This window comes from Amycolatopsis roodepoortensis (assembly GCF_014873915.1).
GTDB classification, from domain to species: Bacteria; Actinomycetota; Actinomycetes; order Mycobacteriales; family Pseudonocardiaceae; genus Amycolatopsis; species Amycolatopsis roodepoortensis.
Map to the genome: position 1 here is coordinate 1482299 of NZ_JADBEJ010000005.1, position 226644 is coordinate 1708942.

At 69.7% G+C, this 226644-nt stretch carries 223 protein-coding genes and 1 pseudogene (2 of these 224 only partly in view); 109 read left to right on the forward strand and 115 right to left on the reverse strand.

The window, feature by feature from the left end; translation table 11 throughout:
- On the reverse strand, positions 1 to 415 hold the 5' portion of the coding sequence (locus H4W30_RS26260; RefSeq protein WP_126731696.1) for a PTS sugar transporter subunit IIA. Its footprint begins 41 nt before the window's first position; 415 of the gene's 456 nt are visible here — the first part of the coding sequence; it begins with the start codon at positions 413 to 415; the stop codon falls past the left edge of the window.
- Positions 412 to 657: pseudogene (locus H4W30_RS26265) on the reverse strand (glucose PTS transporter subunit EIIB); the annotation flags it as partial. The pseudogene H4W30_RS26265 and the gene H4W30_RS26260, both read right to left, overlap by 4 nt.
- A 224-nt stretch (positions 658 to 881) precedes the next feature.
- Here H4W30_RS26265 and H4W30_RS26270 point away from each other — a divergent pair.
- The 4 genes from H4W30_RS26270 (at position 882) to H4W30_RS26285 (ending at position 4278) form a co-directional block, all read left to right on the forward strand.
- Positions 882 to 1670 carry a GntR family transcriptional regulator gene (locus H4W30_RS26270; protein WP_192745282.1) on the forward strand — a complete coding sequence of 263 codons (789 nt, stop codon included), beginning with the start codon at positions 882 to 884 and terminating at the stop codon, positions 1668 to 1670.
- The gene (locus H4W30_RS26275; RefSeq protein ID WP_192745283.1) at positions 1667 to 2923 is read left to right on the forward strand and encodes a PTS transporter subunit EIIC; all 1257 of its coding nucleotides are present in this window, start codon (positions 1667 to 1669) and stop codon (positions 2921 to 2923) included. Before H4W30_RS26270 ends, H4W30_RS26275 begins: the two co-directional genes overlap by 4 nt.
- 39 nt (positions 2924 to 2962) lie before the next feature.
- The gene (locus H4W30_RS26280) at positions 2963 to 3229 is read left to right on the forward strand and encodes an HPr family phosphocarrier protein (RefSeq protein WP_034318300.1); all 267 of its coding nucleotides are present in this window, start codon (positions 2963 to 2965) and stop codon (positions 3227 to 3229) included.
- A 233-nt stretch (positions 3230 to 3462) separates the two neighbouring features.
- A complete protein-coding gene (locus H4W30_RS26285) occupies positions 3463 to 4278 on the forward strand; it encodes a serine hydrolase domain-containing protein (RefSeq protein WP_192745284.1) in 816 nt (271 codons plus the stop codon).
- 112 nt (positions 4279 to 4390) lie between these two features.
- Here the strand turns inward: H4W30_RS26285 and H4W30_RS26290 are convergent, their stop codons facing one another.
- A complete protein-coding gene (locus H4W30_RS26290) occupies positions 4391 to 5332 on the reverse strand; it encodes a D-2-hydroxyacid dehydrogenase family protein (RefSeq protein ID WP_192745285.1) in 942 nt (313 codons plus the stop codon).
- Positions 5333 to 5380: 48 nt separating this feature from the next.
- Between H4W30_RS26290 and H4W30_RS26295 the strand changes: the two genes are divergently transcribed.
- Positions 5381 to 5716, forward strand: coding sequence for an NIPSNAP family protein (locus tag H4W30_RS26295; RefSeq protein WP_192745286.1), 336 nt, complete (start codon positions 5381 to 5383; stop codon positions 5714 to 5716).
- Positions 5717 to 5735: 19 nt separating this feature from the next.
- Positions 5736 to 6365: a maleylpyruvate isomerase family mycothiol-dependent enzyme gene (locus H4W30_RS26300; RefSeq protein WP_192745287.1), complete on the forward strand. Its 630-nt coding sequence runs from the start codon at positions 5736 to 5738 to the stop codon at positions 6363 to 6365.
- A 3-nt stretch (positions 6366 to 6368) separates the two neighbouring features.
- On the opposite strand, the gene H4W30_RS26305 is transcribed toward H4W30_RS26300, so the two are convergent.
- On the reverse strand, positions 6369 to 7568 hold the full coding sequence (locus H4W30_RS26305; RefSeq protein ID WP_192745288.1) for an endonuclease/exonuclease/phosphatase family protein: 1200 nt from the start codon (positions 7566 to 7568) through the stop codon (positions 6369 to 6371).
- A 139-nt stretch (positions 7569 to 7707) separates the two neighbouring features.
- Here H4W30_RS26305 and H4W30_RS26310 point away from each other — a divergent pair, with 139 nt between their 5' ends.
- A complete protein-coding gene (locus H4W30_RS26310; RefSeq protein WP_126731685.1) occupies positions 7708 to 8130 on the forward strand; it encodes a hypothetical protein in 423 nt (140 codons plus the stop codon).
- 17 nt (positions 8131 to 8147) lie between these two features.
- On the forward strand, positions 8148 to 8813 hold the full coding sequence (locus H4W30_RS26315) for a TetR/AcrR family transcriptional regulator (protein ID WP_192745289.1): 666 nt from the start codon (positions 8148 to 8150) through the stop codon (positions 8811 to 8813).
- 114 nt (positions 8814 to 8927) lie between these two features.
- Here H4W30_RS26315 and H4W30_RS26320 read toward each other — a convergent pair whose 3' ends face one another.
- The 8 genes from H4W30_RS26320 to H4W30_RS26355 form a co-directional block, all read right to left on the reverse strand.
- Complete coding sequence (locus H4W30_RS26320) at positions 8928 to 10181, reverse strand: GrpB family protein (RefSeq protein WP_192745290.1); 1254 nt, start codon at positions 10179 to 10181, stop codon at positions 8928 to 8930.
- 134 nt (positions 10182 to 10315) lie between these two features.
- Complete coding sequence (locus H4W30_RS26325) at positions 10316 to 11170, reverse strand: shikimate dehydrogenase (RefSeq protein ID WP_192745291.1); 855 nt, start codon at positions 11168 to 11170, stop codon at positions 10316 to 10318.
- Positions 11160 to 12605, reverse strand: coding sequence for an endolytic transglycosylase MltG (mltG, locus tag H4W30_RS26330; protein ID WP_192746828.1), 1446 nt, complete (start codon positions 12603 to 12605; stop codon positions 11160 to 11162). Before mltG ends, H4W30_RS26325 begins: the two co-directional genes overlap by 11 nt.
- A 347-nt stretch (positions 12606 to 12952) precedes the next feature.
- Positions 12953 to 13456, reverse strand: a complete 504-nt coding sequence (gene ruvX, locus H4W30_RS26335; RefSeq protein ID WP_034318271.1) for a Holliday junction resolvase RuvX — start codon at positions 13454 to 13456, stop codon at positions 12953 to 12955.
- The gene (gene alaS / locus H4W30_RS26340) at positions 13449 to 16112 is read right to left on the reverse strand and encodes an alanine--tRNA ligase (protein ID WP_192745292.1); all 2664 of its coding nucleotides are present in this window, start codon (positions 16110 to 16112) and stop codon (positions 13449 to 13451) included. The genes ruvX and alaS overlap by 8 nt, the downstream gene beginning before the upstream one ends.
- Positions 16113 to 16203: 91 nt before the next feature.
- Positions 16204 to 16512, reverse strand: a complete 309-nt coding sequence (locus H4W30_RS26345) for a hypothetical protein (RefSeq protein ID WP_016333063.1) — start codon at positions 16510 to 16512, stop codon at positions 16204 to 16206.
- The gene (locus H4W30_RS26350; RefSeq protein ID WP_005157207.1) at positions 16509 to 16907 is read right to left on the reverse strand and encodes a DUF948 domain-containing protein; all 399 of its coding nucleotides are present in this window, start codon (positions 16905 to 16907) and stop codon (positions 16509 to 16511) included. Before H4W30_RS26350 ends, H4W30_RS26345 begins: the two co-directional genes overlap by 4 nt.
- Before the next feature lie 130 nt (positions 16908 to 17037).
- On the reverse strand, positions 17038 to 17541 hold the full coding sequence (locus tag H4W30_RS26355) for a hypothetical protein (protein WP_192745293.1): 504 nt from the start codon (positions 17539 to 17541) through the stop codon (positions 17038 to 17040).
- A 118-nt stretch (positions 17542 to 17659) separates the two neighbouring features.
- On the opposite strand from H4W30_RS26355, the gene H4W30_RS26360 reads away from it, so the two are divergent.
- Positions 17660 to 19738: a phosphocholine-specific phospholipase C gene (locus H4W30_RS26360; protein ID WP_192745294.1), complete on the forward strand. Its 2079-nt coding sequence runs from the start codon at positions 17660 to 17662 to the stop codon at positions 19736 to 19738.
- A gap of 60 nt (positions 19739 to 19798) precedes the next feature.
- On the opposite strand, the gene H4W30_RS26365 is transcribed toward H4W30_RS26360, so the two are convergent.
- Positions 19799 to 20389 carry a hypothetical protein gene (locus H4W30_RS26365; protein WP_192745295.1) on the reverse strand — a complete coding sequence of 197 codons (591 nt, stop codon included), beginning with the start codon at positions 20387 to 20389 and terminating at the stop codon, positions 19799 to 19801.
- 153 nt (positions 20390 to 20542) lie between these two features.
- On the opposite strand from H4W30_RS26365, the gene H4W30_RS26370 reads away from it, so the two are divergent.
- On the forward strand, positions 20543 to 21205 hold the full coding sequence (locus H4W30_RS26370) for a VOC family protein (RefSeq protein ID WP_192745296.1): 663 nt from the start codon (positions 20543 to 20545) through the stop codon (positions 21203 to 21205).
- Between the two features lie 349 nt (positions 21206 to 21554).
- Positions 21555 to 23933, forward strand: a complete 2379-nt coding sequence (locus H4W30_RS26375) for a chitinase C-terminal domain-containing protein (RefSeq protein WP_192745297.1) — start codon at positions 21555 to 21557, stop codon at positions 23931 to 23933.
- Positions 23934 to 24012: 79 nt separating this feature from the next.
- Here H4W30_RS26375 and H4W30_RS26380 read toward each other — a convergent pair whose 3' ends face one another.
- From H4W30_RS26380 to H4W30_RS26430, 11 genes are all read right to left on the reverse strand, one after another.
- On the reverse strand, positions 24013 to 24591 hold the full coding sequence (locus H4W30_RS26380) for a 1,2-dihydroxy-3-keto-5-methylthiopentene dioxygenase (RefSeq protein ID WP_192745298.1): 579 nt from the start codon (positions 24589 to 24591) through the stop codon (positions 24013 to 24015).
- Positions 24588 to 25220, reverse strand: coding sequence for a methylthioribulose 1-phosphate dehydratase (gene mtnB, locus H4W30_RS26385; protein WP_125675099.1), 633 nt, complete (start codon positions 25218 to 25220; stop codon positions 24588 to 24590). Before mtnB ends, H4W30_RS26380 begins: the two co-directional genes overlap by 4 nt.
- The gene (gene mtnC / locus H4W30_RS26390) at positions 25217 to 25933 is read right to left on the reverse strand and encodes an acireductone synthase (RefSeq protein ID WP_192745299.1); all 717 of its coding nucleotides are present in this window, start codon (positions 25931 to 25933) and stop codon (positions 25217 to 25219) included. Before mtnC ends, mtnB begins: the two co-directional genes overlap by 4 nt.
- Positions 25930 to 26940 carry a s-methyl-5-thioribose-1-phosphate isomerase gene (locus H4W30_RS26395; RefSeq protein WP_192745300.1) on the reverse strand — a complete coding sequence of 337 codons (1011 nt, stop codon included), beginning with the start codon at positions 26938 to 26940 and terminating at the stop codon, positions 25930 to 25932. Before H4W30_RS26395 ends, mtnC begins: the two co-directional genes overlap by 4 nt.
- Positions 26940 to 28070, reverse strand: a complete 1131-nt coding sequence (locus H4W30_RS26400) for an acyl-CoA dehydrogenase family protein (RefSeq protein WP_192745301.1) — start codon at positions 28068 to 28070, stop codon at positions 26940 to 26942. The genes H4W30_RS26395 and H4W30_RS26400 overlap by 1 nt, the downstream gene beginning before the upstream one ends.
- The gene (locus H4W30_RS26405; protein ID WP_192745302.1) at positions 28067 to 28795 is read right to left on the reverse strand and encodes a nucleoside phosphorylase; all 729 of its coding nucleotides are present in this window, start codon (positions 28793 to 28795) and stop codon (positions 28067 to 28069) included. The genes H4W30_RS26400 and H4W30_RS26405 overlap by 4 nt, the downstream gene beginning before the upstream one ends.
- Positions 28792 to 29649 (reverse strand): ABC transporter permease, encoded by an 858-nt coding sequence (locus H4W30_RS26410; RefSeq protein WP_192745303.1) that lies wholly within the window; start codon positions 29647 to 29649, stop codon positions 28792 to 28794. The genes H4W30_RS26405 and H4W30_RS26410 overlap by 4 nt, the downstream gene beginning before the upstream one ends.
- Entirely contained in the window at positions 29646 to 30650 is a 1005-nt protein-coding gene (locus H4W30_RS26415) for an ABC transporter permease (RefSeq protein WP_192745304.1), read from the reverse strand. Before H4W30_RS26415 ends, H4W30_RS26410 begins: the two co-directional genes overlap by 4 nt.
- On the reverse strand, positions 30647 to 32164 hold the full coding sequence (locus H4W30_RS26420; protein WP_192745305.1) for an ABC transporter ATP-binding protein: 1518 nt from the start codon (positions 32162 to 32164) through the stop codon (positions 30647 to 30649). The genes H4W30_RS26415 and H4W30_RS26420 overlap by 4 nt, the downstream gene beginning before the upstream one ends.
- On the reverse strand, positions 32145 to 33182 hold the full coding sequence (locus H4W30_RS26425) for a BMP family ABC transporter substrate-binding protein (protein WP_225949877.1): 1038 nt from the start codon (positions 33180 to 33182) through the stop codon (positions 32145 to 32147). Before H4W30_RS26425 ends, H4W30_RS26420 begins: the two co-directional genes overlap by 20 nt.
- Before the next feature lie 68 nt (positions 33183 to 33250).
- Positions 33251 to 34819 carry a purple acid phosphatase family protein gene (locus tag H4W30_RS26430; protein WP_192745306.1) on the reverse strand — a complete coding sequence of 523 codons (1569 nt, stop codon included), beginning with the start codon at positions 34817 to 34819 and terminating at the stop codon, positions 33251 to 33253.
- A gap of 367 nt (positions 34820 to 35186) precedes the next feature.
- Between H4W30_RS26430 and H4W30_RS26435 the strand changes: the two genes are divergently transcribed.
- Positions 35187 to 36440: an HNH endonuclease signature motif containing protein gene (locus H4W30_RS26435; protein WP_192745307.1), complete on the forward strand. Its 1254-nt coding sequence runs from the start codon at positions 35187 to 35189 to the stop codon at positions 36438 to 36440.
- Positions 36441 to 37185: 745 nt separating this feature from the next.
- Here H4W30_RS26435 and H4W30_RS26440 read toward each other — a convergent pair.
- The 10 genes from H4W30_RS26440 to H4W30_RS44295 form a co-directional block, all read right to left on the reverse strand.
- Positions 37186 to 38592 carry a replication-associated recombination protein A gene (locus tag H4W30_RS26440; protein WP_192745308.1) on the reverse strand — a complete coding sequence of 469 codons (1407 nt, stop codon included), beginning with the start codon at positions 38590 to 38592 and terminating at the stop codon, positions 37186 to 37188.
- 43 nt (positions 38593 to 38635) lie between these two features.
- Complete coding sequence (locus H4W30_RS26445) at positions 38636 to 39484, reverse strand: SGNH/GDSL hydrolase family protein (protein ID WP_192745309.1); 849 nt, start codon at positions 39482 to 39484, stop codon at positions 38636 to 38638.
- 75 nt (positions 39485 to 39559) lie between these two features.
- Positions 39560 to 40747, reverse strand: a complete 1188-nt coding sequence (locus H4W30_RS26450; protein WP_192745310.1) for a phosphotransferase — start codon at positions 40745 to 40747, stop codon at positions 39560 to 39562.
- A gap of 79 nt (positions 40748 to 40826) precedes the next feature.
- Complete coding sequence (locus H4W30_RS26455; RefSeq protein ID WP_192745311.1) at positions 40827 to 41768, reverse strand: DUF389 domain-containing protein; 942 nt, start codon at positions 41766 to 41768, stop codon at positions 40827 to 40829.
- Positions 41768 to 43540: an aspartate--tRNA ligase gene (gene aspS / locus H4W30_RS26460; protein ID WP_192745312.1), complete on the reverse strand. Its 1773-nt coding sequence runs from the start codon at positions 43538 to 43540 to the stop codon at positions 41768 to 41770. Before aspS ends, H4W30_RS26455 begins: the two co-directional genes overlap by 1 nt.
- A gap of 114 nt (positions 43541 to 43654) precedes the next feature.
- Positions 43655 to 44230, reverse strand: a complete 576-nt coding sequence (merB, locus tag H4W30_RS26465) for an organomercurial lyase (RefSeq protein ID WP_192745313.1) — start codon at positions 44228 to 44230, stop codon at positions 43655 to 43657.
- Positions 44231 to 44552: 322 nt separating this feature from the next.
- Positions 44553 to 46460, reverse strand: coding sequence for an intein-containing Rv2578c family radical SAM protein (locus H4W30_RS26470; RefSeq protein WP_192745314.1), 1908 nt, complete (start codon positions 46458 to 46460; stop codon positions 44553 to 44555).
- A gap of 71 nt (positions 46461 to 46531) precedes the next feature.
- Positions 46532 to 47479, reverse strand: coding sequence for a sucrase ferredoxin (locus tag H4W30_RS26475; RefSeq protein WP_192745315.1), 948 nt, complete (start codon positions 47477 to 47479; stop codon positions 46532 to 46534).
- Positions 47480 to 47564: 85 nt separating this feature from the next.
- A complete protein-coding gene (locus H4W30_RS26480; RefSeq protein ID WP_192745316.1) occupies positions 47565 to 48746 on the reverse strand; it encodes a cupin domain-containing protein in 1182 nt (393 codons plus the stop codon).
- Positions 48747 to 48878, reverse strand: coding sequence for a hypothetical protein (locus H4W30_RS44295; RefSeq protein WP_255431246.1), 132 nt, complete (start codon positions 48876 to 48878; stop codon positions 48747 to 48749). It abuts the gene before it with no gap.
- Between the two features lie 172 nt (positions 48879 to 49050).
- Here H4W30_RS44295 and crcB (H4W30_RS26485) point away from each other — a divergent pair, with 172 nt between their 5' ends.
- Both crcB (H4W30_RS26485) and crcB (H4W30_RS26490) read left to right on the forward strand, forming a co-directional pair.
- A complete protein-coding gene (crcB, locus tag H4W30_RS26485; RefSeq protein ID WP_192745317.1) occupies positions 49051 to 49461 on the forward strand; it encodes a fluoride efflux transporter CrcB in 411 nt (136 codons plus the stop codon).
- Positions 49458 to 49832 (forward strand): fluoride efflux transporter CrcB, encoded by a 375-nt coding sequence (crcB, locus tag H4W30_RS26490; protein ID WP_192745318.1) that lies wholly within the window; start codon positions 49458 to 49460, stop codon positions 49830 to 49832. The genes crcB (H4W30_RS26485) and crcB (H4W30_RS26490) overlap by 4 nt, the downstream gene beginning before the upstream one ends.
- Before the next feature lies 1 nt (position 49833).
- On the opposite strand, the gene H4W30_RS26495 is transcribed toward crcB (H4W30_RS26490), so the two are convergent.
- On the reverse strand, positions 49834 to 50259 hold the full coding sequence (locus tag H4W30_RS26495; RefSeq protein ID WP_126731640.1) for a MarR family winged helix-turn-helix transcriptional regulator: 426 nt from the start codon (positions 50257 to 50259) through the stop codon (positions 49834 to 49836).
- Positions 50260 to 50345: 86 nt separating this feature from the next.
- Here H4W30_RS26495 and H4W30_RS26500 point away from each other — a divergent pair, with 86 nt between their 5' ends.
- On the forward strand, positions 50346 to 51422 hold the full coding sequence (locus H4W30_RS26500; protein ID WP_192745319.1) for an NAD(P)/FAD-dependent oxidoreductase: 1077 nt from the start codon (positions 50346 to 50348) through the stop codon (positions 51420 to 51422).
- 51 nt (positions 51423 to 51473) lie between these two features.
- Here H4W30_RS26500 and H4W30_RS26505 read toward each other — a convergent pair whose 3' ends face one another.
- Genes H4W30_RS26505 through H4W30_RS26515 form a run of 3 tightly spaced genes read right to left on the reverse strand, consistent with a single transcriptional unit; the run spans position 51474 to position 55411 of the window.
- Positions 51474 to 52424: an LLM class F420-dependent oxidoreductase gene (locus H4W30_RS26505; protein WP_192745320.1), complete on the reverse strand. Its 951-nt coding sequence runs from the start codon at positions 52422 to 52424 to the stop codon at positions 51474 to 51476.
- Positions 52421 to 54544 (reverse strand): prolyl oligopeptidase family serine peptidase, encoded by a 2124-nt coding sequence (locus H4W30_RS26510; RefSeq protein WP_455423574.1) that lies wholly within the window; start codon positions 54542 to 54544, stop codon positions 52421 to 52423. The genes H4W30_RS26505 and H4W30_RS26510 overlap by 4 nt, the downstream gene beginning before the upstream one ends.
- 12 nt (positions 54545 to 54556) lie before the next feature.
- Entirely contained in the window at positions 54557 to 55411 is an 855-nt protein-coding gene (locus tag H4W30_RS26515; RefSeq protein ID WP_192745322.1) for a PPK2 family polyphosphate kinase, read from the reverse strand.
- A 156-nt stretch (positions 55412 to 55567) separates the two neighbouring features.
- Between H4W30_RS26515 and rocD the strand changes: the two genes are divergently transcribed.
- Both rocD and H4W30_RS26525 read left to right on the forward strand, forming a co-directional pair.
- Complete coding sequence (gene rocD, locus H4W30_RS26520) at positions 55568 to 56770, forward strand: ornithine--oxo-acid transaminase (protein WP_192745323.1); 1203 nt, start codon at positions 55568 to 55570, stop codon at positions 56768 to 56770.
- Between the two features lie 31 nt (positions 56771 to 56801).
- On the forward strand, positions 56802 to 58163 hold the full coding sequence (locus tag H4W30_RS26525) for a DUF2252 domain-containing protein (protein ID WP_192745324.1): 1362 nt from the start codon (positions 56802 to 56804) through the stop codon (positions 58161 to 58163).
- 202 nt (positions 58164 to 58365) lie between these two features.
- On the opposite strand, the gene H4W30_RS26530 is transcribed toward H4W30_RS26525, so the two are convergent.
- Positions 58366 to 59241 (reverse strand): FAD-dependent oxidoreductase, encoded by an 876-nt coding sequence (locus H4W30_RS26530; protein ID WP_192745325.1) that lies wholly within the window; start codon positions 59239 to 59241, stop codon positions 58366 to 58368.
- A 70-nt stretch (positions 59242 to 59311) separates the two neighbouring features.
- On the opposite strand from H4W30_RS26530, the gene H4W30_RS26535 reads away from it, so the two are divergent.
- Complete coding sequence (locus H4W30_RS26535; protein WP_192745326.1) at positions 59312 to 59920, forward strand: phosphatase PAP2 family protein; 609 nt, start codon at positions 59312 to 59314, stop codon at positions 59918 to 59920.
- On the opposite strand, the gene zapE is transcribed toward H4W30_RS26535, so the two are convergent.
- A complete protein-coding gene (gene zapE, locus H4W30_RS26540) occupies positions 59874 to 60908 on the reverse strand; it encodes a cell division protein ZapE (RefSeq protein ID WP_192745327.1) in 1035 nt (344 codons plus the stop codon). The genes H4W30_RS26535 and zapE overlap by 47 nt on opposite strands.
- Before the next feature lie 98 nt (positions 60909 to 61006).
- Between zapE and H4W30_RS26545 the strand changes: the two genes are divergently transcribed.
- From H4W30_RS26545 to H4W30_RS26590, 10 genes are all read left to right on the forward strand, one after another.
- Entirely contained in the window at positions 61007 to 61750 is a 744-nt protein-coding gene (locus H4W30_RS26545) for a pyrimidine reductase family protein (RefSeq protein WP_192745328.1), read from the forward strand.
- Positions 61747 to 62304: an RNA polymerase sigma factor gene (locus tag H4W30_RS26550; RefSeq protein ID WP_192745329.1), complete on the forward strand. Its 558-nt coding sequence runs from the start codon at positions 61747 to 61749 to the stop codon at positions 62302 to 62304. Before H4W30_RS26545 ends, H4W30_RS26550 begins: the two co-directional genes overlap by 4 nt.
- Positions 62304 to 62729 carry a hypothetical protein gene (locus tag H4W30_RS26555; protein ID WP_192745330.1) on the forward strand — a complete coding sequence of 142 codons (426 nt, stop codon included), beginning with the start codon at positions 62304 to 62306 and terminating at the stop codon, positions 62727 to 62729. Before H4W30_RS26550 ends, H4W30_RS26555 begins: the two co-directional genes overlap by 1 nt.
- Positions 62730 to 62862: 133 nt before the next feature.
- On the forward strand, positions 62863 to 63312 hold the full coding sequence (locus H4W30_RS26560; RefSeq protein ID WP_192745331.1) for an Asp23/Gls24 family envelope stress response protein: 450 nt from the start codon (positions 62863 to 62865) through the stop codon (positions 63310 to 63312).
- Positions 63312 to 63488: a hypothetical protein gene (locus tag H4W30_RS26565; RefSeq protein WP_005157087.1), complete on the forward strand. Its 177-nt coding sequence runs from the start codon at positions 63312 to 63314 to the stop codon at positions 63486 to 63488. The genes H4W30_RS26560 and H4W30_RS26565 overlap by 1 nt, the downstream gene beginning before the upstream one ends.
- The gene (locus tag H4W30_RS26570) at positions 63485 to 63841 is read left to right on the forward strand and encodes an Asp23/Gls24 family envelope stress response protein (RefSeq protein ID WP_192745332.1); all 357 of its coding nucleotides are present in this window, start codon (positions 63485 to 63487) and stop codon (positions 63839 to 63841) included. Before H4W30_RS26565 ends, H4W30_RS26570 begins: the two co-directional genes overlap by 4 nt.
- A gap of 15 nt (positions 63842 to 63856) precedes the next feature.
- Positions 63857 to 64393, forward strand: a complete 537-nt coding sequence (locus H4W30_RS26575; RefSeq protein ID WP_192745333.1) for a DUF6286 domain-containing protein — start codon at positions 63857 to 63859, stop codon at positions 64391 to 64393.
- Entirely contained in the window at positions 64390 to 64977 is a 588-nt protein-coding gene (locus H4W30_RS26580) for an alkaline shock response membrane anchor protein AmaP (protein WP_192745334.1), read from the forward strand. The genes H4W30_RS26575 and H4W30_RS26580 overlap by 4 nt, the downstream gene beginning before the upstream one ends.
- A 28-nt stretch (positions 64978 to 65005) precedes the next feature.
- Positions 65006 to 66085 (forward strand): ATP-dependent DNA ligase, encoded by a 1080-nt coding sequence (locus tag H4W30_RS26585; protein WP_192745335.1) that lies wholly within the window; start codon positions 65006 to 65008, stop codon positions 66083 to 66085.
- Between the two features lie 71 nt (positions 66086 to 66156).
- A complete protein-coding gene (locus tag H4W30_RS26590) occupies positions 66157 to 67713 on the forward strand; it encodes an alpha/beta hydrolase (protein ID WP_192745336.1) in 1557 nt (518 codons plus the stop codon).
- 13 nt (positions 67714 to 67726) lie between these two features.
- On the opposite strand, the gene H4W30_RS26595 is transcribed toward H4W30_RS26590, so the two are convergent.
- Positions 67727 to 67969, reverse strand: a complete 243-nt coding sequence (locus H4W30_RS26595; RefSeq protein ID WP_192745337.1) for a DUF2630 family protein — start codon at positions 67967 to 67969, stop codon at positions 67727 to 67729.
- Between the two features lie 90 nt (positions 67970 to 68059).
- Between H4W30_RS26595 and H4W30_RS26600 the strand changes: the two genes are divergently transcribed.
- Positions 68060 to 68416 (forward strand): thioredoxin family protein, encoded by a 357-nt coding sequence (locus H4W30_RS26600; protein ID WP_192745338.1) that lies wholly within the window; start codon positions 68060 to 68062, stop codon positions 68414 to 68416.
- A gap of 87 nt (positions 68417 to 68503) precedes the next feature.
- Here the strand turns inward: H4W30_RS26600 and H4W30_RS26605 are convergent, their stop codons facing one another.
- On the reverse strand, positions 68504 to 69433 hold the full coding sequence (locus H4W30_RS26605) for a proline dehydrogenase family protein (RefSeq protein WP_192745339.1): 930 nt from the start codon (positions 69431 to 69433) through the stop codon (positions 68504 to 68506).
- A gap of 18 nt (positions 69434 to 69451) precedes the next feature.
- Positions 69452 to 71089: an L-glutamate gamma-semialdehyde dehydrogenase gene (gene pruA, locus H4W30_RS26610; RefSeq protein ID WP_192745340.1), complete on the reverse strand. Its 1638-nt coding sequence runs from the start codon at positions 71087 to 71089 to the stop codon at positions 69452 to 69454.
- 128 nt (positions 71090 to 71217) lie between these two features.
- Here pruA and H4W30_RS26615 point away from each other — a divergent pair, with 128 nt between their 5' ends.
- Positions 71218 to 72810: a PucR family transcriptional regulator gene (locus H4W30_RS26615; RefSeq protein ID WP_192746830.1), complete on the forward strand. Its 1593-nt coding sequence runs from the start codon at positions 71218 to 71220 to the stop codon at positions 72808 to 72810.
- 39 nt (positions 72811 to 72849) lie between these two features.
- Here H4W30_RS26615 and H4W30_RS26620 read toward each other — a convergent pair whose 3' ends face one another.
- The 4 genes from H4W30_RS26620 to H4W30_RS26635 form a co-directional block, all read right to left on the reverse strand.
- On the reverse strand, positions 72850 to 73890 hold the full coding sequence (locus H4W30_RS26620; protein ID WP_192745341.1) for an LLM class flavin-dependent oxidoreductase: 1041 nt from the start codon (positions 73888 to 73890) through the stop codon (positions 72850 to 72852).
- A gap of 7 nt (positions 73891 to 73897) precedes the next feature.
- Positions 73898 to 74290 carry a DUF6221 family protein gene (locus H4W30_RS26625; protein ID WP_034318123.1) on the reverse strand — a complete coding sequence of 131 codons (393 nt, stop codon included), beginning with the start codon at positions 74288 to 74290 and terminating at the stop codon, positions 73898 to 73900.
- A gap of 226 nt (positions 74291 to 74516) precedes the next feature.
- Entirely contained in the window at positions 74517 to 75536 is a 1020-nt protein-coding gene (locus tag H4W30_RS26630) for a DNA polymerase domain-containing protein (RefSeq protein ID WP_192745342.1), read from the reverse strand.
- A 19-nt stretch (positions 75537 to 75555) separates the two neighbouring features.
- On the reverse strand, positions 75556 to 76113 hold the full coding sequence (locus H4W30_RS26635; RefSeq protein WP_192745343.1) for a GNAT family N-acetyltransferase: 558 nt from the start codon (positions 76111 to 76113) through the stop codon (positions 75556 to 75558).
- Between the two features lie 24 nt (positions 76114 to 76137).
- On the opposite strand from H4W30_RS26635, the gene H4W30_RS26640 reads away from it, so the two are divergent.
- From H4W30_RS26640 to H4W30_RS26680, 9 genes are all read left to right on the forward strand, one after another.
- Complete coding sequence (locus tag H4W30_RS26640) at positions 76138 to 76824, forward strand: TVP38/TMEM64 family protein (RefSeq protein ID WP_192745344.1); 687 nt, start codon at positions 76138 to 76140, stop codon at positions 76822 to 76824.
- A gap of 166 nt (positions 76825 to 76990) precedes the next feature.
- Positions 76991 to 78595 (forward strand): serine/threonine-protein kinase, encoded by a 1605-nt coding sequence (locus H4W30_RS26645; protein WP_378234196.1) that lies wholly within the window; start codon positions 76991 to 76993, stop codon positions 78593 to 78595.
- Positions 78596 to 78667: 72 nt separating this feature from the next.
- The gene (locus H4W30_RS26650; RefSeq protein WP_016333002.1) at positions 78668 to 78973 is read left to right on the forward strand and encodes a hypothetical protein; all 306 of its coding nucleotides are present in this window, start codon (positions 78668 to 78670) and stop codon (positions 78971 to 78973) included.
- Positions 78974 to 78992: 19 nt separating this feature from the next.
- Positions 78993 to 79415: a peptide-methionine (R)-S-oxide reductase MsrB gene (gene msrB / locus H4W30_RS26655; RefSeq protein ID WP_192745346.1), complete on the forward strand. Its 423-nt coding sequence runs from the start codon at positions 78993 to 78995 to the stop codon at positions 79413 to 79415.
- 75 nt (positions 79416 to 79490) lie between these two features.
- Complete coding sequence (locus H4W30_RS26660) at positions 79491 to 80375, forward strand: TIGR04222 domain-containing membrane protein (RefSeq protein WP_192745347.1); 885 nt, start codon at positions 79491 to 79493, stop codon at positions 80373 to 80375.
- Complete coding sequence (locus H4W30_RS26665) at positions 80368 to 81150, forward strand: TIGR04222 domain-containing membrane protein (protein ID WP_192745348.1); 783 nt, start codon at positions 80368 to 80370, stop codon at positions 81148 to 81150. The genes H4W30_RS26660 and H4W30_RS26665 overlap by 8 nt, the downstream gene beginning before the upstream one ends.
- 83 nt (positions 81151 to 81233) lie before the next feature.
- On the forward strand, positions 81234 to 82169 hold the full coding sequence (locus H4W30_RS26670; protein ID WP_192745349.1) for a TIGR04222 domain-containing membrane protein: 936 nt from the start codon (positions 81234 to 81236) through the stop codon (positions 82167 to 82169).
- A complete protein-coding gene (locus H4W30_RS26675; RefSeq protein WP_318780678.1) occupies positions 82159 to 82974 on the forward strand; it encodes a DUF692 domain-containing protein in 816 nt (271 codons plus the stop codon). The genes H4W30_RS26670 and H4W30_RS26675 overlap by 11 nt, the downstream gene beginning before the upstream one ends.
- Positions 82971 to 83315 (forward strand): putative DNA-binding domain-containing protein, encoded by a 345-nt coding sequence (locus tag H4W30_RS26680; protein ID WP_192745351.1) that lies wholly within the window; start codon positions 82971 to 82973, stop codon positions 83313 to 83315. Before H4W30_RS26675 ends, H4W30_RS26680 begins: the two co-directional genes overlap by 4 nt.
- Before the next feature lie 64 nt (positions 83316 to 83379).
- Here the strand turns inward: H4W30_RS26680 and H4W30_RS26685 are convergent, their stop codons facing one another.
- Genes H4W30_RS26685 through hemE form a run of 4 tightly spaced genes read right to left on the reverse strand, consistent with a single transcriptional unit; the run spans position 83380 to position 87905 of the window.
- Positions 83380 to 84726, reverse strand: coding sequence for a CoA transferase (locus tag H4W30_RS26685; protein WP_192745352.1), 1347 nt, complete (start codon positions 84724 to 84726; stop codon positions 83380 to 83382).
- 11 nt (positions 84727 to 84737) lie between these two features.
- Complete coding sequence (gene hemQ / locus H4W30_RS26690; protein WP_192745353.1) at positions 84738 to 85430, reverse strand: hydrogen peroxide-dependent heme synthase; 693 nt, start codon at positions 85428 to 85430, stop codon at positions 84738 to 84740.
- Positions 85431 to 85455: 25 nt separating this feature from the next.
- A complete protein-coding gene (gene hemG / locus H4W30_RS26695) occupies positions 85456 to 86835 on the reverse strand; it encodes a protoporphyrinogen oxidase (protein WP_192745354.1) in 1380 nt (459 codons plus the stop codon).
- The gene (gene hemE / locus H4W30_RS26700; protein WP_192745355.1) at positions 86832 to 87905 is read right to left on the reverse strand and encodes a uroporphyrinogen decarboxylase; all 1074 of its coding nucleotides are present in this window, start codon (positions 87903 to 87905) and stop codon (positions 86832 to 86834) included. The genes hemG and hemE overlap by 4 nt, the downstream gene beginning before the upstream one ends.
- 88 nt (positions 87906 to 87993) lie before the next feature.
- Between hemE and H4W30_RS26705 the strand changes: the two genes are divergently transcribed.
- The 3 genes from H4W30_RS26705 (at position 87994) to H4W30_RS26715 (ending at position 91676) form a co-directional block, all read left to right on the forward strand.
- A complete protein-coding gene (locus H4W30_RS26705) occupies positions 87994 to 88557 on the forward strand; it encodes a DUF3000 domain-containing protein (protein WP_185927011.1) in 564 nt (187 codons plus the stop codon).
- 1068 nt (positions 88558 to 89625) lie between these two features.
- Positions 89626 to 90342, forward strand: coding sequence for a response regulator transcription factor (locus H4W30_RS26710; RefSeq protein ID WP_034318331.1), 717 nt, complete (start codon positions 89626 to 89628; stop codon positions 90340 to 90342).
- 68 nt (positions 90343 to 90410) lie between these two features.
- The gene (locus H4W30_RS26715; protein ID WP_192745356.1) at positions 90411 to 91676 is read left to right on the forward strand and encodes a ribonuclease D; all 1266 of its coding nucleotides are present in this window, start codon (positions 90411 to 90413) and stop codon (positions 91674 to 91676) included.
- Between the two features lie 7 nt (positions 91677 to 91683).
- Here the strand turns inward: H4W30_RS26715 and H4W30_RS26720 are convergent, their stop codons facing one another.
- The gene (locus H4W30_RS26720; protein ID WP_192745357.1) at positions 91684 to 92340 is read right to left on the reverse strand and encodes a TetR/AcrR family transcriptional regulator; all 657 of its coding nucleotides are present in this window, start codon (positions 92338 to 92340) and stop codon (positions 91684 to 91686) included.
- 177 nt (positions 92341 to 92517) lie between these two features.
- Here H4W30_RS26720 and H4W30_RS26725 point away from each other — a divergent pair, with 177 nt between their 5' ends.
- From H4W30_RS26725 to H4W30_RS26750, 6 genes are all read left to right on the forward strand, one after another.
- Positions 92518 to 93984 (forward strand): amino acid permease, encoded by a 1467-nt coding sequence (locus H4W30_RS26725; RefSeq protein ID WP_192745358.1) that lies wholly within the window; start codon positions 92518 to 92520, stop codon positions 93982 to 93984.
- An 11-nt stretch (positions 93985 to 93995) separates the two neighbouring features.
- Positions 93996 to 94778 carry a DUF1989 domain-containing protein gene (locus H4W30_RS26730; RefSeq protein ID WP_192745359.1) on the forward strand — a complete coding sequence of 261 codons (783 nt, stop codon included), beginning with the start codon at positions 93996 to 93998 and terminating at the stop codon, positions 94776 to 94778.
- Complete coding sequence (locus H4W30_RS26735; protein ID WP_192745360.1) at positions 94775 to 95386, forward strand: urea amidolyase associated protein UAAP2; 612 nt, start codon at positions 94775 to 94777, stop codon at positions 95384 to 95386. Before H4W30_RS26730 ends, H4W30_RS26735 begins: the two co-directional genes overlap by 4 nt.
- Positions 95383 to 98958, forward strand: coding sequence for an urea carboxylase (uca, locus tag H4W30_RS26740; RefSeq protein ID WP_192745361.1), 3576 nt, complete (start codon positions 95383 to 95385; stop codon positions 98956 to 98958). The genes H4W30_RS26735 and uca overlap by 4 nt, the downstream gene beginning before the upstream one ends.
- Positions 98955 to 100568, forward strand: a complete 1614-nt coding sequence (locus tag H4W30_RS26745; protein ID WP_192745362.1) for an allophanate hydrolase — start codon at positions 98955 to 98957, stop codon at positions 100566 to 100568. Before uca ends, H4W30_RS26745 begins: the two co-directional genes overlap by 4 nt.
- A gap of 225 nt (positions 100569 to 100793) precedes the next feature.
- Positions 100794 to 101381, forward strand: coding sequence for a D-alanyl-D-alanine carboxypeptidase family protein (locus H4W30_RS26750; RefSeq protein ID WP_192745363.1), 588 nt, complete (start codon positions 100794 to 100796; stop codon positions 101379 to 101381).
- An 88-nt stretch (positions 101382 to 101469) separates the two neighbouring features.
- Here the strand turns inward: H4W30_RS26750 and bla are convergent, their stop codons facing one another.
- A complete protein-coding gene (bla, locus tag H4W30_RS26755) occupies positions 101470 to 102390 on the reverse strand; it encodes a class A beta-lactamase (protein WP_192745364.1) in 921 nt (306 codons plus the stop codon).
- Positions 102391 to 102575: 185 nt separating this feature from the next.
- On the opposite strand from bla, the gene H4W30_RS26760 reads away from it, so the two are divergent.
- On the forward strand, positions 102576 to 103808 hold the full coding sequence (locus H4W30_RS26760) for a thiolase family protein (RefSeq protein WP_192745365.1): 1233 nt from the start codon (positions 102576 to 102578) through the stop codon (positions 103806 to 103808).
- Positions 103808 to 105919, forward strand: coding sequence for a 3-hydroxyacyl-CoA dehydrogenase NAD-binding domain-containing protein (locus H4W30_RS26765; protein ID WP_192745366.1), 2112 nt, complete (start codon positions 103808 to 103810; stop codon positions 105917 to 105919). The genes H4W30_RS26760 and H4W30_RS26765 overlap by 1 nt, the downstream gene beginning before the upstream one ends.
- Before the next feature lie 156 nt (positions 105920 to 106075).
- Here H4W30_RS26765 and H4W30_RS44575 read toward each other — a convergent pair whose 3' ends face one another.
- Complete coding sequence (locus H4W30_RS44575) at positions 106076 to 106621, reverse strand: permease-like cell division protein FtsX (RefSeq protein ID WP_192745367.1); 546 nt, start codon at positions 106619 to 106621, stop codon at positions 106076 to 106078.
- Between the two features lie 78 nt (positions 106622 to 106699).
- Here H4W30_RS44575 and H4W30_RS26775 point away from each other — a divergent pair, with 78 nt between their 5' ends.
- Entirely contained in the window at positions 106700 to 108301 is a 1602-nt protein-coding gene (locus H4W30_RS26775) for a CehA/McbA family metallohydrolase domain-containing protein (protein WP_192745368.1), read from the forward strand.
- Positions 108302 to 108350: 49 nt separating this feature from the next.
- Here the strand turns inward: H4W30_RS26775 and H4W30_RS26780 are convergent, their stop codons facing one another.
- From H4W30_RS26780 to H4W30_RS26795, 4 genes are all read right to left on the reverse strand, one after another.
- On the reverse strand, positions 108351 to 109175 hold the full coding sequence (locus tag H4W30_RS26780; RefSeq protein WP_192745369.1) for an aldo/keto reductase: 825 nt from the start codon (positions 109173 to 109175) through the stop codon (positions 108351 to 108353).
- 26 nt (positions 109176 to 109201) lie between these two features.
- Positions 109202 to 110329 (reverse strand): sensor histidine kinase, encoded by a 1128-nt coding sequence (locus H4W30_RS26785; protein ID WP_192745370.1) that lies wholly within the window; start codon positions 110327 to 110329, stop codon positions 109202 to 109204.
- Positions 110326 to 111003, reverse strand: coding sequence for a response regulator transcription factor (locus H4W30_RS26790; protein WP_007033550.1), 678 nt, complete (start codon positions 111001 to 111003; stop codon positions 110326 to 110328). The genes H4W30_RS26785 and H4W30_RS26790 overlap by 4 nt, the downstream gene beginning before the upstream one ends.
- Positions 111004 to 111230: 227 nt before the next feature.
- Positions 111231 to 112712: a PucR family transcriptional regulator gene (locus H4W30_RS26795; protein WP_192745371.1), complete on the reverse strand. Its 1482-nt coding sequence runs from the start codon at positions 112710 to 112712 to the stop codon at positions 111231 to 111233.
- Between the two features lie 110 nt (positions 112713 to 112822).
- Here H4W30_RS26795 and H4W30_RS26800 point away from each other — a divergent pair, with 110 nt between their 5' ends.
- From H4W30_RS26800 to H4W30_RS26820, 5 genes are read left to right on the forward strand one after another with little or no spacing between them, the layout of a single operon-like run.
- Complete coding sequence (locus tag H4W30_RS26800) at positions 112823 to 114274, forward strand: sodium:solute symporter (protein ID WP_192745372.1); 1452 nt, start codon at positions 112823 to 112825, stop codon at positions 114272 to 114274.
- A gap of 21 nt (positions 114275 to 114295) precedes the next feature.
- Positions 114296 to 115249, forward strand: coding sequence for an agmatinase (gene speB, locus H4W30_RS26805; RefSeq protein WP_192745373.1), 954 nt, complete (start codon positions 114296 to 114298; stop codon positions 115247 to 115249).
- Positions 115246 to 116901, forward strand: coding sequence for a thiamine pyrophosphate-binding protein (locus H4W30_RS26810; protein ID WP_192745374.1), 1656 nt, complete (start codon positions 115246 to 115248; stop codon positions 116899 to 116901). Before speB ends, H4W30_RS26810 begins: the two co-directional genes overlap by 4 nt.
- Positions 116898 to 118304 (forward strand): aminobutyraldehyde dehydrogenase, encoded by a 1407-nt coding sequence (locus tag H4W30_RS26815; RefSeq protein WP_192745375.1) that lies wholly within the window; start codon positions 116898 to 116900, stop codon positions 118302 to 118304. Before H4W30_RS26810 ends, H4W30_RS26815 begins: the two co-directional genes overlap by 4 nt.
- Positions 118305 to 118325: 21 nt before the next feature.
- A complete protein-coding gene (locus tag H4W30_RS26820) occupies positions 118326 to 119768 on the forward strand; it encodes a purine-cytosine permease family protein (protein WP_063274499.1) in 1443 nt (480 codons plus the stop codon).
- On the opposite strand, the gene H4W30_RS26825 is transcribed toward H4W30_RS26820, so the two are convergent.
- On the reverse strand, positions 119765 to 120580 hold the full coding sequence (locus H4W30_RS26825; protein WP_192745376.1) for an oxidoreductase: 816 nt from the start codon (positions 120578 to 120580) through the stop codon (positions 119765 to 119767). The two genes, H4W30_RS26820 and H4W30_RS26825, sit on opposite strands and share 4 nt — an antisense overlap.
- 91 nt (positions 120581 to 120671) lie before the next feature.
- Here H4W30_RS26825 and H4W30_RS26830 point away from each other — a divergent pair, with 91 nt between their 5' ends.
- Together H4W30_RS26830 and H4W30_RS26835 are read left to right on the forward strand one after the other, a co-directional pair.
- Positions 120672 to 121199, forward strand: coding sequence for a TetR/AcrR family transcriptional regulator (locus tag H4W30_RS26830; RefSeq protein ID WP_126731543.1), 528 nt, complete (start codon positions 120672 to 120674; stop codon positions 121197 to 121199).
- A gap of 58 nt (positions 121200 to 121257) precedes the next feature.
- Positions 121258 to 121905, forward strand: a complete 648-nt coding sequence (locus H4W30_RS26835; protein ID WP_225949878.1) for a DJ-1/PfpI family protein — start codon at positions 121258 to 121260, stop codon at positions 121903 to 121905.
- Between the two features lie 79 nt (positions 121906 to 121984).
- Here H4W30_RS26835 and dxs read toward each other — a convergent pair whose 3' ends face one another.
- Positions 121985 to 123889, reverse strand: coding sequence for a 1-deoxy-D-xylulose-5-phosphate synthase (gene dxs, locus H4W30_RS26840; RefSeq protein WP_192745378.1), 1905 nt, complete (start codon positions 123887 to 123889; stop codon positions 121985 to 121987).
- Between the two features lie 255 nt (positions 123890 to 124144).
- Here dxs and H4W30_RS26845 point away from each other — a divergent pair, with 255 nt between their 5' ends.
- The 5 genes from H4W30_RS26845 (at position 124145) to H4W30_RS26865 (ending at position 130940) form a co-directional block, all read left to right on the forward strand.
- Entirely contained in the window at positions 124145 to 125629 is a 1485-nt protein-coding gene (locus tag H4W30_RS26845; protein WP_192745379.1) for an aldehyde dehydrogenase family protein, read from the forward strand.
- A 16-nt stretch (positions 125630 to 125645) separates the two neighbouring features.
- Positions 125646 to 127157: an APC family permease gene (locus H4W30_RS26850; RefSeq protein ID WP_192745380.1), complete on the forward strand. Its 1512-nt coding sequence runs from the start codon at positions 125646 to 125648 to the stop codon at positions 127155 to 127157.
- The gene (locus H4W30_RS26855; protein WP_192745381.1) at positions 127154 to 128707 is read left to right on the forward strand and encodes a GMC family oxidoreductase; all 1554 of its coding nucleotides are present in this window, start codon (positions 127154 to 127156) and stop codon (positions 128705 to 128707) included. Before H4W30_RS26850 ends, H4W30_RS26855 begins: the two co-directional genes overlap by 4 nt.
- A 233-nt stretch (positions 128708 to 128940) precedes the next feature.
- Positions 128941 to 129483 carry a DUF1062 domain-containing protein gene (locus H4W30_RS26860; RefSeq protein ID WP_192745382.1) on the forward strand — a complete coding sequence of 181 codons (543 nt, stop codon included), beginning with the start codon at positions 128941 to 128943 and terminating at the stop codon, positions 129481 to 129483.
- Positions 129484 to 129683: 200 nt separating this feature from the next.
- Positions 129684 to 130940, forward strand: a complete 1257-nt coding sequence (locus H4W30_RS26865; protein WP_192745383.1) for an HNH endonuclease signature motif containing protein — start codon at positions 129684 to 129686, stop codon at positions 130938 to 130940.
- 235 nt (positions 130941 to 131175) lie between these two features.
- Here H4W30_RS26865 and H4W30_RS26870 read toward each other — a convergent pair whose 3' ends face one another.
- The 3 genes from H4W30_RS26870 to H4W30_RS26880 form a co-directional block, all read right to left on the reverse strand.
- Positions 131176 to 131553 (reverse strand): hypothetical protein, encoded by a 378-nt coding sequence (locus tag H4W30_RS26870; RefSeq protein ID WP_318780679.1) that lies wholly within the window; start codon positions 131551 to 131553, stop codon positions 131176 to 131178.
- Positions 131554 to 131786: 233 nt separating this feature from the next.
- The gene (locus H4W30_RS26875) at positions 131787 to 132992 is read right to left on the reverse strand and encodes a class I SAM-dependent RNA methyltransferase (protein ID WP_192745384.1); all 1206 of its coding nucleotides are present in this window, start codon (positions 132990 to 132992) and stop codon (positions 131787 to 131789) included.
- Positions 132989 to 135016 carry an APC family permease gene (locus H4W30_RS26880; RefSeq protein WP_192745385.1) on the reverse strand — a complete coding sequence of 676 codons (2028 nt, stop codon included), beginning with the start codon at positions 135014 to 135016 and terminating at the stop codon, positions 132989 to 132991. The genes H4W30_RS26875 and H4W30_RS26880 overlap by 4 nt, the downstream gene beginning before the upstream one ends.
- A 97-nt stretch (positions 135017 to 135113) precedes the next feature.
- Here H4W30_RS26880 and H4W30_RS26885 point away from each other — a divergent pair, with 97 nt between their 5' ends.
- Together H4W30_RS26885 and H4W30_RS26890 are read left to right on the forward strand one after the other, a co-directional pair.
- The gene (locus H4W30_RS26885; protein ID WP_126731528.1) at positions 135114 to 135779 is read left to right on the forward strand and encodes a potassium channel family protein; all 666 of its coding nucleotides are present in this window, start codon (positions 135114 to 135116) and stop codon (positions 135777 to 135779) included.
- Positions 135779 to 136435: a potassium channel family protein gene (locus H4W30_RS26890; protein ID WP_125780267.1), complete on the forward strand. Its 657-nt coding sequence runs from the start codon at positions 135779 to 135781 to the stop codon at positions 136433 to 136435. The genes H4W30_RS26885 and H4W30_RS26890 overlap by 1 nt, the downstream gene beginning before the upstream one ends.
- Here the strand turns inward: H4W30_RS26890 and H4W30_RS26895 are convergent.
- Together H4W30_RS26895 and H4W30_RS26900 are read right to left on the reverse strand one after the other, a co-directional pair.
- Positions 136432 to 137160 (reverse strand): DUF3159 domain-containing protein, encoded by a 729-nt coding sequence (locus H4W30_RS26895; RefSeq protein ID WP_063274508.1) that lies wholly within the window; start codon positions 137158 to 137160, stop codon positions 136432 to 136434. The two genes, H4W30_RS26890 and H4W30_RS26895, sit on opposite strands and share 4 nt — an antisense overlap.
- Before the next feature lie 9 nt (positions 137161 to 137169).
- Positions 137170 to 137550 (reverse strand): OB-fold nucleic acid binding domain-containing protein, encoded by a 381-nt coding sequence (locus H4W30_RS26900; RefSeq protein ID WP_192745386.1) that lies wholly within the window; start codon positions 137548 to 137550, stop codon positions 137170 to 137172.
- 103 nt (positions 137551 to 137653) lie between these two features.
- On the opposite strand from H4W30_RS26900, the gene H4W30_RS26905 reads away from it, so the two are divergent.
- The gene (locus H4W30_RS26905) at positions 137654 to 138361 is read left to right on the forward strand and encodes an alpha/beta fold hydrolase (RefSeq protein ID WP_192745387.1); all 708 of its coding nucleotides are present in this window, start codon (positions 137654 to 137656) and stop codon (positions 138359 to 138361) included.
- Here H4W30_RS26905 and H4W30_RS26910 read toward each other — a convergent pair.
- Together H4W30_RS26910 and dut are read right to left on the reverse strand one after the other, a co-directional pair.
- The gene (locus H4W30_RS26910; RefSeq protein ID WP_037343736.1) at positions 138358 to 139011 is read right to left on the reverse strand and encodes a DUF3710 domain-containing protein; all 654 of its coding nucleotides are present in this window, start codon (positions 139009 to 139011) and stop codon (positions 138358 to 138360) included. The two genes, H4W30_RS26905 and H4W30_RS26910, sit on opposite strands and share 4 nt — an antisense overlap.
- Positions 139011 to 139493, reverse strand: coding sequence for a dUTP diphosphatase (gene dut, locus H4W30_RS26915; RefSeq protein ID WP_007033571.1), 483 nt, complete (start codon positions 139491 to 139493; stop codon positions 139011 to 139013). The genes H4W30_RS26910 and dut overlap by 1 nt, the downstream gene beginning before the upstream one ends.
- 24 nt (positions 139494 to 139517) lie before the next feature.
- On the opposite strand from dut, the gene H4W30_RS26920 reads away from it, so the two are divergent.
- Complete coding sequence (locus H4W30_RS26920) at positions 139518 to 140012, forward strand: DUF3093 domain-containing protein (protein ID WP_192745388.1); 495 nt, start codon at positions 139518 to 139520, stop codon at positions 140010 to 140012.
- A 95-nt stretch (positions 140013 to 140107) separates the two neighbouring features.
- Here the strand turns inward: H4W30_RS26920 and H4W30_RS26925 are convergent, their stop codons facing one another.
- On the reverse strand, positions 140108 to 140416 hold the full coding sequence (locus H4W30_RS26925; RefSeq protein WP_005164528.1) for a DUF4193 domain-containing protein: 309 nt from the start codon (positions 140414 to 140416) through the stop codon (positions 140108 to 140110).
- Positions 140417 to 140870: 454 nt separating this feature from the next.
- On the opposite strand from H4W30_RS26925, the gene cei reads away from it, so the two are divergent.
- Entirely contained in the window at positions 140871 to 141554 is a 684-nt protein-coding gene (gene cei / locus H4W30_RS26930) for an envelope integrity protein Cei (RefSeq protein WP_192745389.1), read from the forward strand.
- Positions 141555 to 141556: 2 nt separating this feature from the next.
- On the opposite strand, the gene H4W30_RS26935 is transcribed toward cei, so the two are convergent.
- Positions 141557 to 142375, reverse strand: a complete 819-nt coding sequence (locus H4W30_RS26935; RefSeq protein WP_192745390.1) for an inositol monophosphatase family protein — start codon at positions 142373 to 142375, stop codon at positions 141557 to 141559.
- Positions 142376 to 142442: 67 nt separating this feature from the next.
- Between H4W30_RS26935 and ppgK the strand changes: the two genes are divergently transcribed.
- Together ppgK and H4W30_RS26945 are read left to right on the forward strand one after the other, a co-directional pair.
- A complete protein-coding gene (gene ppgK / locus H4W30_RS26940; RefSeq protein ID WP_063274512.1) occupies positions 142443 to 143204 on the forward strand; it encodes a polyphosphate--glucose phosphotransferase in 762 nt (253 codons plus the stop codon).
- Between the two features lie 246 nt (positions 143205 to 143450).
- Positions 143451 to 144851 (forward strand): RNA polymerase sigma factor, encoded by a 1401-nt coding sequence (locus H4W30_RS26945; RefSeq protein WP_126731519.1) that lies wholly within the window; start codon positions 143451 to 143453, stop codon positions 144849 to 144851.
- Positions 144852 to 145008: 157 nt separating this feature from the next.
- Here H4W30_RS26945 and H4W30_RS26950 read toward each other — a convergent pair whose 3' ends face one another.
- Positions 145009 to 146208, reverse strand: coding sequence for a hypothetical protein (locus tag H4W30_RS26950; protein WP_225949880.1), 1200 nt, complete (start codon positions 146206 to 146208; stop codon positions 145009 to 145011).
- 46 nt (positions 146209 to 146254) lie between these two features.
- Complete coding sequence (locus H4W30_RS26955; protein WP_192745392.1) at positions 146255 to 146632, reverse strand: hypothetical protein; 378 nt, start codon at positions 146630 to 146632, stop codon at positions 146255 to 146257.
- 62 nt (positions 146633 to 146694) lie between these two features.
- Between H4W30_RS26955 and H4W30_RS26960 the strand changes: the two genes are divergently transcribed.
- Both H4W30_RS26960 and H4W30_RS26965 read left to right on the forward strand, forming a co-directional pair.
- A complete protein-coding gene (locus H4W30_RS26960) occupies positions 146695 to 147486 on the forward strand; it encodes a class I SAM-dependent methyltransferase (RefSeq protein WP_192745393.1) in 792 nt (263 codons plus the stop codon).
- Positions 147483 to 148670 carry a hypothetical protein gene (locus H4W30_RS26965; RefSeq protein WP_192745394.1) on the forward strand — a complete coding sequence of 396 codons (1188 nt, stop codon included), beginning with the start codon at positions 147483 to 147485 and terminating at the stop codon, positions 148668 to 148670. The genes H4W30_RS26960 and H4W30_RS26965 overlap by 4 nt, the downstream gene beginning before the upstream one ends.
- Here the strand turns inward: H4W30_RS26965 and H4W30_RS26970 are convergent.
- Together H4W30_RS26970 and H4W30_RS26975 are read right to left on the reverse strand one after the other, a co-directional pair.
- Entirely contained in the window at positions 148662 to 148871 is a 210-nt protein-coding gene (locus tag H4W30_RS26970) for a hypothetical protein (protein ID WP_192745395.1), read from the reverse strand. The two genes, H4W30_RS26965 and H4W30_RS26970, sit on opposite strands and share 9 nt — an antisense overlap.
- Positions 148868 to 149455 (reverse strand): hypothetical protein, encoded by a 588-nt coding sequence (locus H4W30_RS26975; RefSeq protein WP_192745396.1) that lies wholly within the window; start codon positions 149453 to 149455, stop codon positions 148868 to 148870. The genes H4W30_RS26970 and H4W30_RS26975 overlap by 4 nt, the downstream gene beginning before the upstream one ends.
- 110 nt (positions 149456 to 149565) lie before the next feature.
- Between H4W30_RS26975 and H4W30_RS26980 the strand changes: the two genes are divergently transcribed.
- From H4W30_RS26980 to H4W30_RS26990, 3 genes are all read left to right on the forward strand, one after another.
- Entirely contained in the window at positions 149566 to 150765 is a 1200-nt protein-coding gene (locus H4W30_RS26980; RefSeq protein ID WP_192745397.1) for a sensor histidine kinase, read from the forward strand.
- On the forward strand, positions 150762 to 151424 hold the full coding sequence (locus H4W30_RS26985) for a response regulator (protein ID WP_126731506.1): 663 nt from the start codon (positions 150762 to 150764) through the stop codon (positions 151422 to 151424). Before H4W30_RS26980 ends, H4W30_RS26985 begins: the two co-directional genes overlap by 4 nt.
- A gap of 66 nt (positions 151425 to 151490) precedes the next feature.
- Complete coding sequence (locus H4W30_RS26990; RefSeq protein WP_192746832.1) at positions 151491 to 152930, forward strand: APC family permease; 1440 nt, start codon at positions 151491 to 151493, stop codon at positions 152928 to 152930.
- Here the strand turns inward: H4W30_RS26990 and H4W30_RS26995 are convergent.
- From H4W30_RS26995 to H4W30_RS27005, 3 genes are read right to left on the reverse strand one after another with little or no spacing between them, the layout of a single operon-like run.
- The gene (locus tag H4W30_RS26995) at positions 152905 to 153573 is read right to left on the reverse strand and encodes a DUF6885 family protein (protein WP_192746833.1); all 669 of its coding nucleotides are present in this window, start codon (positions 153571 to 153573) and stop codon (positions 152905 to 152907) included. The two genes, H4W30_RS26990 and H4W30_RS26995, sit on opposite strands and share 26 nt — an antisense overlap.
- The gene (locus H4W30_RS27000; protein ID WP_192745398.1) at positions 153573 to 153989 is read right to left on the reverse strand and encodes a GNAT family N-acetyltransferase; all 417 of its coding nucleotides are present in this window, start codon (positions 153987 to 153989) and stop codon (positions 153573 to 153575) included. Before H4W30_RS27000 ends, H4W30_RS26995 begins: the two co-directional genes overlap by 1 nt.
- Positions 153990 to 154035: 46 nt before the next feature.
- On the reverse strand, positions 154036 to 154830 hold the full coding sequence (locus H4W30_RS27005) for an EamA family transporter (RefSeq protein WP_192746834.1): 795 nt from the start codon (positions 154828 to 154830) through the stop codon (positions 154036 to 154038).
- A 339-nt stretch (positions 154831 to 155169) separates the two neighbouring features.
- Between H4W30_RS27005 and H4W30_RS43845 the strand changes: the two genes are divergently transcribed.
- The 3 genes from H4W30_RS43845 (at position 155170) to H4W30_RS27015 (ending at position 156942) form a co-directional block, all read left to right on the forward strand.
- Positions 155170 to 155349, forward strand: coding sequence for a DUF7455 domain-containing protein (locus H4W30_RS43845; protein WP_016332937.1), 180 nt, complete (start codon positions 155170 to 155172; stop codon positions 155347 to 155349).
- Positions 155350 to 155489: 140 nt separating this feature from the next.
- Entirely contained in the window at positions 155490 to 156353 is an 864-nt protein-coding gene (locus H4W30_RS27010) for an alpha/beta fold hydrolase (protein ID WP_192745399.1), read from the forward strand.
- Entirely contained in the window at positions 156334 to 156942 is a 609-nt protein-coding gene (locus H4W30_RS27015; RefSeq protein ID WP_192745400.1) for a TetR/AcrR family transcriptional regulator, read from the forward strand. The genes H4W30_RS27010 and H4W30_RS27015 overlap by 20 nt, the downstream gene beginning before the upstream one ends.
- A 23-nt stretch (positions 156943 to 156965) precedes the next feature.
- Here H4W30_RS27015 and H4W30_RS27020 read toward each other — a convergent pair whose 3' ends face one another.
- From H4W30_RS27020 to H4W30_RS27040, 5 genes are all read right to left on the reverse strand, one after another.
- Positions 156966 to 158147 carry an ROK family transcriptional regulator gene (locus tag H4W30_RS27020; protein WP_192745401.1) on the reverse strand — a complete coding sequence of 394 codons (1182 nt, stop codon included), beginning with the start codon at positions 158145 to 158147 and terminating at the stop codon, positions 156966 to 156968.
- An 11-nt stretch (positions 158148 to 158158) separates the two neighbouring features.
- Complete coding sequence (locus tag H4W30_RS27025) at positions 158159 to 159619, reverse strand: sugar ABC transporter permease (protein ID WP_192745402.1); 1461 nt, start codon at positions 159617 to 159619, stop codon at positions 158159 to 158161.
- A 23-nt stretch (positions 159620 to 159642) separates the two neighbouring features.
- Complete coding sequence (locus H4W30_RS27030) at positions 159643 to 160416, reverse strand: ATP-binding cassette domain-containing protein (protein ID WP_005164482.1); 774 nt, start codon at positions 160414 to 160416, stop codon at positions 159643 to 159645.
- Positions 160417 to 160493: 77 nt separating this feature from the next.
- The gene (locus H4W30_RS27035; protein ID WP_192745403.1) at positions 160494 to 161627 is read right to left on the reverse strand and encodes a sugar ABC transporter substrate-binding protein; all 1134 of its coding nucleotides are present in this window, start codon (positions 161625 to 161627) and stop codon (positions 160494 to 160496) included.
- A gap of 449 nt (positions 161628 to 162076) precedes the next feature.
- The gene (locus H4W30_RS27040) at positions 162077 to 163831 is read right to left on the reverse strand and encodes a DEAD/DEAH box helicase (RefSeq protein ID WP_034317045.1); all 1755 of its coding nucleotides are present in this window, start codon (positions 163829 to 163831) and stop codon (positions 162077 to 162079) included.
- A 264-nt stretch (positions 163832 to 164095) separates the two neighbouring features.
- On the opposite strand from H4W30_RS27040, the gene H4W30_RS27045 reads away from it, so the two are divergent.
- Both H4W30_RS27045 and H4W30_RS27050 read left to right on the forward strand, forming a co-directional pair.
- The gene (locus H4W30_RS27045) at positions 164096 to 165220 is read left to right on the forward strand and encodes a YihY/virulence factor BrkB family protein (protein ID WP_192745404.1); all 1125 of its coding nucleotides are present in this window, start codon (positions 164096 to 164098) and stop codon (positions 165218 to 165220) included.
- Between the two features lie 119 nt (positions 165221 to 165339).
- On the forward strand, positions 165340 to 168468 hold the full coding sequence (locus H4W30_RS27050; protein WP_192745405.1) for an efflux RND transporter permease subunit: 3129 nt from the start codon (positions 165340 to 165342) through the stop codon (positions 168466 to 168468).
- A gap of 255 nt (positions 168469 to 168723) precedes the next feature.
- Here the strand turns inward: H4W30_RS27050 and H4W30_RS27055 are convergent, their stop codons facing one another.
- Together H4W30_RS27055 and H4W30_RS27060 are read right to left on the reverse strand one after the other, a co-directional pair.
- Positions 168724 to 169560: a hypothetical protein gene (locus tag H4W30_RS27055; RefSeq protein ID WP_192745406.1), complete on the reverse strand. Its 837-nt coding sequence runs from the start codon at positions 169558 to 169560 to the stop codon at positions 168724 to 168726.
- A gap of 120 nt (positions 169561 to 169680) precedes the next feature.
- On the reverse strand, positions 169681 to 169923 hold the full coding sequence (locus H4W30_RS27060) for a DUF3039 domain-containing protein (protein ID WP_007033595.1): 243 nt from the start codon (positions 169921 to 169923) through the stop codon (positions 169681 to 169683).
- Positions 169924 to 169981: 58 nt separating this feature from the next.
- Here H4W30_RS27060 and H4W30_RS27065 point away from each other — a divergent pair, with 58 nt between their 5' ends.
- From H4W30_RS27065 to H4W30_RS27080, 4 genes are read left to right on the forward strand one after another with little or no spacing between them, the layout of a single operon-like run.
- Positions 169982 to 170788: a sporulation protein gene (locus H4W30_RS27065; protein ID WP_192745407.1), complete on the forward strand. Its 807-nt coding sequence runs from the start codon at positions 169982 to 169984 to the stop codon at positions 170786 to 170788.
- Positions 170788 to 171432: an HD domain-containing protein gene (locus tag H4W30_RS27070; protein WP_192745408.1), complete on the forward strand. Its 645-nt coding sequence runs from the start codon at positions 170788 to 170790 to the stop codon at positions 171430 to 171432. The genes H4W30_RS27065 and H4W30_RS27070 overlap by 1 nt, the downstream gene beginning before the upstream one ends.
- 9 nt (positions 171433 to 171441) lie before the next feature.
- Positions 171442 to 172359 carry a pseudouridine-5'-phosphate glycosidase gene (locus H4W30_RS27075; RefSeq protein ID WP_192745409.1) on the forward strand — a complete coding sequence of 306 codons (918 nt, stop codon included), beginning with the start codon at positions 171442 to 171444 and terminating at the stop codon, positions 172357 to 172359.
- The gene (locus tag H4W30_RS27080; RefSeq protein ID WP_192745410.1) at positions 172356 to 173228 is read left to right on the forward strand and encodes a carbohydrate kinase family protein; all 873 of its coding nucleotides are present in this window, start codon (positions 172356 to 172358) and stop codon (positions 173226 to 173228) included. The genes H4W30_RS27075 and H4W30_RS27080 overlap by 4 nt, the downstream gene beginning before the upstream one ends.
- 64 nt (positions 173229 to 173292) lie before the next feature.
- Here H4W30_RS27080 and H4W30_RS27085 read toward each other — a convergent pair whose 3' ends face one another.
- Positions 173293 to 173646, reverse strand: coding sequence for a DUF3099 domain-containing protein (locus H4W30_RS27085; RefSeq protein ID WP_126731478.1), 354 nt, complete (start codon positions 173644 to 173646; stop codon positions 173293 to 173295).
- A 17-nt stretch (positions 173647 to 173663) separates the two neighbouring features.
- The gene (locus tag H4W30_RS27090; protein WP_192745411.1) at positions 173664 to 174929 is read right to left on the reverse strand and encodes an amidohydrolase; all 1266 of its coding nucleotides are present in this window, start codon (positions 174927 to 174929) and stop codon (positions 173664 to 173666) included.
- A 27-nt stretch (positions 174930 to 174956) separates the two neighbouring features.
- Between H4W30_RS27090 and H4W30_RS27095 the strand changes: the two genes are divergently transcribed.
- From H4W30_RS27095 to H4W30_RS27110, 4 genes are all read left to right on the forward strand, one after another.
- A complete protein-coding gene (locus H4W30_RS27095) occupies positions 174957 to 176453 on the forward strand; it encodes a DUF7782 domain-containing protein (protein ID WP_192745412.1) in 1497 nt (498 codons plus the stop codon).
- On the forward strand, positions 176453 to 176878 hold the full coding sequence (gene dtd / locus H4W30_RS27100) for a D-aminoacyl-tRNA deacylase (protein WP_192745413.1): 426 nt from the start codon (positions 176453 to 176455) through the stop codon (positions 176876 to 176878). Before H4W30_RS27095 ends, dtd begins: the two co-directional genes overlap by 1 nt.
- A gap of 246 nt (positions 176879 to 177124) precedes the next feature.
- On the forward strand, positions 177125 to 178156 hold the full coding sequence (locus H4W30_RS27105; RefSeq protein ID WP_126731471.1) for a sigma-70 family RNA polymerase sigma factor: 1032 nt from the start codon (positions 177125 to 177127) through the stop codon (positions 178154 to 178156).
- Positions 178157 to 178501: 345 nt separating this feature from the next.
- Positions 178502 to 180160 (forward strand): fumarate hydratase, encoded by a 1659-nt coding sequence (locus H4W30_RS27110; protein ID WP_192745414.1) that lies wholly within the window; start codon positions 178502 to 178504, stop codon positions 180158 to 180160.
- A 75-nt stretch (positions 180161 to 180235) separates the two neighbouring features.
- On the opposite strand, the gene H4W30_RS27115 is transcribed toward H4W30_RS27110, so the two are convergent.
- The 9 genes from H4W30_RS27115 to H4W30_RS27155 all read right to left on the reverse strand — a co-directional run bounded on the left by H4W30_RS27115 (position 180236) and on the right by H4W30_RS27155 (position 187785).
- Positions 180236 to 180544 carry a hypothetical protein gene (locus H4W30_RS27115; protein ID WP_225949882.1) on the reverse strand — a complete coding sequence of 103 codons (309 nt, stop codon included), beginning with the start codon at positions 180542 to 180544 and terminating at the stop codon, positions 180236 to 180238.
- Positions 180545 to 180809: 265 nt separating this feature from the next.
- The gene (locus H4W30_RS27120; protein ID WP_192745416.1) at positions 180810 to 181286 is read right to left on the reverse strand and encodes a hypothetical protein; all 477 of its coding nucleotides are present in this window, start codon (positions 181284 to 181286) and stop codon (positions 180810 to 180812) included.
- A 36-nt stretch (positions 181287 to 181322) separates the two neighbouring features.
- Complete coding sequence (locus H4W30_RS27125; protein ID WP_192745417.1) at positions 181323 to 182120, reverse strand: ABC transporter permease; 798 nt, start codon at positions 182118 to 182120, stop codon at positions 181323 to 181325.
- A complete protein-coding gene (locus H4W30_RS27130) occupies positions 182098 to 182955 on the reverse strand; it encodes a 2-aminoethylphosphonate ABC transporter permease subunit (RefSeq protein WP_126731461.1) in 858 nt (285 codons plus the stop codon). Before H4W30_RS27130 ends, H4W30_RS27125 begins: the two co-directional genes overlap by 23 nt.
- Positions 182952 to 184013: an ABC transporter ATP-binding protein gene (locus H4W30_RS27135; protein WP_192745418.1), complete on the reverse strand. Its 1062-nt coding sequence runs from the start codon at positions 184011 to 184013 to the stop codon at positions 182952 to 182954. The genes H4W30_RS27130 and H4W30_RS27135 overlap by 4 nt, the downstream gene beginning before the upstream one ends.
- Positions 184010 to 185029: a 2-aminoethylphosphonate ABC transporter substrate-binding protein gene (locus H4W30_RS27140; protein ID WP_192745419.1), complete on the reverse strand. Its 1020-nt coding sequence runs from the start codon at positions 185027 to 185029 to the stop codon at positions 184010 to 184012. Before H4W30_RS27140 ends, H4W30_RS27135 begins: the two co-directional genes overlap by 4 nt.
- A 16-nt stretch (positions 185030 to 185045) precedes the next feature.
- On the reverse strand, positions 185046 to 185720 hold the full coding sequence (locus H4W30_RS27145) for a phosphonatase-like hydrolase (RefSeq protein ID WP_192746835.1): 675 nt from the start codon (positions 185718 to 185720) through the stop codon (positions 185046 to 185048).
- The gene (locus H4W30_RS27150; RefSeq protein ID WP_192745420.1) at positions 185714 to 186826 is read right to left on the reverse strand and encodes a TIGR03364 family FAD-dependent oxidoreductase; all 1113 of its coding nucleotides are present in this window, start codon (positions 186824 to 186826) and stop codon (positions 185714 to 185716) included. Before H4W30_RS27150 ends, H4W30_RS27145 begins: the two co-directional genes overlap by 7 nt.
- A gap of 182 nt (positions 186827 to 187008) precedes the next feature.
- Entirely contained in the window at positions 187009 to 187785 is a 777-nt protein-coding gene (locus H4W30_RS27155) for a GntR family transcriptional regulator (protein ID WP_126731455.1), read from the reverse strand.
- Between the two features lie 326 nt (positions 187786 to 188111).
- Here H4W30_RS27155 and H4W30_RS27160 point away from each other — a divergent pair, with 326 nt between their 5' ends.
- Positions 188112 to 188918, forward strand: coding sequence for a S1 family peptidase (locus H4W30_RS27160; protein ID WP_192745421.1), 807 nt, complete (start codon positions 188112 to 188114; stop codon positions 188916 to 188918).
- Between the two features lie 185 nt (positions 188919 to 189103).
- Here the strand turns inward: H4W30_RS27160 and H4W30_RS27165 are convergent, their stop codons facing one another.
- Complete coding sequence (locus tag H4W30_RS27165) at positions 189104 to 190210, reverse strand: NAD(P)H-dependent flavin oxidoreductase (RefSeq protein ID WP_192745422.1); 1107 nt, start codon at positions 190208 to 190210, stop codon at positions 189104 to 189106.
- 8 nt (positions 190211 to 190218) lie between these two features.
- On the reverse strand, positions 190219 to 191835 hold the full coding sequence (locus H4W30_RS27170; RefSeq protein WP_192745423.1) for an acyl-CoA synthetase: 1617 nt from the start codon (positions 191833 to 191835) through the stop codon (positions 190219 to 190221).
- A gap of 58 nt (positions 191836 to 191893) precedes the next feature.
- On the opposite strand from H4W30_RS27170, the gene H4W30_RS27175 reads away from it, so the two are divergent.
- Complete coding sequence (locus H4W30_RS27175; RefSeq protein WP_192745424.1) at positions 191894 to 192682, forward strand: crotonase/enoyl-CoA hydratase family protein; 789 nt, start codon at positions 191894 to 191896, stop codon at positions 192680 to 192682.
- Between the two features lie 67 nt (positions 192683 to 192749).
- Here the strand turns inward: H4W30_RS27175 and H4W30_RS27180 are convergent, their stop codons facing one another.
- Positions 192750 to 194309: an acyl-CoA synthetase gene (locus H4W30_RS27180; protein ID WP_192745425.1), complete on the reverse strand. Its 1560-nt coding sequence runs from the start codon at positions 194307 to 194309 to the stop codon at positions 192750 to 192752.
- 98 nt (positions 194310 to 194407) lie between these two features.
- On the opposite strand from H4W30_RS27180, the gene H4W30_RS27185 reads away from it, so the two are divergent.
- The 3 genes from H4W30_RS27185 to H4W30_RS27195 are packed head-to-tail and all read left to right on the forward strand — an operon-like array spanning position 194408 to position 197612.
- Positions 194408 to 195391: a Zn-ribbon domain-containing OB-fold protein gene (locus H4W30_RS27185; RefSeq protein WP_192745426.1), complete on the forward strand. Its 984-nt coding sequence runs from the start codon at positions 194408 to 194410 to the stop codon at positions 195389 to 195391.
- An 8-nt stretch (positions 195392 to 195399) separates the two neighbouring features.
- Positions 195400 to 196455, forward strand: coding sequence for a thiolase domain-containing protein (locus H4W30_RS27190; protein ID WP_192745427.1), 1056 nt, complete (start codon positions 195400 to 195402; stop codon positions 196453 to 196455).
- On the forward strand, positions 196452 to 197612 hold the full coding sequence (locus tag H4W30_RS27195; RefSeq protein ID WP_192745428.1) for a thiolase domain-containing protein: 1161 nt from the start codon (positions 196452 to 196454) through the stop codon (positions 197610 to 197612). The genes H4W30_RS27190 and H4W30_RS27195 overlap by 4 nt, the downstream gene beginning before the upstream one ends.
- 4 nt (positions 197613 to 197616) lie before the next feature.
- On the opposite strand, the gene H4W30_RS27200 is transcribed toward H4W30_RS27195, so the two are convergent.
- The 4 genes from H4W30_RS27200 to H4W30_RS27215 are packed head-to-tail and all read right to left on the reverse strand — an operon-like array spanning position 197617 to position 200966.
- Positions 197617 to 197823, reverse strand: coding sequence for a hypothetical protein (locus H4W30_RS27200; protein ID WP_192745429.1), 207 nt, complete (start codon positions 197821 to 197823; stop codon positions 197617 to 197619).
- A gap of 15 nt (positions 197824 to 197838) precedes the next feature.
- Positions 197839 to 198861, reverse strand: coding sequence for a YhjD/YihY/BrkB family envelope integrity protein (locus H4W30_RS27205; RefSeq protein WP_192745430.1), 1023 nt, complete (start codon positions 198859 to 198861; stop codon positions 197839 to 197841).
- A gap of 48 nt (positions 198862 to 198909) precedes the next feature.
- Positions 198910 to 199698, reverse strand: coding sequence for a transglutaminase-like domain-containing protein (locus H4W30_RS27210; RefSeq protein WP_192745431.1), 789 nt, complete (start codon positions 199696 to 199698; stop codon positions 198910 to 198912).
- 41 nt (positions 199699 to 199739) lie between these two features.
- Complete coding sequence (locus tag H4W30_RS27215) at positions 199740 to 200966, reverse strand: cytochrome P450 (protein ID WP_192745432.1); 1227 nt, start codon at positions 200964 to 200966, stop codon at positions 199740 to 199742.
- Positions 200967 to 201211: 245 nt separating this feature from the next.
- Here H4W30_RS27215 and H4W30_RS27220 point away from each other — a divergent pair, with 245 nt between their 5' ends.
- Positions 201212 to 202375, forward strand: a complete 1164-nt coding sequence (locus H4W30_RS27220) for a steroid 3-ketoacyl-CoA thiolase (protein WP_192745433.1) — start codon at positions 201212 to 201214, stop codon at positions 202373 to 202375.
- A gap of 172 nt (positions 202376 to 202547) precedes the next feature.
- Here H4W30_RS27220 and H4W30_RS27225 read toward each other — a convergent pair whose 3' ends face one another.
- Together H4W30_RS27225 and H4W30_RS27230 are read right to left on the reverse strand one after the other, a co-directional pair.
- The gene (locus H4W30_RS27225) at positions 202548 to 203033 is read right to left on the reverse strand and encodes a pyridoxamine 5'-phosphate oxidase family protein (protein ID WP_192745434.1); all 486 of its coding nucleotides are present in this window, start codon (positions 203031 to 203033) and stop codon (positions 202548 to 202550) included.
- Between the two features lie 40 nt (positions 203034 to 203073).
- The gene (locus H4W30_RS27230; protein WP_192745435.1) at positions 203074 to 203919 is read right to left on the reverse strand and encodes an SCO6745 family protein; all 846 of its coding nucleotides are present in this window, start codon (positions 203917 to 203919) and stop codon (positions 203074 to 203076) included.
- 63 nt (positions 203920 to 203982) lie between these two features.
- Here H4W30_RS27230 and H4W30_RS27235 point away from each other — a divergent pair, with 63 nt between their 5' ends.
- Positions 203983 to 204852, forward strand: coding sequence for a GNAT family N-acetyltransferase (locus H4W30_RS27235; protein ID WP_192745436.1), 870 nt, complete (start codon positions 203983 to 203985; stop codon positions 204850 to 204852).
- A 48-nt stretch (positions 204853 to 204900) separates the two neighbouring features.
- Here the strand turns inward: H4W30_RS27235 and H4W30_RS27240 are convergent, their stop codons facing one another.
- Complete coding sequence (locus H4W30_RS27240; protein WP_192745437.1) at positions 204901 to 205806, reverse strand: SDR family oxidoreductase; 906 nt, start codon at positions 205804 to 205806, stop codon at positions 204901 to 204903.
- Positions 205803 to 206600 (reverse strand): SDR family oxidoreductase, encoded by a 798-nt coding sequence (locus H4W30_RS27245; RefSeq protein WP_192745438.1) that lies wholly within the window; start codon positions 206598 to 206600, stop codon positions 205803 to 205805. The genes H4W30_RS27240 and H4W30_RS27245 overlap by 4 nt, the downstream gene beginning before the upstream one ends.
- Positions 206601 to 206691: 91 nt before the next feature.
- On the opposite strand from H4W30_RS27245, the gene H4W30_RS27250 reads away from it, so the two are divergent.
- The 5 genes from H4W30_RS27250 to H4W30_RS27270 are packed head-to-tail and all read left to right on the forward strand — an operon-like array spanning position 206692 to position 210889.
- Positions 206692 to 207441 carry an enoyl-CoA hydratase family protein gene (locus H4W30_RS27250; protein WP_192745439.1) on the forward strand — a complete coding sequence of 250 codons (750 nt, stop codon included), beginning with the start codon at positions 206692 to 206694 and terminating at the stop codon, positions 207439 to 207441.
- Positions 207441 to 208301, forward strand: coding sequence for a CoA transferase subunit A (locus tag H4W30_RS27255; RefSeq protein ID WP_192745440.1), 861 nt, complete (start codon positions 207441 to 207443; stop codon positions 208299 to 208301). The genes H4W30_RS27250 and H4W30_RS27255 overlap by 1 nt, the downstream gene beginning before the upstream one ends.
- Positions 208298 to 209023, forward strand: coding sequence for a CoA-transferase subunit beta (locus tag H4W30_RS27260; protein WP_192745441.1), 726 nt, complete (start codon positions 208298 to 208300; stop codon positions 209021 to 209023). Before H4W30_RS27255 ends, H4W30_RS27260 begins: the two co-directional genes overlap by 4 nt.
- On the forward strand, positions 209020 to 210066 hold the full coding sequence (locus tag H4W30_RS27265; protein ID WP_192745442.1) for an NAD(P)H-dependent flavin oxidoreductase: 1047 nt from the start codon (positions 209020 to 209022) through the stop codon (positions 210064 to 210066). Before H4W30_RS27260 ends, H4W30_RS27265 begins: the two co-directional genes overlap by 4 nt.
- Positions 210067 to 210097: 31 nt before the next feature.
- Positions 210098 to 210889 carry an alpha/beta fold hydrolase gene (locus H4W30_RS27270; protein WP_192745443.1) on the forward strand — a complete coding sequence of 264 codons (792 nt, stop codon included), beginning with the start codon at positions 210098 to 210100 and terminating at the stop codon, positions 210887 to 210889.
- Position 210890: 1 nt separating this feature from the next.
- Here H4W30_RS27270 and H4W30_RS27275 read toward each other — a convergent pair whose 3' ends face one another.
- Entirely contained in the window at positions 210891 to 211367 is a 477-nt protein-coding gene (locus H4W30_RS27275; protein ID WP_192745444.1) for a DUF2000 domain-containing protein, read from the reverse strand.
- Between the two features lie 102 nt (positions 211368 to 211469).
- On the opposite strand from H4W30_RS27275, the gene H4W30_RS27280 reads away from it, so the two are divergent.
- Positions 211470 to 211937 (forward strand): Lrp/AsnC family transcriptional regulator, encoded by a 468-nt coding sequence (locus H4W30_RS27280; RefSeq protein ID WP_034317178.1) that lies wholly within the window; start codon positions 211470 to 211472, stop codon positions 211935 to 211937.
- On the opposite strand, the gene H4W30_RS27285 is transcribed toward H4W30_RS27280, so the two are convergent.
- The 4 genes from H4W30_RS27285 to H4W30_RS27300 all read right to left on the reverse strand — a co-directional run bounded on the left by H4W30_RS27285 (position 211934) and on the right by H4W30_RS27300 (position 215381).
- The gene (locus H4W30_RS27285) at positions 211934 to 212491 is read right to left on the reverse strand and encodes a sugar O-acetyltransferase (RefSeq protein WP_192745445.1); all 558 of its coding nucleotides are present in this window, start codon (positions 212489 to 212491) and stop codon (positions 211934 to 211936) included. The genes H4W30_RS27280 and H4W30_RS27285 overlap by 4 nt on opposite strands.
- A gap of 207 nt (positions 212492 to 212698) precedes the next feature.
- On the reverse strand, positions 212699 to 213874 hold the full coding sequence (locus H4W30_RS27290; RefSeq protein ID WP_192745446.1) for a DUF1996 domain-containing protein: 1176 nt from the start codon (positions 213872 to 213874) through the stop codon (positions 212699 to 212701).
- Between the two features lie 203 nt (positions 213875 to 214077).
- The gene (locus H4W30_RS27295; protein WP_192745447.1) at positions 214078 to 214833 is read right to left on the reverse strand and encodes an anti-sigma factor family protein; all 756 of its coding nucleotides are present in this window, start codon (positions 214831 to 214833) and stop codon (positions 214078 to 214080) included.
- A complete protein-coding gene (locus H4W30_RS27300) occupies positions 214830 to 215381 on the reverse strand; it encodes a sigma-70 family RNA polymerase sigma factor (RefSeq protein ID WP_034317190.1) in 552 nt (183 codons plus the stop codon). Before H4W30_RS27300 ends, H4W30_RS27295 begins: the two co-directional genes overlap by 4 nt.
- A 225-nt stretch (positions 215382 to 215606) precedes the next feature.
- On the opposite strand from H4W30_RS27300, the gene H4W30_RS27305 reads away from it, so the two are divergent.
- From H4W30_RS27305 to H4W30_RS27325, 5 genes are read left to right on the forward strand one after another with little or no spacing between them, the layout of a single operon-like run.
- Entirely contained in the window at positions 215607 to 216167 is a 561-nt protein-coding gene (locus H4W30_RS27305; RefSeq protein ID WP_192745448.1) for a hypothetical protein, read from the forward strand.
- Positions 216151 to 216918, forward strand: coding sequence for a DUF4142 domain-containing protein (locus H4W30_RS27310; protein WP_192745449.1), 768 nt, complete (start codon positions 216151 to 216153; stop codon positions 216916 to 216918). The genes H4W30_RS27305 and H4W30_RS27310 overlap by 17 nt, the downstream gene beginning before the upstream one ends.
- On the forward strand, positions 216911 to 217516 hold the full coding sequence (locus H4W30_RS27315) for a ferric reductase-like transmembrane domain-containing protein (protein ID WP_192745450.1): 606 nt from the start codon (positions 216911 to 216913) through the stop codon (positions 217514 to 217516). Before H4W30_RS27310 ends, H4W30_RS27315 begins: the two co-directional genes overlap by 8 nt.
- 18 nt (positions 217517 to 217534) lie before the next feature.
- Positions 217535 to 217771 carry a ferredoxin gene (locus H4W30_RS27320; RefSeq protein ID WP_007033644.1) on the forward strand — a complete coding sequence of 79 codons (237 nt, stop codon included), beginning with the start codon at positions 217535 to 217537 and terminating at the stop codon, positions 217769 to 217771.
- Positions 217764 to 219086, forward strand: a complete 1323-nt coding sequence (locus H4W30_RS27325; protein WP_192745451.1) for an NAD(P)/FAD-dependent oxidoreductase — start codon at positions 217764 to 217766, stop codon at positions 219084 to 219086. Before H4W30_RS27320 ends, H4W30_RS27325 begins: the two co-directional genes overlap by 8 nt.
- Positions 219087 to 219488: 402 nt before the next feature.
- On the opposite strand, the gene H4W30_RS27330 is transcribed toward H4W30_RS27325, so the two are convergent.
- Positions 219489 to 219941, reverse strand: coding sequence for a winged helix-turn-helix transcriptional regulator (locus H4W30_RS27330; RefSeq protein WP_192745452.1), 453 nt, complete (start codon positions 219939 to 219941; stop codon positions 219489 to 219491).
- 46 nt (positions 219942 to 219987) lie between these two features.
- Here H4W30_RS27330 and H4W30_RS27335 point away from each other — a divergent pair, with 46 nt between their 5' ends.
- Complete coding sequence (locus tag H4W30_RS27335) at positions 219988 to 221151, forward strand: MFS transporter (protein WP_225949884.1); 1164 nt, start codon at positions 219988 to 219990, stop codon at positions 221149 to 221151.
- Here H4W30_RS27335 and H4W30_RS27340 read toward each other — a convergent pair.
- From H4W30_RS27340 to H4W30_RS27355, 4 genes are read right to left on the reverse strand one after another with little or no spacing between them, the layout of a single operon-like run.
- Positions 221135 to 222286, reverse strand: a complete 1152-nt coding sequence (locus H4W30_RS27340; RefSeq protein WP_192745453.1) for an acetyl-CoA C-acetyltransferase — start codon at positions 222284 to 222286, stop codon at positions 221135 to 221137. The two genes, H4W30_RS27335 and H4W30_RS27340, sit on opposite strands and share 17 nt — an antisense overlap.
- Positions 222279 to 222881, reverse strand: coding sequence for a TetR/AcrR family transcriptional regulator (locus H4W30_RS27345; protein WP_034317213.1), 603 nt, complete (start codon positions 222879 to 222881; stop codon positions 222279 to 222281). The genes H4W30_RS27340 and H4W30_RS27345 overlap by 8 nt, the downstream gene beginning before the upstream one ends.
- Positions 222882 to 222888: 7 nt before the next feature.
- Complete coding sequence (locus H4W30_RS27350; protein ID WP_192745454.1) at positions 222889 to 223656, reverse strand: SDR family oxidoreductase; 768 nt, start codon at positions 223654 to 223656, stop codon at positions 222889 to 222891.
- A complete protein-coding gene (locus H4W30_RS27355) occupies positions 223653 to 224771 on the reverse strand; it encodes an acyl-CoA dehydrogenase family protein (protein ID WP_192745455.1) in 1119 nt (372 codons plus the stop codon). Before H4W30_RS27355 ends, H4W30_RS27350 begins: the two co-directional genes overlap by 4 nt.
- Positions 224772 to 224843: 72 nt before the next feature.
- Between H4W30_RS27355 and H4W30_RS27360 the strand changes: the two genes are divergently transcribed.
- Positions 224844 to 226334 carry a FadD3 family acyl-CoA ligase gene (locus H4W30_RS27360; RefSeq protein ID WP_192745456.1) on the forward strand — a complete coding sequence of 497 codons (1491 nt, stop codon included), beginning with the start codon at positions 224844 to 224846 and terminating at the stop codon, positions 226332 to 226334.
- Positions 226331 to 226644: the 5' end (the start) of an enoyl-CoA hydratase gene (locus tag H4W30_RS27365; protein ID WP_192745457.1), read on the forward strand. 520 nt of this gene lie beyond the right edge of the window; the window shows 314 of its 834 coding nt (coding positions 1-314); it begins with the start codon at positions 226331 to 226333; its stop codon lies off the right edge, out of view. Before H4W30_RS27360 ends, H4W30_RS27365 begins: the two co-directional genes overlap by 4 nt.

Sequence of the window (226644 nt, forward strand, 5' to 3'; positions counted from 1 at the left end):
CGCCGCCGCTGAGCAGTCCGGAAAGGACTTCCGCCTTCGCGTCGAGCGCCACGACCGGCACGATCGGCGAGTAGCCCGCGGCCTTGACCGCGTCGGGATCCCAGCCGACCACCGGCTGCCCGGCGCGGACGGCCTCGCCCTTGACGACGTGGAGGGTGAACCCCTCGCCCTTCTGCTTCACCGTGTCGATCCCCAGGTGGACCAGCACGCCGCGGCCGTCCTCTGTGGCCACCACGAAAGCGTGCGGGTGCAGGGTGACGACCGTCCCGTCCACCGGGGCGACCGCATCCTGACGCCCGCCCGAGGGCAGGACCGCGATGCCGGGGCCGACCATCGCCTGCGCGAAGACCGGGTCGGGCACTTCGGTCATGGCGGTCGTCTTACCGCTCACCGGGCTGAGGATTTCGAGACTCACAGCAGATCCTCGATCTCACTGGCGATGTTGTCGGCCTCGGGGCCCACGATGACCTGGACACCGGCCCCCATGCGCACGACGCCCATCGCGCCGGCGGCCTTCAGCGCCGCTTCGTCGAGCAGGCTCATGTCTTCGAGCTCACAGCGGAGCCGGGTGATGCACCCCTCGACCTCGATGACGTTCTCGGCACCGCCGAGCCCCGCGAGGATCTTTTCCGCCCTGTCATCCGCCATCGCGGTCTCCCTGTTCCCTGTCGGTTTCCCACATGCGAACCAGCTGTACTACGCCGTTCGCCGACTCGCACGTGATCCCTGGCCACGAACGCGTAACGGTGGTTGACACCCGCTCGTGCGACGGAGCATCCTGCCCCATCGGATCATTGGTCTAGACCGGAACGTACCAATCTTCCGGACCAGATGCGAGTACGGGTTCCCCGACCGACCGCCCCGAAAGGACGGTGAACGTCATGAGCGCTTCGGCGCAGCTGCCGCCGTCCGACCGTGTGATCAACGGACCGACGCCCAAGCACGCCCAGCTGCGGGAGATTCTGCGCCGCACGGTGGAGCGTGAGCTACCCCCCGGCTCACCGATCCCCTCGGAACGTGACCTCGCCGAGACCTACCAGGTGTCGAGGCTCACGGTCCGCTCGGCGATCGGCAAGCTGGTCGAAGAAGGGCTCTTGTCGCGAGTGCGCGGCAAGGGGACGTTCACCGCCGCGAGGCGGATGGAACTGCAGCTCTACCTGATGTCCTTCACCGAGGACATGCGCCGTCGCGGGATGACGCCGACCACGGAGGTCGTCAAGACCGCCACCGAGGTCCCGCCCGCCCCCTCGGCGCACGCGCTCGGCCTGGCCGCCGGGACCCCGGCGCACCGCATCGTCCGGCTCCGCCGCGCCGACGGGGTGCCGCTGGCGGTCGAACGCGGCTGGTATCACGCCGGCCGGATGCCCGGTCTGCTCGACCTCGATCTCACCCGATCGTTGTACGTCCAACTCGCCCAGTCGTACGACCTGCGCCCGGACCACGCGTGGCAGACGGTCTGGGCCGAATCCGCGGACCGCGAAACGGCACGCCTGCTCGGCATGCGCGCCGGCAGTCCGCTCCTTGTCTTCCGCCGGGTCTCCAGCGTCAACGGGGAACCGATCGAAGACATGACTTCCTGGTACCGGGGCGATCACTACCAGGTCACCATGCAGCTGGATCGGAACACCCCGGATTCCGGTCATCATCCTCACTACGGAGGTACCCGATGAGCTCCACCACCGCGGAGGGGGCGAAGGGCAAGGGCAAGGGACTGGCCGGGCTTCAGCGCTTCGGCCGCAGCCTCATGCTCCCCATCGCCGCCCTGCCCGCCGCCGCGCTCCTGAACAGGTTCGGTCAGCCCGACCTGCTCGGCAAGGACGGCCTCGGCTGGGACAAGGTCGCCGAAGTCCTCGGCGCGGCAGGCAACTCGCTGTTCAACTGGCTGCCGCTCCTGTTCGCGGTGGGTATCGCCGTCGGGTTCGCCCGGAAGAGCGACGGCGCGACCGCGCTGGCCGCCGTGGTCGGCTTCTTCGTGTTCACCAGCGTCCTTCAGGTGTTCACGCCGTTCTCCGAGCTGCCGGGCTGGAACCCCGAGAAGCCCGCCGGCCTGATGCTCAACCCGATGAAGTGGTCCTACAGCGTGCTGGCCGGTGTGATCGTCGGCCTCGTCACCGCCTTGCTGTGGCAGAAGTTCTACCGCATCAAGCTGCCGCCGTACCTGGCCTTCTTCGGCGGCCGCCGGTTCGTGCCGATCGTCACCGCCGTGACGCTGATGCTCCTCGCGGTGCCCTTCGGCCTGGTCTTCCACTGGGTCAACGAAGGCATCCAGGCCGCGGGCGAGGCGGTCACCGGGGCCCCGGTCGTCGGTGGCGGTATCTACGGTGTGCTGAACCGGTTGCTGATCCCGGTCGGTCTGCACCAGCTGCTGAACGTCCCGGTGTGGTTCATCTTCGACGGTGGTGACCTCACCAAGTTCTTCGAGGGCGACCCCACCCGCGGCGCCTTCATGACCGGGTTCTTCCCGATCTTCATGTTCGCCATCCCCGCCGCGGCGCTGGCGATCTGGCAGAGCGCGAAGCCCAGCCAGAAGAAGATCGTCGGCGGCGTGATGATCGCCGGCGCGCTGACCTCGTTCCTGACCGGTATCACCGAGCCCATCGAGTTCTCGTTCATGTTCGTCGCGTGGCCGCTGTACCTGATCCACGCGCTCCTGACCGGTACGTCGATGGCACTGGTGAACGCGCTCGACATCCACCTCGGGTTCGGCTTCTCCGCCGGTGCGATCGACTTCGCGCTCAACAGCGGTCTCCCGGCGGCGAGCGGCAACGTCTGGCTGCTCATCCCGATCGGTCTCGCCTACGCGGTCATCTACTACGTGATCTTCCGTTTCGTGATCAAGAAGTGGAACCTGCGGACCCCCGGCCGCGAGGACGACGCCATCGAGGCGGATCTCGAAGCCACCGCGGCGAAGCCCGTCAAGTAGTTTCAGCTCAGTAGCACCAAGGCACGAAAGGGAAAGAACATGCCGGAGAAACGCGTCACCGTGGCCAGCAAGGTGGGCCTGCACGCCAGGCCCGCGGCGACGGTCGCCAAGGCGGCCGCGGCGCAGCCCGTCGCGGTGCACATCGCCAAGGCGGGCGGTGACCCGGTCGCGGCCGGCAGCGTGCTGAACCTGATGACGCTCGCCGCCGGTTTCGGCGACGAGGTCATCATCAGTGCCGAGGGTGAGGGGGCCGAGGCGGCCGTCGACGCCATCGCCGAGCTGGTGGCGACCGACCTCGACGCCTGATCCCGACCTGGCGGTCCGTGGTGAACCCGCGACCGCGATCGACGTCGGCAGGGCGCCACCTGATCATCCACGTCACGGATGTGGACGAGGCGCCCTGCCACCGCGATAGCGGGGCCTTCGGCCGGGGCGGGTCCACGCGTACGGTCGCCTGAGAGGTAGATCTCCAGCTCCGCCCCCGACCTCTGCGAAGCCCGGGCCGCCCCGACCGGCCCGGGCTTCGTAGGGTGTGGGGCATGGAAAGCGTGCGCAGGATCGAACAGTGGCCGGTGGACAACGCCGCCACGGCCGTGGTGACCGCCGCCGGTGACGTGCTGGGCACGCACGGCGACACGACGAAGGTGTACCGGCTCGCGTCGGTGACCAAGCCGCTCACCGCCTACGCCGCGTTGATCGCCATCGAAGAGGGCGTCGTCGAACTCGACACCCCCGCCGGACCGGAGGGCTCCACGATCCGGCATCTGCTCGCGCACACCTCGGGTCTCGCCTTCAACGAGCACAAGCCGATGGCCGCGCCGGGCAACCGGCGCCTGTACTCCAACGCGGGCTTCGAGCAGCTCGCCGACGCGCTCACCGAGCACTCCGGCATCCCCTTCGCCGACTATCAGGCGGAGGCGCTTTTCCAGCCGCTGGGCATGAAGGCGACCAAGCTGACCGGCTCCCCCGCTTCGGGCGCAGAGTCCACTGTGGACGACCTGGTCGCGTTCGCCGCCGAACTGCAGGCACCGAAGCTCATCGCCGCCCAAACGGTGCGCGAGGCGACCTCCGTGGTCTTCCCCGGGCTTTCCGGTGTCCTGCCGGGCTTCGGCCACCAGAAGCCGAACGACTGGGGGCTCGGGTTCGAGATCCGCGGCGAGAAGAGTCCACATTGGACCGGGTCGGCGAGCTCGCCGCGGACCTTCGGCCATTTCGGGCAGTCCGGCACGTTCCTCTGGGTCGATCCCGACGCCGGCGCCGCCTGCGTCGCGCTCACCGACCGCGCCTTCGGCCCGTGGGCGGCCGAGGTGTGGCCGCCCTACACCGACGCCGTACTGGCCGAGCTGGGGTCGTGAGCGGTTCGGCTTCCCTGGAACTCGCCCGCCCCGCCGCTCATGTCGCGAAAGCCACTTTCGCGACGTCTGATGTCCCGAAAGTGGCTTTCGCGACATCCCGCCACGCGCGAACTCACTCCATGACGCGGATGGGCGAACCCGCCTGGAAGGCCGCGATGTCCTCGACCGCGTCGCGGTAGAAGATCTCGTAGGCCTCCCGGGTGACGTAACCGATGTGCGGGGTGAGCACGACGTTGTCCAGCGTCCGCAGCGGATGCTCCGAAGGCAGCGGCTCGACGTCGTACACGTCCAGCGCGGCGACCGCGATCTCCTTGCGGCGCAACGCGTCCACCAGCGCGGCCTCGTCCACGATCGGTCCGCGCGAGGTGTTGACCAGCATCGCCGTCGGTTTCATGGCGGCGAGTTCGGGCGCGCCGACCAGCCCGCGGCTGCGGCGGCTGAGCACCAGGTGGATCGACAGCACGTCCGCGCGGGCGAACAGTTCGTCCTTCGACACCGCCGTCACCCCGTGGGGATCGGCCTTCTCCTGCGTCAGGTTCTGGCTCCAGGCGATGGTCTCCATGCCGAACGCCTGGCCGATCTTGGCCGCGCCGGCGCCGAGCCTGCCGAGTCCGAGCAGCCCGAGGGTCTTGCCGGACAGGATCGTGCCGACGGTGGTCTGCCAGCCGCCCTCACGCATGTTCCGTGACTCCACCGGCACGTTCCGCGCGGCGGCGAGGATCAGCGCCCAGGTGTGCTCGGCCGCCGGGGCCGCGATGTACCCGGTGGAACAGACGACCACCCCGTTGCGCCGGGCGGCGGCCACGTCGATCGCGGCGTTGCGGTGGCCGGTGCTCACCAGCAGCTTGAGCGCGGGCAGCCGGTCGAGGACCTCGGCGGGGAAGCGGGTGCGCTCGCGCATCGCGACCACGACGTCGAAATCCCGGAGGCGGCCCACCACGTCGGCGGGGTCCGCGAACGGCTTCGTGAACACCTCGATGTCGGCGCCGAGGGAACCCCAGTCCCCGAAACCGAGGGCCACTTCCTGGTAGTCGTCGAGAATCGCGATCTTCATGCTCCCCAGGCTAGAGTCGGCGCCGAAGCCATGCCTGGGGAGGCCACCGTGATCCTGGAGTTCCGCACCTACCGATTGAAGCCGGGGACCAGCGAAGAATTCCTCCGGGTAATGACCAAAGAGTCCATCCCCCTGCTGGAGCGGGCGGGGTTGCGGGTCGTCGACTTCGGACGCTCGCTGGTCGCCGAGGACGGTCACGAAGAGGCGTACCTGATCCGCGCGTTCGGATCTCTCGAAGAACACGAACGGCAGGAACGCGAGTTCTATGGCAGCGAGGCCTGGCTGACGGGCCCGCGCGAGGCGATCGTCTCGCGGATCGAGAGCTACCACACGATCGTCATCGAGACCACCGAAGAGGCGGTCAAGGCACTTGACCGACGATGACCGGGAACGAGGAGCAGGGATGCACGACGGCGAGATCCTGGCCTGGACCGAGACCGAACGGCTGAGCTTCGCGGATCTGCTGGAGAGTCTCGCCGAGCGGGACTGGTCGGCGAAGACCCTGTGTACGGAGTGGACGGTCCACGCGATGGCGGGCCACCTCGCGCAGACCACCAGGAACCGGCTCAAGGACACCCTCGCCGGCATCGTGAAGGCCAGGGGGAATTGGGACCGGATGAACACCGATCAGGCCATCGCCTACGCCGCGCGGTACACCCCGGCCGAACTCGTCGCCCAGATCCGCGAGGACGCCGGATCGGCCCGCCGCTCGCCCGGCGCCAAACCGGTCGACCCGCTCGCTGACGTCCTCATCCACGGCCAGGATGTCGCCCGCCCGCTCGGCATCGATCGCCCGATGCCGGAGAAGCCGGCGATCGCGGCACTGGAGCACATTCTCGTCAGCCCGTTCTGGGGCGCCAGGAAACGCTGCCGGGACCTCAGGCTGATCGCCAGCGACTCCGGCTGGTCCGGCGGAGCGGGCACCGAAGAGGTCCGGGGCCCGCTCGCCGACCTGCTCCTGGCGGTGAGCGGGCGCGGCGCCGGGCTGGCCACGCTCACCGGCCCGGGCGCCGCGCTGCTCGGCGCCCGCTGAGGGCTACCAGCGCGGGACGAACACGTCGACGCGCACCAGGTGGTGGTCCGAAGCGTCGTTGAGCCGGGCCAGCGGTGAATCGGGCAGCGGCCAGAAGACCTCGGCGCGCCAGGGGAACAGGCCCTTCGACGGCAGGACGTAGTCGATCCGCAGGTTCCCGGGCGCGTTGTCGTTGAAGTCGCCGGTGTCGAAGTACGGGTCGCCCTTCTGGCCGATGTTGGCGCCGGCCTGGTCCTGCGCGGCCCGCACGCCTCCTTCGCTGCCCGGCCGGGTTTCGATGACGCGCGGGGCGTTCAGCAGGCGCGAGATGGCGCCGGGGACGCTGTCGCCGTCGAGCGGGTCGGAGTTCTGGTCGCCGGCGATGACGAACTTCTCGTGCGCGCCCAGGCCGCCGCGGCGGCCACTGTCGTCGCGGATGTAGCGGCCCTTGCCCGGGGTCACGTAGTCCGCCCAGAAGCGGATCTCGTCGTGGTTGCGGGTGCCGTTGCGGTCCTCGGGGCCGTCGAAGGTCGGCGGAGTCGGATGCGAGGCCAGGAAGTGCACGGTCGAGCGGCCGACGCGGATCGGAACGTCCCAATGGGACTTCGACGACAGGCGCAGCACGTCGAGCACCTGCGGTGAGTACCAGTCGTTCGGCGCCGCGGTGGCCGGGTCGTCCGGGAGCAGCGCGCCCGGCATGTCCTTCCAGAGGAACTTCTGAAAAGTCCGCGCGTTCTTGGTGTCGATCGGATACTTGGACAGCACGAGCATGCCGTACTGGCCCTCGAAGAGGCCGAAACCGTGCGCGTCGTTGCCGCCGCCGACCTGGCCGTTGCGGTCGAGGTCGAAACCGGTCGCGACGCCGGTGTTCGACGGCGCGGTGAACGCGTACGGATAGTCGATCGGCGCCGCGCCGTTCTGGCCGCGCGCGAGGTAGTTCTCGCGGAACAGGTCCGCGGCGCGGTTGCCGGGCACGTAGTCGAACTCGTTGATCAGCAGCACGTCGGGCCGGTTGCGCTGGATCACCTCGGCGACCTCGTTCGCCTGCGCGTTGCCCGGCTGCGACAGGTCGGTCACCAGCTGCCCGGCGGCTCCGCGGTTGAGCGAAGCGTTGAACGTCGCGAAGCGGATGTTCTGCCCGACGGTGGCTTCCGCCGGTGTGGCGGCCAGCAGCGTCCCGGCCAGCATGGCGCCCGATGTGAGCACGGCGGCGATGCGTTTCACGGTCTTACCTCCCAGAGTCCGGTGCGACCTTACGCACTCCGCGCGGCCGTACGGGTGAGCTTCAGGTGAACAGCGTCTCTTGAACGCGTTCAAAATCTGGGCTACGGTCCTTCTTGAACACGTTCAAAAGGAGGTCCCCATGCAACCCGTAGTCGTGGCCTACGCGCTCTACCTGGCCATCGCCGTTCCATTGACCGTGCTGGTCGCCCGCACGCTGAGCAGGCACGGCAAGACGTTCCTGGAAGACGTCTTCCAGGACAAACAAGCGCTGGCGCATTCGGTCAACCAACTGCTCGTCGTCGGCTTCTACCTGGTCAGCCTTGGTTTCGTGACCCTGTTCCTGACCAGCGACGACACCGTCCTCGACGCGCGCGACGTCTTCGAGATGCTGTCGGTCAAGGTCGGCACCGTGGCGCTCGTGCTCGGCGTGATGCACGTCGGGAACGTGCTGGTGTTCAACGGGATCCGGCGCAAGCACCTCAACCACGCCGCCGCGCGGCCCGCACCGGTGCCGCCGCCCTACCCCGGCTACCCGGCGCCCGCTCCACACCCCGCGCCCTGACCGGATACCGTGCAGTGGTGGCGAAGAGTGAGGAAACCAAGTCACTGATCGTGGCGACCGCGTTGCGGTTGTTCGCCGAGAACGGCTACGACCGCACGACCATGCGGGCCATCGCCGCCGAAGCGGGCGTGTCGGTCGGGAACGCCTACTACTACTTCGCCTCCAAAGACCAGCTGATCCAAGGTTTCTACGACGAGATCGCCAACGCGCACCTGACCACCGCGCGCGAGACGATCGCAGGTGAGCGGGACTTCAGCGCCCGGCTCAGGACCGTCCTGCTCACCTGGCTCGACGTCGCAGAGCCGTACCACCGCTTCGGCACCCAGCTCTTCGTCAACGCCGCCGACCCGGACTCACCGCTGAGCCCGTTCAGCGAGGAGTCCTCGCCAGCCCGGGACGCCTCCGTCGGCCTGATGCGCGACGTCATCGCCGACTCCGACGTCAAACTCGACCCGGACCTGCGGGACGACCTGCCCGATCTGCTGTGGCTGTACCAGATGGGGGTCGTGCTGTTCTGGGTCCACGACCGGTCCGCCGGGCAGAAACGCAGCCGGATCCTGGTGGAACGGACGGTCCCGCTGATCGCGCGGCTGGTGGGGCTTTCGCGGCTGCGGGTGCTGAGGCCGGTGAGCCGGGAGATCGTTTCGCTGATCCGGGACCTCTCGAAGCGGGACGACGGCTGAGTGGCGGGTCACTGAAGCGAACGCGGGCCGTGGAGGACTCCCGGACGATTCGAGCGCGTGAAGGCCCCCTTCCCTCGGCTGAGCCGAGGGAAGGGGGCCTTCACGCGGGCCACATCAAGGTTCCCGGACGGTCCGGAAGTACAGGAACCGCGGCTCGGTCCGCAGTTTCGCGTACCACTTCGGGTCCGATTCGGCGATCGTCTCGACCGGCATCGGTTCGACCAGCCGGTCGACGGCGAAACCGGCGTCCCGTACCGCGTCGAACGTCCAGCTCAGCGGCCGCCGGTAGAACCGGACCTTCTGCCCCGGCGGGAACTCGTCCTCCAGCAGTTCGAGCTGGAAGTAGTTCCGCTTCTCGAACCAGCGCCAGTCCTCACCGGGATGGTGCACCGAGAACACCAGGAGCCCGCCCGGTTTGAGCACCCGCCGGAACTCCGCCAGCGCCGGCGCCCAGTCCTTCAGGTAGTGCAGCACCAGTGAGGCCGTGACGACGTCGATCGAGCCGTCCTCGAGGAACGGCATCGGCCGCGAGACGTCCGCGGTCTCGAAGCGAGCGACCTCCCCGAACTTCTCCCTGGCCACGGCGACCATGCCCTCGCTGGCGTCGACGCCGAGGACGTCCGCGCCCTTGGCGGCGAGCAGGGCGCTGAGGTGTCCTGCGGCGCTGCCGACGTCCAGCACCCGTTTGCCCGCCACGTCTCCGGCCAGTTCCACGATGGCGGGCCGGTCGTAGTGGGCGTTGGTGCTGCTGGTTTCGGCGTGCGCCGCGTAGAGCCGCGCGAAGCCGTCGTACTGGGCGGCGCGCGCCCGTTCGATGATCGCGTCGACGACCTCGGATTTGGCGTCGGCGTACTGCTGGATGTACTTCCAGGTGCGCGACGCCAGTTCGCGTTTCCTGTCCTCGTAGAGCTTCCGCTCGTCCTCGTGCGCGATCAGGCGGTCACGGAAGAGCCGGTAGCGCTCGGTCTGGCCGTTGTCCGGCGAGTAGACGTGCAGGTTGATGTTGGTGTCCGGGCCTTTGAAGCAGCGGTGCTTCTCCCACTCCGGCTCACGGATGACGAGTTTGTAGCCCTCGGCCTCCAGCTGCGGCACGTAGGCGTCCTCGTCGTCCGAATCGTCGACGATCAGCATGATGTCGATGATCGGTTTCGCGCAGAGCCCCGGCACCGACGTGGAACCGACGTGTTCCAGGACCAGCGCGCGCTCCCCCAGGATCCCCCTGATGCGCTTCGCTTCCCGGTCGAACAGCTCGGGCCACTCCGGGTCGTATTCGGCCAGCGTGACGGTGGAATTCAGTACCGGAGGCTGATCGACCCACGAGTTGTTGATGTCTTCTTCGGTGTAGTCGTCTCGATCGGGTTTAGGCATCGACCCCTTGATCCTTCCTCGGCGCTCTTCGCGTGTTCTGCGCGTTTGAGGAGGGACTGCGCGGGGAGGCCGTCCGACCGCCGCGACGCCCCTCTCGAGGCAGTCGGCCAGATTATCGAACCCGGGCGATCTTGTCAGCCGATCGGCAGAGAAAGGATGCCGCCGGTCGCCTCGCGCAGCGCGTCCCGCATCTCGGCCCGCGGCGCCGGTTGTCCGGTGAAGTACTCGGACTGCCCGAAGGCCTGATGCAGCAACATGTCCAGACCGGTCGCGAGCCGCCCTCCCCGCTCCGCGACCGCTTCGGCGAGCGCGGTCGGCCAAGGGTGGTAGATGACGTCGAGGACGCAGCCGATCCGGGACAGCTCCGCCAACTGCGGCCGGACGGCGTCCGGGGGCACGGTGTTCACCAGTACCGCCGAATCGGCCGCGAGTTTCCCGAAGTCGGCGTCCGCCCAGCGGAGGACCTCGGCGTCGAGCCCGGCCCGCTGAGCCGCCTCGACCGTTTCCGCCGCCCGTGCGGGATCCCGCACGACGAGCCGCACCGTTGGCACGCCGAGCGACGCCAGCCCGACGACGGCCGCGGCGGCGGTCCCACCCGCGCCGAGAACGACGGCGGCGTCGTCCGCACCGGGCGAGTACTCCCCCGCGATCCGCAGCGCCTCGGTGACCCCGTCGACGTCGGTGCAGTCGGCGAGCCAGCCGGTTTCCCGGCGCACCAGCGTGTTCGCCGCGCCGACGGCCGCCGCGCGCGGCGTGACCTCGTCGGCGTGCTCCAGCGCGGCCCGTTTCCCTGGCATGGTCACCGAAAGGCCGGTCCACTCCGGACCGAGGCCGTCGACGAACGCGGGCAGCCCGGGACCGTCCATCTCGACCCGCTCGTAGGTCCAGCCGTCCAGCCCCAGCGCGCGGAAGGCGGCGCCGTGCAGCACGGGCGAGAGCGAGTGTTCGACCGGTTTCCCGAGTACCGCGGCCTTCCGGCTAGATGACACCTCGCCTCACCGCGTCGTCTCGGTTCTTCCGGTGGTCGTCGAAGTTCACCGCGAAGCAGGAAAGCCCGTTCTTCTCGCACTTGACGAAGAACAGCCACTCGCCGGCCGCCGGCTTCAACGCGGCCTGGATCGCCTCCGCGCTCACGACCGCGATCGGTGTCGGGGTCAGGCCGACCGACTTGTAGGTGTTGTAGGCGCCCGCTTTTTCCCGTTCTTCGGGTTTGGTGAGCAGGGTCGGCCGGTCGAGGACGTAGTTGACCGTCGAGTCCATCTCGAGCCGCATCTTCTTGTCGATCCGGTTGTAGATGACCCGCGAGATCTTCCCGAAGTCGGCCTTCACCGCCTCGCGTTCGATGATCGACGCGATGACGAGCGTCTCGTAGGGGGTCTTGCCCTCCCCCTTCGACTGATCGCTCAGCCCGGCGTTCAGGATGCGCTCCGCCGAGGTCTTGACGACGAACGTCAGCAGCTCTTCGGCACTCCAGCCGGGCTTGATGTTGTAGATGCCCGCGGCGATCAGCCCTTCGAGCCGCCGGTCCTTGTGCTCGGCGTTCGTGGCGGCCTCGACGGCCCACGACGGAACGCCCAGCTTCGCCAGATCCGCGGTCTCGATCGTCTTGCGCAGTTCCTCGACCGGGATACAGGTGCTCTTGCCGTTCAGGTCGGCGCAGGAAGCCTTGGACAGCAACGAATACACCCCCGGTGTCACCTTGCCGTCTGGCTGGGTGATGTCGTGGAACTGGGTGTACGGCCGGATCTCGACCTGGCCGACCTTCGTCGCGGGAGCGAGCATCTTCTCGACCGCGCTGGCACCGGACATCTTCGTCTTCATGACGTAGTAGCCCTGCTGGAGCTTCGAGACGGCGGCGTTGTCCTCGCCCGCCTTCACGAACGCCTTGCCGCTGGCGACCACTCCGGCCGCTTGGAGCCGGTTGCCGATCGCCGACGTCGAGTCGCCCTTTTCCACCTGGACGAGGACGTCGCTCTCGCCGGCGCCTTCGTAGTCGTCGTACCCGAAGATCTCGGTGAAGCCGTAGTAGGCGCCACCGGCGAGCAGGACGAGCACGGTCACCGCGGCGATCCAGCCCAGCGCGCGTTTCTTCTTTCGCTTCTTGGGCGGCGGCCCTTGACGTTCCGGGCGCTCGTCCTCGATGCGTTCGGGCTCGGCCCGGTCTTCGTCCTCGAACTCGTCGTAATCCTCGTAGTCGTCGTACTCGTCATAGTCGTCGTACGCGTCGTCGCCGAAGATCTCGTTGTATTCCTCTTCGCTGCCCTCGGGCGGCGAACCGGGTTTCGCGCCGGGACGCCGGGCGATGGGCGCCTCCTGGATCGCGGGGAGGATGTCGGTCGGCCGCTCGTCCGGGAGCGGGCCGTCGTCCTCGCGGCGCCTGCGGCGGCCGGGGCGGGGTGCCTCGTCCTGGGCGTAGGCGGGCATGCCGAGACCCCGGTCACCCGGCTGGGCGGACCGCCGCTGCGGCGCGGGAGGTGGTGGCGGGGCCGCGGGTTCCGGGGCTCGCCTAGGTGCGGCCGGACGCGGCGGCTCGTCGGCGGCGCGCCGGGCACGCGGCGGCGGCTCTTCCGGCGACCGGCGGGCACGCGGCGGCTCCTCCGCCGGACGCCGGACGGGCGGCGCCTCGAGCGGTTCCCGCCGGACGGGCCGTCGTCCCGTCGGCTGGGGTTCGGGCCGTCGACGCGGCGGTGCCGGTGGCGGGCTGGCCTCCTCAGGCTCCCGCAACCGTCGTCTACCGCCCTGACGGCGCTCGGGCCGGCCGTGGGGCTCGGTCATGTATCGCCCTTCCGTGCGCGATGTGCCGCTACCGCGTCGATCCACGCCTGCAGGATCTCGACCGCGGCCGCCTGATCGACGACGGCACGTTGCTTACGTCCCTTCACCCCACGCTGCGACAGCATCCTGGATGCCGTCACCGTGGTCAACCGCTCGTCGGCCAGTCGCACCGGCACCGGAGCGATCCTGGCGGCGACCTTTTCGGCATAGTCCAGCGCCGCTTCGGCCGCCGGGCCATGACGGTCCTTGAGCGTCCTCGGCAAGCCGACGACGACCTCGACCACGTCGTGTTCCGTGACGAGTCCGACGAGCAGGTCGACGTCCTTGTCGCCCGCCGCGTCGCGAGTGAGGGTAACGAGAGGGCTCGCGAGGATGGGGTCGGGATCGCTCAACGCGACCCCGACCCGGACGGATCCGACATCCACGCCAAGCCGCCTGCCACGCCCCGGATCGGACTCCCCTGGCCGATCCGGGCGCCGCTGGGGGGCGTCGTCAGCCAACTTGGGCGACCGCCGCGCGCAGGGAGGCGATGGCCTGCTCGGCCCCGGCCGGGTTGGTGCCCCCGCCCTGCGCCATGTCCGGCTTGCCGCCGCCACGGCCGCCGATCGCCTCGGCGAACGACGGGACCAGCTTGCCCGCCGCGATGCCCTTCTCCTGGGCCGCTTTCGTGGTGGCGACGACAAAGGCGACCTTCTCGCCCTGCGGGGCGAACAGCGCGACGATGCCGGGACGGTTGCCGAGCCTGCCGCGGATGTCCGAAGCCAGCGCGCGCAGGCCGTTCGAGTCGACGCCCTCGCCGAGCTTCTCCGCGACGACCGCGACGCCGCCGATGTCCTCGGCCTTGTCCGCGAGCGAGCCCGCCGAACCGAGCACCTGCTGGGTGCGCAGCTGCTCGATCTCCTTCTCGGCGTTCTTGAGCCGGGTGAGCACGTCGTCGATGCGCGACGGCAGCTGCTCCGACGGCACCTTGAAGGTGTTCGCGAGCTGCGAGACGAGCAGCTGCTCCTTGCGGACGTACTTGAGCGCGTCCGTGCCGACGAGCGCCTCGACGCGGTGCACGCCGGAACCGATGGACGAGTCGCCCACCAGCTTCACCAGGCCGAGCTGGCCGATGCGGTCGACGTGGGTGCCACCGCAGAGTTCGCGGGAGTACTCGCCCATGTCGACGACGCGGACGTCGTTGCCGTACTTCTCGCCGAACAGCGCGACCGCGCCCAGTTCGAGGGCCTTGTCCTTCGTGGTGACGAAGGTGTTCACCTCGACGTTGGTCTGGAGGTAGTCGTTGACCTCCTCCTCGACCTCGGTCAGCACGTCGGCCGACACGCCGCCGGAGGTGGTGAAGTCGAAGCGCATCCGGCCCGGCGAGTTCAGCGAACCGGCCTGCGCCGCACGCTTGCCGTACGCGCCGCGCACGGCGGCGTGCACCAGGTGCGTCGCGGAGTGCGACCGCTCGATCGACAGGCGGCGGTGCTGGTCGACCGAACCGGTCAGCGTGCCGCCGATGCCGACCTCGCCCTCGGTCACCTCGACGCGGTGCACGAACAGGCCCGGCACGATCTTCTGCACGTCGTGGACCTTGAGCTCCACGCCGTCGCCGAGCAGCACGCCGGTGTCGGCGACCTGGCCACCGCTCTCGGCGTAGAACGGCGTGCGGTCCAGGACCAGCTCCGCCTTCTTGCCCGCGCCGACACTGCGCACCGGGACGCCGTCCTCCAGCAGCGCGACGACCTTCGCCTCGGCCTGCAGGTCGGTGTAGCCGAGGAACTCGGTCTCGCCGTTCTGCTCCAGCACCTTGCGGTACTCGGACAGGTCGCCGTGGCCGGTCTTGCGCGACGCCGCGTCGGCCTTCGCCCGCTGCCGCTGCTCGTTCATGAGCGTGCGGAAGCCCTCTTCGTCGACGGTCAGGCCCTGCTCGGACGCCATCTCCAGGGTCAGGTCGATCGGGAAGCCGTAGGTGTCGTGCAGCTGGAACGCCTTGTCCCCGGCCAGCAGCGAGCCGCCGGCGCGCTTGGTCTCCTCGGCCGCGAGGTCGAAGATGCGCGAGCCGCTGGTGAGCGTGGAGAGGAAGGCCTCCTCCTCGACGCGCACGACGTCCTCGATGCGGTCGAAGCCGGAGACCAGCTCGGGGTACGTCGGGCCCATGGTGTCGCGGACGACCGCGGCGAAGGCGGGCAGCACCGGCTCGTGCACGCCGAGCAGGCGCGCGGAGCGGATGATGCGGCGCAGCAGGCGGCGCAGCACGTAGCCGCGGCCGTCGTTGCCCGGGGTGACGCCGTCACCGATGAGCAGGACGCCGGTGCGGGCGTGGTCGGCGATGACGCGGAAGCGGACGTCGTCGGTGTGGTCGGAGCCGTAGCGGCGGCCGGAGAACTCCTCGGCGCGGCCGATCACCGGGCGGACGAGGTCGGTCTCGTAGACGTTCTCGACGCCCTGCAGGATCGTCGCGACGCGCTCGACACCCATGCCGGTGTCGATGTTCTTCTTCGGCAGCTCACCGATCGGCTTGTGGCCGTGCTTCGGGCTCTTGTCGCCCCGCACGTCCTGCATGAAGACGAGGTTCCAGATCTCGATGTAGCGGTCCTCGTCGGCGACCGGGCCGCCCTCGCGGCCGTAGTCCGGGCCGCGGTCGTAGTAGATCTCCGAGCACGGGCCGCCGGGACCGGGCACGCCCATGTCCCAGTAGTTGTCCTTGCCGTCACGGGACTGGATGCGCTCGCCGGGCAGGCCGGTGAGCTTCTTCCACAGGCCCGCGGCCTCGGAGTCGTCCTCGTAGACGGTCGCCCAGATACGGTTCGGGTCGAGGCCGTAGCCGCCGTCGCTCTGGGGCGTGGTGATCAGCTCCCAGGCCGCCTCGATGGCGCCTTCCTTGAAGTAGTCGCCGAAGGAGAAGTTCCCGGCCATCTGGAAGAAGGTGTTGTGCCGGGTGGTCTTGCCGACCTCGTCGATGTCCGGCGTGCGGACGCATTTCTGGACGCTGGTCGCGCGCGGGTACGGCGGCGGGGCCTCGCCGAGGAAGTACGGCTTGAACTGGACCATGCCGGCGTTGACGAACAGCAGGTTCGGGTCGTCGAGGATCAGCGGCGCGCTGGGGACGCGCGTATGTCCCTTGTTCTCGAAATGGCTCAGAAAACGCTGGGTGATTTCGTGTGTTTCCACGGGATCGTCCTTGTATACGGGCTCGCGCGAAGGCGCTGGGAATGCGGACAGACGGGAACGGCGAAGGGCTGGGCTTCCGGACGCGGCCGGATCAGCCCTCCGCCCGGCGAGCTCGCCGGACCGGGCGCCGCGACGACGCCGCGTGCCTGCCCTCGGTCACGGGGGCCGTGCTCAAGCCGGTCCGTTCGGACACCATGTCGTGCAACTCCTGTTCCCGTTCGCTCATCCCGGCGCGGACCTCCGCGCCGAACGAACCGACGGCGCCCGCGAGTTCCCGCACGGCGTCGCCCAGGTTCGAGGCTAACCCCGCGGGCGTGGCCTGGCGAGCGGTTTCCGTCGCTTTGCGTGACAGGGCGACGCCGGCGACCACGCCGACGCCGAGCCAGAACAGGCGCTTCATTTGCGGCCCCGCTTCTTCGCCGGACGAGCGGCTTTCGCTTCCGCCTTCTTCCGGCGGGCCTTGATGGCCTTGCTGAGGCCGTAGGACAGGGCGGCCGTCTTCACCAGCGGCCCGCCGAGCGTCGCGGTGAACACCGACGACAGCGCGGACACGTTGCCGGACACGGCCTGCGCGTTGGCGGTGATGCCGTCGACCCGCTCCAGCTGCGTGTTGACGTGCGTGATCGTCTCGTTCGCGCCGATCAGCAGCGGGTCGGTGTTCTCGTGCGCCTTGCGGATGGCGATCGTGGCCTCGTCCAGGGTCCGGCCGAGCTTGAACAGCACGATCGCCAGCAGCACGACGAGTACGACGAATGCTCCTGCGGCGATCAGCGCGGCGATCTGCCCTGCCGACACGGGCCCTCCTCAAGGGTCTGCGGTCTTTGGTGCCCGTGAGGTTACCGCGCAGGCGCCCGTTCAGCGGTGTCACCCCGCCGAACGGTCACTCAGCGCAGTGACCTCACGACCGGCGGGCGGGAATCGGACCTCAGCGCCCGCTCTTGGGCGGCGTGGTCTTCGCGTGCTTGTGCGGGTCTTCGGGCGCGCGGCCGTTGCGGCGGTCGTTGCCCTGCTGCGGGGAGGTGGCGGGGGCCCGCGTCTCAGGCGTTTCAGGCGTCGCACGCGAAGCCGGGATCTGGGCCGGAGGCGGCCCGGCGCTCGTGGGCGGCGTTTCGTGAACCGGCTCGGCCGTTCCCCGCGATACCGGCGGCGAAGCCGTCCGAGCCGGTCCGTCCGGCGTAGTGGCGGACGGCGGCGTGATGGACGGCGGCGTGCTGGGCGGTGTCACGGTGGGCGGCGCCGTCGCGGGCGGCGGGGGCGGCACCTGTGGTGTGGGGAACGGCCGGAGCTCCAGCGCGCTGGGCAGATCCGGCACGCCGGAGAACGCGACCAGGAGGAGGACCCCGTAACCGGCGGCGGCACCGGCGCTGATCGCGGCCCGGCGGACGAAGATCCGGCGACGGCCGCCGGGGTCGGCGAACATCGATCTCACGAGGCCTCCCCGCCGTCGTTTCGTCGTGCTGCCAGGGAACCACGGACCTCCGGCGACCGACGCCGAGTCGACCCGTTCGGTTCTTGTGACGTTCATGTTACTGGGTCAAGGTTCCGGCATGCCTGAACTGTCACGCCGTACGTTGCTGGGCGCCACCGGCGCCGCGGCCGCCACCACTCTCCTCCCGCCGTCCGTGCACGCCGCCATGGCCGAACCCATGCGCCGGGGCGGGCTCGACGCCATCGAGCACGTGATCGTGCTGATGCAGGAGAACCGGTCGTTCGACCACTACTACGGCAGCCTGCGCGGGGTCCGGGGCTTCTCCGACACGCGTCCGCTCGAACTCCCGTCGGGGACGTCGGTGTTCGAGCAGCCGAATCCGGCGGGTGGCACGGTGCTGCCGTTCTCGGTGCGCAAGGCGGCCGAGCTCGCCGGGCGGAAAGCGGACGACATCCAGTACCTCGGCGACCTCGACCACAGCTGGAACGGCAGCGGCAAGGCGTGGGCGCGCGGCTGGAACAACGGCTGGATCGCGGCGAAGACGCCGGCCACGATGACCTACTACGAGCGCCGCGACATCGCGCTCCAGTACGAACTCGCGGACACGTTCACCATCTGCGACGCCTACCACTGCTCGGTCTTCGGCTCCACCAACCCGAACCGGAACTTCCTGTGGACCGGGACCACCGGGTTCGAACCGGGCAGCACGACGAACCGCGCGGTCACGAACGCGGCGTACTCCTACGACCACAAGGGCTACGACTGGACGACGTACCCGGAGCGCCTGGAGGCCGCCGGGGTGCCGTGGCAGATCTACCAGGAGTGGGACAACTTCACCGACAACGCGGTCGAGTACTTCGTGCCGTTCAAGAAGGTCGGCACGAAGATCCTGGCTTCGGTCGAGGAGAAGTTCCGCACCACCGAAGAGTTCTACGACAACCTGCTCAAGAAGACGCCCGAAGAGCGCACCAAACTGCTGGCGCAGTTCGACGCCGGGGTCGCGAAACTGACGCCCGCCGAGCGGAACCTGTTCCAGAAGGCCATGTACCGCAGCGAGCCGGAGACGCTGGTGACCCGGCTGAAGGCGGACATCCAGGCGCGGCGCCTGCCCGCAGTCAGCTGGCTGGTGCCGTCCGCGAAGGACTCCGAGCACCCCGGCGCGTCCACCCCGGTCGGCAGCGCGAACCTGATCTACCGCGTGCTCGACGCGCTGGCGTCCGACCGCGAGACGTGGTCCAAGACGGTGCTGCTGATCAACTTCGACGAGAACGACGGCTACTTCGACCACGTCCCGCCGCCGATGCCGCCGGGGAACGCGGCCAACGACGCCGACCACTTCAACGGCCAGCCGCTCGGTTTCGGCCCGCGCGTGCCGATGACGGTCGTCTCGCCGTGGTCGATCGGCGGCCACGTCGACTCCACCGTGTACGACCACACGTCGGTGCTGCGGTTCCTCGAACGCTGGACCGGGATCGCCGAGCCGAACATCAGCAAATGGCGGCGGACCGTCGCGGGCGACCTCACCGGCGCCTTCGACTTCTCGCGCGCCGGGCGTCAGCCGCGGGTGAACCGGCCCGGCCCGGTGCCCGCGCCGATCAGCCGCTGGCGGCCGTCCGCCCCGGCGGAGCAGAGCCTGCCCGTGGCCGAGCCCGGGAACCGGCCGTCCCGTCCCCTGCCGTACCAGGTGTCGGTCTCCGGCGCGGTGGACAAGTCGGGGAACCTGGCGCTTTCGCTGGCCAACAGCGGCTCGTCGTCGGCGCATTTCGCGCTGTACCCGTACAAGGGCGAATTCCCCGAGCCCGCGCACCGCGACGTCCGCGGCGAGGCGCCGGAGCTCGTCCGGCTGGCCGGTGACGAATACCGCGTCGTCGTCCAGGGGCCGAACCGGTCGTGGTGGGAGTTCCGCGGTGACCGTCGCGGGGCCGCCGCGGGTGTCGACGTCCGGACGCGGTTCCTCACGTGGCGCTCGGGTGTCGAGTTCAAGCTGTCCAACTCGGGCGCTTCGGCGCTGACGCTGCGGCTGTCGTCTTCACGGTTCACGCGCGTCGTGCGGGTCGGGGCCGGGCGTTCGGTCACGGTGGACTGGCCGGTTTCGGGCGGCTGGTACGACGTGAAGGTCACCGCGGACGGCGATCCGTCGTTCCTGCGGACGCTGACCGCGCGGGTGGAGAACGGGCGGACCGGCGTCTCCTGCTGATCGTTCCGTGAAGGCCCTCCTTCCCTACCCTGAGAGTAGGGAAGGAGGGCCTTCACGGACTCACGGCCGGCGCCTCCGCCAGTACGCGAAGCAGACTGCCGCCAGCAGCGGCCCCCAGAGCAGGAGCGGGGCGTAGGTGAGTTCGAAGAAGGCGAGTTTCCAGCCGTGCAGTGTCTTCGTGGGGTAGTCGGCCGGAAGGGGATCGCCTTGGAGGGTGATCCCGGACATCTCGGTGACGACGGCGGCGGTCCACAGGACGGTCAGGACCGCGGCGCCGAGAGCGGCGGGCACGACCGCGGCGAGCGGCGGCACCCGGCGGCCGCCGAGTAGCGGAATCCAGCGCGGGAAGACCTCTCCCCACCCGGCGATCAGCCCGATGGCGGTGAAGGCGATCAGCTCCGAGACGACGGACAACGCGATCACGTACACCGGCCCCGGCAACCACGACGGGAGCTGACCCGAGCCGTGCGAGCCGTCACCGCCGATGTCGAAGACGACGGTCATGATCCGCCACAGGCCGGACGGGAGCACGGTGAAGGGGATGGCGTAGGCCGCGATCTTGGCCCAGCGGGGGACGCCGGGCACCGGGGCGTGCGCCCTGGTCCACGCGGCGCGCAGCCGCCCGGTCGCGGTGGCTTGGTGGACGGTCATCCGGGCTCCTCGGGTTCACTCGCTCGATCGGTTCCCACGATCACAGCCGCCCCGGCCCGCCTGCGTCCCCCGCCGGATGGACGCGGGTCCACTCCATGGGGGAACGCGCCTTATTCGGTTGCGTGGAGGCCGCCGTCGTTCCTAGCGTCGCTCATGACCGTCACCCTGCACGCGCTCAGTTTCGCCGCGCACGACCCGCGTCGTCTCGCCCGTTTCTGGACGGGCCTCCTCGGCCCGGAAATCGACGACGAGACCGGTTTCCGGCTCGATTTCCTGCCGTCGGACGCACCGAAGACCCGCCAGAACCAGCTGCATTTCGACCTGACGAGCGAGTCACCCGAAGACCAGGAGCGGACGGTCGCCAGGGCGCTCGAACTCGGCGGACGGCATATCGACGTCGGCCAGCGCCCCGAGGAGGGGCACGTGGTGCTCGCCGACCCCGAAGGCAACGAGTTCTGCGTCATCGGGCCGGGCAACGACTTCCTCGCCGACTGTGGTTTCGTCGGCGCCGTCGCGTGCGACGGTTCGCAAGAGGTCGGCTACTTCTGGAGCGAGGCGCTCGGCTGGCCGCTGGTGTGGGACCAGGATCAGGAGACGGCGATCCGCTCTCCGCACGGCGGGCCGAAGATCACCTGGGGCGGCCCGCCGTTCACCCCGAAGACCGGGCCGAACCGGCTGCGTTTCGTGCTGACCGGTTCCCTGCCGGAAGTCGAGCGGCTGGTCGCGCTCGGCGCCACCCGGCTCGGCGCCGGCGAGGGGCCGGTGGCGATGGCGGATCCCGACGGGAACGAGTTTTCCTTCGTGGCACGGGCATAACACGTGTCGGATGTGGCCGGGATGCCGGACGGCCTCCCTCCACCGGACCGCATCCCTCACTGTGCGGATTTTGGTGCGTCGGATGACCCAAAATCCACACAGTCCGGCCGAGCCCGTCCCTGTCACCACGGGAACGAGTTTTCCTTCGTGGTACGGGAAACGGCGGCATAACACGCATGGGATGTGGCCGGGAGTATGGCCACCACCGACGAAGCCGTACCTGACGAACCACAGGTACGCTCCGCCGTACGGCACCGGACGGAAATTGGTCTACACCTATTGACGCGCGGCAGGTCAGCGGCTCAAGCTGCTGGGACCGAGGGCCATCTTCCACTGTCGGAGGTTCGGCGTGCCAAGGAGAACCAGGAAACTACTCCCCCTGCTGGCGTCGCTCGTCACGCTGGCCGGACTCATGATCGTCGTCGTCACCCCGTCCCCGTCGAGCGCGGCGGGACATGAGGACTGCCGTCCCGACGGGCTGTACCGGACACCCGGCGTCGACACCCCCTACTGCACCGTCTACGACACCGCGGGCCGCGAATCGCTGGGAGAAGGGCATTCCCGCCGCGTGATCGGCTACTTCACCAGCTGGCGCACCGGGAAGAACGGCGCACCGGCCTATCTGGTCAACAACATCCCGTGGTCGAAGGTCACCCACCTCAACTACGCGTTCGCGCATGTGGACGCGCAGAACAAGGTCTCGGTCGGCGCGCCGAGCGCGACCAACGAGTCCATCGGCATGGAATGGCCGGGCGTGCCCGGCGCCGAAATGGATCCGTCGTTGCCCTACAAGGGACATTTCAACCTGCTGACCAAGTACAAGAAGCAGCACCCGAACGTGAAGTCGCTGATCTCGATCGGCGGCTGGGCCGAGACCGGCGGCTTCCTGAACCCCGACGGCACCCGCAACGCCTCCGGCGGGTTCTACAAGATGACGCAGACCCAGGCGGGTATCGACGTCTTCGCGGATTCCGTCGTGGAATTCCTGCGCACCTACGGTTTCAACGGCGCGGACATCGACTATGAATACGCGACGTCGGCGAACTACGCCGGCAACCCGGACGACTACTGGATCGCGCAGGCCAACCGCGGCACCCTCTGGGCGGGTTACGAGAACCTGATGCGCACGCTGCGCGAGAAACTCGACCGGGCGGGCGCCGCCGACGGCAAGCACTACCTGCTGACCGCCGCGGTGCCCGCGTCCGGCTGGCTGCTGCGCGGCCAAGAGGTCTACGGCGTCACGCGGTATCTCGACTACGCCAACATGATGAGCTACGACCTGCACGGCGCGTGGAACCAGTTCGTCGGGCCGAACGCCGCGCTCTACGACTCCGGCAACGACGCGGAACTCGCGCACTGGCAGGTGTACACGACACCGCAGTACGACGGGCAGGGCTATCTCAACACCGACTGGGCCTATCACTACTTCCGCGGTGCGATGCAGGCCGGCCGGATCAACATCGGCGTCGGGTTCTACACCCGGGGCTGGCAAGGCGTGTCCGGCGGGACGAACGGGTTGTGGGGCAAGGCTCCGCTACCGGACCAGAAACAGTGTCCACCGGGCACCGGGTCACACGTCGGTTCGACGGTGCCGTGCGGCAACGGCGCGATCGGCATCGACAACCTCTGGCACGACCTCGGCCTGGCGGGCGGCGAGGTCCCCGCGGGCGCGAACCCGATGTGGCACGCGAAGAACCTCGAGAACGAGATCACCCCGGACTACCTGGAGGCGTACGGCCTGACGCCGAAAACCGACCCTACGGACCGGATCTCCGGCTCCTACAACCGGTATTACGACAACACGATGGTGACGCCGTGGCTGTGGAACAACGACAAGAAGGTGTTCCTGTCCACTGAGGACGAAGCCTCGCTCGCCACGAAGGCCAAGTACGTGGCCGACAAGGGCATCGGCGGCATCATGATCTGGGAACTGGCGGGCGACTACGCCTTCGACCAGGCCAAGGGCCAGTACTTCATGGGCGACACGCTGATCACGAAGATCAACGACGGCCTGCGGGGCGCCGCCCCGTACGGCAACGCCAAGTCGCCGCGTCCCGCGCCGTCGTCGGTGCTGAACGCGAACGTGAACCTGACCGGCTTCGCGCTGGGCGACGCGAACTACCCGATCACCCCGCGGATGCGCATCACCAACAATTCGACCACCACCATCCCCGGCGGGACGAAGATCGAGTTCGACTACGGCACGAGCGCGCCCGGCAGCATGTCCGACCAGTCGGGCTTCGGCCTGACGGTCACGAGCAAGGGCCACAGCGGGCCCAACGTCGGCGGGATGAAGGGAGACTTCCAGCATGTCGCGGTGACCGTGCCGACCTGGCAGAACATCGCGCCGGGCGCCACCGTCGAGATCCGGCTGAACTACTACATGCCGATCGCGTCGCCGTCGAACTTCACGTTCACCTTCGGCGGGACGACGTACGCGATCGCGTCGGATCACCCGCGTGGCGGCGGTGTTCCGCCGACGACCACCACGACCACGGGAACGACGACGGGTACGACCACCACGACCAGTCCGACGACGACCCGGACGACCACCACCAGCCCGACGACGACCACGTCGGTGCCGTCCGATGCCTGGAAGCCAGGTGTCGACTACGCCACCGGCGCCAGGGTGACCTACAACGGCACGGCGTACGTGTGCCGCCAGGGCCACCGGTCGCTGTCCGGCTGGGAGCCGCCGAACGTGCCCGCCCTCTGGGCACCGGCCTGACCGACCCCGGCAGCGCGTTAAGGCTCGTGAGTGGTGAGGACGGTTCCAACCGTCCTCACCACTCACGAGCCCAAAGCGGTCAGTAACGCCCGGCGGTCAACTCGTCGAACCCCGGGAAATCCCCCGCCAGCGTCGCACCCGTGAAGTTCCCGACCCACCCGCCGTCGTCGTGGAAGAACCGGACGGACACGTAGTCGGGCCGCGTCCCCATGTCGAACCAGTGCGTGGTGTTCGCGGGCACGCTCAGCAGATCCCCCGCCTCGCACAGCACCGCGTACACCTTGCCCCCGACGTGCAGGTAGAACACGCCGGACCCCCGCGCGAAGAAGCGGTCTTCGTCGTCGTCGTGGGTGTGCTCGGCGAGGAACTTCTGCCGGGCTTCGGCGGCCTCGGCCGACCAACCGGGCTCGTCCGACGGGGTCATGCGCACGGCGTCCACGAAGGTGTAGCCCTCGGCCGCCGAGACCTTGGCGATCGGCTCCTCGTAGGCGGCCAGCACCTGCTCTGGCGTCACTTCGCGCGGCAGATCCGGGACGAGGTCCCACCGTTCGAAGCGGACGCCGAGCCGCCCCAGTTCCCCGGTGATCACGGCCGGATCCTCGGTCCTGAGCGCGATCTCGCCGGGCCGGTCGTCCGGCCACACGGTCAGCAGGGTCATCGCACTCCCCTTTCTCCACCGACAAGTCTTGTCTCTACCCGGAACCGGAGCAACCACTCCAAACATTCCAGGCGATGGCGCGCGTGGCGCAGGTCATCGCCCCAGACGTAGATCCCGTGCCGCGCGACGATCACCGCCGGCGTGTCCGCCCGGAACCCCGCCTCGAACGCGTCACCGAGGACACGCATGTCCTGGCCGTTGGCGATCACCGGGATGGTCACGAGATCGTCGTGCGCGGCGCGGCCGAAGCCCTTGAGCATCTCCAGGTCCCGCAGTTCGACGCCGTCCGGCCAGTGCTCGGCGGCGACCACCGGCGCGAGCGCGTGCACGTGGATCACCGCTCCCGCACCGGACACCGCCGCGATCCGGGCGTGCAGACCGGCCTCGGCCGACGGCACCTTCTCCGGATGCGGCTGGTCGGCGACGGCCAGCCCGTCCTCGCCGACCACCACGACGTCGTCGCTGGTCAGCTCGCCTTTGTCCCGGCCGCTGACGGTGACGGCGACCCGAAGCGGATCGCGCCCGAGCACCACCGAGAGGTTGCCGGACGTGCCCCGCATCCAGCCCAGCCCGGCGAACCGGGCGGACTCCTCGGCCAGCGCGCGCCCGGCCAGTTCCAGCACACTCATCGAGGGACGACCTTCACCTCGTCGAACGTCCGGATCGTCCGGTGCGTCCCGAAATCGGCGTCGCCGAACGGTTCACCCTGGCGGGCGAGGCCGACGGTCTGCCAGCCGTCGGCGGCGGCCCCGTCGAGTTCGGCCGGGACATCGGAGAAGAACACGATGTCACCCGGCTCGACGTCCAGGGCGGAGGCGATCGCGCGGTACGACGGCGCCTCGCGTTTCGGCCCGGCGTTGACGGTATCGAAATGCCGCTCGAACAGGCCGGTGACGTCGCCGTCGGTGGTCCGCGAGAACGACGCGATCTGCCCGGCGACCGAACCGGAGGAGAACACCGCGAGCCGCAGCCCGGACTCGTGCCACGACCGCAGCGCCGGGGCGACGTCGCCGAAGAACTCCGTCGTCAGGTCACCCTCGGCGTACCCGCGCTGCCAGATGAGCCCCTGCAACGTCTTCAGCGGCGCGATCTTCTGATCCGCGTCCATCCAGCCGTGCAGCACCCGCACGACGTCCACTGTGGACGCGTCCGCCGGGAGCCCGCCGAGTTCCTTGATCTCGGCGAGAGCGCGGGCGACTTCGGGATCGTCCGGGTGGTCGTCGATCCACGGGCCCAGCCGCGGGCGCGCGTAGTCGTAGAGGGTCACGTGCACGTAGCTGGTGGCGGTCAGTGTGCCCTCGATGTCGAGGACCACCCATCGGGCGGTCAGCGTTGCGGTCACTGGTTCGCTTCCCCTTCTGCGTAGTACTCGCGGAGCCGTCCGGGCTCGAAGGCCCCGCGGTCGGTCACCACCGCGGTCACGAACCGCGGTGGTGTCACGTCGAAGGCCGGATAATGCCCACGGACGCGTTCGCTCGCGACGCGGTGGCCGAGCGCGCTCAGCACCTCGTCGCCGTCGCGGTATTCGATCGGCACGTCGGCGCCGGTCGGTGCCGCCTGGTCGGGCGCCTGGACCATCGCGTAGAACGGCACGCCGAACGCCTCCGCCGCCACCGCGAGCCCCAGAGTGCCGATCTTGTTGACGACGTGGCCGTCCATGGTGACCCGGTCGGCCGCGGTCACCAGCGCGCCGACCTCGCCGGAGGACAGCACCGCGGCGCCCATCCCGTCGGTGATCAGCCGGGTGTCGGCGCCCATCTCGGCGAGCGTCTCGGCGGTCAGCCGCGCGCCCTGCAGATACGGCCGGGTTTCCGTGCACAGGAAGGAGAACTCCTTGCCCTGCCGCCGCGCGGCGAGCACGAATTCGACCAGGTACAGGTCCGCCCAGCAATGCGTCAGCACAGTCGCCCCGGCCGGCACCAGCACGGCCGCGTGCTCGCCGAGCGCCCGGCTGCGCGACCGATACAATTCGTCACCTATTTGCGCTCCCCTCGTCGCGGCTTCGACGAGGTCACCCTCCGCTTTGTCCACTTCGGACAGTACGGCGGCGACGGCCTTGCGCAGATGGTTGTTGGTCTTGCGGGTCGCGACGATCCGCTCCCCCGCCCGCTCCAGGTACGCCCTCGGGTCCGCGAGCCCGGATGCCTCTCGCGCGGCGAGCACCATCGCGCCCAACGCGGCGAAATACGGCCCGGAAGACTGCGTGACCATCTCTTCGATGGCCACCGCGACCTCTTCCGAAGTCCGGCAGAGCACCCATTCCCGCTGGAACGGGAACACCCGGCGGTCGAGGATGTGCACACCTTCGTCGTCGAGGCGGACGCTTTCGGCGAGGATCGGCAGTGTCATCAGCTGTACCCCGAAAGGCACGGCGGGATCCCGTTGAGGAAGTGGTCGCCGACCTCGCGCGCCTTGTATGTCACGGGATCGTGCAGGGTCAGCGTGCGGGCGTTGCGCCAGAAGCGGTCGAAGCCGTACTTGGTCGCCGTCGCCCGTGCGCCGGTGAACTCGAAGATCTTGCTCGTGGTTTCGACCGCGGCCCGGCTCGCGACGATCTTCGCCGACGAGATCGCGATCGCCGCCTCGGCGCGCTCGGCCGGGGGCAGCTCGAACCCGCGATCGTCGGCCTCACCGAGGGCGGAAACCGCGGCGTCGACGGCGAACCCGGCCGCCCTCGCCGTCGCGACCAGCTCGCCGTATCCGGCCAGGATGTACGGATCCTGCGCCGCTTTGTCCACATCGGACAGTGTCCAGGGCCGCGCGGATTCCCGCGTGTAGACCGCCGCCGCGTCGAGCGCACCGAACGCGAGGCCGACGTACACCTGCGCCAGCATGAGCTGGAAGCCGATCGCGGCCAAGGAGATGCGGGGCACCTTCGGATCCGACTGGTCTTCCGGCTGGGCGCCGAGCACGTCGTCCTCGGCGACGCGGACGGCCTCGAACCGCACCGCGCCGCTCGCGGTGAGCCGCTGGCCGATGTTGTCCCACTCACCGGGGAAGGTGATCCCGTCGGCCCGCGCGTCGACGACGAAGGTCAGCTTCTCGCCGTTGTCGGTCCTGGTCGCGCTGACCACCAGGCGGTCGGCGACGGCCGCGCCGGTGGCGAAGGTCTTGGTGCCGTCGACGGTGAACCCGCCATCGGCCGGGGTCAGGAGCAGTGCGGCGTCGAGCGGGTTGCTCACGCCCGCCCAGAACCAGCCCGGCTCGCTCGCCGCGCGCGGCCCGAACAGGCCGGTGCGCCACAGCTGCAGGTAGTGGTAACCGAGCAGATGGCCGACCGACGCGTCCGCGGCGGAGACGATCCGGGTGGCCTCGTTCGCGGCCGCCCAGCCGGCGGTGTCGAGCAGGGGCAGGAGCCCGGACTCGCGCAGCAACCCGACTTCGTGCACCGGGAGACGTCCGGCAAGGTCGCGCTCGGCCGCGTCCGCCGCCAGGGTGCTCGCCAACTCGTGAGCCGCTTTTCGCCACACTTCGGTCATTCCGCCCCTTCCACGTCGACGAGAGCGTCCAGCGCCACGCGGGTCGCCCTCGCCACCCCTTCGGCCACGACGTCGCGATGCGGGTCGTAGGCCGACGGGTCGGGGTGGTCGGGCCGCGCGTCGCCGTCGATCACGAGCACACCACCGGCCCGCAGGCCGCGCAATGCCGCGAACACCAGCAACGTGGAGAGTTCCATCTCAATGGCGATCACCCGCGCGGCCAGGTACTCGGTCATCGGGAGGGTGAGCACCAGCGGGCTGAACGCGGCCCTCGTCCACACCACACCTCGATGCGCCTCCGGTGCCGCGCGGCTCAGCGCCACGACGAGCTCTGGAGTGGCGAACGCCGGATACTCCGGATGGATGAGCTGCTGGGTGACACCGTCGTCGCGGACCGCGGCCTCGGCGATGACGAGATCTCCGTCGGTGATCCCCTCGGCCAGCGAACCGGCTGTGCCGAGCCTCAGGAACGTGCGGACGTCCGCCTCGGCCAGCTCGCCGAACTGGCACAACGCGCCGGGCCCGCCGACACCGTGCGACGACACGACGACCGGGAGACCTTTCCAAGTGCCGGTGTAGCTGCGGTACTCGCGGTTCTGCCCGACGAGCACGGCGTCGGTCAGTGACCCGGCCACCGCGGTGGCGCGATCGGGGTCACCCACGACCAGCGCACGCGGCGGCAGCCCGCTCCGGGGGATCTTGGTGATGGGCAGGACGTCGCTCACGCGGGCTGTCCCTTCTTGCGCTTGAAATTGGACAGGAACAGCGCCACGAGCGTGACGACATACGGAGCGGCGTCGGTGGCCTGCTGCGGCAAGCCGATGCCTTGCAGCCGGAAGCCGAACGCCTCCGCGAGGCCGAACAGCAGCGCCGCGAGCAGCACCCCGAGCGGATGCGCGCGGCCCAGCATCACGGCCACGACGGCGATCCAGCCGCGACCCGCGGTCATGTTCTCGGCGAAGAGCGTCACCGAGCCCAGCGCCAGCTGCGCGCCGCCGAGACCGCACAACGCTCCCCCGGCGAGGATCACCCCGTAGCGGTACTTGGTGACGTTGACGCCGAGGCTGGACGCCGCTTCCGGACGCTCGCCGACGCCGCGTAGTCGCAGCCCCCACGGATGCCGGTACAGCAGCACCGCGAGCGCGGGGACGGCCAGCCAGGACAGGTAGACCAGCAGCGATTGTCCGGGAATCGGCCCGAACTGGCCCAGCCCTCGCAACGACGGATCGCTGAACGACCCTTCGGTGCCGAAGACGGTGCGGATGAGGAAGCTCGTCAGGCCGACCGCGAGCAGGTTGCTCGCGACGCCCAGCACGATCGGATCACCGTCGAAGGTGATCGAGCCGATCGCGAGGATCAGCGAGTACGCCGTCGCCGCGATCACCGCCACGATGACGCCGATCCACGCGCTGCCGGTGTACCAGCTCCCGGCGACGGCGCCGAAGCAGCCGACCAGCAGCGAACCCTCCAGGGAGATGTTGAAGACCCCGGCCCGCTGGCACAGCGCCCCCGCGAGCGCGGCGAACAGGATCGGCGTCAGCGCGGTGAGCGCCGAGGAGAACAGGCTCGCGTCGATCATGCCCGCCTCGCCTTCCGCTTGAAGACGCCCGAAGCCGCCGCCAGGAAGATGATGAGCACCGCTTGCAGGACGGCGGTCAGTTCGCGCGGGACCTGGGTGGCGCGTTCCATCGCGAACCCGCCGCTGGTCAGCGCGGCGAAGAAGACCGCCGCGAGCAGCGTCCCGATCGGGCTGGCCCCGGCGAGCAGCGCCGCGAGCAGGCCGATCCAGGTGTACTGCGGCGTGATCAGCGCGCCGTCGATGAACCGGTACGGGAAGCCGAGGACGGCGATCGCGCCGACCAGCCCGGCCGTCCCGCCCGAGGTGGCCAGCAGCCGCAGGGTGAGTTTCGGCCGGTCGATTCCGGCGTAGGCGGCGAACCGCGGCGCCCAGCCGGTCACCTTCGTCTCGAAGCCGGCGGGAGTGCGGGCGTCGATCACCGTGTAGACCGCGATGACCGCCACCACCAGGAAGATCCCGGTCGTCACGCCGTCGATCTCGGGCAGCCGCGCGCCTTCGGTCAGTTGCGGGCTCTGCGGCAGGCTGGAGCCGGCGTCCTTCATTGGGAAACGCACCAGATACCCGGCGAGCGACATCGCCGGATAGCTCAGCAAGAGCGTGCTGATCAGCAACGGGACGCCGAGCCGGTTCTCGCAGACCGCGGCCAGCGCGGCGTACGCGGCTCCGGCGAGGACGCCCGCGAGCAGCGCGAGGATCACCTTGACCGGCCCGGGGCCGGGGACGTACAGGCCGACGGCGAGCGCGCTGACCGCGCCGAGCACGAGCTGTCCCTCACCGCCGAGGTTCACCATGCCCGCGCGCAGCGGGATCGCGAGCGCGGTGGCCATTCCCGCGACGGGCACGGCGTAGGCGAGGGTGTCGCCGATGCCGTCGGGGCCGAACGCGCCGGAGACGATCGCGCTGTACGCGGCCAGCGGGTCGGTTCCGGTGGCCAGCAACAGGATCGCGCCGAGCACGAGCGCCGCGGCGACCGGGACGGTGACAAGGCGGACGCGGGTCATCCGGCACCTCCGGCCATCGCGAGGCCGATCGTGTGCTGATCGGCCTCGTCCTTGGTGAACTCCGCGACGATCCGGCCCTCGAACAGCACCAGCACCCGGTCCGACAACGCGAGGATCTCGCTGAGCTCGGCGGAGATCAGCAGGACGGCGTGCCCGGCGTCGCGATGGGCGACGAGCCTCGCGTGGATGTTCTCGATCGCGCCGACGTCGACGCCGCGGGTGGGCTGTTCGACCAGCAGGAAGGGCGCGTCGTGGGTGAGTTCGCGGCCGAAGATCGCCTTCTGCTGGTTACCGCCGGACAACGTGCCCATCGCGGCGGTGGGGCCGGACGCGCGGACGTCGTAGTCATCGATGATCGCCGACGCGTGCTCGTCGATCGCCTTGCGACGCAGGAATCCCTTGCGCACCAACGGCCGCTTGCGGTGGAAGCCTACGGCCAAGTTCTCCCGGAGGCCCGCCGTGGGCGCCGATCCGACCTCCGACCGATCTTCCGGGACGTGGGCCAGCCCGGCATCCCTCCGTGCGCGGACCGACAGCCCGTCGAGGTTCTGTCCCTTGAGGACGATCGAGCCATCGGTCTTCAGGAGGCCGGTGACGGCGCCGGAAAGCTCGGCCTGACCGTTGCCCGCGACCCCGGCGACGCCGACGATCTCCCCGGCGCGCACGGTCAGGGACACGTTGTCCAGCAACGGTTTTCCTTCCGCACCGGGAACTGTCAGAGATCGGGCTTCGAGGACCGTGTCACCGGGCGTCCCGGCCGGATGGGCACGATCGAGGTCGACCTCGCGTCCGGTCATCGCCGCGGCGAGCCCGGCGGCCGTCTGGTCCGCGGTGCGCCCGCGCGCGCTGACGCGGCCGTCCCGCAGCACCGTGACCTGGTCGCTGACGGCGAGGACCTCCTGGAGTTTGTGCGACACCAGGAGGATCGTGCGGTCCTCGGAGGCGAGGGCGCGCAGTACGCCGAACAGCCGCTCGGTCTCGGGCGGGGTCAGCACGGCGGTGGGCTCGTCGAGGATCAGGACGCCGGCCTCGCGATACAGCAGTTTGAGGATCTCGACGCGCTGCCGAAGCCCGACCGGCAGATCACGGACCCGGTCACCCGGCCGCAGCCGCAATTCGTGCCGCTCGATCAGTTCGGTGACGCGGGCCGTCGCCGCCTTGCGGTCCAGCAGGCCGCGGCGGGTCGGCTCGCTGCCGAACACGACGTTCTCGGTGACGGTGAGTTCGCCGAACAAGGCGAACCCCTGCTGCACCATGCCGACGCCGGCGTCGATGGCCTGCGCGGGCGAGCCGAAGGAGACTTCCTCGCCGTGCAGGGAGATCGTGCCCTCGTCGGGCCGGTGCAGACCGTAGAGCACGGACATGAGCGTCGATTTGCCCGCGCCGTTCTCGCCCATCAGGGCGTGGATCTCGCCCCTGCCGACGTCGAGGTCCACGTGGTCGTTCGCGAGCACTCCGGGGAACCGCTTGACGATCCCCCGGAGTGAGACGGCGTCAGGATTTGGCGGGGTCATCGACGACGATCGCGCCCGAGATGATCTGGTCCCGCAGTTCGCCGACCTTGGCCAGCACGTCGGGGTGGCTCGCGACGACACACTGCGACGTCGCGGCGTCCGGCTCCAGCCCGGTCAGGGAGATGCCCTTCTCCTTGAGGCCATAGGACTTCGTCTCGCCGGTCTTGCCGCCGAGGATCGCGTCGACCCCGTCGCCGACGACGACGTTGGTGCGCTTGATGACGTTGTCCACGACCTGTCCGGGGCTCGCCGGGCACTGGTTGGCGTCGACGCCGAACGCGAAGAACCCGCCCTGTTTGGCCGCCTCGAACACACCGAGGTTGCCCGCCGCGGAGGCCGCGCCCATGACGTGGTCGACGCCCTGGCCGGCGAGCGTGCCTGCCAGCGCCTTCGCGCGAGCCGGATCGTTGAACGGGTTCGCGCCGCCGATGAACAGCGGGGCGAGTGTGGTGCCGGGCTTGGCCTTCTCCGCGCCTTGTCCGAACGGGATCGAGTACCGGCGGAACTGGGGCGTGTCGAGTACGACGACCGCGCCGACCTTGCCGCTCTTGCTCAGCAGCCCGGCCTCGGCACCGGCGAGGTAGCTGCCCTCGTGCTCGCGGAACACCGCGCAGGTGACGTTCGGGAACGGTTTCGTCGTGCAGGAGTCCACGAAGAGGAACTTCTGCTCGGGGTTGCGCTCGGCCTCGGCCGCGATCGCGTCGGCGAAGTTGAAGCCGACGGCGACGATCACGGCGGGCTTCTCGCGCACCGCGGCCGCGAGGTTCTGCTGGATCGACGCCGGATCGGTGCTCTGGTACACCTTCTGCGTCCCGTTGTGCTTCTTGGCCGAATCCTCGATGCCCTGGACGGCGAGCTTGAGGAAGTCGTTGACGCCGACCGGGCTCGGCGTGATCAGGACCAGCGCGGGACCGGCGGCGTTCTGGGCGGCCGGGTCCTTGGCCGAGGCGTTGCACGCGGCGAGGAGCGTGACGGCGGAAACGGCCATGACGGCCCGCAGGAGGGTTCTCGGCGACATGTCCCGGACTTTATGTCGCCGGTCCACGATATGACACCGATTCCCACCATGCGGAACCGTGTAGGTCGTTATACGTCGCCCGGATCGGCGCCCAGGACAGTGGGCCGTGACCGGTGGAGACCGGCGGTGCGGCGCAGAGTGAACCGGTCGATCTCGGCGCCGTCGTTGCGCAGGGTCCGCACGGTCAGCGTCGTCCGGCGGCCGGACCAGGCGGGCTCGACGTCGATCGCGAGGAACGAGTAGCCGGTGTAGCGCACGCGGGACCATGAGACGGTCTCGGTCACCTTCTCGCCGCCCTTGACCCAGTGGTACGACTGGAACTCCCCCGCGAACGTGTCGGGTACCGGGAAGCTGTAGAGGCTCTTTCCGCCGCCACCACAGGTCGCGTACACAGTGCCGTCGCGGTCCGGCTCGACGGTGTCGCCGATCTTCACCTCACGGGTCACCTTGCCGCCTCGCAAGGCGTCGGTGCGCTCGTAGATGTGGTTGTGGCCGTTGATCACGAGGTCGACGCGGTACTCGTCGAACAGCGGGACCCACTGCTCGCGGACGCCGCCCTCGGAGGCGTGCTGATTGGTCGTCGAGTAGGCACAGTGGTGGAAGAACACCACGATGAAGTCGACGTCCGGCTGCGAGCGCAGGTATCGCAAGCGGCGTTTGAGCCAGGCGGTCTGGGAGCCGTGCGAGTAGCCGAGGTTGGCGGGGATCTCGTAGGAGACGTCGTTGGCGTCGAGCGAGATCACCCCGACGTTGCCGTAGATGAATGAGTACACGCTCGGGCAGTCGTGCGGGCCGCTGCCGGGGAAGTCCCAGCGTTTGACCTGGCCGCCGTAGCCGTCGGGCGAGTAGAGGGCCTCCATGTCGTGATTGCCGGTGGTGACCATCCACGGCACGGACGCGGCGACGCCCTCGATCTGCCGGTAGTAGGCGTCCCAGACCTTGGGGTCGAAGAGATCGTGGTCGGCGTCGGGCTTGTTACCGGGCGGCTTGCCCGCTCCGCTCGGGTCGGCGTACGCGATGTCGCCCGCCAGCAGATGGAAGCGCGGGTTCTGCCGCGCGACCGCACCGTCCTGCGCGAGCGCCGTCGTCGAGACACCCTGATCACCGAACGCGGTGAAGGTGAACTTGCCCGCCGGAATCCCCCGGGCGGGCGCGGTGGTGAACGTCGAGACCGCGGCGGGTCCGCCGTCGCCCGACGCCGGGTCGAAACCCTCGTGACCGACGGCGTACCGGTAGGTGTGGCCGGGCCAGAGGTGATCGGCCTCGGCGTGCAGGTAGTACTGGTCGTACGGCGCGATGACCCCGGCGACCTCGGAATGCAGCGCGCGGACCTCGGCCGGGATGCGGTGACTCCAGCCGCCGTGGCCGTCGGCGATGCGCAGGAACGGCTTCCGCACCGGCGCCGGCACCTGCCACGCGACCCGCATCGACGTCCGCGGATTCCGGCCGAACGCGAGATGCCGCCCCGCCGGGACGACCTTGTCGCCGTCGGCGTACGCGGTGCCCTGCAAGAGAAGCGGACCGGCGGCGAGGACGGCGCCCTTGAGGATCGTGCGGCGGCTCAGGTACTCGTGTTGCTCGGCCATCGTGAGGTGCGAGGCCAGCGCGTCGGGAACACCGACCCTGGGGATTTCCATACGCGGGATGGTCGCCGACGAACGTGTTCGGCTCGCGACGACGAGACGAACGGGAGTGGTCGAACCGTCCATCGTGGACTCAAGGGTTCCCCAAGCCCCCTTTACCCTTCTCCTCCGTCGCATTTAGCCGACCAATTGCTTTCCGCATTTAGTCGACTAAAGGCGCTCCTCGCGCGACCTTCACTGGTGTCGATGCCACGGCCGTGATAGCTCCGCAAGCAGGCGCGCGTTTAGTCGACTAAATGCAACCCGCTTTCTTTGCGTGATCTCCATGGGCGGCGGCATCACCCTTCAGTGTTGTCCGCGCGTTTCACCGGTCGCTTAAAATTACGAACACCCGTTCGATGAATCGCGGTATTATGAAGGCGTGTCCGAGACCTTCCTTCCCGAGTTGCCGCAGGAGCTGTGGCGTGCCGGCAAGCTGGAGCTTGCCCATGGCGTGCTGCAGTCCTTGCGGGTGATTCGGGTGGCGACCGCTGGGTTGGGGCGGTTCTTGGCGGAGGTCGAGTCTCGGGGCGCGAAAGACTTGTTCGGGCATGGCAGTACGGCGAGTTGGTTCGCGGAGATGGCGGGGTTGTCGCGCGGCGAGGCGGGCGCGGTGGTGAAGCGAGCCATTGCGTTGAACCCGACGCGGAACCTGGATGGCACCGAAGCCCCTGCCGTAGCACCCGAGACCGCCGCCGTCGCCGCCGAGGGGCTCGTCGGAGATGAGCGGATCGATCAGATCCTGGAGATCTTGAAGAGGCTTCCTGCCGATACCTCGGCCGAGGATCGGGCGGTCGCGGAGAAAATCCTCGCCAACCTCGCCCCGAATGCCGGTCCCCACCAGTTGGTGGACGCTGAAGCGAAACTGCTGGGCTGGCTCGACCCCGACGGCAAGGAGCCGAAGGAGCCTGAGCCGAAGGAGCCGCGTCGGGAGATCACGTTGGAGCGCCGCCGGGACGGGTTCTGGAAACTGACCGGCCTCCTGGACGACGAGACGGGTGCCCGGACCGCCGCTGCGCTGGAGGCGTATGCCCAGCCGCGACCGGTGGACGAATTCGGCCAGGCCGATCTGCGGATGAAATGCGAACGCCTGGGAGACGCCTGGGCCGAACTCCTCGACCTCGCGATCGCCTGCCCGGACCAACCCGGAACCAGCGGCTACCGCACCCTCGTGCACGTCACCATCGGGCTCGACGAGCTGAAGTCCGGGCTCGGCACCGCGTGCCTCGACTTCGTCGGCACGATGACCGCGAGAGAAGCCCGACTCGCCGCCTGCGACTGCCTGATGCTCCCGGTCGTGATGAGTGCCGCAGGTGAACCCCTCGATGTGGGTCGGCTGCGGCGGTTCGTCACCCCAGGGCAAAGACGCGCGCTGAATATCCGCGACGGCGGCTGCGCGTTCCCCGGCTGCCATCGGAAACCCAAGAACTGCCACGCCCACCATATTGAGCACTGGGCAGACGGCGGACCGACAGATCTCCGGAATCTCGTGCTGCTCTGCGGTTTCCACCACCGGCTGATCCACCACGGCGACTGGGAAGTGCGGATGGCGGCCGATGGATTACCGGAATTCATCCCACCGCAGTACCGAGATCCGCTTCGACAACCCCGCCGCAACACCCTGCACCACCGCTGAACCCGAAGAGCCCGCCAGCCACACCGGCGACGGGCCCTTCGGCATGCCCGCAGACAAAAGCCTGCCCAGGCTCAAGACGAGCGTCTCACCGGGATTCACCCCGGCCCAGTCCGAGAACCCCGCTGAAACCCGACAGAAGCAGCGTGCGACAAGAGCCCAGGCTCAAGACAAGCGCGCCACCCAGGCGGCTGGTTGCCGGAACGCATCCGGCCCAGTAGCGAATTCCCCGGCGCACCACCCCGCATCACCGCTGAACCCCGAAGAGCCCGCCAGCCACACCCGGCGACGGGCCCTTCGGCATGCCCGCAGGACGCCACCGACGTTGGCGAAGGAATCGGGACACTCAATGTCCCAAATCCCTCATCAACGACCAAGGCAGACATCGTGGATGCGGAACCCGAGCACCCATCACCGAAAACCTCGTGACCGGACCGATCACGCAAGACTGTGTGGGTTTCGGGACATCAGATGTCCCGAAACCCACACAGTCCCATCGCCAATGGACCAGTCACGACCGAAAGAGCGGACGCTCAACGTCCCTTGATCAAGACCAACAGTCGACCCGGACCGATCACGCACAACCGTGTGGATTCCGCGCCATCCAACACCCAAATCCGCCTCGAAGACGAGGATCTCCGTTTCAGGAAGATCCGCCACTACTCGGGGGGATCACTCTGCAAGTCGCCGGACAGCAGCCGGGTCCAGATCTCGCGCACCAGAGAGGCACCTCACCCCGAAGGCGAAACTAACGCTCACCTCGGACCGTACGCCGCAGCTTCGGCACCCGCTCGTGCAACGTCCGCTCCGCCCCACGCTGAGTCGGCTCGTAATAGTCCCGTCCCACCAGCTCGTCCGGCGGATACTGCTGCGCCAGAACACCTTCCGGCACTTTTTGCGGATGCCGGTAGCCCTTCGCGTTGCCGAGTTTCTCCGCACCCGCGTAGTGCCCGTCCCGCAGATGCGGCGGCACCGTCCCGATCCGCCCGGACCGGACGTCGCTGAGCGCGGCGTCGATACCGGTGATGATGGCGTTCGACTTCGGGGCCGTCGCCAGGTGCACGGTCGCCTGCGCCAGCGCGAGACGGCCTTCCGGCATGCCGATGAACTGCACCGCGTGCGCCGCCGCGATGGCCGACTGCAACGCCGTCGGATCGGCCATGCCGATGTCCTCGCTCGCGTGCACCACCAGGCGGCGGGCGATGAACCGCGGGTCCTCCCCCGCTTCGATCATCCGTGCCAGGTAGTGCAGCGCGGCGTCCACATCGGACCCGCGGATCGACTTGATGAACGCGCTGATGACGTCGTAGTGCTGATCGCCGTCGCGGTCGTAGCGCACCGCCGCTTTGTCCACTGTGGACTCGACGATGGCGAGGTCGATCGTCTTGGCCTCGGTCGCGCTCGCCGCGTCCGCGGCCGCTTCCAGTGCGGTGAGCGCGCGCCGCGCGTCACCGGAGGCCAGCCGCACCAGATGCTCTCGCGCGTCTTCGGTCAGCGTGAGTTCGCCACCGAGACCGCGTTCGTCGGTCAGGGCGCGCTCGATCAGCGCGACGATGTCGGCGTCGGTCAGCGGCCGCAACTGCAGCACCAGAGACCGCGACAGCAGCGGCGAGACGACGGAGAACGACGGGTTCTCCGTGGTGGCCGCCACCAGCAGCACCGTCCGGTCCTCGACGGCGCCGAGCAGGGCGTCCTGCTGCGTCTTGGAGAACCGGTGGACCTCGTCGATGAACAGCACCGTGTTCTCGGCGTTGTAGTTCCGGCGACGCCGGGCCTCTTCGATGACCCCGCGCACCTCCTTCACCCCGGCCGACAGCGCGGACATCGCCACGAAGCGGCGGCCGGTCGCGGCCGAGACCAGGTTCGCCAGCGTGGTCTTGCCCGTGCCCGGCGGACCGTAGAGCAGCACGGAAGCGGGCGCCGCGCCTTCGACGAGCCGCCGCAGCGGCGCGCCCTCACGCAGCAGGTGCTGCTGCCCGACGACCTCGTCGAGCGACCGCGGCCTCATCCGCACCGCCAGCGGCGAACCCGCGGGTACGGCGGTGTTCTTCCCACCCCCCTCTCCGAGGGACCCACCCCCCTTGTTTTCCCTCGGCTCGGCCGGCTCCGGCGGCCCGAGGTCGGGGTTCACGGTGAAGAGTTCGTCCTGTGCCACGGTGTCGACGGTAGCCGCACCCACCGACGGTTCCGGCCACAGGTCAGCGCAGCCGCTCCCGGAACGCGTGCCACATGATCACGGCCGCGTACGGCACGAACTCGCGCCCGCGACGCCACACCCACGGGATGCCCTTGAGCACCAGCCAGCCGACGTGCCCGGCGGTACTCGGCTCCACGCCTCCCGAGCAGGTCAGGCTGACCGGCCGCGGCACCGCGAACCCGGCCTCGGCCAGCCGTTCGGTGAACCCGGTCGCCAGCATCCGGTGACCGAGTTCCGACGGGTGCAGCCGGTCGACGCTCCAGGCGGTGAGGTCGTAGGCGCCGGGCAGCAGTTCGAGGTCGAGACACGGCACTCCCTCGCGCGCGACGACCTCGTCGATGGCGGCGTTCAGTTCGGCCACCCGCTGGCTCAACGCCCGCCGCAGCGACTGCGGAAGGCGGAACACCTTGCCGTGGTCGTGGTACCGCACCGGGACCACGGTGGTGCCGACGGCGGCCAGGGCGTGGATCACCTCGGTGAGGTCCGCGGCGATCTTCTCGGCGCTGAAATCGGGACGCAGCGTGTCGTTCATACCCGCCACCACCAGCGCGACGTCCGGCCGGTGCGCCACGGCCGCGGGAAGCTGCTTCGTCAGCACACAGCCCATACGCGCGCCGGTGAACGACGGGTTCAGGTAGCCGTCCGGCTCGACACCCAGCGCCTCGGCGACGAGCGGGCCGACCCCGCGCCAGCCGCCTCGGTCCGGCAGTGGGTCGCCAAGGCCCACGGCCGTGGAATCGCCGAGCACGACCAGTCTGCGCGCCGACCGCGGGACGGCGGGCGCGGGAGGAAGGAGAGGTTCGGGACTCGGAGTGACTTCGACACTGATCACGGTCACGGTAGCCACCATCGGCCACGCAGACTCACCCGTGGTGATGCCTGGGTAACGCGGTGAGGACGGTCGAGCGAAAAGTCCGTGCGGCGGTTACCGGAACGCCGGATAGAAGGCGAGATCCGCGTGCGGCCCCAGCCTCGCGCCGAGCGCGGCGGCGACCCTGGTGGCGTGCTCGGAGATATGGGTCAGGCGGGCGCGCAGCGAATGTTTGGCCAGTTCCCGCCACCAGGTCACCAGCGCGGCCTCCCGGCTGATCGGCGTGGCGTGCCGGTCCAGGTCCAGCTCCGGGAGGATCTCCCAGGTGATGACCCACAGCAGGAGCAGCTGACCGTCCATCAGGTGTTCGGCCAGCGCGTCCTCGTCCGCGAGCCCGGGCCAGACCGAGACGACTTCGGCCCGCCAGGCCGCGATCATCGCCTCGCTCATCCCCGGCGGCAGCGCCAGCGCGTCCTCGCTCGACGCGAACGGCAGCCGCAGGTACGCAGCGTCCATCAAAGTGCTGCGCACCCGGCCGCGTTCGAAGTCGAGGAACCGCACTCCCCCGCTGGTCACGAGGTTGTTGTCCGGGCTGAGATCCACCGGGCTGAACGCGCGGTACGACGGCGAACCCGCCCGCTCGGCGACCTCCATGACCCGCCGCTGCACCGGCTCCGGCGTCTCGACATCGAGGAGTTCCTCCAGCAGTCCCGGCAACTGGGCGCAGACCGCGGGCAGCGGCGCGTCCTCGTTCTTGACCGGGCCGCCGAGACGGCGCAGCAGCGCGTTGAAATCGGGCTCGCGGCTCGCCGTGCTCGCGTGCAGCCTGCCCAGCGACCTGGCCCAGGACAGCAGCGCGCGTTCGGCGCCGCGTGCGTCCCGCGCGTGGAGCTTGTCGTGCAGCGTCGGGACGCCGCCGAGGTCCTCGATCACCAGGACCCGGTCCCGGCCGTCGTGGGCCAGCAGCTCCGGGCACATGCGGTCCTCCGGCGCGAGCGCGGTGAACAGCTGGTAACTGACCGCCTCCTGCGCGAACGGGTCGGGCCGTCCCGGCTCGGGCGGGTCTGGGTAGTGCTTGATGACCAGGGTGCGCGGCAACGCGAACGGCGACGACGCCACCCGCGCCCGCACGACCGTCGCCGGGCCGCTGCCGGCGAGGTCTTCGGGGGCGACGAGGGTGATCGCGCTGCCGAATCGGCGCGAAAGGACCGACTCGCCGGCGGCGACCGCGGCCGCGATGGCGAGGGTTTCGGCTCCAGCTCCGACGGTCGAATCGTCGGCAGAGGAGGTATCGACTGTCATTGCCACCGACCCTACTCGTGACTGAGCAACCATGACCACTGAGATCCGGGCAATCGCGCGCACTGGCGCGATCTGGGACTCATCCGCGTGAAAGCGGACGTTCCGTCACCCTCGATCGTTGCCCGCGACGGCGCAATGTCAGCACAATGGCCGCAGCTGCAACGATTCCGATGAGATTGACCAGCAGCTGACCGGCCGAATAAAGGCACCGTTCCCACTGACCGGCAACCGCCGCGACCACCGCGTAACCCGCCGCGGGAACCGTCGTCACCGAGATGAACACGCCGACGAGCGCGGCGGATTTGGCCGAAGTCATGGAAAGCATCCCGGCCGCCCCGGCGAGCAGCGCGACGATCAGCGACGCGATTCCCACCTGGTAAACGAAATCGACCTCGTGGTTGTCGGCGAGCTTGCTGACCTCCAGCACGCCGGTGGCGTTGCCCACCAGCACCACACCGAGCGTGATCACCATCGCGATCGGGAAGCCGCCGAGCAGCGCGACAGCCCCCTGCTTCACGAGATCCTGCCGTCGCAGCACCAGACCGACCGCGATGGCCGCCAGCGGGCCGAATTCCGGCCCCACGACCATCGCGCCGACGATGGTGACCGCCGAGTTCGTGATGACGCCGACCGCCGCCAGCAGGCACGCGATGGTCAGGAACGCCTGAAATGTCCAAGTGAGGCGTGACTCCTCGCCGGTACGGCCGACGAGTTCCTGCCACACCACCGCGTCCGCGGCCTCGCCCGGCGCGGCCTCCTCCGCCTTGTCGGCGGCGTCGGACACCGCGGTGTCCAGCGCTTCCAGCGTGATCCCGCCGGTGTGGTCGAGGTCGAGACCGCACAGCGACTCGACGATGTCGTCGGTCGCCTCGCGCGCGACGTCCGCCTCGATCAGGTCGCCTTCGGGCGCGACCGCCACCCCGCGGTGCACCACGAGGTGCGCCGTCCCGGCGTGTGCCCGCAGGATCCGGATCGCTTCTTCGGTCCGGTCCGGCGGGCACACGGCCCTGAGGTGGAGCATCAGTTCTGGACGGGCGGGGCGGGCTTGGCGTCGATGCCCGCCTCCTTGCGCTGCTCCGCGGTGATCGGCGCGGGAGCCGCGGTCAGCGGGTCGAACCCGCCGCCGGTCTTCGGGAACGCGATGACGTCACGCAGCGACTCGGCCTTGGCCAGCAGCATGACGATCCGGTCCCAGCCGAACGCGATCCCGCCGTGCGGCGGCGGGCCGAAGGCGAAGGCGTCGAGCAGGAAGCCGAACTTCTCCTGCGCCTCCTCCTCGGACAGGCCCATCAGCTCGAAGACCTGCTTCTGCAGCTCCTGCTGGTGGATACGGATCGAGCCGCCGCCGATCTCGTTGCCGTTGCAGACGATGTCGTAGGCGTAGGCCAGCGCGTTGCCGGGGTCGTCGGCGAGTTTGCCGATCCACTCCGGGGTCGGCGAGGTGAAGGCGTGGTGCAGGGCCTTCCACTTGCCGCCACCGACCGCGACGTCGTCGGACTCCTCTGCCGAGATGAACATCGGGAAGTCGACGACCCAGACGAACGACCAGGCGTTCTCGTCGATCAGGCCGAGCCGGCTGCCGATCTCCAGCCGGGTGGCGCCCAGGAGCGCACGCGCGTCGGCGGGCTTGCCCGCGGCGAAGAAGACGCAGTCGCCGGGCTTGGCTCCGGCGGCTTCGGCGACCGTCTCGCGCTCCTTCTCCGACAGGTTCTTCGCGACCGGCCCGCCGAGCGTGCCGTCCTCGTTGACGAGGATGTACGCGAGGCCGCGGTGGCCACGCTGCTTGGCGAAGTCCTGCCAGGCGTCGAGGGTGCGGCGCGGCTGGTCGGCCCCGCCCGCCATCACGACGGCGCCGACGTACGGCGCCTGGAACACGCGGAACGGGGTGTCGGCGAAGAACGCCGTCATGTCGGTGAGCTCGAGGTCGAAGCGCAGGTCCGGCTTGTCCGAACCGTACTTCTCCATCGCCTCGGCGTAGGTGATGCGCCGGAACGGCCGGGGGATCTCGGCGCCGATCAGCTTCCACAGCGCCGTCACGATGTCCTCGCCGAGCGCGATGACGTCGTCCTGCTCGACGAAGCTCATCTCGATGTCGAGCTGGGTGAACTCCGGCTGCCGGTCGGCGCGGAAGTCCTCGTCCCGGTAGCAGCGCGCGATCTGGTAGTACCGCTCGAGGCCGCCGACCATGAGCAGCTGCTTGAACAGCTGCGGCGACTGCGGGAGCGCGTACCAGGAGCCGGGCTTGAGCCGGGCGGGGACCACGAAGTCGCGGGCGCCCTCGGGGGTGGAGCGGGTCATGGTCGGGGTCTCGACCTCGACGAACTCCTGCGCGTGCAAGACCTCGCGGGCCGCGCGGTTCACCTCGCTGCGCAGGCGCATCGCGGCCGCGGGGCCGCTGCGGCGCAGGTCGAGGTAGCGGTGCTTGAGCCGCACCTCCTCGCCGACGTCGACCCGGTCGTCGATCGGGAACGGCAGCACGGCGGCCTCGGACAGCACCTCGAGCTCGGTGGCCAGCACCTCGATCTCGCCGGTGGGGATCTCGGTGTTGGCGTTGCCTTCCGGCCGCGTCGAGACCTCACCGACGATGCGGACGCAGTACTCGGAGCGCAGCTGGTGGGCGCGCTCGGCCATCTCGCCCTCGCGGAAGACGACCTGGCTCACGCCGCTGGCGTCGCGCAGATCGATGAAGATGACGCCGCCGTGATCGCGCCGCCGGGCCACCCATCCGGTGAGGGTGACCGTCTGACCGGCGTGCTCGGCACGCAAGGTGCCGGCTTTGTGGGTGCGAAGCACTGCGGGTGCTCTCCTTCGGCATCACGATTCTGCGATTCGACGGCTTTTCGCCGACGTCGAAGGCTAACGAATCGCCCCGGATGCCTCGCGACCAGGTACAAACCCGACGGTTCCTCAGATCGTCGGCCAGGCCTCCAGCGCCGCGACCATCCGCCGGGTGTACGCCAGGTAGTCCGGCACGGACAGGACCCGGCCGTCGATGTTGTCCAGCAGCCAGCCCGAGGCCGCCTCCTTCGACGCGAAGAACTGCGTGCAGACCAGTGCCTCGACGTAGTCCGGGCCGAGGGCGAGGTCGATCCCGGACAACCGCGACGCGGCGACCACGGCCTGCGGCGGGTCGACGCTCAAGACCCGTTCCCGGGTGAAATGGACCCGGACGTGGGCCCCGGTCGCCGGGCAGACCGCGTCCGCGTGCACGGGTTCGCCGGTGGCGACGGCCAGGAGGAACAGGTCGACGCGGTACCGGTCGGCGCTCGCCCGGTCGGCCGGGCGGGCTCCGCGGTCCATCACGACCAGCCCGTCGCGGATGGCGAAACCCATCAGGTCCATCAGCCGGTGGGCTTCGGCGGGGTCCATGCCGACGGTGGCGGCGAGTCTTCCGATGGCGATGGGGTGTCTGCCCGCTCTGGTCAGCTTGGTCGCGGCCCAGGCGATGCGGACAGCGGCGGTGCGATCCGTACGGGTGGTCAACAGGCACCTCCTCGCCTTCGTCCCGTTGAGATTAAGCACGAAAAGGTTTTCCGCCAAGTCACTGCGCCGAACGGCCGAATGCGTTGTGCGGTAAGAAAATTCACCCGACGTATCGGGCAACGGGACGCCGTTCGCACGGAAAGGCGCACACTTTCGGCCACGGTAGGCGAAAGTGGCCGATGGCGCCTCGGACCGGCCGTGAGCTTCCGGCGACGTTGCGAAAGCCACTTTCGCGACGTCGAAGGTTGCGAAAGTGGCTTTCGCAACGCGCCATCGGCGCAGGTGAGGGCACTTGGCGGAGCGCGAGAGCCGCAAGCCGGCTTCACAGCAGTTTCAGTTGCTCCGCCGCCGGGATCACCACCTCCTCCGAACGCTGCACGGGCATCGTCACCTGCATTCGCTCCCCGTCGTCCGCACGGGCATCGAAGCCATGACGACGCAACAACGGGCCGACGCGGGCGCCCAGCCGCTCCCGGTACGCCTTCGGCAGATAAGCGCCGCGCGAGTACAGCTCCCGGTATTTCGGCACGAGCTCCGGATGTTCCCTGCCGAGCCAGCGGGCGAACCATTCCCGCGCGCCCGGCCGCAGATGCAAGGGGAGGACGGTGACCCGCGTGGCGCCCGCCTCGGCCAGCCGCGAGAACAAGGCGTCGAGCGCGGCCACCGAGTCGGTCAGGTACGGCAGCACCGGCGCGACCAGCACCGAACACGGCAGCCCGGCGTCCCGCGCCTTGCGGATCAGGTCGAGCCTCGCCCGCGGGCTCGGCGTCCCCGGCTCGAGGCGGCGCTGCAGGTCTTCGTCGAGCAGCGCGAGCGAGATCGCCAGCCCGGCCGGCACGTCCTTCGACACCGACTCCAGCAGCGGCAGATCCCTGGCCAGCACGGTCCCCTTGGTGAGGATCGACAACGGCGTGCCCGAGTCGGCCAGCGCGGTGATGATGCGGGGCATCAGCTTGTACCGGCCCTCGGCACGCTGGTAGGGATCGGTGTTCGTGCCCATCGCGACGTGCTCGCGTGCCCAGCTCGGCCGGCGCAGTTGCGCGGCCAGCACTTCGGGCGCGTTGACCTTCACGATCACCTGCGTGTCGAAGTCGCGACCGGCGTCGAAGTCCAGATACGTGTGGGTGTTCCTGGCGAAACAGTTGTGCGTGACCATGCCGTCGGCGATGAAGTCGCCGGTGCCGGTGGTGATGTCGAACAACGGCAGCTCGATGCCCAGCGGCTCGATGGACGTCACCTTCCGTCTCGTCCGGCCGATGGGCAGACCGTCGAGCGACCGTTTCCAGCCGACGGCGGGATCGGTGAGGTGGAAGAAACGCACCTCCTCCGACGGCCCGCCGAGGAGCTGAACCGTCCACAGCGGACGGAACTTGACGTTTTCGGTTCTCACGTAACGGAAGCCGAAGTTGTCCAGCGCGGAGCAGAAGGTCGAGACGATGTCCTGCTCGTCGTGCGTGACGCGCAGCGCACCATGCCGGTAGCTGCCGGCGAGATCGAACAACCCGGCGAGGAATCCGCGCTGCCAATGGGAATCCGGCGAGGGCGGCACCTGCACGAAACCGACCGACGCGCCGAAATCGGGCAGGTACCGGAGCGCGCGATCCGCGGCGTCCTTCTCGGTCGAGAACCCGCCGGAGCGCAGCATCCCGCACAGGTAACCGGCACGGTAGCCGAGCGTGTCGTCCGGGGTGCGCGCGAGTTTCCCGACACCGACGAGTTCGGTGCCGCCGACCAGATGCGGCCGTTGCGCGGCACCGAACCGGGTGCCGGTGACGTGTTTCCACCCGCGTCCGGTCAGGAACCGGTGGTCGCCACTGGCCACGATGGACGTTCCGTCGTCGAGGGTCAGGCGGTACGCCGGCTTCAGCGTCGACCAGTGCGCGAGCACCTTCGTCGGCACCAGGCGGCGGCCCGCGCCACGCCCGCGCGTCCCGTAGATCGCGTCACCGGGCGCAAGCTCCGCCAGCGCCTTCGTCCGGCCGTCGGCCATCAGGACCGGCGTCGCACCTTCCAGGCAGTACGTGCACGCGTGAGAACAACCGCGGTATGGATTCACCGTCCATCCGAACGGGACACCCGACCCGTCGGGCACCTTGTTCAGCACGGATTTGGCGTGCACCTCGTGAAAGGTGACGCCGTCGAACTCGGGCGTGCGCACCGAACGCAGCAACCCGTCCAATCCGGGCAGGACCGGCTCGCCGCCGTCCACCCGCTGTCGATCCCATCGCACCAGGCCAGTCGAACACATGTTCTAGACAGGTGTCAAACGTATGTTCGAACATGGGTGATCTTCGCGGCGAGCTAGAGCTTCGTGATCTCTTCCGCCACATACCCGGCGGGCTGGATCAGCCCCGCGCACCGGCTCTCCCCGCGCGGCCTCGCCGACCGGCGGCGCACCGTCACCGCGTAGAAGTCCTCGCCACCGCGCACGGTGACGACCCGGGCGTCGGATTCGAGCAACGGCTCCTCCTGGACGGCGAGCACGTCGTCCAAACCGGACAGGTCCAGCCGCCGCCGGAGGGCGATCTCCGCGAACTGCGCCCACGCCGTCCGGGCGGACGTCCGGCCGCGAAGCTGCTCCGGCTCGACCTGGCCGCGCAGGGCGGACTTGGCGACCAGTGCCGCTTCGGCCGGGTTGAGCTGGCCGTGCAGGAAACCGTCGGGGACCACCAGGAGGTTGCCCGCCCAGCGGTCTCCGCCGACGTGGCTGACCTCCCAGGCCCGGCCGGGGTGATTGGTGTTGAGCGTCGAAGCCAGCGGGCGGCCGAGCACCGCGCAGCACATGTCCTTCGTGCCGTGCGTGCAGACCAGGAACAGCGGCCCGTCCACTCGCGTGCCGAGCCCGCCCGCGCCTTCCGCGACCGCTTCGAGGTCGAGCCCGGCCAGCTCGCCGAGGTCGTGGATCTCCAGGCGCTCGAGCCAGCGGTTGCCCGGTTCGCCGCCGCCGACGTACACGGACCGGGGACGATCCGGGTCGCGCTGATGTTTGCCCGGCCGACGGATCAGCAGCGGACGCAACCCGTGGGACCGTCTCAAGGATTCGAGCAGCTCTCGGCGCTCGGCGGGGAAGGCCTCGTCGAGGACGTTTTCCAGCGCGTCCGCGGGCCACGGGCCCGGCTGCTCGATGAGCAGCCAGCAGCGCATGTCAGCCGCGGTTCCGGCCGGGCTCGCACCCAGCATGCGCGCGACGGTGGCGCAGCCCGGCAACGCGGCGGGCGGCGCTGGGGTGTCCGAGAGCTGAGCGGTCATCGCCTGACCCCTCCGGACCTCACCTTAGGCATGCCTTAGCTTACCCCGCCCGGTCTCCCTTCACACTTCTCGTCCCCTGTGACTTTCAGCCGATCGAGAGAAGTCCCTGCGTGGTGAGCTCGCCGAGGAACGCCCGCACCGTCCCCCGATCGAGTTCGGACAGCTCGGCGAGTCGTTTGACCGCCTGCGGCGTCCCGTCGAGCAACGCTTTCAGCAGCGGAGCCGCGGCACCCGCGAAGACGAACCGCTTGCCGTCCGCGAGGAGGATCACCCGGCCGTCACCTTCTTCGAGCACCGCCCTCGGGACGAGGAACCGGACCTCGGTCTCGTCGCCGTCCGGAAGCAGGCCGGGGGTCGCCGCCCACGGCAGCCCGACTCGCGGATGCGCGGGGGCCGCCGAATCGCGTTCGGCGAGGAACCGGTCGACGACGTCGCCGGTCAGCGCGGCTTCCAGCTCGGCCCGGAGCGCGGCGGCACGGGCCTCCCGCTCCTCGTCCGTCCCGAACCTCGGGAGGTCCTGGCGGAACACGGTGCTCGCCCGGAGCTTGTCGGCGAGCCAGGACACCAGGTCGACCCCGGTGGCCGGGCTGAACCCGAGCGTGAGGTGCAGCGACATCTCCCCCACCGCGGTGACGTCGTGCCAGTGCCCGCGAGGGACGTAGAGGACGTCGCCGTCCTCGAGGATGAAGTCGTCGATCGGCTCACCGGGCCGCTCGGGCTGCTCGACGTCGCGATGCAGCGGAGCGGGCCTGGTCGGGCCGTGCATCCGCCAGCGTTTGCGGCCGGCGACCTGGATGATGAACGCGTCGTGGTCGTCCCAGTGCACGTCGAAGCCGTGCGTCACGCCCCAGCCGGCGTACAGGTTGACCTGGACGCTCTCGCGGAGGTCGTGTTCGAGGCTTCGGGCGAGATCGCCGATCGGGTCGCTGAGTTCCTGGATGGCGTCGAGCACCATCGTCGCGCCGCCGCGGAGATGCTCGGTGAACGGAGCGGCCTGCAGGCGGGGGACGGTGCCACTGCGGCGGGTGGGGACGAGATCGGTGTAGCTCTCCATGGGCACCGGGGTGCCGTCGAGCGCGAGGCGCAGGCGCGGGAACTCCAGGCGGTGCTGCCGGAGGATCGCGTTCAGCGCGGGCCACGGCAGCAGGTCGGCGAACCGGCCCGCGCGGCCTTCGAAACGGCGGTAGGTCTCGCCCTGGACGTCTTGGAAGAACTGGCTGACCCCGAGCGGAGCCACGAGGTCAGCCAGTGTCGGCGTTTCGGGCACTCAGCCGTCGTTGCCGTCGTTGTCGGCGGCCGCGCCGTTGGCCTTCCCGCGGTCGACCGCGGTCGGGATCATTTCGACCTCCAGCAGCAAACCGCTGTCGGGAGCCTGCGTACCTGACTGTTCCTGTGCCATCCTGCCACCTTTTTCTCAGACGAGCGGACGGACCGAAAATCGGTCTGGAGCGCCGCCCAGCCTACGACACGTTTCGAGAAAATTCACTGTCCAGCAGGCAAAAACGGCCTTGTGAGCGATCTTCGACACCGCGGCGCCGGTTCACCCGGACAGCGGTTCTAAGCTGCCATTCATGGCTGATCCGGCATCCGTTGCCCGCCCGCGGTGGGACGTGCTCGCGGCCGTCGGCGCCGGAGGCGCGCTGGGCAGCCTCGCCCGCTACGGGCTCTCGGTGGCGATCTCCCACCCCCGGGGCCAGTTCGCGTTTTCCACCTTTGCCACCAACGTTTCCGGCTGCCTGCTGATCGGGATCCTGATGGCGTCGCTGACCGCGTCGGAGAACCCGCACCGGTTGCTGCGTCCCTTCCTCGGGGTCGGGATCCTGGGCGGTTACACCACGTTTTCGACCTACGCGACGGACACCCTCGATCTCGTGACGGCCGGGCGCCCGTTCACCGGGTTGGCGTACGCGTTCGGAACGGTGGCCGCGGCGCTGGTGGCCGTCTACGCCGGGCACGAGATCACCCGCGCGGTGAAGAAATGACCCTCGTCTTCGTCGCGCTCGGCGGTGGTTTCGGGGCGATCGTCCGTTTCCTGACCGATCTCCGGATGCGCGCGTGGCGGGGCGCCACCTTCCCGTGGGGCACGCTGGTGGTCAACATCGCGGGCTCGTTGATCCTCGGTGTCCTGACCGGCTGGGCACTGCACGGCGGCCAGCCCGACGGAGTCCGCTCGCTGCTGGCCGTCGGATTTTGCGGCGGCCTCACCACGTTTTCGACGTTCGGGTACGAAACCCTGCGCCTGTTCACCGAGAAGACGCGGGCGCGCGCGGTGGTGAACGCCGTCGTCACGATGGCCGCCGGGATCGGCGCCGCGGCGGCCGGCTTGCTGCTCGCCGCCGCCATCTGGCACTGACTCAGGCTTCGGGCGCCATCCGCCACGCCGCGGCCGCGACCGCCTCGCGCTGTTCGGCCGGGAGGTCCGCCGCCATCTCCTCCAGCTTTTCGACGACGCCTTCGTGCGCGGCGTTCGCGAGCCGGAGCCCCTCTTCCGTCAGCGTGATCTTCAGCGCGCGGCGATCGCCGGAATCCGCGACCCGCTCGACGAGCGCGCGCCGCTGCACGCGATCCACCAGGCCGGTGACGCTGGACTTCTCCAGGTTCAGCATCTTGCCGAGGTCGGTCATCCCGACTCCCGTCTCCCCCTGCGCCAGGACGCAGAGCAGCTGGGCCTGCTGCGGCGTGAGGTCGTGGGACCGGCCGACGTCGATGAAAGCGCGCTGCACCAGATGGGAGAGCCGCACCAGCGCCGTCGCGAATCCGAGGTCTTCGGCCGTGGTCATGAAGGAAGTCTACTTGACGATCGTTGGTACTGCGAACTACTGTAGTTCGCAGTACCAACATTCCGCATTACGAACTAGGGGATCTCATGACCACGACCGTGGCCGTCATCGGCGGGGGATACGGCGGCACGACCGTCGCCAAGGAGCTGGACTCGTTCACCGACGTCGTGCTCGTCGAGCCGCGCGAGGACTTCGTCCACCACGTCGCCGCCTTGCGGGGGCTCGTCGATCCCGAGTGGACGGATCGGCTCTTCTACCCGTACGCCCGGCTCCTCGAACGGGGACGGGTGCTCCGCGACCGCGCGGTGAGCGTGGACCAGGACGGCGTCACGCTGGCGTCGGGTGAACGGCTCACGCCGGACTACGTCGTGCTGGCGACCGGTTCGGCGTACCCGTTCCCGGCGAAGATCGATTTCCACGACAGCGCTTCGGCGAAGGCGAAGATCCGTGCCACCCGGGAAGAACTCGCGGGCGCGGAGAAGGTGCTGCTGCTCGGCGCGGGCCCGGTGGGCCTCGAACTGGCCGGCGAGATCAAGGCGGTGTGGCCCGAGAAGGCCGTGACGATCGTCGACCCCGCGAAGGACATCCTGCCCGGTTTCCCGGAGGACTTCCGCGCGGAGATCCGCCGCCAGCTCGACGGACTGGGCGTCGAGCTGCTGCTCGGCACTTCGCTGACCGAGGCACCGGTCTCCGAACCGGGGCAGGCCAAGACGTTCACCTCGGGGCTCACCGGCGGCGGCGAGGTGACCGCCGATCTGTGGTTCCAGTGCTTCGGCGGCGCGCCGCACACCGCGTACCTCGACGGCGAACTGGCCGCGGCGCGGCAGGCGAACGGCCAGGTGGAGGTGACTCCCGAACTGCGCCTTCCGGGACAGCCCGGCGTGTTCGCGCTCGGCGACATCACCGCGTTGCCGGAGGGGAAGCTGGCGAAGGTGGCCGGTGACCACGCCGAGGTCGTCGTGGCCAACATCCGGGCGCTGATCGAAGGCGGTGAGCTGCGGACCCATACGCCGGGCGGGCCGATGATCTCGTTGCCGCTCGGGCCTTCCGGCGGCGCGACCTACGCCGAGGAGGTCGGGATCCTGGACGCGGCGACCACCGCGGAGATCAAGGGGTCGCACATGATGGCCTCGCGGTACGACGAGATGTTCGGGCAGGCGTAGCGCTCGTGAGTGGTAAGGACGGTTAGAACCGTCCTTACCACTCACGAGTCCCTAACGCGGAGCGAGACCTCGCACGTGCGCGAACGGGTCCTCACCCGTCGGCAGCAGCGCGATGATCGGCGTCGTCAGCCCGTTGTCCACATAGGACTGCACCTGCTCGCGGCAGGAATCGAGGCTGCCGTGGACGATCAGGTCGTCGACGACCTCGTCCGGGATGACCTGGTTCGCCTTCTGCCGGTCGCCCGCGGCCCACGCCTCGTGCATCGGCGCGAGCGCGTCGCCCCGGCCGAGCCATTCGTGGAACGCCGCGTACACCGGCACGGTCAGGTAGCTCGAGATGAGCATCCGGCCGAGTCCGCGCGCGGCGGCCTTGTCCTCGGTGGGGCAGACGAAGATCCGCGCGGCCAGTTCGACGTCCGGCCCGATCTCCGCGCGCACCTTCGGCACGTCGGACGCGGCGAGCCAGTTGGTGATGGCGCCGTCGGCCTCCTTCGCGGCCAGCCGCAGCATCCCCGGCCGCAGCGCGGCGAGCATGATCGACGGCGGCGGATCGGCGGGCCGCTCCAGCCGGAACTTGCTGACGGAGAACGACTCGTACTCCTCGGTGACCTTCTCCCCCGCCAGTGCCGAACGCAGGAAGCGCAGGGTGTCCCGCGAACGCGCGAACGGCGCTTCGAACTCGGCGGCGTTCCAGTTCTTCACGATCACCGGCGACGACGCGCCGATGCCGAGCACGAACCGGCCGGGCGCCAGTTCCGCGACGGTCGCCGCGCTCATCGCCAGCAGCCCGGGTCCGCGCGTGTACACCGGCACGATCGCGGTGCCCAGCCGCAGCTGCGGCGCCCACTGCGAGGCCAGCACCAGCGGCGTGAAGGCGTCGTGGCCCGCCGTCTCGGCCGACCACGCGTCGGTGTAGCCGAGATCCGGCAGCTCCCGCACCATCTCCTCGTGCGCCGCGAGCGGCACCCCGGTCAGCGGAATGGTGATGCCCCACCGTTTCATGCGTTCTCCTCGCTCTTGACCGCGTCACCGGACAGCTCACGCACGATCCAGTCCACCTGCGTGCGCATCAGGTTCTCGGCGACCTCTTCGGCTTGCGGCGTCATATGCGTCGCGCCGGCCAGCGGCAGGAACACGTGCGCGCGTCCCTTCGCCAGCAAGGCCGACGACAGGCGCAACGAGTGGGCGACGAAAACGTTGTCGTCGGCCAGTCCGTGCACGATCAGCAGCGCCCGCGAGAGGTCACCGGCGCCGGCGATCAGCGAGTTGTGCTCGTACGAAGCCGTTTCCTCCTGCGGGAGCCCGAGATAACGCTCGGTGTAGTGCGTGTCGTACAGCGACCAGTCGGTCACCGGGGCACCCGCGACAGCGGCGTGGAAGACGTCCGGGCGGCGCAGCACGGCCAGCGCGGACAGGTAACCGCCGTAGGACCAGCCGCGGATCGCGACCCGTTCCAGGTCGAGTTCCGGATGGAGCGCTGCCGCCGCGTGCAGCGCGTCGACCTGGTCGGCGAGGGTGACGTCGGCGAGTTTGCCCGCGATCTCCTTCTCCCAGGCCGAACCCCGGCCGGGTGTCCCGCGTCCGTCGGCGACCAGCACCGCGAAGCCCTGGTCCGCGAGCCACTGCGGGGTCAGGAAGGCGTTGCGGGTCTGCAGGACGCGCTGGGCGTGCGGGCCGCCGTACGGGTCGAGCAGCACCGGGAGCTTGCCTTCGCTCTCCTCGTACCCGGTCGGCAGCACCAGCGCGGCGCGCAGGCCCCGCTCCCCCAGCGTCAGCCAGGTCAGGTTCGGCACGACGTCGGGGTCGACGGTGAAGGAACCGATGCGCGCCACGGTCTTCTCGCCGGACACGACGGTCACCACCGGGCCGCTGCGTTCCAGGGTCCACGACGAGAGCACGGTCAGCGCGGCGGTCCCGGAGCCGACGTGTACACCATCCTCAGTGGACAGACGACGAAGCTCTCCGCCCTCCGTGCGGAAGACGTGGATCTGCGTCGGATCGGCCTCCGACGCGCTGAACAGCACCTCGTCGCCGACGTGCAGGATCGAGCGCACCTGCAGCCCCGGCGGGGTGACGGCCACGCCGTCGACGACCAGCCGGTGGTCGCCGTCGGCGGCGCTCTCGCGGACCAGGCGGCCGTCGGTGGTCCACGCCGGGACGCCCGCGGCGAGCTCGACCCAGTGCTCGTCGGTCTCGGTGTGCAGCACCTCGACCGAACCGGTCGCCGGGTCGACCGCCTGGATCTCGAGTTTCCGCTGGTCACGCGACTGCACGGACAGCAGCGGCTTGCCCGCGACGGACCAGTGCACCGCGGCCAGATACTCCCAATCGGTCTTCTCGACGTCGACGCGGGAGCCGTCGAGGCCGAGGACGGCCAGCATCACGTCCGCGTTCGTGGTGCCCGCCGCCGGATACGCGACGACGTTCGCCGCCGACTGCGGGTTCGCCGGGTCGGCGATCGTCCAGCGCGGCACGGCTGCCCGGTCCGAGCGCTCGACCAGGAGACTCTTTCCGTCCGGCGACCACCAGTAGCCGCGGGTGCGGCCCATCTCCTCGGCCGCGATGAACTCCGCGAGCCCCCAGGCGATGTCGTCACCCGCCTCCTCTACGAGCAGCCGGTCTTCACCGGTGGCCCGGTCGATCACCCGCAGGCGACGGTCGCGGACGTAGGCGACGTGCGTGCCGTCCGGGCTGGGCCGCGGGTCGACGACCGAGCCGTCGACCAGCACCGACACCTCGCCGGTGGTCAGGTCGAGGGTGTGGAGCTTGCCCGAGAGCGAGAACGCGGCGACGGTGAAGGCGTCGTCGACCGCGTAGCCGACCACGCCGCCACCAGTCTCCCGGCTGCGCTCGCGGCGGGCACGTTCCTCCGGCGGCAGGTCCTCTTCACCGGGCAGCAGCTCAGCGGCGTCTACCAGCTTCGTCTCCTCGCCCGACGCGACGTCGAACGACCACAGGCTGTGCCGGGGGTCGGTACCGGACTCGGACCGCAGGAACAGGATGCGGGAACCGTCCGGGGCGACCTTGAACTCTTTCGGCGCGCCGAGGGTGAAGCGCTGGGTGCGGGCCTGACGGCGGAGGAACGGGAGATCTTCGAGGCTGTTGTCGGTCACGTCCCGCACTCTTTCAGACGATCAAGCGGAGACGCCAACGCCTTCGAGCTTCTTCAGTTCGGCCTCGGGGTCGAAGTCGGCCGGCGGGAACTTCGGGTCCATCTCCTCGATCGTCTCGATCAGGAGCCGCGCGACCAGCCAGTTGCGGTACCACTTGCGGTCGGCCGGGACGGCGTACCAGGGCGCGGCCGCCGTGGAGGTCTTGGCGAAGATGTCGGCGTAGGCCTTCTGGTAGTCGTTCCACTGGGCACGCGCGTCGAGGTCCGCGGGGTTGTACTTCCACCACTTCGCCGGATTCTCGAGCCTCGCCTTGAGGCGCTTCAGCTGTTCCTCCGGCGAGATGTCGAGGAAGACCTTCACGATCGTCGTGCCGGCGTCGGTCAGCTCCTTCTCGAACGCGTTGATCTCGGCGTAGCGCTTGCGCCATTCCGCCGCGGGCACCAGCTTCTGGACGCGCGGCACCAGGATGTCCTCGTAGTGGGAGCGGTCGAAGACACCGATCTGCCCCGGTCCGGGGAGCTGTTTGCGGATCCGCCACAGGTAGTGGTGGCGCGCCTCGGCCGCGGTCGGCTTCTTGAACCCGGCGTACCGCACACCCATCGGGTTGACGAGACCGAGGACGTGGCCCACGGTGCCGCCCTTGCCGGAGGTGTCCATCCCCTGCAGGACCAGCAGGAGGCTGCGGTTCCCGCCGCCGACGCCCTCCGCGTACAACGCCTCCTGCAGCTCGGCGAGCCTGCCGCCAGCGTCCGCGAGGTCTTTGAGCCCCTTGGGCTTCTTGGTCGGCCCGATCGGGAACGAGCCCGGATGGTGCCGCTCGCCGCCCTTGCCGATCCTCAGCGTGTCCCGGACGGAGACGGTGTCCTTTTTCGCCATCCGGCGACGATAACCGCGCTCCGCGCACCGCGCCTCCGGTGATCGAGTACGCCGATGCACGATTTCGCCACCCGAAGGAGTCGATACGCAATGAACAACGGGTCAAAGCAACGTTTCCCGGATGAAAGCAGCCGGATGGGCATCTAACCTGAACGCATGACGACCGCCGACTTCATCGCGCTCGACGAGCAGTGGAGCACGCACAACTACCACCCGCTTCCGGTGGTGATCGCCACCGCCGAAGGCGCCTCGGTCACCGACGTCGAGGGCAAGACCTACCTCGACTTCCTCTCCGGCTACTCCGCGCTGAACTTCGGGCACCGCCACCCCGGGCTCATCGCCGCCGCGATCGAGCAGTTCGGCCGGGTGACGCTGACCTCGCGCGCCTTCCACCACGACCAGCTCGGGCTGTTCTGCAAGGAGCTCGCCGAGCTGACCGGCACCGAGATGACACTGCCGATGAACTCCGGCGCCGAAGCCGTCGAGTCGGCGGTGAAGATCGCCAGGAAGTGGGCGTACCGGGTCAAGGGCGTCCCCGACGGGACCGCGGAGATCATCGTCGCCGGCTCCAACTTCCACGGCCGCACGACGACCATCGTGTCCTTCTCCACCGACGAGACCGCGCGCGCCGACTTCGGCCCCTTCACCCCGGGCTTCGTCACGGTCAAGTACGGCGACGCCGCGGCGCTGCGCGACGCCATCACCGAGCGCACCGCCGCGATCCTGCTGGAGCCGGTGCAGGGCGAGGCGGGCGTCATCGTGCCGCCCGCCGGCTACTTCGCCGAGGCCCGGCGGCTCTGCGACGAGCACAACGTGCTGCTGATCGCCGACGAGATCCAGTCCGGTCTCGCCCGCACCGGCACCGTCCTCGCGCTCGACCACGAAGGCGTCCGCGCCGACGTCTACACCCTGGGCAAGGCGCTGGGCGGCGGGATCATGCCGGTGTCGGCCGTGGTCGGCGGCAAGGACGTGCTCGGGGTCCTTCAGCCGGGTGAACACGGCTCCACCTTCGGCGGGAACCCGGTCGCCTGCGCGATCGGGCGGGCCGTGGTCGGGTTGCTCAAGACCGGCGAGTTCCAGGAGCGCTCGCGGGAACTGGGCGCCCACCTGCACTCGCGGCTCGGCGAACTGGTCGGCAACGGGCTCGCCGAAGTCCGCGGGCGCGGGCTCTGGGCGGGCATCGACATCGCGCCCGGCGGGCCCACGGGCCGGGAGGCGTCCACCGCGCTGGCCGAACGCGGCGTCCTGTGCAAGGAGACGCACGACCACACACTGCGGATCGCGCCGCCGCTGGTGATCAGCCGTGAGGAGCTCGACCGCGGTATCGACGCCATCACGGAGGTCGTCAAGACCCGGTGAACCTTTCGGGCGGGCTGTACGTTGCCTGTCCATGGGAGACGAGCGGGAGTGGGTGGAGCGGCCGCTGGTCGGCACCGAATCGGTGTCGCCGGAGGACTGGTTCGCGAGGGGTAAGGCGCTGCGGGACGAGGCGCCCTCGTCCGCGCACGACCACGCGGCGGCGGGCGAGGGGCGGCCCAGCGTGGCGGAGTTCTTCGCGCGCACCAACGAAGGCCGCCTGCCGGAACTGGTGGAACTGCGGCGCGAGCGCATGCTCGCGTCGCCGTTCACCTTCTACCGCGGGGCCGCCGGGCTGATGGCCGCCGATCTGGCAGGGTCGCCGTCGTCCGGGCTGACGGCGCAGCTGTGCGGGGACGCGCACGCCGCGAACTTCGGGCTGTACGGCACGCCCGAAGGCCAGATCGTCATGGACATCAACGACTTCGACGAATCCGTGCCGGGTCCGTGGGAGTGGGATCTCAAACGGCTCGCGGCGAGTCTCGTGCTCGCCGGACGCGAAGGCGGTATCGGCGAATCGGGCTGCCGTGAAGCCGCCGAAGACGCGGTGAAGTCGTACCGGCGCACCATCCGGGGGCTGGCGGAGCTGCCGTTCCTGCGGTCGTGGAACGCGCTGCCGGACGCGTCGGTGCTGAGCAAGGTTCGCGCGCACGACCTGGTCGACGACTTCGAGGAAGCGGCCGAGAAGGCGCGGAAGAACACCAGCGCCAAGGTCACCGCGAAGTGGACCCGGCGGATCGACGACCACGAGACCGGCCTCGAACGGCATCGCTTCGTCGAAGACCCGCCGGTGCTCACGCACGTCGACGACGCGACCGCCGAAGCGATCGTCGCCGGATTGATGTCCTATGTGGACACGCTGCGCGAGTCGCGGCGGACGCTGGTCTCGCGGTACCGGGTGTCCGATGTGGCCTTCCGGGTGGTCGGCACCGGCAGTGTCGGGCTGCGCAGCTACGTGGCGCTGCTGCACGGGAACTCCGGCGAAGACCTTGTCCTGCAAGTGAAACAGGCCGTCCCGTCGGCGCTCGCGCCGTTCCTCGGACTGCCCGCCCCGGAGCACGAGGGACGGCGGATCGTCGAAGGCGCGCGGCTCGTGCAGGCCGAGACGGACATCCTGCTCGGCTGGACGACCATCGACGGCCTGCCGTACATCGTGCGGCAGTTCCGGAACCTCAAGGGCGACATCGACCCGGCGGGGCTGAAGAAGGACCACCTCGACGACTACGGCCGCCTCGCCGGCGCGTTGCTGGCACGGGCGCACGCGCGGTCACTGCATCCGCGGATGCTGGCGGGCTACTTCGAGGACGACGAAGACCTCGACGAGGCTATCGGTGCCTACGCGATCCGATACGCGGATCAGACCGAAGCGGACTTCGCTGCCTTCGCCGCCCTCTGACTCGCACGCAGTTAGTCCTCTAAATGCGGAGGGGTGGGGGCAGGCACGTGAGTCCGTGAAGGCCCCCTTCCCTCGGCTCAGCCGGAGAAACTCGACCTTCACACTTTCCCGAGTACATGAAGGACCCCTTCCTTGCGCCCAGCGCCGTGAAGGACCCCTTCGTGTACTTCAGCCCCGCATTTAGAGGACTAAATGCGGGGCCTCACACCAGGGCCAGGACGTCGTCCGCGCAGCCCCACGCCACCGTGATCCCCGCGCCCCCGTGCCCGTAGCAGTGCACGACCCGGCCGTCCCGCTCCAGCCGCACCTCGGGCCGGAACGGCCGCAGCCCCACCTTCGCGCCCAGCACGGGCGCGTCGGCCAGCGCGGGCACGAGTTCCCGGCACCGTCGCACGATGTCGGCGGTCACCCCGGGGTCCGGCTCGACGGAGTCACGCCCCGGCTCCTGCGTGCCGCCGCAGACGACGTGCCGCCCGTGCGGGATCACGTGCCGCAGCACCGGCGTGGAGCCGTCGACGATCCATTCGGTCAGTCCCGGGTCGGCGAGATGGACGACCTGGCCGCCGACCGGCACCACGGTGCCGTCCCCCGCGAGCCGCCCGCCACCGAGCCCGGCGGCGTTCACGACGAGGTCCGCGTCGAGGTCGTCCAGCCGGGAGACGGTGCGGTACTCGGTGCGCACGCCCAGCGCGGCGACCTGTCCGGCGAGCCAGGCGAGGTACACCGGGGTGTCGACCAGTGCGGTCGTGAAGGTGAGCCGTCCGGGTTCGTGGTCCAGGCCGGGCATCGACAACGCCCACGAAGGCAGCGGCGCCTCGCGCGGGACGAGGTACGTCCCCCGGACCATGCGGACACCGGGCGCGCCCAGTGCGCGGTACTCCTCGACGCTCGTCGCGGTCCAGCGGTCGACCCGGTCGGAGTTCGCCGCCAGCGGCGGGAAGAGCACGCCACCGGCGACCGCCGACGTCGTCTCCCCCGGCCGGGCGCCGGTGACCACCGTGACGTCGTGCCCGGCCACGGCCAGCCGGTGCGCGCAGCTGAGCCCGATCACGCCGCCACCGACCACACTGATCCGCATCGAAAGCCCCCTTCGTCCTCGCGAGCCGTCCCTGCATGGTGACTGATCACCTGTCACGTAATCTCGCCGGATGAGCGGAAGAGGGCCGTACGGGGCGGTCGCGGTGACCTGCGCCGTGATCATGGTGGTTCTCGGCTTGCTGGTCTCCGGCGAAGGCGCGTCCGTCCCCGACGAGCTCGCCGTCAGGTGGGTGGAGCGGTCGTTCGGCCCCGACACCGCGCTCCTGCGGCTCCTGGTGCTGCCGACCGAGGCCTACGTCCTGATCCCGGTCGCGGTCCTCGCCGCCGTCCTCTGCCTGATCGGTCGGCGCAGGCTCGAAGCGGCGCTGACGATCGCCGGCCCGCTCGTCGCGATCCTCGCGAACACCTGGGTGCTCAAACCGCTCTTCGACCGCTGGAAGTACACCTATCTCGCCTACCCGAGCGGGCACACCGTCGCGCTGGTCGCGGTGCTGACGGTCCTCGTCCTGCTCGCCCGCCCCGGCGTCGCGACGGCGGTCATCGCGACGGTGGGCGCCGTGGTGCTCTGCGGGGTCACGATCGGCATGCTCGGCCTCGGCTACCACTACCTGACCGACGTCGTGGGCGGCACGCTCTTCGCCGTCGCGACCGTGTGCGCGACGTGGGTGCTGCTCAGCTGGGCTGCACGGCGTCGCGCGCCAGTGCCGTCAGACGGCTGACGGCGCGCAGGTACTTCTTGCGGTAGCCGCCGTTCACCATCTCCTCGGTGAACAGCTCCGGCACCGGCTCGCCCGAGACCACCAGCGGGATCGCGCGGTCGTAGAGCCGGTCGGCGAAGGCGACCAGCCGCAGTCCGACGTTCTGGTCCGGCACCGGGTGGATGTCGCGCAGGTGCACCCGCGTCACGCCGTCGAGAAGCCTCCCGTAGCGCGAAGGGTGCAGGCCGCCCAGGTGCTCGCACAACGCGTCGAAATCGTCCACAGTGGACTCCGGATGCGCGGCGGCGGAGGCTTCCAGCGCCTCGGGGCTCGCGGGCGGCGGGGCGTCCGGCAGGCCGCGATGGCGGTAGTCCGGGCCGTCGACGCGGCAGACGCCGAACCGGGCGGACAGCGACTGGATCTCGCGCAGGAAGTCCGCGGCGGCGAACCGGCCCTCGCCGAGTTTGTCCGGCAGCGTGTTGGACGTCGCCGCGACGAACACCCCGGCCGAGATCAGCTCCTGCAGCAGCCGCGTGACGAGCATGGTGTCACCCGGGTCGTCGAGCTCGAACTCGTCGATCGCCAGGAACCGGTGCTCGGACAGCCGCCGCACCGCCTCGGCGAACCCCAGCGCGCCGACGAGGTGGGTCAGCTCCACGAACGTGCCGTACGCCTTGGGCGACGGCGTCTCGTGCCAGGTCGAGGCGAGCAGGTGGGTCTTGCCGACGCCGAAACCGCCGTCGAGATAGAGCCCCATCGGCCCGGACGGCGTCTCGTCCCCGCCGCCGAAGAACGCGCGCAGCTTCGACTTCGGCTTCCGGTTCGACGCCTCTGCCACGCGTTTCGCGAACGCGCCACAGGTGACGACGGCCTCGGCCTGGCTCGGCTCGTCCGGGTTGGGCACGTACGTGGAGAACCGGACCGCGTCGAACCTCGGCGGCGGGACGAGCGCGGTGATCAGCTCGTCGGCGGACAGCTCCGGACGGCGATCGATCAGGCGGGCGGGCATTCGCCGAGCGTAACGGCACCGGCGTGGCGGGTTCACCCTCCCTGACCGGGCGTATCCCCCGCTCAGCGGTGTCGTCGGGCGCGTGCTGGGATGTCGGTGTGCAGCTTTTGTGGCCAACGACACCGGGCGATGCCGTCTCCGATGCCCACCTCGAGCGGCTCTATGGGTATCCGCAGGACCTGGACCGTCCCTGGGTCCAGGTCAACTTCGTCAGCTCCGCGGACGGTGCGGCGGCGGTCGACGAGCTGTCCGAGGGGCTTTCCCACCCCGCCGACAAGCGGATCTTCCTGACGGGACGGCTGCTCGCCGACGTGATCCTGGTCGGCGCGGGCACGGCGCGCGCCGAGGGCTACCGCGGCGCGCGCGTCTCTCCCGAACGCGCCGCCCGCCGGGTCGCGCTCGGACTTTCCGAGGTCCCCCCGATCGCGGTGGTGACCCGATCCGGTGAACTCGATCCCGAGGGCCCGCTGTTCACCGACACCAAGGTCCCGCCGATCGTCATCACCACCGAGAAGGCGCCTCGCGCCGACTTGGAGCGCGCGGGTGCCGAAGTGCTCGTCGCGGGGACCGACGACGTCGACCTCCACCGTGCGCTCGCGCTGCTCGGCGAGCGCGGGCTGCGCCGGGTCGACTGCGAAGGCGGGCCGGCGCTCTTCGCCGACCTGATCGCCGCCGACCTCGTCGACCAGCTGTGCCTCACCGTCGCCCCGCTGCTGGCGGGAGCGGGCGAGAGCCGGATCGTTCGCGGCCACCCGGCCCCGGAACCGCGGCGGATGGAGCTCGCGTCCGTGCTCGTCGAAGACGGCTTCACCATGCTGCGCTACCGCCGGGAGGGCGGGTGAGCGAGGCCGCGCCGGTTCCGGACGAGGAACTGGTGGCCAGGGCCGCCGCCGGGGACCACGGTGCCTTCGACACCCTGGTCCGGCGGCACACGGCCAGGATGTACCGGGTCGCCCTGCGGATCACCGGCAGCTCGTCCGAGGCCGAGGACGTCGTCCAGGAGGCCTGGCTCTCCGCGTGGCGCGCGCTGCCCGGTTTCCGGTTCGAAGCGGCGGTGTCGACCTGGCTCTACCGGGTGACGACGAACGGTGCGCTCGGCGTGGTCCGGCGCCGGAAACCGACCGTGCCCCTCGACGAGGGCGACGCGGGTGTCGTGCCTGGTCCGGAGGGTCACGTGGAGAGCGCCGAGCAGGTCGGCCGGGTGTTGCGCGCGATCGCCGAACTGGACGTCGGCCAGCGGATCCCGCTGATTCTGCGAGAATTCGAAGGGTTGACCTACGACGAGGTGGCCGAGGTGCTCGAAGTCAGCGTGCCCGCTCTGCGTGCCCGCCTGCACCGCGCGAGGGTGGCGCTGCTGGCGAAACTCGGCGACAACTTCCGACCCGGGGAACGGTGATGAGCGAGGATCCGCGCGACGACCCCCGGTGGCAGCAGGTGCGCGCCGCCGCGAGCCGTCCGGTGCCGACGCCGCCGGGACTGGTCGAGCGGGTGCTCCGCTCGGTCGGCGGCGCCCGCGGCAGGCATACCACCGCACCGCTCGACCTGCCCTCCTCGGGCGGCAAGACCCAGGTGTCGGAACGGGCGCTGGTGCTGATGACCAGAAGCCTCGCCGCCGAGATCGGCCGCGAGCTCGGCGGGGTGCACATCGCCGCCGTCGCGCTCGAAGAGGACGTGCTCCAGGTGCTGGTGACGATCCGGTTCGGCGTCGAAGCGGCCGTCGCGGACCTGTTGCGCCACCGGGTCAGCGCGGCCCTGACCGGGCAGCTCGGCTCCGCACCGCCCGCGATCAACGTCCACGTCGTCGACGTCCATCCGGACTGATCCCGGAACTGATTACCCCATCCGGGGGACATCGCGTGACGGCTCGGCATGCGCGCGTGTCCTGGTCGGTGAGAGCGTAGGGACCGCCGCGCGCGCAGGTCGCGCGGCACCGGTGCGAGAAGGAGCGAACTTCATGGCGCAGCCGAGCGCGAGCAAGCCCGACACCCCGGTGACAGGGGCGTCCCTCAACGAGGAAGGAGCCGCCGGCAAGACCACGATCTCGTCGGTGGTGGTGCAGAAGGTGGCCGGTCTCGCCACCCGCGAGGTGACCGGGATCCACGCGCTGGGCGGCGGGGTGTCCCGGGCCTTCGGCGCGATCCGCGAGCGCATCCCCGGTTCCGGCACGGTCACCACGTCCGGCGTCTCGGTCGAGGTCGGCGAGAAGCAGGCCGCCATCGACCTCGACGTGGTCGTCGAGTACGGCGCCCGCATCGTCGACGTCGCCCGCGCGGTGCGCCGCAACGTGATCGGCCAGGTCGAGCAGATCACCGGCCTCGAGGTGATCGAGGTCAACATCGCGGTCAACGACATCCACCTGCCCGACGAGAACGGCGGCGAGACCGAGTCCTCGCGGGTCGAGTGATGAACGGGACCCAGACCGGCCTGCTCGCCGGCCTCATCCTCGGCCTCGCCGCGACCCAGGGCTTCACCGCGTTCCTGGTGACACTGGCCGTCGGCGTCATCGGCCTCGTCCTCGGCCGCGTGCTCGACGGCGAACTCGACCTCGGCGACCTGTTCGGCCGGGGCCGCGACAAATGACCGTCCCGCCCGAACCTGAGGATCGCGGCACCCTCACCATCTCGCCGTCCGTGGTCCGCAAGATCGCGCAGCACGCGGCGGACCAGGTCGACGGGACCACGCGCGCCGAGCGGCGGATCGCCGGGCTCGGGCTCGGGACGCACGGCACGAGCGCGAAGGTCGGCGGCGAGGGCAACGACGTCGACCTCGTGCTCGACGTGGCGCTGCACTATCCGGCGCCGGTGCGGCGGATCGTCGGCGACCTGCGCGCCAGGGTCACCGAGGAGGTCGAGCGGATCACCTCGTACCAGGTCCGGGACATCTCGGTGAAGGTCTCCGCGCTCCTGCCCGACATCGCGCCCCGCGTCCGCTAGAAGGAGCGAACGGCTATGCGTTTGATCGTCCGCCTGCTGTCGGCCCTGATCGGGCTGGCGCTGGCCGCCGCCGGGGTCCTGCTGGCACTGGAGGTCGGCTGGGGCTGGTGGCGGCCGGGCCGGGGCCCGCTGTTCCTGCCGTGGGACGACTGGCGGGACAGGCTCGCGGAAGAGTCCTGGAACGCTTCCACGGTCCGGTATCTCGCGATCGCCGTCGCGGTCGTGGGGCTGCTGCTGATCATCACGGCGGCCTCGGCCGGGCGGCGCGCCATCCGGCTGACCGATCCGGCGAACGAGGTCAGCGTGACCACGTCACCGCGTTCCCTGGCGAGGCTCGTCGGGGTGACCGTGCGCGCGCAGGACAACGTCGCGGGCGCGAAGGTCACGGCCACCGCCAAGAAGATCCGTGTCCGCGCGACGAGCAGGCTGGAAACCGAAGGCGAGCTGCGGCCGCGGCTGCTGCAGACGGTGTCCGGTCTGCTCGACGACGTCCCGTTGGCGCGGCGGCCGAAGGTGTCGGTCGTCGTCGACTCCCCGAAGGATCGCCGATGACCCGTTCGGTCTCCGCCAAGGCACTCGGCCGGTCCACCGGCACGGAACGGACCCTGACCGTCCTCATCGGACTCCTCGCGCTGCTCGGCGGGGCGGCGGTGATCGTGGTGGGCGCGGGCTGGCTCGGCACACACCGGGCCGACCGGCCACTCGTGGACCCCATCGCCCTCGACTGGCTGTCGCGGCACGCGCTCGCCTCCCGGATCGGCGCCATCGTGCTCGGCGTTCTCCTGCTGTGGCTGGGACTGTGGTGGTTCTTCCGGTCGCTGCGCCCGGAGGGCCGTCCGGACCTCGATCTCGGCGACGACCTCGTGGTGACCTCCTCGGCCATCTCCGAGGCCGTCCGCGCCGACGCCGAAATCGTCGACGGGGTCGGGCGGGCCCGGGTCCGCGCGGTCGGCGACAAGGAGAACCCCGCGTTGCGGATCACGCTGTGGCTCGTCGAGGGCACCGACCTGAAACGGGTCTGGGAGCAGCTCGACCACACCGTGCTGGCCCGCGCGCGGGAGTCGCTCGGGGTGGACGTGCTGCCGACCGCCGTCCGGATCGAGCTCGACACGACCTCACCGCAACGGGTGCGCTGACCGCGCCCGTACGGCGAGAATGACCGTCATGTCGCTTCCCTTGACGCCGCCGATCAAACCGATGCTCGCCAAACCGGCGAAGGCGATCCCCGATTCCGGCGGGCTGCTGTTCGAGCCGAAATGGGACGGGTACCGCTGCCTGGTGTTCCGCGACGGCGACGAGCTGACCTTGCAGTCGCGGTCGGAGAAACCGCTCAACCGGTACTTCCCCGAGGTCGTGGAGCGGCTGAAGGCGGCGTTGCCCGAGCGGATCGTGCTCGACGGCGAACTGGTGGTCGCCCGGGGCGGGAAGCTGGACTTCGACGCGCTCACCGACCGGGTCCACCCCGCCGAAAGCCGCATCAAGCTGCTGGCGGAACAGACGCCGGCGGAGTTCGTCGCCTTCGATCTGCTGGCGCTGGGCGCCGAGTCCTTTCTGGACGAGCCGACGTCGAAGCGGCGGGAACGGCTGGAGAAACTGGCCTCCGACGGCGTCCACCTGACCCCGGCCACCGCGGATCCGGCGATCGCGCGGCACTGGTTCGAACTGTTCGAGGGAGCGGGGCTCGACGGTGTCATCGGCAAACCGCTCGACGAGCCGTACACGCCCGGCAAACGGGTGCTGCTGAAGTACAAGCACTCCCGAACCGCCGACTGCGTGCTCGCCGGCCTGCGCTGGCACGTCGACGGCGAGCCGGGTGAGATGGTCGGCTCGTTCCTGCTCGGGCTCTACGACGAGGACGGCGTGCTGCACCACCCCGGCGTCGTCGGGTCGTTCCCGGTCACCCGGCGGCGTGAGCTGGCCGAGGAGCTGGCCCCGCTGATCACCGACGGCGCCGATCACCCCTGGCTGGGTGACAACGTGCGGGAGAACCAGCGGATCCCCGGCGGAATCACCCGATGGAAGTCCAAGGAAGCCCCGTGGGTACCGCTGAAGCTGGAGAAGGTGGTCGAGGTCGGCTACGAGCACACGGAGGCCGGATATCCGTCGCGGTTCCGGCACACCGCGCAGTTCAAACGCTGGCGTCCCGATCGCGAGCCGTCCTCCTGCACCTACGCCCAGCTCGAGGAGGTCGCCCGCTACGACCTGGACGCGGTGTTCCGCGGCGAGGTGAAACGCACCCGCTAACCGTGTCCTGACATCCGACCTGCGAAGCTCTGTTCCGAGCTTTGTCATGCCTTGGAAGTGAGGACCAGCCCGTGAGCACCGCCCGCCGCACGCCACGGCTGTTCCTGACGACCACCGTGGTGACGGCCGTGCTCGCGGGCTGCACGGCCGGGCCGTCGGTGCGGCCGGCGGTGATCGACAACGACGGCAAGCCGGATCCCGGCGGTTCGACGACGGCCCAGCAGGTCCCGCTGCCGCCGCTCGCCGAGCCGCGGTCGCCGTCGATCAAATGGGAAGACTGCGACGAAGCGACCCGCCAGCGGTTGGGGCAGCCATCCGTGCCGGACACGCTGAAGTTCTCCTGCGCCAGGGTGCCCACGACGCTCGACGCGCCGGATCTGCCCGGTCGCGGGCTCTCGCGGCTGTCGGTGGTCAAGACCGAGGGCGGGCCGATCCCGCTCGTCGTGGTCAACGACGTCGACGGGGAGCCGGGGTCGCTGTACGCCGCGCGGCTGGCCGCGACGCTGCCGCCCGAGTTCCTGCAAAAGTTCTCGCTGATCGGCGTCGACCGGCGCGGGACGGGGACGTCGATGCCGGTGCAGTGCATCCCGGCGGAGATCCGCACCGACCTGCTCGGCGCCGATCCGGCCGCCGCCGACCTCGAAGGCGTCGTCGACGCAGCGCGCCGGGCCGGGCAGCAGTGCGCCATCGAACTGGACGACGCGCAGGTCGCGATGGACAGCTGGCGGGCGGCGGGCGACCTCGAAGAACTCCGGGAGCAACTGGGGCTGGACAAACTGCACGCGCTGGGCCGCGGCGACGGCTCGAAGGTCCTCGCCGAATACGCCGTGCGGTTCCCGGCCCAGGTCGGCCGGGTCATGCTCGACGGGCTGCCCGACCCGGCTCCCGACGCGGCCGCCACGCAGGAATCGATCGCCGCGAGCGCGCAGGCGACCCTCGACGCGTTCGGCGCCGACTGCATCGCGCGGGGCTGCCCGATCGGCGACGCCCGCTCGGCGGTGTCCGCCGTCGCGGACCGGCTCCGGTCGGCGTCCGAGACGACCACCGACGGCGAGGAGATCACCCCGGGGATCGCGCTGTACGCCATCTACTCCGGGCTCGCGCAGCGCTCGCGCTGGGTGGAACTCGCCGAGGCGCTCAAGACCGCGCAGAACGGCGACGTCACGCCGCTGGCCGCGTTCGCCGAGCCGGTGCTGAAGGACACCAAGGCACGGCCGTCTCGGCTGGACGGCACGCTGGCGACCAAATGCAACGACAGCGCGACCCGGCTCTCGGCCGAGGAGCTCACGCGCGCGACCACGGCCCTGCGCGACAAGTACCCGCAGTTCGGTGTCTTCGCCGCGCAACAGCTGGCCTGGTGCAGCCCGTGGCCGGTGCGCCGCGAACCGCTTCCGCCCGCGGGAGCGCCGGGCGCCCCGCCGATGCTCGTCGCGGGCACCGCGACCGACCCGGTCACGCCGGAGCAGGGAACCGGCCGGGCGGCCGACCAGATGCCGAGCGCGGTGACGATCACCTGGCAGGGTGCGGGGCACGGCGCGCTGAGCCTCTCGCCGTGTGTCACGGACGCGACGCGGGCCTTCCTGATCGACGGGAAGGTGCCCGTCGACGGGACCCTCTGCCCGGCCTGAGCCCCGTCGGCCTCTACTGCCGGTAAGACTCCACCTCGGAGATCGGCCGCGCCGTGGCCTGGTCCGGGTCGTCGTCGAACTCCACCCGCGCCCGCCGCTGCCGCAGCAGGTCCCAGCACTGGTCCAGCTGCTGTTCCACACTCGCGAGCCGGGACCGGTCGTCCGAGCTCAGCCCGGTGCCGATCGCCCGCGAACGGAGTTCGTGCTCCTCGCTGACCAGCTCGTCGATCCGGCTGAGGATGTCCCCGTCGGCCATCTGCGCCTCCTGCGAAACGTGGGTTGCTCCATCCGAGACGCTACGCGCACTCGCGGGAATGCGCGTAGCGCCCGATTCGTTACGCCGGACATGAGCACTGTGGAGCTGACCGCCGCCAACTTCGATCAGGTCGTGTCGGAGAACGACTTCGTGATCATCGACTTCTGGGCGGACTGGTGCATGCCGTGCCGCCAGTTCGCGCCGACCTACGAGAAGGTGTCGGGCAACCACGACGACATCGTCTTCGCGAGCGTCGACACCGAGGCCGAGCAGCAGCTGGCCGCCGCCTTCGACGTGCGTTCGATCCCCACCCTCGCGGTGATCCGCGACAAGACGGTGATCTACGCGCAGCCGGGCGCGCTGCCCGAGAAGACGCTCGAAGACCTCATCCAGCAGGCGCGCGACGTCGACATGGACAAGCTCAAGGAAGAGGCCCAGGAGGCCTGACGAGCATGGAGAAGGCGCCCTTCCCGGCGGGTTTCGCCGGGAAGGGCGCCTTTGTCTTTCAGCGGAACAGTGCCACCGGGGAGCGGGTCAGCCCCGGGTGGCGAGTCCGCGCAGGAAGAACGCCAGGTTCGCCGGGCGTTCCGCCAGCCTGCGCATGAAATAGCCGTACCATTCGTCGCCGTAGGGGACGTAGACGCGCATCGTCTTGCCGTCGCCCGCGATCCGGCGCTGCTCTTCGGGACGGATCCCGTACAGCATCTGGAATTCGTGGTCGTCCGCCTTGCGGCCCGCGTCGGCCGCAAGCTTCTCGGCGATCGCGATCATCCGCGGGTCGTGCGAGGCGACCATCGGATAACCCTTGCCCTGCATGAGGATCTTCAGGCAGCGCACGTAGGACCTGTCCACTTCGGACTTGTCCTGGAACGCGACCTCCTCGGGTTCGGCGTACGCACCCTTGCACAGCCGGACGCGGGAACCCTCGGCCGCCAGGTCGCGGCAGTCCTGCTCGGTGCGCCGCAGGTAGGCCTGCAGCACCGCGCCGACCCAGGGGTACTCGGTGCGCAGCTCCTTGAGGATGCCCAGCGTCGAGTCGGTGGTGGTGTGGTCCTCCATGTCGAGGGTCACCGTGGCACCGACCGCTTCGGCCGCCGCGCAGATCTTGCGGGCGTTCTCCAGCGCGACCTTCTCCCCGTCGACGGGGAGGAACTGCCCGACCGCCGACAGCTTCACCGAGACGTCCGCGCCGAACGCGAGGCCGTCGGCCGCCAGCGCGGTCAGCAGTTCCTCGTAGGCGCGGACCGTGGTCGCGGCCTGCTCGGCATCGGTGGTGTCCTCGCCGAGGTGGTCGAGGGTGACCCGGAGGCCCTGGTCGGCCAGTTCGCGGACCACCCGGGCGGCGTCGGGCGTCTTCGCGCCGGCGACGAACCGGCTGACCACCGATCGGGTGGCGGGGACGACCTCGACCAGCTTGCGCATCCGCTGGGATCGAGCGGCGGCGAGCAACGGGGCACGCAACATCACGGACTCCTGGAGAACTCAGCCCTGGTGGGGGTAGCGGACGCTGGTGGGCGGAACGAAGGTCTCCTTGACCGAGCGCGGGCTCGTCCAGCGGAGCAGGTTGAACACCGAACCGGCCTTGTCGTTGGTGCCGGACGCGCGGGCACCGCCGAAGGGCTGCTGGCCGACGACCGCGCCGGTCGGCTTGTCGTTGACGTAGAAGTTGCCGGCGGCGAAGCGCAGCGCCTCGGACGCCTTCGCGACGGCCGTGCGGTCGTTCGCGATGACCGCGCCGGTGAGCGCGTAGTCGGCGGTCTCGTCGACCAGCTTCAGGACGTCGTCGAAGCCCGTGTCGGTGCTGTCGTCGTAGACGTGCAGCGCGAGGATCGGGCCGAAGTACTCGGTGCGGAAAATCTCGTGGTCCGGGTTGTCCGACACCAGGATCGTCGGGCGCACGAAGTAGCCGACGCTGTCGTCGGCGGTGCCGCCGGCGATGACGTCGATCTCGGGGTCTTCGGCGGCGCTCTTCAGCACGGCCGCGTGCTTGTCGAAGGCGCGGCGGTCGATCACGGCGCCACCGAAGTTGTCCAGGTCGGTGACGTCGCCGTAGGTGATGGCCTCGGTCTCGGAGACCAGCTCGTCCTTGAGGCTCGCCCAGAGCGAACGCGGGACGTAGGCGCGGGACGCGGCCGAGCACTTCTGGCCCTGGTACTCGAAGGCGCCGCGGATCAGCGCGGTGCGCAGGACGTCGACGTCGGCGGAGGCGTGCGCGAGCACGAAGTCCTTGCCGCCGGTCTCGCCGACCAGGCGCGGGTACGTGCGGTAGCCGGAGATGTTGGCGCCGACGGTGGCCCACAGGTGTTGGAAGGTCGCGGTGGAACCGGTGAAGTGGATGCCGGCCAGGTCGCGGTGCGTCAGGGCGACCTCGGAGACGGCCTTGCCGTCACCCGGGAGCAGGTTGATGACGCCCGGCGGCATGCCGGCCTCTTCGAGCAGGCGCATCAGCATGTGCGCGGCGTAGCTCTGCGTCGGCGACGGCTTCCACAGCACGACGTTGCCCATCAGCGCGGGCGCGGTCGGCAGGTTGCCGGAGATCGCGGTGAAGTTGAACGGGGTGATGGCGTACACGAAGCCCTCGAGCGGGCGGTGCTCCATCCGGTTCCAGATACCGGGCGAGCTGACCGGCTGTTCGGCGAGGATCTGACGGCCGAACGCGACGTTGAACCGCCAGAAGTCGATCAGCTCGCAGGCGGAGTCGATCTCGGCCTGGAAGGCGGTCTTCGACTGGCCGAGCATGGTGGCGGCGTTCAGCTTGGCGCGCCACGGGCCGGCCAGCAGGTCGGCGGCGCGCAGGATGATCGCGGCGCGGTCGTCGAAGGACAGCGCGCGCCAGCCGGGGGCGGCGGCCTTCGCGGCGGCGATCGCGTCGTGGGTGTCCTGCGCGGTCGCGCTGTGGATGACGCCCAGCACGGCCTTGTGGTTGTGCGGCTGGACGACCTCGATCTTCTCGCCGCCGCCCTTGCGCTGCTCACCACCGATCGTCGCGGTGATGTCGATGGGGTCGGCGTTGCCCAGCGACTTGAGCGCGCCCTCGAGTTCAGCGCGCTCAGCGCTGCCCGGTGCGTAGTTCAGCACCGGCTCGTTCTTCGGGGCGGGGGTCTGGGTCACGGCGTCCACTGACTGCTCCTGACTGCACTTCGCCGGGTAGAGGTCTCATCCCGAACGGTAGACCTGACGGCCCGCTGAAGGATTGTCCGACTGGCTAGAATCAGGGTGACCATCTTGTCCGATCGGCTTAACCGGTGATCAAGACGACTACTCAGACGACCCCTGGCGCCTCCCTTAGGCATGTCCTCGCGACGCTCGGGGAACCGCTGGTCAGGGTGCTCACGGCCCCGGGCGGGCTCGGCGTCGGCGTGGAGGACGTCGTCATCCACGATCCGGAGGATCCGCCCGACGCCCATCCGGGTGATCTCGTTCTGGTGATCGGGGCCCGCGGGCGGTCGGCCGCGGGCGCGATCCGGGCGGCGGCGCGGTCCGGGGCGGCCGCCGTCGCGGTGAAGAACGGCATGGCCGTCGTGAACGTCGCGACCGACGCGGGGGTCGCGCTGATCGAGGTCGGCCACGAGGCACGCTGGGAGCAGGTCGAAGCCCTGGCCAGGGGCGTCGTCGACGCGGCCCGCGCGGGTGGCGAAGCGGATCACGGCGAGGTGCTGGGCGATCTGTTCTCGCTCGCGCAGACCATCGCGACGCTGACCGGCGGCCTGGTCAGCATCGAGGACACCGCGAGCCGCGTGCTGGCCTATTCGCGGGCGGGCGACGAGGTGGACGAGCTCCGCAGGCTATCGATCCTCGGCCGCGAAGGCCCGGAACGCTACCTCGCGATGCTGCGCGAATGGGGCGTGTACCAGCGCCTTCGCGCCGGTGAGGGCATCGTCCGCATCGACGAGCGGCCCGATCTCGGCATCCGGCGGCGGATCGCGGCCGGGATCCACGCCGGATCGCAGCCGCTGGGCACGATCTGGGTCCAGGAGGGCGCGCATCCGCTCACCGAAAGCGCGGAGGTCGCCTTGCTCGGTGCCAGCCGCGCGCTCGCGCCGCAGCTGATCCGGCACCGGACACTGCCCAGCCCGGAGCTCCGGCTGCGCGAGGATCTCCTGGCGGGACTGCTCGACGGCCGTCTCGACGCCGAGTCCGTCGCCGACGACATCGGCGCGGATCCCGGGAAACCGGCCATGGTGCTGGCGTTCTCCCTCCCCCGCGACCGGGCCGCGACCGACCGGCAGCTCCGGCGCGCGGAGCTGGTGCACCTGATCACCGTGCACACGGCCGCGTACCGGCGGAGCGCGCTGGTGAGCGTGATCGGCGGCCGGGTCTACGCGCTGCTGCCCGACCTCCCCGAGCACGCCGAACCGCGGATCCTGGCGCTGGCCAAGGAAATCGCCGGCACGGCACAACGGCATCTCGACGTCCGGGTGCGTGCCGCGCTGGGCGGGGTGGTCCCCAGCCTGTCCGACGCGGCGGCCTCGCGCGGCGACGCGGACCGCGTGCTGGCGACGATGGCGCGCGGGCACGGGACCGCGGACGTCGCCTCGCTGGCCGACGTCCGTGCCGAGGTCCTGCTCTCGGAGGTGCTCGCGTTCCTCGGCGAGCAGCCGAGGATCCGCGATCCGCGGCTGACCGATCTGGTCGCCCACGACGCCGAACACGGCGGCATCCTGGTGCCCGCCGTCCTCGCGTACCTCGACGCCTTCGGTGACGTCCGGAAGGCGGCGCGCGAGCTGAACATCCACCCGAACACGGTCCGCTACCGGGTGCGCCGCGCCGGCGAGGTGTCCGGGATCGACCTGGACGACCCCGCGCAGCGCATCCTCACCCAGCTCCTGTTGCGCCTTTAGGGTTCCCCTCCCGCATTTAGTCCTCTGGATGCGGGCAGGTCAGGAGACGGCCGCCAGGCTGCGAAGGCCGGCGACCTCGGCCAGCGCGCGATAGGAATCCAGCCGCTCCGCCTGGTCGAAAGTACTGGTGGTCACCAGGATCTCGTCGGCGCCGGTCTTGGCGACGAGATCGGCCAGCCAGTCGCCCACCTCGTCCGGGGTGCCGGCGAGCTGACCGTCGAGCGCCCGGTCCAGCCGTTCCCGGTCCCGGTCCGACAGCGGCCCGGCGAGGATCTCGTCCACCGGCGACAACGGCGGGAAGACACCGTGCGTCCGCGAGTAGACGGTCGACCACGCTTCCGGAATCAGCAGCCGCCGGGCCCGTTCGGCCGTCTCGGCGACCGCGATCGCCGTCGACACCACGACATACGGCCGCGAAGCCTGTGCGGAGGGGCGGAATCCGGAGCGGTATCCCTCGATGGCTTCGAGCATCGGCTCCACACCACGGACCGGCGCGATCACCAGCGGCAGCCCCAGTTCCGCGGCCAGGCGCGCCCCGGCACCGGTCGCCAGGAGGAACGCGGGCACGCGCAAGCCTTCCGCGGGAATGGCGTGCACACCCGGGAAGGTCGTCTGGTCGCCCGCGAGGAAGCCCAGCAGTTCGCGAACCTGGTCGCCGAAGCGATCGGCGTCGTCCTTCTCGTGCCCGAGCGCCTGCCGGACCCCGCCGGTGAACCCCACCGACCGGCCCAGCCCCATGTCGATCCGGCCGGGGAAAAGGGATTCGAGCACGCCGAACTGTTCCGCGACCACGAGCGGCCGGTGGTTCGGCAGCATCACACCGCCGGTGCCGACCCGGATCCGTCCGGTCGCCGAAGCGACGGCGGCCGCCAGCACCGTGGGCGCCGAACCGGCGACACCGGGCACGCTGTGATGTTCCGACACCCAGAACCGGTGATAGCCGAGCGCTTCGATGTCCCGCGCGAAGGCGACCGTGTCCCGCAGGGCGCGGGGCGCGTCGCCGCCGCGGCGGGTCGGGGACCGGTCCAGTACCGAAAGCGTGATCACCCTCGGGTCAACGCGGCCGGACCCGGCGGGCATTCCCCGCTCAGGGGCGCCAGCGCTCGCTGTAGTCCGGGTGGTCGGCGTGCGGCAGGGCCAGCAGCCGGAGGGTCAGGCACCAGTTCGTCCCGGCCTCGTCGGCGGGCACATGGCACGTCTCGCACCAGTACTCGTTGCCGTACAAGGGAAAACCGGGCACCTTCTCCGAGACCGTGGTGCGGTGCGCCTGCAGGAGCCGCCGGGTCGCCTCGATCTCGTTGATCATCTGATTGACCGTGTCGAGTTCGAGGTCGTTGAGCGAACGGATCTTCTTTTCGATGACGACCTTGGTCTCACCGCGGGTGAGCGATTCGTTGATCTCGGTTTTCTTGACCGCCTGCATGATCAACGCCTGGCGTTGCCCCACACGCGCGGCGAGAAAGGCGATCAGGTCGTCCACGGGTACTCCTTCGTCCTCCCCCAGCCTAGTGTTCGGAGGGAAATGTCGCTGGCAGGAGGCCCGGCGTTACGACCGGGTCCCGCGCGTCACACAGTCTCGTATCGATCCACCGCCCAGCTGTGACTGGTTTCTGGATCGACACGAAAGCGCAATCACTCCGCGAGCAAGAACGAAGGAAAAACGTGAATTCGTCACCGACGCCGCACGCGTCGTCACTTGATGCGTGCTAAGTGTCGTCCCGCGCCTTGCTCGGCTGGACGCGCTTCGGCTCGCCGGGCATCTTCGGGTAGTCCGGCGGATACGGCATCTCACCGAGGCCGTGGTCGCGCTCGTCCCGCGCGTACCACTCCAGCAGCGTCTCGATGCCGAACGCCTGCTCGTCCATCGGCGCGTGGAGGTCGCCGCGCTCGGCGTAGAACGCGCCCGCGGTGAGGACGTCGAAGTCGTCCGGGTCCACTTCGGTCAGCAGATCCCAGGTGAGCGGCGTCGACACCGTCGCCCGCGGGGTGCCGCGGACCGACCAGGACGACGCCACCGTGCGATCGCGGGCCGCCTGGTTGTAGTCGATGAAGACCCGGCCGCCGCGTTCTTCCTTCCACCACGCGATGGTCGCCTTGTCCGGGATCCGGCGCTCGACCTCGCGGCCCAGCGCGATCACCGCGTGCCGAACGTCGATGAAGTCCCACTCCGGCCGGATCCGCACCAGGACGTGCACGCCGCGGCCGCCCGAGGTCTTCGGGTAACCGACCAGCCCCGCCGAGTCGAGCACCTCGCGCACCACGCCCGCGACCTCGACCGCGTCGGCGAAGCCCGCCTCGTCCGGCGGGTCCACGTCGATGCGGAGTTCGTCGGGGTGGTCGACGTCGGGCCGCCGCACCGGCCACGGGTGGAAGTCGAAGGTGCCCAGGTTCGCCGCCCAGGCGAACACGGCGGGCTCGGTCGGGCAGACCTCGTCGGCGGTCCGGCCCGACGGGAAGGTGATCTTCGCGGTCTCCACCCACTCCGGGGCGCCCTTCGGCACGCGCTTGGCGTAGAACCACTCGCCCTCGACGCCGTCGACGTACCGCTTCAGCGTCGTCGGCCGCTCCCCGATCGCACGCAGCAACGGCTCACCGACGGCGACGTAGTGCTCCACGACCTGGCGCTTCGTGATCCCCCTTGCCGGGAAGTACACCTTGTCCGGGCTGGACACGCGGACCTTGCGCCCGCCCGCTTCGACCTCGATCGGCTCACCGTTCTTGGGCATGCGGACACCGTATCGCCGATCAGGGCCGGGGATCCGTCGCCAGAACGGCCATCGTGATGACGTCATGCCACTCGCCGTCCCACCACAGCGCCTGTCGCTGAAGCCCCTCGCGGACGAACCCGGCCTTCTCGTAGGCCCGGCGGGCACGCGGGTTGTAGTCGAAGACTTCGAGCGAGACGCGGTGCAGACCGACGACGTCGAACGCGTAGCCCAGGAGCAGCCCGGTCGCCTCGGTGCCGTAGCCCTTGCCGTAGAACTCCGGGCCGTTCAGCGCGATGCGGAACGACGCGGAGCGGTTGTCCTTGTCGATGTCGGTGAGCGCCAGGTCGCCGATGTGCGCGCGATCGGTCTTGCGCACGATCGCGTAATCCGCGCGATCGTCCAGGCCCGGCCGTCCGGCCAGCCAGGTCCGGACCTGTTCGGGGGTGAACTCGGTGTGCGTGCCGGTCAGCCTGCGGCTTTCCGGTTCCCGCAGGGCCTCCCAGCCGGTCTCGAAGTACGACTCGTCGAGCTGGGTGAGCACGACGTTCTCGCCGGTGAGTTCGGGCTGCGTCCGCAGCGCCTCGGTGTCGATCACAGCGGACACGGTACGGTTGAGGCGGTGTCCGGCCGTACCAAATTAATCCTCGCGCTCACCGTGCTCGCCCTCTTCGTGGCGGCCGCGGTCCTGCTGCCGATCCCGAGTCCGGCCGGGCTGCGGGCCTGGGCGGCCGAGACCGGCCCCGCCACTCCCCTGGTCTTCTTCCTGGCCTATTCGGTGCTCACCGTGGCGCCGATCCCGCGCACCGTGTTCAACCTGGCGGGCGGGCTGCTGCTCGGCGCCACCACGGGCATCGTCGTCGGCATCCTGGCGACCACGGTCGCGTCCGCGCTCTCGTTCGCTCTTTCGAGGGCACTCGGCCGCGATCTGGTCACCCGGCACCTGCACCGGGCGAAGGTCCGCGCGGTCAACGAGCGGCTTTCGGACGGCGGCGTCCTGGCGATCACCTCCTTACGGCTGATCCCGATGGTGCCGTTCGCTCCGTTCAGTTACCTGTGCGGAGTGTCATCGGTCCGTTTCGCCCCGTATCTGATCGGGACCGCGCTCGGCAGCCTCCCGGGGACGGTCGCGGTCGTCGTCCTCGGCGACGCGCTGACCGGGGAAACACCGCCCGCCCTGCTGATCTGTTACGCCGTGTTCGCCGCGGCGGGGGCCATCGGACTGGTGAAGGTCTTCCGGCGCAAAGCCCTGCCGGTGCCCGATCCGAGCGACGAGGAAGAATTGCCCGCCTCCGCACCGGCGAGCTGACGGGGAGCCGAAACCGCCGCCCGCTACACTCGATCGGGTGCGCGGGACCTGTCAGGCCGCGTAGCGCCACCATCACCCGGAGAATGTGTCAGGAGCAGTCGCCATCGACACCGGTCAGCTGATCGCTGGGCACTATCGCCTGGTCGAGCAAATTGGTAGCGGTGCCATGGGGGTGGTCTGGCGTGCCATCGATGTCCGCCTCGAGCGCTCGGTGGCGGTCAAGCAGATCCTCCCGCAGCCGGGTGTCTCCGAGGCCGAACGTGACAACATGCGCCAGCGCGCCATGCGCGAGGCGAAGAACGCGGCCCGTTTCCAGCACCCGAACGCGATCGTGGTGTTCGACATCGCCGAGCACGGCGGCGACCCCTGCCTGGTGATGGAGTACCTGAACGGCCCGAGCCTCTCGGCGATCATCTCCGAGGAAGGCACGCTGCCGCTCGGGCGCGTCGCGAAGATCGGCGAGCAGGTCGCGTCGGCGCTGGTCGCCGCGCACCGCGCCGGGATCGTGCACCGCGACGTCAAACCGGGCAACATCCTGATCGACGAATCCGGCACCGCGAAGATCACCGACTTCGGTATTTCCCGCGCCGCCGGAGACATGACGCTCACCCAGACCGGCCTGATCGGCGGCACGCCGGCGTACCTCGCGCCCGAGCTGGCACGCGGCTCGGATCCGGTGCCCAGCTCCGACGTCTTCGCGCTCGGCGCGACGCTCTACCAGGCGATCGAGGGCCAGACCCCGTACGGGAACAGTTCGAACCAGCTGGCGCTGCTGTACGCCGCCGCGAACGGGCAGATCAACCCGCCGCAGCAGGCGGGCCCCGCGACGGCGCTGCTGATGAGCCTCCTGCGCACCGAGCCGACCGAGCGCCCCAGCATGGCCGAGGCCAGGGAACGCCTCGCCGCGCTGGCGGCGAACGAATCCGCCGCGGGCACGGCGGCGTCGCCCCGGCTCTTCGGGGCGGGCGGCGGCAGACAGCCGGCCGTGCCCGACACCCCGGGACACGGCCTTCCCGGCGGAGACCGGCCACCGTGGCAGCGGACCGACAAGCCGGCCCAGTCCGCCGCGGCGGCTCCGCCGCAGCCCACCAAGACCCACTCGCCGACGGCCGCCTTCATCCCGATGCGCTCGCCGTCCGCCCCGCCGAACACGCCGCCGCGTCCGGTCGCCGCGATGAGCCCGCCGCCGTCCGCGGCCGCCCCGATGCGGCCGTCGCCGGCCAAGCCCGCCGACGCCAAGCGCAAGGCCGTCCTGTTCGCGGGCGCCGGTGCCGCCGTCGTGGTGATCGCCGTGATCGTGTTCCTGGTGCTGAATTCGGGCAACGGGGGCAACACCCAGGGCGGCAACAACGCCGGGGCGAACCCGCAGCCCGGCACCTCCGCGCCGCCGAAGAGCGGCTCCTCTTCGTCCCGCCCCGCGCCCGCGGGCCTGGGGAAGACCCCGAGCGAGAAGGTCACCAGCTACTCCAGCGTGGGGCAATTCCTGCTGGACTTCTTCGACACCGACAAGATCGGCACCTCCGCGAGCTGGAACAAGCTCACGGAGGCCGCGAAAGCTGTCTATGGCTCGGAGCAGGCCTTCGCCGACTACTGGGCCGCGCACAAGGTGACCAGTGCCGACTCCGCGCGGGCGGACAGCGGAGGCGGCAACCCCGACGGCTCGATCGACATGAACATCACGCTCAACAAGGGAGCACGTCCGGCACTGCGCGTGGTCCAGGTCGGCGGGCAGTACCTCATCGACGCCGACACGCGAGTACTCGGCAACTGACGCAGCGTGGCGGTGGTGAGACCCGCCTCGCTGGTGGTAGGCCAATCGCCGCTCGTGGCTTACTGTTGCTCCATGGCCGATAGCGGACCTTTCGGACCTGGCCAGAATCCTCGCTTCCAGGAGGACCTGGTAGGCCTCGACCCGTACGATCCCGAAGCCCGGGCCTTCGCCGAGCATCTGGACCGCATCGAACGCTGCGGCCCGAACTTCACCGTGGAGGCCTGCCTCGACGGCGTCTCCGATTTCGCCGACTCCAGCAACCGCCTCGGCGGCCTTCGCTGGTGGGTTTCGGCACTCGTCGTGGTCCTCATCGTGCTCGGCGTGATGGTCACCGCATGGGACATCATCGGCCGGGCCATCGCGTGGCTCGCGGGGTAACGTGGAACCGGTGAAAGGCATGAAACCCGTTGTCGGAGCCACGCCGCGCGTGGTCAAGTCCGAGCAGGAATGGCGGGAGCAGCTCAGCCCCGACGAGTACGCCGTCCTTCGCCAGGCGGGCACCGAGCGTCCCTTCACCGGTGAGTACACCGATGAGAAGACCACCGGCGTCTACCAGTGCCGAGCCTGTGGTGCCGAACTGTTCCGCAGCGACACGAAATTCGACAGCCATTGCGGCTGGCCGTCGTTCTACGACCCGGCCGACAGCGACGCCGTCCTCCTCCGCGAGGACACCACCATGGGGATGCGCCGGATCGAGGTGCTGTGCAAGTCGTGCCACAGCCACCTCGGGCACGTCTTCGAAGGCGAGGGTTACGCCACGCCGACGGATCAGCGGTACTGCATCAACTCGATCTCGCTGAAGCTCGTTCCCGAGTCGTAACCGAACGAAGCGAACCACCGCCCTCCTCGACGCGTTCACCATGAACAGGACAGCGTCGGGGAGGGCGGTGTTTTCATGAACGAACCCTGGGGAATCACCGGACCGGCTTTCGCCTGGCTCTACGGAGTCTGTGCCGTGGTGCCGATCGCGCTCGCCGTGGTGCACGAACTGTGGCTGCGTCGTGACACCGGGGCCAGGACGGTGCCGGGCCTCCATCACCTGGCCGCGCTGGCGGGCGGCGTGGAGCGGGTCACCGACACCGTCGTCGCAGGGCTGCTCGAACGCAACCTCCTGCGGCCCGACAGCCGGGGAATCCTGCACCCGATCCGGCCGGTCCCGGCCGACGGGTTCGAGCGCGCGGCCGTCTCGTTCTTACCCGGCAACGGAATCGGCCTGCGCGAGCTGCGCTCCAGGATGGCCCGGCACGACGTCGTCCGGGAACTGCGCGCCGATCTGGAGCGGCGGGGCCTGTTCGTTCACGAGCACCGCCGCCGGAGGGGCTGGCAGTATGCGATCGTCGCGTACCTGGCCATCTTCGCGTTGGGGATCGCGAGGCTGGCGAACGCCGTACCGCTGAAGCGGCCGATCGGCGCCCTCGTCGTCCTGGTGATCGTCGTGGCGGGCGCGATCGGCCTGGCCGTGTGGCGGCAACTTCCGGAGCGCTCGGGCCGGGCGACGGCCGCGGGCGACCTGGCGCTCCACTACGGCGACTGGGATCGCGATCTCGGCCGCACCACGGCCGGGCGGGTGGCCCTCCGCGGGTTGGGCGCCTTCCCCGACCAGGTCGTCGTGGGCGCGCTGAGCAAGACCGGCGTGTTCGCCCGCACGGCGAGCACCTGCGGCGCAGGCGCGTCGTACGCCGTCGGATCGTCGTGCGGTGGTGGATCTTCCTCCTCCTGCGGCGGAGGTTCTTCCTGCGGTGGTGGCGGTGGCGGTGGCGGAGGTGGTTGCGGTGGCTGACTTCCTGTGGCTCTATACGCCGTCGATCGCGCTCCCGGTCACGGTCGCGGCGCTTAACGTCCGCTGGCTCCGGCGCGGCTTCCACGATGGCGGCAGGCTGCCGAGCGTGCGGCACGTGGCGGCCTTGGCGGGCGGGACCGCGCGGGTCACCGAAACGGTGGTCGCCTCGATGCTGGAACGCGAACAGGCCCGGCTCGGCCGTTCGGGCAGGCTCTACCGCACGCCCCTGGTCCCGGCCGACCCGCTGGGACGGGAGCTCGCCGGTCACCTGTCGTCGTTCCCCGGCCACTGGTTGCGGACGACGATGAGCCGCGGCCCTGCGATGCGGGCGCTGTGGGCCGAGCTGGGCGGCCGCGGCCTGGTCGTCGCGGAAGGACGGCGACGGCTCACGTGGAGGATCACGGCCGTCGTCTATGCCGCCCTGCTGGCGGCCGGGACGGTCCGCTGGATCGTCAGCGGCGCCGGTGTGGTCCTGATCGTGCTTCTCGTCGTCGCGCTGGCGCTGCTGATCGTCAGCCTCCGGCTCGGCCGGACCGACTACGCGGGCAGGACGACCACCGCGGGCCGGGCGGTGCTGGCCGAGGCGGAGACGGATCGAAGCCTCGTCTCGGGTGCGGCGGGCGCGGTGGCCATCGGCGGCTTCGCCGCGTATCCCGATCGCGAGGTCGCCGCCATCCTGAGCCGCTACGGCGGGCGTCCGGGCAAGGACACCCGCACGTTCGCCTGGGGCGGCGGGACCGACTACAGCGTCTCCGGCGGCAGCGGCGGCTTCTGACGTCCGGCGAATCACGGAACCACGACCGGACGGGAAAGCGTCCGACTACGGTAAGCGCACCTGCTCGTGAAAGGGCCCTTGCGATGGAAGACACCTGGGGTATTCCCGGACCCACGTTCCTGGCGATCTACGGCGCCCTGATCGTGTTCCCGGTGGTCGTCGGTCTCGTGTGGACGATCGTCGCCAAACTCGGTGGCAAAGCGCCGCGCGCCGAAGTGAGCGGCCCGCAACCGACGGTGTACGAGTTCGCCTATCTCGCCGGCGGTCCGGACCGGGTGGTCGACACGGCCATCGCGACGCTTGTCGACCGCGGGACCTTGCGGGTCAGCAGTACGAAGCAGCTCCAGCTCACCGGTCCCGAACCCGCCGACCCGATCGAAAAGGCCGTCGCCAAGGGCGCCAAGCCGGGCTACAACGCCACGACCCGCGGCATCCGTGACCGGCTGCGGCTGTCGGGTCCGATGCAGGCGCTCGCCAAGGATCTGGAGGCACGGGGGCTGGTCGTCGTCGACCAGACGCCGCGGATCCGCCGGGTCGTGTACTTCCTGTACCTCGCCGTGCTCGTGCTCGGTGTCGTCCGCCTGATCGCCGGCATCGCCGGTGACCGGCCCGTCGGTTACCTCATCCCGCTGCTGATCTCGGCCGTGTTCGCGACGGTGATCTCCCGTGCGCTCAAGAACAAGCGGCCGGGCCCGCGTCCGACCGGCGAGGGCGCCCGGGTCCTCCACAAGGCCAGGTCCGCCCACGGGCGGGAGCGCAAACGCGGCATCCCGAACGGGCCGGGGTACGCCGGCGCGGCCGGTGCCGGGTTGCTGGGCGGCGCCGCGGCGGCGGTCGCGTTCGGCGGCCTCGCCTCGTATCCCGATGAGGAGCTGAGCGCGGCCCTGATCCCGCCGCCGGTCTCCAGCGGTTTCGGCGGCGGTTCGTCCGGCGGCTCTTCGTGCAGCAGCGGCGGAAGCTCGTGCAGCAGCGGAAGCAGTGGCGGCGGCGGTTGCGGTGGCGGCGGCTGTGGCGGCTGACGCGCCGGGCAGGCTCGGGATCGGCATCGGCTGGCGGCACGAGCTGGATCTGTCGATCGCGCGGCTGCCCGGCGTCGACTGGGTCGAGGTCGTCGCCGAGAACCTGCACGCCGGGCATCTTCCCGAAACCCTGATCGCGTTGCGCGACAAGGGAATGCCGGTCCTACCGCACGCGGTGTCGCTGTCGCTGGGCGGCGCGGAGCCGCTCGACACCACGCGCGTCGAGCATCTCGCGGAGGTCACCCGCGAGCTCGGCGCGCCGATGGCCAGCGACCACGTGTGCTTCGTGCGCGCGGGCGGCCTCGACTCGGGACATCTGATGCCGCTCCCCCGCACCCGGGAAGCGCTCGACGTCCTGGTGGACAACGTCAAACTGGCGCAGTCCATCGTGGAGGTCCCGTTCGCGCTGGAGAACATCGCGGCCGTGCTGGACTGGCCGGACGCGGAGTTCACCGAGTCGGAATTCCTGCGGGAGCTCACCGACCGGACCGGCTGCCTGCTGATCATCGACGTCGCCAACCTGTACGCCAACGCCCGCAACCTCGGCACCGATCCCGAACGGTTCCTCGACGAGATCCCGTGGGAACGGCTGGCGTACACGCATATGGCCGGCGGCGTCGAACGCGACGGCGTCTACCACGACACGCACGCCCATCCGGTGGTGCCGGAGGTGCTGGACCTGCTGCGCGAACTGCGGCGCCGCACCGAGCCGCCGGGTGTCCTGCTGGAACGCGACGACGCCTACCCGTCCGACACCGAACTCGCGGCGGAGCTGGCCGCGTTGCGTGAAGCGGTTTCGCCGTGACTGCGCCCCGGGAGCGGCTGGCCGCCCAGCAGGCCGAGCTGCTCAAGGCGCTCCTCGCGGGAGGCGATGCCCCGGCAGGCTTCGACGCGGAAAGGCTCCGTATCGAGGCCAACGTCCTGCGGAACAAGCAAAGCAGGCTGGTCGCCTACCTCCGCCCCGATCTCGCCGAGGCACTCGGCGACCGGTTCGCCGCGCTGTTCCGCGAGTACGCGACGAGCCACCCGAAGACCGACACGATCCGCGCCCGGGCCTACGCGGACGCTTTCGGCGCGTGGCTGGTGGAACGCGGCAAGGTCCCGAAGCCCCGGGGCCGGCTCGCGACCTGGCTCCGCCGCATTTAGGCCGTGTCTCTCAAACGCACCTCGGTCTGAGAGACACGTCTTTAGGCGGCTGAATGCGGACCGTTCACCAGACCGGGCGGTCGCTCCCCGCCACGTGCGTCGCTGCCGTCCACTGTGGATTCGAGCCCGGCAGGGTGCCCGCCATCTTGACCCGCGTGACCCGCCCGAGCTGCCCGTCGACCTCTTCGAGCCATTCGCCGCCGTCGAAACCGGCGGGCCCGGCTTCCTTGCGCCCCAAGGAGTTCAACCACTCCCCAGTCCCGGCGAGCGAGGTCCGGACGTGCCGGCTGCCGCCCTCGGTGGCCGCCTGGCGGACGGCGATCATGATCGCCGCCGCGGTGAGCCAGCCGGTCGCGTGGTCGAGCGCCTGCACCGGGAGCGGTCCCGGTCCGTCGAGCCCGGCCGTCTTGCCGCCCTCGTCGGCGATGCCCGACGCCATCTGCACCAGGCTGTCGAACCCGCGCCTGCGCGCCCACGGCCCTTCCCAGCCGTAGGCGGACAGGTCCGCGACCACGATGCCCGGGCGGAGCTCGGCGATCGCTTCCGGCGAGAAACCCTTGGCCACCAGCGATCCCGGCCGGAAACCCTGCAGGACGACGTCGGCCCGGGCGATCAGCTTGCGCAGCCGCGAGCGTCCGGCTTCGGTCTCCAGGTCGACGTACGCCGAGAGCTTGCCCATCCCGGTGTCGACGGCCAGCGGCGGCACGGTCGGCAGCTGGGCCGACCCGATGTGCATGACGGTCGCCCCGTGCGCGGCGAGCACGCGGCCCGCCACCGGCCCGGCGATGACGTGGGTCAGGTCCAGGATCCGCACCCCGCCCAGCGGCCGGTCGGACTCGAACAACCGCACGGGTTCCGACGCCCCGAGCGGCCGGATCTCGGCGACCGGCAACCCGGACGACGCCTGTCCTTGCTTGTGCGCCAGCCACTCCTCGCGCGAGCGCAGCACGGCGGCGGCACCGCCGGCGCCGACGACCGCCGACTCGACCTCGTACTTCGACTTGGCCGCGACGACCTTCTCGAACGCCGCGCGGGTCGCGGGCACGCCCAGACCCCAGCACACCGCGGACACGTGACGCGGGTAGTTGCAGTGCAGCCGCACCCAGCCGTCGTTCGCGCGGTAGTCGCCGGACAGCGGCGCGCTGAAGGGCACCGGCTCGCCGTCGACCCGGATGTACTGCTCGCTGCGGAACGACGCCGCGGCGTGCCGGGTGTCGACCGAGACCTTGCCCGGCTCGATTCCCCGTAGCCGCAACAGTTCCCCGGCGGCCAGCGTCGCCGCGGCGATACTCGTCGTCGCCGCCTCCTCGACCCGGAAGGTCCCGGGCAGCACCGACTCGGGGCCGGTGATCTCGACGGCGTCTTCGGCGAGGGTGTCGCCGGTGAGCGTGGTCCAGACGCGCGCGTCCACGGAGGCCTTCACTAGGGCAGGAGCGCGATCAGCTCGGCCGGTTCCACCTTGGTCCCGGTGTAGAACGGGATCTCCTCGCGCACGTGGAGCCGCGCCTCGGTGCCGCGCAGATGACGCATCAGGTCGACGATGCGGTGCAGCTCGTCGGCCTCGAAGGCCAGGATCCACTCGTAGTCGCCCAGCGCGAACGACGCGACGGTGTTGGCGCGGACGTCCGGGTAGTCGCGGGCCTCCTTGCCGTGGTCGGCGAGCATCTTGCGGCGCTCGTCGTCCGGCAGCAGGTACCACTCGTAGGAGCGGACGAACGGGTAGACGCAGATGAACTTGCGGGCCTCTTCACCGGCGAGGAACGCCGGGATGTGGCTCTTGTTGAACTCCGCCGGTCGGTGCAGCGCGACCTGGCTCCACACCGGTGCCGACGCGCGGCCGAGCGGGGTGTGCCGGAAGCCACTGTAGGCCGCCTGGACCTGCTCGATCTCCTCGGCGTGCCACCAGATCATGTAGTCGGCGTCGGCGCGCAGCCCCGAGAGGTCGTAGACACCGCGGACGACGACGCCCTTGGCCTCCAGCGCGTCGAGGTACTCGGTGGTCTCCGCGGTCGCCTTCTCGCGGTCCTCGCCGAGCTTGCCCTGCTCGGCCCGGAAGACCGACCAGGCGGTGTAGCGGATGGTGTCATTGAGCTCGTTGTAGTTCAGCCGCGCCATACCGCCATCTTGGCACTGCCGGTGCTCAGGAGCCCTCGTGGGTCGGTGTGATCCCGGCGATGCGGCGGGCGGCGGCGTCGGCGGTGGCGATGCACGCCGGGAGCCCGACGCCGTGCAGCGTCGCACCCGCTACGGCGAGGCCAGGGACGGCGGTGACGGCCCGTTCGATCCGCTCGACGCGGATGAGGTGCCCGATGCCGTACTGCGGGAGCCCGCCGCCCCAGCGGGTCACCAGGGTGTCGATCGGCTCGGCGGTGATCCCGGTCAGCCGGGCCAGGTCGTCGCGGACCACGCGGACGAGTTCGTCGTCGTCGGCGTGCAGCGCCCCCGGTTCGCCGAAGCGGCCGACCGAGCCACGCACCAGCACCGGGCCTTCGCCGTACTGCGCCCACTTGCGGGAGGAGAAGGTGAACGCCTTGGCGGCGAACGGCTTCCCGGCCGCGTCCCGCTCCCCCGCGCCGATCAGCACGCCGGACGACTCCGGCAACGCGGTCCCCGGCGGGAGCGCGAGCGCGACCACCGCCATCGACGCGAGTTCGATCTTGCCGAACACCGTCGAGGCCACTCCCGCGACACCGTCGAGCAGCCGTCGTGCCGATGGCGCCGGGACGGCGAGAACAACGGAGTCGGCGTCGAGGTCGCCGACCTTCCAGCCGGTGGGGGTGCGCTCGAGCGCCGTCACCGTGGTCCCGGTCCGGATCTCGGCGCGGGACAGCTCCGCGAGCCGGGCGATCAGTGTCCCGAGTCCGCCCAGGAGAGTGCCGAAGACCGGAGCCGTACTCGGCGAGGCGGGGATGAGCGAGGCGGCGCCTTCGGTGAGCGAAGTCGCTCCGCGATCGATCGCGGACGCGAGACCGGGCATGGTCGCGCGCAGCCCGAGCCCGTCCGCTCCCCCGGCGTAGACCCCGCCGAGCAGCGGGTCGACGAGCCGGTCCACGAGTTCGTCGCCGAACCGCTCGCGCAGCAGCTCGCCGAGCGGCACGTCCTCCGCGGGCAGTTTCAGCGGAGACAGCGAAGCCTCGGCCTCGACCAGGGCGCGCCCCTTCTCCGACAGCACTCCGGCGACCGCGTCGGCCGAGGCGGGAACGCCCATGACCGTGCCCGGCGGCAGGCCGAGCACGGAACCACCGGCGTGGATCTTGGCGCGGGCCTTGGTGGGGTGGACGAGGCTTTCGCCGAGCCCGACCTCACGGACCAGGGCGACCGCCTCGGGACGACGGGCGAGGAAGGCCTCCGCGCCGACGTCGTAGCGCTGTCCGGCGAGTTCGACCGTGCGGAGCTTCCCGCCGAGCGAGTCCGTCGCCTCGAAGACGACGATCCTGGCGTCCTCACCGAGCAGCGTCCGCAGCCGGTACGCCGCGGTCAGTCCCGAGATGCCGCCACCGACGACGGCGATCGTCTTCACGGCTGAAGCTCGTGCACCAGCCCGACCACGCGCGTCAGAACGTCCGGGTCGACGCCGGGCAGCACGCCGTGGCCGAGGTTGAAGATATGGCCGTCGGCCGCGCGGCCCTCGGCGTGGATGCGCCGGACCTCGGCCTCGAGGACCGGCCAGGACGCGTGCAGCAGCGCCGGGTCGAGGTTGCCCTGGACGACACCGCCGCCGAGCCGCCGGACGGCTTCGTCGAGCGGGATGCGCCAGTCGACCCCGACCACGTCGGCGCCCGCGTCGCGCATGGCCACCAGCAGCTCGCCGGTGCCGACGCCGAAGTGGATCCGGGGCACGCCGTAACGCGCGACCGCGGACAGGACCTTCGCCGAATGCGGCAGGACGAACTCGCGGTAGTCCCGCTCCGAGAGCGCGCCCGCCCACGAGTCGAACAGCTGGATCGCGTCGGACCCGGCGTCGAGCTGCGCGGACAGGAAGGTGATCGCCATGTCGGCGAGACGCCCGGCCAGGTCGTGCCACAGCTGGGGCTCGGAGTGCATGAGCGCCTTGGTGTGCTCGTGGTTGCGGCTCGGCCCGCCCTCGATGAGATACGAGGCCAGGGTGAACGGCGCGCCCGCGAACCCGATCAGCGGTGTCTCGCCCAGCGACCCGACCAGCAGCCCGACGCCCTCAGCGACCCGCTCCACCTGTTCCGGCTCCAGCACCGGCAGCGCGCGCACGCCCGCGGCGTCGCGGATCGGCTCGGCGACGACCGGGCCGGTGCCCGCGACGATGTCGATGTCGAGACCCGCCGCCTTGAGCGGGACGACGATGTCACTGAAGAGGATGGCCGCGTCGACGCCGTGACGGCGGATCGGCTGGAGCGTGATCTCGGCGAGCATCTCGGGGTCGAAGCAGGCTTCGAACATCGAGGTGCCCTCGCGCAGCGCCCGGTACTCGGGCAGCGACCGGCCCGCCTGGCGCATGAACCACACGGGGGTGTGAGCCGGGCGTTCGCCGCGCGCGGCGGCCAGGAACGGCGCACCGGACAGGGCGCGACGGGCCGCCGGGACGGTCTGCGCGGGAGAAGCAACTGAAGGAGACATCACGGTTCATGGTGCCATGTGCGCTCGGAGGCCTTACTCTCGGCGCGCCTGCGCCCCGAACCGGACGATCGCGTCTTACAGTCGGTTGGTGACCGCGATGACGTCAGTACCCGATCTCTTCCGTGAAGCCGTCGCGGCGTTGCAATCGGTCCGGCCCCGTCCGGAGGTGCGGCTGGAGACGATGCGCCCGCCGCAGCGCCTCGCCCCGTGGTCCTACGCGGTGAGCTGCGAGGTCGAAGGACCGGCGGACGTACTGGCGTCGGGACGGCTCGTGCTGCTGCACGACCCCGACGGCCAAGAGGGCTGGGACGGGGTCCTGCGGCTGGTCATGTACGTCCGCGCGGAACTCGACCGGGAACTGGCGACCGATCCCTTCCTGCCCGCCGTGGGCTGGTCGTGGCTGACCGACGCGCTGGAAAGCTCCGGCGCGGAGTGGACGGCGCTGGGCGGCACGGTCACCGAGACGTCTTCGGCCCGCTTCGGCGACATCTCCGGTCCCGCGCGCACCGACGATCTGGAACTCCGGGCGTCCTGGACGCCGACGGACGCCGCGCTGCGGCCGCATGGGCAGGCGTTCTGCCAGGTGATGGCGAGTGTCGTGGGGCTACCGCCGGTCGGTGTGACGCTGTTCGAGCAGCGCCAGTCGTCCTGATCCCAGGGTCTCGGACACCACCTCGAGCCTCAGTAGCACCACCGGTCACACGAGAGCGCGTGAAGGCCCCCTTCCCTCGGCTCAGCCGAGGAAACTCGACCTTCACACCTTCCCCAGTACATGAAGGCCCCCTTCCTTGCGCCTAGGTACAGGAAGGGGCCTTCATGTACTTCGCTCGAGCGCCTCACGTACAGCGCGCGCCAGGCCTCCTGAGCCGCTTCGACCCTGTGAGCGCGTCGGCCACGGTGCCGACACGCCGGATTCCCATCAATCGAGACATAGCATTCGGGTTATATTGCGATCGGCGGCCATCTAGCGTCGCTAGGAAAGCTAGCGGCACTAAAGGTCCCTTGCTCTCCCCGCCAGATCCGTGAAGGCCTCCATCCCTGCCCTCTAGGTAGGCAAGGAGGCCTTCACGGACAGCCGCAACGCTCACGAAGCGGCCGCAGGAGGCTTCGCTTGAGCCATTCGCGAGCCCCTCAGAGCGTCCGTACGCCCCCGAAGGTCGCTTGGCGGCCATCTGGACTAGACCAGCTCCCACCTGCGCGGAGCCGGTCGCTCAGAGGTCTGGACCACCCCGTTCGTGCTAACCCGGCTGTCACCGTCAGCAACAAGATCGCATCCGCCCGCGAGCACCCCGAGACGCTTCCGGAGCGTCACCGTCACTGTCACCGAGCGGAGCGATCATGACGCTCCGCGAAGTTGATCAAGCCCCATGCCGGAGCCGCTTTCCGGCTCCCGCCGCACCGCCCGGCGAGGCTCCCGGGCAGAGGCACCGGCAGGTGCACGCCCCATCTGCACAGTCGGTCGCGCCCCGGTAACTCAAGTCCATCGCGTTCTTTCGGCGATGTGTTAGCCACCGGCTGTGTACTAGCCCGATCGTGTTACTACGAACTCCCTGAGTGACCACTGGTTTGAGATAGATACCCATTCGATCCCCCCGCGAAGGCCTCAGGGCGGCTACAGTGCCATCGACGACACCACTTTCGGTCTAAAGCTGGCGCGGCTAAACGGCCGAAAGTCCCGGTGCCGGTCGGGGGGCACGACCGACTCCAGGGAGGTAGTGACGTGGCTACCGTCGGCATTTCTCAGGCCGTCCGATCCACGCCAGCCGGTTCATTGCCGGCGAGCATGGTTCCGCACCCGCGGGAAGAGCTTTTTTCCGTGTTGGTGGTCGATGACCACCCGCTGTTGAGGGAGGCAATCTCAGCAAGACTCGCACAGATGGGTGCGGGCACCGTCCACGAGGCCGCCACGGTGGCCGAGGCGAGGGCGCGAGCACAGGCCACCGGGCCTTGTGACCTGGCGATCCTCGATCTCGGACTGCCGGATGGCAGCGGCATCGAGCTGGTTACGGAACTCCGTAGCCACGGCTGGCCTCGAGTAGTGGTGCTCGCTTCGTCAGACGACCCGTACGCGGTCAGGTCGGCGTTCCAGGCCGGCGCCCAGGCATACCTGCTCAAGTCGGCTTCGCCGGTCGTGGTGACCGACGGCGTCCGCAGGGTGCTCGAGGGCGGCGTCTACGCGGACCCGAGCGTCGCACCGGTCCTGGCCACCGGCACCCGGGTCGCGGGCACCGACAACACCCCGCGCGAGCTTTCGGCGCGCGAGGTCGAGGTGCTGCAGCTCGTGGCCGACGGCCAGAGCAACAAGGAGATCGGCGAGGAACTCAGCCTCTCCGCTCTCACGGTGAAGTCTCACCTCTCCCGCATCGGGCGCAAGCTCGGCACGGGTGACCGGGCTCAGATGGTGGCGCTGGCCATGCGTGCCGGCGTGATCCGCTGACAAAGGCGAACAGCCCTGCGGGGCGGGCGGACCAGGCGCGGCCCGCTCGTCCCGTAGGGTCTTCACCTATGGAAGGCGACCGACCCGGAGAACCGCAGACGGACCCGAAGACCGGCACCGACGACACCGGTGGACCGGTCCTGCTGCGTGAGCCCGCCGAGGGCACTCCACCGGTGATCGCCGACGCGACCGCCCTCGCCGAAGCCTGCGTGAAGATCGCGGGCGGCAGCGGGGCCATCGCCGTGGACACCGAACGCGCGTCCGGCTACCGATACTGGCCGAAGGCCTATCTCGTGCAGCTGCGCCGCGAAGGTGCCGGTTCCTTCCTCATCGACCCCATTCCGCTCGAAGGGCAGCTCGAACCCCTCGCGGAAGTGCTCAACAACGCCGAATGGGTGCTGCACGCAGCCTCTCAGGACCTGCCGTGCCTCGCCGAACTCGACCTGCGTCCGAAGAGCCTGTTCGACACCGAACTCGCCGGACGGCTCGCCGGGTACGAACGGGTCGCCCTCGGCACCCTCGTCGAGCTCCTTCTCGGCTACCAGCTGGAGAAGGGCCACAGCGCCGCCGACTGGTCGAAGCGTCCGCTTCCCGTCGACTGGCTGAACTACGCCGCCCTCGACGTCGAGCTGCTCATCGAGCTGCGCGAGAAACTCGAAGCCGACCTGGCCGCCCAGGGCAAGCTCGAATGGGCCCAGCAGGAGTTCGAGGCCGTCCGCACCGCGCCGCCGCCCGCACCGAGGGCCGAGCCGTGGCGCCGGACGTCCGGTGTGCACAAGATCCGCAGCGCCCGCGGCCTCGCCGCCGTGCGCGAACTGTGGCAGGCGCGCGACGAGCTCGCCCGCAAACGCGACCGCGCGCCGAGCCGGATCCTGCCCGACAGCGCGATCATCAACGCCGTCACCGCGGACCCGAAGACCGTCGAGCAGCTGCAGGCGCTGCCGGTGTTCAGCGGCCGGGTCCAGCGCAAGTACACCGCGAGCTGGCTGCGGCATCTGCAGGCCGCCCGCGCGCTCCCCGCCGACGAACTGCCGACCCCCGCCCAGCAGACCGACGGACCGCCGCCGGTGAACCGGTGGTCGGACAAGGATCCCGACGCCGCCGCCCGGCTTTCGGCCGCCCGCGCGGCGCTGTCCGCGATCGCGGAGGACCGGCGGCTGCCGGTGGAGAACCTGCTGCTGCCGGAGCTGGTGCGCCGCACCTGCTGGCGTCCGCCCGCGGACCTGAGCGAGGATTCGGTCGCCCAGGTCCTGCGTGACGGCGGCGCCCGGCCGTGGCAGGTCGAGCTGACGGTGGCGGTGCTGAGCAAGGCACTGCACGCCACCGCCGCCTGACCCGGCTTCAGCCCTCCAGCAACGCCCGCGCGGCCCCACGCCGTGCGGTGTCCGGTTCCCCGAGACCGGCGAGCCTCAGCACGCCGTCGGCCCCTTCGACGGCGTGCGCCTCGACGTCCAGATCCGGCTGGTCGCGCCGGACGATCGCGATGCTCTCGACGAGCCCGAACACGAGGTCGGTCCGGATGCCGCGAAGGTCTCCGGGAACACCGGCCGCCGCGACGAGCGAGCCGTAGACGCGTTTGAGCTCCGCCCGCTCGGCCCGGAATCGCGCCAGCCGCGGCGACGAGATCTCCGGCAGCAGGTACAGGGCGCCGAGGTTGTGCCGCGCGCTCCCGAGCAGGTGGATGTCCGCGTAGGCCAGCGCCCACAGCCGCGTGCCGACCGGCGCGAGCTTGGCCGACAGCCCGCCCGCGACGTCCAGTGACGGCCGGACGGTGTCCTCCAGCAGCGCCGCGAGAATGTCCTCTTTGGACGGAAAGTGGTAGTAGAGCGACGCCTGGCGCAGCCCGGCGCGTTCGGCGATGGCCCGGGTGGTCGTCGCCGCGTACCCGGCACCGGTGAACAACTCCCCCGCCGCGTCCAAGACGGCGAGCCGCGCCTCCTGTTTGCTCGCGGCGGCGCCGCTGGCTCTCGGCCTGCCCACCCCGGTCGTTTTCGTCATCTATCCGATCCTGCCATTTCTCCGCGAAGATCTTTGTTACGTCCGGCGGTCGGCCCAGGTTACCGAATCCGGTATCTGTTAACACCGCGCTTACCCGGCGGAGATCGGAAGGTTCCCGCACGCGCTTAATTTCGGTCAGCCGATCGAAATCCGGCCCTTGAGACAGGAGCCTCCGCAATGCCCTCCGAGGACCTTTCCGCCTTCGGGTACCGCCAAGAACTTCGCCGTACACTGGGCGGTTTCTCCGCCTTCGCCGCCGGTTTCTCCTTCGTTTCCATCCTTACGACGGTGTTCCAGCTGTTCGCCTTCGGCTATTCCTTCGGCGACACGCTCTTCTTCTGGACATGGCCGCTGGTGATCGCCGGGCAATTGCTCGTCGCGCTCAACTTCGCCGAACTCGCCGCCCGATTTCCGCTGGCCGGATCGGTTTACCAGTGGGCGAAACACCTCTCCCCCGGATTCGCGGGGTGGCTCGCCGGCTGGATGATGCTGGTGGGCTGCGTCGTGGCCCTCGCCGGCGCCGCGATCGCGCTGCAGGTCGTCCTCCCGTCGGTCTGGAGCGGGTTCCAGCTCGTCGGCGGGGATCCGGCGATCACCTCCCCGACCGGCGCCAGCAACGCGGTCCTGCTCGGCACCCTGCTGATCGTCCTCACCACCGCGATCAACGCGGGCGGCGTACGGCTCATGGCGCGAATCAACGACATCGGGGTCGGGGCCGAACTCGTCGGGGTCCTGGTGCTGATCGCCGGTCTCGCGCTGTTCGCCGTCCGCGGCCCGCAGGTCGTGCTCCAGCCCGCCGGTGAAAGCCCGGGAGCCGGTGGCGTCCTCGCTTCGGCGCTGATGGCCGCGTACGTTCTGTACGGCTTCGACACCGCCGCCTCGGTCGCCGAAGAGACCAAGGACGCCCGCCGCATCGCCCCGCGTGCCGTGCTTCGCGCACTGCTGATCTCGGGGGTCGGCGGCCTCGCCGTCGTCATCACCGCGCTGATGGCGGCACCGAGCCTGACCGACGGGCAGCTCGCCGGGAAAGGCCTGCCGTATGTGATCACGGCCGTCTTCGGCGACACCCTCGGCCGGGTCTTCCTCGCCGACGTCGCGATCGCGGTCGTCGTCTGCACCCTGACCATCCAGACCGGCACGGTCCGGCTGATCTACTCGATGGCCCGCGACGGCGCGCTCCCCGGCGCCAAACGCCTTTCCGCGGTGAACGCCCGCACCGGGACGCCGATCGCGCCCGCCGTGCTGTCCGGGCTGCTCGCCATCGGGCTCCTGCTGCTGAACCTGGGGAATCCGACCATCTTCAGCACCATCACCGGCACTTCGGTGGTCGTGGTCTATCTGGCCTATCTCCTGGTGACCGGACCGCTCCTGGTCCGGCGCCGTCAAGGCCGGTTCAGCGCCGAACCCGGCCATTTCTCCCTGGGACGATGGGCTATTCCGGTCAACATCGCGGCAGTAGGGTACGGCGCGATGATGATCGTCAACATCGCCTGGCCACGAGCCGAGATCTACGACCTGGCGGGCACCGGTTCCGTCTGGGTCCGGTTGTTCCCGATCGAGTTCGTCGGCGCCGCGCTGCTCACCGGCTACCTCTGCTGGCGCCGCCGCTCCGCGCTCACCACGGTTCCCATCCCCGCGACCTGAAGGAAGGTTCCATGAGCACGACATCGACCACGTACGGCGCTCGCGACCACGCGCGTGCCCAGGCGGGCACGGTGACCGAAGCGATGCCGGCCATCCCGGCGTCCACCTGGCCGGACCCGCCGCCCGGGATCGACCCGGCGAAACTGGTCTGGGCCGAGACCGTCGCCGGCGGCGGCTACACCCACAAGGTCCTCGCCCGCGGCACCGAGCTGCGGCTGACCGACGTCGAGGGCGACGCCTGCGCGCACGTGCTGTTGTACAACGCCGACCAGCCCTGGGAACGGCTGAACGTCGCGGACACGGTGAAGGTCCAGTGGAACGCCTATCTCGGCGAGGCGATCGCACTGCTTTCGGACCAGGCCCGGGTGCTCGCGACCGTCGTCACCGACGAGAGCGGCAAGCACGACGCCCTCTGCGGAACGTCCACTGTGGACGGCATGAAGCTGTTCACCTTGGCCGCCGCAAAACACGGCCTCACCCCGCGCGATCTCCCGCCGAGCCTGTCCTTCTTCCAGGGCGTCCACGTCGAGACCGACGGCGGGCTGACGTTCACCGGCTCGGCGGGCCCCGGCAAATCCGTGGTCCTGCGCACCGAACTCCCGGTGATCGTCCTGATCGCCAACGTGCCACACCCGCTCGACCCGCGCCCGGACTCCCCGATCACGCCGCTGCGCGTCTTCGCCCAGCGCTCCACGCCGTCCACACCGGACAGTCCTGAATGGACCGCGTCACCCGAAGCTCAGCGAGCCTTCGAGAACACCGCCGACTACCTCACCGCAAGGGGCCTGGCATGACGATCATCTCCGACACCGAGGTCGCCGCGCGGGCGCCGTACTCCACCGTGCTGCGGAAGGGCGAGACGCTCGCGATCATCGACCTCGGCGGCAATCAGGCCGTCGACTTCCTCTGCTACGACGCCGCCGACACGGCGAAGAGATACAGCGCGGCCGCCACGATCGCCGCACAGCGCAACATCTTCCTGACCACCGGCAGTGTGCTGCGCACCGGTGAGGGCGCACCGCTGCTGACCGTCGTCGAGGACACCTGCGGGCGGCACGACACGATCGGCGGCGCCTGCAGCAAGGAGTCCAACAGCCTCCGCTACGGCCAGCACACGCGGTACCAGCACGCCTGCGTCGAGAACTTCCTGACCGAGGGCGCCAAATGGGGTCTCGGAAAACGGGATCTGGTCAGCAACGTCAACTGGTACATGAACGTGCCGGTGGAAAAGGACGGCACGCTCGGCATCGTCGACGGTATCTCGGCGCCCGGCCTGGAGGTCAAGCTGCGCGCCGAAACCGACGTGCTGGTGCTGGTGTCGAACTGCCCGCAGATCAACAATCCGTGCAACGGCTTCGACCCGACGCCGGTCCGGATGATCGTCACCGGCGGTGACGCGTGAAGCTGCTCGTCGCCAACCGGGGGGAAATCGCGGTCCGGATCATCCGGACGGCAAGGGAGATGGGCATTCCGACGGTCGCCGTCCACTCCGACGCCGACCGTACGGCCGCGCACGTACGGCTCGCCGACGAAGCCGTCCGGCTCGGCCCGGCGCCGGCGAGGGAGAGCTACCTCCTCGCCGACGCCATCATCGAAGCCGCGTTGAAGACCGGGGCGGACACGATCCACCCCGGTTACGGTTTCCTGTCCGAGGACGCCGCTTTCGCCAGGGCCGTGGAAGCGGCCGGGATCCGGTTCGCCGGTCCCGCCGCGGAGCATCTGGAGGTTTTCGGCAGCAAGCACACCGCACGGGAAAAAGCCGTCGAGGCGGGCGTTCCGCTGCTGCCGGGCACCGGTCTGCTGAACACCCTGGCCGACGCCGAAGCCGCAGCGGCGGAGATCGGCTATCCCGTGATGCTCAAGGCCACCGGTGGTGGCGGCGGAATCGGCATGCGCGCCTGCGCCTCCGCCACCGAACTGCGCGACGCCTGGGAAGCGGTGCAGAGTATCGCGGCCAAGAGCTTTTCGACCTCGGGCGTGTTCCTCGAACGGCTCGTGACCCGTGCGCGGCACGTCGAGGTCCAGGTGTTCGGCGACGGCGCGGGTGAGGTGCTGGCGCTGGGCACGCGGGACTGCACGCTGCAGCGGCGCAATCAGAAGGTGCTCGAGGAGTGCCCCGCGCCGGGACTTTCCGAAGCGGTGCGGGAGAAACTGGTCTCGGCGGCCGTCGGCCTCTGCGCTTCGGTGCGCTACCGGTCTGCCGGGACGGTCGAGTTCATCTACGACCCGGTCCGCGAAGAGGCCGCGTTCCTCGAAGTCAACACGAGGCTTCAGGTCGAGCATCCGGTCACCGAGGCGGTGTACGGGATCGACCTGGTCGCGTGGATGCTCCGGCTCGCCGACGGCGACACCGGGATGTTCGCGACCACGCCCTCACCGCGCGGGCACGCCGTCGAAGCACGGGTCTACGCCGAGGACCCCGCCGCCGGGCACCGGCCGAGCGCGGGCCTGCTGACCCGCGCCGACTTCCCCGACGGCGTCCGGGTCGACACCTGGGTCGAAGCCGGAGCGAACGTGACGACGCATTACGACCCGTTGCTCGCCAAGGTGATCACCGCCGGCGAGGACCGGGCCGAGGCGCTGTCCGCGCTGGGTGAGGCGCTCGGCGCAAGCCGGGTGGACGGCGTCCGGACGAACCTCGGTCAGCTGCGCGCGGCCGCCGCGGATCGGCGGCTGCACGAGGTCACCCACGACACCGCGACCCTCGACACGATCGCCGACCCCGAACCGCGGATCGAGGTTCTGCGCGGCGGCACGATGACCACCGTCCAGGACTGGCCGGGGCGGCTGGGATTCTGGCACGTGGGTGTCCCGCCGAACGGGCCGATGGACGACCTGTCCCTGCGGCTGGGCAACCGCGCGCTGGGCAATCCCGAAGGCGCGGCGGGCCTGGAGTGCACTGTGGACGGTGTCTCGCTGAGGTTCACCGACGACGCAATCGTTTGCGTCACGGGATCGCCGTCGCCGGCGACCGTCGACGGCTCCCCTGTTCCACAGTGGACGCCGGTCGAGATCCCCGCGGGCGGAGTGCTCGACGTCGGCACCGGGACCGCCGGGCTCCGCGCGTACGTGCTCGTCCGCGGCGGGATCGCCGTGCCGGACTTCCTGGGCAGCGCGGCGACGTTCACGCTCGGCGGTTTCGGCGGGCATGGCGGGCGCGCGCTGGCGGCCGGGGACGTCCTCTACCCCGGCCCTCTTCCGGAGCAGGGGGTCGCGGGCCCCGTTCCCGAGGCCGAACGCCCGGTCTTCGCGACGCACTGGGAGATCGGCGCGGCGGAGGGACCGCATGCGGCGCCGGAGTTCTTCACCTCGGACGACGTCGAAACGTTCTACGCCACCGACTGGGAGGTGCACTTCAACTCCGCCCGGACCGGTGTCCGGCTGGTCGGGCCCCGGCCGCGCTGGGCCCGGGAGGACGGCGGCGAGGCGGGTCTGCACCCGTCGAACATCCACGACACGCCGTACGCGATCGGTGCCGTCGACTACACCGGCGACCTGCCGATCCTGCTGGGCCCGGACGGGCCGAGCCTCGGCGGGTTCGTCTGCCCGGCGACCGTGGTGACCGGGCAGCGGTGGAAACTCGGCCAGCTGCGGCCGGGCGACACCGTGCGTTTCGTGCCGATCACGACCGAGCACGCGGGCTCTTTGCGAATCGCGCCGAGCACGGCGGTCAAGGCGAGCCGCAAGCCGATCGACGACGGTGGCATCCTCGGCCGTCTGTCCACATCGGACGAGAACCCCGAGGTCACCTACCGGCGCAGCGGCGACGACAACCTGCTGATCGAGTACGGGCCGATGAAGCTCGACCTTGCCCTGCGGATGCGGGTCCACGCGCTGGCCGATCGGCTGACCAGAGAAGGACTCGAGGGCGGCGGCGGTGTCGTCGACCTGACCCCGGGCATCCGTTCGTTGCAGGTGCACGTCGACCCGGACGTGCTCCCGGTGCCGAAACTGCTCGGCCTCGTGCAGGAGGTGGAGCACGACCTGCCGCGGACCGCGGATCTCGTGGTGCCGAGCCGGACCGTGCGGCTGCCGTTGTCCTGGGACGATCCGGCGACGCGCGAGGCGATCGAGCGGTACATGGCGGGCGTGCGCGACGACGCGCCGTGGTGCCCGTGGAACATCGAGTTCATCCGCCGGGTCAACGGTCTGTCCAGTGTGGACGACGTCTACCGCACGGTGTTCGACGCGGAGTACCTGGTGCTAGGGCTCGGCGACGTCTACCTCGGCGCGCCGGTGGCCACCCCGCTGGATCCGCGGCACCGGCTGGTCACCACGAAGTACAACCCGGCCCGCACGTGGACCGCGGAGAACTCGGTCGGCATCGGCGGCTCGTACCTGTGCATCTACGGGATGGAAGGCCCCGGCGGGTACCAGTTCGTCGGGCGGACCGTGCAGGTGTGGAGCGGCTGGCGGCAACGCGGGTCGTTCGAACCGGGTTCGCCGTGGCTGCTGCGCTTCTTCGACCGGATCTCGTGGTACCCGGTGACCGCCGAGGAACTGCTCGACCTGCGGGCACAGAGCTCGGCGGGAGAACTGGAACTCGACATCACCGACGGCGAGTTCGCGCTGGCCGACCACGAGCGGTTCCTGGCCGACAACGCCGACGACATCGCCTCTTTCCGGGCGAAGCAGAGCGCGGCGTTCGAGGCGGAACGGCAGGCCTGGGCGGCCGCTGGCGAATTCGACCCGCGGCCGGAACCCGTCGGCGCCAAGGTCCCGACCACGAAGGTCGAGGCGCCGCCCGGTGGACATGTCGTCGAGGCACCGTTCGCCGCGACCGTCTGGCGGGTGGACGTCGAGCCGGGCAAGAAGGTCGACGCGGCCGAGACGCTGGTGATCCTCGAAGCGATGAAGACCGAGGCGCGGATCCCCGCGCCCGCCGCCGGGGAGGTCGTCGAGGTGCTCGTCTCGCCCGGCGATCAGGTCGCCCCCGGCACGCCGCTGGTGGTACTGGGAAGGAGCGCGGGATGAGCGTGCCGGAGCGGGTGCGCGCCGCGTACCACCGGATCGCGCGGGTCGACCGGCCCGAGATCTGGATCGGCCTGCGCCCGGAGGAAGACGTCCTCGCCGACGCGGAGAAGCTGGAAGCCCGTCGCGCGGCGGGGGAATCCTTGCCGCTGTACGGGAAACTCGCCGCGGTGAAGGGCAACATCGACGTCGCCGGGCTGCCGACGACGGCGGCGTGCCCCGAGTACGCCTACTCGCCCGCCGAGGACGCGCCGGTGGTGGCGCGGCTGCGCGCGGCCGGGGCGCTGATCCTGGGCACGACCAATCTGGACCAGTTCGCGACCGGGCTGGTCGGCACGCGCAGCCCGCACGGCGCGGTCCGGAACGCGATCGATCCGGCGTACGTTTCGGGCGGGTCGAGTTCGGGGTCGGCGGTCGCGGTGGCGCTCGGGATCGCGGATCTCGCGCTGGGCACCGACACCGCCGGATCCGGCCGGGTACCGGCGGCGTTCAACGGGATCGTGGGGCTGAAGCCGACGCGCGGACTGCTGCCGACGACCGGTGTCGTGCCGGCGTGCGCGAGCATCGACTGCGTGACCGTGTTCGCGCGGACGGTCGACGAGGCGACGGCGGCGTTCGCCTGCCTGAGCGAGCCGCGGGACCTTCTCGTGCTGAACCGCCCTTTCCGGATCGGCGTGCCGTCCGAGCTGGGGCCGCTCCAGGACGGATGGGCCGAGGCGTTCTCCGCGGCGGCTCACGAGTTCCGTGACGCGGGCGCCGAACTGGTCACTGTCGACATATCGGCGTTCCTGGCCGCGGCGCGTCTGCTGTACGAGGGCGCGTTCGTGGCCGAGCGGTACTCGGCGGTCGGTGAGTTCGTCGACGCGCACCCGGACGCCGTCGATCCGGCCGTGCGGCGGATCATCGGCGCGGCCAGGGACATCCCGGCGCACCGGTTGTTCTCCGACCTCGCGACGCTCGGGGATCTTTCGCGGGAAGCGTCGGCTGTTTTGTCCACTGTGGACTGCCTGCTGCTGCCAACCACGACGGAACATCCGACGATCGCCGACGTCGAGGCCGATCCGCTGGGCGTGAACGCCCGGCTGGGCCGGTTCACGAACTCGACGAACCTGCTGGGCCTGTCGTCACTGGCCGTACCCGCCGGGGCCGTGGGCGGCCTGCCGTTCGGGGTGATGCTGGTCGGTGCCGCCTACGCCGATCGGATCCTCGCCGACGTCGCCCGCACGGTGCCGCGTCGGACGCGGATCGCCGTCGTCGGCGCCCATCTGCGCGGGCAGCCGCTGAACCACGAACTGACCTCGCGGGGTGGCCGGTTCGTGGCGGCGGGGCCGACCGCGGCGGAGTACCGGCTGTTCGCGCTGGGCACCGTGCCGCCGAAGCCCGGTCTCGTCCGGGTCGCGTCGGGCGGCGCGGCGATCGAGGCCGAGGTGTGGGACCTGCCGCTCGCGGGCTTCGGGGAGTTCGTCGCCGGCGTTCCGGCGCCACTGGCGATCGGGAAGGTGCGGCTGGCCGACGGGGGCGAGGTGTCCGGGTTCGTGTGCGAGCCTGGCGCGGTGGAGGGCGCCGAGGACATCACGTCGTACGGCGGGTGGCTCGGGTACTTGAGCCGTTGAGTCGAGCCTCGCCGGACGCGTCGTGAAAGCCACTTTCAGGACGTCAGACGTCGCGAAAGTGGCTTTCGCGACACCCAGCCGCCGACAGCCCCGCAGGAACGTTGCGAAAGTGGCTTTCGCAACCCCGCCCTCCACCTGGACTTTCCGATTCGGTTGGCTTCCCGAGGCGTTCTGGGAACAACCTCACAAACCCTGGCGCCCCGCCGAACGCTGGGTAGCTTCGGGGTGGTGCCGACCACATCCACCTCCAGCCGCCGGACCGTGATCAGCGTGTTCGCGGCGCTGGGACTCGTCGTGGCCGCGATGGTGACGCTGGGCGCCACCGGCTTCGCCGTCAAGCAGGTGACCGGGCAGGCGCTCGCGGTCCTCGAAGAGGTCCCCGGACCCGAGTCCGGCCCGACGTGCGCCGTCGACAAGCGTTATGTCGACGAAGAGACCTTCGGCATGCGCCCGGACGTGATCGAAGCGTGGAACGCCCTGCGCGCCAAGGCCAAAGAGCAGAACATCACGCTCTGCGTGAACGACGGCAAACGCAGCCGGGCCCAGCAGCAGCGCGAATTCGACAAGGCCGTCGAGCGGTTCGGCTCCGTGGAGCAGGCCAAGAAATGGGCACTGCAGCCGGAGACGTCCATGCACGTCAAGGGAATCGCCGTCGACATCCAGCCGCTGAACTCGGCCGCGTGGGTGGACAAGAACGGCGGCGCGCTCGGCTGGTGCCGCCGCTACGACAACGAGAAGTGGCACTTCGAGTACGACCCGGCCTACAAGACCGCCGGCTGCCCCGCCCTGCTCCCCAGCGCCACCGGCAACTAGCGCGTAACTCGCGTGATTGGACGCGTAACTCGCGTGATTGAAGGCGTAACTCGTCCAGACACGCGAGTTACGCCTTCAATCACGCGAGTTACGCCTTGGCCAGGGTTTCGGCGACGTACTTCGCGGCCTCGGCGAGGAGCGCCTGGTCGTACGGAGCGTCTTTGGTCGCCTTGCTGGACATGATCGCGACGACGATCGGTGCCTTGTCCGGCGGCCACACGACGGCGATGTCGTTCAGCGTGCCGTACTCGCCGGTCCCGGTCTTGTCGGCGACGGTCCAGCCGGACGGCAGGCCGGCGCGGATCCGCTGGGCGCCGGTGGTGTTGCGCTGGAAGAGATCGCGCAGGAAGTCCCGTTTGTCGGCCGTCAGCGTGTCACCCAGCACGATCTCCCGGTAGACGGCGGCGAAGGCGCGCGGAGTCGTCGTGTCGCGAAGGTCGCCCGGCGTCGCTTCGGTGATGGCCGGTTCGACCCGGTCCATCCGCGTGACGGTGTCGCCGAGGCTGCGCGTGAACGCCGTCAGTTCGGCGGGACCGCCGAGGTCCCGCAGCAGCAGGTTGCCCGCGGTGCCGTCGCTGAACCGGATGGCGGCATCGCACAGCTGGCGGATCGTCATGCCGGTGGCGACATGCCGCCCGGTGACCGGGGCGTGTTTCATCAGGTCGTCCCGCGAGTATTCGACCCGGGTTTCCAGATGCGACAACGGATTTCGCTGCAGGACCGCGGCCGCGGCCACCCCTTTGAACGTCGAGCAGAACGCGAAACGCTCGTCGGCCCGGTGCTCGACCGTGGCGCCGCCTCCGGTGTCGACCGCGTACACGCCCAGCCTGGCGTCGAACTTCTTCTCCAGCTCCATCAACCGGTCGTGGAACTGACGCGTCGTGGGTGGTGGCGGAGGAGCAGGCGTCGGCGGCGCGGGCTGATTCCCCCGGGTGCAGGCGGCCAGCGAGGCGAGGACCGCCATCCCCAGCAGCGCGCGACGGGTGACGGCCGGCCCCGGCGAGTTCATCGTGATCCCTCCCCCTGATCACTTCGAACATAGCAACTTCCCCACCGCCCCCGGATCGGCCAAGCGGCCGAGGCGGGTGACCCCGGGAGTGTGCCTTCGCCCACTCGACCGGGCCACCATCCTGGTTACCGGCCGGTAACCGGGACTAGGGTGCGGTCAGGACTACCTCAACTTCAGGAGCATTCGTGGCCGCAGGAGCAACACCGCTCGCGCCGAACGCGCGGTCGGTACGCAATGTCGCCTTCGTCGAAGGGGTGCGAACGCCCTTCGGCAAGGCAGGCGAAAAGGGTATGTACGCCGGCACCCGTGCCGACGATCTCGTCGTCAACGCCATCCGTGAACTGCTGCGGCGGCATCCCGGGCTGCCGCCCGAGCGCGTCGACGAGGTGGCGATCGCCGCCACCACCCAGATCGGGGACCAGGGCCTGACCATCGGCCGCACCGCCGCGCTGCTGGCCGGTCTGCCGAAGTCGGTGCCCGGCTTCGCGCTGGACCGGATGTGCGCGGGCGCGATGACCGCGGTCACCACGACCGCGAGCGGGATCGGCATCGGCGCGTACGACATCGCGATCGCCGGCGGCGTCGAGCACATGGGCCGTCACCCGATGGGCGAGGGCGTCGACCCGAACCCGCGCATCATCGCCGACAAGCTCGTCGACCCGACGGCGCTCGTAATGGGCCAGACCGCGGAGAACCTGCACGACCGGTTCCCGGCGATCACCAAGCAGCGCACCGACGCCTTCGCCGCGCGCAGCCAGGAGAAGTACGCCGAGGCCGTGAAGACCGGCAAGATCGGCCCCGAGCTGGTCCCGGTCGCCACCCGGTCCAAGGAACTCGGCTGGGGTCTCGCGACCGAGGACGAGCCGCCGCGCCCCGGCACCACCGTCGAGCAGCTCGCCGGGCTGAAGACGCCGTTCCGCCCGCACGGCCGGATCACCGCGGGCAACGCGGCCGGTCTCAACGACGGCGCCACCGCGGCCCTGCTCGCCGACGAGGACACCGCCCGCGAGCTCGGCCTGCCGATCGGCATGCGCCTGGTGGGCTACTCCTTCGCCGGCGTCGAGCCGGAGGTCATGGGCATCGGCCCGGTCCCGGCCACCGAGAAGCTGTTCAAGCGCACGGGCCTGTCGATCGACGACATCGGCCTGTTCGAGATCAACGAGGCGTTCGCCGTCCAGGTGCTCGCGTTCCTCGACCACTTCGGCATCGCCGACGACGACCCCCGCGTCAACCAGTGGGGTGGCGCGATCGCCTGCGGTCACCCGCTCGCCTCCTCCGGCGTCCGGCTGATGACGCAGCTCTCGCGTCAGTTCGCCGAGCGCCCCGACGTGCGCTACGGCCTGACCACCATGTGCATCGGCATCGGCATGGGCGGCACCGTTATTTGGGAGAACCCGGCCTTTGAGGGGGCGAAGTAATGACTTTCACCGCTGAGCAGGCGAAAGCCGCCTTCCCCGACGAGGTCGTCACGAACGCGGTCACGCGGCTGGTGAAGGTGCCTGGTCTCGACAAGCCGGTCGCCCTGATCACCCTGGACAACGGCCACGACCACACCCGGCCCAACACCTTCGGCCCGCAGGGCCTGGTGAGCCTCAACGCCGCGATCGACGCCGCCTTCGCCGCGGAACCCGCCGCGATCGCGGTCACCGGCAAGCCGTTCATCTTCGCCGTCGGCGCCGACCTTTCCGGTGTCGAAGCGGTCGCGGATCCCGCGCTGGCGCGGGAGATCGCGCAGACCGGGCACGACGTGTTCCGGCGGCTCACCGAATCGGAGATCCCGACCTTCGGATTCGTCAACGGCGCGGTGATGGGCGGCGGGCTCGAACTCGCGCTCTCCTGCCACTACCGCACGCTGTCGGAGAACACCGCCGCGATCGCGTTCCCCGAGGTCTTCCTCGGCCTGTTCCCGGGCTGGGGCGGCACGCAGCTGCTGCCGAACCTGATCGGCCCGGACGCCGCGGTCACCGTGATCATCGAGAACGCGCTGGCGCAGAACAAGATGCTCAAGGTCGCGCAGGCGGCGGAGCTCGGCATCGTCGACGAGGTCTTCGGCTCGGCCGACTACCTGGAGCAGTCCCTGCTGTGGCTGGCGAAGGTCGTCAACGGCGAGATCACCCCCGCCCGTCGCGAGATCGACCGCGGCGCGGGCTGGGACGCCGCGATCGCCCGCGCCAAGTCCATTGTGGACGGACGCACCAAGGGCGCGTCCCCCGGCGCGACCAAGGCCGTCGAGCTGCTGGCGCTGGCCCGCGAGAACGATCTGGACCGCGGCTACGCGGCCGAGACCGACGGGCTCGCCGAACTGCTGATGGACGACACCCTGCGCGCCGGGCTGTACTCGTTCAACCTGGTCAACAAGCGCGCCAAGCGGCCGGCGGGCGCGCCGGACAAGTCGCTGGCGCGCAAGGTGAACAAGGTCGGCATCGTCGGCGCGGGCCTGATGGCCAGCCAGATGGCGCTGCTGTTCGTCCGCCGTCTCAAGGTGCCGGTGGTGCTCACCGACGTCGACCAGGAACGCGTCGACAAGGGTGTGTCCTATGTGCACGGTGAGATCGACAAGCTGCTGGCCAAGAAGCGGGTCTCGCCGGACGGCGCGAACCGGCTGAAGGCGCTCGTCACCGGCTCGCTCGACAAGTCCGCGTTCGCGGATGCCGACTTCGTGATCGAGGCGGTGTTCGAGGAGCTGGGCGTCAAGCAGAAGGTTTTCGCCGACCTGGAGCAGTACGTCTCGCCCGAGGCGATCCTGGCGACGAACACCTCGTCGCTGTCGATCACCGCGATGGCGTCGCAGCTGAAGCACCCGGAGCGCGTGGTCGGGTTCCACTTCTTCAACCCGGTCGCGGTGATGCCGCTGCTGGAGATCGTCCGCGCGGAGAAGACCGACGATGCCGCGCTGGCGACGGCGTTCGCGCTCGGCAAGCAGCTCAAGAAGTCGAGCGTGCTGGTCAAGGACGCGTCCGCGTTCGTGGTCAACCGGCTGCTGCTGCGTTTCCTCGGCGAGGTGCTGGTGACCGTCGACGAGGGCACGCCGTTCGACGTCGCGGACAAGGCGCTCGAGCCGCTGGGCCTGCCGATGACGCCGCTGACGCTGATGCAGCTCGTCGGCCCGGCGATCGCCCTGCACGTCGGGGAGACCCTGCACGGGGCGTTCCCGGACCGGTTCACCGTCAGCGAGAACCTGGACCGCTTCGTGAAGGCGGGCAAGAAGGGCGTCTGGCAGTGGGACGCTCACGGCAACGCCACCGTCGACCCCGAGGTGGCCGAGCTCTGGCAGCAGGGCGACTCGCCGTCGACGTCCGAGCAGGTGCGTGACCGCGCGCTGGCCGCGATCGCGGAGGAGATCCGGATCATGCTCGACGAGGGCGTGGTCGCGGAGGCGCAGGACATCGACCTGTGCCTGATCCTCGGCGCGGGCTGGCCGTTCTGGCTCGGCGGCATCACGCCGTACCTGGACCGGGCGGGTGTGTCCGAGAAGGTCAACGGCAAGCCGTTCCTGGCCCCGGGCGTGGCGAGCGTGCCGCTCTCCTGAGCCTCGACGAAAGGCCACCGTCGGCGATCCCTTGATCGCAGGCGGTGGCCTTTCACGTTTTCCGCGGATTCTGTGGCGATCGACTGCGGTTTCGTGAAACCTTGTCTCCGGGCCCGGAGGTTCGTCTCCCCGGCCATCCCCCGGGGAGACGGGCTGTCAGCCTTCGCCCGATGGCGGGCAGGGTGGCGGCGTGGTCGTCAGCTGAGCGGCGATCCGCGCGGGGTCGAGCACGTCGATGTCCTTCGCCTCGGGGAACCGCTGTCGCAGCTCGTTCGCCCACGCTTCGACGTCGGTTCCGGCGACGGGGACCAGATGCACGGCCGCCGGCAGGGCATCCGGTGTCGCGTTCTCCAGCAACTCCGGCTTGTTCGCGAACAGCTTCTTGAACCGCTCGTACGCCTGCGCCTTGGTTTCGGTGAACACCCGGCGGGCCTTCGGATCGCCCCGGAGGGCCTGGGCAGCGGTGTTCATGTGCTCGTCGGCGTCGATGAACATCGCCAGCCGGAGCCCGCAGAGTTCCCGCTCCCCCAGCGGAACGGGCACGGTGTCCCGTGGCAACGCCGCCGGGGCGGGCGGATCGGTGACCCGGTTCAGAACGACGACGGCCGTCGTCACGACGGCGGCGACGACCAGGACCGCGACGACTCCGAGCACCCAGAGCAACCGCCGCGGTGCCTTGGGTGTCCGTTCCGGTTGTTCCACAGGGACGATCATCACACGGCGCGGTTCATTCGCCGTCCGGACATCACCCGTTCAGCCGGGCTCTTTACCGTGCCGCCGGTGAACAGCGAAAAGCCCGGCGTCGACCGCCGCGGATTCCTCAAGCGCGCGGGCCTCGTGTCCGCGGCGGCCGCGGGTGCCCCGCTCGCCGCCACCGCCCCGGCGGAAGCCCTCGACCTGAACCTCGACATCGATGTCGACCTGCTCTTCGGCCGGGACCGCTACCGGTGGCTGGTGGGTGATCACCACATCCACACGCAGTACTCCTACGACGCGATGTACACAGTGGACGGAATCGCCGTCGACGCGCGCCGCCACGGGGCGGACTGGGCGGTGATCACCGATCACGGTCACGCCGCGCACGAGAAGTCGTCGGTGGAGCGCACGGACGCCGCCATCCGGGCGGCACAGCGCGAGCACCCCGATCTCCTGCTGTGGCAGGGCATGGAGTGGAACGTGCCGGGCGCCGAGCACGCCACGCTGTTCTTCCAGGCGGGTGCGAACCAGGCCGCGAAGCTGCGGGAGTTCGAGCGCACCTTCGACTGGCGGCTGACCGGGACCGAGCCCGGCACCCCGGACAACGAGGCGCTGGCCGTCGCGGCGATCCGCTGGCTCGCCGCCGAAGAGCGGGCCCGCCGGATCCACGCGCCGGTGGTGGTCGTCAACCATCCGCTGCGCAACGGCCGGATCGCCCCGCACGAGATCCGGGCGCTGCGCGACGCCGCGCCCGGGATCGTCATCGGCATGGAAGGCGCGCCGGGCGCCCAGGCCGACGGCTTCCCGAAGCCGCTCGGGAGCGGCGGCGGCGCGCGCGGCGGGTACGGCAACTCCCCCGGTTCGAACTCGTGGCCGGGTTTCCCCGCGTCGGCCTACCGCACCTACGGCGGCTTCGACTGGAGCACCGCCACTGTCGGCGGGCTCTGGGATTCGCTGCTGGCCGAAGGAAAGCCGTGGTGGATCACCAGCAACTCCGACTCGCACTACAACCGCGGCGACACCCACGTCCGGCCCGGCGTCCCGGACGGCTACTACGACGAGCACGGCGCCTACCCGGACCCGATCGACACCGGCGTCCCGCAGACTCTGCCCCCGTACGCGGACTTCGCGCCCGCCGAGTTCAGCCGGACCGTCGTCGGTGTGTCGCGCCGAAGCCACGAAGGCGTGTTGGAGGGCCTGCGTGCGGGACGCGTCTGGGTGGTCCACGGCGGGCTCGCGCAGGAGCTGGAGTTCGGCGCGTACAGCGGGTGGAGCTCGGCGACGATGGGCGGCAGGCTGCGGGTCCGGCGCGGATCCGACGTCACGGTCGTCGTCTCGGCGAAGCTGGCCGCCCGGCCGAACGGCGGCGGCACGATCCCCCGGCTCGCGCGGCTCGACCTCGTTTCGGGCCCGGTGACCGGCCCGGCCGCCGACCGGGACACGCAGACCGCCCCGGGCACGCGGGTCGTGCGGTCCTTCGAGCCGCGGTGGGCGCCGGGGCGGCGGGTGGCCTTCCGGCACACGTTCCGCAACGTGCGTGAGCCGTTCTTCGTGCGCACGCGCGGCACCGACGGCAAGAAGCACGTGGCAGGCGAGATCGAACCGAGCGCCGACGTGGTCGGGCAGTCGAACCCGTTCGAAGACCTGTGGCTCTACGGGAACCCGATCTTCGTGGACGTGCGGTAACCCCTTGGGCCTCGTGAGTGGTAAGGACGGTTAGAACCGTCCTTACCACTCACGAGCCGAGGGTGTCCGGATCCGGGCCCAGCCGCTTTCCCTGCTCGAGGGTCGCGATCGCGGCGCCGTCGTGCGCGTCGAGCGCGAAGTCGAAGACGTCGATGTTCTCCTTGATCCGTTCCGGTGTGACGGACTTCGGGATCACCAGATGGTTCATCTCCACATGCCAGCGCAGCACGACCTGCGCCGGCGTCTTGCCGTGCTTCTCCGCGATCGTGGTGATCTTCTCGTCGGCGAGCAGGTCCCCGCCGCGCGCCAGCGGACCCCACGCCTCGGTGACGATCTCGTGCTTCTCGTGGAAGTCCCGCAGCAACGGCTGCTGCAGCCACGGGTGGCATTCGATCTGGTTCACCGCCGGGACGATCCCGGTCTCCTCGATCAGCCGCTCCAGATGCGGGATCTGGAAGTTCGAGACGCCGATCGCCTTCGCCCGGCCGTCGGAGGCGATCTTTTCCAGCGCCCGCCACGTTTCCACGTACTTGTCCTGCGCGGGTAGCGGCCAGTGGATCAGGTACAGGTCGACGTACTCGAGACCGAGCTCGCCGAGGCTGGTGTCGAAGGCGCGCAACGCCGAGTCGTAGCCGTGCTCGGTGTTCCACAGTTTCGTGGTGACGAACAGTTCCTCGCGGGGCAGCCCGCTGGTGCGGACGGCCTCGCCGACTCCGCGTTCGTTGGCGTACAGGGTCGCGGTGTCGACGGCCCGGTAACCCGCCTCGATGGCGGTGCGGACCGCGTCCACGACCTCGTCGTCGCCGATCTTGTACACCCCGAACCCGAGCTGCGGGAGGGACGTGCCGTTGTTCAGCCGAATACTGGGGACCATGGTCGAACAGTAACCCCAGCCGGGGGTCAGGGCAGAGCGGGCAGGTGCACGGTCACCGAAAGACCGCCGCCCACAACGGGTTCCGCGGACACCGTGCCCCCGTGCGCCTGGACGGCGGCCCGCACGATCGAAAGCCCCAGCCCGGCGCCGGTGCGGGCGGTCCTGGCGACGCCGGCGCGGCGGAACGGCTCGAACAGTTCGGGGACCGCGGCCGGATCCAGCAATCCGCCCGAAGACCGCACCCGCAGCACCGACCACTGTGGACCCGCCTGCGTGACGACGTCCAGCCAGCCACCGTCGACGTTGTGCCGCACGGCGTTCTCCAGCAGGTTTCCCGCGATGCGTTCCAGGAGCGCCGGATCACCGAACGTCGGCGCGCCCTGAGTCGCGAATTCGGCGCGGAGACCGCGTTTCTCCGCGTCCGGCCGCGCCGCGCGCCAAGCGGTCGCGACGATCACCGCGAGATCGACCGGTTCCCTGGCCACGAGGCCGGCGCCGTCGGTGCGCGCGAGCAGCAGCAGCGAACCGACCAGTCGCTCGGCCCGTTCGGTCGCGTCGCGGACCACACCCGCCATCCGGCGTAATTCGGCTTCGTCCGCGTGCTCGTCGGCGAGGGTGACGTCGAGTTCGGTGCGGATGACCGCGAGTGGCGTCCGCAGTTCGTGGCTGGCGTTCGCGACGAAATGCCGCTGCGCGTCGAACGCGGCCTGCAGCCGGTCGAGCATGTCGTCGAACGTCTCGGCCAGTTCGGCGAGTTCGTCCTTCGTGCGGACCTCGCCGATCCGCTCGCCCATCGATTCGATAGACAGACGCCGCGCGGTACCAGTGATCTCGCGCAGCGGTTGCAGGACCCGCGCGGTGAACGTCCACGCGAGGATCCCGGCGGCCAGCACGACGAAACAGAACGCGACCGCACCGAAGAGGAGTACCCGGTTCCTGGCGTACACCCGCAGATGCTCGGTGACCGCGGATGCGTCGACGTCGACGCCGTCGACCCGCACCGTGGTGCCCGGCGGCAGCCGCGGGACGGCGGAAACCGCGTCGCCGACCAGGTTCCAGGTCAGCCAGAGCAACAGGAGGCTGACCAGTGCCACCAGCCCGGTCGCGAGCAGCGTGACCCGCGCGCGCAGGCTGCGGGCACCGGACAGGTTCACCCGCGTGCGGTCCCCTGCTCCGGCACCCGGTAGCCGGAGCCGACGACGGTCTCGATGATGCCCGGCTCACCGAGCTTCTTGCGCAGCGTCATCACGGTGACCCGGACGGTGGTGGTGAACGGGTCGGCGTTCTCGTCCCACACGCGTTCGAGCAGTTCTTCACTGCTGACCACCGAACCGGCGGCCGACAGCAGCACCTCGAGCACGCCGAACTCCTTGCGGGTCAGCTCGACCGGGCCGCTCGCACGGCGGACGGTCCGCCTCGCCGGGTCCAGTTCGACGTCACCCGAAGTCAGCAGCGGCGGCGCGGCCGGGGTCGCGCGGCGGCCGAGCGCCCGCACACGCGCGACGAGCTCGGGGAAGGCGAACGGTTTGGCGAGATAGTCGTCGGCGCCGAGGGAAAGCCCGTCGACGCGGTCCGAAACGGAACTGCTCGCGGTGAGCATCAGGACGCGCGTCAGCTCGCCGGACGCGACGATCTCGCGGCACAGGTCGTCGCCGGACATCCCGGGCAGGTCGCGGTCGAGGAGCACGACGTCGTACCGGGTGACGGCGGCCTTCTCGTGCCCGTCGTCACCGGTGAGCGCGATGTCCACCGCCATGCCCTCGCGCCGCAGGCCGCGTGCGATCGCGTCGGCGAGGGGTTCTTCGTCTTCGACTACCAGAATTCGCACGACCCTACGTTGCCACACATTCCTGAGAGTGACCTTATCGGTCTGTCGCGCGCTGACGGAAACCTTCCGCAGGGCGCGGACCACAGTGGACGTCTCGTACAGGCAGCGGCGCCCTGCAAAATGTTTCCGTGGGCCTTCGGCCCGAAAGAGGGCGCGCGACGGTGAAGTCTCCGTCGGGCGCGGGCGCCCTTGGGGAGACCCTGCACTCGCTTCGCCAGAGCCTCCGTTCACGCCCAGCGCAGGGCGAACCACAGCCGCATCCGGATCTCCGGATCCGCCAGGTCCACCCCCAGCGCCCGTTCGATCTGCCCGATCCGGTGCCGGACGCTGTTGCGGTGCACGCCGAGTTCGGCGGCCGTCCGGTCCCAGCCGCCGTGGTGCGCGAGCCAGGTGCGCAGCGTCCCGACCAGTTCGCGGTCACCCTTCCGGTCGAGTTCGCGCAGTGGCGCCAGCGCCTGGGCGGCGAACCCGGCGGCGGCGCCCGGATCGATCAGCGCGTCCAGCCCAGCGGTGCCTTCCGCCACGATAGGCCGTTCCAGCGCGGCGGCCCGCGTCAGCAGCAGCTCGATCTCGCCCGCCGCTTCGGGAAGCCGTGCGGGCGGGACGGGCGAACCCACGACCGCGAGCCAGCCGTCGGCGCGGAGCCGGTCGAGGTCGCCGATCTCCGGCGCCTCGCGGACGATCGCGGTGAACCGCGGGCCCGGCCGCAGCCGCACGAGCGGGGTGTCGAGCCGGGCGCGCAGCCAGTCGTAGCGGGCGGCGACCTCGTTCGGCCCCCGGCGGTACGCGATTCCCGCGACCACACGGCGTTCGTCCCCGCCGATCACACCGGTCTCCCCCAGTAGCAATGCCGTGGCGGTGGCGCCCAGTCCGGCCGCGTCCGAACCCGCGCGGCCCGCCAGCCCGAGCAGCGCCGCCCCGACCGACAGGATCGAGCGGTCCGCGCCGTCGAACCGGGCGACGCGGCCGACCACGACCAGATGCGACGCCGTCGCCTGCGGGTACACCGGCTGCGCGACGACATGGGTGCCGTCAGCCAGTTCCGTGGTCGCGCTGCGGATCCCCCGGCCCGTCCGGAGCGTGGCGAGGAGCTCGCGGACTTCCGCGGGCAGCGGCGACGGCGCCCCGTGGTCCGCGGCGAGGACGTCGTCGACGCCGACCAGCGCCACCCAGGCCCCGAGCCGCCCGGCCAGCGCGCCTGCCAGTTCGCCGAGCCCTTCACCGGCCGCCCTGGTCAGCGCCTCGCGCGCGATCGCGATACGCCGCTGCTCCCGCTGCCCCGCCTCGGCGAGGGCGACCGACACCGCGCGGCTGATCGCCAGGAACGGCGTCCGCGGCTGGACGACCAGCAGCGGCAGCCCGTGCCGGGCGCACGCCGCCCGCAAGGGTGGCGGCAGCGTCTCGTAGGCCCCCGGCGTGAGCCCGAACCCCAGCGCGGAGATCCCGCTTTCGGCCAGCCGCCGGACGTAGCGGTCGATCTCGGCAGGCTCGACCGGCAAGTTCACCCCCGCGGTGAGCAGCAGCTCCGCCCCGAGGAGGTACGGCGCGGGATCCAGCAGCTCGCTGACGTGGGCCCAGCGCACCGGGGCGTCGAGCGCGCCCGGCCGCAGGGTCTCCACGACCGGGTCGAGTGCCAGTTCCGGGTTGCCGACCACGGCCCGTAACGGGACATTCACATCCGCGTCGAACGGATCGTGGCTTTGGGTCATTTCATCCTCACTCACGCCAGAGTTCGGATGGATCATCCCATGTCGTTCAAGCCGCGAACGAACCTACGGTGACCCGAACGAAGCGAACAGCCCAAGTCAAGGAGGACACCGTGGCCGGTGACTACGCGGTGATCGCGCTCTACATAGCGGGCATGATCGGGGTCGGCTGGTTCGGGCTGAGGCTCGCCAAGACCAAATCCGACTACCTCGTCGCGGGCCGCCGCCTCGGCTGGTTCATGTACTCGGGCACGATGTCCGCGGTCGTCCTCGGCGGCGCGTCGACGGTCGGCGGGGTGAAGCTCGGCTACACCTACGGCATCTCCGGCGCCTGGCTCGTGATCGCGATCGGCGTCGGCATCCTGGTCCTCCACACGCTGTTCGCGCGGCGGTTGGTGAAACTGCGGGTCTACACCGTCGGCGAGATGCTCGACCTGCGCTACGGCGGTTCCACCAGCACCATCTCCGGCGTGGTCATGTGGGGCTACACGCTGATGCTGACCGTCACCTCGACGCTGGCGTTCGCCACCATCTTCAAGGTCCTGTTCAACGTCCCGAGCTGGGCGGGCATCGCCATCGGCGGCTCGATCGTGGTGCTCTACTCGGTGCTCGGCGGCATGTGGTCGATCACGCTGACCGACATCGTCCAGTTCGTCATCAAGACCATCGGCATCCTGCTGATCCTGCTGCCGGTCTCGATCGTGTCGGCAGGCGGTTTCGACGGGATGGCCGCGCGGCTGGACGAGAGCTACTTCGAACTGACCGCCATCGGCGGCGACACGATCTTCACCTACTTCCTCATCTACAGCTTCGGCCTCTTGATCGGCCAGGACATCTGGCAGCGCGTGTTCACCGCGCGGACGCCCGGCATCGCGACCGGCGGCGGCGTCATCTCCGGCGTCTACTGCCTGGTCTACGGTCTCGCCGGCGCGCTGATCGGCACCGCGGCCAAGACGCTGTACCCGAACCTCGCCAGCGCGCAGGACGCGTTCGCGACCATCGTCGAGCAGCAGCTCCCCGCCGGGATCCGCGGGCTGGTGCTCGCGGCGGCGCTCTCGGCGATGATGTCGACCGCGAGCGGCGCGCTCATCGCGTGCTCGACGGTCAGCACCTCGGACCTGCTTTCCAAGCTGGGCCTGAAGAAGGCCGTCAACGAGGTCACGAGGAACCGGGTCACCACGCTGGTACTCGGCATCGCGGCGATCGGTATCGCGATGGTGGTGGACGACGTCGTCAACGCGCTGACCATCGCCTACGACATCCTCGTCGGCGGCCTCCTGGTCGCGATCATCGGCGGGCTGGCCTGGAAACGCGGCACCCGCCAGGGCGCGCTCGCGTCGATGGTCGTCGGCACCGTCGTGGTCATCACGTTCATGTTCGTCGACGGCGTCGAGGCCAACAGCCCGATCTACTGGGGCCTCGGGTCCAGCCTCTCGGTGTACCTGCTGGTCAGCTTCCTCACCCCGCGGACCTCGGACGAGATCCTCACCGTGTGGACCCGCCGCCTGAACGGCAGCGCGGCCGACGAAGAAGAAGAGGCGAAACTCGCCGCTTCGCAGTCCTGACAACCATTCGAAGGAGACACAGTGCCTGAGCAGACCCCGATCGGACCCGTCGACTCTTCGACGGTGCCCCGGTTCGCCGGTTTCGCGACCTTCGCGAGGCTGCCGCGGATCGATCAGGTCGAGCATGCCGACGTCGCCGTCGTCGGGGTGCCGTTCGACGCCGGGGTGTCCTACCGCCCCGGCGCGCGGTTCGGCCCGGCGGCGCTGCGTGAGGCCAGCCGCCTCCTTCGCCCGTACCACCCGGAACTCGACGTTTCCCCGTTCGCCGAAACGCAGGTGGTCGACGCCGGTGACATCGCGCTCAACCCGTTCAACATCGGCGAGGCGATCGAAACGCTGCAGAGCGAGGCCGAGGCGCTGACCGCGAACGGGACGCGCCTGGTGACCGTCGGCGGCGACCACACGATCGCGCTGCCGCTGCTGCGGGCGGCGGCGAAGAAGCACGGACCGGTGGCGCTGCTGCACTTCGACGCGCACCTCGACACCTGGGACACCTACTTCGGCGAGCCGTACACCCACGGCACCCCGTTCCGGCGGGCGTCCGAGGAAGGCCTCCTCGACACCGAAGCGCTGTCCCACGTCGGCACGCGCGGCCCGCTGTACGGCAAGCGGGATCTGGAAGAGGACCGCCGCCTCGGATTCGGCATCGTCACCTCCGGCGACGTCATGCGCCGCGGGGTCGCCGAGACCGTCGACGCGCTGCGCCAGCGCATCGGTGGCCGCCCGCTCTACATCTCGGTCGACATCGACGTGCTCGACCCCGCGCACGCGCCGGGCACCGGGACCCCGGAAGCGGGCGGAATGACCAGCCGCGAACTGCTGGAGATCCTGCGCGGACTACGGGACTGCAACCTCGTCGGAGCCGATGTGGTGGAGCTGGCCCCGGCTTACGATCATGCCGAGATCACCGCCATCGCGGCTTCCCATGTCGCCTACGACCTGGTGAGCCTGCTCAGTTTGGGGAAGGGCGCATGACCAGCACTGAACGGATCGGCGGCGACGTAGTCGTCGAAACCCTCCACGCGCTCGGTGCGGACACCGTCTTCGGCCTGCCGGGCCAGCACGCGCTCGGCCTGTTCGAAGCGCTGCGGCGCACGGACGACCTGCGCGTCGTCAGCTCGCGGGTGGAGAACAACCTGGCGTTCGCGGCCGACGGGCACGCCCGCGCCCGGCTCGCGGCCGATCCCGAGGGCCCGGTCCCGGTGACGCCGATGATCGTGTCGACCGGCCCCGGCGCGTTGCTGACTTTGGCTTCCTTGCAGGAATCCCGGGCGGCGTCGGTGCCGGTACTCGGGATCTCCAGCCAGATCCCGGTCGCCGGGCTCGGCGGTGGACGGCACGGGTACCTGCACGAACTGCCCGACCAGCAGGCCAGTTTCCGCGATGTGGTGAAGTCGGTGCACGTGGTGCGCACCGTCGGCCAGATCCCGACGGCGTTGCGCGAGGCCTGGGAGTCGGCGGCGACCGCGCCGTACGGCCCGGTGTGGGTCGAGATCCCGCAGGACATCCTGCTCGCGCCGACGGACCTGCCGCGGATCACCTCCGTGACCGCACGGCCCGCGCCGCTCGAACCGTTGCCGGAGCTCGTCGCCGAAGCCGCGAATCTCCTTGGCGCGGCGAAGAATCCGGTGATCCTCGCCGGTGGCGGCGCGCTGCGCTCCGGCGCGCAGGCGGAGCTGAAGGCGCTCGCGGAGGCGTTGCGCGCGCCGGTGCTGTCGACCTTCGGCGGCAAGGGCGTGTTCGGCTGGGACCACGAGCTGTCCGGGCGGTCGTGGCTCGAAGACTGGCACAGCACCGAGTTCCTGTCGGCCGCGGACGTGCTGCTGGTGCTGGGTTCCGGGCTCGGCGAACTGTCCAGCAACTATCGCGAATTCGCCCCGCGCGGCCGGCTGATCCAGATCGAGGCCGATCTCGGGAAGCTGGAGTCGAACTACCCGGCCCTGGGGATACACGCCGACGTCCGCCTTGCCCTGCAAGGACTTCTGGAGCAGATTCCGTTCCGTCAGAGCGACGGCGTCGCCGAGAAGGCGGTCGCGGATCTGCTGGCCAAGGTGCGCGAACGCCTCGACGGCCAGGATCTCGCGGCCGAGCGCAAGCTGATCGACGACATCCGCGCGGCGATCCCCGAAGGCACCCAGACGTTCTGGGACATGACGATCGCGGCCTATTGGGCCTGGTCGGCGTGGAACCCCGAGGGCGCGCCGATCCACACCGCACAGGGCGCGGGCGGCCTCGGTTACGGCCTGCCCGGCGCGCTCGGCGGCGCGGCGGCGACCGGCGGCCCGACGCTGGCGGTGTCCGGTGACGGCGGCGCGATGTACGGCGTCGCGGAGCTGGCCACGGCGGTCCAGCACGGGCTGGACGTCACGTGGCTCGTCATCGACGACGGCGGCTACGGCATCCTGCGCGAGTACCTGACCGGCGCGTTCGGCCAGTCCACGGCCACCGAACTCGCCCGCCCCGATTTCGCCGCGCTGGCCCAGTCCTTCGGCGTCCCGGCCACGGTGTCCTCTTTGGACACCGTCGGGAAGGACCTCGCCGAAGCCCTCGGCACCCCCGGTCCGTCGCTGGTCGTCCTCCCCGCCCTGCTGAAGATGTTCGAGCCGACCCACCTGGAGAAGAAATGACTCAGGTCCTGAATTTCGTCGACGGCGCCGAGGTACCGGCGGCGGGCTCGCGGACACTCGACCTGGTGGATCCCGCCACCGGTGAGGTCTTCGGCACGAGCGTCCTGTCCGAACAGTCCGATGTGGACGCCGCGCTGGCGGCCGCCGAGCGGGCGTTCAAGGTGTGGCGCAAGAGCACTCCCGCCCAGCGCCAGCTCGCACTGCTGAAGATCGCCGACGCGGTGGAATCGCGCGCGGAGGAGTTCGCCGAGCTCGAAATCCGCGAGACCGGCAAGATCCGCGCCGTCGTGCTGGACGAGGAGATCCCGGAGTGCGTCAGCGCGCTGCGGTTCTTCGCCGGTGCGGCACGGCAGCTCGAAGGCACCGCGTCCGGGGAGTACCTGCCGGGGCACACGTCCGCGATCCGCCGCGAGCCGGTCGGCGTCTGCGCGCAGATCGCGCCGTGGAACTACCCGCTGATGATGGGTGTCTGGAAGATCGCCCCCGCGCTGGCCGCGGGCAACACCGTCGTGCTGAAGCCCGCGGAGACCACGCCGTCGACGGCCGTGCTGCTGGCGAAGGTGGCGGCGGAGTTCCTGCCGCAGGGCGCGTTCAACGTGTTGTGCGGCGACCGCGACACCGGCCGAGCGCTGGTGAAGCACCCGATCACCGAGCTGGTGTCGATCACCGGCTCGACCCGCGCCGGGATCGACGTCGCCACCGTCGCGGCGGCCGACCTCAAGCGCACGCACCTCGAACTCGGCGGCAACGCGCCGCTGCTGGTCTTCGGCGACGTGAACCTCGCCGAAGCGGCCGAGGGCATCGTCGGGGCGGCGTTCTACAACGCCGGGCAGGATTGCACCGCGGGCAGCCGCGTGCTGGTGGACGCGGCGATCCACGACGAGTTCGTCGCGGAGCTGACCAAGGCCGCCGCCGCGCAGAAGCCCGGCACGGACTTCGGCCCGCTCAACAGCGAAGCGCAGTTCGGCCGGGTCCGCGGGCTCGTCGAGCGCCTGCCCTCGCACGCCCGCGTGGAGACCGGCGGCGTGCCCGCCGGTGACCGCGGTTTCTTCTTCTCCCCCACCGTGATCTCGGGCCTGAAGCAGGACGACGAGATCGTGCAGGAGGAGATCTTCGGCCCGGTGATCACCGTCCAGTCCTTTACGGACGAGGACGAGGCGGTGCGCCTGGCCAACGGCGTCCCGTACGGGCTCGCGTCGTCGATCTGGACCAACGACCTGTCACGCGCGACCCGCGTTTCGGGCGAACTCGACTTCGGCTGCGTCTGGGTCAACACCCACGGGCCGCTGGTCTCGGAAATGCCCCATGGCGGCTTCGGGCACTCGGGCCACGGGAAGGACCTCTCGTCCTACTCCTTCGCCGAGTACACCCGCGTGAAGCACGTCATGACCCGCTTCGCCTGAAGCTCTTAGCCGGAGGTCCCCATGGGTGACAAGGTCACCGAAGTCGAGCAGCACGGAATCGCGCCGATCCCGCCGGAGGAACAGACGTCGCGTCCGCGCGACCTGTTCCGGATGGCGTTCGGCGGCGCGAACACCTTCGCCACCATCATCCTCGGGACGCTCCCGATCGCCTTCGGCCTGAGCTTCTGGGCGGCGGTCGCGGCCACCGTCGCCGGCGTGGTCGTCGGCGCGCTGGTGCTCTCGCCGATGTCGTTGTTCGGCCCGCTCACCCGGACCAACAACGCCGTCTCCTCCGGCGCGCACTTCGGCGTCGTCGGCCGTTGTGTCGGCTCCTTTCTCTCCCTGCTGACGGCGATCACGTTCTTCGCCATCTCGGTCTGGGTGAGCGGCGACGCCGTCGCCGGTGCGGCACAACGGCTTTTCGGCTTCGACGGCGGCGAGGTGCTGCGCGGCGTCGCGTACGGCGTCATCGCGATCGCCACGCTGGTGGTGTGCATCTACGGCTACCGGTTCATGCTGCTGGTGAACCGGGTCGCCGTGGTGCTGGGCACGGCGATCATGCTGCTCGGCATCGTGGCCTACGGCGGCACCTTCGACCCCGGGTTCGCCGGCACCGGCACCTACGCGCTCGGGGACTTCTGGCCGACGTGGATCCTCGCCGCGCTCACCACGATGGCGAACCCGATCTCGTTCGGCGCCTTCCTCGGTGACTGGACGCGCTACATCCCCGCGCGCCACAGCCGCCGTTCCCTGCTGGCCGCGCCGTTCCTGGCGCAGGTGGCGACGTTGCTGCCATTCGGGTTCGGCATCGCCACCGCGACACTGGTCGCGGATCCGGCCGACTACATCACCGGCCTGACCGCGATCTCCCCGCTCTGGTACGCGATCCCGCTGATCGTGGTCGCGCTGATCGGCGGGCTGTCGACCGGCACGACGTCGCTCTACGGGACCGGGCTGGACTTCAGCTCGATCTTCGTGAAGCTGAGCCGAGTGCAGGCGACGCTGCTGATCGGCTCACTCAGTGTGGTGTTCATCTTCGTCGGCAACTTCGTGCTGGACATGGTCTCCAGCATCAACGCCTTCGCGACGCTGATCGTGCTGTGCACCTCGCCGTGGATGGTGATCATGATGATCGGTTTCGTGCTGCGGCGCGGGTTCTACGACCCGGACGACCTCCAGGTGTTCAACCAGGGCCGTAAGGGCGGGCGTTACTGGTTCACCCGCGGGGTGAACTGGCGGGCGATGGCGGCGTGGATCCCGGCGACGACGCTGGGCCTGCTGACCGCCAACACCCCGATGATCGCCGGGCCGTTCAAGGACATCGCGGGCGGCGTCGACATCAGCATGGTGGTGACGCTGTGCACGGCGGCGATCGCGTACCCCGTGCTGGTGAAGCTCTTCCCCGAGCCGCGGGAGGTCTACTCGTACGCCGAGCCCGTCGCGGAACCGGCCGTCGCCGTTTAGGTGAAGCGGCGCAGCGCCCCGAGGAACAGCGCGTCGAAGGCACGATCCGGGAGCACCCGGCGCACGAACAGGATCGGCTTCGCCCCGAAACCGGCGGCGTAGCGGATCTTCGGGCGCCGGGCCCGGACGGCCTTCAGGATCACGTCGGCGATCACCTTCGGGTGGGAGGCGCGCGCGGTCTGGTCGAAGAACTTCGCCAGCGCCTTGGCCTGCGGCGCGTAGGCGGTGTCGCCCGAGGTCTTCATCAGGTTCTCGATGGCGATACCGCCCCATTCGGTCCTGATGGCACCGGGTTCGACCACCACGACGTCGATGCCGAACGGTTTGAGCTCCAGCCGCAGTGAGTCGCTGAGGCCTTCGACCGCGAACTTCGTCGAGTGGTACCAGCCGCCGAGCGGTTCGTAGATCTTGCCGCCGATCGACGAGATATTCACGATCCTGCCCGAGCCCTGGGCGCGCATATGCGGCGTGGTCAGCTGGACGAGCCGCGCGAGCCCGAACAGGTTGACTTCGAACTGGTACTTCCCTTCCGCGAGCGGCACATCCTCGAAAGCGCCGTACGAGCCGTATCCCGCGTTGTTGACCAGGACGTCGATGCGGCCGGACTCCTCGATGATCCGCTCGACCCCCGCGACCATCGACGCGTCGTCGGTGACGTCCATCTCGAGGATCTTGATGCCGCGTTCGGCCAGTCCAGCCATCCGCTCGACGCGCCTCGCGGCGCCGTAGACCGTGTAGCCCGCTTCGTGCAGCGCGAGCGCCGTGGCTTCACCGATGCCCGCCGAAGCACCCGTGACCAGTGCGACCTTCATGCCCGTCTCCTAACTAACCGGTTGGTTGCCAATTCAGGCTGCCACGCGACCTGACTGGATGTCAACCAACCAGTTAGTTAGACTGGCTCACATGGTCAGGGACAAGGAAGCGACCAAGCGGAAACTGCTGGACGCGGCGACGACCGAGTTCGCCACGTACGGCATCGCCGGCGCCAGGGTGGATCGCATCGCGAAGAACGCGGGCGCCAACAAGGCGCTGATCTACGCCTACTTCTGCAGCAAGGAATACCTGTTCGAGATGGTCATCCAGGAGCAGGTCGACCTCGCTATTCGGACGCTCACGATCACCCCCGAGGACCTGCCCGGCTACGCGGGGAAGCTGTTCGACCGCTACCTCGAACACCCCCACCTCCTGCGGCTCATGGGCTGGCTTCGGCTGGAGAACGGCTTCGACGCGACGCCGGAGGCCGAGGTCCGGGCACACGCGGACAAGGTCGCCGCGATCAGGGAGGCGCAACGCGCGGGCACCGTGCCGGACCACTTCGACGCCGAGGAACTGCTGAGTCTCGTCGTGCACTTGTCGATCCTCGGGTTCTCCTCCCCCACCGCGACCCGCGACCTCGTCGTCCGCGCGGTCGGCCGGATCGTGGGAACCTGAGCCGGTTTCCGCGCGACCACTGGGTATGCAGCGTCGTACGTTCCTACGTGCTTCAGCCTTGTCCGCCGGTCTGGCAGGCGTCACCGCGCCCGCCGCCTCCGCCGCCGCCCCGCTACGGGTGCAGATCCTGATGTTCGACGGCGTGGAGGAACAGGATTTCGTCGCGCCCGTCGAGGTTCTGGGCCTGGCCGGGAAACTCACCGGCGGCGCCGTGGTCACCTCGCTGGTTTCCGCGGGGCGGCCCGGATCCGTGAAATGCACCTACGGCACCGCCGTCGACGTCCCGCGTCCCTGGTCGCCCGGCGAGGCCGACGTCCTCGTCGTGCCCGGCGGCGGGTACACCGACCGCAACGGGCCCGGGGTGCACCGGCTCACCGCCGATCAGGGTCTTCTGCGGCGTCTCGCCGCGTCGCGGGCGCTGCCCGTCGGGATCTGCACCGGCAGCATGGTGCTGTCCGCCGCCGGCCTGACGAAGGGCCGCAACGCGACGACGCACCACGGCGCGAAGGCGGATCTTGCCGCTCAGGGCGCGAAGGTGATCGACGCGCGCGTCGTCGACGACGGGGATCTGATCACCGGTGGCGGAATCACCGCAGGGCTCGAGGTATCGCTGTGGCTCGTGGAGCGCTTCTTGGGCGCGAAGGCGGCTCAGCGGACCGAAGTGGTGCTGGAGTACGAGCGGCGGGGCACCGTCTGGCGGGCCTAGAGCCGTGTGGAAATAGGGACGTCGAGTGTCCCTATTTCCACACACCTGGTCGCGACAGTCACTGGCTCGTCAGGGCTTGTCAGCGCCGCGTGTCCTCCGGCGCCGGCGTCCGGCTCGCCAGCTTCGCCGACCACTCCGTCACCCGCCGCGCCACATCCTGCGCGGTGAGCCCGACCCGGGCCAGCACCTCCTCGCGCGAACCGTGGTCGTGGAACACCTGCGGCACCGCGAGATCCCGCAGCGGCACATCGCATTCGGCGTCGCGGAACAGCGCCGCCAGCGCGGAGCCGAAGCCACCGTGCCGCCCGCTGTCCTCGACGGTCACGACGAGCTTGTGCTGCTCGGCCAGCGCCACCAGCTCGGCGGGGGCCGGGACGACCCAGCGCGGGTCCACCACGGTCACACCGATGCCCTGGTCGGCCAGCCGGTCCGCGGCGGCGAGCCCGAGCATCGCGAACGCGCCAACGGCGACCAGCAGGACGTCGGCTTCACCGGCGGGCTTGCGCAGTACGTCCACGGTGCCGACGCGTTCCACGGCGGGCACCGAGTCGACCACGCCGCCCTTGGAGAACCGCAGTGCCGTCGGCCCGTCCTCGACCGCGACGGCCTCCCGCAGCTCCTCGCGGAGCGTTCCGGCGTCACGCGGGGCGGCGACCCGCATACCGGGCACCATGCCCAGCAGCGAGAGGTCCCACATGCCGTGGTGGCTGGGGCCGTCCGGGCCGGTGATGCCCGCGCGGTCCAGCACCAGCGTCACCGGCTGGCGGTGCAGCGCGACGTCCATCAGGACCTGGTCGAACGCGCGGTTCAGGAAGGTCGAGTACACGGCGACGACGGGATGCTTGCCGCCCATCGCGAGCCCGGCGGCCGAGGTCACCGCGTGCTGCTCGGCGATCCCGACGTCGTACCAGCGGTCCGGGTACGCCTCGGCGAACTTGTGCAGCCCGGTCGACCGCAGCATGGCCGCGGTGATCGCGACGACGTCCTCGCGGTCGGCGCCGATCTTCACCAGCTCGTCGGCGAAGACGCCGGTCCAGCTCGGGCCCTTGACCGGCGGCAGGCCGGTTTCCGGGTCGATCGGGTCGGTCTGGTGCATCTGGTCGGCCTGGTTGGTCACCGCGGGCTCGTAGCCGTGCCCCTTCTCGGTGACCACGTGGACGATGACCGCGCCGCCGAAGTCACGGGCGCTCTGGAACGCCTTCTCCAGCGCGACGAGGTCGTGCCCGTCGACCGGCCCGAGATACTTGAGGCCGAGGTCGGAGAACATCATCTGCGGGCTCAGCGCGTCCTTCAGCCCCGCCTTCGCCGCGTGCAGCGCCGCGTAGATCGGCTTGCCGACGACGGGCGTGTGCCGCAGCAGCTCCTTGCCGCGGTCCAGCACGCGCTCGTAACCCGGCTTGAGCCGCAGCGACGCGAGGTGGTCCGCGACGCCGCCGATGGTCGGCGAGTACGAACGGCCGTTGTCGTTGATGACGATGACGACCGGGCGGCGCGGGTTCGCGGCGATGTTGTTGAGCGCCTCCCAGCACATGCCGCCGGTCAGCGCGCCGTCGCCGACGACGGCGATCGCGTGCCTGCCACCGCCTTCGAGCTCGAACGCCTTCGCCAGACCGTCCACATAGGACAGTGCGGTCGAGGCGTGGCTGTTCTCGACGAGGTCGTGCTCGCTCTCGCAGCGCGCCGGGTAGCCGGTGAGGCCGCCGAGCTGGCGCAGCTTGCCGAAGCCGTCGTGACGGCCGGTGACGATCTTGTGCACGTACGCCTGGTGACCGACGTCCCACACGATGGCGTCGTCCGGCGAGTCGAAGACCCGGTGCAGCGCCATCGTCAGCTCGACCACACCCAGGTTCGGGCCGAGGTGACCACCGGCGAGCCGCACCTTTTCGACGAGGAAGTCCCGGATCTCCGCGGCCAGCTCGTCGAGCTGGTCCTGGTTCATCCGCTTCAAGTCGGCCGGTCCGTGCACGGACTCGAGCAACGTCACTCTCCCACCTCGCCTGGTTCCTCTTCCGCCGTTCCGACCAGTCTACGGAGGCCGCCTGAGAGTCTTCCGTCCGCCGCGTCACGGGTCACATGTCAGAAAATCACCACTCGACACCCAAGGGTGTGAACATGGTCTCTTTTGCCAAGTAGCGGTCACGTCGGGTGGCCGCGATAATCGCTGATCGACGGTCAGTTCGAAGCACTTTTTCCCGCTGAGGACTCATCAGCGCAGCAGGAGCCGGTTCCGGAGGGCTTGATGGCGGACTTTTTCATCGGTGGCGAGTGGGTCGACGCGGTCGGCGGTGGTCGCCGGGAAATCCGCTGCCCCGCCGACGGGTCGCTGGTCGCGGAAGTCGCCGAAGGCACCCGTGAAGACACCGAAGCGGCCATCGCCGCCGCGAGGAAGGCGTTCGACACCGGCCCGTGGCCGCGGACGCCCGCCCCGCAACGCGGTGACCTGCTGCTGAAGGCCGCCGACCTGCTCGACCGGGACGCCGCCGCCTTCGCCCGCGCCGAATCGCTCGACACCGGGAAACGGCTGGTCGAGAGCGAATACGACATGGCCGACATCGCCGCGTGCCTGCGCTACTTCGGCAAGCTCGCCGCGAACGAAGCCGGCCGCGTCGTCGACACCGGCAACCCGGACGCGTTCAGCCGGATCGTGCACGAGCCGGTCGGCGTCTGCGGGCTGATCACGCCGTGGAACTACCCGCTCCTGCAGACCATCTGGAAGGTCGCCCCGGCGCTCGCGGCGGGCAACACGTTCGTCCTCAAGCCCAGTGAGCTGACCCCGCACACCTCGATCATGCTGATGAAGCTGCTGACCGAGGCCGGGCTCCCCGGCGGCGTCGCGAACCTGGTGCTCGGCGCCGGCGCCCAGGCCGGAGCGCCGCTTTCGGAGCACCCCGACGTCGACCTCGTGTCGTTCACCGGCGGCCTCGCGACCGGCAAGATCATCGCCGCGTCCGCCGCCGCGACCGTCAAGAAGGTCGCGCTGGAGCTGGGCGGCAAGAACCCGAACGTCGTCTTCGCCGACTCGGACTTCGAGACCGCCGTCGACTACGCGCTGACCGCGGTGTTCCTGCACTCCGGGCAGGTCTGCTCGGCGGGGGCGCGGCTGATCGTCCAGGAGGAGTGGCACGAGAAGTTCGTCGACGAACTCGTCCGCCGCGCCGAACTGATCCGACTGGGTGGACCTTTCGACCCGAAGGCTGAAACCGGCCCGCTGATCTCGGCCGCCCATTTGGAAAAGATCGAACGCTACGTCGCCGCGGCGCTCGAAGAGGGCGCTGTCCTGCGCACCGGCGGCAAACGCCCCGACGACCGCGAGCTCGCGAAGGGGCACTACTACCTGCCGACCATCCTCGACAACGTGAAGCAGGGCAGCAGCGCCGTCGTCGACGAATCGTTCGGCCCGGTGCTCACCGTCGAGACCTTCACCGACGAGGACGACGCCGTCCGCATCGCCAACGACACGCACTACGGCCTCGCCGGCGCGGTGTTCACCTCGGACGCCTCCCGCGCGCAGCGGGTCGCGAACCGGCTGCGGCACGGCACGATCTGGATCAACGACTTCCACCCGTATCTGCCGCAGGCGGAATGGGGCGGCTACAAGCAGTCCGGCTTCGGGCGGGAACTCGGCCCGACCGGGCTCGCCGAGTACACGGAGGCGAAGCACATCTACCAGAACCTCCGTCCCGCACCACAGCGCTGGTTCTCCGGGGAGCCCGCGTCGAACTGAAGAGGGGAAATTGCCCGTGAGCAATCCTTCCGATGACGGCCTCGCCGGTTTCGGCTACAAACAGGAACTCGAAAGAACGCTCGGCAATTTCCACACCTTCGCCGCCGGGATCAGCTACATCTCGATCCTGACCGGGACCTTCCAGCTGTTCTACTTCGGCTTCAGCTTCGGCGGGCCGGCGTACTGGTGGTCGTGGCCGATGGTGTTCGTCGGTCAGCTGATGGTCGCGTTGTCGTTCGCCGAACTGGCGGCGCACTATCCGGTCGCCGGTTCGATCTACAACTGGTCGAAACGGCTCGGCAGCCCGCACGTCGCCTGGATGGCCGGGTGGATGATGCTGACCGCGTCGATCGTCAGCATCGCCGCGGTCGCGCTGGCGTATCAGATCACCCTCCCCCAGATCTCGTCGTTCTTCTCCTTCTCGGGCGACAGCGCGGTGAACGCGGTCATCCTGGGTACGGCGCTGATCGTGTTCACGACGCTGGTGAACGCCTGGGGCGTCAAGCTGATGGCGCGGATCAACAGCGCCGGGGTGTTCATCGAACTGATCGCCGCGGTGCTGCTGATCATCGCGCTCGCGGTGAACATCACGCGGGGCCCCGAGGTCGTCATGCAGACCAACAACACCGGCGCCGACCAGCCGTGGGGCTATTTCGGGGCGTTCCTGGTCGCGTCGCTCGCGTCGACCTACGTCATGTACGGCTTCGACACCGCCAGCTCGCTCGGCGAGGAGTCCCACGACCCGCGCAGGAACGCGCCCAAGGCGATCCTGCGCGCGCTGATCGCGTCGTTCGTCATCGGCGGGCTCATCCTCATCCTCGCGCTGATGGCCGTCGGCGACATCAACAACCCGGAGATCGCCACCGGCGGGCTGCAGTTCATCGTGCTCGACGTCCTCGGCAGCACGATCGGCACGATCTTCCTGCTCGCGGTCGTCGTGGCCATCACCGTGTGCAACCTGGCGGTGCAGTCGGCGTCGATCCGGATGATGTTCGCGATGGGCCGCGACAACAACCTGCCCGCCGGGAAACATCTGGCGAGGGTGTCGCCGAAGACCAAGACGCCCGTGATCCCCGCGATCGTGTCCGGCGTCATCGCGGTGCTGATCCTGGTGGTCAACGTCGGCCAGCCGCAGATCTTCACGGTGATCACCAGTATCGGCATCATCATGATCTACCTGGCGTACCTGCTGGTCACCGTCCCGATGCTGGTCAAGCGGCTGCGCGGGCAGTGGCCACCGCCGAAGGTGGAGGGCACCGAGTACTTCTCGCTCGGCAAACTGGGGCTGCCGGTCAACATCCTCGGCGTGCTGTGGGGTGGCGCGATCGTGGTGAACCTGGCCTGGCCGCGGCGTGAGGTCTACAACGCGACCGAGCCGTATCACTGGTACCTCGAATGGGGGGCCGTGCTGTTCGTCGGCGCGGTGGCGGTCGTCGGTTTCGCGTATTACTGGTTCGTCCTGCGGCACAAGAGCGGCGTCCTGGCCGATCACGCCGCGGAAGCACTTCCCGAGGAGGCAGCACAGTGACCGGAGAGTTCGACTACATCGTCGTCGGCGGCGGGACGGCGGGTTCGGTGGTCGCGGCGAGACTCTCGGAAGACCCGGACGTCACCGTGGCGCTCCTCGAAGCCGGACCGTCCGATGTGGACGATCCGGCGGTACTGGCACTGACGAAGTGGATGGCACTGCTGGAATCCGGCTACGACTGGGACTACCTGGTCGAGCCGCAGGAGTCCGGCAACTCCTTCCTGCGCCACGCTCGCGCGCGGGTGCTCGGCGGCTGCTCGTCGCACAACTCGTGCATCGCGTTCTGGGCGCCGGCGGAAGACCTCGACGAATGGGCGTCGCTCGGCCTGCCCGGCTGGGCCGCGAAGGATATTTTCCCGCTGTACCAACGTCTTGAGACCAACGACGGCCCCGGCGACCACCACGGCCGTTCCGGCCCGGTGACGATCCGCTCGGTGCCACCGAACGACCCGACCGGTGTCGCGCTGCTGCAGGCCTGCGAGCAGGCGGGAATCCCGAGGATGGAGTTCAACTCGGGCAAGACCGTGACGCACGGGGCGAACTGGTTCCAGATCAACGCGCGCGAGGACGGCACGCGGTCGTCGGCGTCGGTGTCGTACCTGCACCCGATCATCGGCAAGCGGCCGAATCTGGAGATCATCACCGGCGCCCGTGTCCGGCGGCTGCTGTTCGACGGCAAACGCTGCACCGGGGCGGAATACCTGGCCGACGACCTGATCCACGGTGTTCCGCTGCGCGCGCGGCGTGAGGTGATTCTTTCGTCGGGCGCGATCGACACGCCGAAGCTCCTGATGCTGTCGGGAATCGGCCCCGCTTCCCATTTGCGCGAGGTCGGCGTGGACGTGCTGGTCGACTCCCCCGGCGTCGGCGAGAACCTGCAGGATCACCCCGAAGGCGTCATCCAGTGGGACGCGCTGCAGCCGATGACGACCGAATCCACGCAATGGTGGGAGATCGGCATCTTCACCACCACGGAGGAAGGTCTCGACCGGCCGGACCTGATGTTCCACTACGGCTCGGTGCCGTTCGACATGAACACCCTCCGGCAGGGGTATCCGACCACGGAGAACGGCTTCTGCCTGACCCCGAACGTCACGCGGTCACGATCGACCGGGACGGTGCGGCTGCGCAGCCGCGACTACCGGGACAAGCCGAAGGTGGACCCGCGGTACTTCACCGACGAGCACGACATGCGCGTGATGACCTACGGCATCAAACTGGCGCGCAAGATCGCCGAGCAGCCCGCGCTGGACGAATGGGCGGGCACGGAACTGGCGCCCGGCAAGGACGTCAAGACCGACGACGAGATCGCGGACTACCTGCGCAAGACGCACAACACGGTCTATCACCCCTCGTGCACGGCGAAGATGGGCGGCGACGACGACCCGATGGCGGTGCTGGACGCGCGTCTGCGCGTGCGGGGCGTCGAGGGCCTGCGGGTCGCCGACGGTTCGGCGATGCCGTTCCTGGTCGCGGTGAACCCGTGCATCACGACGATGGCGATCGGTGAGAAGTGCGCGGACATGCTGAAGGAGGACGCGCCCTCCTAGGGCTCGCTCGCCCGGCCCCCTGGTTTCGGCCAGGGGGCCTTCTTCTTGCCCGGAAAATCGGTGGAGCGGCCGGTGCCGGGCCATTACCGTGCTGCCGGACCGCGTCGCCGAGCCGAAGGCCTGCCGTTGTACACCCTGTGAGACCTCCCGAGCGCTGATTTCGTCGCGCGTCGCGCCTGGGGCGCCGCGCTTCCTTTTGCTGCGGATTTCTCACTGGAACGGGTGTATTTCCTGTGCTCGAAAACTGGGTCGTCGTACCCACCTGCCTGCCTGTCGTCCTCCGCCGTTGCCGCTCCTGCCCCGCCGGGCGTTTCCGGGCGAACGGCAAATTCCGGGTCAACGCCAACCACAAACTCCTCGACGTCTGGCTTCTCGTGCGCTGTGTCGCGTGCGGGGACACCGCGAAGCTCACGATCCTGGAGCGGGTGAACGTGCGCTCCGTCCGTCCCGAGTTGCTGGACCGGCTGCACGAGAACGACCTGAGGTTGGCGGCCGAACTGCTCCAGGATCCGGCTGTGCTCCGCCGTAACCACGTCTCTCTCGACTGGGAGGGCGCCTGGCGGCTCGATACCGGTTCCTTGTGTGATGGGGACTTTCGCGATGTCTCGGTTCGTTTCGAGGCCCGGATTCCGCTTCGGCCTGTGCGGTTGATCGCCGAGGGGTGCGGTCTTTCGCGAGGTGAGGTCGAGAGGCTGATCGAGGAGGGGAAGGTGGTTTCGGCGGTGCGGTTGAGCGGGAAGGTGTCACAGAACTTCACTTTTACGCTGAAACGCTGATCTTGTGGTCCGTGAGTGGCAAGTTCTAACCATCCTTACCACTCACGAGACCCGACCTGTTGCGCCAGGGTGGGACCTTCACCAATCACGAGAGTCACGACGCACAGCACCTGAATCACCCGTCAGTGGTAAATACGCAATTGGCCTTGTCGCTTAAAATTACAAATGATTCCGGTGGTCTTTTTCGATAATATGGATACGTGCCCGAGACGACCATTCCCGAACTGCCGCAGGAGCTGTGGCGCGCCGGCAAGCTGGAGCTTGCCCACGGCGTGACACACCTGCTGCAGGTCATGAGAGTGGCCTTGGCCGGGATGGGAAAGTACCTGGCGGAAGTGGAGTCGCGCGGCACGGAAGACTTGTTCGGCTATGGGAGCGCGGCGTCGTGGCTCGCCGACGTCGCCCGGATCTCCCGGGGCGACGCGCAAGACATGGTGAACCGGGCCCTGGCCTTGAACCCCGCGCCGAGCGTCGGCGGCGCGGGCGCCGTGTTCGCGCCCGCGACAGCCGCCGCGGCCGACGACGGCGCGATCGGTGAGCAGCACATCGACCTGATCCTGGACATCCTGCGCAAAATCCCGTCCGACGTGCCCATGGACGAACGCGACGGCGTGGAGAAGATCCTCGCCGACCTCGCCCGCAACGCCGGGCCGAAAGAGATCGCCGAGGTCGGAGCCGACCTGCTCGCACACCTCGACCCCGATGGGAACGAGCCGAAGGACCCAGAACCGAAGCCGCCGCGCCGCGAGGTGTTCGTCGAGCGCCGCAAGGACGGCTTCTGGAAGCTCTCCGGCCTTCTCGACCCCGAGACCGGCGCCCGCACCGCTGCCGCACTGGACGCCTTCGGAGCGAAGCGGCCGGTCGACGAGTTCGGTCAAGCCGACCACCGGACCATGCCCCAGCGCCGAGGCGACGCGTGGGCCGACCTCCTCGACCTCGCCATCGCCTGCCCCGACCAACCGGGCACCTCCGGCTACCGCACGCTGGTGCACGTGACCGTCGGGCTCGATGCCCTGAAGACCGGGCTCGGGACAGCATGCCTCGACTTCGTCGGCCGGATCACCGCCCGCGAAGCCCGGCTGGCCGCTTGCGATTGTTTGATGATCCCGGTGGTGCTCGGCGCCGCCGGTGAGCCTCTCGATGTCGGACGGATGAAACGCTTCGTCACCCCCGCCCAACGCCGGGCCTTGAACGTCCGCGACGGTGGTTGCGCCTTCCCTGGCTGCCATCGGGCGCCGAAGCACTGTCACGCCCACCATATTCGGCATTGGGCAGACGGTGGTCCCACCGATCTCCGGAACCTGGTCCTGCTTTGTTCCTTCCACCACCGGCTCATCCACCACGGTGACTGGCAGGTCCGAATGGCGCCGGACGGCATACCGGAATTCGTGCCGCCTCAATACCTCGATCCGCTACAGGTGCCACGGCGCAACACTCTCCACCGCGTCGCGACTTGATCCCACACCCGAGGAGCCCGCCGACCGCACCGGCGACGGGCTCCTCGGCATGCCCATATGCGGCCTGGATGACAGCGAGTGCCGAGTCTCGCGAGACCTTCGCACGCTGAGGGTCAGGGCGAAAGCGGCGGACGCGGCGGGCGGTCCACTCACGACCGCCTGCTGAACTGAGTGTCACGAACCTCACCAAGCCGGCCCGGCAGCGACTGAGGCCCTTACCTACCCCCGAAACACCTCACTGCCACTCGGACCCCTCGAAATAAACGGCCGCCGGAGTCCCCCGATTTCCCGTCATCTGATCCAGCGCCCACGCCCGCCCGAAATCGGCCAGTGCGGGACCCGACCAATAGCCGGAGATACTGATTCCCTTCCACAGCGGCATCTTCGGCCCATTCAGGGTTCCGTGACTGACCTGCACCTGCACCGCGCCTTCCACCCAGGTGAAGACGAAATGCGCGTACATGAACATCCACGCCTGCCTGCCCAGCAGATCGCGCGCGAGCACCGGCCCCTCGGAGGGATAGGGCGCCGTGTAGATGACTTGTTTCCGGCCGCTCCGGTAACTGATCTCCTGCGCCGTGACACCGGGAGGAAGCATTGACGGCTCTGCCACTCGTCAGTCCTCCACGATGGTGATCGTGCCGTGCCCGTCGCAGCCCGCACAGCCCTTTCCGTCACAATCACCACATACCGAGGTAAGATAATCCATAATTCGGAATCCGTCCGCGTCGAAGTGCCCGAAGTACCCGCATTACCTCGTGAACACGGGGCTCAAGTTAGCCAGCACGAAGACATCAGGACAAGCCGAACGAAGCCAGTCCATTCCGATGGATTACAAATCCCGAATTATTGCAGCAACGCAACGCATTCGACGTGGTGCGTCATCGGGAAAGCGTCGAAGGCGCGCAGATCCACCAGCCCGTATCCGTGCCCGGCGAACAGCGCGATATCCCGCGCCAGCGCCGCGGGGTCGCACGCCACGTAGACGATCCGGTCGGGCGAACCCTCCACAATGGACTCCACGACGGCCTTGCCCGCGCCCTTGCGCGGCGGGTCGAGGACGACGACGTCGACCGGTTTCGGGGCATCGGCCAGCAGGTGCTCGACCTTGCCGGAGCGCCAGCGGACCTGCGGGAGGTCGGCCAGGTTCTCCTCGCCGTCGGCGACGGCACGGCGGCCGGATTCGACGGCCAGGACGCGCCCGCGCGGGCCGACCTGCTCGGCGAGCACCGACGCGAAGAGGCCGACACCGGCGTAAAGGTCCCACGCCACGCCGTCACGTGGCGCCTCCGCCCATTCCGCGACGACGGCGGCGAGCGCGTCCGCGGCGGCCGGGTGGACCTGCCAGAAGCCGTGGGCGTCCAGGCGCCAGTCGCGGCCGGCGGCGTGCTGCACGGCGATCCCACCGGCCAGCTGCCGCGAGCGGGTCTTCCCGTGGACCGTCGACAGGTCGCGAAGGTGCACCTGTCCCTCGCCGTCCTTGGTGACCTCGATTTCGCTGCCGGGCCGCCAGTTGCGCGACACGACGTCGTCGAGCGCGCCCGGGACGGTGATCGGGCAGTCGTCGATCGCGATCACGCGGTGACTGTGGTGCGCGCGGAAGCCGGCCTTGCCGTCCTTGCCCGCGACGAGCCGGACGCGGCTGCGCCAGTCCAGCGGCCCGCCGTCGAGCGCTTCGACGACGACCTCGCGGTCGATCCCGGCCAGCCTCTTCAGCTGCTCCATGACCACCGCGGCCTTGAGTTCACGTTGATGCCCGGGCGTGGCGTGCTGCCAGTCGCAGCCGCCGCACTCCCCCGGCGCCGCGAGCGGGCACGGCGGCTCCACACGTTCCGGGGATGCTTCGAGGACCTCGATCGCGTCGGCGCGGCAGAACGAGCCGCCCTTGTCCTCGGTGACCGTGGCCAGCACCCGCTCGCCGGGCAGGGCGTGCCGCACGAACACGACCCGGCCCTCCGCCCGTGCGACGCAGTGGCCGCCGTGCGCGACCGCGCCGACCTCCAGCTCGATGGTTCGTCCGAGCCAGGTGCCGGTCGACGCGTCCACACTCATTCTGCTTTGTCCTTCGTTTTCTCGGGTTGCTTGACGACCGGGGAGAACCCACGCCGCACGTCGCCCGCCGCCGGGCGGGCCTTCCGGTCGCGTTTGATCGCCTTTTCCGACGATTCGAGCTGCCACGGCACGCTCGTCACCATCACGCCAGGCTGGAACAGGAGCCTGCCCTTGAGCCGCAGGGCGCTCTGGTTGTGCAGGACCTGCTCCCACCAGTGCCCGACCACGTACTCGGGGATGAACACGGTCACCACGTTGCGCGGGTTGTCGCCGCGGACGCGTTTCACGTAGTCCAGCACCGGCTTCGTGATCTCGCGATACGGCGATTCGATCACCTTCAGCGGCACCTTGAAATTGTGGTCGTCCCATTCCTGGACGAGTTTGCGGGTCTCGGCGTCGTCGACGTTCACCGTGACGGCTTCGAGGACGTCCGGCCGCACGGCCTTGGCGTAGGAAAGCGCGCGCAGGGTCGGCAGGTGCAGTTTCGAAATCAGCACGATCGCGTGGTTGCGCGAGGGCAATACGGTCGGTTTGCGGTCCATCTCGCGCAATTCCTCGGCGACCCGGTCGTAGTGCTTCCGGATGGCGGTCATCAGCGCGTAGATCGCCACCATCGCCGCGATCGCGATCCAGGCGCCGAGCAGGAACTTCGTCACCAGCACGATGATCAGCACGGTGCCGGTCATGGTGAGGCCGATCGCGTTGACCGTCTGCGAACGCCGCATCCGCCGCCGCACCGCCGGATCGGTTTCCCTGGCCAGCAGCCGGTTCCAGTGCCGGATCATGCCGGCCTGGCTGATCGTGAAGGAGACGAACACTCCCACGATGTACAGCTGGATCAGCTTGGTGACCTCGGCGTCGAACGCGATGATCAGCACCAGCGCGAACGCCGACAGGAACAGGATGCCGTTGGAGAAGGCCAGCCGGTCGCCCCGGGTGTGCAGCTGACGCGGCAGGTAGCGGTCCTGCGCGAGGATCGAGCCGAGCACCGGGAAACCGTTGAACGCGGTGTTCGCGGCCAGCAGCAGGATGATGCCGGTGGCGAAGGAGATGTAGTAGAACGCGGGGGTGAAGTCGGCGAACACCGCCTGCGCGATCTGCGCGACGATCGTCTTCTGCTCGTAGCCCGCCGGCGTGCCGGTGAGCTGCGTCTCCGGGTGCTCGGCGAATTTGACGTCGGTGATGATCGCCAGCGTGATGATGCCGATGAGCATCGTCACCGCGAGTACACCCATCATCAGCAGGGTGGTGGCGGCGTTCTTCGATTTCGGTTTCTGGAACGCCGGGACACCGTTGCTGATCGCCTCGACCCCGGTCAGCGCCGCCGCGCCGGAGGAGAACGTGCGCAGCAACAGGAAGAAGAAGGCGAAACCGGTCAAAGAGGCTTCTTCGTGCAGCTGGAAATCCGCGCTCTCGGCCCGTATGTCGGCACCGGAGGCCGCCTCGATCAGGCCCCAGATCACCATGCCGAGGATGCCGATGATGAACCCGTAGGTCGGGATCGCGAACGCTTTGCCCGATTCGCGCACTCCGCGAAGATTCAGCGCGGTCAGCACGACCACGATGACGACCGCGGCGATCACCTTGTGCTGCGCCACCCAGGGAATGGCCGAACCGATGTTCGCCACGCCGGACGACGTCGACACCGCGACGGTGAGCACGTAATCGACCAGCAGCGCGCTGGCGACGGTGAGCCCGAATTTGCCGCCCAGGTTGGTGTTCGCGACTTCGTAGTCGCCGCCACCACTGGGATAGGCGTGCACGTTCTGCCGGTAGGAGGCGACCACCACCAGCATGACGAGCGCGACGGCGACGCCGATCCACGGCGCGAACGCGTACGCGGACAATCCGGCGACGCTGAGGGTCAGAAAGATCTCCTCAGGCGCGTAGGCGACGCTCGACAACGCGTCGGACGCGAAAATCGGCAGCGCGATGCGCTTCGGCAGCAGCGTATGCGAGAGGCGGTCACTCCGGAATGGACGTCCGAGGACGAGCCGCTTCAATACGGTCGGGAACTTCGACACCGCAGAAGACTAACGGTCCGCCCCCAAGGTAGGTTCGGCGCTGGTATGTCTGGGTACCTGCGGACGGGTGAACGTCCGACGACGAAGGAGGCAGGGCGTGCACGTGGTGATCATGGGATGCGGCCGGGTAGGCGCATCCCTTGCCGCGGCGCTGGAGCGGCTGGGGCACGAAGTCGCCATCATCGACAAGACCCAGCAGGCGTTCCGGCGGCTCGGCAGTGATTTCCACGGTCAGCAGGTGGTCGGCGTCGGCTTCGACCGGCAGGTGCTGATCGAAGCCGGGATCGAACGCGCGGGGGCTTTCGCGGCGGTGTCCAGCGGCGACAACTCCAACATCATCTCGGCGCGGGTGGCCAGGGAGAACTTCGGCGTCGACAAGGTCGTCGCCCGGATCTACGACCACAAACGCGCGGCGGTCTACGAACGGCTCGGCATCCCGACCGTGGCGACCGTGCCGTGGACGACCGACCGGTTCCTGCGCACCCTCCTCCCCGACGGTGTCGCCTCGGTGTGGCGGGACCCGTCCGGCAGCGTGGCGCTCCTGCAGCTCCCGCTGCACGAGGGCTGGGTCGGGCGCAGCGTGCGGGAACTGCAGGACACCACCGGCGCGCGGGTCGCGTTCATCATGCGGTTCGGCACCGCGGTGCTGCCCGACACCAAGGCCGTGATCCAGGCCGACGACGTCGTGTACGTCGCCGCGAAATCGGGCACCGTCAGCGACGTGACGACCGTCGCCGCTCGCGAACCGGAAGAGGAGAACTGATGCGGGTCGCGATTGCCGGGGCCGGCGCGGTGGGCCGGTCGATCGCCGCGGAGCTGATCGACGGGCGGCACCAGGTGATGCTCATCGAACGTGAGGCCGACCAGTTCGAGCCGCACACCGTGGAGCAGGCGGACTGGGTGCTCGGCGACGCGTGCGAGGTGTCGATCCTGGAGGAGTCCGGGATCGAGGAGTGCGACGTCGTGATCGCCGCCACCGGCGACGACAAGGCGAACCTGGTGGTCTCGCTGCTGGCGAAGACCGAGTTCGCGGTGCGCCGGGTGGTGGCGCGGGTGAACAACCCGGCCAACGAGTGGCTGTTCAACGACGCCTGGGGCGTCGACGTCGCCGTGTCGACCCCGCGGATGCTCGCGGCGATGGTCGAGGAGGCGGTGAGCGTCGGCGATCTGGTGCGGCTGATGACGTTCCGCCAGAGCCAGGCCAACCTCGTCGAGCTCACCCTGCCGGAGGAGACCCCGCTGGCGGGCAAGGCGGTCAGCGAGCTCAACCTGCCGCGTGACGCCGCGCTGGTGACGATCCTGCGCGGCGACCGCGTGATCGTGCCGCAGCCCGAGGACCCGCTGGAGCCGGGCGACGAGCTGCTCTTCGTGGCGACTTCGGACGTGGAACCGGAGATCCGGACCGCGCTGGGCTATTAGTTGTCGACGGCGGGCGCCTGCGCGTACTTCGCGCGCAGGCGCGCCTCGATCTCTTCGTCGGTCTCTTCGCGCGGGGCCTCTTCGGCCAATGCCTTGAGGTGCTTGTCCGACCGCCGCACCGCCCAGACGACCGTGAGCAGGCCGAGCGCGTACAGCGGGTAGCCCATCGCGATCTTCGCGAAGGCCAGCCAGCCGGTGTAGTCCTCGTCGTAAAGCCAGCGCTGCACGACGAACCGGGCGCCGAAGATCAGCGCCATCGCGGCGGTCGCGATCGAGTACGAGATCAGCGACTTCTTGTCCTTGCGCCAGGCGTGGCCGCTGCCGTTGAGCGCGTTCCACACCACGCCGGCGAGCGGCCAGCGGACGACGATCGAGAGCACGAAGACGCCGCAGTAGACCAGGCTCGTCCAGATGCCGAACAGGAAGAAGCCCTTGGCCGATCCGGTCCGGTACGCGATGAACGCCGCGATCGCCACCCCGAAGAACCCGGAGATCGCGGGCTGCAACGGCTCCTTGCGCACGATCCGCAGCACGGTGATCGCCACCGCGCTGCCCACCGCGGCCCAGATCCCCACCGTGAGCCCGAAGATCGCGTTCGCGATCACGAACACGATGACCGGCAGCGAGGAATAGAACAGCCCCGACAGCCCGCCCATCTGTTCCAGCAGGGTGGGCTGGGGTTTCTTGTCTTCGGTCTTCTCTTCGCCGCCGACGGGTTCAGTCACGATGCGGGATCAACTCACAGGGCTCTGAAGTTCGTAATAGGGGTTGTACAGCACCTTCTGACCATCACGTTCGGCCATCCGGCCGCGCACCTTGATGGTTCGCCCGGGTTCGATCCCGGGGATCCGGCGGCGTCCGAGCCAGATTAGCGTCACACCCTGTGTGCCGTCGAACAGCTCGGCCTGCAGCGTCGCCGCCTCGTTGGTCGGGCAGAGCTCCACGCTGCGGAGTCTCCCGAGCACCGTCACCTCTTGCCCCGACCGGCAGTCGCAGGCGCGCTGCGCTCCGCCGGCCTCGGATTCTTCGGACAGATCGTCGGCGTCGAGATCCTCGACGTCGCTGGTCAGCTTGCGGACCAGCCGGCTGAAGTAGCCGCCGTCTTTGGCGGACATAACGGTGCTCCTGTGCTCCGGGGCCCCCGACTTGAACGGCCCGTGCGTAATCCAGCGTAACTGTGCTCCGACCAGGAGAACGGGTTTAGGGGAATATCGCAACGTGACCTCCGCTATTCCGCCTACGACGGCAGTAGTACTCCCCGGCACCGGGTCCGACGAAGTGTTCGTGCGCGCCGTGTTCGCCGGTCCGCTGCGGGCGCTCGGCATCCGGTTGATCGCCCCGCCGCCGCCTCCCGGTGACCGGCTCGCCGAGGGCTATCTCGAGGAGCTCGACAGGCTGGCCGACGAGCACGGTCCGCTGCTCGTCGGCGGTATCTCGTTCGGCGCACATCTGTCGGCGGAGTGGGCGGTGCGCGAGCCGGCCCGCTGCACCGGCCTGCTGGCCGCGCTCCCGGCCTGGAACGGCCCGGCCGGGCGAGCACCCGCGTCGCTCGCCGCGCGGCTGTCAGCGGATCTGGTGGCCGAAAACGGGGTCGACGGCGCGCTGGCGGAATCCTCCGACGGCGTGCCGGAATGGCTTTCGGCGGAACTCGGCCGCGCGTGGCGTCGGCACGGTGACGGTTTGGCGGCGAGCCTGCGGACGGCGGCGGCCCATCCCGCGCCGTCGCTCGAAGACCTGAAGGGTCTCGACGTGCCCGCGGGGATCGGCGCGTGCGTCGACGATCCGATCCATCCGGCGGAGGTCGCCCGCGCCTGGGCGGACGCCCTGCCGCGCGCCGAGGTCGGCGAGTCGACGCTCACCGCCCTCGGCGCGGACCGGGAATCGCTGGGCCGGGCGACCGTCCTGGCCTGGCTGAAGGCTCGCTAGCCCTGCTGTTCCGCGATGTGCTGCGCGACGGCGTCGGGCAGCGTGATGGTCAGCGGGGTGCGGACCGGCATCGGCGCGTCACCGCGGTCGACGATGGTGTGCCGCACGATCTCCCGCAGCACGGCGGGCGCCTGCGACGCCTGCGACTGCGGGCCGGCGATGACGCCGCGGAGCATCCAGCGCGGGCCGTCGACCCCGACGAACCGCAGCGCGACGTCGCCGACGATCGCGGACAGCTCCAGCCCCCACTCCCCCATGCCGACCGAGACCTTGGCCCCATCGGCGCGCAGCTGCTCGGTGAGCTCGGTGCTGACGTCCTTCCACAGGCCGCCGGACCGCGGCGCCGCGTAGCCGCTGACGGTGATCTGACCCTGTTCGGTGACGACGTGCACCGCGCGGACACCGCCGCTCTCCGGATCCATCTCGACCTGGACCTGGGAACCGTCGGGCACCGGCACCTTCACCGAACCGAGGTCGATCCGCGGGATGCCGTCCTCGGGCGCGTCGGCGAGGTCGAAGGGGCCGTCGGAGGTCTCCGACAGCTGCGACTCGATCTCCTCGTCGGCGTCGTCGGCAACTGGACGCTCATCGACCTCGGGCGCGGCGTGCCGTCCGGTCGGCTTCGCGCGCTTGCGTCCGAAAATCCCCACTAGTTCTCCGTTCCTTCCCTGGCTCCGGCTCCCAGTGTGGCGTGTCCGCCCGTGGAGCCATACCCTCCCTCGCCGCGCTCGGACGGTTCGAGTTCGGCGACCTCGACGAATTCGGCCTGTTCGACCCGTTGCACGACCAGTTGCGCGATCCGGTCGCCGCGGGTGAGCACGACCTTCTCGGAGAGATCATGGTTGATCAGGCAGACGCGGATCTCACCGCGGTACCCGGAGTCGATCGTGCCCGGCGTGTTGACGACCGAGAGGCCGACGCGGGCGGCGAGACCCGAGCGCGGGTGGACGAAGCCCGCGTAGCCGGGCGGCAGCGCGATCGCGACGCCCGTGCCGACCACGCCGCGTTCACCGGGCGCGAGCACGAGATCCGAGGTGGTGACGAGGTCGGCGCCCGCGTCGCCGGGGCGCGCGTAGGCGGGGAGGGGGACCGAAGGATCGATCCGGGAAAGCAGTACCTGAACGGTGGACACGGGCGGCGAGACTACCCTGAACGCGTGGGTGAAAGCGTGAACACGGCCGAAGGCGGCGCCGTCAAGCATTCAGAGCGGCTCTACGTCCCGTGGTGGGGCTGGCCGCTGCCGCTGCTGGGCGGCGGGCTGCTGGCGGCGGAGATCGACATGGGCTATCCCGGGCTGCGCGGGTGGCTGCCGTACGTGGTGCTGATCCCCGCGGTGATCGCGCTGATGATCTCGCTCGGCCGGTCCCGTGTGAAGGTGACCGGCGGCGCCGAGCCGGAGCTGTGGCTGCGTGACGCGCACCTGCCGCTCAAGTTCGTCGGCGACGTGGACGTCATCGACAAGGAGGCGAAGCGCAAGGCGCTCGGCCGCGACGCCGATCCGGCGGCCTTCGTGCTGCACCGGGGCTGGGTCGGCCCGGTCGTGCGGGTCTGGCTCACCGACCCCGACGACCCGACGCCGTACTGGCTGTTCAGCACCAGGCATCCGGAGAAGGTGGCCGCGCTGCTGCGCCACCCCGCCTCGAAGTCCTAGAGCACAGGAAAGGGGGCCGGCCACCAAGGCCGGCCCCCTTTATTCCTGTTTCAGTCCCCGAAGCCCCTGTCGCGCCGTCCCCTGTGCCCGTAGGCTCAGGCGCAGTCGCGGCAGATGAGCCGTCCGCCACTCTCCTCGGCCAGCCTGCTGCGGTGGTGCACCAGGAAGCAGACGGAGCAGGTGAACTCGTCGGCCTGCTTGGGCACGACCTTGACGGTCAGGTCCTCACCGGAAAGTCCGGAGAGGTCCGCGCCCGGCAGCTCGAAGTTCTCGGCGGTCGCGTCCTCGTCGACGTCCACGACGCCGGACTGGTTTTCGTTACGCCTTGCCTTCAGCTCTTCCAACGAGTCTTCGGCCAGCTCGTCGGCTTCGCTGCGGCGCGGAGCGTCGTAGTCGGTCGCCATTGGTCCCTCACCCCTGCGATGCTTTCGATGTCGATTGGCCCGGACCCGCGAGCGCGCGGCTCGTGAGTCCTTCGTGCCGCTGGTTAACGTCCCAGCGCCCCTGTTTGTGCCCGGCTGGGCAGTGAGCGAGGTCTCTCTTTTGCGCCTCTTACTGCCGCCTGAGCCCGCGAAGGGTAGCTCACGCTGATACCGGCTCTGCAACGAGTCAGACCTAGCCGCGATTACGTCACCCAACAGGGGGAACCCTGCTGTCAAGACGCCTGTCGTCCGAATGGGTTGCCCACGGGTCGGGTACCTCACCCCTTGGGCCCGGCTGCTTGCCCGGAGTGGTCCTCGCGTGGTGCTATCCGGAGGCCCGCGCCGATCACCTTCGCCGCAACGCATAGGCTGATCGGACACGATGGTGAGATGAAGCACCATCCGGGGATCCGGGCTTTGGGGAAGGGACTGGCAGGTGGCGTCGGGGAACGGCATCGGGGACCGCGGGGCGAGGCCGTATCGCAAGCGCAAGCCGCTGCCCGCGCTCATCGTCATCGGCGTGATGGCACTCGGCGCGGTGATCGTCTGGGTGAACGTCGTCGCGAGCAGGTCCGACATCGACGCCAGGGTCCGCTGCGATCCCCCGCCCGCCCCGCAGCAGGGTGTCACCTACACCCCGCTGGCGCACAACGGTCTCGACGACCGCGCGCCGGTGCCGCCGGACAAGGTCGCCGTCCAGGTGCTCAACGGATCCCAGGTCCGCGGCCAGGGCGGGATCGTCACCAGCACGCTGCGGGAACTCGGCTTCTCCCAGATCGTCGAGCCGGACGTCGACCCGGCCTACAAGAACGCCGAAGCCAAATGCCGCGGCCAGATCCGTTTCGGTGAGAACGGCGCCGCCGCGGCCCGCACGCTGAGCCTGGTGGTCCCGTGCGCCGAATTGGTCAAGGACAACCGCAAGGACGCTTCGGTCACGCTCACCACCGGAACCCTCCTCGGCGACGTCCGCCCGAAGGCGGAGGCGCGCCAGGTGCTCGACCAGCTCACGCAGTGGTCGAAGGCGCAGCAGGGCAGCGGCGGCGGTGAGCAGTCCGCGGGCGGCGGCGCCCCGGTGATCGACCAGGCGCTGCTGAAGGCCGCCCGCGAAGCTCCCTGCTGACCTCAGATAGTGCCCACGCCCGAGTCGATCAGCGCCTGACGCAACGGAGCCGCGATCGACGGCGCCACCGCGAAGGTCGCGTCCGGCCCCAGTTCCGTGTCCTCCCCCGGCAGCGACACCTGAGCGCCCGCCTCGGCGGCGATGAGCGCGCCGGCGGCCCAGTCCCAGTGCCCGAGGCCGTGCTCGACGTAGGCGTCCAGCCAGCCCGCCGCGACCGCGCACAGATCCAGCGACGCGGCCCCGTTGCGCCGGACGTCCCGCACCCGGGTCGCCAGTTCGGCGACGAACCGCGCCTGCTTCGTCCGCCGTTCGACCTTGTAGGCGAATCCGGTGCCGACGAGCGTCAAATCCAGCCGGGAGGGGGCGTTGACCGCCAGCGGCCGCCCGTCGAGGAACGCGCCCTGCCCCCGTGCGGCGGTCCAGCGGCGCCCGCTGACCGGTTCGACGACGGCGCCCGCCACCGACACCCCGCCGACCTGCGCGGCCACCGACACGGCGAACCAGGGCAGGCCGTAGAGGAAGTTCACCGTCCCGTCGATCGGGTCGACCACCCAGGTCACCCCGTCCCCGGCGATCCCGCCGCCCTCCTCGCCGAGCACGGCGTCGTCCGGGCGCAGCTCGGCCAGCCGGGCGCGCACCAGCCGTTCCGACTCGTGGTCCACCGCGGTCACCACGTCGGTGTCGGCGGATTTGGTGTCCACGCGCACCTCGCGGCCCGCGTTCATCCCGGTCCAGGCCTCGTGGACCAGTTCGGCGGCCTCGCCCGCGACACGCTCGGCGACACTCTTCAGCAACGTCTCGTCAACTCCCACGTCCGCCATGTCACCACATCCGGTTAAAGTCTCCGAGGCAGGCTTCTGAATCGTGCGAGAAGGGACCACGTCCGTGGTGGAGGCGACCCGAGGTTTCGGTATCGACATCGGCGGCAGCGGGATCAAGGGCGCGCTGGTGGACTTGGCGCAAGGACAGCTGATCGGCGACCGGATCCGCATCGACACGCCGAAGCCGTCGACCCCGGAGGCGGTGGCGGACGTCGTCGCCGAGATCACCGGCCAGGCGGGCTGGGACGGCCCGGTGGGCGTCACGCTGCCCGCGGTGGTCAAGAAGGGGGTCGCGCACACCGCGGCCAACATCGACCGCAAGTGGATCGGCACCGACGCCGACGCCCTGTTCGCCAAGCGCCTCGGCCGCGGCGTGGACGACATCGCGATGCTCAACGACGCGGACGCCGCCGGCATGGCCGAGATCCGCTGGGGCGACCCGGCCGCGCGGCGCGGCGTGACGGCGCTGCTGACCTTCGGCACCGGTATCGGCAGCGCGGTCTTCCAGGACGGGAAGCTCGTGCCCAACACCGAGTTCGGCCACATCGAGGTCGACGGCTTCGACGCGGAGAAGAAGGCCGCGGCGTCGGTGAAGGACAACGAGGAGCTCTCGTATCCCGAATGGGCGGAACGGGTGAACAGGTATCTCTCCGTGCTGGAAAACCTGATCTGGCCGGATCTGTTCATCGTCGGCGGCGGGGTCAGCAAGAAGTCGCACAAATGGGTCCCGCTGCTGGACATCCGCACCCCGGTGATCGTCGCGTCGTTGCAGAACAACGCGGGCATCGCCGGCGCGGCGGCCGCCGCCGCGGAGGGCATCGAGCACTGACGCGCGCACGCTGACATCCGCGCTTCGGATGTCACTTCGGCGGGTCGCACGGCGTGTCGCGCCCGGCGGGTGGTGGTCCGCGCCGCGACGCTGTCACGTATCGTCGTTACAATGGAACACGGCCCACGGCGGCGGTGCCAAGGAGAACCAGGGAAACCGCAGGCCGAGGGGTGTTCCCCGAAGTTTGAGGCAGCCGAGACCATCACGCCTCGGCTCGTCATGATCGACCGCTGCGAAAGGGCGTAAGTGGCAGCCGCAAGAACCGCAACCCGAAGCGGGACGAAGACAGCGACCGCAGCCGGCGAGCCGGCCGACGAGGCAGCCACCGACGCGGCGAAGCCCGCGGCGCGCAAGACCGCCGCCAAGGCGGCAGGCGCGAAGAAGGCCCCGGCGAAGAAGGCTCCGGCCAAGAAACCCACCACCAAGGGTGCCAAGACCGAAGACGGCGACCCGGAAGACGGTCCGGTAGAGCTCGACGAAGCCGACCTCGAAACCCCGGACCTGTCGGACCTCGAAGAGGTCGAGGTGGACGTCGTCGACGCTTCCGTCACCGAGGAGACGGAAGAGGACGCGGAGTCCGACGAGGACGTCGAAGAGACGCCCGCGCGCGGCCGCCGCACGTCGACCGACAAGAACGCCGGGAAGACCTCCGACAACCCGGACTTCGTCTGGGACGAGGAAGAGTCCGAGGCGCTGCGCCAGGCCCGCAAGGACGCCGAGCTCACCGCTTCGGCCGACTCGGTCCGCGCGTACCTCAAGCAGATCGGCAAGGTCGCCCTGCTGAACGCCGAGGAGGAGGTGGAGCTCGCCAAGCGCATCGAGGCCGGGCTCTACGCCGCCGAGCGCGTCCGCAACGCCGAGGAGGAGGGCGAGAAGCTCGTCACCCAGATGCGGCGCGACCTCAAGTGGATCGTGCGCGACGGTGAACGGGCGAAGAACCACCTGCTGGAGGCGAACCTCCGGCTCGTGGTCTCGCTGGCCAAGCGCTACACCGGCCGCGGCATGGCGTTCCTGGACCTGATCCAGGAGGGCAACCTCGGCCTGATCCGCGCGGTGGAGAAGTTCGACTACACCAAGGGCTACAAGTTCTCGACGTACGCCACCTGGTGGATCCGTCAGGCGATCACCCGCGCGATGGCCGACCAGGCCCGCACCATCCGTATCCCGGTGCACATGGTCGAGGTCATCAACAAGCTCGGCCGTATACAGCGCGAACTGCTGCAGGACCTCGGTCGCGAGCCCACCCCCGAAGAGCTCGCGAAGGAAATGGACATCTCCCCGGAGAAGGTCCTCGAGATCCAGCAGTACGCCCGCGAGCCGATCTCGCTCGACCAGACCATCGGCGACGAGGGCGACTCGCAGCTCGGTGACTTCATCGAGGACTCCGAGGCCGTCGTCGCGGTCGACGCGGTGTCGTTCACGCTGCTGCAGGACCAGCTCCAGTCGGTGCTGCAGACGCTGTCCGAGCGCGAAGCGGGTGTGGTGCGGCTGCGGTTCGGCCTCACCGACGGCCAGCCGCGCACGCTCGACGAGATCGGCCAGGTGTACGGGGTGACCCGTGAGCGCATCCGGCAGATCGAGTCGAAGACGATGTCGAAGCTGCGTCACCCGTCGCGTTCGCAGGTCCTGCGCGACTACCTGGACTGAGCCCAGGGTTCACGGAAGACCCCGTCACCGTTTCGGTGGCGGGGTTTTTCGCGTCCGGACCCGCTTCGCCCCCTGACCTGGTGTCCTGAAGGGCACCTTTGAGACGTTGAACGTCCCGAAGGTGCCCTTCAGGACACGGGAATACGCGGTCGTGGCCTCAGGCGCGGCCGGTCAAGGTGGTCCACGGGACGTGCACGGTCACCCGTTCCCGCAGCTGTTCGTTCATCAGCCACAGCTCCCCCGTCGCCGGCCAGTACGACAGGTTTTGCGAGTTCACCGGCGCCCGGCCGCTCAGCCGCGACGTCGAGGTGCCGCCGACACCGCCGTGCAGGCACGACGGATGGTCGCCCGCCACCCCGGCGTACTCGGGGCACACGCCGGTCAGCACGAAATACCCGTTACGCGCCACCGCTCCCTGCATGCCCCACACCGGCGACACGAAGCCTTCCTTCGCGTGCACGGTGCCATCGGCGGACACCTTCGGCAGGCCGGTCGCGCGGTCGAACGGCCACCGCAGCACTCGGCCGCCGGCCGCGTTCGGGATGTGCTCCGCGGTCACGATCGAGCCGTCGCTGTGGTCGAACGACATCGTCGCGAGACACGGCCGCGTCCCGGGAGCGTTGGTGCAGGCGCCGCCGCCGGGATACCAGTACGCGCCGATCTGCGGCATCGCGTAGTCGTAGAACGCCGCGTGGTACTTGCCGTCCGGGCCCTTCCCGACGACGCCCGAGCTGTCGTCGACCTTCCAGAAGTGCGTGGTGTCGAAGACCCGCACCACTCCCCCGGTGGTCGCGACGAACAGCCGGTTCCCGATCCACGTCATGCCGTGCCCATGTCCTTGCACGACGGCGAAGTTGTCGTCCGACGTCGGCTCGACGAGCAGCACGTGCCGGTAGCCCAGCCCGGTAGCGTCCACAAAGGACAGACGGACCATGGTGTCGCCCGGGGTGTGCCAGGACGTCGCCACGACCCGTTTGCCGCCGACCTTCCCGGTCGCCGCGTCCGCGTCGCCGGAACCGGTCAGTCCCTGCGGGATCCAGTCGTTGGTCCTGTCGTCGTTCGCGTCCTCCCAGCAGAACCCCGCCGGTTTCAGCGCCGTCGCGAGATACGTGGCGTGGCACAACGGCCGCGCCTTCCGGTTCGCCGACGACAGGATCTCCGGCAACCCGCGGGCCGGGAGGTGTTTCTCCAGCGCGGCGATCCGGGCGCCGTAGGTGCCGAAGGTCGAACCGGACGTCCAGCGGAAGCCGTCGACCGTGGCCGCGTCCATCCTCGGGAAGGCGGCCGCGGCCGACGCGACCCCGGGGACGAGCCCGAACACCAGCAGCAGCGCGGCGAGAAGTCCCAGCCTCTTCATGCCCGCGAGCCTCCCGGCCGCGCGCATACTTTCGATACAAATCGCGTCAGGACACCGAAAGTCCGCGCTGGGCCAGGGACTCCTCGATCCGGAGCCGTTCGATCTCCCGCTCGAAACCCTCCGGCAGGGCGTCCAGCCGGTGGTCGACCTCGACCTCCCGGCAGGCTTGGACGAGCAGCGCGTCGTACGCCTGCCTGGTGCCGTACCGGCGGACGGCGGAGGCCCCTGGCGGGAGTTCCGCCAGGAGACGGTGCACCCGGCGCAGATCGGCGGCGAGCTTCTCGATGGGCGGGCCCGCCGGGACCTCGGGTTCGCGGCGGCGGCGCCACCGGCGCACCACCTCGGGGACCTTCAGCGCGCACCAGAAAAGAACCGAAGGCGCCACGGCGACAACGGCGTACAGCGCGACAGGCCCGATGGCCACGACTAAGGGTAAACCCGCGCGGAGCGCCGGAGAACCCGCGAATCCGGGCTATATTCGCGACTGTGCTGACCGAGAGCTACCGCTACCCGGACACCGGCGACCACGTCACCGGCGCGTTCATCCGACGGCACGAACCCTACGACGGCTACTGGACGGCCAGCGAGGACCGCGCGCTCGCCAAGGTCGCCGACGAGCTCACCGCGATCCTCGGCCCGCGCGAAGAGGTCAAGGCGCTCGACGCCGGCTGCGGGGAAGGCCGCCTTCTCCCCTGGCTCGCGCGGTTCTCCGCCGACGTCACCGCCGCGGACCCCGACCCGGACAGGCTGGCCAAGGCGCGGGAGACCACCGTCGCGGACACCGGTTTCTCCTTCGCCGTCTCACCGATCACCGAACTGGACGGCGGCCCGTACGACCTCGTGCTGTGCAGCCACGTCATCCAGCACGTGCCCACGCCGGACGTCGGGCCGATCCTGCGCCGGCTGGCCGGGATCACCGCGCCCGGCGGCGCACTGGTGCTGGCCTACAGCCGGTCGCCGGTCGGGCGGGGCGCGTTCAGCCTCGACAGCGTCGAAGCGGGCACCGGAGTCCGCTCCCGCCGCGTTTCGCGCGAAGAGTTCGACAAAGCGCTGCACGACGGCGGTCCGGCGCTCCCGGTGCGCCACCTCGATCCCGAGGAGGTCGCCGCCGACGCGGCCGAGGCGGGCTGGCGCACCGCCTGGGAGTGGACGTACCACGTGCTCGACGATCTCGGCCCGGCCGACGAGCACATCGACCGCGACGAACTGGTCAACGCCTCCGGCCCCCTGCGCCGCCATCTCGGCCGGGACCTGATCACCCTCCTGCGCCGCGGATGACCGCGCTGCTCCTCACCTTCGCGTGGGCGGTCCCGCTGTCGGAGCGGGAGGCCGGGAAGGTGCTGGACGGCGGCCGGGACCGCGGGCTGCTGGCCCACCTCGACGGGAAACTCGGCGAGGAGTGGACGGCCGCGGAGAACTTCCTGGCCAGTTACACGCGACCGCCGCGAAGACGGGTGCTGCGCAAACGCAGGCTGTCGATCCGCGTCGGCGCGGCGGGCCTGCCGTGCGAGCTCGTGGTCACCTGGCATCCGGCTTATCACGCGATGACGCTGGTCCTCGCCACCACGATCAGCGGCGCGGCCGAGGGTCACGCCGCCGAGTTCGACCTCGCCATCGCCGTCCTGCAAAGCCTTCAGGGCCGTGAGACGTCGAACGGGGAGAACGGGCTGCACGGCGCCTACGGCGAGAAGACGTTCCCCTCGCTGCTCAAGGCCGTCACCCATATCTTCGAGGATCTGACCAGGGGCTGCGGCCTCACTGAAGGGCTCAGCCGCAAGGGCTGGTGTGTCGAACTGCGATCCCACGACGGGCATCCGCCCGCCCAGCGGGTCGCCGCCGATCCCCGGCCGTACTACGGGCTGGCGACCAGCGACGAGGGCTGGCGGTTCGTGCCCCGCGAGGTCGCTCGGGACGCGCTCGGTCCGTCGTGGGGAACGCGTTCGTTCGTCGCCGCCTACACGATGGCGGGCGGGATCGTCTGTCTCAACAGCAAGGACTCCGACTACGTCGAGCACCAGGACGAGCTGATGCGCGGCCCGTTCGGCGCCGCCGAACCGTATTTCGCCATCGACAGCGAGATCGGCGGGCTCGACCACGGGATGCTCTTCATCCTCGAACGCGTCCTGATCCGGATGGCGCTGGCCGACCAGTGGCTGGCGTCGATGAAGAAGTCCGGGAGCCGCACCCGGCTGCTGCGCGGCTCGCTCGACGACATCCTCGAGATGCTGCATTCGGTGCTGCCGCCCGAGATCGATTCGCTGGAGCGCCGTCTGGTCACCAGCATGGGCGTGGAGCGGATCATCGCCCAGCTCGACCGTCAGGCCGAGGCGATGGACGAGGAGACCAGGTACGCCTACGAGAACACGGTGAGCGCGCGGGTCACGCGGCTCACCGTGGTCACCGTCGTCCTGACGGTCGTCACCATCGTCCTCGGCGTCCTGCAGGTCGTGGTCTCACTCTGACCGGCGGCGCTGTTTGCGGGCACGCTCGCCGAACAGCAACCCTACGCCGCCTGCCACCATCAGCGCGCTGGCCACCACGTGCATCCCCGGCGGGAGCAGGTGGAGCTGCACGAACCAGCTCGGGTTGGTGCTGCCGAGCAGCCGGTTGATCAACCCGCCGCCGCCCTGCACCAGCAGGGCGATTCCCAGTAGTTCGATCATCGTCGAGCCCCTTCCTTGACTCTTTCGCCCTTGGGTGAGAGCTCCTGCCACAGCGGCCCGGTGGCGAACCAGATGGCCGTCACGACCCCCAGCCGCGGCAGCCACCCCCACAGCGGGTCGACCTGCTCGGTGCCACCGACCATGAAGATCAGCAGGAGCAGCACCCCCGCGGCCAGCCCGCAGGCCAGCACGCATTTGAACCAGTCACGCCATTCGGCGCGCGTCTTCTCCCGGCCCCTCGGCTTGGGCGGCGGTGGCGGCCCGCCCGCGAACCGGTGGGCGAACCGGACGTCGGCCCACTTGATCATCGAATGCCCGAACACGACGCTGAAGCCCAGGTACACCGCGGCCAGGCCGTGCACGAAGTTCGCCGTGGCGCCGTTGCGCAGGTCGATCACCGTCGCGACCAGCACGACGAGGTCGATCACCGGGGTCAGGAGCAGCAGCACGACACTGGTCCGCTTCAGCTTCAGCAGATAGCGGGCCGCGAGGCCGGCGACGATGGCGACCCAGAAACCGATCTCCCCGCCGGCGATCACGGCCGCCATCGGGTTTTCCGCGATGAAGTCCCAGATCTTGTTCACGCCGTAAGCCTCGCCGACCGCACCGGTCCTGCGCGTCGGCGTACGGCACGAGATCATCGTCATCAGTTAGGAGGACCCCGCCGCCCATCCCGGTGTGCTGGGATGGGGCGGTGCCCACGTTCGTCCCGCGCCTGAACCACCTCGCCGAATGGAAACAGGACCTCGTCATCGCCTTCGGCACCTGGGTCCTCGGCGTGCTGGTCTACGTGAGCGGGATGCAGGTGCTCCTGGCGGGCCCCGACGACACGCCATTGTGGATCCGCCTGAGTGAACTGACCGTGCTGTGCGGCCTGGAGATGTTGCGCCGCAAGGTTCCGCTGGCGCTGCTCTGCGCGCTGGTCGTGCTCGCGGTGGACTTCGCGTTCGGTCCCTCGCTCCCGATCCTCATCGTCTTCACCGACTTCCTGTACGCGACGACGCTCTACGGTTCGCGGCGCGTCAGCAGGACGATGATCGGGGTGGCCGCGATCGGGACGCTCGGGGTGGTCTGCGTGGCGCTCATCTTCTCCGCGCAGTGGCGTACGGCGATCCTTGTCGCGTTCGCCTTCCTGCCGTTCCTGGTCACCCCGGTGTGGTGGGCGGCCAACGTCCGTCAGCAGCGGGACATCGCGGACAACGAACGGGCGAACGCGGTCCAGCTCGCCACGATCGGCGAACTGGACCGGAAGGCCGCCGTCGCGGGGGAACGCTCGAAGATGGCGCGGGACCTGCACGACGTCATCGCCGGGCATCTTTCGGCGATCGCGATCCAGTCCGAGGCCGCGCTGTCGATGGCCACCGTCGACCCGAAGCTGTCGAGGAAGGTCCTGGAATCGGTGCGGGAGAACAGTGTGAGCGCGCTCGACGAGATGCGCGCGATGATCGGGCTGCTGCGCGCGGATCCCTCCACCGGGAACAGCGAGATCGAGCCGACCGCGCCCGCCCGGCTGGCGGAACTGTCCAAACTGGTCGAATCCGCGCGCGCGAGCGGCCTGGAGGTCGAGATCGGTTCCACGCCCGGTCAGTCCGCCCACCTGCCCGCCGCGGTCGACCTGACCGCGTACCGGATCGCGCAGGAGGCGCTCACCAACGCGGCCAAGCACGCCGCGGGTGGCCGGGCCGTGCTCGACATCCGCGCCGACGGAGGCATACTCACCGTCGAAGTGCGCAACGATCTTCGTCCCGGCTCCGGCTCGGCTGACGACGGCGGGACCGGACTCGGCCTGCTGAACATGCGGGAACGCGCCGCCGCGGTGGGCGGCACACTCGCCGCCGGGCCGTCCGGCGGTGGCTGGCTGGTCCGTGCCGAACTGCCTCTGGAGGGGTCTTGAGCGACGGGAACATCAAGGTGCTGGTCGCCGACGACCACGGCGCCATCCGTGCCGGGTTGATGATGATCCTCGGCAACGCCGAAGGTATCGAGGTGGTCGGCGAAGCGGCGGACGGCGCCACCGCCGTCCGCCAGGCGAAGGCGCTGAAACCGGACGTCGTGCTGATGGACGTCCGCATGCCCGGCGTCGACGGCATCGCGGCCACGCGGGAGCTGACCGCGGAGGGGTTGTGCGAAGTCCTCGTGCTGACGACGTTCGACCTCGACGAGTACGTCCACGCCGCGCTGCGGGCGGGCGCGGCCGGGTTCCTGCTGAAGTCGGTCGAGGCGTCGCGGCTGATCGAGGCGGTGAAACTGGTCGCGGCGGGTGAAGGAGTGCTCGCCCCGCAGGTCACGCGGAAGCTGATCGCCGCCTTCGCCGCAGGGACCCGTGAGCCTTCGCTGGTCCCCGACGGGCTCGAGGATCTGACCGAACGCGAGCGCGAAGTGCTGGCGTGCCTGGGCGGCGGCCTGTCCAACGCGCAGATCGGGACGCGGCTGCACATCGGCGAGACCACGGTGAAGACCCACGTCTCCCGGGTGCTGACGAAGCTGGAACTGCGGTCGCGGGTGCAGGCGGCGATCCTCGCGCAGGAGAACGGCGTCGTGCTGGAGGAGTGAAACCCACCGATCTGCGAGGTGGACGGCGATCTTCTAGCGTGACCCTTCATGCGGCGAACTCTGGACGTGGACGAGGTCCTGAAACGGCAGGATTCCGGTGAGCTGAAACGCCGCCTGCACGGGCGCGACCTCATCGGGTTCGGGGTCGGCATCATCATCGGCACCGGGATCTTCACCCTCGCCGGGGTCGAGGCGAAGACCCATGCCGGCCCGTCGGTCACGTTGTCGTTCGTGCTCGGCGCCGTCGTGGCCGGGATGGCCGCCCTCTGCTACGCCGAACTCGCCTCCAGCGTGCCGACGGCGGGAAGCGCCTACACCTACGCCTTCGCCACCCTCGGCGAGACCTTCGCCTGGATCATCGGCTGGGATCTGCTGCTGGAGTTCGCCCTCGGCGCGGCCGTCGTGTCGCGCGGCTGGTCCGGCTATCTCGCGAATCTGATGGGCCTGTCCCCCGAGTGGTTCGGCGAAGACGCGAAGGTGAACATAGGCGCGGTCGCGATCATCGCCGTGCTGACCGTGATCGCCGTCCTCGGGATCAAGGAGTCGGCGCGGGTGACGAATCTGCTCGTGCTGGTCAAGGTCGCGGTCTGCGTGCTGATCCTCGCGGTCGGCGTGTTCTACATCCGCGGCGAGAACCTCACCCCGTTCATCCCGCCCGCCCAGCCGCCGACGGAAACGGCGGGGACCCTGCACCAGCCGATCGTGCAAGCCGTCCTCGGGCTCGAACAGTCCGTCTACGGGATCGCCGGGATGGTGACGGCCGCGGCCGTCGTCTTCTTCGCCTACACCGGTTTCGAGGCGCTCGCCAACCTCGGCGAGGAGACCGTGAACCCGAAACGCGATCTGCGCGTCGGCATCCTCGGGGCGCTCGGCGTCTGCGCGCTGCTCTACATCGGGGTCTCGCTGGTGCTGACCGGGATGGTGCCGTTCACCGAGATCGACGCGGGCGCCCCGCTCGCCGACGCCTTCGACCGCGTCGGGCAGCACTGGGTGGGCGCGCTCATCTCGCTCGGCGCGGTCACCGGGCTGACGTCGGTGATGATGGTGGAACTGGTGACGATCGGCCGGATCGGGTTCGCGATGGGCCGCGACGGCCTGCTGCCGAAGAGGTTCGGCACGGCGCATCCGCGCTGGGGCACCCCGCACCGGATGACCATCGCCGGCGCGGTGCTGATCGCGGCGCTGGCCGCGTTCGTGCCGATCTCCGAACTCGCCGACATGGTCAGCATCGGCGCGCTGTCGGCGATGATCATCGTCGCGGTGGCCGTCCCGGTGCTGCGGAAACGCCGCCCGGACCTGGAACGCCCGTTCACCGTGCCGTTTTCGCCCTACCTGCCCATCGTCGCGGCGCTGGCGTGTCTCTACCTGATGCTGAACCTGGACCTCATGACCTGGCTGCGATTCGCCGCGTGGCTTCTGCTCGGCCTGCTGATCTATCTCTTCTACGGGCGCAAGCATTCCCGGTTCGCGAAGGACGGGCTCAGCTCCACAGACCGGCCGTCGTGATCGCGGCGACGGCGGCCTCGGCGTCGTCGTCGTCCACCACGACCAGCATCCGCTTGAGTGCCGCGGCCACCCATTCCACCGGCTGGTCGTGCAAACCGTTGTCCCCCAAGGACGGATAACCGTCCATAATGGACACAAGGGTTCCTTCGGCGCCGATCCGCATCCCGGCGGCCAGCACGTGGTGCGCGGCGGCCGGGCGCCAGCGGGACGACCACAGGGGCGGGATCCCCGTGTCGAGGTAGTCGAGCAGCGCCCGCGCCGGGGTGTCGTGCGCGCCGAATTCGCCCGCGTCGACCTCCGCGATCAACGCGACCCGCGGCAGCCGCCACAGCGCGGCCAGGAGCATGAACAACGACTGCGGTGCCCAGTTCCCGCTGGCGGACACGGCGGCGAGCCGTCCGCCCGACAGCGTCCCGATCGCCCTGGCCAGTCCTTCGGTCGTGGTGCCGGACAGCGCCGCGACCTCGTCCTGGCCCGCGACGGCGAACCCCGCGGCGCGCAGGGCGGCCAGCGCCGTGAACGGCCCGGCGAGCTCGTCCTTCTGCGGGAGTTCGGCGCGGGCGACGGCGACGAGATGCTCGCCGCCGGGCAGCCAGCGCCGCCCGGACAGCCCCGTCCGGTCGCCGTCGATTCCGGAGGACATCAGTCTTCGAACGTCCACGACCGCATGATGAACGGCCCGTCGTTCGACGCGCCGGCCGAGGTGTAGGTCGCCAGCGCGGCCTTGTTGTCGGTCTCGACGCCGACCCACATCCCCCGGCAGCCACGCTCCCGCGCGATCCCGGCCAGAGCGTCGACCAGGTCGCGGCCGATCCCGCGCCGCTGGTAGTCCGGGCTGACGTCGAGTTCGTTGAGGAACATCTCGGTGCCCTTGTCCGGATGCGTCACCTCGGTGCCGGTGATCATCCCGGCGGGCTCGCCGTCCTCGTAGGCGATGAGGAGGTGGTTCTCCTCCCCCGCGAGGAACTTCTCGGACGCCTCCCGTAGCGCGGGGCCGTCGAACAGGTGCTGGGCGGCGACGACCTCCTCGACGGTGACGGCCCGCCGGATCTCGGCCACGTGTCCTCCCGGTGCTGAAAGCGCTTCAGGCTGGTCAGTATCCCGCTCAGAGGGGCGCCGAGTCATCACGTTTCCCCGGCGATCGCAGCGCGACCCCGGCGACGACGGCCAGCGTGCCGATCGCCTCGGGCAGGGTCGGGATCTGCCGGAGCCACAGGAAGCCGACCAGCCCAGCCGTGACCGGCAGCAACGCGAGCAGCAGCGCGAACCGTGCCTGCCCGGCCTTGCGCAGGACCACCTGATCGAGGGCGTACGGCACGACGGTCGAGAGCACCCCCACCCCGATGCCGAGCAGCAGTAAACGTGGCGAACCCCACACCGCGCCGGTGCCGAGCGCCAGCGGCGACAGAACCACGGTGCCGACGGCGAACCCGACGGCCAGCCCGTCGATCCCGTTCCCGCCGACCGCGACCCGCTTCCCGAGCAGGATGTACCCCGCCCAGGCGGCCGCCGCGCCGAGCGCGAACAGCACGCCGAGCAGGCTCCCTTCGAGCCGGACGTCCGCGATGGCGACCACCCCGGCCGCCACCAGCAGCAGCGCGAGGACGTCCCGCCGCGTGCGCGAACCGAACGCGGCCACCACCACGGGCCCGGCGAACTCGAGGGCGACCGCGGTGCCCAGCGGCAGCCGCGCGATCGCCTCGTAGAAGAGCACGTTCATCCCGGCGGTGACGATGCCGAAGGCACCCGCGAGCAGGAACGCGCGCCCGGTCCACGCCGAGCGGGGTGGCCTGCGCCACGCCAGGAGGACCACGGCCGCCCCGAGACAGCGAAGCCAGGCCACCCCCGCGGGTGAGGCGACCGAAAAGAGACCTACGGCGATGGCCGCGCCGGCGTACATGGAAATTCCGCTGAGAACGAACAAGACCGGCGGCGGCACGCTGGGAAGACGGTTCCGGACGACTGCGATACCCACCCCCGCATGGTGCCTGACGTGGGAAAAGACGGTTCGGCGGGGAGTCTTCTCCCACGTTGCGTGATTACGCTACGGCATCCGAGGTAATTACCAGTGACAAATGAGACACCCGCACGGGAACACTTGCGGGTCGCCAAACGTCTGGAAGAGTGGAAGCACGAACACGGCGGGGCCGGGAACGAATGTTGCCGGCATCAGTGCCGAAGTGGTCGTAGCTGGATCGATGGCACCGGGCCACCGGTGCCGGGACGGAGGGAGACTCCAATGACTTCACCGACGCTCACCCGCCCCGAACTGACCGCTGCCGACCGATGCGACCGGTGTGGAGCTGCAGCCCAGGTTCGAGCCATTCTCAGCACCGGTGGCGAGTTGCTCTTCTGTGGTCACCACGCCCGCGCACACGAGACGAAGCTCAAGGAAATGTCCGCGGACATTCAGCGGTAGCCCACCAGTCCACGACCACCCGGCGGCCGGCCGCTCCTTCTGGGAGCGCGCCGGCCGCCCTGTTTTCCGCTCTGGAACGGCACGCTCGGCGCCGTCCCTATGTCTTCCAAAAACATACAGACAGCATGTATGTTACTTCCATGACGACCAGCGACCTGCTCGGCGAGGTGCACGAGGCGGACCTCGGCGGCGCCCGAATCCGCTACCGCGACCGCGGCGAAGGCCCTCCCGTGGTCTTCGTCCACGGACTGCTGACCAACGGCCTGCTCTGGCGCAAGGTGGCCCCCGCGGTCGCCGACGCCGGCTTCCGCTGCCTCACCCCGGACTGGCCGCTCGGCGCGCACGAGATCCCGGTCCCGAACGCCGACCTGAGCCCGCCCGGGGTCGCCGCGCTCATCGCGCGGTTCCTCGAAGTGCTCGACCTGACCGACGTCACCGTGGTCGCGAACGACACCGGCGGCGCGCTCACGCAACTGCTCATGACCACGAACCCGGACCGGGTGGGCCGGGTCGTGCTGACGCCGTCGGACTCCTTCGAACGCTTCCTGCCGCCGCTGTTCGCGGGGCTGAGCACGCTGGCACGGATCCCCGGCGGCGTCGGGCTGATGGTCCAGGCGCTGCGCTGGCGCTGGCTCCTGGAGAAGACGGACTTCCTCTGGCTGACCAAACACCCGGTCCCGGACCACATCCTCGACGCGTATCTGCTGCCCAGCCGCCGGAGCGCGGAGATCCGCGACGATCTGCGCCGGTTCACCGCGAGCGTCGACAACCGGTACACGCTGACCGCCGCCGAGCGGCTGCCCGCGTTCGCCAAGCCCGTTCTGCTGGCTTGGGCACCTGAGGACCGGCACTTCCCGCTGTGGCTGGGCCGCAAGCTCGCCGCGGTCCTGCCGAACGCCGAACTGAAGACGATCGAGGACTCCTACGCCTTCGTGCCGGAGGACCAGCCGGAGCGGCTGAGCGGCATGATGGTGGAATTCCTGCGTGCCCACGCCACGACGTAGCCAGACCGAACGCTCGCAGTCGACGCAGGCCGCGTTGATCACGGCGGCGCGGACGCTGTTCGCCGAACAGGGTTACGCCGCCGTCCCAGCGGACGAGATCGTCCGGGCGGCGGGCGTCACCCGTGGCGCGCTGTATCACCACTTCGGGGACAAGCAGGGCCTGTTCCGTGCCGTGATCGAGCAGATCGAAACCGAGATCACCGAGGAACTGAAGACCGTCCTGCGCGCCACGGCCGATCCGTGGGCGGGGGCGCTCGGCGTGCTGAGCCGGTTCCTGGACCTGTGCCTGCGGCCCGAGGTGGTGCGGATCGCGCTCACCGACGCGGTCTCCGTCCTCGGTTGGCAGGAATGGCGGGAGCTGGAGAACCGGTACGGGCTCGGCCTGATCACGGAGATCCTGGAGGCCGCCGCGGCGGACGGGCTGCTGATCGACGCGCCCATCCCGGAGCTGGCGCAGCTGGCGTTGAGCGCGTGCGCGGAGGCGGCGCTGATGATCGCGCACGCCGAAGACCCCGCGGCCGCGAAGGAGAAGTCCCTCGCCGCCCTGGTGGCCCTGCTCTCCGGCCTCGTGAGTGGTAAGGACGGTTAGAACCGTCCTACCGCTCACGAGGTCTAGACGGTATCCAAGATCATTTCAAACGCCGCCTCGGCCGCACCCAGCAGCTTCACGTCCGCCCCGAGCGCCGAGCTCACGATCTGCGTCCCGCCCACGGCTCGGCTGACCAGGCTCCGCCGCCGCACCTCGGCCGCCACCGACTTCACGACCGAGTCGGGCAGCACGGTGAGCAGATCGCCCAGCACGACCAGCTGCGGGCCGAGCAGGTTGACCACGTTCACCAGGCCCAGCGTCAGCCATTCCGCGAACTCCGACAGCCGCTCCTCGGCCGCGTGCGGATCCCGGCCCAGCTCGCGCAGTTCGAACAGGATCGCCCCGCGCGGGGTGTCCTCGGGCAGGTCGAGCGCGCGGCACAGGGCCGCCTCGCCGACCTCGGTCTCCCAGCAGCCGCTGGACCCGCAGTAGCAGGGACGGCCGCCGGGCCGGATCGCCATGTGCCCGATCTCGCCGACGTAGCCCGCGCCGCCGCGCAGCGACGAACCGTCCGCGATGATCCCTCCCCCGACACCGACGTCGGCGGAGACGTACACGGCGTCGGAAGAACCCCGCGCGGCGCCGCGCAGGTGTTCGGCGATGGCCCCGAGTTCGGCGTCATTGCCGACCAGGACGGGGATGCGCAGCACACCGCCGAGCCGTTCCCCCAGCGCCACATCCGTCCAGCGCAGGTTGGGCGCCTCGTGGACGTGCCCGTCGGCCCGGCGGACGACGCCGGGCACGGACACCCCCGCGGCGATCGGCTGTACGCCGAGGTCGCCCGCCAGCACGGTGGTCGACTCGATCACGTGCGTGATCACTTCGTCGGCCTCCCGCGTCCGGCCGTGGAGGTTCCAGCTGTTGCGCCCGAGGATCTGGCCGCCGAACCCGACCAGCGCGATCGCCACGTGTTCGACCTGGAGGTCGACCGCGAGCACCACCGCCGCGTGCGGCTGCGGCAGGACCAGGAGCGAGGGACGGCCCGCCCCTCGTCCCGGCCTCGGGACCCGCTCCTCGACGACCCCCGCTTCCGCGAGGCCGTCGACGAGGGTCTTGATGGTGCTGCGGTTGAGCCCCAGCTCGGTGGCGAGGGTCGCCCTGGTGCTCGGGCCGCTGACGTGCAGCAACCGGAGCAAGGTCGTGCGGTTGTGCCTGCGCACCTCGTCTGGTCGTGCAACGGGTGTGCTGGTCACGGACTTCATCATTCCATGTGGACTCAGCGCGGCGACGCAGCCGCGCGGCGACGGGACAGCGCGTCCACCGTCGCGGCGAGAAGCAGCACCAGACCGGTGACGATGTTGACCACCGCCGCCGACTGCTTCAGCAGGCCCAGCGCGTTCTCGACGACCGCGAGCACGAGACCACCGATCACCGCGTCGACGACCCGGCCCTTGCCGCCGAACAGCGACGTACCACCGATGACGGCGGCGCCGACCGCGAACAGCAGCGTGTTGAGGCCACCGGCCTGCGGGTCGACCGAACCGACCTTCGACGAGTAGACGATCGCGCCGACCGCCGCCACCGCCGAGCAGATGACGAACACCGAGGCGCGGATCTTCTCGACGTTGATACCGGCGCGCCTGGCCGCCTCGCGGTTGCCGCCGACGGCGTAGATGTGGCGGCCGTACTGGGTGCGGTTGAGCACGTAGGTGCCGAGCACCAGCAGGCCGAGCACGATCGGCACGACGTACGGGACACCGGAGATGACGATGTTCGGGTTCGGCGCGCGGTTCAGCGTCAGCAGATAGGTCGCGATCGCGGCGACCACGGCGATGGCGCCGACCTTGAACAGCACCATCGGCGTCGGCTGGGTGACCAGGCCGCGTTTGAGCCGCGAGAAGTGCTGGCCCAGCGTCACCGCGGCGAACCCGCCGGCGGCGATCACGAAGAGGACCCAGCTGCCCACAGTGGACAGATTGCCGTTGGCGACCTTGAACAGCACGTCCGAGGTGCTGATGCCGAGCGTGCCGCCCTCACCGATGAACTGGAGGATGACCCCCTGCCAGGCGAGGAAGAGCGCCAGCGTCACCACGAACGAAGGCATGCCGATCTTCGAGACGAGGAACCCGGTGAGGACACCGATCGCGCCACCGACGCTGATCGCGAGCAGCATCTCGATCCACGGGTTGGCCGCGGTCCCCGAGAGCACGAGCGCGATGGCGAGCACGGCGAACCCGACGCCCGCCCAGATCCGCAGGACCACCCCGAGCAGCGCGGCGATCGCGAGCACCACCAGGAACGCGATGAACACGCCGTTCCCCATGCCGCCCAACAGGTTTCCGTTACGCACGTAGTGCATCGCCAGCACCGCGGCGGTGACCCCGGACGCGGTACCCGCGGACAGGTCGATCTCGCCGAGCAGCAGCACGAACACGATGCCCATCGCGATGATCGCCTTGCCGGCGCCCTGGGCCATCAGGTTCGCGATGTTGTTCATCGTCAGGAAGGTGTCCGACAGCGAGGCGAACACGATCACCAGCACGAGCAGGCCGAGCAGCGCCGGGAGCGAACCCAGCTGTCCCGCCTTGAGCCGGGAGAAGTAGTCGCCGACGGCCTCGCGCGTCGACATCGATGTCGTGTCGATGCCGAAGTCCGTGATGGCCGCCGACGGGTTGAGCGCGGCGGCCGCCGACTTGCCCCCCTCCGGCGAGGCGGGCTTTGCAGGTGTCTCAGTCATTTCCGGTTCTTTCTCGCCTCGGATCAGAGGACGGCGGCTTCGGGGCGGGCAAGGCCGAGGTCGCCGGAGCGACCGGCGGTGATCAGTTCCACGACCTGGCCGTGGGTGACGTCCTTGGTGTGCACCTCGGCGACGAGACGGCCGAGGTAGAGCACCGCGATACGGTCGGCGACCTCGAAGACGTCGGCCATGTTGTGGCTGATCAGCACCACGCCGAGGCCCTGCTCGGCGAGGCGGCGGACGAGGTCGAGCACCTGCCGGGTCTGCGCGACACCGAGCGCGGCGGTCGGCTCGTCGAGGAGGACGACCTTCGAGTCCCACAGCACGGATTTGGCGATCGCGACGGTCTGCCGCTGCCCGCCCGAGAGGGCCGAAACGGGCGTACGGACCGATTTCACGGTGCGGACCGACAGCGACGCGAGCGTCTCGCGGGCGGCCTTCTCCATGCTGGCCTCGTCGAGCAGCCATTTGCTGCCGCGTTCCCGGCCGAGGAACATGTTCTGCACGATGTCGAGGTTCTCGGCCAGCGCGAGGTCCTGGTAGACGACCTCGATGCCCAGATCCGCGGCGTCTCGCGGGCCGTGGATGTTCACCTGCTTGCCCTGGAACGTCACCGTTCCCGAGTCGTAGCCGTGGATCCCGGCGATCGACTTGACCAAAGTGGACTTTCCGGCACCGTTGTCGCCGACCAGCGCGGTGACCTCGCCGGCGCGCACGTTGAAGTCCACGTCGTGGAGGACGTGGACCGGCCCGAAGCTCTTGTTGAGCTGCTTCAGTTCGAGGATGGGTTCACTCATGGGGTTCTCCCGGCTGGGTACCGGGCCGGCGCGCTCCGTCGGGGGAACGCACCGGCCCGGTCGTCTGGATTAACGGGTCAGGAGATACCGAGCTGCGTGCACGCCGCGGCCAGGTCGCCGCCGCAGATCTCGGCGGCCTTGACGTAGCCCTGCGTCACGACCTCCTTGACACCGTCCTTGGTGGTCATCTTCGGCTCGAGGAGCACGGACTTGACCTCGCGGTTGCCCTTCGGGTCCTTCGCCTTGCCGGTGGCCAGCGCGTCGGCACCCGCCTTGTCGCCCTTGGCCAGCAGCACGGCGAGCTTCGCCGCGGCTTCGGCCTCTTCCTTGATCGGCTTGAAGACGGTCATGTACTGGTCGCCGCGCAGGATCGCCATGAGGCCGTCCGCGGTGGCGTCCTGGCCGGTGACCGGGACCTTGCCGTTGAGGCCGTTCTTCTTCAGCACGGTGATGACCGCGCCGGCGAGACCGTCGTTCGCGGCGACGACGCCGTCGACCCTGCCCTTGTTGTCGGTCAGGATCTGCTCGAAGGTCTGGCCGCCCTTCTGGTTGTCCCAGTTGTCGATGGCCTGCTCGCGCACGAGCTTCAGGTCGCCGCTGGCGAATTTCGGCTGCAGCACGGACTTCTGGCCGTTGGCGAACAGCGTCGCGTTGTTGTCGGTCGGGGCGCCCTCGATCATGACCACCTCGGCGCCCTTCTTGTCCTTCAGCGCGTCGGCGAGACCCTGGCCCTGCAGCTGGCCGACCTTCTCGTTGTCGAACGAGACGTAGTAGTCGGAGCTGCCGCCGAGGTTGAGGCGGTCGTAGTCGATCGTCGGGATACCCGCGGCCTGCGCCTTGCGGGCGACCGCCGCGCCGACCTCGCCGTTGATGGCGGCGATGATCAGGACCTTGACGTTCTGCGCGATCATGCCGTCGGCCAGGGTGGTGAACTTCTGGACGTCGCCCTGTGCGTTCTGGACGTCGGCGTCGAAGCCCGCGTCCTTGAGCGCCTTGGTCAGGAACGGCTTGTCGAAGGACTCCCAGCGCGCCGACGTGGCGGTCTCCGGCAGGATGACGCCGACCTTGCCACCGGCGGCGGCACCGCCCGGGGCGGGGGCGGACTGCGAGGAGTTGCCGCTGCCCGAGTCGGCGGTGTTGGCGCCACAAGCGGAGAGCACCAGGCCGGCGCCCACCGTCGCGGCGAGGAGGGTAAGGGTTCTGCTGCGCATCCTCGTTCCTTCCGGATCTTGCTCGCGGGCGGCGATCCTCGAGGACCGGTCGCACCATCGCGCATATGTTGTGGGCGACAACATATGCCGCCGAACGGGTTTCGCGGAAGACGGCTGAATCGATTAAGCCTCATCGAATGGACACGGTTTGGCAACGTGGCCGTAGCAAGGCGTACGAAGTCTAGGTGCGCTGACGGTGTGACCGCCACCACTCACTGAGCGTGACGTCCAGGGCGATCCCAGCCTGTTGACCGGGGTTCCGGTAAAGATCATCAGCAGGCGAGGGACGACATGTCTGTCGACGAAGCGAGATCACCCTGAGTAAGACTGTGTGGATATAGAGACGTTCAACGTCTCTATTTCCACACCCCTCACCCGTTACGCGTGAAGGCCCCCTTCCCTCGGCTGAGCCGAGGGAAGGGGGCCTTCACGCGCTTGAAACGGGGCGGTCACCAGGAACGCAGGGTGACGATCCGCTCTTCGAGCTGCTCCACCGACGCCATCGCGGTCGGCGGGCCGCCGCAGACGCGGCGCAGTTCGTTGTGGATCGCGCCGTGCGGCTTCTTCGTCCGGTGGTGGTGCACGCCCACCAGGGCGTTCAGCTCCTTGCGCAGGCTGCCGAGCCGCTCGCTGACCGACTGCGGCCGCGCGACCGGAGCGGCCTCCTCGGCCTTGGGCTTGCGCCGTTTCTCGTCGGAGAGCTGCTCCTCCTGCCGCTTCCGCAGCAGGGCACGGACCTGGTCCGGCTCCAGCAGACCGGGGAGGCCGAGGTACTCCTGCTCCTCGTCGGAACCGGAGAACACCGCGGTGCCGAAGGAGTTGCCGTCGTAGATGACCTGGTCGAGTTCGGCGGAGGCACCCAGCGAGGTGAACGCCTTCTCCTCCTCGCCCGGCTCGTCCTCGGTGCGGTTGGCCTGGGCCAGGAGCTCGTCGTCCCAGCCCTCCTTCTCGCGGTGCGGCTTGCCGAGGACGTGATCGCGCTGCGCCTCCAGCTCACTGGCGAGTTCCAGCAGCACCGGCACGCTCGGCAGGAACACCGAAGCGGTCTCGCCGGGTTTGCGCGAACGCACGTACCGGCCGATGGCCTGCGCGAAGAAGAGCGGGGTCGACGCGCTCGTGGCGTAGACGCCGACCGCCAGGCGCGGCACGTCGACGCCTTCGGACACCATCCGGACCGCGACCAGCCAGCGGTCGGTCGAATCGGAGAACTCCTTGATCCGCCCGGACGCCTTGGGGTCGTCGGAGAGGACGACCGTCGGGGTCTGGCCGGAGATGCGCTCCAGGATCTTGGCGTAGGCGCGCGCCGAATCCTGATCGGTGGCGATCACCAGGCCGCCCGCGTCCGGGATGCCGTTGGCGCGAAGCTGCGCGAGACGCGTGTCCGCGGCCTGCAGCACCGACGGGATCCATTCGCCCGCCGGGTCGAGCGCCGTGCGCCAGGCGCGAGCGTTCTGCTCGGCCGTCAGCGGCTCGCCGAGCCGCGCGGTGAACTCCTCCCCCGCGCTCGTGCGCCAGGAGGCCTCACCGGAATAGGCGAGGAAGACGACCGGCCGGACCACACCGTCGGCGAGCGCGTCGGCGTAGCCGTAGGCGTGGTCGGCCTTGCTGCGCTGGAAACCCGAGCCGTCGGCCTCGTAGGTGACGAAGGGGATCGGCGAGTCGTCGCTGCGGAACGGCGTCCCGGTCAGCGCCAGACGGCGGACGGCGGGGGTGAACGCCTCGCGGATCGCGTCGCCCCAGGACTTCGCGTCACCGCCGTGGTGGATCTCGTCGAGGATGACCAGGGTCTTGCGGTTCTCGGTGCGCACGCGGTGCAGCGTCGGATGCGCGGCGACCTGCGCGTAGGTCACCGCGACCCCTTGGTAGTCACGCGAGGTGACGCCGGTGCCGTTGCGGAAGTTCGAGTCGATCGCGATACCGGCGGCCGCGGCCGAGGCGGCCCACTGGTGCTTCAGGTGCTCGGTCGGCGCGACGATGGTGATCCGCTCGACGGTCCGGTCGCTCAGCAGCTCGGCGGCGATCCGGAGACCGAACACCGTCTTGCCCGCGCCCGGCGTCGCGACGGCCAGGAAGTCCTGCGGTTTCTTCGTGAGGTACTTCGTCAGCGCTCGCCGCTGCCAGGCACGCAGCGGGCGGGCCGTGCTGTCCTTCGCCGCGGGAGGCGCGCCCAGCTCGCCTCGATCGCGTTCAACGGTTTCCGACATGCAGGTTCCCCTCCTCCCTCACCCGAAACGCCTGGTCATCCACCCTGACACAAGCGAAAACCCCCACTTGGGTATCCGGCCGCGACGCCGGCGCCTGAGGTGAGGGCACTCCGGGGAGCCTACCTCGCGGGCCAGTGGAACGCCGGAAGCGCCACCCCCGTTGTCGGGTTACTCACCCGAAAACCCAGGGGTGGCGAGCCGAATCGCGCGGCATGGACCATGCTGGAGACGGTCAAGGGCGCTCGGCGCCGTCGGAGGAGCTGCATGAGCGAGGAGAACGGCCGTCCGGATACGGCCGCCGAGGTCGCGAAGGGCCGCAGGGGTCCGTTGCGCCTGCTCAACCGCACGCTCAGCAAGGCGTGGGACGGCAACATCTTCTCCGAGGCCGCCGAAGCCGCGTTCTGGCAGACGCTCTCCCTGCCGCCACTGCTGCTGGGGCTCCTCGGTTGCCTCGGCTTCGTCGGCGACTGGTTCGGCCAGGAGGTCGTGACCGCGGTCCACGACCGGATCATCACCTTCAGCAAGACGATCTTCAGCGACAACGCCGTCCACGACATCATCGAGCCGACGGTCAACAGCATCCTGTTCGTCGGCAAGGGCGAGATCGTCTCGGTCGGCTTCCTGATCTCCCTGTGGGCGGGTTCGTCGGCGATGTCGTCGTTCGTCGACGCCATCACCGTGGCGCACGACCAGTACGGCGTCCGCAACGACGTGTGGCAGCGGATCTTCGCGCTGCTGCTGTACCTGGCCGGGCTGGTCATCCTGGTGGTCGGGCTGCCGCTGCTGGCGATCGGGCCGGACCTGCTCCCCCAGTTCTTCCCCACCGACTGGCGCGGCACGGTGTCGTACTGGGTCGGCACGCTGTACTACCCCGTGCTGGCCGTGATGATCGTGCTCGCGCTGACGACGCTGTACAAGCTCGCCTTGCCGCGCAGGCTGCCGTGGCACCGGGGGCTGCCGGGCGCCGTGCTCGCCATGGTCGTGTTCCTGCTTTCCAGTATCGGGCTGCGGATCTACCTGAACTGGATCACCAAGACCGGCTACACCTACGGCGCGCTCGCCGCGCCGATCGCGTTCCTGTTGCTGATGTTCTTCATCGGGCTCGCGGTGGTCGGCGGCGCGTACTTCAACAGCGCGATCCAGGAACTGTGGCCCGCCAAGGCGACGAAACGGCAGCGCCGGAAATGGCGGCGGCTGGAAATGGAACGAGCGAACGAACGGATCCGCGCCGAAGAGGGTCGCAAACTGTGGGAACGGACGACGGTCCCGCTCCGCCGTCCCCGCCAGAACGGCGATTCCCCCGACGGTGACCCCGAACACGTGTCGGAACAATCGGTGAACGAGGAAACGCAGAGCGAAGCCGATTCGGTGACAGACCGGCGAAGTTGAGCGGAACCTCATCCCGAAGTCGTACTCGGATTCCACCCGTGGTGTGAATCCACCCCACCCCCTGCCGTGAAAAGCTCGCGATAACCGCCCGTCCCGAGCCATTCCTGGGGGAAACCGTCATGTCCACGCTGGCCAGACTGAGCCTGCGCAACCGAAGTCTCATCGGGCTGCTCGCCCTGGTGGTGATCGGCTTCGGCGCCTTCGCCCTGCCACAGCTGAAGCAGCAGCTGTTCCCGTCACTGCAGTTCCCGCAGGCGCAGATCATCACGCCGTACGCGGGCGCGTCGCCGGACGCGGTCGACCGTCAGGTCACCGAGCCGCTCGAGGGCGGGCTGCAGGGGTTGAAGGGGCTCGAAGAGCTGAGCTCGACGTCGTCGGAGGGGCTGTCGCGGGTCACCGCCCAGTTCGAATTCGGCACGGACATCGACGCGGCGGTCGGGCAGATCCAGCGCGTCGTCGACGGGCTGAAGGCACGGCTGCCGCAGAACAGCGAGCCGACGGTTTCGGCGGGCTCCACCGACGATCTCCCGGTCGTGCTGCTGGCCGCCGGGACCACCGGTGACCCGCAGGCGCTCGCGCCCGCGCTGACCGGGGAGGTCGCGCCGGAGCTGCGGAAGATCGACGGTGTCCGCGAGGTCGATGTGACCGGCGCGCGGCAGCCGCGGGTGACCATCGCGCTGGACTACGCGAAGCTGGCGGCCGCGGGGGTCGACCAGTCGTCGATCGCCACCACGCTGCAGACCGCCGGCGCCGCCGTCCCGGCCGGGACGCTGACCGAAGGCGGCAAGACGCTCACCGTCCAGGTCGGCGGCGGACCGACCACAGTGGACACGATCAAGAACCTTCACCTGACACCGGCTTCCCGTCCCGGCGCACAGGCGGCCAAGCCCGTCTCGGTCAAACTGGGCGACGTCGCGGACGTGCAGGCGGGCTTCGCGCCGCCGACGTCGATCACCCGCACCAACGGCAAGCCGAGCCTCGGCCTGTCGATCACCATGGTGGAGAACGGGAACGCGGTCGCGATCTCGGAAGCGGTGCGGGACAAGCTGCCCGAGCTGTCGAAGAAGATCGGCGCCGAGATGAGCGTCGTGTTCGACCAGGGCACCCCGGTCAAGGACGCGATCAGCGGCCTGACCACCGAAGGGCTGCTCGGGCTGGCGTTCGCGGTCGTGGTGATCCTGCTGTTCCTGTTGTCGGTGCGCTCCACCCTGGTGACGGCGGTGTCGATCCCGCTTTCGGTGGTCGTGGCGCTGCTGGCGTTGTGGACCGGCGATCTCTCGCTGAACCTGCTCACCCTCGGCGCGCTCACCATCGCCATCGGGCGGGTGGTCGACGACTCGATCGTGGTGCTGGAGAACATCAAACGACATCTGGCCTACGGCGAGGAGAAGGAGCGCGCGGTCCTCGACGGCGTGCGCGAGGTCGCGGGCGCCGTGACGTCGTCCACCCTCACCACGGTCGCGGTGTTCCTGCCGATCGCCTTCGTGGGCGGGTTCGTCGGCGAGCTGTTCTCGCCGTTCGCGATCACCGTCACCGTGGCGCTGCTGGCGTCGCTCCTGGTGTCGCTGACGATCGTGCCGGTGCTCGCGTACTGGTTCCTCAAGCCGCCCAAGACGCCGGCGGACGAGCGCGAGGCCGAGCTCACGCGCCAGGCCGCCGAGGACAAGGAACGCCGTGGGCTGCTGCAGCGCGGGTACGTCCCGGTGATCAGGTTCGCCACCCGGCGCCGCGTCACCGTGGTCCTGCTGGCGCTGATCATCTTCGGTGGCACGGTCGGGCTGGCCTCGCAGCTGAACACGAACTTCCTCGACCAGTCCGGTTCGACGACGCTGAGCCTTTCGCAGAAGCTGCCGCCCGGCACCAGTTCCGAGGCCAAGGAGAAGGCCGCCGGCGCGGTGGAGGAGGCGCTCGCCGCCGAACCCAGCGTCGAGACCTACCAGGTCAGCATCGGCGGGGGCAACTTCTTCGGCGGCGGCGGGACGGCCACCAGCATCCAGGTCACCGTCGCCAAGGACACCGACCTCGACGCGCTGTCGGAGCGGTTGCGGGGCAAGCTCGACAAGCCGGAACTCGGCGAGGTCAAGATCGGCGCGGAAGCGGGCGGGTTCAACTCCGACCAGATCTCGATCACCGTCACCGCGCCGGACGAAGCCGCGCTGAAGCCCGCCGCCGAACAGGTCCGCCAAGCGTTGTCCGGTGTCCCGGATCTCACCGAGGTGACCAGTGACCTCGCGCAGGGCTCGCCGCGGGTGCAGGTCGAGGTCGACGCCGCCAAGGCCGCCGCGAGCGGGCTTTCGGCGACCACGATCGGCCAGATCGCGAACCAGGCCATCGCCGGCCGCACGGTGACGCAGCTGCCGGTCGACGGCAGGCGCACGGACATCGTGCTGCGCGCGGGCACGGCGCCGGTGTCGGTCGACGCGGTCAAGGCGCTGCCGATCCCGAGCGCGGCCGGCGTGGTGCGGCTGGACTCCGTCGCCACCGTGTCCACAGTGGACGGACCGGCCGCGGTGCACCGTACCTCGGGTGAACTGAGCACCACGGTCACCGCCAAGAACACCGGCGCGGACCTGGCCGCCACCACGAAGGCCATCCAGTCCAAGTTGGACGGTCTGACCTTCGCCGGCGGCGCGGCGTACCAGCTCGGCGGCGTCAGCGAGGACCAGCAGGAGGCCTTCGGGAACCTGTTCCTCGCGCTGCTGGCCGCGATCGCGATCGTCTACCTGATCATGGTGGCGACGTTCCGCAGCCTGATCCAGCCGCTGATCCTGCTGGTGTCGATCCCGTTCGCGGCGACCGGCGCGATCGGGCTGCTGCTGGCCACCGGTACCGCGCTGGGCCTGCCCGCGCTGATCGGGATGCTGATGCTCGTCGGCATCGTGGTGACCAACGCGATCGTGCTGATCGACCTGGTCAACCAGTACCGGGCCGCGGGGATGAGCGTCGCCGACGCCGTCGTCGAAGGCGGCAGGCGACGGCTGCGGCCGATCCTGATGACCGCGGCGGCGACCATCTTCGCGCTGGTCCCGATGGCGCTCGGGCTGACCGGGCAGGGCGGGTTCATCGGGCAGCCGCTGGCGATCGTGGTCATCGGCGGGCTGGTCAGCTCGACCCTGCTGACGCTGATCCTGGTGCCGACGCTGTACACGATGGTCGAGACACGGAAAGAGCGTCGCCGCGCGAAGAAGGACGCCCGCCGGTCTTCGGCCCCGGCCACCGAAACGCTGACGCCGGAGCCGGCTTCGTAGACCTGGGGGCGGGAGGGAGGCGCGCCGGGGCCGGGTGGGCGCCCGGCGCGCCTTCCCGCATTCGGCCGACTAACTGCGCCTGCCTCGACGGCAAGTACGTGAAGGCCCCCTTCACTGCGCTAGACGCAATGAAGGGGGCCTTCACGTAATTGGGGGCGGCGCGGCAAGCCGCAACTCGCGTGATTGAGGGCGTAACTCGCGTGATTGGAGCAGGTACGCCTCCAATCACGCGAGTTACGCGTCCGATCACGCGAGTCACGCCTTACGGAACCGCCAGGTCTTGCTGTCGAAGGCCACGCACCACGACGGCGAAAGCATGACGACCCGCAGGGTCCCGTCGGCGGCGACGTCGATGCCCTCGGTCTCGAAGTTCCCGCTGCAGGTGCTCTTCAGCGGCAGCTGCCCCAGCGACGTGACCCGCCCGGTCACGTCCGAACCGGACAGCGCGCCGGAGAGGTCGACCTGCAGCAGCGGCTTCGTGGTCCCGAACAGGGAGCCCTCGGGGTCGTCGGACGCGCAGAGCAGCCGGGTCGCGGTGAGGAAGTCGCAGCCCTGGATGTCCCGCACCGGCTTGTCGAGCCGGATCGCGGACGCGTACGGCAGGTTCGCCGACGGGTTCGTGTGCGCGACGCCGGGCATCGGGTGCACGAGGAGCCGGTCCATCGTGCCCCATTCGCCCGCCACCATCCAGCGCGCGTCGGGTGTCACGGCGGCGAACGAGTTGTTGTTCGCCTCCCACGACTCCAGCGTGTGCGTGTAGTTCGCCCACGTCCCATTGGGCGACTCGACGCGGAAGAGCTTCGCTCCCCTGTCGTCGCGCTGGTACGGCTCGACGTACCAGCCTTGGGCGGAGCCGGGGTCGCCCACGTGGTTCCAGCCCTGGGACGAGAGGTTCACGGGAACGGTCGCGATCCCGGTGTAGCGGTAGATCGTCCCGGACGGCCGTTCGATGGTGGCCAGGCCCTGGCCCTCGTCGAGCGGGCGGGCGTTGTCCGAGCCGACGGTGGTCCAGCCGGTGACGGCTTGGGCGGCGGCGGGTGAGAACACCGCGACCAACGCGGCGATGGCGAGCACGATCCCGGTTCTACGCATGAAGGCTCCGTCCCGGCGGGTTTTCGCTGGCGCGTACTGATTACCAGCGAAGACCGGGACGGGCAGCCACCATGTGAAGGATTTTCAGATTTTGTCCGGTTTCGGACACCGGACGGACACTCAGTCGCCCGGCTTGAGGCCGTCGTAGATCTTCTTGCAGTCCGGGCAGACCGGCGAACCGGGCTTCGCCGACTTCGTCACCGGGAAGACCTCACCGCACAGCGCCACCACGTGCGTGCCCATGACCGCGCTTTCGGCGATCTTGTTCTTGCGCACGTAGTGGAACATCTTCGGCGAATCGTCGTCGGTGCCGTCGGTGCCCTCGGGACGGGTATCCGGCTTCGGAAGGGTCTGTGTACTCACCCCTCCATTGTGCCCCAAATCCTCCTGCGCACACCGACGACCTGGCAGGATCTCGCCCATGTTCCAGAAGGTGCTCGCGACATTCGGCTCGGGCGGGGCGAAGATCGACGCCCGGCTGCTCGACCGCACGATCTCCCCCGGCCGCCCGTTGCGCGGCGAGGTCCTGCTGCTCGGCGGCGAAGTCGATCAAGAGATCAACGGCCTCTCGGTGAAGCTGCTCGCCAGGGTCACCCTCCCGGACGAACGCCGCCCCGGCGTCGAGGACCTCGAATTCGGCACCCAGCAGCTGGCGGGCAACGAGCGGATCGGGCCGGGACAGCAGGTCCGCCTCCCGTTCGAGGTGGCCCTGCCCTGGGAGACGCCGATCTCCAGCGTCTTCGGCAAACCGCTGACCGGGATGGCCGTCGGCCTGCAGACCTGCCTCGACATCGCGAACTCCGTGACCGACCCGGTCGACGTCGACGCCGCCGCGATCGAGCCGCTGCCGGCGCAGAAACGGATCCTGGACGCCTTCAGCCGGATCGGGTTCGTCTTCCGCGAGGCCGTACTGGAACGCGGCCGGATCAACGGAGCCGTCCAGCAACTCCCGTTCTTCCAGGAGATCCGCTTCACCCCTTCACCGCGGTTCGCCCCCGTGTTCACCTCGGTGGCGGTGACCTTCCTGTCGTCGGCGTCGGAGACACAGGTCGTGCTGGAGGTGACCAAACGGGTCCGGGTGTCCAAGAGCGGCGGGTTCGGCGGCCGCGGCCAGGAGTTCCTCGGCCTGTTCAAGGTCGACCACGCCGCGCTGGAGCGGGTCAAGTGGGAGCCGCAGCTCGAAGGGTGGCTGCACGAGGTGGCCAAGGCGCGCGGGATCTTCGACTGATGGAGTGGCCCACCGCGATCACCCGGCTCGGCGGCGATCACCAGCTCGCCGCCGTCGCGTGGAACGACCTCCAGACCCGCTACGCCGAACCGCATCGCCGCTACCACGATCTCCGGCACGTCACGGCGGTCGCCCACGACAGCGGCGACCTCGCCGTCGCCTTCGGCCTGGGCTCCCGCGAACGTGCCCTGGTCGCCGTCGCCGCGTGGACGCACGACGTCGTCTACGACGCCCGCCCCGGCGAGGACGAACGGGCGAGCGCCGCCTGGACGCGCGACGAACTCACCAACGCCGGCGTCCCCGAGGCGGATGTCGAGCGTGCCGAAGAACTGGTCCTGAGCACGATCCACCACGCCGCCCCGGACGACGACCTGCTCGCCACGGCGCTGCTCGACGCCGACCTCGCCATCCTCGGTGCGCCGCCGGAGCGCTACGAGGAGTACGCGAGCGGTGTCCGAGAGGAGTACTCGATCTACTCGGACGAGGACTGGCGGGCGGGACGCGTGGCCGTGCTGGAGAACCTGCTGGCCAGGCCGCGGCTGTACCGCAGCGACATCGCGCGGGCACGCTGGGAGAGCAAGGCACGCGGGAACCTCGCGAACGAACTGACCCGATGGCGTGACGCGGACCCACATCACCGATGATGTTCGTTCGTGACTCCGCAACTGTCCCTTCACGAAGAGGTCGCCTCCGCCCTCGCCGCCGGTGACCCCGTCGTCGCGCTGGAGAGCACCATCCTCTCCCACGGTCTCCCGCCCGGCCGCAACCTCGACGTCGCCCGGCGGCTGGAGAAGGTCGTGCGCGACGGCGGCGCCGTCCCCGCGACCATCGCCGTCCTCGACGGTGTCCCTCTGATCGGCCTCACCGGTGAGCAACTGGAACGTGTCTGCGCGCCCGGCGCGGATCTGGACAAGCTCTCCCTGCGCGACATCGGCCCGGCCGTCGGCCTCGGCCGCTCCGGGGCGACGACGGTCGCGAGCACGGCGGCGCTGGCCGCCGCGGCCGGGATCGGCATGTTCGCCACCGGCGGGCTGGGCGGCGTGCACCAGGGAGCGGCGCAGAGCTGGGACGTGTCGGCGGATCTCGGCGTGCTCGCGAAGGTGCCGACCACGGTCGTCTGTTCCGGCGTGAAGTCGGTGCTCGACATCGCCGCGACCCTCGAAGTGCTGGAGACCAACTCGGTACCGGTGCTGGGGTACCGCACCGGCGAGTTCCCCGCGTTCTACCTCCGCTCGTCCGGTTTCGAGGTGCCGTGGCGGGTCGACGACGCCGCGCAGGCCGCCTCGGTCATCGCCGCCCACCGGGTACACGCGGATTCCGGTGTCCTGCTGGCGAATCCGATCCCGGAAGCGTCCGAAATGGACAAGGAGCTGCACGACCGGCTGCTCGCCGAAGGGCTGGGACTCCTCAAGTCGCGCGGCGTGCACGGCAAGGACGTCACGCCGGTGCTGCTGGAGCACTTCCACACCGCCAGCGAAGGCGTGAGCCTGGACGCGAACGAGGCGCTGGTGCTGTCCAACGCCGAGCTGGCCACCGAAGTCGCCGTCGCGCTCGCCGGGACCGCCGCATGAGCGGCATCGTCGTCGTCGGCGACGTCGGTCTCGACGTCGTCGCGCGGCACGAGGGCCCCATCCCGCACGGCGGCGACATCCGCGCGAAGGTCCACTTCACCAGCGGCGGCGCGGGCGCGAACACCGCGCTGTGGCTGCGGGCCGAGGGGACGGAGACCACGCTGGTCGCGCGGATCGGCGACGACTCCGGCGGCCGCATGGTGAAGAGCGAACTGGAGGCGGCGGGCGTCCGCTGCGAGTTCGCGGTGGACCCCGAGGAACCGACGTTCTGCGTCGTCGTGCTCGTCGACGGCGCCGGTGAGCGGAGCATGCTCGCCGACCGCGCCGCCAACGCGAAGTTCAGCCCCGAAGACGTCACCGAGGCGGCGCTGCGCGGGGCGAGCCACCTGCACCTCTCGGGGTACGTCCTGCTGTACCCGTCGTCGCGGCCGGCCGCGCTCGCGGCGCTGGCGGCGGCGAAGAAGGCGGGGCTGACGACGTCGGTCGATCCGCAGGCGGCGACGCTGATCACCGATCCCGCGGCCTTCCTCGACGACGTGCGCGGGGTCGACCTGCTGATGCCGAACACCAGCGAGCTGGTCGCGCTGACCGGGTCGAGCGATCCCGAGGCGGCGAAGGAACTGCTGGACTACGTCGGCGAGGTCGTGGTCACGGCCGGTCTCGACGGCGCCAGCTGGATCGACGCGAGCGGCACCATCACCTCGGTGCCGTCGCAGCCCGCGGAATGCGTCGACTCCACCGGCGCCGGGGACGCGTTCGACGCCGGGGTGCTCGCGGCGTGGCTGCGCGGCGAGTCCACCGCGGAGGTGCTTCGGGCCGGTACCCGGCTGGGTGCCCAGGCGGTTTCGAAGGTCGGGCCGCAGCCCTGACGCGCGTGAAGGCCCCCTTCCCTCGGCTGAGCCGAGGGAAGGGGGCCTTCACGCGCGAAACGGGTCAGCCGCCGTCGATGACGCGGTGACCGGAGCTCTCGATCCGCGTCGGTTCGGCCTGGTACCGGTTGACCTTCTCGCTCTTGCGCGGCGGCCGGTCGTTGGCGATCAGGACGGCGACCCAGGGCAGCGGGATCGAGATCGCGATCAGGGCCAGCGCCAGCCACCAGGTCTCGTAGAAGATCCCGGCGAGGATGAGGCACGGGATGCGGAACGACATCATGATGATGTACTTCCGCTTCCGTTTGGCCAGCTGGTCTTCGTAGGACGGGGCGGCTTCGGTGATCAGCACCGGAGCGGGTTCCCTCGGTTCGGGACCGTGGGCGGGCGCGTTCACAGCACCACCTCCGGCTTCCATGCTCCCACTCGCCGGGCTCATCCGACACCCGGGTGGGTGAGCCGGTGCAAAGCCGCGACCACGAGCGTCTCGACGCCCGCCGAAAGCGTCGGGTGCGGGATCGGCGCGAAGAGCGGCGAATGGTTCGACGGGATGTCCTGTTCGAAGCGCCCGGCGGTCATCGCGGCGATCACCTTGCCCTCGTCCATGCCGCCGACCAGCCAGAACACCGAGGGGACGCCGGCCGCGCGGCCGAACTCGCTGAAGTCCTCACTGCCGGTGACCAGCGGCGCGGGCATCACGCGGCCCTCCCCGAAGTGGTCGCGGAAGGCGGCGGTGAGCCCCTCCGTGGCCGCGTCGTCGTTCTCGGTGACCGGGAACGCGCCGATCCGCTCGATCTCCGGCGGTTTCGGCGCGCCCGCGGTGGCCGCCTCGCCCTGGACGATCCGCTCGACCGCCGCGACGACCTTCTCCCGCACGGCCTGGTCGAACGACCGGATGTTGACCTCGAGGACGGCGTGGTCGGCGATGATGTTGTGCGCGGTGCCGACGTGCAGCGACCCGACGGTCACCACCGCCGACTCGGTCGCCGAGATCTCCCGCGACACGATGGTCTGGAGCTTGAGCACCACGGACGCGGCGAGCACCGCGGGATCCACCGTGGTCTCGGGACGCGAGCCGTGCCCGCCGCGGCCGTGCAGGGTGATGCGCAGCGCGTCGGTGGCCGCCATGATCACGCCCGGCCTGGTCAGCACCCAGCCCGCCGGACCGGGCACGACGTGCTGGCCGAGCACGACGTCGGGTTTGCCTGCGGGCCCGAAGACGCCGTCGCGGACCATGCCTGCCGCGCCGTCCCCGGCCTCCTCCCCCGGCTGGAAGACGACCATCAGCGTGCCGGACCATTGCTCGCGGCCGGACGCGAGCAGCGAGGCGGCGCCGGAGAGCCAGGTGGCGTGCATGTCGTGGCCGCAAGCGTGCATCACCGGGACTTCGCGGCCCTCGGCGTCGACTCCGCGCGCGGTGCTCGCGTACGGCAGCCCGGTCTTCTCCTCGACCGGCAGCGCGTCGATGTCGGCGCGCAGCATCACCTTCGGGCCCGGCCCGTTGCGCAGCACGCCCAGGACGCCGGTGCGCCCGATGCCGGTGTGCACCTCGTAACCGTCGGCCTCCAGGCGCTTCGCCAGCTCGGCGGCGGTACGGGTTTCGGCGAACGACAGCTCCGGATGCCGGTGGAGGTCGGTGTACAGGTCTTCCAATCCGGGCAGCGCCGCCTGCAGCGGTGCCAGGACACTCTCGAGGCTCACGACCCAATCCTGGCAGTATTACCCACCGTGAGCACACGAGCGGCCCTCCCCGACCTGTCCGACGACGTCTGCGCGAGGCTGCGGGACGCCTTCCGCCGGACGGGGTACGACGCCGACGGCGTGGTCGGCGCCCTCGGTTCCGCGCACGGCGCCCTCGGCCGCGGCGAACCCGAACTCGCCTATCGCGCGACCCGCGACGCGGGTGAACTCGGCACGCTGATCCGGCTGTTCCTGCTGGGGTCGACCGAACCGGAGAAGGACGTCGAGGCCGCTTTCGCGCCACTGTCCCTCGATGACGCGGTCGCCGCGACGCTGCTCGTGCCCGCCGCCGACGGCTACCGGGCCGGTCTCGACGTCCGCCCGCACGGCGACGACGAAGGCTCGTGGTGGGTCGTCTCCGACCTCGACGCCGACGTCCTGGGCACGACCGTGCCCGAAGACCACGTGCTCGGCGTCGGGCACGCCTCGCTCAGCCTGATCCGGGCCACCAGCCGCCGCGAGGTCGGCAGCCTGCTCGACGTCGGCACCGGCAACGGCGTCCAGGCATTGCACGCCACCCGGCACGCGAAGAAGGTCACCGCGACCGACGTCTCGGCCCGCGCGCTGGCGCTGGCCGCGGCGACGTTCCGGCTCAACGAACTGGACGTGGAACTGGTCCGGGGCGAATGGTTCGCCCCGGTCGCGCGGCGCCGGTTCGACCAGATCGTGTGCAACCCGCCGTTCGTGGTCGGCCCGCCGCGGGTCGACTACACCTACCGCGACTCCGGTCTCGCGGGGGACGACGCCAGCGCGCTCGTGGTGCGGCAGCTGCCCGGGTTCCTCAACGACGGCGGCACCGGCCAGCTCCTGGCGTCCTGGCTGCACGTGAAGGGTGAGGACTGGGGCGATCGGGTGACCCGCTGGCTGCCCGCCGAGACCGACGCGTGGTTCGTCCAGCGGGACATCGCGGACCCGGGACTCTATGTCGGCACGTGGCTGCGCGACGCGGGCATCGACCCCCGCTCCCCCGAAGGCCGTGCGAAATCCGGAGCGTGGCTGGACTGGTTCGAGGAAAACGACGTCCAGGGCATCGGGTTCGGCTTCGTCACGCTCCGGCGGGCGGACGGCGCGACCCCGACGATCGTCTGCGAAGACCTGCGCCAGGCCTACGACGACCCACTGGGCACCGAGGCCGCGAACTGGCTGGATCGGGTGGAATGGCTTCGCGCCAACGGCGATTCGCTCCTCGATGTCCGGTTCCGGGTGCCGGAAACGGTGCTTCTGGAGAGCGTCGCCGAGCCGGGCGAAGAGGGCTGGGCCACCACCGTCCAGCGCCTGCACCGCACCGACGGTCCCGGTTGGTCGCACGAAGTGGACGAACTCGCGACACGGCTGCTCGCGGGCTGTCAGGGCGCGCTTCCCCTGGAGGACCTGATCGTGCTCCTGGCGGCCGCTCAAGGTCTCGAACCGGAGGAGCTGGCCGAGGCCGCGCTGCCCGTCGTCCGGGAACTGGTCCGGCACGGCATGCTGCTCCCCGCCGTCTGATGCGGGCGGTGGTGGCGAGGGTCACGGAAGCGAGCGTGACCGTCGGCGACGAGGTGACCGGTGCCATCGACGAGCCGGGTTTGCTGGTGCTGCTGGGAATCCACGCCGACGACGATGCGTCCAAGGTGCCGGCGATGGCACGCAAACTGCACGAAGCTCGCATACTTCGCGACGAGGAGTCCTGCGCCACCACCGGCGCTCCCCTGCTCGTCGTAAGCCAGTTCACTCTTTACGGCGACACCCGCAAAGGCCGGCGTCCGTCCTGGACGGCGGCCGCCCGGCCCGAGGTGGCCGAACCCCTCGTGACGGCCGTCGTCGACGCGCTTCGGGAACGCGGCGCGCGGGTCGAAACCGGTCGCTTCGGGGCCATGATGACGGTCCGGAGTGTGAACGACGGTCCGTTCACCCTCCTCATAGAGGTCTAGACCACGTTTCCTTCTCCCCGGCACGGGCATTCTCAGGAAAAGCTCAGGGTTGGTGGAGCAACGCCCCAGGTCAGCCGCCCGTCTCCTCTGTAGCGGCCGGGAACGTTTTCGGACCTCCCGGCGTTGAGCCAAGTGTCCAGCCAAGCTGGGCCGGCGAGGAGTAGCGGGTTTTCCACAGGGCCTGCTACACCGAGACGGACCCGGCGGACGACCGCAGCACGTTCAGCCCGTGACCGGGGAGGCAGAATGTCAGTCCAGACTCTCGAACGCGAAGCGCGCGGGATTCGCGAGCGCCGTATCCCGGCGCAATCCACCCAGGAGCCGGTGAGCACGGGGGCGCTCACCGACGCCGACCTCGACGCCCAGAGCCCGGCCGCGGACCTCGTTCGCGTGTACCTCAACGGAATCGGCAAGACGGCGCTGCTGTCCGCCGCCGACGAGGTCGAGCTGGCCAAGCGCATCGAAGCGGGCGTGTTCGCCCAGCACATGCTCGACACGGCCGAGGGCCTCACGCCGAAGCGGCGTTCGGAGATGTCCGCCTTGGTGCGTGACGGCCACATCGCGAAGAACCACCTGCTGGAGGCCAACCTCCGCCTCGTGGTCTCGCTCGCGAAGCGCTACACCGGCCGGGGGATGCCGCTGCTCGACCTGATCCAGGAGGGGAACCTGGGCCTGATCCGCGCGGTGGAGAAATTCGACTACTCCAAGGGGTTCAAGTTCTCGACGTACGCCACCTGGTGGATCCGCCAGGCCATCACCAGGGGGATGGCCGACCAGGGACGCACCATCCGGCTGCCGGTCCACCTGGTGGAACAGGTGAACAAGCTGGCCCGCATCAAGCGCGACCTGCACCAGCAGCTCGGCCGGGACGCCACCCACGAGGAGCTGGCCGCCGAATCGGGTATCCCGGCCCACAAGATCTCGGACCTGCTCGACCACTCGCGTGACCCGGTGAGCCTCGACATGCCGGTCGGCACCGAGGAGGACGCCCCGCTCGGTGACTTCATCGAGGACTCCGAGGCGACCGACGCCGAGAGCGCCGTGATCTCCGGTCTGCTCCAGGACGACCTGCGCCGCGTGCTCGCGACGCTGGACGACCGCGAGTCCCAGGTGATCCGCCTGCGCTACGGCCTCGACGACGGCCAGCCGCGCACGCTCGACCAGATCGGCAAGCACTTCGGGCTCTCCCGTGAGCGCGTTCGGCAGATCGAGCGAGAGGTCATGTCGAAGCTGCGTCAGGGTGAGCGGGCGGACCGCCTGCGTGCCTACGCTTCGTAATGGTCACTGAGCCGTTTCGGCTCGGAAAAGCAACACCCGTTCGGCAGCGTTGACTTATGACCTGCGTCACGAGACCGTCGAGCAGGTAATAAGTCTTCGCGGTCGGGTGTTCGCACCCGGATCGCTTTCCCCGGGAGGTCGGGTCCGTCGGGGTGGGCCCGGCCTCCCGAACTCTTTGTCCGGCGCGGCGACAAATTGCAGCGCGGGAATTGCACTCGGTCCCGTGGGTCGTGAGTGGTAAGGACGGTTCTAACCGTCCTTACCACTCACGAGGCCCTCTCCGGGCCGGGCCCCGGGCTTGGGTACCGTGGGCAGGTTCCCGATGCCGGCAAAGGAGCCCGCGCAGTGGCGCCCACCACGTTCCAGTACACCGAAGTCCTTCCCCTCGCCAAGGACACCCGCACCGAGTACCGGCTGATCGGCACCGAAGGTGTCGAGGTCGTCGAAGCCGCGGGCCGGAAGTTCCTCAAGGTCGAGCCCGAAGCGCTGACCAGGCTCGCCAAGACCGCGATCACCGACATCCAGCACCTGTTGCGCACGTCACACCTCGCGCAGCTGCGCGCGATCGTCGACGACCCCGAGGCCAGCGGCAACGACCGGTTCGTCGCGATGGACCTGCTGCGCAACGCGGCGATCTCCGCCGGCGGCGTCCTCCCGATGTGCCAGGACACCGGCACCGCGATCGTGATCGGCAAACGCGGCGAGGGCGTGCTCACCGGCGCCGACGACGAGCGCGCGCTGTCCCGCGGTATTTTCGACGCCTATCAGGAGTTGAATCTGCGCTATTCGCAGATGGCGCCGGTGAATTTCTGGGATGAGCGCAATACGGGCACCAACTTGCCCGCGCAGATCGAGCTCTATCACAAAGATGGTTCGGGCGACCCGAGCTATGAATTCCTGTTCATGGCCAAGGGCGGCGGCAGCGCGAACAAGACGTTCCTCTATCAGGAAACGAAAGCCGTCCTGAACCCGAAGCGGCTCGCGAAGTTCCTCGACGAGAAGCTGCGCAGCCTCGGCACCGCGGCCTGCCCGCCGTACCACCTCGCGATCGTCGTCGGCGGCACGTCGGCGGAGTTCAACCTGAAGGTCGCGAAGCTCGCTTCCGCGCGTTACCTCGACGACCTGCCCACCGAGGGTTCCGAGCTGGGCCACGGTTTCCGCGACGTGGACCTCGAACAGCAGGTGCTGGAGATGACGCGCCAGTTCGGCATCGGCGCGCAGTTCGGCGGCAAGTACTTCTGCCACGACGTCCGGGTGATCCGCCTGCCGCGCCACGGCGCATCCTGCCCGGTCGGTGTCGCCGTCTCGTGTTCGGCCGACCGCCAGGCGAAGGCGAAGATCACCGCCGACGGTGTGTTCCTGGAGCAGCTCGAACGCGACCCGGCGCAGTTCCTGCCGGACGTCACCGAGGACGACCTGTCCGACGAGGTGGTGACCGTCGACCTCAACCGGCCGATGGCCGAGATCCGCGCGCAGCTCTCGCAGCTGCCGGTGAAGACCCGCCTGTCGCTGACCGGTCCGCTCGTCGTCGCCCGCGACATCGCGCACGCGAAGATCGCCGAGCGGCTCGACGCGGGCGAAGAGATGCCTCAGTACCTTCGCGACCACCCCGTGTACTACGCGGGCCCGGCGAAGACGCCCGAGGGTTACGCGTCGGGTTCCTTCGGGCCGACCACCGCGGGCCGTATGGACTCCTACGTCGAGCAGTTCCAGGCCGCGGGCGGTTCGCTGGTGATGCTGGCGAAGGGCAACCGGTCCAAGAAGGTGACCGCCGCGTGCAACGAGCACGGCGGGTTCTACCTCGGCTCGATCGGCGGCCCGGCCGCGCGGCTCGCGCAGGACTGCATCAAGAAGGTCGACGTCCTCGAGTACGCCGAGCTGGGGATGGAAGCGGTCTGGAAGATCGAGGTCGAGGACTTCCCCGCGTTCATCGTCATCGACGACAAGGGCAACGACTTCTTCGAGGCCACCTCGGAACCGGTGCTGCAGATCAGCTTCCGGTAAGAGCCGTCCGGTCCGTGAAGGCCTCCTTCACTACCTTCAGGGTAGGGAAGGAGGCCTTCACGGCGTTCCGGTCGGTTATCGCATCTGCTTCAGGACCACGGTCCGCTCCCCCAGCGGCGCCGACAGCGTCACCGAGATCACCGGATGCCGGATGTCCATCGTGCACATCTGGCCGGTCTGGCCCTTCAGTTCGGTCAGGTTGACGGTGACCCTGGTCCCGTCCTGCTGCGCGGCCTCCGCCGTCGCGTGCCCGCAGCCGCCTTCCTGGCCGCGGACGTTCAGGACCGTCCCGCCGTTGCTGGTGTACACCTCACGCGGATAGTCCGCGGGCAGCGCCGACGCGTCGAGCTGCTTGTCCGGCAGCTTGGTGCTGCCTTCCGGCACCTCCTGGCGAGGCGCGCCCGGCACACCCGGCTGGCTTCCCGGCTTACTGCTCGGCGCCGGGGCCGGCGAGGAGGATGGCGGCGCGGACGGCGACGGCGGCACGGTACTCAGGCTGCCGCTCCCGGGTCCGGCCGCGGGCTCCGCTGCCTGGTTCTGCGCCCCGCAAGCGGATACCGCAACGACGATCAGGCCAAGGCCGATGACATTCGTTAAGTACCTCATGTGACTGGGACGGAACGAGACCGCCGTGGGGTTGCACATGATCTCAACCCGCTTCCAGGACGACGGTCCGCGCACCGAGCGGCTCGGCGAGTTTCACCGGCAGGACGGCGTAGCGGATCACCTGCGGGCACATCTGCCCCGGATCGCCGTGGTCGATCTTCACCTTGACCAAGACCCGCTGCGCGTTCTCCTCGGCGAGGTCCGCCTTCGCCTCGTCGCAGCCGCTCAGTTCGATGTGCACGTTCAGGCCGCCGTTCTCCGCGCTGACCTGGGCGGGCACCTTGGCGTCGACCTGGGACGGCGGCAGCATCTTGTCCGACGGCGGCGGGCCGACGGTCGGCCGGGACATCGGTGGTTTCGCTCCCGGCGGGCCGGCCGGGACCGAGGTGGGCAGATCCGAGGGTGTGGTGACGACCGGAGGGGTACTCGTGTTCGCCGGTGCTCCGGGGCCGCCCGCGCCGCAGGCCGCCGTCGCGGCGAGCACGAGCCCCGCGCCCAGCGTCTTCGCTGCGTTCATCATGGTTTCAGGACGGAATGGACCTCACCGAAGGTTGCATCACCGCTGGGCCGCGCGGCCGCGGACCAGTCCTAGGATCACCACCCCGGCGAGGGTGACGGCCAGCAACAGCACCGTGCTCGCCGACGCCAGGAACACCTGTCCCCGGTCCGTGAGCGCGAAAATGCTCGCGGGCAGCGTGCGCCAGTCCGGTGGGTACAGCATCATCGTCGCGCCCAGTTCGCCCATCGACATCGCCAGCGCGAGACTCGCCGACGCCGAGATCGACGGCAGCAGGACCGGCAGCCGCACCCGCAGCAGCACCCGCACCGGCGAAGCGCCGAGACTCGCCGCCGCCTGCGCCAGCAGCGGGTCCATCCGCGCGATCGCGGCGGAGACCGTGCTGTAGGAGAACGGCAGCAGGATCATCACGTGACCCAGCAGCACGATCCAGCGCGTGCCGTTGAAGGCGAGCGGCGGACGGCTGAACGCGACCAGCAGCGCGAGCCCCAGCACCACCGACGGCACGGCGATCGGCAGGTGGAACAGGGTGTCGACGGCCTTCCGCAGCTTGGACGGCGCGGACTGGGCGGCGAGCGCGGCCCACGTCCCCAGCAGCACCGACACCAGCGACGCGATGACGCCGGTCTGGATGCTCACCGAAAGACTCGCGAACGTCTCTCCGGACAGCGCCTGCGCGAAATGCGAGCCGGTGAGCGCGCCCGGCAGCAATCCCGTCCAGTTCCCGGCGACCGACGCCAGCACGATCATCAGCAGCGGTGCCAGCACGATCGCGGTGAACAGCACCGCGAACACCATCCACAGCAGGACACGGCTACGCCTGGTCCACAGCAGCACGACGGCCTCCCTTCGTCAGTCGCCGGTAGGTTCCGTACAGGGCGAGGGAGAACACGACGTTGACCACCGCGATGACACAGGCCTGCGGGAAGTCGAAGGTCACGATTCCCTTGCCGTAGACCAGCATCGGCAGGGTCGTGACGTCCTTCGCGCCGAGGAACAGCACGATGCCGAACTCGTTCATCGCCAGCAGCATGGTCAGGCAGGCGCCGGAAGCCAGTGACGGCAAGGCTTCCGGGAGAATCACCTGACGCAGCACGCGCCCGGGTTTCGCGCCGAGGCTGGCCGCGACCTCCATCTGCGCCGACGACACCTGGCCGAACGCGGCGAGCGCCGGGCGCATCACGAACGGCGTGTAGAAGGTGATCTCCGCCAGCAGGATCCCGAACGGTGAGTACAGGAACCCGCCCGCGCCCAGGATCCCGGCGCTGCCGTAGATGAAGGTGAACGCGAGCGCGATGAGGAACGACGGGAACGCGAGCACGGTGTCCACCAGCCGCGAAAGCGTCCGCGCGCCGGGGAACGGCACGAACGCGATCACCAGCGCGAGGAACGTCCCCAGCACCACACAACCAGCGGTCGCGCCGAGCGCGAGCGCGACGGTCTTCCAGGCGGCGTCCCGGAATTCCGCCGAGCCCAGGACGTCCAGCCACACCGAAAAGCCGAACTCGCCGGTCTTCGATTCCAGGGACTGGAGGACGACCAGCACGAGCGGGTAGCCGAAGAAGCCGAGCAGGACGAGCACCGGCGGCAGCAGGAACCAGCCGCGTCCTGGCTGTTTCTCCCGCCGCCGCGCCGGTGCCGCCGCCGTGGTGGCGAGCGCGAGGCCGGTCATCCGACGCCCACCAGCGGGCAACCGTCCGGAATGGACACTCCGACCCGCTCCCCCACCCTCGGGAGTCCTTCGATGTCCGGCACTTCGGCCCGGACCTCGTCCCCGTTGTGCGCGAGTTCGAGGTCGAGCCGGAAGCCCGTGCCCCGCCACTGGACCCCGCGCAGGACCGCGGGCAGCGCGCCGGGGGCGTCCGCCTCGGTGATCCCGACCCGGTGCGGCCGGACGCCGAGCGCGACGGGCTGCCCCGCCCGGAAGGTCCCCGACGGATCGGCCGCAAGCTCGCGGTCGCCGAGCCGGACGCGGGTGCCGTCGGGCTGGATCAGCTCGACCGGGATGAGGTTGGACGCGCCGAGGAAGCTCGCGGTGAACTCGGTCGAGGGCCGCTGGTACAGCTCGCGGCTCGGGCCGAGTTCGACCAGCTTCGAGTCGCGCATGACGGCGATCCGGTCGGCCAGCGCCAGTGCCTCACCCTGATCGTGGGTGACGTAGATCAGCGTGGTGTCGGGCAGTTCGGCCCGCAGCCGCAGGAGTTCCGCGACCATGTCCTCGCGCAGGGCGGCGTCCAAAGCGGACAGTGGTTCGTCGAGCAGCAGCACCCGTGGCCGGATCGCCAGTGCCCGCGCGAGCGCGACGCGCTGTTGCTGTCCGCCGGAAAGCTCACGGGGGTAGCGACGGGCGTACTTGCCCATCCCGACCAGCTCCAGTGCCTCGGCGACCCGGCTCGCCGTCTCGGCCCGAGGCGTTTTCCGCGCCTTGAGCCCGAAAGCGACGTTCGCCTCGACCCGCATGTGCGGGAACAGCGCGTAGCTCTGCACGACGACGCCGAGGCCGCGGCGGTGCGGCGGTAGCTCGGTGACGTCCTCGCCGTCGAGCAGGACCCGCCCGGTGCTCGGCACGACGAAACCCGCGAGGGCCTTCAGCGCCGTCGACTTGCCGGAGCCGGACGGCCCGAGCATCGCCAGCGTCTCCCCTCTCGCCACGGTGAGATCCAGCGGCGAGAGGGCGGTCGTCCGGCCGAAGCGGACGGAGACGCCGCGGAATTCGACCGCCGGGGTCATCGGCCCACGGCCTTCTTGTACGCGGCGAGGTCGGCGTCGAGCTTCGCGAGGACGGCGTTCCAGTCGGGCTGCCAGATCTCGACGCCGTCGAGGGCCGCCTTCACCTTGTCCGCCCGCGGGCCGGACGGCGTGACGTCGGTCCGCGACGGGGCGCCGAAGGTGTCGACGACCTTGCCCTGTACCTCGGACGAGAGCAGGAAGTCCAGGAACTTCTTGGCGTTCTCGGCGTGCGGCGCGTTGTTCACCAGGCCCGCGTAGTACGGGAGGGCGAAGGTGGAGCGCTTGCCCTGCGCGTCGGCCGGGAAGAAGACCTCGAAACCGCCGCTCTTCTCGATCGCGGCGAGGTTCATCTGGACATCGCCGTTGGCCACCAGGATCTCTGCCTTGGCCACCTTCGGCTGCAGCTTGCCGGTGGAGGACGACGGGCCGACGTTGTTGGCTTCGAGCCTCGCGAGGTAGTCGAGCGCGCCCTGGTCGCCGAGGACGTGCTGGAGCTGCAGCAGGACCGCCGTACCGTCGCCCGCCTCGCCGGGGGTCGAGTACTGGAGCTTGCCCTTGAGCGACGGGGAAAGGAGGTCGTCCCAGGTCTTGGGCGAGACCTGCGGGTTGCGGATGAAGCTGAGGTAGTTGTTCATGATCGCGAAGTAGCGGCCCTGGCCGTCCTTCTGCCCGGCCGCGACCTGGTCGATCCCGGCGGGCGCCGTGGCGGCGAGCAGGCCCTGCGACGCGGCCCGCTGGATGAACGGCGGGAGGGTGACCAGGATGTCGGCCTGGGTGTTGGCCTTCTCCTTCTCCACCCGGGAGGCGACCTCACCCGATCCGGCGGTGACCGCCTGGACGGTGATCCCGGTCTTGGCCTTGAACTCCTCGAAGCGCTGGGCGTACCAGTCTTCGAGACCGTCCACTGTGTACAGCGTGACGGTCTGATCGCCGGAGGCGCCACCGGCGGTTCCGCCACAGGCGCCCAGGGTGAGGGCGAGCAACCCGGCGAGGGCGGTGGCCGCGAGTTTCTTCATGTCGTCAAAGCTCCTTTTAGGACAGCAGGATGGGGAGGTCGCGGACGGATTCGAGGACATGGGTGGCGCCGGCGGCTTCGAGGTCCGGCTTCTTCGCCGATCCGGTGAGCACGCCGGCGACGATCGAGGCGCCGGACCGCAGCCCGGTCTGGACGTCCGAAGCGGTGTCGCCGACGACGGCGATCCGGCGGACGTCGGTGATTTCGAGCCGCAGCGCGGCGGCGAGGACGAGGTCGGGGTACGGGCGGCCGCGCACGCCCTCACCCGGCGCCAGCGCGGCGTCGGCGAGGCCGTGCCAGCCCAGCGCGTCCAGGATCGCGTTCTGCGTGGCAGGGGCGAAGCCGGTGGTGAGCGCGACCTTCACGCCTTGGGCGCGCAGTTCCTGGATCGTCTGCTCGGCGCCGGGGATCGGCTCGCAGTGGCCGTCGGCGACGAGTTTCTCGTAGGCGTCCTGGAAGGCGGTGTTCGCGCGCTGGGCGCGTTCCTCGTCCCCGTCGAGCAGGGCGCGGAAGACGACGATCTTGGACTGCCCCATCGTCTCGACGACGTAGTCGAGCATTCCGGGGAAGCGACTGTCCTCTTCGGACACTCCGGCGGCGGCGATCGCGGCGGTGAAGGCGCGGATCACCAGGCCGTCGTCGGCGACGGTGGTGCCTGCCATGTCCAGGACGACGAGTTCGGTGTTCACCAGGAGAGCTCCTCTGCGGTGTCTTCGGCGATGGCGGGGGAACAGGTCATCCCCCGGCCACCCGGTCCGGTGACGAGCCACGCGTTGTCCGCGACGCGGGCGCGGTGCACGATCCGGGTGGGGTCGGTGGTCTGGGCGTAGACCCCGGCCCAGCGGCGGGCGATCCGCGGGAGCGGCCGTCCGAGCAGCGCGCCGGCGACCTCGGCCAGATGGTCGTACGGGTCTTCGGTGGTGTCGAACGAGAACGGCTCGTCGTACTCGTGGGTGTCGCCGATGGTCAGCGAGCCGTCGAGGCGCTGGACCATGAGCAGCTGCATCTTGTTGACCGCGGCGATCTCGCCCTGCGGCTGCCCGGCGTTGAGGCCGTCGAGCGCGTCGCCGCGATACGCCGGGTAGTAGCGGAAGCTGTCCGCGTCGGCGACGGTGGTGGTGAGGATTTCCCCGAGCGGCTCGGTCTGGGCCATCTGCAGCCGCACGCGGCGGACCGGGGTCGCCCCGGCGAGCTCCTTGACCAGGCCACCGGTCCAGGCGCCGGTGCACAGCACCACGACGTCGCCTTCGTGGGTCTCACCCGTGTCGTCGACGACGCCGCGATCGGTCAGGTCGCGGATCTCGCGGCCGGGAACCCAGGTGTAGCGGCCGGATTTCGCCAGCTCGGCGCGCAGGGCGGGCTGGGCGACGCGCGGTTCGACGGCGGCGTCGCGGTCGCACCAGAGCGCGCCGAGGAACTCGCCGCGCAGGGCCGGGTTCAGCTCGCGGACCTCGGCGGCGTCGAGCAGCTTGAACCCGCGGTCCTCCGTGCTCGCGGCCGCGGCCTCGGCGACGGCGAGTTCGGCGGCCGTGCGGACGACGGTGAGTGAGCCGTTCGGCCGGAAGCCGATGCCTTCGACGCGTTCGCCGATGCGCTCCCACAGCACTCGCGCCCGGGCGGCCGTCTCAAGTTCGGGGCCACTGGCGCGGCCACCGACCCAGACCAGGCCGAAGTTGCGCACCGACGCGCCCCTGGCCTCGGGTTCACGTTCGATCTGGACGACGTCGTGGCCGCGTTCGACGGCCTGCCAGGCGTGCTGAGTGCCGAGCACTCCGCCGCCGATGATGAGGATTCGCACACCGCAGACGCTCGCCTGCGCGCACCAACGCTCCGTGACCCCCGCCCTAACCGCAGGTGAAGTGCCACCGAAATGTGGACCAGACCTGTTATCTTCGCGTTATATTGCGCCGCGTTTCGTCCTCTCGATGCGGTCGTTGAAAGTACAAATACCGCGTTCAGAGGACTGAATGCGGGCGGCGGCTACTCCACTCGGCCCAGTCGGGTCTCGAAGGAGAGCCGGTCGCCGCGGAACAGCGAGCGGACACGCTCGAACGGGACACCGTCGGGTCCCCACGACGTCCGGTGCATCAGCAGCATCGGCAGCGCCGGGTTCGTCCCGATCAGCAACGCCTCCCGTGGCGTGGCGAGCACGGTCTCGACCCGCTCCTCGGCACCGTCGAAGACGACCCCGAGCCGTTCCCGCAAACAGGCGTAGAGCGATTGTGTGGGATCGAACACATCCATCAGCGTCGGGAATCGCGCGGCGGTGAGATAGGTCGATTCGAGCCCGACCCGCTCGTCGTCGGCGAGCAGCACCCGTTCGATGTGGATGACGTCGTCTTCGGGATCGATTTCCAGTTCCGAAGCCAGCGACGGACCCGCTTCCCGGCGTTCCAAAGAGATCAGATTCCGGCCCGGCTGAATGCCCTGCCTCCTGAGTCCTTCGGTGTAACTCACCAGAGCGAGCGGCTGGACGAGCTTGGGGCCCGCGACGTACGTGCCGCTCCCCTGCCGCCTGCTCAGGCGCCCTTCGAGCACGAGTTCACCGACGGCCTGGCGCACCGTCGCGCGGGAAACCTCGAATCGTTCGGACAGTTCCCTTTCGGTGGGAAGTACCGCTCCTTGCCCTAATTCGGAGATCACTTCGAGCAGATCGACTTTGACCGCGTAATAGCGGGGAATGCGGCCGTGCTCGGGAATTCCGTCCCGGACCGGCCCGTCGGCGGGTGGATGTAGTCTTGGCGAACGCGCTTTCACGATCCAGATCCTAGGCCCGTTTCCCCATGCCTGTACTGACCCGAACGAAGTGTTCATGCCACGCTCACACTCGTGGCCGAAAGGGCACCTCCGGCGGCCGTTCAGCCTTCCGGCGGTTCCGGCGCCCGCCCGTCCAGGAGTAACGGCGTTGGGCGCTCCGGTCTACGCCATTCGTCGGCGGCTGAGGCCGGACGTCCGTTAATCACCACCATCGGCCGAAAGATCCGAAGAAAGTTGGTTGTCCCGGCGTATGCCCACCTGCTGTAGTCAGTTGGCCGCAGTCAGTCTCCCTGCCTCCACTGTGGACAGCCGGAAGGAATGAACCCTTGGACATCAAGCGTCGGTTCAGCCTGCTCAAAAAGACCCTGATCGCCGTCGCGGCGGCCGGAACCCTGGCGGGTCTCGCCACGGCTCCGCAAGCCGTCGCCGCCGAGCCGCCGTCGACCGACGTGGTCGGTGGCACGCGCGCCGCACAGGGCGAATTTCCTTGGATGGTAAGGCTTTCCATGGGCTGTGGTGGTGCGCTCTACACCCCGCAGATCGTGCTGACGGCCGCGCACTGCGTGTCGCGGACCGGGGCCAACACGGGGATCACCGCCACCCTCGGCGTCGTGGACCTGCAGAGCACGGCGGCCAAGAAGGTCAAGTCGACCTACGTGTACCGGTCGCCGACCTATCCCACCTCCACCGGCGGTGACTGGGCCCTGATCAAGCTCGCCAGCCCGGTCAGCGGCATCCCGACCCTGCCGATCGCCACCACCACCGCCAACAACAGCGGCACGTTCACCGTCGCCGGCTGGGGCGCCGCGACCGAGGGCGGGGCGCAGCAGCGCTACCTGCTCAAGGCCAACGTGCCCTTCGTCTCCGACTCGACCTGCAAGGCGCAGGGCGGCAGCTACGCCGACCTGATCGACAGCGCCGAGATCTGCGCGGGCAACGTCGCCTCCGGTGGCGTCGACACCTGCCAGGGTGACTCGGGCGGCCCGATGTTCCGTCGCGACAGTGCCGGCGCCTGGATCCAGGTCGGCATCACCAGCTGGGGCGAGGGGTGCGCGCGGGCGCACGCTCCCGGCGTCTACACCGAGGTGAGCACCTTCGCGACCGCGATCAAGAACGCGGCCGCCGGTCTCTAGGTCTCATCGCTCACGGCATGCCCTGAAGGTCCCCTTCACCACAACGGCGTGGTGGAGGGGACCTTCTCGTTCGGCGGACAGCGCCGGTCACCGTGTCGCGAAAGCCACTTTCGGGACATCAGAGGTCGCGAAAGTGGCTTTCGCGACACGGGCTCGGCCGCTGTGGCTCGGCCTCACCTGCAAAGTCAGCGGGTCTTGTCCAAACGCGACAGTGTCTCTTCGTACCCCGACACCAGTTCCGCGATCACGTCGGCGACCGGGCGCACCCGGTCCATCCGCCCGACGATCTGCCCCACCGGCATCGAGACCACGCTCGGGTCCGCCGCGTGGTGGATCCGGTTGTGCGCGTGGGAGACCAACAGGTTCTGCAGCGGCATCGGCAGCGGTTCGGGCGCGTCGGGCGCGGCCCAGGCCTCGGTCCACCGCGTCTTGAGCAGCCGCGCCGGTTTGCCCGTGTAGATCCGCGTCCGGACGGTGTCGGACGAGCCTGCCGCGACCAGCGCGCGCTGCATCGCCTCCGACTCCCCCATGGTCTGGAGGTATTCCTCGGTGGCGAGCCAGAAGGAACCCATCCACACCCCGGAAGCGCCGAGCGCGAGCGCCGCCGCGACCTGCCTGCCCGAGCCGATCCCGCCGGCGGCGAGCACCGGGACGCGGTCGCCGACGGCGTCCACCACCTCGGGCAGCAGGACCATCGACGCGATCTCGCCGGTGTGCCCGCCCGCCTCGTAGCCCTGCGCCACCACGATGTCGACGCCGTTGTCGACGTGCCGCACGGCGTGTTCGGCCTTGCCCGCCAGGGCAGCGACCGGCACGCCCTTCGCGTGACACTGCTCGATGACGTCCACCGGCGGTGAGCCCAGCGCGTTGGCGATCAACCGGATGGGGTGTTTCAGCGCGACCTCGACATGGGAGCGGGCGACCGAATGCAGCCAGCCCAGCACTCCCGCGCGTTCGTCGGTGTCGTCCGGCAGCGGCGGCACCGCGAGTTCGCGCAGCGTCCGCTCCACGAAGTCGCGATGCTCCTGCGGGATGTGTTTCGCGAGATCGATCGACGTCCCTTCGGCCGGGATCTTCGCGGGCATCACGATGTCGACGCCGTAGGGCTTCCCGCCGGTGTTCTCGTCCATCCAGGACAGGACGGCGTCGAGCTCGGCGGCGTCGTTGAACCGCACGCAGCCGAGCACGCCGAGACCGCCCGCCCGGCTGATCGCCGCGGCGACGTGCTCGGAGGGGGTGAACCCGACGATCGGCAGGTCGATCCCGAGCCGGTCGCACAGAGACGTCCGCATGAAACTCCTTACGCCGGTTGGATGGTGATGGGCTCGTGCTCGGCGGCGTAGCGCTGCGCCCACGGGTAGTCCGGTTTCCCGCTGGGCGACCGCCCGATCTCCTCGGCGAGCCAGAGACTGCGCGGCACCTTGTAGCCGGCGATCTCGGTCCGCACGTGGGCTTCGAGCGCGGCGACGTCGAGCTCCTTGCCGGCACGCGGCTGGATCACCGCGGCCACCCGCTGGCCGAGCCGGTCGTCGGGGATGCCGATGACGAGCGCGTCGAAGACGTCTGGATGCGATTTGAGCGCGCCCTCGACCTCTTCGGGGTACACCTTCTCGCCGCCGGTGTTCACGCACTGCGACCCCCGGCCGAGCAGGGTCACCGTGAGGTCTTCCTCGTAGCGCGCGTAGTCACCCGGGACGACGTAGCGCTTGCCGTCGACCTCGACGAAGATCTTCTCGGTCTTCGCGGGATCCTTGTAATACCCGAGCGGGACGTGCCCGCGCCGGGCGATCAGGCCGATCGCGCCCGGTTTCGGCTCGACGAGCGCGCCGTCGTCGTCCACCAGGATCGCGTCCTTGCCGAAGTTGACCCGGGGACCGGCGGAATGATCGCTGTCCTTGCTGACCATGCCGATCCCGGTGAACCCGCTTTCGGACGAACCGATCGCGTCGGTGATCACCACGTGCGGGAGCAGCGACAGGAACTCCTGCTTCACCGATTGGGAGAACAGGGCGGCGTGACTCGACACCGCCACGATCGACGAAGCGTCGTAGTCGCCCTCGCGGTAGGCGTCGATCAGCGGCCGCGCCATCGCGTCGCCGACGATGGTGAGCACCTGGACCTTGTTGTCCTGCACGGCTTTCCAGACTTCGTGCGCGTCGAACCGCGGGACGAACACGACCGGGCTGCCGGTGAACAGCGCGCCGAACGCGGCCCACTGCGCGGCGCCGTGGATCAGCGGCGCCGCCGGGAGCCGGACCAGGCTGCCCGACTTGCCCTGTTCGGCGAGCGCCCATTCGTCCGGGACGTACTCGCCGGTGACGAAGTTGATCCCGCCGCCGAGCGCGCGCCAGATGTCTTCGTGGCGCCACAGGACGCCCTTGGGATATCCGGTGGTGCCGCCGGTGTAGAGGATGTAGATGTCGTCGGCGCTGCGCTCGGCGAAGTCCCGCTCGGGGGAGCCTTCGGCGAGCGCGGCTTCGTAGTCCACACCACCGTAGGACGAGTAGTCGCCGTCGCTTCCGTCGTCGACAACGACAACGTGTTTCAGTTTCGGCGTCTCCGGCAGGACGGCGGCGACCTTGTCCGAATACTGGCGCTCGTGGACCAGCGCCACGAGGTCGGCGTTGTCGAACAGGTACCGCAGTTCGCCGTGGACGTAGCGGTAATTGACGTTGACCGCGATCGCGCGCAGCTTGTACGCGGCGATCATCGATTCCAGGGCCTCGATCGAGTTCCGGGAATAGACACCGATGTGGGATCCGGGTCCCACGCCGTGTGCGGCGAGATGGTGCGCCAGCCGGTTGGCGCGCTCTTCCAGTTCGGCGAAGGTGACCCGCCGATCGCCGCAGACGACCGCGATGCGCTCCGGCACGGCGTCGACGGCGTGCTCGAGTAGATCCGCGATGTTGAGTGCCACTTCCTCAAAGTAGAACATGTTATCGTTCTGGGCAATGGCCGCTCTATGGGAGGTTCAGGTGGGCGAACCGCACGCGCTGGTGGAAAAGATCGAACACACCCTCGTGGTCACGATGAACCGGCCGGAGGCCCGCAACGCGCTCAGCGGCGAGATGCTCGGGATCATGGTCGAGGCGTGGAACCGGGTCGACGAGGACGACGACATCCGGTGCTGCGTGCTCACCGGCGCGGGTGGCGCGTTCTGCGCGGGCGCGGATCTGAAGTCGATGTCGAAGAACTCGCCGTCCGACTCGTTCGAGAAGGGCACGTTCGACCCCAGCAGGATCGAGGGCCTGCTCAAGGGGCGGCGGCTGACGAAACCGTTGATCGCGGCCGTCGAAGGCGCCGCGATCGCCGGCGGGACGGAGATCCTGCAAGGTACGGACATCCGGGTCGCGGGCGAGAGCGCGAAATTCGGGGTGTCCGAGGCGCGATGGAGCCTGTTCCCGATGGGTGGTTCGGCCGTCCGGCTCCCCCGCCAGATCCCGTACACCGTCGCCGCCGACCTCCTGCTGACCGGACGGCACATCAAGGCGGCCGAGGCGCTGGAGATCGGCCTGATCGGCCACGTCGTCCCGGACGGGAAGGCGCTGGACAAGGCCCTCGAACTCGCGGGCCTCATCTCCGCGAACGGTCCCCTGGCGGTCCGCGCGATCCTCAAGACCATGCGGGACACCGAGGGCATGCACGAGGAAGAGGCCTTCAAGCTCGACGCCCAGTACGGCATCGAGGTCTTCGCGAGCGAAGACGCGAAGGAAGGCCCCCGCGCCTTCGCCGAGAAGCGCAAGCCCGTCTTCCGGGGCCGCTGACCCCCCGTTTCGTCCTCTGGATGCGGTAGTTCGCCGGTGAACTACCGCATCCAGAGGACTAAATGCGTCAGGGGACGCGGTGACCTTCCCAGTAGGGGTCACGGAGCTTGCGCTTGTAGAGCTTTCCGTTCGGGTCGCGCGGGAGTTCGGGCAAGTAGTCGACGGAACGCGGGAGCTTGAACTTCGCCAGCCGCGACGCCGCGTACTCCAGGATCTCCGCGGTCAGCTCCTCGGAGGGCTCGACGCCGTCCGCGGGCTCGACGACCGCCTTGATCGCCTCGCCCCAGTCCTCGTGCGGGACGCCGAACACCGCGACGTCGGCGATCTTCGGGTGCATCACCAGTTCGCCCTCGATCTCCGCCGGGTAGATGTTGACCCCGCCCGAGATGATCAGGTCCGCCTTGCGGTCGTGCAGGAAGAGATAGCCGTCCTCGTCGAGGTGCCCGACGTCGCCGAGGGTGAACAGGTCCCCGACCCGCGCCTTGGCGGTCTTGGCCCGATCCTTGTGGTACTCGAACTTCGAGTCGCCCATCTTCATGTACACCGTGCCGGTCTCACCGGCGGGCAGTTCCGTGCCCTCGTCGTCGAGGATCTTGATCGTCGAACCCGGCCACGGCAGCCCGACCGAACCCGGTTTCTTCAGCCATTCCTCGCCCGAGATCGCCGTCCCGCCGCCTTCCGTGGCCGCGTAGTACTCGGTGACGACCGGGCCCCACCAGTCGAGCATCCGGCGTTTGACCTCCAGCGGGCACGGCGCGGCGCCGTGGATCATCACGCGCAGCGAACTCAGGTCGTAGGCCGCGCGGACGTCGTCCGGCAGCGCGAGCAGACGCCGGAACTGCGTCGGGACCATGTGGCTGTGCGTGACGCGATGCCGCTCGATCAGCCGCAGCATGTCCTCGGCGTCCCAGCGGTCCATCAGCACCGCGGTATGCCCCAGCTGCAGGGAGATCGCGACGAAGTTGAGCACCGCCGTGTGATAGAGCGGCGACCCGCAGAGGTGTACGTGGCCGTCGTGCGGCGCCAGCCCGAAGATCCCGAAGAACCACGTCGACGCGGCCGGCACGGAGTCGGGGTCGGCGCCGGTCAGCGGCCGCCGGACGCCCTTGGGCCGCCCCGTGGTGCCGGACGTGTAGAGCATCGGCGAGCCCGCCGTACGCCGTTCCGGACGGCCGTCGCCCTCGCCGGAGCCGAGTTCTTCGATCCTCCGGAAGCCAGCGACGTCACCCACCGCGAACCGCGCGCGTTCCGGGATCCCGGCCTCGTCCGCGGCCGCGATCGCGACGTCGGCGAAGCGTTCGTGCGCGAGGAACGCCTTGGCGCCGCTGTCGGACAGGATGTACGCGACCTCGGGCCCGACCAGGTGCCAGTTGACCACCACGATGTACAGGCCGGACTGGATGGCGGCGAAATAGGCCGCGACGAGTTCGTCCCCGTTGGGCTGCAGGACGACGACCACGTCCCCCGCTTCGAGCCCGAGGGCTTGGAGCCCCCGCGCGTACGCGTTCGCTTTCGCGGCGAGGTCCCCGTAGCCGATCGAGCGGCCGTCCGGATCGACGAGTGCGACCCGCTCCGGCTCCTGCGCGGCGATATTCCAGACCCCAAGTGTCCCGGTGGCAGTCGACATACCCGCAAATCTAGAACGCGTTCCACTCAAGAGCAACCGCCAGCAAGGCCCAGACGCGCAGTCTTGCCGGAAAATCGAGAACGTGTTTCACTCAGGACGTGAGCGCACCCGAACTTCCGCTGTCGGCCCCGCTCAACGTGGGCTTCGACTACACCCGCTCGGTCGGCCCCGTGCTCGGCCGGTTCGTCGATGCCCTGCGCGAGCGCCGTGTCGAAGGCGTCCGCGGCAGCGATGGCCGCGTCCACGTGCCCCCTTTGGAGTACGACCCCGTGACCGCCGAGGCGCTGTCCGAATTCGTGCCGGTGGCGTCCGAGGGCGAGATCGTCTCCTGGTCCTGGATCGCCGAACCCGTCGACGGCCAGCCGTTGTCGCGGCCGTTCGCGTGGGCGCTGATCCGGCTCGACGGCGCCGACACCCCGATGCTGCACGCCGTCGACGCCGGTTCCCCCTCGAATGTCCACACGGGACAGCGGGTCCGGATCCGCTGGGCGGACGAGACCGTCGGGCACATCCGCGACATAGCCTACTTCGTCCCCGCCGACGGGCCCGACACCGAAACCACCGAGGCGCCTCCCCCGGTCGCGAAACGGGAGGAGGGCGCGCCGGTCAGCGTCGTGATCACGCCGATCCACCTGCGCTATCAGCATTCCGCGTCGCCGGAGGAAAGCCGGTACCTGCGCGGGCTGGCCGAGGGAAGGCTGATCGGCCAGCGCTGCCCGTCCTGCGAGAAGGTCTACATCCCGCCGCGCGGTGCCTGCCCGACCGACGGCGTGCCGACCACGGACGAGGTCGAACTGCCCGACACCGGCATCGTCACGACGTTCTGCATCGTGAACGTGCCGTTCCTCGGCCAGAAGATCAAACCGCCGTACGTGGCCGCGTACATCCTGCTCGACGGCGCGGACATCGCGTTCCTGCACCTGGTCCTCGGCTGCGACGCCGCCGACGTCCGGATGGGCATGCGGGTCCGGGCCGCGTGGAAGCCACGGGACGAATGGTGGACTTCGCTGGAGAACATCGGCCATTTCGAGCCGACCGGCGAGCCCGACGCACCGTACGAATCCTTCGCCCACCATCTGTGAGGACCACCGTGCCAGATGTAGCAGTCGTGGGCTTCGCGCAGGCCCCCAACGTCCGCAGTACCCCGGGCACCACCAACGGCGTGGAAATGCTGGTGCCGATCTTCGCCGAGGTCTTCGAGCGCACCGGTCTGTCCAAAGAGGACATAGGGTTCTGGTGCTCCGGTTCCTCGGACTACCTCGCCGGCCGCGCGTTCTCGTTCATCGCCGCGGTCGACGCCATAGGCGCCTTCCCGCCGATCCACGAATCGCACGTCGAGATGGACGCCGCGTGGGCGCTGTACGAGGCTTGGCTGAAGATCCGGATGGGCGAGGTCGAGACCGCGCTGGTCTATGGGTTCGGCAAGTCCTCCGCCGGACAGCTGCGGCGGGTGCTGGCTTTGCAAATGGACCCGTACGTCGTCGCGCCGCTGTGGCCGGACTCGGTGAGCGTCGCCGGGATCCAGGCGAGACTGGGGCTCGAATCCGGGCTCTGGTCGGAAAAGGATCTCGCCGAGGTCGCCGCGCGCAGCCGCGCCGACGCCGCCGGGAATCCGGCCGCGCAACTCGCCGGAACGGTCGAGGTGGCGGAGCTTCTCGACGCCCCGTATTTCGCGGATCCGTTGCGGGCCCACGACATCGCCCCCATCACCGACGGCGCCGCCGTGCTCGTGCTCGCGTCGGCCGAGCGGGCGGCGGACCTCGTCGACAGCCCGGCGGTGATCACCGGGATCGAGCACCGCGTCGACTCCCCCGCGCTCGGCGTCCGGGACCTCACCAAATCGCCTTCGACGGCGGCCGCCGGGCGGGCGCTCGACCTCGACGGCGTCGAGATCGCGGAACTGCACGCGCCGTTCACGCATCAGGAACTGATCCTGCGTGACGCGCTGGGCCTCGGCGACCAGGTGCGGATCAACCCCTCCGGCGGCGTCCTGACCGGTAATCCGATGTTCTCCGCGGGGCTGGCGCGGATCGGAGAGGCGGCGAACCGCGTCCTCGACGGCAGCGCGCGCAAGACCCTCGCCCACGCGACCAGCGGCCCCGTCCTCCAGCAGAACCTGGTCGCGACCTTGGAGGTCCTCTCGTGAAGCACCTCGCGGCCGTACTGGGAACGGGCCAGACCCACCACAAGGCCAAACGCACCGACGTGTCCATGCCCGGACTGCTCCGGGAGGCCATCGACCGGGCGATGGTCGACGCGCAGACCGGCTGGGACGACATCGACGCCGTCGTCCTCGGCAAGGCGCCGGATCTGTTCGAGGGCGTGATGATGCCCGAACTGTTCCTCGCCGACTCGCTCGGCGCGACCGGGAAACCGTTGCTGCGCGTGCACACCGCCGGCTCGGTCGGCGGCTCGACCGCGCTCGTGGCGGCGTCGCTCGTGCAGGCCGGCGTGCACAAGCGGGTGCTGACCGTGGCCTTCGAGAAGCAGTCCGAGTCGAACGCGATGTGGGGTCTGTCGATCCTGCCGCCGTTCCAGATGCCGGTGGGCGCCGGGGCCGGCGGCTATTTCGCGCCGCACGTGCGCTCGTACATCCGGCGATCCGGCGCGCCCGACCACGTCGGCGCGATCGTCGCGGCAAAGGACCGCCGCAACGGCGCGCTGAATCCGTACGCGCATCTGCGGCAGTCCGACATCACGGTGGAGTCGGTGCAGGCGTCGCAGATGTTGTGGGACCCGATCCGCTACGACGAGACGTGCCCGTCTTCGGACGGCGCCTGCGCGATGGTGATCGGTGACGAAGCGGCGGGCGACGCGGTTCCCGGTGGCGCGGCGTGGATCCACGCGACCGCGATGCGCACCGAGCCGACCACGTTCGCCGGACGCGATCAGGTGAACCCCCAGGCCGGACGGGACGCCGCCGCGGCGCTGTGGCGGGACGCGGGCATCACCGACCCACTGTCCGAAGTGGACGCCGCCGAGATCTACGTGCCGTTCTCGTGGTTCGAGCCGATGTGGCTGGAGAACCTGGGCTTCACCGACGAAGGCCAGGGCTGGAAGCTCACCGAAGCCGGCGAGACCGCGCTCGGCGGGCGCCTGCCGGTCAACCCGTCGGGTGGCGTGCTGTCGTCGAACCCGATCGGGGCGTCCGGGATGCTCCGGTTCTCCGAAGCGGCCAAACAGGTGATGGGCCGGGCCGGGGACTACCAGGTCGACGGCGCGCGGATCGCGCTCGGGCACGCGTACGGCGGCGGTTCGCAGTTCTTCTCGATGTGGGTGGTGGGATCGGCCAAACCGAGCTGATCCTTCAGCCGGCTCTGGCTTCCTCCACCTTCCCGCGCCTGACGTACAGGCGGATCCTGTTCGGCCGGAGGTCCAGTGTCACGGCTCCGTGTCCTTCCAAATCGACGACCTCGACCTGGAAGCCGTCGGCCTCGCATTTCGCCCGCGCCTCGTCCACCCGTGAACCCACGAGCTCGGACAAAGCGAACGACGGTGCTCGCTCACCGAACATCGGGCTCTCCCTTCGTCAGGGGCGGCGGCGCGGCCGGAGGCGTTGCGCGGCCAGGGTCGCGATCACCCCGGTCACCGCGCCCACCAGCACCGGCTTGAGCCCGTGCCGGTCAGGCGCCGCCACCACCGGCCGGACCACGACGGGCGGGGGCGGCCGCACGGGGTCCGGCGGGGCGTCGCGCGCGGTCGCGGTCCAGGCTGTCACGAACACCAGCATCCGGGCCACCAGCGAGATGAAGAAGATCAGGCCGATGATGGAGCCGAAGGCGACCCCGGTCGGCGAATTCCCGATCAAGCGCAGGTAGATCCCACCGGCCAGCTTCAGGAGTTCGAAGCCCAGCGCCAGCGCGACCGCGCCCCGCATCGCGCTGCGGACCCCGACCGGTTTCCGTGGCAGGCGGGTGAGCACCCAGAGGAACACGAGCCAGTTGGCCAGCAACGCCAAGGGAATCGAGATCGCCGACAGCACGTTGTGCCCCCAGGCGGTGTCGTCCACCCCGGCCAGCCCCAGCAGATACCGGCCGAGCGCGGACCCGGAAATGGTGATGGCGAAGGACACCAGCAGCGCGCTCGCGAGGCCTAGCAGCGCGAGCAGGTCCGCGGCGATCGTGCGCAGGAGCGGGAGATCCGACCGGTTCTGGCCCCACAGCGCGGTGAGCGCGTCGCGGAGCGCGTTCATCCAGTTCCAGCCGGAGTACAAGCCGATGATCAGACCGATGATCCCGACGCTGGTGCGCTGCTCGACGAACCCGGTGAGCAGCTCCCCCGCCTTGTCACCGAGGGCGCCGGGCAGCGTGCCGGTGATCGCGCTCAGCATCGACTCGATCAGCTGCGGCTGGCTGGCCAGCACGAAGCCCGCCACCGAGACCGCGACCATGAGGATGGGCACCAGCGAGAACAGGCTGAAATAGGTGATCGACGCGACGTAGTGGTAACCGCCGTACTCGACGTAGCGGTTCACGGCCCGCGCCACGTGGTCGAGCCAGCGGTAGCGGGCACGCAGCCGCTGCCATTTCGTCGGTGCTTGCTTCTCCCTCACACGCCAATGTCTACCTCAGCGAGGTCACGGCTCGTGGTCAACACGCGATCAAGCGAGCGCGATCAGCTCCGAGCCGTCGTCCTCCGGCAGTGACGGGCCTGCGGTCGCCAGCACGGTGTTGCCGAGAAAGTCCAGCTCACAGCCGAGGGTGGAGAGGAACGCGGTGTCGGCGGCGTCGCGGCCGGTCGCGATCCGGCACAGGCTCTGCCTCGGCGCGAGGCCGGTGGCGTCGAACACGTACCAGCGGCCGTCGATCGCGGCCTCGAACACGGCGTGGAAGTCCATTGGGGACAGTCCGGGCGCATAGACCGCGGCGAACCGGGCGGGGATGTCGAGCACGCGGCACAGCGAGATGCAGACGTGCGCGTAGTCGCGGCACACCCCTTCACCGGCGAGGTAGGTGTCGACGGCGTCGTCGGTCGGCGAACCGGAACCGACCACATAGGACAGGTGCCCGCCCACATGCCGGACGATCGCCTCCACCTGGGCCCGCGCGCCGGGCAAGCCGCCGAAGCGGGACAGCGCGAGCCCGCCCATCCGGTCCGAGGGGCAGTACCGGCTGGGCCTGGTGTACCGGATCAGATCTTCTTGACCGAGCGGCTCGGCGTCGGCCGGGCCGAGGGCGCGTTCGGCCCGGTACCGCACGACGTGTTCCCCGGACGGCAGGTCGACGACCTGGGCCCGGGTCCCGTGTTCGAACGCCACCTGGCGCGGCGGCGCGGGATAGGCGAACTCCTCCTGGGCGGCCCCGCCGGCGAGCGCGATCACGAACGCGGCGGGGCCGGGTTTCGTGACCCGGAAGGACATTTCGACGTCGACCTGAACGTGGGGACCCATGGCCCCATGGTGCCCCACGGGGCCGCGTCCGGCCGATCAGGTCAGGCGTAGCGGACCTGGTAGTGCTTGATCCCGTTGAGCCAGCTCGACCGGAGCCGGTCCGGCGGGGAGACTTCCGCGATGTCCGGCATGACGTCGGCGATGGCGTTGAAGATCAGGTCGATCTCCAGCCGCGCGAGGTTGGCGCCGATGCAGTAGTGCGAACCCGTGCCGCCGAAGCCGACGTGCGGGTTGTCCTCGCGGAGGATGTCGAACTTCTCCGGCTCGTCGAAGTGGTCCGGGTCGAAGTTCGCGGAACTGTAGAACATCCCGACCCTGTCGCCCTTGCGGATGTGCTGGCCGCCGAGCTCGGTGTCCCTGGTCGCGGTGCGCTGGAAGGCGACCACCGGGGTGGCCCAGCGGACGATCTCGTCCGGGGCGGTCTTCGGCCGCTCCCTCTTGTACAGCTCCCACTGGTCGGGGTGATCGAGGAACGCCTTCATCCCGTGGGTGATCGCGTTGCGCGTGGTCTCGTTGCCCGCGACGGCGAGCAGGATGACGAAGAAGCCGAACTCGTCCGACGCCAGCGACTCGCCGTCGACGTCGGCCTGCACCAGCTTCGTGACGATGTCGTCCATCGGGCACTTGCGGCGTTCTTCGGCCATGTTCCAGGCGTAACCGACGATCTCCGCGGACGCGGCCAGCGGTTCGACCTCGTACTCGGGGTCGTCGTAGGCGACCATCTGGTTGGACCAGTCGAAGACCTTCAGCCGGTCTTCCTGCGGGATGCCGATCAGTTCGGCGATGGCCTGCAAGGGAAGTTCGCAGGCGACGTCGACGACGAAATCGCCGGAGCCCTTCTTCTTCGCCTCGCTGACGATCCGTTCCGCGCGGTCGCGCAGGGTGTCCTCGAGCTTCGCGATCGACCTCGGTGTGAAGCCCTTCGACACGATCCGCCGCAGCTTCGTGTGCTGCGGGGCGTCCATGTTGAGCAGGACCAGCCGGTTGGCTTCGAGGCTGTCGTCGGTCATGTTCTCGTCGAACCGGATGATCGCGGTCTTCTCCCGGGAGGAGAACAGCTCGCTGTCCCTCGACACCGCCTTGACGTCATCGAGCCGGCTGACCACCCAGTAGCCGTCATCGCGGAAGCCCGCGGTGTTGTGGGGCTGGGGGTTCCACCAGACCGGTGCCGTGCGGCGGAGTTCGGCGAACTCCTCCAGAGGCAGTCTGGTGGCGTAAAGATCCGGATCGGTGAAATCGAAACCGGCGGGGATCAGGGGAGCGGCCACGGGCTACCTCCTACGCGGTTCGCCAATGAAACACGTTCTAGACCCGATTGAAGCATACGGTGTTTACCAAGTGAAGAGTTTTCAGTGAAACCCGTTAACTCGGCCACCGTGGATCATGCGACCCAGGCAACGAGCGGGAACGGCGACCAGCGATCAAAAACGGGCCAACCCTGCGACGTCTTGCTCAAATCAAGAACGTGTTCTACTTTTCTCGGTAGTGAACAGTGTTTCCCCAGGAGGCGAACGTGGGTAGTCCGGTGATCGTCGAGGCGGTCCGCACCCCCATCGGCAAGCGCAGGGGTCACCTGGCGGGGCTGCACGCCGCCGAGATCCTCGGCGCGGCGCAGCGCGCCCTGCTCGAACGCGCGGGGCTGGATCCCACGCTGGTCGAGCAGGCGATCGGCGGCGCCGTGACCCAGGCCGGCGAGCAGGCGGGCAACGTCACGCGCACCGCGTGGCTGCACGCCGGGCTCCCCGAGACCACGGGCGCGACCACCATCGACGCCCAGTGCGGATCGGCGCAGCAGGCGACGCACCTGATCGCCGGGCTCATCGCGGCCGGCGCGATCGACGCCGGCGTCTCCTGCGGGGTCGAGGCGATGAGCCGGGTCCCGCTGGGCGCGAACCGCGGCGAGGGCATCGGCACGCCCCGGCCGGAGTCGTGGTCGATCGACATGCCCAACCAGTACGGCGCGGCCGAGCGGATCGCGGAACGCCGCGGGATCACCCGGCAGGACGTCGACCGGTTCGGCACCGAGTCCCAGGCCAAGGCCGCCGCCGCCTGGGCCGCGGGGCACTTCGACCGCGAGGTCGTCGCGGTGAAGGCCCCCGTGCTCGGCGAGGACGGCGCACCGACCGGCGAGACACGGCTGGTGTCCCGCGACCAAGGACTCCGCGAGACGACCGTCGAAGGCCTCGCCAGGCTCAAGCCCGTCCTCGAAGGCGGCGTGCACACGGCCGGGACCTCGTCTCAGATCTCCGACGGCGCGGCCGCGCTCCTGCTGATGGACTCGGACCGGGCCAAGGCACTGGGCCTCAAGCCGCGAGCAAGGATCGTCTCGCAGGCGTTGGTCGGCGCGGAGCCGTACTACCACCTCGACGGCCCCGTGCAGGCGACCGAACGCGTCCTGGCCAAGGCGGGGATGGCGATCGCCGACCTCGACCTCTTCGAAGTCAACGAGGCGTTCGCTTCGGTCGTGTTGTCGTGGCTGCGGGTGCACCGGCCCGACGAAGGCAAGGTCAACGTGAACGGTGGCGCGATCGCGCTCGGGCATCCCGTCGGCAGCACCGGCGCCCGCCTGCTGACCACGGCGTTGCACGAACTGGAACGCCGTGACGCGAGCACCGCGCTGGTGACGATGTGCGCCGGTGGCGCGCTTTCCACCGGCACGATCATCGAACGGATCTAGCTTCACTCCGGGTGAGGGGTGTGTGGAAATAGGGACGTTCACTGTCTCTATTTCCACACAGTGCTCATGACCGGACCGGTCACTCACGACTGTGTGGATTTCTGGTCATCTGACGCCCCAAACTCCACACAGTCGACGACCGCGACTGGCCACCTGACTTTGCCTTGCCCTGCTAGTCCAGACCGACCTCGACCACCGGACCGTTGTCCGGCCTCGCGAGCCGTTTGCTCCCCTGCCCCTCCTTCCAGTAGTCGAAATAGATGGTGTTGCCCTCGACCCAGGTCAGCACCGCTTCGGTGAGTTCGAGCCGGAAGACGTGCGCCTCCCCGTCGTCGCCCTGCAGGCGGGCGACCTCCGCCGGATCGGTGATCTCGACGGCCTTTCCCGACACCTTCGCGTCCGCGCCGCCCTCGTCGATCGCCGAGGCGGCGTGGATCGCGAACCTGCCGTCGCGTTGCAGGTCCTTCGCTTTCATCGCGCCGATCATCGAACCGATCAGCAGGTCCCGCTCACGGAAATCGACCTCACTGCCACTGACCCTGGGCGAGCCGTCCCGTCGGACCGTCGCCAGCACATGCGACTTCGCCGCGGTGAACCGCTCCTTGATCTTCTCCGCCAGCGCAGGTGCCTCTTCACTGAACTGCTGCCACGTCGCCATGCGGAACAGCGTCCCACCGGGGTCCGACAGTTTCGAGGCCTCAGGGCCGCGGCGCCCCCATCGGGTTCGGCAGCGGGATCGCCCCGGCGTCGAAGATGTGGCGGCTCAGCGGGACGGCGAGCCGCACGGCCTCGGCGGCCCCGTCCTCGCCGAGCGCTTCGAGCGGGCCGGTGGCGAGACGGTCGGTCTCGTCCTCGATCCGTTGGCGCAGCGCGATTCCCGGACCGGTGAGGGCCAGATCGCCGTCGAGGATCCCGCGTCCGGACAACCGCGCGACGCTCTCGTCCCACTCGTCGTCGGACCAGCCGCGGTTGACCTGGACCACCTCGCGGGTCACCGCTCCGCTGCCGATGTGGGTCAGCGTGGTGTCGAGCCCGCGCAGCCCGGCGGCGACGGCGGACAGCACGTGACCGTCCCCGCGATGCTCGCGCAACACCGTCGCCGCGAGCCAGACCCGGCCGGCGAGCGTGGCGGGCCTGGTCACCGAGGACCAGGCGGCGGCTAGCGGCCTTGCCGCGTAATCGCAGCCGGTGACGGCTTGCTCGAGCAGGTCGGCGAGGTCCGCGAGAGGCGCGTCGTCGGGCAGGATCCGGTTCAGGGCTTCCTCGACGGCGTCCATCCGGCTCTTCAGCACGATCGCCGGTTCGGCGTATTTCCACGCGTCGGGCAAGGACCGCGCGACCATCCGCGGGGCGAATCCGAACAGCATCGCGGTCGCCGGTGGTTCCGGCAGCGGCCCGAGCGGCGCGACCCGGCCGGCGAAATAGCCCATCCACCACCCGGGCAGGCCTGCCGCCTTGGCCGCGGCCGCCGTTTCCGGCGCGAAGTAGACGACGGCGTGCAGCGGCTCGACCGCTTCCCAGAGACGGCGCTGAAGTGACTTCACGCCTCCATCTTGCCTCGCCGAAAACGGGATGCGGGCGATCGCGGCGTGGTGTGGGATCACGGCATGGTGATCAGCTTGGAGAAACCGGGACCCGATGGGCTGAACGAGGCCGTCGACGCGCTGCGGGAGTGGCAATCCGAAGGCGTGGCCTGGCAACTGCATCCCGGTGACCTCGGCTGGTTCTGGCGTTCGGGGGCGGAGGCGACAGCCGCGGCGGTCCGGATCTGGCGCCGGGACGGGCGGATTCTCGCCGTCGGGCTCCTGGACGGAGCCGATCTCCTGCGCGTGACGACCGCCCCCGATGTCCGCCGGGACGAGGAATTGGCGCGGCGGATGGCCGAAGACATCGTCGCGCCGGAACGCGGGGTGCTGCCACCGGGAGAGGTGTCCGTCGAAGCGCCGAACGACGCCCTGCTCCACGATCTGCTGCCCGGCCACGGCTGGCACGCCGGCGAACCGTGGACCCCGCTGCGCCGCGACCTCACCGAACCGGTGAAGGACCCAGGCCTGCGGATCGAGACGATCGGTCCGGACGACTGCCATGTTTGGGCCGACGTGATGCGGGGAGCCTTCGACGGCTCGACGTTCACCCCCGAGAAGTGGCGCACGATGGCGACCGGAGCGCCGTACGCCGACTCCCGCTACCTCGTCGGGTACGACGAACAGGGCGACGCGGTCGCAGCGGTGGCCGTGTGGTCGGCCGGGCAGGGCAAACCCGGTGTGCTGGAACCGATGGGCGTACACCGGGACCATCGCGGGCACGGTCACGGCAGGGCGATCACCTTCGCCGCGGCGGCCGCGCTCCGGAAGCTCGGCTCGTCGAGCGCGGGCGTGAACACGCCGAGTTCCAATGTCGCCGCGGTCGCGACCTACGAATCGAGCGGGTTCCAGCGGCTTCCCGAGGTCCGGGATCTGACGCGGGACGCCTCGTGAGTGGTAAGAACGGTTAGAACCGTCCTTACCACTCACGAGACCGAAGACCTACGCTCCATAAACGGGTTCAGACACGGGAGCCTCCGCCAGCAACTCCGCCACCACCGGCCCGAGTTCGGCGGGCGACCACCGGGAACCCTTGTCCCGCACCGTGCCGTGCCGCCAGCCCTGCGCGATCGAGACGCGCCCGCCGTCGACCTCGAACACCCGGCCGGTGACCCCGGACGACTCCTCGCTGCCGAGCCACACCACCAGCGGCGACACGTTTTCCGGTGCCATGGCGTCGAAACCGTCCTCCGGCGCGGCCATGTCGTCGGCGAAGGCCACTTCGGTCATCCGGGTGCGGGCGGCCGGGGCGATCGCGTTCACGGTGACGCCGTACCGCGCGAATTCGGTGGCGGCGACCAGCGTGAGCCCCAGGATCCCGGACTTCGCGGCCGCGTAGTTCCCCTGCCCGACGCTGCCGAGCAGACCCGCGCCCGAACTGGTGTTGATCACCCGCGCGGTCCGCGTCCGGCCGGCCTTCGCCTCGGCTCGCCAGTATTCGGCGGCGTGCCGCGTCGGCGCGAAATGCCCCTTCAGGTGGACACGGATGACCGCGTCCCACTCCTCCTCGCCGAGGTTGACCAGCATCCGGTCGCGCAGGAAACCCGCGTTGTTGACCAGGACGTCCAAGCCGCCGAACGTTTCGACGGCCGTCCGCACCAGCGCCGCGGCACCGTCCCACGAAGCGATGTCGTCGGTGTTCGCCACCGCCTTGCCGCCGAGCGCCTCGATCTCGTCGACGACGTCCTGGGCGGGCCCGGCCGACCCTCCGCTTCCGTCGATCCCGGCGCCGAGGTCGTTCACCACCACCCGCGCGCCCTCGGCGGCGAACGCGAGCGCGTGCGCCCGCCCGATGCCACGACCGGCTCCGGTCACCACCACGATCCGGCCGTCGGCGATCCCGCTCACACCGGCTCCTTTCGTTCTTTCACCAGGGAATTGGAAGCGGCGAGGAAGGCAGGAACCTCTCCCCCGCCGTGCACGGTCAGGCAGGCGCCGCTGACGTAGGAAGCCAGCGGGGAAGCCAGGAACACCGCGCAGGCACCGATCTCGTCCGGATCGGCCAACCGTCCTAACGGGACAGTCGCGCCCACCGCCTCGATGCCCGCTTCGTCGCCGTAGTGCAGATGCGAGTGCTCCGTCCGCACCATGCCGACGTCGAGCCCGTTGACCCGCACCTTCGGCGCCCACTCGACGGCGAGCGACGCGGTCAAGTTGTCCAGGCCCGCTTTCGCCGCGCCGTAGGACGCCGTGCCCGGCGACGGTCTCGTCGCGCTGACACTGCTGATGTTCACGATGACGCCGCCGCTTTCCTGCTCCTGCATGACGGCGTTCGCCGCACGCGCGACGGCCAGCGGAGCCAGGAGGTTCAGCGCGACGATCTTCTCGTGGAACCGCGGCGACGCGTTCGCCGCCTCGGCGTACGGAGCGCCGCCCGCGTTGTTGACCACGACGTCGAGCCTGCCGTGCCGCCGGATGACCTCTTCGACGAGCGCGTCGACCTCTTTCGGGTCGCGGACGTCGCAGGAGATGAACGTCGACGCGCCGTCCCCGGCGCAGACGGGCCGCTCAGGTTCGGTGCGCGCGCAGGTGACGACTTCGGCCCCGGCACGCAGGAAAGTCCTGGTGACACCGGCGCCGACGCCGCGGACCCCGCCGGTCACCAGCACCACCGCGCCGTCGAGCCGAAGTTCGAGTGCCATGCCGGGCCTCCTTCACGTCGCTGTACCCGGGCCGGACGTCCTGCTAACGTACCAAGCAAGTGCTAGGTTTGGTAGCGGAGAAGGGTGTCCGATGACCGTTTCCACCCACTCACCGGAGCCCGGCGTCGCCGTGGTCACGGTCGACGCGCCCCCGGTGAACGCGCTGAGCGTGAAGGGATGGTTCGCCCTCGCGTCCGCCGTCACCGAAGCCGGACGCGATCCGGCGATCCACGTGGTGGTGCTGCGCGCGGAGGGCCGCGGGTTCAACGCCGGGGTCGACATCAAGGAGATCCAGCGCGACCCGGGGTACGGGGCGCTGATCGGCGCGAACGAGGGCTGCGCGGCGGCGTTCTCCGCCGTGTACGACTGCGCCGTCCCGGTGATCGCCGCGGTGCAGGGTTTCTGTCTCGGCGGCGGGGTCGGCCTGGTCGGCAACGCGGACGTCGTGGTCGCCAGCGAGGACGCCACCTTCGGGCTCCCCGAAGTCGACCGCGGCGCGCTGGGCGCGGCGACCCATCTCGCGCGGCTGGTCCCCCAGCATCTGATGCGCGCCCTGTACTACACGGCTTCGACGATCACCGCGGATCAGTTGCATCACCACGGTTCGGTCTACGCCGTCGTCCCGCGAGAGGACCTCGACGAGACCGCGCTCGGCGTCGCGCGGCAGATCGCGGCGAAGGACACCCGCGTGATCCGCGCCGCGAAACAGGCCATCAACGGCATCGACGTCCAGCCCGTGCACCGCAGCTACCGCTTCGAGCAGGGATTCACCTTCGAACTCAACCTGGCGGGCGTCTCGGACGGCGCGCGCCAGGAGTTCTTGGACGGTAAGGGGAAGTGATGGCCGACAAGCGGACGACGCCGGACGAGATCGCCGCCGAACTGAAGGACGGCATGACGATCGGGATCGGCGGCTGGGGCTCGCGGCGCAAGCCCATGGCGCTGGTGCGCGCGATCCTGCGTTCTCCGGTCAAGGATCTCACCGTGGTCTCCTACGGCGGTCCGGACGTCGGGCTCCTGGCGTCGGCGGGCAAGATCAAGCATCTCGTCTTCGGTTTCGTCACCCTCGACTCGATCCCCTACGACCCGTGGTTCTCCCGGGTGCGGGAAGCCGGGTCGATCACCGTCACGGAGTACGACGAAGGCGTGTTCGGGACCGGTCTTTCCGCTGCCGCGCAACGACTTCCCTTCCTGCCGACCCGGGCGGGACTCGGCTCCGGTGTCCTGGACCTGAACCCGTCGCTGCGCACCGTCCGCTCGCCGTACGACGACGCCGAAGAGCTGCTGGCCGTGCCCGCTCTGAAGCTCGACGCGGCCTTCGTCCACCTCAACCGCGCCGACGCCCGGGGCAACGCGCAGTACCTCGGGCCCGATCCGTACTTCGACGAGCTGTTCGCGCTCGCCGCCGACAAGTGTTACGTGTCAACGGAAAAGATCGTCGAGACGGCCGAGCTCACCGAAGCGGGGCCGGTGCAGAGCCTGTTGCTGAGCCGGATGCTCGTCACCGGGGTGGCCGAGACGCCGAACGGCGCGCATTTCACCACCGCCGTCCCGGACTACGGGCGCGACGAGCGTTTCCAGCGTCATTACGCCGAAGCGGCCAAGGATCTCGACGCGTGGCCGGAATTCGTCGACAGGTTCCTGTCCGGGGACGAAGCGCACTACCAGAAGGCCGTCGCCGAATTCGGGGAGTCCGCGTGAGTGACATCAGCCGTGCCGAAGTGGCCGTCGTGGCCTGCGCCGAATTGTTTCGCGGTGACGGCGAGATCGTGGTGAGCCCCATGGGTTTCATCCCGTCGCTGGGCGCCAGGCTCGCCAGGCTGACGTTCGAGCCGGACATCCTGCTGTCCGACGGCGAGGCGTACCTGATGACCCCGGACGCCGTCGTCGAAGGCTGGCAACCGTTCCGCAAGGTGCTCGACACCGTTGTGCCGCGCGGAAAACGGCATGTGGTGATGGGCGCCAACCAGATCGACGGCGAGGGAAACCAGAACATCTCGGCGATCGGCGACCATTCCCGGCCGAGGAAACAACTTCTCGGTGTGCGCGGCGGGCCGGGCAACACGGCCAACCACCGCACGAGCTACTGGGTTCCCAGGCACGGCAAGCGGGTGTTCGTCGACCAGGTCGACGTCGTGTCCGGCGTCGGCTACGCCAGGGCGCGCGAGGCGGGGCTGCGGTATCACGACGTCCATCGCGTCGTCACCAACCTCGGCGTCCTGGACTTCGGCGGTGAAGACCACGCGCCACGGCTGCTTTCCGTGCATCCGGGGGTTTCCGTGGACGAGGTCGTCGAGGCGACTTCTTTCCCGCTGATCACCGACGGGGTCACCGAATCCCGGCTGCCGACCGAGACCGAACTGCTCCTGATCCGCACCAGCCTGGATCCGAAGTCCTTGCGTGACAAGGAAGTCCCGTCGTGAAGACCGCGCTGACCGAACTGGCCGGGATCCGGCATCCGATCGTGCAGACCGGGATGGGCTGGGTCGCCGGGCCGCGGCTGGTGTCCGCGACGGCCGAGGCGGGCGGTCTCGGCATCCTCGCGTCCGCCACGATGTCCTACGACGAGCTGGCGGCGGCGATCAAGGAGGTCAAGAGCCGCACGTCCCGGCCGTTCGGGGTCAACCTCCGCGCGGACGCCGAAGACGCCGCGCGCCGGGTCGAGCTGCTCATCACCGAGGAAGTCCGCGTCGCGTCCTTCGCGCTCGCGCCGAAGAAGGACATGATCGCGCGGCTCAAGGACAACGGCGTCCTCGTCGTGCCTTCGGTCGGCGCGGCCAGGCACGCGGAGAAGGTCGCGGGCTGGGGCGCCGACGCCGTCATCGTGCAGGGCGGCGAGGGCGGCGGGCACACCGGCGGGGTCGCGACGACCTTGCTGCTGCCTTCGGTACTGGACGCGGTCGACATCCCGGTGGTCGCCGCGGGCGGCTTCTTCGACGGCCGGGGCCTGGCCGCCGCGCTCGCCTACGGGGCGGCCGGCGTCGCCATGGGCACCCGGTTCCTCCTGACGCGGGAAAGCACCGTCCCCGACGAGATCAAGCAGGCGTACCTCGCCCGTGACCTCAATGGCACCGTCGTCACCCGGAAGGTGGACGGGATGCCGCATCGCGTGCTCCGGACGGAATTGGTCGACGCGCTCGAATCCGCCGGTCCGGTGAGCGGGTTCGCCCGTGCCGCCCGCAACGCCGCGAAGTTCCGCAAACTGACCGGGCTGTCGTGGCGTTCGCTGGCGACCGAAGGGCTGCGGATGAAACGCGGCGGCGACCGGACGTGGTCCCAGGTCCTGATGGCCGCCAACACGCCGATGCTGTTGCGCGCCGGGCTCGTCGAGGGCGACCGGAGCGCCGGGGTGCTGGCGTCCGGGCAGGTCGTCGGCCTGCTCGGCGACCTGCCCGCCGTCGGCGACCTGATCGAGACGATCGTCGCCGACGCCACCGGCATCCTGCGGGGGCTGGCCTCGGAGTGAGGGTCCGGGCACGCTGTGCTTGACTTCGGCCATGATCTCGGAGAGTCGTTGTCCGGTCGAGGACGGTGAGCTGTACGTCCGCAGTACCGGCGAAGGGCCGCTTCTGCTCCTGATCGCGGGCGGGCTGGGCTCGGCGGACACCTTCCGGGCGATGACGAAGCTGCTCGCGGACGACTACACCGTCGTCACCTACGACCGGCGCGGTCACTTCCGCAGCACGGACACCAGCACCGGACCGGTCAGCGTGCCGAAGCAGGCCGACGACGCCCACGCGGTGCTCCAGCACGTCGGGGGCGGCCCCGCGAGCGTGTTCGGCACCAGCGCGGGCGCCATGATCGGTCTCGACCTCGTGGCCCGCTACCCGGACGCGGCGACCGTGCTGGTCGCCCACGAACCGCCCGCCATCCAGCTGCTGCCCGACGCGCTCGGCTGGCTCGACGAGGCCAACGCGCAGGTCCGGCTCGCCCAGGCGGGTGACCTGATGGGGGCGTTCAAACGGTTCACCGACGGGATCGCCGGCGCCGCGCTGCCCGAACTGCGCGCGATCCGGCTGCCGAACGAGGAGGACTGGAAGCGGCTGTTCGGCCGCGAGCTGGCCGAGATCCTCGACTATCTTCCCGATCTGCGGGCACTGCGGCGGAGCAGGACCGAGATCGTCCCCGTCGCGGGCGTCGGCAGCCGGGGGCACTACCACTACCAGCCCGCGAAGATCCTCGCGCTCGAGCTGGGGTTGCCGTTCACGGAGGTGCCCGGCGCGCATCTGGCGCCGCAGCGGAACCCCGCCCAGTTCACCGAAGCGCTGCGGGACCTGCTCGAAGGCTGAGTCAGGGCATCAGGGGCAGCTTCCCGACCAGCTTGTCGATCCGGTTGCGCGGGCCGACGATGCCGATCGCGCAGAAGTCCATCTCCTCGGTCGGGATCTCCTTCATCGTCGCGAGGAAGTCGGTGTAGACGCGGATCTGCTGGGCGACGGCGGGCATGTCGGCGACGTGGCAGTCCGGCGACGCGGCCGCCTTGGCACGAATGGCCCGGAGCTTCCCGGCGTCGGCCGACAGGATCGAGCAACCGACCCAGGGCAAACCCGTGTAGTGCTCGCCGCCGGCGTCGACCGCTTCGTCTCCCAGGAGCCCGCTGACCCCCTGCGCGGTGGCGACGGCGGTGCAGACCGCCGCGTTGACCGCGCGGCCGGGCGGCAGTTCGTTGTTGACCACGATCACCCATTTCAACCGGGCCGACCGGGTGGACGCGGTGAAGTCGATCTCCTCGGGGGCGAATCCGATGGCCGTACCGTGCTCGGACATTCAGCTGTCTCCTGCTCACTTCAACGGATGAACAAGGCCAAGCTAGGAGGACATACGAGTAGAGTCCACCGTGTTCGTACTTAATACGGCGAGAGGGCCGAGATGGCGCGACTGGACGAACTTGATAAGGCGATCCTGGCGCAATTGCAGTCGGACGCACGGAAGACCAACCGCGAGGTGGCCGCCGCGGTGGGCGTTTCGCCGACCACCGCGCTGGACCGCACCCGCGGGCTGCGGGAACGCGGCGTGATCCGCGGCGCGCTGCTGGACGTGGACCTGCCGTCGATCGGCCGCGGGGTGCAGGCGCTCATCGCGGTGCGGGTGCGGCCGCCCTCGCGGCGCAACATCGAAGGCTTCCGGAACTGGGTCAACGCGCTGCCCGACCTCGTCGGGCTCTACGTGACCACCGGGACCGAGGATTTCATCCTGCATGTGGCGGTGCCCGACAACGACAGCCTCTACGCCTTCGTGATCGACAAGCTGACCGAACGCCCCGAGGTGGCCGACGTGCGCACCTCGATGGTGTTCGAGCACAGTCGGCGCACCAAGATCACGCCGGTGGACCGCTAGAGCTCGCGGATGACGCGGGCCGGGTTGCCCGCGGCGAACACCTTCGACGGCAGGTCACGTGTGACGACGCTGCCCGCGCCCACCACCACGTCGTCCCCGATGGTCACTCCCGCGCACACGATGACGCCGCCGCCGAACCAGACGTTGTCCCCGATGGTGATCGGCGCGGCGGATTCCCAGCGCTGCCGCCGCAGTTCGTGATCCTCCATGGGATGCAGCGCGGTCAGCAGCTGGCAGCGCGGGCCGATCGAGCAGTCCGAGCCGATCCTGATCGGCGCGCAGTCGAGCAGGATGGCGTCGTAGTTGAGGAAACTGTTGGCGCCGATCTCGATCAGGTAGCCGTAGTCGCACTGGAACCGCGGCATGATCCAGGAGCCCTCGCCGAGCTTTCCCAGCAGCTCGCGCAGGATCGTGTCCCGCTCACCGGTCTCCTCGGCGCCCGTGCCGTTGAACCGGTCGACGAGTGCCTGCGCGCGCCTGCGGTCGGCGACCAGTTCGGGGTCGTTGTCCCGGTACAGCTCGCCGCGCAGCATGCGGTCCTTCTGCTCACCCATGCCGCCAACCTACCGAAAAGTGTCCTGCCGGCGAGCCTCCCGGGGAGGCCGCCGACAGGACGGGTGAATGCTTGCGGAGCGTTCTTCAGTTGTGTCGATCGGTTTCCGGGTAGGGCCGGCCCGGCGGATGGGTGAGGTGTAGGGGGGACCCGCCGGGCCGGAGTATCTTCCTTTCTCTTCGCAGGTTCCTGCTTCCGCTTCAGGGCGTCATTCGCGGCACTGACGGCCTTCGTTGACGCAGTCGACGAGACGGTCCATGATCCGGTCCGGCATCACGTTCGCGAAATCGTCGTGGTCGGAGAAGGGGTTGTGATCCTCTTCGGGGAACGAGTCCACTTTGTACTGACCGTTGACCTGGATCTGCCGGGGGATCTCGTAGGTCAGCGAGATGGTGAGCTCCGGGACGGCGGTCAGGCCGTTCGCGCATTCACCGTTCTCGTCCGGGTACTTGATGTGGTCCCGGTGGTTTTCGCTGTCGATGTTGTCGCCGTCGAGACAGCTCGGGAACGTGTGCACCCGCTTGACGTCGCTGCCTTCGGGGCAGATCGGGTACTGCTTGATGAGCCTGTTCTCGAAACCGGTGCAGGTCCAGCTCTCCCGCGCGTTGGCGGGCCCGTTGGTGCTGACTTTCGCGTCACCGTAAAGGATACGGAGGAACTTGGGCATCTCCTTCACCTTCTCCCGGGCGTTGCCCTTGAAGGTGATGTCGACGACCGCGGGACGCTGGATCTCCCCGTCGTTGCCGGCGAGTTCGTTGTCCGCGTTCGGCTCCTCCAGCTGAGCCTGATCCTGCTCGTCGTTGTTCTGATCCTGGTCGTTCTGCTGGTTCTGGTCGTCCTGGTTCCGCTGCCGGTTCCGGTCACCGTCGCGGTTCTGGTCCCGGCCGTCCTGCCGCCGCTCCTGGTTCTGCCCGCCTTGTTGCTCCGCGGCTTCCTCGGCGGTGTCGATCCGCACCACCGGCCAGAAGTACGTCGACTCGTCGCCGTTGCGGCAGGTGGTGCCGGCGCCGAGCAGACTGTCGTTGTCCGAATCCGCGTTCGTGGAAAGATTCCCGACGTAATCGTGCAGATGCTGGGCGCCGTTGCGCACACCCGGTTGCGCGATGAAGTTGTCGGGATTGAAATGCCCGTTCTCGTTCCGGCCGCAGTCGACGGTGAACGAACCGGTGGAGGCGTTCCGGCCCGGCTCCGGCTTCTCGACGTTCGGCCGGACCTTGGTGATGTCCACGAACTGCGACCTGTCCACCTCGTCCGCGGCGGCGCGTTCGGGGTCGCCGGTCGTGGTGGACACCACCAGGGCTCCGACCGCGATCGACAGGCCCAGCAACGCGGTCGCGATCTTGGTCCTGCGGGCGATCCGATGGCGCCCTTGATTTCGTGCCATTAGCTGCTCACCTCATTCGTTTCCGGGCGCGCCGAACATTCGCACCCGGGCATGAGCCACGCATTAGTCGAATACGGGAATTCACCGAATTCGCGGCGAACCCTTCTGTTCGCCCGCCGGTCCAGATCCGGCTACTGGGGAATACGGCTCCGGCCGGGAACCGGTTCAAAACGCGATCCGGCCGTTATCTTTCCGTTATATGACTACCGGCGCACGATGGCCAGTACGGTGCCGTCCCGCTTGTGGACCTCGAAGCGTTCGATGTCGGCCTTCCGCAGCGCCGTCGAACCGGTGATGACGAGGGGCGCGGGGGAACCGGGCACGCCGTAGCCCTTGGCAGGCACGCTCCAGTTGTTGACGACGTAGGCCTCTCCGCCGTGGGAGTAGGCGAAAAGCTGGCAGGTCATCGGGCCGACGAGACCGCGCAGTTCGAGCTCGACGGCGCTGCCCCATTCCTTGTCCTGCACCGTGACCTCGGCGGCGACCGCGTTGCCCGCCTCGGACCAGCCGAACGGGGCGGCTCCGCCGTCCGGCCCCGTCTCGCGTTCCCGCGAAGACGACGGAGGCGACACCACCGACGTGACGACGGTGGGCGCGGCCTGCGTCACGACCGGTTCACGGTCGGTGAGCGAAAGGACGGCGAGCGGTCCGCCGACGACGAGCACGAGCACGGCGGCGGCCGTGGCGAGCCGGACGACCTTGCGGCGACGGCCCGCCTTCGCCGCGTCCGCGAGCAGCATCCGCAGCACCCGCGGGCCCGGGCCCTTGACGGGCGGATCCGGCCAGCTCTTCTTGACCATGTCGAGGATGTCGGGCAGGTGGTACATCTCCACCAGCTCGACCTGACACTCGGGACACTCCAGCAGATGCGCTTCGAACCTGGCGTGGTCCTCCTCGCCGAGGACGCCGAGCACGTAGGCGGCGATGTCCGTGTGGACGGTTCCGGACACCTCGCTCACCCCCGCTCCTGCAGCGCCCTGCGCAACGCGCGCACAGCGTGGTGGATCCGCGATTTCACCGTACCCGGCGGGACTCCGAGCGTCGCCGCGACCTCGTTCACGGTGCGGTCACGAAGATAGGTCTGCTGAACGGCCTCGCGTTGTTCCGGGGAAAGATTGCGCAGGGCCTCGTAAACGATCATGGCCGCGAGCGTCTTCTCCGATTCGTCCGGCACTCCGATCGAATCCGACTCCAGTTCCTCCACCTCTTGAGGGCGGGCGCTCCGGCTCCGCCAGCCGTCGATGACGATGCGCCTGGCCACGGTGAACAGCCAGGCGCGCAGCATTTCCGGCTGCCGGTCGAGTTTGCCGGCGTTGCGCCACGCCTTGATGAGCGTCTCCTGGACCACGTCCTCGGCCCACTGGCGATCGTGGCCGGTCAGCTTCAGCACGAACGCCATCAGGCTGGACCCGAACTCCTGGTACAACGCCCTGATGAGGTCGTCATGCCCGTTCGACGCGGGTTCATGATCGACGATTGGCTGCAGTATCCGAGAGTGGCGTCCCACGCGGCACATCTTTGTGGGCTCGGGGGCGATAAGTCCAGAGCGAAAGTTTTTTGAACCGTTTCCCGCCCGTGACCGTATCCCCTACCGAAGACCCCGACCCGGCGCTGTCCCCCGCACCGCCGAATCCACTGTGGATCATGACTGTCCATAGTGGACCCGAACCTGCCTGCACACCATCTCCCCGCGGTGATGGCGTTCTCCTCTGGCCCCGACAGGAGGATTTCCGTGAACCCCGTGTCACGCTCGGTCATACCTCTTACCCTCACGTTGGCCGCGGTCGCGCTGACCGCCGCCTGCACCACCGGTACCGCGGGACCGAACGGTTCTCCGGGCGCGGCCCCCGCCGCCGGAGCGGCGCAGATCCCCGGCATGCCCGACCCCGCGGCCGAACCCGCCCCCGGTGTCACGGCGGCGATCCTGTTCGACCTCGGGCCGATCGTCACCGACACCAATGGTTTCACGCTGTACCGCTACGACAAGGACACGGTGAATCCGCCGAAGTCGAATTGCACGGAAACCTGCGCGCGGACCTGGATTCCCGCCAAGTCCGGCGGCGACCTCGTGGTCACCGGGATCGACCGCGCGCTGGTCGGCACCGTGACCAGGGACGACGGCACCGAGCAGATCACGCTCGCGGGCTGGCCGCTCTACCGCAACGCCAACGACGCGATGCCCGGCAACACCGGCGGGCAAGGCGTCGACGACGCGTGGTTCCCCGCCAAGCCGGACGGCACGAAAGTGCTGCTCACCGCGGACACCTGGCAGGCCGATGACCTCGGCATCTGATCTCCCCAGACCCGTCCGCGCGCTGCTCGTCCTGCTGACAGCGGCCACGGTGAGCCTGTTCGGCCCGGTCGGCGAGGCGCACGCCCAAGAACTCTCCGCCGCGGACAAGAACCTGATCGTCAACGTCAAACTGGCCGGACTGTGGGAAATGCCCGCCGGGATGTGGGCGCAGGAACGCGGGAAGAGCAAGCGGACCCGCGAAGTCGGCCGGACGTTGATGATCGACCACGGCAGGCTCGACACCGCGACGCACGCCATCGCCGACCGGTTCGGCATCGCCCTGCCGTCCGAGCCCTCGGATCAGCAGTCCGCGTGGCTCGGCGAGATGAAGGCCGCCCGCGACGACAGCGAGTTCGACCGGATCTTCGCCAACCGGCTCCGGTACGCGCACGGGATCCTGTTCCCCGTCATCGCGCAGGTCAGGGCCGGTACCCGCAACGACGTCGTCCGTGACTACGCGACGACGGCCAACCAGGCGGTGCTGCGGCATATGACCCTGCTGGAGAGCACCGGCGTCGTCGACCAGTCGCTGATGCCGGAGGCTCCGGTGCCGCAGTCGAACTCGGCCAACGCCGCGATGGACGTCGGCTTCGGCGACTTCGCCCTCGGCCTGCTGCTCACGGTGGTGCTCGGCGGCGGGCTGTTCTATGCCCTCCGGACAGTGCGCAGCAAGAACACCCGGACCCGCGACCGCGCGGCCGCCGCCGAACCGGCCCCGGTTCCCAGTGCCCCAGGAGAGATCAATGTATGACCAGTGGTCCGAGGTGGTGATCGTGCTGACCCAGAAATCGGACACCGACGCCGGCATCAAGGGCATGGCGCAGACCTCCGCCCGGATCGCCTACGGCTTCATGTGCCTCACCCTCTGCTGGGGTGTGCTCACCGCGACCGGCTGGATCAAGTCGCTGACCGGGCGGAAGGCCCTGCGCAACTCGCATATGGTGCTCGGCATCCTGGCGTTGTCGTTCGGCGTCGTGCACGCGATGTCGTTCCTGTTCCTGCCCGACGGTTTCACCCTGGCGCAGGTCACGATCCCGCTTCTGCCGGGCACCCTGGCGCGGCACCAACTCGGTGTCATCGGGCTCGAGGTCATGCTCGCCGTCGCGCTGACCGGCGGGATCAGCCGCTTCAGTTCTTACCGGCGCTTTCTGTGGATCCACCGGCTCGCCTATCCGGCGGTCGCGATCACCGCGCTGCACGCGTTCTTCGGCGCCATGGCCAACGGGCATCTGGGCCTGCTGTGGTTCGGCGGGATCACGCTGCTGGTCCCCGCGGTGCTGCTGACCGCGCTGCGGTTCACGCCGACCCGCTACCTGGAACGGCTGGGCCTGGTCGAAGAACTGGTCTGACGACTTGGAGAACGAGAAATGATCTTCGGAAGCATCCGGCGCGGCACCCGCGTCAGCGTCGACAACGAGCGGTGCGAGATCTTCGGCTTCTGCGAGATGGAAGCGCCGTCGACGTTCAAGATCGGCCCGGACGGCAAGCTCCGCATCCGCCGGATGGTCGACCGGGACGGGCTGGATCAGGCCATCTCCGCCGCCCGGCTCTGCCCGAAACAAGCCATCAGAGTCAAGGGAGAAGGAGCGTACGACGATGAGTGACGGAGATCGGATCGTCATCGTCGGCGCGGGCGTCGCCGGCCTCCGCTCGGCGGAACGGTTGCGGGAACTGGGTTTCGACGGCGAGATCGTGCTGGTCGGCGACGAGCCGCGGAAGCCGTACCACCGGCCGATGGTGTCGAAGGAGCTCATCACCGGCGGGGTGAAACCGGTGGCCGCGAGCCTGGAGCCGTACGTCGACCTGGACGTCCACTGGCGGCTCGGCACCCGCGCGACCTGGCTCGACAGCAAGGAGCGCACCGTCCACCTGCCGGGTGGGGAATCCCTTTGGTACGACGGGTTGATCATCGCGACCGGCGTCTACCCCCGCCATCTTCCCGGATCGCCGCGCCACGACCCCCGGGTCCGAGTGCTGCGCACCGTGGAGGATTCACTGGCCGTCCGGCGGGCGTTGGGGAACAGCAACAAATCCGTCGTGGTGATCGGCAGCGGCCTGATCGGCAACGAGTTCGCCGCGTCGATGCGGTACATGGGCCGCGACGTCACGCTCATCGGGCACGCGAAGGCGCCTTTGCACCGCTTCGGGGAGCGGATCGCTTCGGCGCTCACCAAGGAACATCAGCACCATCGCGCCAAGCTGGCGATGAACACCGAGGTGCGGAACTGGATCAGCACCAAGGAGACGGTGGGGCTGCACCTGACCAACAACCAGTTCCTGGTGGCCAGCTGCGTGGTGCTCTCGATCGGCAGCGTGCCGGCCGTGGACTGGCTGCGCGGGTCGGAGCTGACCATCGACGACGGCGTGCTGTGCGAATCGACCCTGTTCGCCGTCGGGGCGGAAGACGTCGTGGTCGCCGGCGACGTCGCGAAATGGCCGAACCTGCGGATCGACGAGACCCCACGGCGGGTCGAGCACTGGATGAACGGCGTCGAATCCGGGCGCGCGGCGGCGGAAAGCCTGATGCTGGGCCGGGGCAACGCGCGGCCGTACACGCCGCTCCCCCGCGCCTGGTCTTCCCTGTACGACGCGCGGTTGCAGACCGTCGGGATGCCGTCGCTGGGCAGGGACACGATCGAACTCTCCGACGGGGTCACCGGTTTCGTCCGCGACGGCAGGCTGATCGGCGCAGCGGGCTGGGACCGGCCCAAGGCGATGATCCACTGGACCGCCGAACTCGACCGTCGGCTGCCAGTGCCCGAGCCGGTGTTCCCCGCTCCCGCCGCACCTTCGCTCGCGGACACGCCGATCGGGGAGGACATCCTGGCCCCGTTCGAGCGGGACTTCCTGTCCGAGACGCCGACCGAGGCCGTTCCCGCGCCGGAAAGGATGCCCTGGGCTCGCGTTCCCGCCGGGTGACCCGGGATCGCGAACGGACCGGGGCCGCGCGCGGCGGCCGCGGTCCCCTCAGGTGGCGGTGGGTCGCCGGGCCTCCGCGCCCACCGCCACCCCTGGGGACGCCGGGAGGTACCGGGACCGACGGTGATTCGGGCTCCGCCGGGTACCGCCCTTCGGGCTCCCCGCTTCCGGTCGGGGCCCTTCCAGGACTGACTCACCTGGAAGGGCCCCGATCCATGGCTGCTGAAGGACGCTTCCCCGCGTGATCGAACACGGCACTCACGTGATTGGACGCGTAACTCGCGTGTCTGGAGGCGTAACTCGCGTGATTGGACGCGTAACTCGCGTGTGCGGTCTCCGATCACGCGAGTTACGCGTCTGATCACGCGAGTTGCGCGTCTGATCACGCGAGTTACGCGCAACTCACGAGGACGGCGCCTTCACGACCACGGTGTCCTCCGGCCCGACGACCCGCCCGTCCGAAGCCCGGATCTCCAGCTCCCGCAACGGAAGCCCGCCGTCGCGGTCCACCAGTTCCGAACGCGGCTCGCCCTCGGCGAAGAAATGCGCCTCGCCCCATTGCCGCAGCGCGACGATCACCGGGAACAGGTCGCGCCCCTTCGGCGTCAGGACGTACTCGCTGTACGTGCTCCCGTCCGAAGCCGGCACCATGTCGAGCACTCCGTGTCCGACGAGCGCCCGCAGCCGCGCGGACAGGATGTTCTTCGCGACACCGAGGCTGCGCTGGAATTCCCCGAACCGGCGGACGCCGTCGAAGGCGTCACGCACGATCAGGAGTGACCACCAGTCACCGATCGTGTCGACCGAGCGCGCCACCGGGCACGAAGCTTCGTCGAACGTCGTCCGCTTCACCATGGTTGCATCTTACTACCGAACTCCTCTACCGTCCGTTGGTAGCAACTTGAAACCATCTGGAGGGTTCGTGCACTGCGGTGTCGTCCTGTTGTTCGCCGTGGCCGCCGGGACGGCCGTCGCCACGATCTACTTCGCGCAGCCGTTGCTCGTCACGATGGGCGCCGACCTCGGCATCGCCACGTCGACCGTCGGCGGCATCGTCACGCTCACGCAGCTCGGCTACGGCCTCGGCCTGTTCCTGCTGGTCCCGCTCGGTGACCTGCTCGACCGGCGGCGGCTCGTCACCGGTCAGCTTGCCCTGCTGGCGATCGCCGAACTCGTCGCCGCGACGGCCGCGAACGGCGTGGTGCTGTTCGCCGGGATGGCGGCGATCGGTGTGCTCGCCGTCGTCACGCAGCTCCTGGTCGCGTTCGCCGCGTCGCTCGCGGATCCCGGCGAACGCGGACGCGTGGTCGGTCTCGTGACGACCGGAGTCGTCCTCGGGATCCTGCTCGCGCGCACGGTGTCCGGCACGCTGGCCGATCTCGCGGGCTGGCGCGCGGTGTACGTCGTGTCCGCGGGCGTGACCGTACTGATCGCGATCGTCCTGTATCGCGTACTTCCCGCCACGCCCCCGGCAAAGTCCATGGACTACGGGCGATTGCTGCGGTCCACGTGGTCGCTTTTCGTCGAGGAGCCCGTCTTCCGGACGCGCGGCACGCTCGCGTTGCTGATCTTCGCCGCCTTCGGCACCTTGTGGAGCTCAGTCGCCCTGCCACTCAGCGAGGACGGCTTGTCGCACACCGCCATCGGCGCGTTCGGGCTGGCCGGGGCCGCGGGCGCGCTGGCGGCGGCGCCCGCCGGACGGCTCGCCGATCGCGGCCGCGCGCGGTGGACGACCGGTCTCGCCCTCGGCCTGCTCCTGCTTTCCTGGATACCGCTGGGTTTCACCCGCTCGTCACTATGGGCACTGGCAGCCGGCGCGATCCTGCTCGACCTCGCCGTCCAGGCCGTGCACGTCACGAGCCAGACCCTGATCTACCCGCTGCGCCCGGACGCCGGCAGCAGGCTGATCGGCGGCTACATGATCTTCTACTCCACCGGCAGCGGCCTGGGCGCCATCGGCTCGACCACCGTTTACGCCGTCGCGGGCTGGACCGGCGTCTGCCTGCTCGGTGCGGCGTTCAGCGTGGCGGCGCTCGCGGTGTGGAGGGTCAGAGACGCTCGATGATCGTGACATTCGCCGTTCCGCCGCCCTCGCACATCGTCTGCAACCCGTAGCGCCCGCCTCGCCGCTCGAGTTCGTGCAGCAGGGTCGCGAACAGCTTGGTGCCGGTCGCCCCGATGGGATGGCCGAGCGCGATCCCGCCGCCGTTGACGTTGACGCGGTCCGGATCGGCGCCGGTCTCCTCGATCCACGCCAGGACGACACTCGCGAACGCCTCGTTGACCTCGAACAGGTCGATGTCGTCGATGCTCAGCCCGGTCTTTCGCAGCGCGTGCGCGGTCGCCGGGATGGGCCCGGTCAGCATCCACACCGGATCCGCCGCCCGCACGGAAAGGTGATGGATCCGGGCGCGGGGGGTGAGACCGTGTTCCTCGACGAACTTCTCCGACGCGATGAGCGCCGCGCTGGCGCCGTCCGAGATCTGGCTGGCCACGGCGGCGGTGATCCGCGAACCCTCGCTCAGCGGTTTCAGCCCGGCCATCCGTTCCAACGTGGTGTCGCGCCTGGGCCCCTCGTCCAGGGCGGCACCGGCGAACGGCGTGATCTCGGCGGCGAAGCGTCCTTCGTCGATGGCCGCGATCGCACGCTGATGGCTGCGGAAGGCGAACTCCTCCATCGCCTCACGGGTCAGATCCCAGTGCTCGGCGATCATGTCGGCACTGCGGAACTGCGACACCTCGACGCTGCCGTACCGCTCCTGCCAGCCCTTCGAGCCGGAGAACGGGTCTTCGAAGCCGTACTCGTGTCCGGCCAGCATCGCCGCGCTGATCGGGATGGCGCTCATGTTCTGCACTCCGCCGGCGAGAACGAGGTCCATTGTCCCGGACAGCACCGCCTGCGCGGCGAAGTGCACCGCCTGCTGGCTCGACCCGCATTGCCGGTCGATCGTCACCCCCGGCACGTGGTGCCCGAAGCCCGCCGCGAGCCACGCCGTGCGCGCGATGTTCCCGGATTGCGGGCCGAGCGTGTCGCAGCAGCCGAGGATGACGTCGTCGACCAGGTCGGCCTCGACGCCGGTCCGCTCGACCACGGCCTGGATGACGTGCGCACCGAGGTCGGCGGAATGGACACCGCTGAGCGCTCCCCCACGTTTGCCGACGGGGGTCCGGACCGCGTCCAGGACATAAGCTTCAGCCACGCCGCCTCCTCTTGGTCGCGATGCCGTCCAGCAGGATCCCGAGGTACTGCTGTGCGACGTCGTCCGCGCTCAGCGTGCCGCCGGGGTTGTACCAGCGCACCGCCACCCAGACGGTGTCGCGGATGAACCGGTAGGTGAGTTCGACGTCGAGATCCTCGCGGAACACGCCTGCCGCGATGCCGTCGGTGAGGATCCCGTTCCACAGTTTGCGGAATTCGGTGTTGCGATCGTTGAGGTAGTCGAACCGCGGCAACTGCATCAGGTGCTTCGCCTCGGACTGGTAGATCGCCACCTCGGCGGGCCGCCGGTGAATGGATTCGAACGACGCCACCACGACGGCTTCGAGCGTTTCCCGCGGGCCTTTCCCTTCCGCGACGATCTCGGCGTAGGCGCCGAAGAGTTCGTCGAGGAACCCGGTGAGGATCTCGTCGGCCATCGACTCCTTCGAGTCGAAATGGTGATAGAGACTGCCCGAAAGGATGCCCGCCGCGTCCGCGATGTCCCGCACGGTGGTGGAGACGTAACCGCGCTCGGCGAACAGCTTCGCCGCCAGGGCGAGCAGTTCGGCGCGGCGGGACCCTGGGCTGGCTTTCATTACTACCTCACGCATGCTGGGAACTCACGGACACAACCTCACCGGTGAGGTACGACGAGTACTCACTGGCGAGGAACACCATCACATTCGCCACTTCCCACGGTTCCGCCGCCCTCCCCGACACCTCGCGCGAGGTGAGTTCGGTGAGCAGTTCCTCGCTGGTCACCTTGGCCAGGAACGGATGCATCGCCAGGCTCGGCGCGACGGCGTTGACCCGGATGCCGTGTTCGGCGACGTCGACGGCCGAACACCGGGTGAGCGCCATGACCCCCGCCTTCGCGGCCGCGTAGTGGGCCTGCCCGGCCTGCGCGCGCCAGCCGATCACCGACGCGTTGTTGACGATCACCCCGCCGTCGCCTTGGGCGATGAACCGGTTCACCGCGGCCCGCGTCGCCCGGAAGGTACCGTTGAGGGTCACGTCGATGACCCGCGCCCATTCGTCGTCCGTCATGTCCACAATGGACTTCGTGCCGCCGAGCCCGGCATTGTTGATCAGCACGTCGATCCGGCCGTAGTGCGCCGCGGCCCCGTCGATGAGCGCCCGCACCTGGTCTTCCTGGGTGACGTCGCAGGGGATCGCGTGGACGTCGCCGAGTTCGGCCGCCTTCTCGCCGAGGCGCCGCTCGTGCCAGTCGCTGATCACGACACGGGCGCCTTCCTCCAGCGCGCGTTTCGCCACCGCGGAACCGATCCCGGTGCCGGCCGCCGCCGTCACCACGACCACCTTGTCCCGCAGGAGGTTCGCCCCCTCGGGGTACTTCGGCACCGGGATCACGGGCGTACCTCCCTTGGCAGGCCGAGCACCCGCTCGGCGATGACGTTGCGCTGGATCTCGTTGGAGCCGCCGTAGATCGTGTCGGCCCGGGTGAAGAGGAACAGCCGTTGCCAGGCGTCGAGCCCGTCTTCCACGAGCATGCCTCGCGCGCCGCGGACGAGCATCGCGAGCTCCCCGAGGTCACGATGCCAGTTCGCCCAGACCAGTTTGGACACCTCCGCGACGCCGGGCGACGAGTCGCCGAGCGTGCGGATCGCCTGCGCCCGCATGACCTCCAGGCCGACCCAGGCGCGGTCGATCCGTTCGGCGATCACCGGGTCGTCCGGCGCGATCCTGGTGAGTTCTTCGAGTTCCCGGCGGAACCCGACCTGTTGCCCGAGCGTCGCGACGCCGCGCTCGAACGCGAGCGTGCCCATCGCCACCCGCCAGCCGTCACCGGGTTCGCCGACGACGAGGTCTTTCGCGGTTCGGGCGCCGTCGAAGAAGACTTCGTTGAACTCGGAGGTCCCGGTGAGCTGCCGGATCGGGCGGACCTCGACGCCGGGCTGGTTCATCGGGACGAGCAAATAGGACAGTCCTTTGTGGCGTTTCGATCCGGGTTCGGTGCGCGCCAGCACGAAACACCAGTCGGCCACGTGCGCGAGCGACGTCCACACCTTCTGGCCGTTCAGCACCCACTCGTCGCCTTCGAGGGTCGCCGTGGTCGACACGGCGGCGAGGTCGGATCCGGCGCCGGGTTCGGAATAGCCCTGGCACCACAGTTCCTCGACGGCCAGGATCGACGGCAGGAAACGCTTCCGCTGTTCCGGCGAGCCGAACGCGATCAGGGTCGGGCCGAGGAGTTCCTGCGCCAGGTGACTGACCCTCGCCGGTGCGCCCGCTCGCGCGTACTCCTCGTGGAACACGACCTGCTGTTCGAGTGTCGCGCCCTGTCCGCCGTGCTCGACCGGCCAGCCGACGCAGGTCCAACCCCCCGCCGCGAGCCGCCGCTCCCACTCCACGCGTTCGTCGAAGGCCTCGTGCTCCCGGCCGGGACCGCCCAGACCGCGCAGTTCCGGCGGCAGGTTCTCCGCCAGCCAGGTGCGCACGCGGTCACGGAAACCGTCTTGGGCCACGCCTGCCTCCTCTAGCCAAACCAGAGCCTGCTGCGTAGGCTACCCTACCAAGCACTTGCTAGGGAGACTTCGATGACTGAAGGAACCATCCCGGCGGCGCTCGACAGGGCCGCGGAGCGCTTCGCCGCGCGGGAAGCGCTGGTCGACGGCGAAGTCCGGCTCACCTATGCCGAACTCGCCCGGCGGGTGCGCCAGGCCGCGCGGTTCTTCGAGGGCCACACGCGGGTCGCGATCTGCTCCCCCAACACCTGGCACTGGGTCGTCGCGGGGCTCGGCGCGCTGTACGCCGGAGCGACGCTGATCCCGGTCAACACCCGCTTCACCGCCCGCGAGACCATCGACGTCCTCGAGCGCGCGAAGGTGTCCGCGCTGGCGATCACCGGCACGTTCCTCGGCACGGACCGGCTGGCGGATCTCGGTTCCTCCCGCCCCGGCACCGTCCTGCGCATCCCGGTCGAAGGCGCCGAAGAACCCGTCGATGGCGTCTCGGAGTGGGACGCGCTCGACGGTCTCGACAGTGATTTCGTCAGTCCCGCGAAACCGGACGACGTCAGCGACATCCTGTTCACCTCCGGGACCACCGGCCGCAGCAAGGGCGCGATGAGCAGCCACCGGCAGGCGCTGAGCGTCGCCGAGGCCTGGGCCGGCTGCGGCGGCCTGACCGAGGAGGACCGCTACCTCGTCATCAACCCGTTCTTCCACAGCTTCGGTTACAAGGCGGGGATTCTCGCGGCCATCCTGCGCGGCGCGACGATCCTGCCGCAACGCACCTTCGACGTCCGGGAAACCCTGCGCCTCGTCGAAACCGAGCGGATCACCGTGCTCCCCGGCGCGCCGACGATCTACCAGGTCCTGCTGGACGCGCCCGAACGCGGGAACCACGACCTGTCCAGCCTCCGGCTCGCCGTCACCGGCGCCGCCACCGTGCCGGTCGCGTTGGTCGAGCGGATGCGGACCGAGCTGGGTTTCGACACCGTGCTCACCGCGTACGGGCTCACCGAGGCCGTGGTGGCCACGATGTCCCGCCCCGAAGACGACGCGAAACTGGTGGCACATTTCTCCGGCCGCGCGACGGCCGGGTTCGAGGTGAAGCTCGGCGAACACGACGAAGTCCTGCTGCGCGGGCCGAACGTGATGCTCGGTTATCTCGACGATCCGGACGCCACCGCGGAAGCCATCGACGCCGAAGGCTGGTTGCACACCGGCGACGTGGGCGTGCTCAACGAGCGCGGCTATCTGCGGATCGTCGACCGGATCAAGGACATGTATGTCTGCAAGGGTTTCAACGTCTACCCGGCCGAGATCGAGCAGGCACTCGGCTGGCTGGACGGTGTGGCGGAATCCGCGGTGATCGGTGTTCCCGACGCGGTGTACGGCGAGGCGGGCAAGGCCTACATCCGGCTTCGCCCCGGCGCTGAACTGTCCACTGAGGACGTCCTGGCGCACTGCAAAGCCAATCTGGCCAACTACAAGCTTCCCCGATACATCGAGTTCGTGGCCGAGCTTCCGCGGAATCTGTCGGGGAAGGTGCTGAAACGCGTGTTGCGGGAGGAGAACGGATGACCGTCGAGTACGAGCGACGCGGGCCGGTGGCCGTCGTCACGATGAACCGGCCGGAGTACCGGAACGCGCAGAACTCGGCGATGACCTACGCGCTCGACGCGGCGTTCGCCCGCGCCGTCGACGATCCCGAGGTCAAGGTGATCGTGCTGGCCGGCGCCGGGAAGCACTTCTCCGCCGGGCACGACATCGGGACGCCGGAGCGCGACGTGGACGTCTCGTTCGAGCGCAAGGCCGTCCTGTGGTGGGACCATGTCGGCGCCGAGGGCGGCGATCAGCGGTTCGCCCGCGAGTCCGAGGTTTACCTCGGTAT

Coding starts and splice junctions, on each gene's coding strand:
- H4W30_RS26875 (WP_192745384.1), bottom strand. CDS start 132,992: ATGAGTGTGGACGCGTCGACCGGCACCTGGCTCGGACGAACCATCGAG.
- H4W30_RS26950 (WP_225949880.1), bottom strand. CDS start 146,208: ATGAAGAGGCTGGGACTTCTCGCCGCGCTGCTGCTGGTGTTCGGGCTC.
- H4W30_RS26535 (WP_192745326.1), top strand. CDS start 59,312: ATGAGCGGAAGAGGGCCGTACGGGGCGGTCGCGGTGACCTGCGCCGTG.
- H4W30_RS27330 (WP_192745452.1), bottom strand. CDS start 219,941: ATGGTGAAGCGGACGACGTTCGACGAAGCTTCGTGCCCGGTGGCGCGC.
- zapE (WP_192745327.1), bottom strand. CDS start 60,908: ATGCCCGCCCGCCTGATCGATCGCCGTCCGGAGCTGTCCGCCGACGAG.
- H4W30_RS26965 (WP_192745394.1), top strand. CDS start 147,483: ATGACCGCGCTGCTCCTCACCTTCGCGTGGGCGGTCCCGCTGTCGGAG.
- H4W30_RS26845 (WP_192745379.1), top strand. CDS start 124,145: ATGGCGGACTTTTTCATCGGTGGCGAGTGGGTCGACGCGGTCGGCGGT.
- H4W30_RS27130 (WP_126731461.1), bottom strand. CDS start 182,955: ATGACCGGCCTCGCGCTCGCCACCACGGCGGCGGCACCGGCGCGGCGG.
- H4W30_RS26410 (WP_192745303.1), bottom strand. CDS start 29,649: ATGATCGACGCGAGCCTGTTCTCCTCGGCGCTCACCGCGCTGACGCCG.
- H4W30_RS26530 (WP_192745325.1), bottom strand. CDS start 59,241: ATGCGGATCAGTGTGGTCGGTGGCGGCGTGATCGGGCTCAGCTGCGCG.
- H4W30_RS26645 (WP_378234196.1), top strand. CDS start 76,991: ATGGGGGTGGTCTGGCGTGCCATCGATGTCCGCCTCGAGCGCTCGGTG.
- H4W30_RS26300 (WP_192745287.1), top strand. CDS start 5,736: ATGCACGACGGCGAGATCCTGGCCTGGACCGAGACCGAACGGCTGAGC.
- H4W30_RS27325 (WP_192745451.1), top strand. CDS start 217,764: ATGAGTGACGGAGATCGGATCGTCATCGTCGGCGCGGGCGTCGCCGGC.
- rocD (WP_192745323.1), top strand. CDS start 55,568: ATGACGACCGCCGACTTCATCGCGCTCGACGAGCAGTGGAGCACGCAC.
- H4W30_RS26830 (WP_126731543.1), top strand. CDS start 120,672: ATGGTCAGGGACAAGGAAGCGACCAAGCGGAAACTGCTGGACGCGGCG.
- H4W30_RS26430 (WP_192745306.1), bottom strand. CDS start 34,819: ATGGAAATCCCCAGGGTCGGTGTTCCCGACGCGCTGGCCTCGCACCTC.
- H4W30_RS26555 (WP_192745330.1), top strand. CDS start 62,304: ATGAGCGAGGATCCGCGCGACGACCCCCGGTGGCAGCAGGTGCGCGCC.
- H4W30_RS26445 (WP_192745309.1), bottom strand. CDS start 39,484: ATGGTGGCTACCGTGACCGTGATCAGTGTCGAAGTCACTCCGAGTCCC.
- H4W30_RS27250 (WP_192745439.1), top strand. CDS start 206,692: ATGACCGTTTCCACCCACTCACCGGAGCCCGGCGTCGCCGTGGTCACG.
- H4W30_RS26560 (WP_192745331.1), top strand. CDS start 62,863: ATGGCGCAGCCGAGCGCGAGCAAGCCCGACACCCCGGTGACAGGGGCG.
- H4W30_RS26825 (WP_192745376.1), bottom strand. CDS start 120,580: ATGAAGGTCGCACTGGTCACGGGTGCTTCGGCGGGCATCGGTGAAGCC.
- H4W30_RS26570 (WP_192745332.1), top strand. CDS start 63,485: ATGACCGTCCCGCCCGAACCTGAGGATCGCGGCACCCTCACCATCTCG.
- H4W30_RS26745 (WP_192745362.1), top strand. CDS start 98,955: ATGAGCGTGCCGGAGCGGGTGCGCGCCGCGTACCACCGGATCGCGCGG.
- bla (WP_192745364.1), bottom strand. CDS start 102,390: ATGAACTCGCCGGGGCCGGCCGTCACCCGTCGCGCGCTGCTGGGGATG.
- H4W30_RS26275 (WP_192745283.1), top strand. CDS start 1,667: ATGAGCTCCACCACCGCGGAGGGGGCGAAGGGCAAGGGCAAGGGACTG.
- H4W30_RS26650 (WP_016333002.1), top strand. CDS start 78,668: ATGGCCGATAGCGGACCTTTCGGACCTGGCCAGAATCCTCGCTTCCAG.
- H4W30_RS27135 (WP_192745418.1), bottom strand. CDS start 184,013: ATGACCCCGGCGGTCGAATTCCGCGGCGTCTCCGTCCGCTTCGGCCGG.
- H4W30_RS27360 (WP_192745456.1), top strand. CDS start 224,844: ATGACTGAAGGAACCATCCCGGCGGCGCTCGACAGGGCCGCGGAGCGC.
- H4W30_RS26475 (WP_192745315.1), bottom strand. CDS start 47,479: ATGACCGCTCAGCTCTCGGACACCCCAGCGCCGCCCGCCGCGTTGCCG.
- H4W30_RS27165 (WP_192745422.1), bottom strand. CDS start 190,210: ATGCGGACGTCTCTGTGCGACCGGCTCGGGATCGACCTGCCGATCGTC.
- H4W30_RS27080 (WP_192745410.1), top strand. CDS start 172,356: ATGAGCGGCATCGTCGTCGTCGGCGACGTCGGTCTCGACGTCGTCGCG.
- mtnB (WP_125675099.1), bottom strand. CDS start 25,220: ATGAGTGTGCTGGAACTGGCCGGGCGCGCGCTGGCCGAGGAGTCCGCC.
- H4W30_RS27290 (WP_192745446.1), bottom strand. CDS start 213,874: ATGGCACGAAATCAAGGGCGCCATCGGATCGCCCGCAGGACCAAGATC.
- H4W30_RS26515 (WP_192745322.1), bottom strand. CDS start 55,411: ATGGCGAAAAAGGACACCGTCTCCGTCCGGGACACGCTGAGGATCGGC.
- H4W30_RS27280 (WP_034317178.1), top strand. CDS start 211,470: ATGGCGCGACTGGACGAACTTGATAAGGCGATCCTGGCGCAATTGCAG.
- H4W30_RS27345 (WP_034317213.1), bottom strand. CDS start 222,881: ATGAAAGCCAGCCCAGGGTCCCGCCGCGCCGAACTGCTCGCCCTGGCG.
- H4W30_RS27270 (WP_192745443.1), top strand. CDS start 210,098: ATGATCTCGGAGAGTCGTTGTCCGGTCGAGGACGGTGAGCTGTACGTC.
- H4W30_RS27040 (WP_034317045.1), bottom strand. CDS start 163,831: ATGTCGGAAACCGTTGAACGCGATCGAGGCGAGCTGGGCGCGCCTCCC.
- H4W30_RS27200 (WP_192745429.1), bottom strand. CDS start 197,823: ATGTTCGGTGAGCGAGCACCGTCGTTCGCTTTGTCCGAGCTCGTGGGT.
- H4W30_RS27035 (WP_192745403.1), bottom strand. CDS start 161,627: ATGCGCAGCAGAACCCTTACCCTCCTCGCCGCGACGGTGGGCGCCGGC.
- H4W30_RS26605 (WP_192745339.1), bottom strand. CDS start 69,433: ATGTTGCGTGCCCCGTTGCTCGCCGCCGCTCGATCCCAGCGGATGCGC.
- H4W30_RS26345 (WP_016333063.1), bottom strand. CDS start 16,512: ATGAAGCGCCTGTTCTGGCTCGGCGTCGGCGTGGTCGCCGGCGTCGCC.
- H4W30_RS26395 (WP_192745300.1), bottom strand. CDS start 26,940: ATGACACTGCCGATCCTCGCCGAAAGCGTCCGCCTCGACGACGAAGGT.
- H4W30_RS27005 (WP_192746834.1), bottom strand. CDS start 154,830: ATGTACGCCGGCGCGGCCATCGCCGTAGGTCTCTTTTCGGTCGCCTCA.
- H4W30_RS44295 (WP_255431246.1), bottom strand. CDS start 48,878: ATGGCACAGGAACAGTCAGGTACGCAGGCTCCCGACAGCGGTTTGCTG.
- H4W30_RS27105 (WP_126731471.1), top strand. CDS start 177,125: ATGTCAGTCCAGACTCTCGAACGCGAAGCGCGCGGGATTCGCGAGCGC.
- H4W30_RS26400 (WP_192745301.1), bottom strand. CDS start 28,070: ATGACCGAAGTGTGGCGAAAAGCGGCTCACGAGTTGGCGAGCACCCTG.
- H4W30_RS27045 (WP_192745404.1), top strand. CDS start 164,096: ATGAGCGAGGAGAACGGCCGTCCGGATACGGCCGCCGAGGTCGCGAAG.
- H4W30_RS26660 (WP_192745347.1), top strand. CDS start 79,491: ATGAACGAACCCTGGGGAATCACCGGACCGGCTTTCGCCTGGCTCTAC.
- H4W30_RS27025 (WP_192745402.1), bottom strand. CDS start 159,619: ATGACTGAGACACCTGCAAAGCCCGCCTCGCCGGAGGGGGGCAAGTCG.
- hemE (WP_192745355.1), bottom strand. CDS start 87,905: ATGTCTCCTTCAGTTGCTTCTCCCGCGCAGACCGTCCCGGCGGCCCGT.
- H4W30_RS27120 (WP_192745416.1), bottom strand. CDS start 181,286: ATGATGAACGCAGCGAAGACGCTGGGCGCGGGGCTCGTGCTCGCCGCG.
- H4W30_RS26970 (WP_192745395.1), bottom strand. CDS start 148,871: ATGATCGAACTACTGGGAATCGCCCTGCTGGTGCAGGGCGGCGGCGGG.
- H4W30_RS27210 (WP_192745431.1), bottom strand. CDS start 199,698: ATGGGTCCCCACGTTCAGGTCGACGTCGAAATGTCCTTCCGGGTCACG.
- H4W30_RS27070 (WP_192745408.1), top strand. CDS start 170,788: ATGGAGTGGCCCACCGCGATCACCCGGCTCGGCGGCGATCACCAGCTC.
- H4W30_RS26765 (WP_192745366.1), top strand. CDS start 103,808: ATGACTTTCACCGCTGAGCAGGCGAAAGCCGCCTTCCCCGACGAGGTC.
- H4W30_RS27310 (WP_192745449.1), top strand. CDS start 216,151: ATGACCTCGGCATCTGATCTCCCCAGACCCGTCCGCGCGCTGCTCGTC.
- H4W30_RS26780 (WP_192745369.1), bottom strand. CDS start 109,175: ATGGTCCCCAGTATTCGGCTGAACAACGGCACGTCCCTCCCGCAGCTC.
- H4W30_RS26735 (WP_192745360.1), top strand. CDS start 94,775: ATGACGATCATCTCCGACACCGAGGTCGCCGCGCGGGCGCCGTACTCC.
- H4W30_RS26425 (WP_225949877.1), bottom strand. CDS start 33,182: ATGTCGCCGAGAACCCTCCTGCGGGCCGTCATGGCCGTTTCCGCCGTC.
- H4W30_RS26795 (WP_192745371.1), bottom strand. CDS start 112,712: ATGACCCAAAGCCACGATCCGTTCGACGCGGATGTGAATGTCCCGTTA.
- H4W30_RS26620 (WP_192745341.1), bottom strand. CDS start 73,890: ATGCCCGCCGGGTCCGGCCGCGTTGACCCGAGGGTGATCACGCTTTCG.
- H4W30_RS26500 (WP_192745319.1), top strand. CDS start 50,346: ATGACCACGACCGTGGCCGTCATCGGCGGGGGATACGGCGGCACGACC.
- hemQ (WP_192745353.1), bottom strand. CDS start 85,430: ATGGCGCGGCTGAACTACAACGAGCTCAATGACACCATCCGCTACACC.
- H4W30_RS27140 (WP_192745419.1), bottom strand. CDS start 185,029: ATGAAGAAACTCGCGGCCACCGCCCTCGCCGGGTTGCTCGCCCTCACC.
- H4W30_RS26415 (WP_192745304.1), bottom strand. CDS start 30,650: ATGACCCGCGTCCGCCTTGTCACCGTCCCGGTCGCCGCGGCGCTCGTG.
- H4W30_RS26935 (WP_192745390.1), bottom strand. CDS start 142,375: ATGGCGGACGTGGGAGTTGACGAGACGTTGCTGAAGAGTGTCGCCGAG.
- H4W30_RS26360 (WP_192745294.1), top strand. CDS start 17,660: ATGCCTGAACTGTCACGCCGTACGTTGCTGGGCGCCACCGGCGCCGCG.
- H4W30_RS26420 (WP_192745305.1), bottom strand. CDS start 32,164: ATGACCCCGCCAAATCCTGACGCCGTCTCACTCCGGGGGATCGTCAAG.
- H4W30_RS27055 (WP_192745406.1), bottom strand. CDS start 169,560: ATGCGTAGAACCGGGATCGTGCTCGCCATCGCCGCGTTGGTCGCGGTG.
- H4W30_RS43845 (WP_016332937.1), top strand. CDS start 155,170: ATGACTTCACCGACGCTCACCCGCCCCGAACTGACCGCTGCCGACCGA.
- H4W30_RS27255 (WP_192745440.1), top strand. CDS start 207,441: ATGGCCGACAAGCGGACGACGCCGGACGAGATCGCCGCCGAACTGAAG.
- H4W30_RS27235 (WP_192745436.1), top strand. CDS start 203,983: ATGGTGATCAGCTTGGAGAAACCGGGACCCGATGGGCTGAACGAGGCC.
- msrB (WP_192745346.1), top strand. CDS start 78,993: ATGAAACCCGTTGTCGGAGCCACGCCGCGCGTGGTCAAGTCCGAGCAG.
- mltG (WP_192746828.1), bottom strand. CDS start 12,605: ATGCCCGCCTACGCCCAGGACGAGGCACCCCGCCCCGGCCGCCGCAGG.
- H4W30_RS26600 (WP_192745338.1), top strand. CDS start 68,060: ATGAGCACTGTGGAGCTGACCGCCGCCAACTTCGATCAGGTCGTGTCG.
- H4W30_RS26380 (WP_192745298.1), bottom strand. CDS start 24,591: ATGACCCTGCTGACCGTGTGGCCGGACGACCGGCCCGGCGAGATCGCG.
- H4W30_RS26310 (WP_126731685.1), top strand. CDS start 7,708: ATGCAACCCGTAGTCGTGGCCTACGCGCTCTACCTGGCCATCGCCGTT.
- H4W30_RS27065 (WP_192745407.1), top strand. CDS start 169,982: ATGTTCCAGAAGGTGCTCGCGACATTCGGCTCGGGCGGGGCGAAGATC.
- H4W30_RS26725 (WP_192745358.1), top strand. CDS start 92,518: ATGCCCTCCGAGGACCTTTCCGCCTTCGGGTACCGCCAAGAACTTCGC.
- H4W30_RS26565 (WP_005157087.1), top strand. CDS start 63,312: ATGAACGGGACCCAGACCGGCCTGCTCGCCGGCCTCATCCTCGGCCTC.
- H4W30_RS26450 (WP_192745310.1), bottom strand. CDS start 40,747: ATGACAGTCGATACCTCCTCTGCCGACGATTCGACCGTCGGAGCTGGA.
- H4W30_RS27180 (WP_192745425.1), bottom strand. CDS start 194,309: ATGTCGACTGCCACCGGGACACTTGGGGTCTGGAATATCGCCGCGCAG.
- H4W30_RS26715 (WP_192745356.1), top strand. CDS start 90,411: ATGGAAGGCGACCGACCCGGAGAACCGCAGACGGACCCGAAGACCGGC.
- H4W30_RS26370 (WP_192745296.1), top strand. CDS start 20,543: ATGACCGTCACCCTGCACGCGCTCAGTTTCGCCGCGCACGACCCGCGT.
- H4W30_RS26290 (WP_192745285.1), bottom strand. CDS start 5,332: ATGAAGATCGCGATTCTCGACGACTACCAGGAAGTGGCCCTCGGTTTC.
- H4W30_RS26270 (WP_192745282.1), top strand. CDS start 882: ATGAGCGCTTCGGCGCAGCTGCCGCCGTCCGACCGTGTGATCAACGGA.
- H4W30_RS26730 (WP_192745359.1), top strand. CDS start 93,996: ATGAGCACGACATCGACCACGTACGGCGCTCGCGACCACGCGCGTGCC.
- H4W30_RS26580 (WP_192745334.1), top strand. CDS start 64,390: ATGACCCGTTCGGTCTCCGCCAAGGCACTCGGCCGGTCCACCGGCACG.
- crcB (WP_192745318.1), top strand. CDS start 49,458: ATGACCCTCGTCTTCGTCGCGCTCGGCGGTGGTTTCGGGGCGATCGTC.
- H4W30_RS27315 (WP_192745450.1), top strand. CDS start 216,911: ATGTATGACCAGTGGTCCGAGGTGGTGATCGTGCTGACCCAGAAATCG.
- H4W30_RS26495 (WP_126731640.1), bottom strand. CDS start 50,259: ATGACCACGGCCGAAGACCTCGGATTCGCGACGGCGCTGGTGCGGCTC.
- H4W30_RS26280 (WP_034318300.1), top strand. CDS start 2,963: ATGCCGGAGAAACGCGTCACCGTGGCCAGCAAGGTGGGCCTGCACGCC.
- H4W30_RS26890 (WP_125780267.1), top strand. CDS start 135,779: ATGCGGGTCGCGATTGCCGGGGCCGGCGCGGTGGGCCGGTCGATCGCC.
- H4W30_RS26720 (WP_192745357.1), bottom strand. CDS start 92,340: ATGACGAAAACGACCGGGGTGGGCAGGCCGAGAGCCAGCGGCGCCGCC.
- H4W30_RS26525 (WP_192745324.1), top strand. CDS start 56,802: ATGGGAGACGAGCGGGAGTGGGTGGAGCGGCCGCTGGTCGGCACCGAA.
- H4W30_RS27245 (WP_192745438.1), bottom strand. CDS start 206,600: ATGGCACTCGAACTTCGGCTCGACGGCGCGGTGGTGCTGGTGACCGGC.
- H4W30_RS27285 (WP_192745445.1), bottom strand. CDS start 212,491: ATGGGTGAGCAGAAGGACCGCATGCTGCGCGGCGAGCTGTACCGGGAC.
- H4W30_RS26670 (WP_192745349.1), top strand. CDS start 81,234: ATGGAAGACACCTGGGGTATTCCCGGACCCACGTTCCTGGCGATCTAC.
- H4W30_RS26365 (WP_192745295.1), bottom strand. CDS start 20,389: ATGACCGTCCACCAAGCCACCGCGACCGGGCGGCTGCGCGCCGCGTGG.
- crcB (WP_192745317.1), top strand. CDS start 49,051: ATGGCTGATCCGGCATCCGTTGCCCGCCCGCGGTGGGACGTGCTCGCG.
- H4W30_RS27225 (WP_192745434.1), bottom strand. CDS start 203,033: ATGGCGACGTGGCAGCAGTTCAGTGAAGAGGCACCTGCGCTGGCGGAG.
- dtd (WP_192745413.1), top strand. CDS start 176,453: ATGCGGGCGGTGGTGGCGAGGGTCACGGAAGCGAGCGTGACCGTCGGC.
- H4W30_RS26900 (WP_192745386.1), bottom strand. CDS start 137,550: ATGTCCGCCAAAGACGGCGGCTACTTCAGCCGGCTGGTCCGCAAGCTG.
- H4W30_RS26810 (WP_192745374.1), top strand. CDS start 115,246: ATGACCAGCACTGAACGGATCGGCGGCGACGTAGTCGTCGAAACCCTC.
- H4W30_RS26505 (WP_192745320.1), bottom strand. CDS start 52,424: ATGAAACGGTGGGGCATCACCATTCCGCTGACCGGGGTGCCGCTCGCG.
- H4W30_RS26815 (WP_192745375.1), top strand. CDS start 116,898: ATGACTCAGGTCCTGAATTTCGTCGACGGCGCCGAGGTACCGGCGGCG.
- H4W30_RS27320 (WP_007033644.1), top strand. CDS start 217,535: ATGATCTTCGGAAGCATCCGGCGCGGCACCCGCGTCAGCGTCGACAAC.
- H4W30_RS27020 (WP_192745401.1), bottom strand. CDS start 158,147: ATGATGAAGTCCGTGACCAGCACACCCGTTGCACGACCAGACGAGGTG.
- H4W30_RS26285 (WP_192745284.1), top strand. CDS start 3,463: ATGGAAAGCGTGCGCAGGATCGAACAGTGGCCGGTGGACAACGCCGCC.
- H4W30_RS27275 (WP_192745444.1), bottom strand. CDS start 211,367: ATGTCCGAGCACGGTACGGCCATCGGATTCGCCCCCGAGGAGATCGAC.
- H4W30_RS27085 (WP_126731478.1), bottom strand. CDS start 173,646: ATGGAAGCCGGAGGTGGTGCTGTGAACGCGCCCGCCCACGGTCCCGAA.
- H4W30_RS26595 (WP_192745337.1), bottom strand. CDS start 67,969: ATGGCCGACGGGGACATCCTCAGCCGGATCGACGAGCTGGTCAGCGAG.
- H4W30_RS26575 (WP_192745333.1), top strand. CDS start 63,857: ATGCGTTTGATCGTCCGCCTGCTGTCGGCCCTGATCGGGCTGGCGCTG.
- H4W30_RS26630 (WP_192745342.1), bottom strand. CDS start 75,536: ATGCCCAAGAACGGTGAGCCGATCGAGGTCGAAGCGGGCGGGCGCAAG.
- H4W30_RS26995 (WP_192746833.1), bottom strand. CDS start 153,573: ATGTCCTCCGGAATCGACGGCGACCGGACGGGGCTGTCCGGGCGGCGC.
- H4W30_RS26455 (WP_192745311.1), bottom strand. CDS start 41,768: ATGCTCCACCTCAGGGCCGTGTGCCCGCCGGACCGGACCGAAGAAGCG.
- H4W30_RS27030 (WP_005164482.1), bottom strand. CDS start 160,416: ATGAGTGAACCCATCCTCGAACTGAAGCAGCTCAACAAGAGCTTCGGG.
- H4W30_RS26320 (WP_192745290.1), bottom strand. CDS start 10,181: ATGCCTAAACCCGATCGAGACGACTACACCGAAGAAGACATCAACAAC.
- H4W30_RS26925 (WP_005164528.1), bottom strand. CDS start 140,416: ATGGCGACCGACTACGACGCTCCGCGCCGCAGCGAAGCCGACGAGCTG.
- H4W30_RS27010 (WP_192745399.1), top strand. CDS start 155,490: ATGACGACCAGCGACCTGCTCGGCGAGGTGCACGAGGCGGACCTCGGC.
- H4W30_RS26585 (WP_192745335.1), top strand. CDS start 65,006: ATGTCGCTTCCCTTGACGCCGCCGATCAAACCGATGCTCGCCAAACCG.
- H4W30_RS26820 (WP_063274499.1), top strand. CDS start 118,326: ATGGGTGACAAGGTCACCGAAGTCGAGCAGCACGGAATCGCGCCGATC.
- H4W30_RS27050 (WP_192745405.1), top strand. CDS start 165,340: ATGTCCACGCTGGCCAGACTGAGCCTGCGCAACCGAAGTCTCATCGGG.